We start from the raw sequence: 226,786 nt of genomic DNA, 5'->3' as shown, positions 1-226,786 counted from the left end.
ATCGGTATTTTTCTATCGACTGATCTTTAAAGCAGATCAATAGAGCTACCGCCATAAACCGCTTGCAGGCCCGGCGACGGGCTGGATATGATGTCGCCGCAGGATTATCAATAATATTATCGGGACTGAAAATGACGGACGACACCAAGGGCGGCAAGCCCGGCAAGGGCCCTTTTGACAGCGACAGCGCCACTGCGCGCGGCGTCGCCCGCGGGCTGACCAACTACGGCGACATTGGCTTTTCGCTGTTCCTGCGCAAGGCCTTCATCAAGGGCGCCGGCCTGTCGGACGATGCGCTGGCGCGTCCCATCATCGGTATCGTCAACACCGGCAGCAGCTACAACCCCTGCCACGGCAACGCGCCGCAACTCATCGAGGCCGTCAAGCGCGGCGTCATGCTGGCCGGCGGCCTGCCGATGGACTTTCCCACCATCTCGGTGCACGAGAGCTTCTCGCAGCCCACCAGCATGTACCTGCGCAACCTCATGTCCATGGACACCGAGGAAATGATCCGCGCGCAGCCGATGGACGCCGTCGTGCTGATCGGCGGCTGCGACAAGACCGTACCCGCACAACTGATGGGCGCCGCCTCGGCCGGCGTGCCCGCCATCCAGCTCGTCACCGGGTCGATGCTGACCGGCTCACACCGCGGCGAACGCGTGGGCGCCTGCACCGACTGCCGCCGCTACTGGGGCCGCTACCGCGCCGAAGAGATCGACGCCGTCGAGATCGCCGACGTGAACAACCAGTTGGTTGCCAGTGTCGGCACCTGTTCCGTCATGGGCACGGCCAGCACCATGGCCTGCATTACCGAGGCGCTGGGCATGATGGTGTCGGGCGGCGCGTCCGCCCCGGCCGTCACCGCCGACCGCGTCCGCGTGGCTGAACACACCGGCGCCACGGCCGTCGCCATGGCAGCCTCGCGCCTGACCCCGGACCGCATCCTGAACGGCAAGTCCATCGAAAACGCGCTGCGCGTGCTGCTCGCCATCGGCGGGTCGACCAACGGCATCGTCCACCTGACCGCCATCGCCGGCCGCCTGGGCATCGACATCGACCTGGCCGGCCTGGACCGCATCAGCCGCGAGACGCCCGTGCTGGTCGACCTGAAGCCGTCGGGCCAGCACTACATGGAAGACTTCCACGACGCGGGCGGCATGCCGGCGCTGCTGCGCGAGCTGCGCCCGTTCCTGCACCTGGACGTCCTCACCGTGTCCGGCCGCACGCTCGGCGAAGAACTGGATGACGCCCCGCCGCCCTTCAAGCAGGACGTCATCCGCACGGCCGCCGCCCCCATCTATCCGGTGGGCGGCCTGGCCGTGCTGCGCGGCAACCTCGCGCCCGGCGGCGCCATCATCAAGCAATCGGCCGCCAATCCCAAGCTGATGGAGCACGAAGGCCGCGCCGTCGTGTTCGAGGACGCCGAAGACATGGCGCGCCGCATCGACGACGACGCGCTGGACGTGACCGCCGACGACATCCTGGTGCTCAAGCGCATCGGCCCCACCGGTGCGCCCGGCATGCCCGAAGCCGGCTACATGCCCATTCCCAAGAAGCTGGCGCGCGCAGGCGTCAAGGACATGGTCCGGATCTCGGACGGCCGCATGAGCGGCACCGCGGCCGGCACCATCGTGCTGCACGTCACTCCCGAATCCGCCATCGGCGGCCCGCTGGCCTACGTGCAGAACGGCGACCGCATCCGCCTGTCGGTGGCCCGGCGCGAGATCGCGCTGCTTGTCGATGACGCCGAGCTGGCGCGCCGCACCGCCGCCAATCCCATCACGCGCCCCACCGCCGACCGCGGCTACCGCAAGCTGTTCCTGCAGTCCGTGACGCAGGCCGATCAGGGCGTCGACTTCGACTTCCTGCGCGCCGGTGTCACGAACGACACGGTCCCCAAGAAGTAATCCCGCCCTTTTGCCATGAACGCCATCACGCCCGCCGCCTTGCAGGAACCCGCCCCCGACGCCGTCCAGGCAGCGGTGGCCACGCTGGAAGAAGACATCGTCTTCGGCCGGCTGCATCCGCGCGAACGCCTGACCGAGGACGAGCTGATGGCGCGATTCGGCATGAAGCGGCACGCGGTGCGCCAGGTGCTGGTCGACCTGGAACTGCTGGGCGTGGTCGAGAAAAAGCGCAACATCGGCGCGGTGGTGCGCGCGTTTTCCGTGCGCGAGGTGATGGAGCTGTATGCCTTGCGTGAAGTGCTGGAAGTGCACGCCGCCCGCCAGATGCCGCTGCCCGTGTCCGAGGCGCGGCTGGCCGCGCTGGTGGCGGTGCAGCGCGAACACGATGCGGCTGTCGCGGCCGGCGACGCGCGCCGCGTGTTCCGCAGCAACCAGCGCTTTCATCGAGAATTCTTGGGGCTTTTGGACAACGCGGTGCTGGGACAGGCCATCGAGGAATACGCGCGCCGCACCCACCCGATCCGCTTCGGCTCGCTGGTGACGGCCGGGCACCGCGAACGCGCGCGCCAGGAACACTGGACGATGATCCAGGCGCTGCGCGACGGAGACCGCGACGCGCTGATGGCGGTGTGCCGCGATCACCTGATTCCGTCGCGTGATGCCTATCTGGCGTCGCAACAGGCGTATGCGCAGACGCAGGGCGCTTATCTGGCGCCTTCCGCGCCGGTCTGACCGCTCGCATGTAACGGCTCTCCGTCCGAACGCTCACATCCGACCGCCCCGGCTCGCCACTTACGTCTGACGTTTCCGGGCAACGCCCGGCCGTGCGCGCTCGGCAACAATTTGACAAGCCGTGCCTGGAATCGGTAATAATAACAATTACTATTTCCAGAAATTCGCATGTGCAGTTGTCCCGCCTCCCACTGCGAGGCGCCGGCGGCTAGACCAAAAGGTTGGATCTTGAGTACGCCGGGATGCGCCTTCCCCTCCTCCATCGAAACACTTTATAGCGACCACCACTCCTGGCTGAGGGGCTGGTTGCGACGCCGCCTGGGCAACGCAGATCAGGCCGAAGACCTGGCGCACGACACCTTCATCCGCCTCCTGAGCAGCGAACGCATTCCCGCCACGCTCACGGAACCGCGCGCGTTTCTGACCACCGTGGCGCAGCACCTGGTGTCCAACCATTGGCGCCGCGAAAAGCTCGAACGCGCGTACCTGGACGCGCTGGCCCAGGCGCCGCAAGCGGTGCACTGGTCGCCTGAAGACCGGGCCATCGTGCTGGAAACCTTGCTGGAGCTGGACCGCCTGCTGGACGGCCTGCCCGCCCTGGTGCGGCAGGCCTTTCTGTTGTCGCAGCTTGAAGGTCACACCCACGCCCAGGTGGCCGACGCGTTGGGAATCTCGATCCCCACCGTCAAGCGCTACCTCGTCAAGGCCTTGCAGCGCTGCTGCTTTGCCGATCTTTCCTTCACGGGATGAGCCGGCGCATGTCCGCCTCGTCCTGGTACGGAAACACGCGCGACGCCGCCACCCTGCCGCCCGCCGTCGCGCAGCGCGCGCTGGAATGGCTGGTGGAACTGCAAGACGAACCCGTCGCGCCGGAAACGGTGCGCGAATGGGCCTCCTGGCGCGCCGCGCACCCGGACCACGAGCGCGCGTGGCTGCGCATTGAATCCGTGCAGGGCACACTGCGGCCGCTGGCCGGACCCGCCAATGCGGCCATCGCGAAGGCAGCGCTGGCCGCACCTGCTTCCGCCCAGCGCCGCCGCGCCTTGAAAACCATGAGCGCGCTGGCCATCGCGAGCGGCGCGGCTTGGGGCGTGGGGCAGATCACGCCGTGGCGCACCTGGACGTCGGACCATCGCACCGCCATCGGCGAACGCCGCACCGTCACGCTGCCGGACGGCACCCGCCTGGTGTTGAACACGGACAGCGCCATCGACGTGCACTACAGCGCCGACCGCCGGCGCGTGACGCTCATCGCGGGCGAGATCCTGATCGCGACGGCCCACGAATCGGGTACGCCGAACCGGCCGTTCTGCGTTGAAACCGCCCACGGCACCGCGCGCGCGCTCGGCACCGAGTACGCCGTACGGCTGCTGGATGGCTCGACGGAAGTCAGCGTTTTCCAGGGCGCGGTCCAGATCCGGCCGCGCGACGATGCCGAGCACGGGTTGACGTTGCAGGCGGGATTGCGCGCCAACTACTCCGCGCGGGGCATCGCGCAGCCCGCCACCGCCGAGGAAAACCAGATCGCCTGGAAGGACGGCTTCATCGTGGCCCGCGGCATGCGCCTGGCCGACTTCGTCGCCGAGCTGGGCCGCTATAGCCGCGACACGATCAGCTGCGACCCCGCCGTCTCGGACCTGCGGCTGTCCGGCTCGTTTCCTGTCAGCAACCTGGACAAGGTGCTGGCCGCGCTCAGCGCCACGCTGGATATCCGCGTCGAAACCGAGTCGCGGCTCTGGCGCGGACGCCGGCTGCACCTCATCGCCGGCCCCGGCCCGGCACGTCCCGCACTGCCGTTACAAAATAGTTGATCCGTTTTGCGATCTGGCGGGTCAAGGCAGGTGAGCACACAGCAACCTCACCTCTCTGAAAGGCCAGTTCATGAATCACGTCCGGGCGCCCAAGCGCCAGTCCTCCCGTTTCCTGCGACGCGCGGCCACGGCGCGCCTGGCGGGCCGCATCGCCACCGCCACGCTGCTCGCGGCGCCCGCGCTGGCCATCCCCACCGCCGCCCACGCGCAGGCCGCCGCCACCCGCAGCTTCGACATCCCCGCGGGAACGCTGGAGGACGCGCTGGGCCGCTACGGACGCGAAGCCGGCATCGTGCTGTCGTTCCGGCCCGAAGTGACGGCCGGCCTGCAAAGCAACGGGCTGCGCGGCACCTACGGCGTGCGGGGGGGTCTGGACGCCCTGCTCGCCGGCACCGGCATCCGCGTGCTGCCGCAGTCGAACGGCAGCTACGTCCTGGACCGCCCCGCCAACGCGGGCATCGCCACCACCAACCTGCCCGCCGTGACGGTGACCGCTTCCGCCGCCGATCCCCACCTGCCCGCGCCCTTCGCGGGCGGTCAGGTGGCGCGCGGCGGCGGCCTGGGCGTGCTGGGCACGGGCGACGTCATGGACGTGCCGTTCAGCACCACCAACTACACCGCGCAGATGATCGAGAACCAGCAGGCGCGCACGCTGGCCGACATCGTCATCAGCGAATCCTCGGTGCGCACCACCACCTCCAGCGGCGGCTTTTCCGACGAGTTCCAGATCCGCGGCTACTCCGTGGCTGCCGGCGACGTCGGCCTGAACGGCCTTTACGGCCTGGCATCCGCCAGCCGCATGCCCGCCGCCATGATGGAGCGCGTCGAAGTCCTGAAAGGCCCCGGCACGCTGATGAACGGCATCGGCCCCAACGGCAGCATCGGCGGCGGCATCAACATCGTCACCAAGCGCGCCGGCGACGAGCCCCTGACTCGCCTGACCACCACCTACCAAAGCAAATCGCAACTGGGCGGCCAGCTCGACATGGGCCGGCGCTTTGGCGACAACAACGAATGGGGCATCCGCGTCAACGGCGTCTACAGCAACGGCGACACCAACATCGACGACGGCAGGCAGGAACAAGGTGTGGGCGCGCTGGCGCTGGACTACCGCGGCACCAAACTGCGCTGGTCGCTGGATGCCTACACCCAGCACGAGAACATCGACAACTTCCGTCCGCAGATCGGCTTTCAGTCGAATGTGACGTCGCTGCCCTCGCCGCCCTCGGGCCACCGCAATTTCTACCCCGGCACCGAGCTCACGCTGAACGATTCGACCGTCGCCACCCGCCTCGAGTACGACATCAATGACCACCTGATGGTCTACGGCGCCACCGGCTACCGCTACGGCACCGCCGAGCAGACTTTCCCGTCGGGTCCGGCGGACGCGCAGGGCAATTTCACGGTGTCCAACGCCTATTACGATTCGTACTCGCGCACGTGGACGGGCGACATCGGCCTGCGCGCCCGCTTCGACACCTGGGGCATCGGCCACACCGTGAACCTGTCGGCCACGCGCCTGGACCAGGAGTCCGGCAACGCCTACGTCACCTCCTCCGGTCCTGGCGTGCCGTCCAGCATCTTCCGTCCCGCCCCGCTACCGCCCGTCACCGCAGACCGCGGCGCGCCACAAAAGGCATCCAAGACCGAGCTGACCAGCTACACGCTGACCGACACGCTGTCCTTCGCCGGCGACACCCTGCTGATCACCGGCGGCATGCGCAACCAGCGCGTCGTGCTCGACAACTACTCGACCACCACCGGCGCGCGCACCGGGTCGTACGACGAAAGCGCGATCTCGCCGGTCGCGGGCATCGTGTTCAAGCCGATCTCCAACGTCTCGCTGTACGGCAACTTCACGTCCGGCCTGACGCGCGGCGGCATCGCGCCCGCCACCGCCGCCAACGCCGGCCAGGTCTTCGCACCGTACAAGTCCAAGCAGTATGAAGCGGGCGTCAAGGTCGACTGGGGCAAGATCATCACCAGCGCCTCGGTGTTCCAGATCACGCGCCCGAACTCGATGACTGATCCCGACACGCGCATCTACAGCTTCGACGGCGAACAGCGGAACCGCGGCCTGGAATTGGCCGCCTTCGGCGAAGCCATGCCGGGTCTGCGCATGATGGCCAGCGCCACGTTCTACGACGCCACGCTCAAGCAGACCGCAGGCGGCGTGAACGACGGCAACGACGCCAACGGCGTGCCGAAGAACACCTTCAACCTGGGGATGGACTGGGACACGCCGTGGGTCCGCGGCCTGAGCCTGAACGCCCGCGTGATCCACACGTCGTCGATGTACTTCAACGCGGCCAACACGCTGACCCTGCCCTCGTGGACGCGCTACGACATCGGCGCGCGGTACAACACCGAGATCCTGGGCCGCTCCGTGGTGTTCCGCGCAAACATCGAGAACCTGTTCAACAAGGACTTCTGGCTGGCCAGCGGCTCGTACGCGACGGTTGCTGCGCCGCGTACGTTCTTGTTGTCGGCGCAGATCGATTTTTGAGGGTGACTGGCGTTCTTTAGGTGGCGCCTAGGTCGCCATCACGGTGGTAAGCCGGCCCCTTTGGAGGGGCCGGCTTTTTTTGTTGCTTGCGGGAGAACGGCGGGCGGCATCAGCAGGTCAGCCAACGCAGACATCCCCAAATGGGATGTACTCCCAGTAAGCCAATCGTTCGCTTGCGTGCTCGCGCGTCACGGTGCTGTTCTAGACTCGAGATCCATGTCAGCAGGCCACTTCACTTTGGGCGCGAAGCGCAGGCCAAAGTTGTACCGAGGCACGTCATTATGGTCGTGGGGCGGATCTGGAGGTGGTAGCGCCGAAGGACCCTGCTGCATATATGTGCAGATATATGCCCAGGCAAACTCGTCCGCACCCATGGCGCTCAGGGGGAAGCGGTCAATGACCTTATTGGTCCCTGGCTCAACGATGGAAAGAACCACACCCCAATTCAAGATGAGCCCGCCTTGGGCAGTGACTGCGCGTTTGTGCCACCGTTCAGCGCGCACTTGAGACCAGTCGTATGCCACAGGAGCGACGCGCCAGGGTCCGAAAGGATTCCACCACCGGTCGTTAAAGTTATAGGCGTAAAGCCGCTGGCGGACACGATTAAGCCTTAAAGGTAAGTCTCGAGGAACCGAGATGTCCATGCGGATACAGAAAGCGGCTAACCAGATGCAAGCTGCTAAGCATAAAAGACCCGAGAAAACAATAAAAGGATCCGAAAAAAGGTAGAAATGAGGAGGAACAATCAATATGGATATCCCGGCTGTCGCCATAATGATGCCCATCCAAAAATAAATGCCTCGCGCGCGCGCTGAACCTCTCGATACCTCCAAATATATGTCATCCAGGTGGTTTGGAGCGTTCCCCTCAAGTGCCAAGGGTGCAGTCGGTGTGCAAAACGGTCCCGGTAAATCTGCTATCCAACCGTTGCATGGGGGGACAAGTTTGGGGCCGGTCATGGCTGTTTTTTTCCTGGTCGGCTATCTGTTTTATCTTCTTGACAAAGTAGGTGGGCGAATCCCGAAATGTCATTTCTATCGGGCCAGAATTTAGCTTCCAACTTTACTGCGTGAACGCTGTTGATCGCATGCAATGCAATGGCGCCCGAAATTGTTAAAGTTTGAGTTGCTTCGTCTGAAGTAATAATTGGGGCCGTAGTGTTCTCAAAATAGTCGGAATTTAGTCTGGACGTCGGTGGGGGCAGATCGGTTGTTGGCTTCCCGCTCGCGCCGGAAGCAATAATTTGGCCCTGATAATCGCCAGGGCGATAGACTGTCAATTCCCATTGGTATCGGGCTGAGCTTTCTTCATAACCTGGCAGGGATATCTGAAACACAATATATTCCCCGATCCATATTCGGCCTCTCTTCCAGTCCGTTTGGCCATCAATCGGAAATGGGATATCCCCTTTCTTATATAGCTTCATTTCGATCGCCATCTCTGCTGTCATTCCAAGCACTGCAGCATTAAGACTGCCCACGGCGGTATCGAAATCTGATTCTGAGGTCCACCGCCTATTTTCGCTTGGCGAACCCCATCGGCTGTACCGAGCCCATAGTTCGAGTGACGAGGATCGTGCCTTTCTCGCCTGCATTGCCAAAATGTACGCAAGCACCCCTAACGCAATAGCGATACCAATAGGTCCTAATAAGGTTGCTTGGGGGGCGAGGGCCCCGACAATTCCTGCGATTGCCGAGCCAAGCGCAGCCATAGTTGCCAAACCGCTATAAATTTGAGCCTTCGAATCTCCGACAGCTCCTGCACGAATGGCGGCGAACATATGTTGGACTCCGTCCATTAGCCCAGAAACCGCTGTAATAGCGCCGCCGTATTGCGCAATGCGAAGCCCAAGCATGACGGTCTTCGCCCCTCCTCTCGCTTGCACGGTGATGGTCATATCCGGCCGTAGCACTTGAATCCCGACCCCAACAACCTCCACGCCCGCACCCATCACACCGATCGAAGATGACCACACGGCCGCCAATGCTTCGGCTCTGACACTTTCAGGTGCGTTGAGCAACGTTGCGTAGTTCTTTCGCAGGCTGTCTTGCTGAAACCACAGGCTGCCGAGTCCAAGCAGCAGATTCGCTCCTGTGGGCGCTGCTGAAACGACCGTAGTGCGCATCTTCCGCATCGCTTCCCTTGCGAGATCTCTCGCTTGCTCAGCGCCAATCGCAAGCGTTCCCACCATTTGAACAGCGCCGGTTTGGAGCGTGGCAGCGCCAACGCTCACGGCGCGAATGGCGTCGGCGACGCCTTCAGTGGCGGTGCGTCGCAGATCCCGGAGACGTTCCTTTAGCTCATCGGCACTCTCCAGCGACCAAATCATCAAATCAACGACCTTGCCGTGGTTGCCGGGAACCGCAATGGCAATGAAGCCGCTCACCACCATTGCGCGAATCTTTTTTGCTGCCGGCTTGCGGAAATTTTCGTCAATATGCGCGACGAACTTATCAATGCCTTCCTGCAGCGTCTCGTGGAGTAGCGAAAGATACTCGCCGAGCTTCAGAGACACGATGATCTGGGTCACGTGCTGCCCTGAATATCGCAGGAAGGCTGCGCTGTGCAGACGTCCGACCAGCGCGTGCGTTTGGGAGGCCAGTTGCTGTCCCAACGCGTTACTGGCGCTGCCCATGGCCGCGAGCAACTGTCCGATGGCCTCTTGCACGGGCGCGACCATCAGAGTCTTGCCTTCCGCTGTTCCGATGACGGTCTTGATGGTGTCGTACGCCTTGCCAACGTCATTGCCCGTCAGCGCGGTTTGCAGCTGGTCCAGCAAAGCCATGTCCTTCGCCACCAGAGCCTGATACAGGTGGCTCTCACGATCCTCCAACTGTGCTTTCCACAGCCGTTGCGTCGCGCCTAATTTTTTATCGCCTTCCTTTATGACTTCGGTGGGGCCACCGGCAAGGCAAAGCGCGAGCATCCGGATAAAGCCCTCCGTCGAACGCCAGGACGTGGCGCTGTAGTCATACTGGACGGCAAGCAGGAAAGGTCTGGATAGGTATTCTCTGACGTACAACTCGCCAACTCGGTTAACAGCTTTTTGCCAATTGTCCTGCGCGGCCAGATAGGCTTCCTCGAAGGTGGCTCGAGCCCGCTCGTCGTAGCGCTCCTCTAGGCGTTCCTTTGCCTCGGCCTGTTTGTTCTTTGCTATGCGCTCAGCTTCTCCTGGGATATGCACCTGCGGATAGCCCACCTTTAGTCCCGCGATGCTGTTGTTGTGCCTACGACGATTCTCTTCCGCTGCCTTCGCCTCTTCTTCTGCTTCCGCCTTGGCCCAGGCGGCCTGCAGCTCCTTGATGCCGAGCAGCGCCTGGGAAGTAAAGAACTCAAATCGTCGCTGCGGCTCGGCGCGCCACTCCTGCATTTCTCTGAACAAATGAACGCGCTGCGCATTGCATTCCTGCACCACCCCGATGGGATCGGGCAGAACCAACGCCAGTACGCCGTTCGGAAGTTTTTCCCGCTGGACGATAGTGCGGATGTGGCCTTCCATTGCCCCAAGCCGATGATTACGCGAGTAGAACCCGTGAACGCTATCGAAATCGCCGGGGTTGCCCTCTGCGTACTCAAGTACAGAGCCCAACCCAAGGTTGTCTTCGGTCATTGCAATACCGACCTTGGCTGGGTCGTCGCGCGCGCGTTTCAAATCGAGCTTGTACAGACGCTCCCTCGGATCCGTTCCGTCGGCCGCTTTGCCACACAAGTATTGGTTCAGCACGCTCTCTGGCCAGGGATCATTGGCGATGGCTATCCACGCGGTCGAGAATTTTCCGGCGTCGATATTGATGAACGATGCGGGGACGTCGTGATCCTTGTTGACGCAGTCCTTGCTCAGAGGGCTGGGCTCGTCTCGTGGGACCTGATAGGGACGAAACTGGCGCAGCGCGCCTTCAGGCGTCACCTCATAGGCCTGCCACTCCATCTCGTCGAGCAGTACATAAAGGTATCCTTGCCGCAAGATGCGAGGCTGGTCCAGCCGCATCTGAACCGTTGCGGGTTCGTTGCGGGCGGCAGGTTGCCGACGGTATGTTTGCCCGGGCGACGGCGCGTACGCCGCGCGCAAAGGAAGAATGGGTAGACCAGTACGCTCGCAGGCCTTGCAGGCGCCGGTCGGATTGGGCGCGGCATGGCTGATCGTTCGGCCTAAGGTTGTGCTTAGGCTCATGAATAGGCCCCTGCCCGGGGTGATGAAGCAAACATCCGCTTCCAGGCGCCGATGGCGAATGTGAAGCGCAGATCGGATTGAATAGGAATGACGTGCTCCCCGCAACGACGGACCCATTTCTCCGCCGATACGCGTCAGGTCCGCCCATGAAGAAATCGCCCTCCGCGAATAGAGGATCGCAATGGACGCGCATGGAATGCGCCGCCATTACGTCACACCGGCCTATCTTTGGATATCAGAAGAGTCTTAGTTTCTGCCGGCGAACCTAGTCTTCGTGTCTACCGGCGAACCATCGCAAGTCGGGCAGAGTTCGCGCGCAGTATTTGCTAGACCTTTCCCACCATTACCGCGCCTGCGCCGCCACATACTCCCTCAACGTCTGCACCAGCGCCACCGCAGCGGGCGACAAGCTGCGATTGCGGGCCGTCACCAACCCAATCGAGCGCTCGGCCACCGGCGCCGTCAGCCGCCGCTGCACGATGCCGTTCTGCGCCACCGCGCCGGCGGCGATCTCTGGCAACGCCGCAACGCCAAACCCGCATTCGACCATCGCCACGATGGTGGTCAGGTGCTCGGCCTCGAATGCGGGTGCGAAGCGGATGCGGTTCTGCAGAAAGGCCCATTCCGTGTATTGGCGCACGCTGCTCGGATGCACCATCGACACATGTTCCGCCCCAGCCGTATCGGCCCAGCGCAGCGGCCCTTTGGCCCGCGCCAGCGGATGTGCCTCCGGGATCAACAGGATGAAACTGTCGGACATCAGCGGCACGTAGTGCAGGTCGGCGTGCTGAGGGTCGGCGGCGGTCAGCGCGAAGTCGACCTCGCCCGCACGCACCAGGTCGAACGCCGGGCCAGATAGCGTGTCGCGGACCTTCAGCGCGACGTGCGGGTGCGCCTGGCGGTAGGCCATCAGCACGCGCGGCAGCAGCCGCGCCGCCAGCGACGGCAGCGCCGCCACGGACACCTGTCCCTGCTCCGCGCTGGAGATGCTTCCCACTGCGGCGATGGCGTCGCGGAACGCGGCCTGCAAGGTTGCGGCCTGTTGCAGGAAGACCTCGCCCGCCGCCGTCAGCCGAACCGTGCGCGTGGTGCGGTCGAACAGGCGCACGCCGAGCGCGTCCTCGATGCGCTGGATCTGGGTGGACAGCGCGGATTGCGACAGATGCAGCTGCCCCGCGGCCTGGCGGAAGTTGAGCGTTCGGCCCAGCACCAGCGTGGTGTCGATGTCCCGCATCGACAGGTTGATCTGCATGTTTTGTCCCCGGCCTATTGATCTGATTGACCGATCATTCTATTCAAAAATTCTGATTCATCAATCAACCGCCCTTCTCTAAACTCGCGCCAAAGCGTGATTTCAGAATCAGGAGAACAGCATGCAGAAAGACACGAACGCGCTGCCCAATCCGGGCGCGGCGCATGCGGTGGTGGTGGGCGGCGGCACGATGGGTGCGGATGTCGCCGTCGTGTTGACGCGCGCGGCGTGCCGCACGACGGTGATCGAATCGAATGCCGAGCGCGCGGCCGGTCTGCCGGCGCGCGTGGCGGAAAACCTGAAGACCATCGGGCGCGAGTCAAACGCCGCCCTGCTGGCCACCGCGCCGTCGCTGGACGAGGTGGACTGGTCCAAGGTGGATCTGGTGATCGAGTGCATTCCCGAGCGCCTGGACATCAAGCAGGCGCTCTTTGCGGACCTGGCGCGGCGCACGCGGCCCGATGCCATCCTGGCCAGCAACAGTTCCAGCTTCCCGATCAGCGCGATCAGCCAGGGGCTGGACACGCGCGGCCGCATGCTGGGCCTGCACTTCTTCATGCCGGCGCACCTCGTGCCGCTCGTGGAAGTGGTGCTGGGCGAAGCCAGCGACGAGGCCTGCGCGGATTCGCTGATCGACTTCATGCGGCGCTGCGGCAGCGTGCCGGTCAAGGTGAAGCAGGATCTGCCGGGTTTTCTGGCGAACCGCCTGCAGCACGCGCTGTCGCGCGAAGCCTTCGACCTTATCGACCGCGGCATCGCGTCGCCCGAGGACGTGGACGCCGCCGTGCGGTTTGGATTTGGGTTCCGGTTCCTGGCGGCGGGTCCCGTGATGCAGCGCGATCACGCGGGCATCGACGTGCACGCGGCGGCCGGCGCGACGATGTATCCGACATTCTGCAACGCCGACCATCCGGCGCGCTGCCTGACCGAACGCGCCGCCGACGGCCGGCATGGCATGAAGGCAGGCGAAGGTTTTTATGCCTGGACGCCCGAGACCATTGCCGCAGAGCGCGCCCGCTACGACCGGCTGCTGCGCGCCGGCCTGGACCTGATCGCTCCCGAACTGCCGGAGATCAAGCCTTGAATTCGCCTGCAACCCACTCCGTGCCTGCTTGCGCACCCGCTTCCATGGCCACCTCTGCATCAGCCACGGCTCCGGCCCTCCCCCGCGCCGCGTTGGCCGACTCGCCCGTCATCATCACCGTCGCGCCCAACGGCGCGTACAAGAAGGCTGCCGACCACCCCGCCGTGCCGCTGACCGCAGACGCGCTGGCCGCCGAGGCCCGCGCATGCCTGGACGCCGGCGCCGCGATGATGCACATGCACGTCCGAAAGCCCGACGGCAGCCATCTGCTGGATGCGCAGGCCTATCGCGACGCGCTCGCGGCGGTGCAGCGCGCCGTCGGCGACGAACTACTGGTGCAGGTGACGAGCGAGGCGGCGGGCGTCTATCAGGCCGCCGAGCAGGTTGCGATGGTGCGCGAATTGCAGCCCGAAGCCGTCTCCATCGGCCTGCGCGAAATCGCCGTGCCCGGCATTCCGGAAGCGGAGCTGGCCGCCTTCCTGGCGTGGCTGGCCGATCGACGGGTCATGACGCAGATCATCCTGTACGACGACGCCGACGTGCGCCGCTGGCTGTCGCTGCGCGCTCGCGGCCTGGTGCCGCCGGGCGCATGGTCGGTGCTGTTCGTGCTGGGCCGCTACAGCGCGGGACAGACGTCCTCGGCTTACGACCTGCTGCCGTTCCTGGCCGCTTACGACCATTCGTTGCCCTGGGCGATCTGCGCCTTCGGCCCCGAGGAAAACGCCTGCGTTACGACCGCGGCGGCCTTTGGCGGCCATATGCGAGTCGGGTTTGAAAACAATCTGAAGCTGCGCGACGGGTCGGTGGCGCCGGACAACGCGGCGCTGGTCGCACAGGCCGCGCAAGGCGCGCGGGCGCTGGGCCGGCCGCTGGCGACGGCGGCGGACGCGCGGCGTATCTACGGCGCGATCGGTTGATGCGCTAACGATTGACGCGGTGCAAGCAAATCGCAGCCGGTTAATCCGCAACCGGTTATTCCGGCTGCCGGTCAACTGGCTGCGGATTTAACCGTTGTCAGCTTATCCGCACAGTCGACTGGGGCCGCCGGATACCCCGCTTTCGATCGCCCCCTGCCGGTGATCGCACGCGCCCCCTTTCCCCCGCTCTGTAATCTCTCCGACATTATTTCGCTGTGTTGCAACATTGACGCCGCGCAAGCGCATCTGCTACAAACTTTCGCATCTGTACGTTTAACGCAATACCCCCACAAGTTTCTGCTGCGAGGTGGTGTGTGCAAGACGAATCCGATGGCTACACAAAAGCCCAGGAACTGCGAAGTTTCCTATTCCTGACGGCAGTCATGGCCCCGGTGTTGGCAGTGATCATCGTGGCCGGGTACGGTTTTGCGGTCTGGATCTACCAGATGTTCGCAGGCCCCCCGGGAAGCTGATGCAAAGCCTCCGCCCTCCCTCGCCCCCCAGTCAGCCCGCCTCTGCGCCCTGTAGCGCGGCGTCCGAGCTGCACATCGCCAGCATGGTGGTGCATGCCGCCCCGCGCCGGCTGGCGGACGTGCGCGGCGCGATCCTCGCGATCGGCGGCGCGGAAATCCACGGCGCTTCCGAGACCGGCAAGCTGGTCGTCACCCTGGAAGCCCCCTCTACCGAAGACATGCTTGCGCAGATAGCGCAGATCCAGCGGCTGGACGGCGTGCTGGCGTCGGCGCTGGTCTATCAGCATTCCGACACGCTTGCCGCGATGAATGAGGAGATTGACGATGTCCATGGCTCGTAGAGAGTTCATCAAGCAATCTGCCGCCGCCGCTGCCGCCACGGTAGCCGGCATCCCCATCGTGGGCTACACGCAGAACATCGTGACGGATTCGGAAGCCGCCAAGCTGAAGTGGTCCAAGGCGCCCTGTAGGTTCTGCGGAACCGGCTGCGGCGTGAACGTCGCGGTGAAGGACAACCAGGTCGTGGCGACGCACGGCGACTTCAACGCCGAGGTCAACCGCGGCCTGAACTGCGTCAAGGGCTATTTCCTGTCCAAGATCATGTACGGCAACGACCGGCTCACGACGCCGCTGCTGCGCATGAAGGACGGCAAGTACGCCAAGGATGGCGAGCTGGCGCCGGTGTCGTGGGACCAGGCGTTCGACGTCATGGCCGAACAGTTCAAACGCGTGCTCAAGGACAAGGGCCCGGAAGCCGTCGGCATGTTCGGCTCGGGCCAGTGGACGATCTGGGAAGGCTACGCGGCGCTCAAGCTGATGAAGGCGGGGTTTCGGACCAACAACCTCGATCCGAACGCGCGCCACTGCATGGCGTCGGCGGCGGTGGGCTTCATCCGCACCTTTGGCGCCGACGAGCCCATGGGCTGCTACGACGACATCGAAAACGCCGACGCCTTCGTGCTGTGGGGCGCGAACATGGCGGAAATGCACCCCATCCTGTGGACGCGGGTGACCGACAGGCGGTTGAGCAAGCCCAATACCAAGGTGGTGGTGCTGTCCACGTTCGAGAACCGGTCGTATGAACTGGCCGACATCTCTTTGACCTTCACGCCGCAGACCGACCTGGCGATCCTGAACTACATCGCCAACCACATCATCAAGACCAAGCGCGTCAACCGGGAATTCGTCGACGAACACACGCGGTTCCTGGAAGGCAACACCGACATCGGCTACGGTCTGCGTCCCGAGCACCCGCTGCAAAAGGCCGCCAAGAACGCCAACAACGCCGGCGGCTCGCGCCCGATCACTTACGACGAATACGCGAAGTTCGTCTCCAAGTACGACCTGGACTACACCGCCAAGCTGACCGGCGTGCCCAAGCGGAATCTGGAAGCGCTGGCCGAGCTGTACGCCGATCCGAAGATCCGTGTCATGTCGTTCTGGACCATGGGGTTCAACCAGCACACGCGCGGCGTGTGGGCGAATAATCTGGTCTACAACATCCATTTGCTGACGGGCAAGATTTCCACGCCGGGCAACAGCCCGTTCTCGTTGACGGGCCAGCCGTCTGCCTGCGGCACCGCGCGCGAAGTAGGCACGTTCTCGCATCGCCTCCCCGCAGACCTGGTCGTGACCAACCCGAAGCACCGGGCGCGCGCCGAAGAGGTCTGGGGGCTGCCCGACGGCACCATCCCTGAAAAGGTGGGCGCGCACGCGGTCTTGCAGAATCGCATGCTGAAGGACGGCACCATCAACGCCTACTGGGTGATGGTCAACAACAACATGCAGGCCGCGGCCAACATGTTGAACGAAGGGTATCCCGGCTACCGCAATCCGGCGAACTTCATCGTGGTGTCCGACGCCTACCCGACCGTGACCACGATCTCGGCCGACCTGGTGCTGCCCACCGCCATGTGGGTGGAAAAGGAAGGCGCCTACGGCAACGCCGAGCGCCGCACGCAGTTCTGGCACCAGTTGGTCAACGCGCCCAGCGGCGCGCGGTCGGACCTGTGGCAGTTGATGGAGTTTTCCAAGCGCTTCACCACGGACGAAGTCTGGCCGGCGGACCTGCTGGCCAAGAAACCCGAGCTGCGGGGCAAGACGCTCTTTCAGGTGCTGTACGAAAACGGCAAGGTCAACAAGTTTCCGAACACGGAACTGGACCCGGAATACGCCAACGATGAGGCCAAGGCGTTCGGCTTCTACGTGCAGAAGGGCTTGTTCGAGGAATATGCGGAATTCGGCCGCGGCCATGGCCACGACCTGGCGCCGTTTGACACCTATCACCAGGTGCGCGGCCTGCGCTGGCCCGTGGTGGACGGGGTCGAGACGCGCTGGCGCTATCGCGAGAAGGCGGATCCCTACGTGAAGGTGGGCTCCGGCTTCAACTTCTATGGCAACCCCGACGGCAAGGCCAACATCTATGCCCTGCCCTATGAGCCGCCCCCCGAGGTGCCGGACGAGGAATACCCCTTCTGGCTGTCGACCGGCCGCGTGCTGGAGCATTGGCATTCGGGGTCAATGACGCGGCGTGTGCCCGAGCTGTACCGCGCCTTTCCCGATGCGGTGTGCTTCATGCACCCGGACGACGCGCAGGCCATGGGCCTGCGGCGCGGCGTACTGGTGGAGATTGCGTCGCGGCGGGGCAAGATGCAGACCCGGCTGGAAACGCGCGGACGCAACAAGCCGCCGCGCGGCCTGGTGTTCGTGCCCTGGTTCGATGCCGGCCAACTGATCAACAAGGTCACGCTCGACGCCACCGATCCGATCTCGTTCCAGACCGACTTCAAGAAGTGCGCGGTCAAGATCACCAAGGCTTGACGGCCCGACGGAGACGCTCATGAACATTCGCGCCACTTCGATCGCCCTGGTCTTTCTGATCGGCGCCAACGCCTGGGCCGCGCCGACCGATCCGATGATCGATCCCATGCGGGGCCCGACGCCCCTGACCGAGTCGGCCACGCCGCCGCTGATGCCCCCGGTCGAGAACCGCGACGTGCGGCGCATGCGCACGTACTCGATGCAGCCCCCCACCATTCCGCACAAGATCGACGGCTACCAGATCGACAAGAACTTCAACCGCTGCCTGGCCTGTCACGCCCGCGTGAACACCGAGCAGACCCAGGCGGTGCCGCTGAGCGTGACGCACTACATGGACCGCGACAGCAACGTGCTGGCCGAAGTGTCCCCGCGCCGGTACTTCTGTCTGCAATGCCACGTGCCGCAAACGGAGGCCAAGCCGCTGGTCCCGAACAATTTCCAGGACATCGACGTGATCCTCAAGCGCCTATCTGCTCCGGCGCCCGACAAGAAGTAAGGGACAGGAGCCCGTCATGGTCAAGCTCATCAAGCGTTACTGGAACATCATCCGCCGGCCCAGCGTGCACTTCAGCCTGGGCTTTCTGACGGTGGGCGGGTTCATCGGCGGCATCCTGTTCTGGGGCGCGTTCAACACCGCCATGGAACTGACGAACACCGAGAAGTTCTGCACCGGCTGCCATGAAATGCGCGACAACGTGTACTCGGAGCTGAAGGGCACGATCCACTTCACCAATCGTTCCGGCGTGCGGGCGCTATGCTCGGACTGCCACGTTCCGCACAACTGGACCGACAAGATCGCCCGCAAGATGCAGGCGTCCAAGGAGGTCTGGGGCAAGATCTTCGGCACCATCGACACGCGCGAGAAGTTCGTCGACAAGCGGCTGGAACTGGCGCAGCACGAATGGGCGCGCTTCAAGGCGAACGACTCGCTGGAATGCCGCAACTGCCACAACTACGAATACATGGACTTCACCCGCCAGAGCGTGCGGGCGCAGAACATGCACTCGACCTATCTCGCGGACCGGTCCAAAACCTGCATCGACTGCCACAAGGGCATCGCCCACACGCTGCCGCACATTCCGCCTGGCCAGACCTCCGAAGCGACGCCGCCGGCCAGGGCGTCCAACGAGGTGGCCAATGCGGCCCGCTGACGCGCCGCTGCCGGTGCTGAGCGCGCGCGGACTGGTCAGCCGGCGCGGCGGCCCCGGCGCGCTGGATTTTGATCTGCACGCTGGGCAGCTATTGAACGTGCAAGGCGCCAACGGCAGCGGCAAGACCAGCCTCTTGCGCATGCTGGCCGGCCTGCTGCGTCCTTTGGACGGCGGCATCTTCGACCCGGCTGGCGACATCCGCCGTGATCCGTCGGCGCACTTTGCGCGCACGGCGTATCTGGGGCACGGCAACGGCCTGTCGGGCGACCTGACCGCGCTGGAAAACCTGCGGTGCAGCCTGCACGTGGCCGGCACGCCGCGGCGCGACGACGCGATCGCCGCCTGCCTTGACGACTGGCGCCTGGGCGCCTGCCTGCACACGCCCGCCGCGCGCCTGTCGCAGGGCCAGGGCCGCCGGCTGGCGCTGGCCGCCGTGGTGCTGGGCGCCAAGCCGCTGTGGCTGCTGGACGAGCCCGACGCGGGCCTGGACGCGGCCAGCCTGGAACACCTGGCGCAGGCGCTTCGCGCGCATCTGGCCGCGGGCGGCGCCGCTGTCGTCGCCTCGCACCGCGCGCCCGGCACGCCTGCCCATCACACACAAACCCTGAACATGGATGACTACGCGGATGCTGGCAACGCTGTCTCAGTTGGCATTGCGTGAAGTCCGGCTGGCCTGGCGTCGACCGGCGGACACGCTGGGCGCGACGCTGTTCTTCATCGTCACGGGTTCGCTGTTTCCGCTGGCGGTGGGTCCCGATCCCGTGCTGCTGCTGGCGATCGGGCCGGGGGTCTTGTGGGTTTGCGCCCTGCTTGGCATTTTGCTGAGCCTGCATCGTCCCTTCGCGCAGGACTACGACAACGGCGCGCTGGAGCAACTGCTGGTGTCGCCGCATCCGCTGCCGCTGCTGGTGGGCGTGAAGCTGGGCGCGCACTGGTTCAGCACCTGCGTGCCGCTGATTCTTGCCAGCCCGGTGCTGGCGCTGCAGTTTGGCCTGTCGCCGCACGCCATCGGCATCCTGGTGCTGTCCCTGCTGCTGGGCACGCCGACGCTGGCGTTGGTGGGCGGCCTGGGCGCGGCGCTGACGCTGGGCCTGCGCGGCGGCGCGCTGCTGCCGCTGGTGGTGCTGCCGCTGTACGTGCCGGTGCTGATCTTCGGCGCGGGCGCTGTGTCGGCCACGCATGCCGGCCTGGGCGCGGGGCCGCAGCTTTCGCTGCTGGGCGCCGGCCTGTGCCTGGCGATCCTGCTTTGCCCCTGGAGCGCGTCGGCGGCGCTGCGCGTGGCGCTGGACTGAGGTATCCATGCACAATCCCTCCACCTTCGACTCCCCTCGCGCCGCCCCCGCGCGATCCAGCTGGATGCGCTACGCGTCGCCGGCGCTGTTCTACCCGCTGGCCGGGCGCATGATTCCGTTTTTTGCCGTGGGCGCCGCGCTGCTGGCGGCGGCCGGGCTGTATACCGGGCTGGTGGTCGCGCCTGTCGACAGCCAGCAGGGCGAGGTCTATCGCATCCTGTTCATCCACGTGGCCGCGGCCTGGATGTCGATGTTCCTGTACCTGGTGATGGCGGGCTATGCCGCGCTGGGGCTCATCTTCAACACCCGCCTGTCGTTCATGATGATGCGCGCGCTGGCGCCCACTGGCGCGATCTTCACGTTCCTGACGCTGTGGACGGGCGCGCTGTGGGGCAAGCCGACGTGGGGCACGTGGTGGGTCTGGGACGCGCGGCTCACGTCCGAGCTGATTCTGCTGTTCCTGTACCTGGGCTTCATGGCGCTGCAGGCCGCCACCGACGACACGCAGCGCGCGGACCGGGGCGGCGCGATCCTGCTGCTGGCGGGCGTGGTCAATGTGCCGATCATCTATTTCTCGGTGCAATGGTGGAGCACGCTGCATCAGGGCGCGTCGATCAACCTGACAACCGCCCCGAGCATGGCGCGCATCATGGTGACCGCAATGCTGCTGATGGTGGCGGCGTTCTGGCTGTACAGCGCAGCGGTCGCGCTGGCGCGCGTGCGCGGGATCATTGCAGCGCGCGAGCCGGGCGCCATTCAGAAGAACGCCGGACAGATGGGCGGCGGACAGCCGGGCGCATCGGCAAGCAGCGCCCGGACGGAGGCGCCATGAGCTGGGACACCCTCTTTTCGCTACAAGGCCATGGGCCGTACATCCTGGGCGCCTACGGCGTCACGTTCGCGCTGATGGCGTGGGAAGTGCTGGCGCTGTGGCGGCGCGCGCGTCGAAGCGGACGGCGGCAGGAGGATGTTGGCACCCCCGCCCGTGACGCAGGAAGGACGCGCCGATGAGCCCGCGCAAACGCCGCGCGTTCGCCATCGTGGGCGGCCTTGCCCTGCTGGGCCTGGCCACCGCGCTGGTGCTCAACGCCCTGCAATCGAATCTGGTGTTCTTCTTCAGCCCAACGCAGGTCATCGCGCACGAGGCGCCCGCCAGCGGCAGCTATCGCGTCGGGGGCTTGGTCGAACAAGGCTCGCTGCAACGGGAGGCCGACGGCCTGACGCTGCGCTTTGCCGTGACCGACACCGCCCACGCCGTGCCCGTCACCTATCAGGGCTTGCTGCCGGACCTGTTCCGCGAGGGCAAGGGCGTGGTGGTGGCCGGCAAGATGGGCGCGGACGGCGTGTTCCGCGCCACCGAAGTGCTGGCCAAGCACGACGAAAACTACATGCCGCCCGAAGCCGCCGACGCGATCAAGAAGGCGGAGCAACGGGCTGCCTCCACCTTGCAGGCGGAGGCAAAATGATCCCGGAAATCGGCCTTTTCGCCCTCATCCTTGCGCTGCTGGTGGCGCTGGCGCAGGGCATCCTGCCGCTCATCGGCGCTGCCACCGGCTGGCAGGCGGGACTGCGCGTTGCGCGGCCTGCGGCCATCGGGCAGTTCGGCCTGACGACGCTCGCCTTCGCCTGCCTGGCGTGGGCCTTCGTGCACAACGACTTTTCGGTGCTGTACGTGGCCGCGAATTCCCACGCCGACCTGCCGGCCGGCTACCGCTTCGCGGCGGTCTGGGGCGGGCATGAAGGGTCGCTGCTGCTCTGGCAGCTCCTGCTGACGGCGTGGACGCTGGCCGTGGCGCTGTGCAGCAAGCGGCTGCCTTTGGCTTTCGTGGGCCGCGTGCTGGCGGTGATGGGCTGGATCAGCGTCGGCCTGCTGCTGTTCATGCTGTTCCTGTCCAATCCCTTTGAGCGCCTGATTCCGGCCGCGATGGCCGGCCGCGACCTGAATCCGCTGTTGCAGGACCCGGGCATGATCGTGCATCCGCCCATGCTGTATATGGGCTATGTCGGCTTTTCGGTGGCGTTCGCGTTTGCCATCGCGGCGCTGCTGTCGGGCGAGCTGGACGCGATGTGGGCGCGCTGGGTGCGGCCGTGGACGCTGGCCGCGTGGACGTTCCTGACCATCGGCATCCTGCTGGGCAGCGCATGGGCGTACTACGTGCTGGGCTGGGGCGGCTGGTGGTTCTGGGATCCGGTCGAGAACGCCTCCTTCATGCCGTGGCTGGCAGGCACCGCGCTGATTCATTCGCTGATCGTCACCGAGCGGCGCGGTGCCTTCCGCAGCTGGACGGTGCTGCTGGCCATCTGCACCTTTTCGCTCAGCATCCTGGGCACGTTCCTGGTCCGCTCGGGCGTGCTGACCTCCGTCCACGCCTTCGCCGTGGATCCCGGCCGCGGCTTGTACATCCTTGCCTTCATGACGGTGATCGTGGGCGGTTCGCTTGCCCTGTACGCCTGGCGGGCCCCCACGGTCGGGCTGGGCGGCGGCTTTTCGCTGCTGTCGCGCGAATCGCTGCTGCTGTCCAACAACGTCGTGCTGACGGTCGCGGCGGGCTCCGTGCTGCTGGGCACGTTGTATCCGGTCGTGTTGGACGTGCTGGAGTGGGGCAAGATCTCCATCGGCCCGCCCTACTTCGAAGCCGTGTTTGTACCGCTGATGACGCCTGCGATTTTCCTGATGGGCGTAGGGCCGGTCGCCCGCTGGAAGCAGGCAGAGCTTCCCGACCTGGGCAAGCGCCTGCGCGTGGCCTTTGCGGTCAGCGTGCTGACGGCGGTGCTTGTGCCGCTGGCGATGCCCGGCGCTTCGCGCTTTGGTTCCCCGATGATCGTGCTGGGCCTGTGGCTGGCCGCCTGGTCGGTCGCCAGCGCCGGCGCGCACGCGTGGCAACGCCTGACGGACGGCGATGGCGAGTTGCTGCGGCGGCTGACCCGCCAACCGCGCTCGTGGTACGGCATGCTGTTGGCGCACGCGGGCATTGGCGTCTTCATCGCGGGCGTCACGCTGGCCAACGGCTATGAGGTCAAACGCGAGCTTCGTGTCGACGTGGGCGCCACGCAGGAAGCCGGCGGCTACCAGTTCACGTTTGCCGGCATCGGCCCGGCCACCGGCCCCAACTACACCGCGCAGCGCGCCGTTTTCCAAGTGGTGCGCGATGGCAAGCCCGTGGTCACGCTGTATCCGGAAAAGCGCCACTACACCGTGCAGGACATGGCGCTCAGCCAGGCTGACATCGACAGCGGCTTCACCCGCGACCTGTTTGTGGCGCTGGGCGAACCCGTAGCCGATAACGCCTGGACCGTGCGCATCCAGGTCAAGCCCTTCATGACGTGGATCTGGACCGGCTGCATCCTGATGGCCCTGGGCGGGCTGCTGGCCGCGGGCGACGGACGTTACCGCCGCGCGCGCGAGGCGCAGGCGCGCAAGGACGCGCACGCCGCCCTACCCGAGACCGCGGGCGCGGCGCGGGAGGGCTATTGATGCTGCGCTATCTGCTGCCGCTTGCCGTATTCCTGGCCATGGCCGTGTTCCTGGCGAAGGGACTGTCGCGCGATCCGCGCGCAGTGCCGTCGGCCATGATCGACAAGCCCGCGCCCGCCATCGGCCTGCCGGATCTGCTGGAACCCGGCAAGACACTGGACGTGGAATCGCAGCGGGGCAAGGTCTGGCTGCTGAATGTGTGGGCGTCTTGGTGCGGGCCGTGCAAGGACGAGCTGCCCGTACTGCGCGAGGCCGCGCAGCGCCATGGCATCGCGCTGTATGGGCTGAACTACAAGGACAAACCCGACGAGGCGCGGCAGTGGCTGGCGCGCAACGGCAATCCCTACCTGGCGTCGGCAAGCGACGTCGACGGGCGCGTCGGCATCGAATACGGTGTGTATGGCGTGCCCGAGACGTTCGTGATCGACGGCGACGGCCGCATCCGGTACAAGCATTTGGGGCTGATCACGCCGGAGCTATGGCGTACCCGCTTGCAGCCGGTCATCGAGGCGCTGCAATGAGGGCCCGGCGTGTGCAACGCCGTCCGTTGCCGCCGTGGCATCGGCTGCCCCGAAAGCTGCTAACGGTCGCCATGCTGGCCGTCCTGGTGACCGGCCTGCTGGTCACATTCCTGACCCCGGCGACCCTTCGCGCAGCGCCGGCTCCCTCACCCGTGCTGTCACCCGAACAGGAACAGCGCGCCGACAAGCTCGCGCACGGCCTGCGCTGCCTCGTCTGCCAGAACCAGACCCTGGCCGAATCCAACGCGCCCCTCGCCCTGGACATGCGCAAGCTCATCCGCGGCCAACTTGCCGAAGGCAAGACCGACACGGAAATCATGCGCTTCTTCGAAGACCGCTACGGCGACTTCGTGCGCTACGACCCGCCCTTCAAGCCGATTACCTGGCTGCTGTGGGTGGGCCCCTTCGCGCTGCTGGCCGTGGGCTTCCTGGTGCTGGTGCGCACGCTGAAACGGCGCGCCGGCACGCGCGCACCGCTGACCGCGGACGAACGCGTCCGCGCCGCCCGCTTCCTGGATTCCGGCTCATGACCACGCTCTGGCTCATCGTCCTGGCCCTGCTGCTGGCCACCCTGCTTTGCCTCGTGCCGCCGCTGCTGCGCCGCACGCCGGCCGCGGAGACCGCGTCGGACGCCAGCGTGCGCGCCTTCTATCTGGCGCAGCGGGAGCAACTGCGGCGGGATCTGGCTAACGGCGCGCTCAGCCCGCATGCGCACGCCCGCGCCGACGAAGAGCTGCAACGCGATCTGCTGCAGGACCTGGCGATGCGCCGTGATCCCCGCGCACGGCTGGGCGGACAGCGCGCCGGCATTGCCGCGGCGTGCGTGCTGACGGTGGCCGTCCCGGTGGCCGCCGTGCTGTTGTACGGGCAGTTGGGCAATCCGCGCGCGGCGGCCACGATCGCCATGGCGCAAACGCCTGAACCCCATGCGCAGGAGGCGGACAACGACATGGCGCTGGCGATCAACGCGCTGGCCCAGCGCCTGCGCGCCTCGCCCGATGATGCCGATGGCTGGTACATGCTGGGCCGTTCCTACGAAACGCTGGGCCGCTACAACGACGCCATTGCCGCGTATCGGGAGGTGCTGCGGCTGGTGCCCGGCCAGCCTGTGGTGTTGGCCGATCTGGCCGACGCCCTGCTGTCGGCGCGGCAGGGCCAGCCCGACGAGGATTCCATCGCGGCCGTCGCGCAGGCGCTGCAGGCCGAGCCGGATCAGCCCAAGGCGTTGGCGTTGGCCGGCATGATGGCGCTGCGCCGCGGCGACGCCGCCGAGGCGCTGACGCACTGGGAACGGTTGCAAAGGCTGCTGCCGGCAGAGTCGGAGGCGGCACGGCAGATCCAGACGAATATCGCGCAGGCGCGCGCCATGGCGACGGGTGGGGCTGGGGGAGCGTCGGTGGCGGCTGCGTCGGGTAACTCGTCCGCATCGCCTGCGGTGGCGGGGTCGACGCCGGCTGCTTCCGCAACGCCCGCCGCTCCGGCCGCCACGCCCTCCGCGCCCGCCCGCCTCACCGGTCAGGCCCGCATCGCCGACACGCTGCGCGGCCAGGTCGCGCCAAACGACACCGTCTTCATCCTGGCGCGCCCCATGGAGGGATCCCGCATGCCGGTCGCCATCCTGAAGATGCAGGTTGCGGACCTGCCGCGGGCGTTCGTGCTGGACGACAGCACGTCCATGTCGCCGGATGCCACGCTGTCCAAAGCCGGCAAGGTGCGCGTGGAGATCCGCGTCAGCCGCTCGGGCAATGCTGCCGCCCAGGCCGGCGACCTGAGCGGCGTGCTGACGGACGTGGGGCCGCGCGCCGACGGGCTGGAACTGGTGGCTGACACCGTCGTGCGCTGACCGCTTCCGCCGTCAGCGCTTTCGGCTCACACCCGTTCAAACCCGCTCGATCCGCGCCGGCAAACCCTGCCGCACCGCCGCGCCCGATACCCAATCGATCCAGACGTTGGCGTGCTGGCCGCGCGTCGCGTCCCCAAAGCCCAGATCGTTCAGATTGACCCCGGCCGCCAGCGCCGGATCGTGCGGCATCGGCTTGCCATCGACGACATGCGCGCGCGCGCCCAGCTCGGTATGCCCGTAACCGTGCTCGATGCCCACCGCGCCCGGCTGAACCCCATCGCGCAGCAGGGCCAGCCCCGTCACCGACCCGCCCGGCGTCACGATGCGGACCGTATCGCCGTTGCGGATGCCCAGCCGTTCGCCGTCCTGCCGGCTGATCGACACGGGATTGTGGGGGTGCACCTGCCGCAGACGGTTCACGCCGATCGACAGCGAGCTCATCAGGTTGGACTTGAACGAGCTCAGCAGGAAGGGCCAGTCCTCACGCGGGTATTCATCCCGCATATCGCGCCCGTCGGCCAGGCGCGTCGGGTACCAGGTGGGACAGCCGCTATAGCGCTCGCCCGTCATCGCGTGGCGGAACCCCGCCAACTCCTCGCTCCAGACATGCAGCGGCTTGGTATAGGCCACGCGCGTGCGGCGCGGCTGTTCGCCGGCTTGCGTCCACGCGTCTTCCATCCGGTCAAAGCGCCCGCCCCGGCTCATCAGCATCGCAACCTGCCGCCATTCGCCCGGCTTGAGCTTGGTCTGCAACAGGTCGCGGTAGCGGTCGACGCCGGTCAGCGCCATGTCGTCGTCGCTTGCCTCCGGCACCGGACGTCCCGCCGCAAACGCGATGTTGGCCATGCCGCGCAGGAAGAAATCCTCGGGCGTGTCCAGCGCGTACTTGCCGCCGTCCTTGTCCGAGATGGCGCCCTCGCCAAACCCCGGCATGCCCAGGCGCTTGGCGCACGCGATCAGGAAGGTCTCCAGGCACACCGGCTCGTTCGTGGCGGTACGCGACACGCGCGGCTGCACCGCGGGCCAGCGCACGGTCGAGGCCTTGGCCACCACGTCGGCCCACGGCGCCGACACGCCCCAGCTTTCGTACGTGACGGTGTCCGGCACGATGTAGTCGGCCAGCGCGTTGGTCTCGTTGATGAACGGGTTGATCGACACCGCCAGCGGCAGGACGCGCGGGTCCTTCAGCTTTTCCAGCGCCACGTGGCGGAACCCGGCAATGCCGTACACCGGGTTGCTCATGTGGTTGAACCAGACCTTGGCGCGATACGGATAGCCCGCCAGCGCCGACGCCAGCATCTCCGAACTGAGTCCGCCGGTAGCCGGATACCAGGGCGCCGCCGCCGGGTACGCCGGCTGGCCCGCGGCCTTCTTGCGCTTGAACTCGCTGGACTTCTCGTACGGAAAGCGGTTGCGCGACAGCGACACGCCTTTGGGCGAGGCCTTGTTGGCAAAGCCGGCGATGTTGTAGCGCGGCCCCGCGCCGTAGGGCGGGAAAGGCCCGGCGTCCAGCACCAGTCCGCCCTCCACGTTCAGGTTGCCCACCAGCGTGTTCAGCATGGCAATCGCGTAGGCCGTGTAGAAGCCCGCGCCGCTCATGGTGCCGCCGTGCGCATCGGCCACGGCGCGCTTGCCGTGGCTGGTGAAGCGCTCGGCCAGCGACGCGATCTTGGCCGCCGGCACGCCGCAGAGCGCGGCGTACTCGTCCAGCGTCTTGCGGCGCGACTCCTCGCGCAGCAAGGTCAGCGACGTCCGCACCCGCAGCGCGTCCGGGCTACCTGCCATGCCGGGCGCGGCGATGGTGTCGTCCACAAACAGTTCCGCCGATGACGCCGTCGTGTGCGGCGCCAGCGTGCCGTCGGCCAGACGCACGACATATACGTCCTCCCATTTCTCGTCCGCATCGGCCGGGCGCGCCCAGCCCATGTCGGCGCCACGCAGAAACGCGCCCAGGCGAGGATGGTCCGGTTCGGCCACCACCAGATGCGTCGCGTTGGTCCATGCCGCCTCGCCCGCCGCCTTCATGGCGTTCGGACCGGGTTGCGCCAGCATGCGCGCGTCGAAACGTTCGTTGTCCAGAATCCAGCGGATCAGGCCCATCGCCAGCGCAAGGTCGCTGGCCGGATTGACCGGCACCCATTCATTGCCCGATCCCGCCGACAGGCTGGACGAGGCCGGCAGCACGGGCGACACCACCACGTAGGTGAACGCGGCTTCCCCTGGCCGCACCCGCGCCTCGGCCAATTGGCGGGCCTGGCGCTGAAACGGATTGCCGGCCTGCGCCGGCGCCGCGCCGATGAACAGCCCGAAGCGCGCGTTGTCCCAATCCGGCTTGCCGTGCGGCATGCCTTTCAGGTCGCCCAGCGCCGCGCCCGCGCCCACCCGGAAGCTCTGGCCGCAGTACGAGCCGTGATTGCTGAAGTTGACCGTGCCAAACGACTGCCCGGCAAAGCGCTGGATCAGCGGCGTGCGCCCTTCGTTGGACGCGTCGGTAAAGAGGAACTGGTTGACCTTCGCGCCGTACTCCGGATTGTCCGGGTCCAGCGGCGTCTCGCGGTCGAAGATCGCGCGCAGGCCGTCCACGTGGCCTTCGCCGAACAGGTCGCCGCCTTCACAGACTTCCTGCACCAGTTGCTCGAAGCTGATCGTCTGCCATTTGCCGTCGCCGCGCTTGCCGGCGCGCTTCATCGGCTGCAATACCCGGTACGGGCTGTCCATCTGCTCCAGCATGGCCGAACCGCGCGCACACGACGTGGCGCGCCCTTCCAGCCCGCTATCGCCGCCCAGTTGCGCATAGACATCGCGCACGGGCGTGTCCATCGCGGCGGGCCGCGTCGTGGCCAGCGGGTGGTACGGGTTGCCGGCCACGCGCAGGATGCGGTTCTCGGCCGTGTCCACGCGCAGCCGCACACCGCATTGCGTCCAGCAGCCCAGGCAGCTCGACGGGCTGACGATCTGGCCCGGCTGGGCGCTCAGCGCGCCGGTCAGCGGATCGATGCGGAACTCCGGCGTCAGCGAATTACCGCGCACGGCGTGCGTCGTCGGCACGCCCGCGGTGCCCTGCGCCAGGCCCTTCACCGCCTTGACGACCGTGTCGCCATAGCCCGCCGCAAACGCTGCCATGCCGCCGGCCACCATGCCGCCGCGCATCATCAGCTTGCGCCGTGCCTCGTCGCGCGGCTGGTCCGGGCCACCATCTGCGTCGCGGCGCTTGTCGGTTTCGTGTTGCTTGTCCATTGCTTTCTTATCCATGTGCTTATCGTCTCGGCGCGCTCAGGCGGCCACGGCGCGTGCGCGCGCGGGGAAGATGTCCAGGGCCCAGGTGACGGCGGTGATCAGCGCCACGCACAGCCCCAACACGCCCACCATGCCGAGCACCCCGTCGCTGCCCCACGGCATCTCGTACAGATACAAGCCGGCGCCGTACTTGGGCACGCCCTGCACGCTCATGAAGACCACCCAGCGGAAGATCCACGCCGCGCCCAGCATGGTCAGCGCCAGCGCGGCCGACGGCAGCGGCGCCGCCAGCGTGCGCGCCGGCCGTTGCAACAGCCCGACGATGCAGAAGGCCGTAATCACGGCGCCCGCCAGGCTCAGGCGCCAGATCGGAAAGTCCGCGAACAGCCGCAGCGCCGCCTCGAAGGACGGATCCAGTCCCAGCAGGCCCAGCAGCACCCACGCCCCCGCGCCCAGCGCCATCATCACGACGGCAGTCACGCTCAGCCGCCGCAACATCTCCACCGGCAACGCGCGCAATCCGCCGGGCAGCCAGCGGCCCACCAGGAACATCGCGCCCAACGCGCCCAGCCAGGCGGTCAGCGCAAAGTTCACCGGCAGGAACACGGTGTGCCACAACGGCCGCGAACGCAGCACCATTACCTCGGCCCCGGTGTAGACCAGGATGGACAGCGCCGACAGCGCCAGGGCCGCCGCCACCACCCGCAGCCACCCGATCCGCCCCCACCACCACGCCGCGCAGAACAGCAGCGCCAGCGTCACGAAGACCGGCAGCAGCAACGCCCCCAGCCACATCCACGACCACGGCGTGATGTGCGCATAGAAGTGCCAGAAACGGCCGGGCTGATGCAGGTCGGCCAGCAGCGACACCGGCGCGGCGATGGCGCTGACCAGCAGCACCGTCACCGCGGCCGGCAGCAAGCGGCGCGGGGCGGAATCCGCCCGCCCGAACGTCGCAAAGGCGGCGGTCAGCGCGGTGGTCGCGCTGATGCCGATCAGAAAGAAATACTGCACGGCCCAGGGCAACCAGGCCGCGTCGTAGACCGGCGTGAGCAATTCAGAAATTCGCATGAGAGTCTCCCGGTCCGTGTCAGTGACCGCCCGCCAGGCGCACGCCGGCTTGGCCGTCGACCTGATGCACGAACGCATCGGGCAGGCCGATGTAAAAGACGTGGGGATCGGTCTTCATCTCGGGCTTGAGCACCTTGATGTCGGCCTTGTGTTCGGCCAGCAGCCGGGATATCGCGCTGTCCGGATCGTTCATGTCGCCGATCACACGCGCGCCGCCCACACAGCTTTCCACGCAGGCCGGCAGCAGTCCGGCTTCCAGCCGGTGCTCGCAGAACGTGCATTTGTCCGCGGTCTGGGTCTCGTGATTGATGAAGCGGGCGTCATAGGGACAGGCCTGCACGCAATAGCCGCAACCCACGCAGCGCGCGTTGTCGACCAGCACGATGCCGTCCTCGCGCTGAAACGTGGCCTGCACCGGACAGACCGGCACGCAGGGCGGCTTGTCGCAGTGGTTGCACAGGCGCGGCAGCATGACCATCGAACAGGGGCCGCCGGTATCGGGGGTGACTTCGTACTGCAGGACGGTGGTGCGGAACTGTCCGATGGGCGGTACGTTTTCCAGCGAACAGCTCACCGTACAGGACTGGCAGCCGATGCACTTGCGCATGTCGACGACCATGCCGTAGCGCTTGCCGGCCATGCCAGGCCGGCGCGGCGGTTGGCCATTGAGACCCGGCGCGGCCTCGGCGTGGATGGGAATAACCGAGGCGGCGGCGCCCAGGCCTAGGAGCCCTTTCAGGAAACCGCGTTTGCCCGGGAGCGGCGTTTCCGGGGGGCTGTGGGGGGTGTGCATCGTTAAACTCCGAAACGTTTAAGTGTTACGGAAATTAACTTATCACCTGTGGTTATATAGAGCCTTGATATCTGTCAATTCGGGGACGGAGTCGAGGCGGCGGCAGCATGTGCGATCGCGGTTTGTGCTTCGGACGTGCGGAATAGACGGCAATGCGATCTGGCCGGGGGTTGCAGCTTCAGCGCGTCGGAAACTTCAAAGCGGGCTCCCACGCCGTCAGTTTCTGCTCGAAACTGGCCGCCGCGTGGGCGGGACTCGTCGAGGGCAGCTCGTAAATGTCGAGCCCGGGCGCCTGCAACGTCGGGAGCACATGCCGCCGGAACATTGCCGCGGCCTTCGCACCGTTGAAGCAGATGCGCCCGATGGACGGGTGAAGGCTCAAAAATGCCTGGAAATCGTTCGGCACCAGCGTATCGCCCCGGATGTCGGCATCCAGACTGCCCGGCCGCTCGCAGGCCTGCAACACATCCCACAGCGCCACGCCGTTAGCCTGCAACGCACGCAAGCGCTCGTCGTAGGCCAGGCCCGGATCAAACCCGAAGATCCGCGCTGCCAGGGGCCAGAACGCATTGCGCGGATGCGCGTAGTACTGCACCTGCCGCAGCGAGGCCACGCCGGGCATGGAGCCCAGCACCAGCACGCGCGCACCCTCCCCCACGACCGGGGCAAATCCCGTCACCGCCGTCTCAAACCGCGCCGCCGCGGTTTCGTCCCTGATCTTGTCCATGCCCGGAAGGATACCCGCCCGGCGCGGGCGTGCCCTGCCGCCCCGTGATGATCGTTCGCCGCATGGAACAGTGCTTATCAGCCACGGGCACTACCGATATCGGCATTCCGCCCTTATCTTCTTGCCTATGACGAACGGCCCCGAAGGGGCCGCGCAACAGGAAACCTCACCATGAAGAAGATCCTCGGCGTGCACGCCAGCCCCCGTCCCCACTGGGTGGGCGACGGATTTCCGGTGCGCTCCATGTTCTCGTACAACGACAAGGGGCGCGACACCAGCCCGTTCCTGCTGCTGGACTACGCCGGCCCCGCCGAATTCGGCCCTGCCAGCCAGCCCCGCGGCGTCGGCCAGCACCCGCATCGCGGCTTCGAAACCGTGACCATCGTCTACAGCGGCGAAGTCGAACACCGCGACTCCACCGGCAACGGCGGCGTCATCGGCCCCGGCGACGTGCAATGGATGACGGCAGCGTCCGGCATCCTGCACGAGGAATTCCATTCCCACGCCTTCACCCGTACGGGCGGAAAACTGGAGATGGTGCAGCTCTGGGTCAACCTGCCCGCCAAGGACAAGAAGGCGCCGGCCGGTTATCAGGGCATTCTCAATGCGGACATCCCGGTCGTGGCGTTGCCGGATGACGCGGGTTCGCTGCGCGTGATCGCGGGCAGCTACGGTGGCCAGACGGGTCCGGCGCGGACGTTTACGCCGATGGACGTCTGGGATGTGAAGCTGGCGGCGGGTAAGACGGCGACCTTCCCGATTCCGGCGGGCCGCAACAGCATGCTCGTCATGCTGCGCGGTACGGTCCTGGTGAACGGCGAAGCTGTCGCGCGGGATGCGCAGTTGGCGCTTTTCTCGCAAGAGGGAGAGGACATCACGGTCGAAGCGAATAACGACGCCGTGTTCCTGATCCTGAGCGGCGAGCCGATCGATGAGCCGGTCGTTGGCTACGGGCCCTTTGTGATGAACTCACAGGCCGAAATCGTGGAGGCGATTCAGGACTTCAACGCCGGGAAGTACGGGCAGATGCATTGAGGCGAACGCTCCGCCAGCAACCCCGCGCCCGCATGCCAGTTACCGGCATGCGGGCGCGGTCGCGTTTTGGGCGTTGCAGATCTGACGATCACGGACGTTGCCTGGCGCAGCGTGAACCTGCTTATCCAAATGGCTCCGCGTGGACGCCCGCGCCCTCTCGCCAGACACCGTACGAGCAAGGGCAGCGGGCGGCGCGGTATGACGTTCTGCGGCAGCGCCGTGCTATGGTCGATCCCTAATTCTTCCGCTGCTGTCTCTGGCCACTTCCGCACAACGTCGATGACCGCTCCCGCCCGCTCCCCCTGCTCTCTCGCTTTGCGCCTGGCATTGACAGTCGTCATCGTGCGCGTGGCCTACGCCGCGCTGCTGCAAGGCTACACGTTGATCGGATTGCCCGAATCCGCGCAACTGCGCGAGACGTTCAGCCTTCCGCAGTACCTGGTGCCATTTCTGGCAAACATCGCGGCTTCGTCCATCTTTGTCGGTTTGACCGTATGGAGCACCACGCATCGCTGGCTGCGGCAGCAAAATACGCACGCCGTGGACGCGCCGGGAAAGCTTTTCGGCATCGTCATCATCTTGACGCTGGTGTTCTCGCTGGCCGTGTCGGCCCTCATGATCTATCTGCAAAGCGTGCTGGTCCTGTACGCCGCGCAACACGCTGGCACGGCCAACAAATTCTTGACGCTAGGCCTGTTCCTCGGTGCCCTGGCCGTTGCCTTGGAAGTCCTGGGCGCATATCTCGCCGTGCGCATCGCCGCGCGAACCGTGCAGCCTGCGGACCAAGCCGGTGGTCCGGCGTATGAACAACGCCACGCGGCCTGGAGTGCCGGTTTGATGATCCTGGGCTGGCAACTGAGCGTGTGCATCGCCATGGGCAGCTACCTGAACGCGCAATCGCTCACCGTCGGCCGGCTGCAATACGCGCTGGGTTTCCTGATCCTGCCCGCCCTGCTTCTGGTGCTTTGCACGGTCGTCTGCCTGAGAATCCTGCCGCGCCCGATCGGCGCTGCGCGTCAAGGGCGAGCTGTCGCCCTGGGCACGCTCGCCTTCTGGCTGGCACAGGCGCTGGGGGTTGGCCTGGGCTTTCTCGCGATTCGGGCGATGACATGGGACCAATTGATACGCGCAGCGGATTCCAACTTGGTGGCGGTCGTGATGCTCGTGGTGTATGCAGCGCTGCTGGTGCTGGGCTGCTGGGTTGGGAAGCTGGCGCTTTATGGCGGTTCGAGAAGGCTTGTACCGGCCGGCTGAGCGCGTCGGGCGAAGAATGCTGGCGTCGCTCAGCTTCCCCTCGCCCTAGACCGCAGAGAAGAGATCCTTGCCGTTGATGTTCAGTGCGAAGGATGATGTTGGCGGCCGTGGCCGGGGTGGCTGGCGAGCGTGGGCAACTGCAAGCAAGGCACAGGGCTGCGACACGGCGAGGTCAACAGCCCCTGTGCACTGCGTTATCAGCCATAATCCGTTCAACCTCGCCCCGCGCGAAGGCAGGAGTTCCGCTTTCGCCCCCACATGAACCGGTAGCGGGTGGGCCGTAGCGTACTCAGTGCGGAGTATCTCGATGATGACACCGGAAACGCCAGACGAGGATTTGGTACGGCCCCGCAGCCACAGGTCACGCGACCTGCCCCAGGGCTTTCGGGCTGGATTGATTACGGCCATCACCGTATTGCTGGGCTTTTCGCTGGGTTTCCTGCGTTTCTGGGGCTTCGACGCGCCGGGCGATTGGAGCGTGCTATCCGTGCTGCCGGGCGTGTTCTTATTGGTCGCGATCCTGCTGCAGATAATTGCGCTTTGCCGCGCCTTGCGTTTGGAAGATGAAGCCGAGGATGAATACCGGAAAACCGTGCGATGGTTTATCTCGTCGGCGATACTGCTGTTGCTGGGTCTGACAGCGGCATTGTGGGAGGCAGCGTGACTCCGGCAATCGCCCTTTCGCCGTCACCACCGCCCACTTCCACCCGATTCCGCCCCCCAGCCTTCCCCCGATAAAGCGCCCCATCCGCCTCCCGGAGCGCCTCCTCCAAACCATCCGCTCCATGAAAGCGGGCTGACACGCCAATCGTGACCGTGCAGCGCAGCGGCTCATCGCCGCCGGTGACGTGGATTGGCTGGCTTTCGATGCTGGCGCGCAGCCGCTCCGCAAGAACCATCACATCCGCCATTTCCGATTCAAGAAGCACGGCGACGAACTCCTCTCCGCCGGTGCGGCCGGTCAGATCTCCCCGCCGTACACCGGTACGAAGCAGCCCCGCCACATGGCAGATCACCTCATCGCCCGCCTGGTGACCGTAGCTGTCATTGATCCGCTTGAAATGGTCGACGTCCACCATCAGCAAATAGGCGGGGACCGCATTACGGCCGTTGAAATACTGGGTCAGTGCGTCTGACAGTCCCCTGCGATTGAGCAGATCCGTCATCGGATCGCGCGCCGCCATATTGCGCAAACTGTCCGTCAGCCGGCGCAGCACGAGCCAGACAATGGAAGGCGGCACGATGGTGGCCAGCGTCGACATATAGATGTAGAAAATCATCTGAAACCGGCTGTCCATATGCAGCGCGTCCAGGCCGCCTTCCGTAATCTTCAGAAACTTCAGCGCGTTCAGCACACAGATTCCGCCGATCAGGCACGCGAAGAAGATCATCTCTGCGCGCAAGTCTTTGGCGAACGTGCGCGTGCCGCAGAGCACCGTGACGGTCATGGCGAAGAAAAGCAGTGTCGCCGATGCCGCGAGCATGGCGTAGCGCGCTTCTGGTCCGAATTGCCATTGCACCAGCCACTGCAGTAACCCATACACCAGGCAAAACACCGCCAGCGGCAACCACAGGCGCACCTGTTGCCCGAAGAATCGCATGGCGCCAAGCAGGTACGCGATTGGCGCGGCCAGGGTCAGGCAGTGATTGACGACGCTCATCAGGCTCCAGGCGGGACCGCCTTCGACCAGTTGCAGGATGTAGGCCGCCGCGAGCAGCAGATTGCCGACGGCGAAGACGTCCATCCCCATCCTGTTTTCTGGCAGGCGACGGCTGATAAGCAGGAACATGCCGGAAAAGCACAGCAGGTGTGCGCACAGCATGCCAACGAGCGTGGAGGCAACCATGAAAGGGACGTCGAGAGGGAAAGCGGATTTCCTGCGCCGGCGCCACTGAGCGGTGGTCAGCGATGGACACCCAGCGACCTGCGTGGGCGGCGCTCATTGTAGTCGGCCGGTATTGATCCCAGGAGTTCGGCCGAGGGCGCCTGGAAATGGCGATAAAGTAGCCATCAAACACGCTCGGAATCGGCGATAAAGCAGCCGTCAGACACGCTCGACTTGGCGATAAAGTGGCCGTCCGACACGTCGATGCGGCAGATGAGCCGGCGGTTGACCAGTTGAATGGCGCCGGGATAATGCCGCTGCATTCCCGTCACGAGGAGAATTCAAATGCCCACCACACTGCGAGCCATCCGCTCAGACATCACCAAGCTTCAAGTGGACGCGATCGTCAACGCCGCCAATTCCTCATTGCTGGGCGGTGGCGGCGTGGATGGCGCGATTCATCGTGCCGCGGGACCTGATCTGGTGCATGAGTGCCGGCTGCTGGGCGGATGCAAGACGGGCGATGCGAAGGTGACCGGCGGATATCGGCTGCCCGCGCGCTTCATCATTCACACGGTGGGCCCGGTTTGGCGCGGGGGGAATAACGGGGGGCCGGCACTCCTGGCAAGCTGCTATCAACGCTGCATTGCGCTGGCGGAGGAAAAAGGCGTAGTTTCGATCGCGTTTCCCAGCATCAGTACCGGCATCTATGGCTATCCCATTGATTTGGCGGCGCAGGTCGCGGTCGATACCGTTCGCAAAAGCCTGTCGAGGGATTCGTCAATTCAAGAGGTCATCTTCTGCTGCTTTTCGGACGCTGACCTGAGTCACTACGAGCGAGTTTTGAACCGGCCACCTGAATGACGCGACGCGAGGGAGGCGGCCGCTCTGCCGTCTGCCCCCGATTGCCTGGCCACGGGATCGCCGCTCATCGACGCCTTTCAGTTCCGCCCCGCTAATCCCGCCGGCGCCACACACTGGCCAGCCACGGCTGCTGCTCGCGCGGCAGTCCGTCGGGCCGGTAGTAGTGCTCAAGCTCGTCGAATCCGGCGGCCTCCATCAGTGCGCGCCAGCCGTCGAGATCGTGGTACGCCCCATAGCGCCCGCGATTCCAGCCTTCCTGGTTCCCGCCACGGGGATTGGAACTGAACAGCACGCCGCGCGGCCGCAGCGTTGCCCGCAGTTCCTTGAGCACGCGCGGCAGTTCCTGCCCCGGCACATGAAACAGCACGGCGTTGGCGAAGATGCCGTCAAAGCGCGCAGCGGGCAGTTGGAGCCGAAGGAAATCCTGCTCCCAGACCTCGCACCCGCTTGCCGCGCGCGCCATTTCCACGAAACGCGGCGTGCCGTCCAGGCCCACGGGCCGGTGTCCCATCGCGAGGAAAGTCTTCAGGTCGCGCCCCGGCCCGCAACCCAGATCGAGGATGTCGAACGGCGGTTCACCGTCGATGTGCCGCAGTAAGGCGGCGATGTTTTGGCTGACGTCGTGGTCCCGCGTGCCGGCTTGGAAGGAATCGGCGTTCTCTTCGTAATGGGCGAGCGTCAGGGACGTGATCTTGGCGAGGTCTTCGGGATCCAGGTGCATCAGGCGATTGTGCATCAAACGGCGCGGGGCGGCGAGACGCGGCGCGCCGCTCAAGGAAACGGCCGCGCCTTGATGAAGTCGATCAGCGCCTTCAGCGGCGACGGCACCAGGCGGCGTCCCGAGTAGTACAGAAATGGTCCCGAAAACTGCGGCCACCACGGTTCCAGCACGGGCTCCAGCGCGCCGCTAGCGAAGTGCGGCCGCAGCCAGTCTTCGAACAGATACATGACGCCCGCCCCCGCGATGGCGACGTCTACAGCGAGATCGACCGCGCCGCCAATCTGCACGACCAACGGTCCGGACGCATCGATACGCACGGTCTCTCCGCCCCGCTCAAAATCCCACGCAGGCATCGCCCCGCTGGGAAAGCGGCCGCGCAGGCAGGCGTGCTGCATCAGGTCTTCGGGATGCGCGGGCCGCCCGCGCCGGTTCAGGTAGTCGGGCGAGGCGCCGGCTGCAAAGCGCTGCACGCGCGGGCCGATGGGCACGGCGATCATGTCCTGCTCCAGCCGGTCGTCGTAGCGGATGCCTGCGTCGCACCCGGCAGCCAGCACGTCGACAAAGCTTTCCTCGGCAACGACCTCCAGTCGGATATCGGGATAGGCCGCCAGAAAGTCGGGGACGATGGACGGCAGCACCAGCTTGGCCGCGCTGAGCGGCACGTTGAGCCGCAGCGTGCCCGCCGGCTTGTCGCGGAACCCGTTGACGGCGTCCAGCGCCGCCTCGACCTCGGTCAGCGCGGGCGCCAGCCGGGCCAGCAGTTCCTGGCCGGCCTGGGTCAGCGCCACGGAGCGCGTCGTTCGGTTGAAAAGCCGCACGCCAAGCTGCGCCTCCAGGCGGCGCACGGTGTCGCTCAGGCGCGACGCGCTGGTGCCCGCCGTCCGGGCCGCTTCGCGGAACCCTCGCGCGCGCGCGACGGCGACGAAGGCATGGAGGTGATCGAGGTCAGTCGCCATTGTGCATTTTTCCGTACAAGCCGTGCGGATTGTATTGGCTTATCAGCATGTGGCGAAAGCTCTATCGTTTGCCCATCCCCACTCCTGCACCGAAACAAGGAACCCGACATGACCCAACTCGCAGACAGCGGCACCTACTCCCTCGGCGCACGCCAGGTCTATCGGCTTGGCTATGGCGCCATGCAGCTCGCCGGCCCGGGCGTCTTTGGTCCGCCCAAGGACCGTGATGCCGCGCTTGCCGTGCTGCGCGACGCGGTTGCCGCCGGCGTGAACCACATCGACACCAGCGATTTCTACGGCCCGCACATCACCAACCAACTGATCCGGGAAGCGCTGGCCCCCTACTCCGACGATCTGGTGATCGTGACGAAGGTGGGCGCGGTGCGCGGCGACGATGCCTCGTGGAATCCCGCGTTCTCTGCCGAGCAGTTGACCCGGGCGGTGCACGACAACCTGCGCAACCTGGGCCGCGACGTGCTGGACGTGGTCAACCTGCGCGCCATGTTCGACGTCCATGGCCCGGCGGAAGGGTCCATCGAAGCGCCGCTGTCCGTGCTGGCCGGCCTGCAGCAGCAAGGGCTGATCCGCCACATCGGGTTGAGCAACGTGACGGCCACGCAGGTGAAAGAAGGCCGCGGCATCTGCGACATCGTCTGCGTGCAGAACCAGTACAACGTCGCCCACCGGGCCGACGACGCCCTGATCGACGACCTGGCCCGCGAAGGGATCGCCTACGTGCCGTTCTTTCCGCTGGGCGGGTTCAGCCCGTTGCAGTCGTCCATCCTGAACGACGCGGCTGCGCGGATCGGCGCGACGCCGATGCAGACCGCGCTGGCGTGGCTGCTGCGCCGCTCGCCGAACATCCTGCTGATTCCCGGCACGTCTTCGCAGAAACATCTGAAGGAAAACCTGGCCGCGGCGTCGCTGCAGTTGCCGGACGACGTGGCCAATGCGCTGGACGGCATCGCGGCGAGCAAGGCGGTGTAAGCCCCGGCCTGAACAACCTGAACGCCGGACGCGCCTGCGCACTCAAGCAGGCGGCAATAAAAAACCCGCCTGCATCAATGCAGGCGGGTTCGATCAACCGGTAGACGCCAGCAGCATCAAGCCGCCAGACGGCCCTCGATCTCGGTCTTGGTGGTGCGCAGTTCGTCGGGCAGGCCTTGCGACAGCTGACCGAAGAGCTCATGGTGCAGCGCGAGTTCCTCGCGCCAGGCGTTCTCGTCCACCGACATGACCTGCTCGAACTTGTCCGGGCTGAATTCCAGGCCGGTCCAGTCGATGTCCTGGTAGCTGGGGGACACGCCAAACACCTGATCCACGCCCTTGGATTGACCGTCGATGCGGCCCAGCATCCAGCGCAGCACGCGCATGTTGTCGCCAAAGCCGGGCCAGACGAACTTGCCGTCCGGCCCCTTGCGGAACCAGTTCACGCAGTAGATGCGCGGCAGGGTCGCGCCGGCGGCTTCGAGCTGCTTGCCCAGCTTGAGCCAGTGGCCGAAGTAGTCGCTCATGTTGTAGCCGCAGAACGGCAGCATGGCGAACGGGTCGCGGCGCACCACGCCTTGCTGGCCAGCGGCCGCGGCGGTGGTTTCCGAGCCCATCGTGGCGGCCATGTAGACGCCTTCGACCCAGTTGCGCGCTTCGGTGACGAGCGGCACGGTGGTGGAGCGGCGGCCGCCGAAGATGAAGGCGTCGATGACCACGCCCTTGGGGTTTTCCCATTCGGGATCGATGGACGGGCACTGCGCGGCCGGCGCGGTGAAGCGCGCGTTCGGGTGCGCGGCCTTGCGGCCGGTTTCGCGCGCGATTTCCGGCGTCCAGTCCTTGCCCTGCCAGTCGACCAGATGCGCCGGCGGCGTGCTGGTCATGCCTTCCCACCAGACGTCGCCGTCGTCGGTCAGCGCGACGTTGGTGAAGATGACGTTGGCCTTGAGCGTGGCCATGGCGTTGAAGTTGGTCTGCTCGCTGGTGCCCGGGGCCACGCCGAAATAGCCGGCTTCGGGGTTGATGGCGTGCAGGCGGCCGTCGGGGCCGGGCTTGATCCAGGCGATGTCGTCGCCGATGGTGGTGACCTTCCAGCCGTCCATGCCTTGCGGCGGGATCAGCATGGCAAAGTTGGTCTTGCCGCATGCCGACGGGAAGGCGGCGGCGACGTGGTACTTGCGGCCCTTGGGCGAGGTGACGCCCAGGATCAGCATGTGTTCGGCCAGCCAGCCCTGGTCGCGGCCCATGGTGGACGCGATGCGCAGCGCGAAGCACTTCTTGCCCAGCAGCGCGTTGCCGCCGTAACCCGAGCCGTAGCTCCAGATTTCGCGGGTCTTGGGGAAGTGGACGATGTACTTGGTGGGGTTGCAGGGCCAGGCCACGTCGGCTTCGCCTTCGGCCAGCGGCTTGCCGACCGAGTGCAGGCACGGCACGAAGTCGCCGTCGGTGCCCAGCACGTCATAGACCTGCTTGCCCATGCGCGTCATGATGCGCATGTTCACGGCCACGTACGGGCTGTCGGACAGTTCGACGCCGATGTGGGCGATGTCCGAGCCCAGCGGGCCCATCGAGAACGGCACCACGTACAGCGTGCGACCGCGCATGGCGCCATCGAACAGACCGTTGAGCGTGTCGCGCATTTCAGCGGGATCGGCCCAGTTGTTGGTGGGGCCGGCGTCTTCGGCGCGGTCGGAACAGATGAAGGTGCGGTCTTCAACCCGGGCCACGTCGGACGGATCGGACCACGCGAGATAGGAATTGGGGCGCTTGGCGGGGTTGAGCCGGCGCATGGTGCCGGCCTGGACCATCTGCTCGCACAGGCGGTCGTACTCTTCCTGCGAGCCATCGCACCACACCACGCGATCAGGCTTGGCCAGCGCGACGAAACTGGCGACCCAGTCGATCAGTCCGCGATGCTTGACGTACGCGGGCACGTTCAAGGCTGCCAATCCCCCGTCCAAAGGCTTATTCATTGGGGCTATCTCCATACTTTGGCTAAAGGTGATACGGCCCCAATTGAGAGGGGCCGTATCCAGTTTGCGCAATCATACTTGCAGCGCCGGGCAGCCAGTCAACCCATCCACATGGGCGAGATTGTCACCGGGTGAGTCCGCTTATGCGGGGTATCCGGCACGCAACTCCCTGCGAATGATCTTGCCGGTCGCGGTCGTGGGCAAACTGGTTACAAAGCGGATCGCGCGCGGATATTCGTGGGCGGCCAGCCGGGTGCGGACATGCGCCTGCAGCGCCTTGACCAGCGCTTCGTCGCCCACCACACCCTCGTTCAGCACCACGAACGCCACCACGATTTCCGTACGCTCAGCATCCGGCATGCCCACCACCGCCGCCATGCGCACCGCAGGGTGACCGATGAGGCAGTCTTCGATGGGTCCCGGGCCGATCCGGTAGCCGGCGCTGGTGATGACGTCGTCGTTGCGGCCCACAAAGCGGATGAAACCTTCCGGATCGCGCACGCCGATGTCGCCGGTCAGGAGGTAATCGCCGGCAAATTTTTCCGCCGTGGCCGCCGGGTTTTTCCAGTACCCCAGGAACATGACCGGATCCGGGCGCAGTACGCCGATGTTGCCCTCCTGTCCATCGGCCACTTCGGCCCCCCTGTCATCCACAATAGCGACCTGATGCCCGGGCGCGGCGCGGCCGATGGCGCCGATGCAGGGGTCGAACAGCGACGAGCACGAGGACACGATCATGTTGCATTCGGTCTGGCCGTAGAACTCGTTGATGGTCACGCCCAGCACGCGGCGGCCCCAGTCGATGAGTTCGGCCCCAAGCGATTCGCCGCCGCTGGCCACCGAGCGCAGCGCGCGCGGCCCGGCGTGGTCCGGCCAGTCGCAGCCGCGCATCATCTTCAGCGCGGTCGGCGGCAGGAAGGTGTGCGTCACGCCGTGGCGCGCCATCAGTTCCAGCGCCGAGGCGCCATCGAATTTTTCGAACCGCCGCGCCAGCACCGGCACACCGTGGTGCCACGACGGCAACAGCACGTCCAGCAGCCCGCCGATCCAGGCCCAGTCAGCGGGCGTCCACATCAGCACGGCGTTCTCGGGAAAGAACTCGTGCGACATCTCCACGCCTGGCAGATGGCCGAGCAGCACGCGGTGCGCATGCAGCGCGCCCTTGGGCTTGCCGGTGGTGCCCGAGGTGTAGATGATGACGGCCGGGTCGTCGGCGGCGGTCTCGACCGGGTCGAAGGCGTCGGATTCGAGCGCCAGGCTTTGGTGGAACGGCAGCGCGCCTACCGTGCCCCCCGCAGCCCCGGCGTCGCCATCGATGCAATAAATCACTTTCAGATCGGGCAGGCTGTCGCGGATTTCCAGCAGCTTGCGGCAGCCTTCCGCGTCCGTGACGAGGGCCGACGCCCCGCTGTTGGCCAGCCGGAACTGGATGGCGTCCACGCCAAACAGCGTGAACAGCGGCACCGCCACCGCGCCCATCTTGTAAGCGGCGACGTGGGCGACTGCGGTTTCGGGCGCCTGCGGCAGGTAGATGGCGATGCGGTCGCCGCGCCGGATGCCGTAGCGCGCCAGGCTGTTGGCGAACTGGTTGGACTGCGCCTTGATCTGATCGAACGTATAGCGCGTTTGCGCCCCGTCGCTCTTTTCATAGATCAGGGCCAGCCGGCCGCTGCCGTCGGCCCATTTGTCGCACACGTCGACGCCGATGTTGTAGGCCGCGGGCACCTGCCACTGGAAGGCGGACACGACTTGCGCGTAGGAATCTGCTCTGTGCAGCATGGTTGTCTCTTGATCGTTATGGTTGTTGCCATGAAAGGCCCGCTGCGGCGGCGGGTTGCCCCCCGCCTTGCCACGAAGTTGACCGTCGCTCAATAATAGGCCCTCGCGCGGACGGCCAGACAGGCCGCCCGCCCCTTTTTCGCCTGTAGCCTGCATGGAAAAAAGCCCAGCCGTCCCGATGCGCCGCCCGCCGGCCAGCGCCAAGTCCGAACAACGCATCCGCGACATCCTGCGGGTCGCGCGCCAGGTGTTCTCCGAAGCGGGCTTTCACGCGGCCACCACCACCGAGATCGCGCAGCGGCTGGGCGTCTCGGAAGCCACCGTCTTCACCTACTTCGGCGGCAAGCGCGAACTCTGCGTGCGCGTCATCAGCGACTGGTACGACGAAATCATCGCGCGGGTGGAGGACCACCTGCCGCATATCCACGGGGCGCGCGCCCAGTTGCATTACCTGGTCCACACGCATCTGCGCCATCTGCTGGCCGAAGGTCCGGGCTTGTGCGCCTTCATCCTTTCCGAAGGCCGCGCGCGCAACGACGACTTCGGCGACATCTACGCCGACCTGCAGCGCCGCTACACCGCGCCACTGATGCGCATCCTGGCGCAAGGCCAGGCCGACGGCGACATCCGCCAGGACATGCCGCTGCGGCTGCTGCGTTCGGCGGTGTACGGGCCGATGGAGCATGTGCTGTGGGACGCGATGCGGCGCGGCGCGGAGGTCAATGTCGATGTGGCCGCCACGGCCGACCAGCTGGTCGGTTTTCTGTGGCAGGCCCTGCAGCCGCCGCGCCAGGACGCCCTGGCGCTGGCGCAGTTCCGGGGCGAAGTCCAGAACGCGCTGCATCGCCTTCAGTCTTCCGAAAACAGCGACGGCGGCACGTACTGAGGAAAGCCGTTGTAGGTCTCGCCGCGCTCGGCCGGCTGCAGGTTCCATGAATGGCGCGCGTTCGGCACGCCGCCGTCCACCCGGATCACGGTGCCATTGATGAACGCGGCCGCGGGCGACAGCAGAAAGACGACGGCGGCGGCCAGTTCGGCTTCGGTGCCGAAGCGCTGTAGCGGCACCTTGGTTTTCAGCTCGCGCAGCACGCCGCGGTAGTGCTCGTCGTAGCTGTCCATGCCGCTGGATGCGATCCAGCCCGGCGCCACGGCGTTCACGCGTACGCCGGCATACGCCCATTCGCAGGCGGCGGTCTCCGTCAGGTTCCACACCCCCGCGCGCGCCGCGCCCGAGTGTCCCATCCCCGGCATGCCGCCCCAGATGTCGGCCAGCATGTTGACGATGGCGCCGCCGTGCTGGCGCATGTGCTGCGTATAGACCTCGCGCGACACAAGAAAGGTGCCGTGCAGGTTGTTCTGCACCACGGCGTTCCAGCCATTGAGGCTGATGCGGTCCAGCGGCGCGGGAAACTGGCCGCCTGCGCAATTGAAAACGCCGTCGATGCGGCCGTGCGCGGTCAGCGCGTCGGTGACGGCGCCGCGTACGCCGGCTTCGTCCCGGATGTCGCAGGGGTGCTGGCTGATCCGATCGGCGGCCTCGGGATAGACGCGGGCGATTTCCTCGGCCGCCGTGCGCAGTTTGTCCGGGTTGCGTCCCACCAGCGCTAAGCGCGCGCCCAGTGCCGCCAGCTCATGCGCGGTGCAACGACCCAAACCGCTGCCGCCGCCGGTGACCATGATCGTCTTGCCGTCGAACAATCCCGGCCGGAATACCGATGCGTAACGCTGATCGGCGGCGCGACTCCCCGCGGGCTGATTCATGTCTGTCTCCGAAAATTTTTTGTTGAGGATAACTCAATCTACTGAAAACAAGCATCGCAACGCTGCGCTTTTGCCCATAGAATCAAACGAATTGATCGGAACACCTGTTGAGCCATCATCAACAACACCGGAGACCGCGCATGACGCTGACCGCACCGCTGGACCTGACCATAGAAGGCCCCCTCGCCCGCCTGACGCTGAACCGGCCGGACATGCGCAACGCGTTCGACGAGACGCTGATCGCCGCGCTGACGGCCGCGATCCAGACTGCGGTCGATGATCCCCAGGTGCGGGTCCTGCTGCTGACGGGCGCGGGCAAGGCATTCTGCGCCGGCGGCGACCTGAACTGGATGCGCAAAATGGGCACGCTGACCGATGCGGACAACCGCAAGGACGCCACGCGGCTGGCGGACATGCTGCACGCGGTCTGGACCTGCCCGAAACCCATCGTCGCCTGCGTCAACGGCGACGCCTACGCGGGCGGGATGGGGCTGGTGGCCGCGTGCGACATCGCGGTTGCGGCGGACAGCGCACACTTCTGCCTGTCCGAAACCCGCCTGGGCCTGCTGCCCGCCACCATCAGCCCCTACGTGATCCGCGCCCTGGGCGAGCGCGCGTCCAACCGCTATTTCCTGACCGCCGAACGCTTCGACGCCGCGACCGCGCTGCGGCTGGGGCTGGTACATGAGGTCGTCCCGGCTGCCCAGGCGCTTGAGGCCGCCGAAGCGCTCTGCCGCACACTGTGCGCAAATGGTCCGGGCGCCGTGCAGGCCAGCAAGCGGCTGGTGCGCGACTTTGCCGGCCGGCCGCTGGACGCCACCCTGATCGCCGACTCCGTCGAACGCATTGCGGCTATCCGTAGCACCGAGGAAGCGCGCGAGGGCGTGACGGCCTTCCTGGAAAAACGTGAACCGTCCTGGCGCGGCACGACGTAAGCGGCGGGCAAGGACGCCGCGCCATTGATGCCATAATCCAGGGCGGATCTTCTGGAAGTCTCATGCCGCAAGCCACACCGCCCGCTTTTCCCCCGCTGAACGCCGAACGCCTCTGGTCGCGCGTCGACACCCTGTCCAAATTCACCCTGCCCGACGTCCCCTGGACGCGCCGCGCTTTTTCGCCGCTATTCGATGACGCGCGCGCCTGGCTGCGTAGCGAGTTCGAAGCCGCGGGCCTGACCACGCGCCTGGACGCGGGCGGCAATCTGGTCGGCACTCGCGCGGGGCGCGATGCCACGCGCAAACCGATTTCCACCGGCTCGCACTGCGACACCGTCATGGCCGGCGGCCGCTTCGACGGCATCATCGGCGTGCTGGCCGGCATCGAAGTCGCGCACACGATGCAGGAACACGGCATCACGCTCGACCACCCCTTCGAAGTCATCGACTTCCTGTCCGAAGAACCCAGCGACTACGGCATTTCTTGTGTCGGCAGCCGCGCGCTGTGCGGCCAGCTCAGCGCCGACATGCTGGACGCGCGCAGTCCGCAGGGCGAGACGCTGGCGCAGGGCATTGCCCGCATCGGCGGCGACCCGTCCGCACTCAACGCCCCGCTGCGCCGCGCGGGCGAAACCGCCGCCTTTGTCGAACTGCACATCGAACAAGGCCCGGTGCTTGAAAGCCGCCAGTTGCCGATCGGCGTGGTCACCAACATCGTCGGCATCCGCCGCGTGCAGATCGTGGTCGAGGGCCAACCTGACCACGCGGGCACCACGCCCATGGACATCCGGCGCGACGCGCTGGTGGGCGCGGCCCGCATCATCGACGCCGCCAACCGGCAGGCCAGCGCAGCCAGCGGCAATCCGCATTACGTCGTCGCCACCGTCGGCCGGCTGAGCATGACGCCCAATGCGGCCAACGCGGTGCCGGGCCGGGTCGAGATGACGCTGGAAATGCGTAGCGATAGCAACGCCGTGCTGGACGCCTTTCCCGAAACCCTGATGGCGAGCGTGGCCGACGACCTGAAGGCGCTGCGCCTGACCGCCGGCTTCACGCAGCTCAGCCGCGCGCAGCCCACGGACTGTTCGCCGCTGGTCATGGACGCGGTCAAGGCCGCCGCCGACCAGCTTGGCTACGCGTCGATGCGGCTGCCCAGCGGCGCCGGCCACGACGCCGTGTACATGGCCCCCACCGGCCCTATCGGCATGATCTTCATCCCCTGCCTGAACGGCCGCAGCCACTGCCCCGAAGAATGGATCGAACCCGCGCAACTGCTGGACGGCACGCGCGTGCTGTACCAGTCGGTGCTGGAACTGGACCGCGTGCTGCGCGGCGCTTGAGACACACAATGGAACAGATAGAACTCAACGACAGCACCGCCGACCGCTTTCTGCTGGACGCGCGCGGCCTGTCCCTCATCGTCTTTCACAGCCGCACCTGCGGCACCTGTCGCGTGGCGCGCGAGCAGCTTCCGGGCGTGGAACTGCCGGTCGAGCGCATCTGCTGGATCGACGCCGGCGACAACCGCGGCCTGGTCGAGCGCTACGAGGTCTTCCACCTGCCCGCCATGTTCGTTGCCCGCGACGGCGCCTTTTATGGCCCGGTGCAAGCCTCGCTGGCCGAATGGGACCTGCGCCAGCAGATCGGCCTGGCGCTGGACAGCTATCCCGCCGAACTGCCGTGACCATCACCGCCGCCAAGCCGCTGCGCCTGCCGCTGGACACGCTGGCCACCGGCGCCATGCTGGCGCTGTGCGTGTGCTGGGGCTTCCAGCAGATCGCCATCAAGCTGGTCGCGGACGACATCGCGCCCATCATGCAGATCGGGCTGCGCTCCACCTTCGCGGCCCTGGTGCTGGCCGTCGTGGTGTGGCGCGCCGAAGGGCAGCGCGCGTTCACCGACGGCACGTTCCTGCCTGGATTGATCGTGGGGCTGCTGTTTGCGGGCGAATTCCTGTTCGTCGCGCAAGGGCTGGTCTACACCACGGCCTCGCACATGTCGGTGTTTCTATACACCGCGCCGATCTTCGCGGCGCTGGGCCTGCACTGGCTGCTACCCGAAGAGCGTCTGAAGCCGCTGCAATGGGCGGGCGTCGCGCTGGCCTTCTGCGGTATCGCGGTGGCGTTCCTGGTCAAGGGCGGCCAGCCGTTGGCGCACGACGGCGCGCGCAACATGCTGCTGGGCGACGCGATGGGACTGCTCGCTGGGCTGCTGTGGGGCGCGACGACGGTGGCGATCCGCAAGACGTCGTTGTCCGAAGCCGCCCCGGCCAAGACGCTTTTCTATCAGATGGCCGTGGCCTCGATAGGCCTGTTGGCCTTTGCAGTCGCCACCGGCCATCATGGCATCCGCTATACCCCGGCCGCCGTGCTCAGCGTCGTGTTCCAGTCGGTCGTCGTCGCGCTAACCAGCTATCTGGCCTGGTTCTGGCTGCTGCGCCGGTATCTGGCGTCCCGCCTGTCGATCCTGTCGTTCATGACGCCGCTGTTCGGCGTCAGCTTCGGCGTGCTGATCCTGGATGAACCGCTGGATGCGGGCTTCGTGGTCGGCGCGGTGATGGTGCTGGCGGGAATCACGCTGGTGAGCGGGGCCGAAATGGTGCGGGAACGGCTGCGCAAGCGTCAGGCGCGGCGCAATTCCCATCATGGTTAACTCGGCTTTTTCCCGGCGGCCCGGGCGGATATAACGGACTTTTGCCGCCACCGGCTTCGCGTTGTCATCCAGCCTAGTGCGCGGCCTCGGCCTGGAGGTCACATGCAACCCTGGCACAGCGACAACCCCGCCCTGACCCGCGCCTTCGCGCCGGTCTACGACGAACGCGACGACGCCGATCTGCCCGTCGAAGGCGCCCTGCCCCCCGGCCTGTCCGGCGTCTTCATGCGCAACGGCCCCAATCCGCAATTCGAGCCCGGCCCGGGCTATTCCTATCCCTTCGACGGCACGGGCATGATCCACGCGCTCTACCTGGACGGCGGCCGCGCGCGCTACCGCAACCGCTGGGTGCTGACTGCCGAACTGCAGGAAGAACGGGACGCCGGCCATCGCATCTACAACCCGACGTTCGGTCCGCCACCCTACGCGAACCTGGCCAACACCAACGTGTTGCGGCACGCCGGCCGCATCCACGCGCTGTACGAAGGCGGCTGCCCGTACGAACTGGACGACGCACTGGGCACGGTCGGCGCCAACACATTCCAGGGCAAGCTCGCCGGCGCGTTCTCCGCGCACCCCAAGGTCGACCCGCTGACCGGGGAAATGCTGGCGATCAATTACGACCTCATGGCGGGCACGCTTGAATACATGCGGCTGGACAGCACGGGGCGGGTGGACCGCCAGGTCGCATTTGCATCGCCCTGGCCGGCGCTGGTTCACGACATCGGCCTGACCGCCACCCACGTGGTGGCGTTTGTCTGCCCGCTGGTGTTCGACTTCAGCCGCGGACCGGCGGCGCCCGGGTGGGAGCCGCAGCGCGGCACGCAGGTGCTGCTGGTGCCGCGCGACTGCACCGACGCGGCGCAGATCCGGTGGATCGAGGCCGCCCCCTTCTTCAATTGGCACGTCGCCAATGCCTACGTGGACGGCAACGTGATCGAGGCGGTGCTGCCCTGGCACGATGGCTACGGGCCCACGTCGCGCAAGCGGCTGGAAATGCACCGGCTGCGCATCGACATGGCCAGCGGACGCGTGGACGACCAGACGCTGGACGACCAGCCCTGCGAGTTCGGCCGGGTCAACGACGCGTGGCTGGGGCGGCGCACACGGTTCTGTTATGCCGGCCTGCGGGATCCGCGTCCGGGCGAAACGCCGCAGCCGGGCGCCTTCGAGGCATTTGCACGCTATGACGTCGAGACGGGTGCGAAGACCGTGTACCGCCTGCCCGCCGGGCAGACCGCGTGCGAACCCGTGTTTGCCGCCGATCCGGCCGGCGCGGGTGAAGCGGACGGCTACCTCCTGAGCTTCGTGCACGCTGAAGACGACGCGGGCGGCCGGTTCATCGTGCTGGACGCGCGCGATCTGGCTGCCGGGCCGGTCGCGCAGGTGCGCCTGCCGCGCCGCGTGCCCGCCGGGCTGCACGGATGCTGGATGCCCTCGCCCGCAGCCGCTTAGCCTCGGGCGCGTCGCTGACTTGGGTCAGATGCGCCGCTGATCCAGGTCAGGCGCGCCGCTGACCCAGGTTCAACACGATCAGCCCCGCCCCGGCCATCACGAACGCAAACCCCCACCAGTCCGCCGGGGCCGGCCGGTCGCCCACCAGCGCCATCGCGCCCAGCACGCCCACGACCGGCACCATCAGCGTGGTCAGCGCGGCGACGGTGGCGCTGACACGCTCGCTCAGTACGAACCACAGCCAGTACGCGACCGCAGTGCCCAGGATGATGTGAAACGAGAGCGCCCCCGCGACGCTGACGGTCCAGCCGCGCGTGGGAAAGGATTCGCCGGCGATCAACGCGCCGGCCAGGGCGCAACCTGCGCCGACGACAAGCTGCCACGCCGTGATGACGATGCGATCGCCCGCGACGGGCCAGCGCTTCAGATACACCGTGCCGGCTGCCCACCCGAACGCCGCCACCAGCGGAAAAACCAACCCCTTGGCGGCGGCCACGTCGTTGCCGCCGAACACCGCCTGCAGCACCGGCCATGCCAGCACGGCGACGCCGCACGCGCCCAGCAGCAGCGCCAGGCCGCGGCGGCGGTCCAGGCGTTCTCCCAGCACCAGCCACGCCAGCAGCGCGGACATCATCGGCATGGTGAAGGTCAGCACCGCCGCGCGCGACGTGCTGGTGCTGAGCTGCGCCCAGGCCACGGCCAGATTGAATACGGCCACCGCCAAGACGCCGCCCACCGCGATGCCGGGCCACGCGCTGCGCGGCGGCAAGAGCGGCAGCCGCTTGGCGCCCGCCAGCAGCAACAGCAGCAGCGCGCCGCTGCCCAGTCCCAGCACGCGCAAGGTGAACGGCGGGAAGATCGACAGAATGATCTTCACCGCCGGCCAGTTCAGGCCCCAGAACAGGGCCAATGCCACCGGGATCAGGCGCACGCCGCGTGGTCTCCCCCGGCGTTGCTGCCCCGCTCAGTGGCGATCAGCGACGCCAACCCCTGGCGCTGGTTGCCTTCGGCATCGAAGTTGTCCGGGCTGAGCCAGCGCTCGTACGCGGCACGCAGCGCGGGCCATTCGCTGTCGATGATCGAGAACCACGCCGTGTCGCGGCTGCGGCCCTTGTAGACCGTGGCCTGACGGAAGATGCCCTCAAAGCTGAAGCCCAGGCGCAGCGCCGCGGCGCGCGACGGCGCGTTCAGGCTGTCGCACTTCCATTCGTAGCGGCGGTAGCCCAGTTCGTCGAAGGCACGGCGCATCAGCAGGTACTGCGCTTCCGTGGCGATGCGCGTGCGCTTGAGCTGACGCGAATAGGACACGAACCCGACCTCGATGACGCCGTTGGGCGCGTCGATCCGCATCAGCGCCAGCGTGCCGACGGCGCGGCCCGTCGCAAGGTCGATGATGGCGCGGTGCATCGGGTCCGGGCTGGCCTGCGCGGCCTCGGCGAACGTCCGGTAGGCAGCCTCGTCGGCAAACGGCCCGACGCCCATGTACGTCCAGTCGCTGTCGTCGGGCGCCTGACTGAACGCCTGGTACAGATCTGCCGCGTGACGCTCGGCCGACAGCGGCTCCAGGCGGCAATAGCGGCCCAGCGCGGGGTCGAGGGGCGGGCGCGGACGCGGGGTCCAGCCGGGCAGCGCCGGGCCGATGGGTTGCTGAAAATCGTTGGTGCGGGGTTGCATGCGGCGGTGCCTCGGGAATCGGTTCAGGGCGCGCCGCCGACGGTGGCGGGCGCAACACCCAGGGCCTCACGATATCGGAACCGTGGCATCATAAAAAGTGCCACGAAACTGGAATTTAATAGGGCCATGATCGAAACTTCATTGGGCGATACCGCCACTGCCCCGCTGCTGTCCAGTCCGCTGGCACGCGGCCCGGGTTCGCTGCCGCGCCAGCGCCAGCTTATCCAGCGCCTCAAGCAGGCCATTCTTGCCGGCCAGCTTCCCGCGGGCGGCAAGCTGCCGTCGTCCCGCGCGCTGTCCGAAGAATTGGATATCTCGCGCAATACGGTGCTGATCGCCTACGAGCAATTGACGGCCGAGGGCTACGTGATTGCCGACCGCCAGGGCACCCGGGTGGCGCCGCTGTCCGCCGCCGCCCGCAGCGCCGCGCGCGAGGCGGCCCCTCTCCCTGCGCAGCCGCCAGCCACGGCGCAGCGCCTCTCCCGCATCGTCTCCACGCGCTATACCCACGACGGTACGCTGCCGATGACGCCCGGCACGCCCGCGCTGACGCAATTTCCCGTCAACGCGTGGCGCCGCGCGCAGGACCGCGCGCTGCAGGCGGCGCCGGCCGCCGCGCTGGGCTACGGTCATCCGGCGGGCGAGCCCGCGCTGCGCGAAGCCATCGCTCAATACCTGCGCGTGTCGCGCGGCGTGCATTGCGACGCCTCGCGCATCGTCATCACCGAAGGCGCACAGGGCGGGCTGGCGCTGTGCGTGCAACTGCTGACCAACCCTGGCGATACCGCCTGGCTGGAAGATCCCGGCTACCGCGGCGCCAAGTCCGCCTTCCATGCCGGCGACCTGAACGTGGTGGCCATGCGCGTCGACGCCGACGGCATCGTCATTCCGGAAAGCGCCTGGACCCGCCAGCCGCCCAGGTTGATCCAGACGACGCCGTCGCACCAGTACCCGACCGGTGCGGTCCTGTCGCTGACCCGCCGGCTCGATCTGCTGGAACGCGCGCGACGCGCCGGCGCGTGGATCATCGAAGACGACTACGACAGCGAATTCCGCCACCAGGGCGAACCGATCGCCGCCATGCAGGGGCTGCTGCCGGATGCGCCGGTGCTGTATGTCGGCACGTTCAGCAAGACGATGTTCCCGGCCCTGCGCCTGGGCTTTCTGGTGTTGCCCGAAGCCCTGGCGCGCGAGGCCATGCCGTCCATCATCGAAATGCAGCGCGGCGGCCACCGGCTGGAACAGCTGGCCATGGCCGCATTCATTGAAAACGGCCAGTTCTCGCGCCATCTGGGCCGCATGCGGCGCCTGTATCGCGAACGCCAGGCGGCGCTGCGCGAGGCGCTGGCCTTGCATCTGGGAATCGAGCACGAGGTCTTGGGCGGGCACTGCGGCCTGCACCTGACCGTGCGGCTGCCGCCGGCTTATGCCGACACGGCGATCGTGGCCGAGGCGCGCAAGCTGGGCATGAATCCGGGCGCGCTGTCGTCGTTTGCGCTGACGCCGCGCATTGAAGACAACGGCCTGGTGATCGGCTACGGCAACACGGGTGCGGAGCGGTTTCCGGCGCTGGTGCGCCGGCTGCGGGACGTGGCGCTGGCGGTGGCGAAAGCGGCTTAGGACGCGCTAGTCCACCAGCCCGCCCAGCACCAGCAACGTCATGAACAGCCAGAACAGGAAGCCCAGGATGGACCGCCGCAGCAGCGCCTTGATCGCGCCCCACAGGAACATCAGGCCCAGCGCCAGCAACACCAGATTGAAGATCGACGGGCTCATGCCCATCGCGCCGGCCAGCCCGCCATAGAAATCGGCCAGCGCGCCGCCCAACCCGCCGAGCAGCCATTTGATCCCTGCAACGATGGCGCGCAGGCCCTCGCCAAGCATGCCGCCCAGCGTCGCGAAAAATCCGTCGTCGGCGGGCATCAGCGGCGCGTATCCACAAGCATGCGCACGGCCAGGCCGGCCAGCACGGTGCCCATCAGCCAGCGCTGCACCACCATCCACAGCGGACGGCCCGCCAGGAACCCGGCAATGGAGCCGGCCATGATGGCGATCAGGGCGTTCACCGACAAGCTGATCACGACCTGCGTCATGCCCAGCGCCAGCGACTGGGTGAAGACGCTGCCGTGGTCGGGCTGGATGAATTGCGGCAGCAGCGACACGTACATGACGGCGATCTTGGGATTGAGCAGATTGGTGAGCAGACCCACCGTGAACAATTGCCGCGGGCTGCTCTTGGGCAGGTCATGCACCTGGAACGGCGAGCGGCCGCCCGGACGGATTGCCTGCCACGCCATGTAGAGCAGGTAGAGCGCCCCGCCGATGCGCAGCGCGTCGTAGGCATAGGGCACAGCCATCAGCAAGGCAGTGATGCCGAACGCCGCACAGGCCACGTAAAAGATGAATCCCACTGCCACCCCGCCCAGCGAAATCAGGCCGGCCTGCGGCCCTTGCGAGATGGAGCGCGACACCAGGTAGATCATGTTGGGCCCGGGCGTGAGCACCATGCCCAGCGCTACCAGGGCGAAAGTCAGCAGATGTGTCAGGTCAGGCATGGAGTGCCGGCGCGCGCCGGTCAGAAGTCGGGTCGTGACTGCACACCTTAGCCGAAAACTGTATCGGAACAGCGGAATTTTCGGGCGGGGTTGGCGGCTCGTCGCGCCGGCGATACAGTGGACCGCTCGACCCCTTCCTGTGGAGCGCAGCCCATGCCGAAACGTCATCCGTCCCCGGCAGACAGCCCCGCCGCGATCCGAGTCGGCATCGGCGGCTGGACCTTCGAACCGTGGCGCGGCGTCTTCTATCCCGACGACCTGCCCCATGCGCGCGAACTGGAATACGCCAGCCGGCAGGTCACGGCCATCGAGATCAACGGCACCTACTACGGCACCCAGAAGCCCGCCACCTTCGCCAAGTGGCGCGATGAAACGCCCGACGACTTCGTCTTTTCGCTGAAGGCATCGCGGTATTCGACCAACCGGCGCGAACTGGCGGGCGCCAAGGACTCGATTGCCAAGTTCGTGAACAGCGGCATCGCCGAACTGGGACCGAAGCTGGGGCCCATCGTGTGGCAGTTCGCGCCGACCAAACAGTTCGACCCGGAGGATTTTGGCGCCTTCCTGGAATTGCTGCCGGACAAGGTGGACGGTTTGCCGTTGCGGCACGCGCTGGACGTGCGCCATCCCAGCTTTGCCTGCGAGGAATACGTGGCCCTTGCGCGCCGCCATCGCGCGGCGACCGTGTACACCGATAGCGATGAGTTTCCCGCCATCGCCGACCGGACGGCGGACTTTGTCTACGCGCGGCTGATGCGCGCCAGCACGGCCTACAAGGCCGGTTACGCGCCCAAGGCGCTGGACACCTGGGCGGAGCGATTCCGGATCTGGTCACGCGGCGCGGACCCGGAGGACCTGCCGCTTATCGGCAAAGCGGCCTCCGGGAAAAAATCGCAAGATGTCTTCGCGTACTTCATCAATGGCGCAAAAGAACGCGCGCCGGCAGCGGCGCGCGCGATGATTCAACGCCTGTAGCGCCGGCGCACGCCGCTCGTGCCATCCGGCGCTTGCGGCCTCGCCGGTTCACAGGCCTTACTCCGCGACGGGCGTGCGCATCGTCACGAACTCTTCGGCTGCCGTGGGATGGATGCCGATGGTGTCGTCGAACACCGCCTTGGTCGCCCCCGCCTTCAGCGCCACGGCCAGTCCCTGCACGATCTCGCCTGCCTCCGGACCCACCATGTGCACACCCAGCACGCGATCGGTCTGCGCGTCGACGATCACCTTCATCAGCGTGCGTTCCTGCGATTCGGTCAGCGTCAGCTTCATGGGGCGGAAGCGGCTTTCGAACAGCCGGACCTCGAAGCCGGCTTCGCGCGCCTCTTCGGTGGTCAGGCCCACCGTCCCGATGTTGGGCAGGCTGAATACCGCAGTGGGGATCAGCTTGTAGTCGACCTTGCGGTATTCGTGCGGGCGGAACAGGCGCCGCGCCACCGCCATGCCTTCGGCCAGCGCCACGGGCGTCAGCGGCACGCGGCCGATCACGTCGCCGATAGCCAGGATGGACGGCTCCGCGGTGCGGTACTCGTCATCGACCTCGATGAAGCCATCTTCGCGCAGCTTCACGCCGGTGTTTTCCAGCCCCAGGTTGTCCAGCATCGGACGGCGGCCCGTGGCGTAGAACACGCAATCGGTCTCGATGACGGAACCATCCTTGCAGGTGGCGGCCAGCGATCCGTCGGCGCGCTTGTCGATGCGCGCGACCTCGGTGTTCATGCGCAGGTCGATGCCCTTCTTGACCAATTCGTCGCGCAGATGCTCGCGCACGCCCAGGTCAAAGCCGCGCAGGAAAAGCGGGCCGCGATACGACTGGACGGTCTGCGCGCCCATGCCGTTGAAGATGGACGCGAACTCCACGGCGATGTAGCCGCCGCCCACGACCAGCACGCGGCGCGGCAGGTCCTTCAGGAAGAAGGCCTCGTTGGAGGTGATGGCGAGTTCCTTGCCGGGAATGTCGGGCACCTGCGGCCAGCCGCCCGTTGCCACCAGAATGTGTTCGGCGCTATAGGTCTTGCCGTTGATTTCGACCTTGTGCGGATCGACGATGCGCGCGTGGCCTTCAAGCAGCGTCACGCCGCTGTTGACCAGCAGGTTGCGGTAGATGCCGTTCAGGCGCTCGATCTCGCGGTTTTTGTTGGCGATCAGCGTGGCCCAGTCGAATTTGGGCGCGTCCGCGCTCCAGCCAAAACCGTGCGCCTGCTCGAAGTCTTCGCTGTAGTGCGCGCCGTAGACCAGCAGTTTCTTGGGCACGCAGCCCACGTTCACACACGTGCCTCCCAGGTAGCGGCTTTCCGCCACCGCCACGCGCGCACCGAAACTGGCGGAAAAGCGGGCCGCGCGTACGCCGCCCGAGCCCGCGCCGATCACAAACAGGTCAAAGTCAAATGCCATGGGGTTTCCTTCGCGCGGCCTGCCGGCCGGCGTTCACTGTCCGGGAAAGCTGTATTTAACACCACGGTTGGAATACATTGGCCGCAGCCGGCCCCGCGCGCTGGCCCTTCCTACGGAGTTCCTTCCATGTCGCTCGAAACCTGGCTGGCCTTCCTGGGCGCTTCCGCCCTGCTCGTCATGCTGCCCGGCCCTACCATTCTTACCGTCATCAGCTATTCGCTTACGCACGGCAAGCGCGCCCGCCTGCCGCTGGTGCTGGCCGTGGCGCTGGGCGATTCCACCGCTTTGGTGCTGTCGCTGCTGGGCCTGGGCGCGCTGCTTGCCGCATCCGCGTTCTGGTTCACCGTGGTCAAGACCATTGGTGGCCTGTACCTGCTGTATCTCGGCTACCGGCTGCTGCGCGCCGGCGTGTCGCCCGCCACGCTGCCCGTTGCGACGGCGGCGGGTTCGCGTTGGAAGCTGTTTGCCAACACTTACCTGGTGACCGCGCTGAATCCGAAGGGCATGATCTTCTTCGTGGCTTTCCTGCCGCAGTTCATCGATCCGGCACGAGACGTGACGCAGCAGCTGTGGGTGTTGTCGGCGACGTTTGTCGCCTGCGCCGGCATCAATGCCGCGGCCTATGCGATCTTTGCCGGCTCGGCCCGGCGCATGCTGGCGTCGCCGCGCGCGCAGCGCGGCTTCAACCTGGGTGGCGGTGCGCTGCTGTCGGCCGCCGGCGTGTTGGCCTTGCTGGCCCGCCGCGCGTAGCGTGGCGAAAAGCACGGTGAAACGCGCGGCCGGCATCCCGCGCGTTTCAATCCGCGCCGCGCCAGGTTACGCGTTACTTTGCCGCAGCCATCATATATTCCACCGCGGCACGTAGCGTGGCGTCGTCAGCGGCCGAGCCGCCGCGCGGCGGCATGGCGCCCTTGCCTTTCAGCACGGTAAGCATCAGCGCGTCCGTGCCCTGCGCCAGGAAAGGCGTCCAGGCCTGCTTGTCGCCCAGCTTGGGGGCATTGGCCACGCCGCTGGCATGGCAGACGACACAGGCGGACTTGTAGAGTTTTTCGCCGGCGGGATTGACGGCGGTAACGGTGTCAGCCGCGGCATGCTGGACGGGCAGGCCCGTCAGCGCAAGGGCAAAAAAGAGTCGAGCAAATTTGGGCATGGCGGAGAGTCCAGGCTTTAGAAGGGGAACAACCCGGCAAGACGCGCCGCGCGCGCCTTGCCGGCCGGCCATTACTGCGGGATGGGACCCGGCGCCTTGATCTGCTTCATCAGGTCGTCGTTCCACTTGCCCTCGACCTTGATGTGCCCGGCCGCGCCCAGTTCAAAGGCTTCGATCAGGTTGTGGTTCAGGTAGGCGTACACGCCGGGCTGCTTGAACGTGTACAGCGCCGCCCCGGCGGAACCGCCGCGAATGAACCAGGTTTCCAGGTCCTTTTCGGGCGGGTTGTTGAATTTTCCGGTTTCCCAGACCCAGTCGCCGTGGCCGCCGATCAGGTGCGGGCGCGTGTCGCGGTTGGCTTGCGAATGGATCAGCAGCACGGTTTCGCCGACCTTGGCGGTGAGGGCGTTGTCGCCCGTCAGTGCGCCGACCTTGCCGTTGAAGACGATGTGCGACGGGGTCAGCTTGCGCATGACTTCCACCGTGTCGCCGTAGCTTTCGGCGAGGGTCGCGTAGTCTTTGTACTTGCCGTTGGCGTCCTTGGGGATGTAGAGGTCGAACTCGCCGATCGTGTAGACGCGGTCGTACTTCAGCGACTTGCCCTGCGGATCCTTCAGGCCATCGCGCGGCAGCACCATGATCGTGCCGCTCATGCCGGCCACGACGTGCCACGGCACCATGCCTTCAGGGGCACAGTGATAGACGAAGGTGCCGGCGCGGTCGGCCTTGAAGCGCAGCGTGGCCTGTTCGCCGGGGTTCACGTTGGTGAGCTTGGCGCCGCCCAGCGCGCCCGTCGCGGCGTGGAAGTCGACGTTGTGCGGCATGGCGTTGGTCTTGGGATTGACCAGGGTCAGCTCCACGTAGTCGCCCTCGTGCACGACCATCGTGGGGCCGGGCATGGATCCATTGAAAGTCATGGCCTGCAGCGTGGTGCCCTTACCGTCGATGACCATTTTCTTTTCTTCGATGGTCATGGTGAATTCGACAACCTTGGGTCCCGACTTGGCCACCTGCTCATGCGGATGGACCATCGGCGGGGCAACCAGCGTGACCTTGGCGCGCGGCAGCGTGTCCGCATTCTGGGCGGAAGCCAGACCGCCTGCCATCGAGAACATCAGGGCGGCGGCAAGCAAGGTGGGGCGCAACGCGTTCATGTGCTACTCCTCTTTCGGTTTCTTCAAAGCCGAGTCTGTCGGCACCTCCATTGAAGAACCGCGAGCGATCGCGTTCTTTGCTGTAGCGCAAATTCGGGATAACCCTGCGAGCGCCCACACGTTGTCAGGGTGACCCCCAGGTGTCACCATCGACGCGTGGAAAATTTCACCACGCCCATAAGCGGACCGCCATGCCATCGCCCTTATGCCATGCCTTGCTGCGCAACCTGGACCTGTTCAGGCCGTTGTCCGATACGCAGCTTGATGCCGCACTGAAAGACGCCGTTCCATGCCGTCTTGAAGCCGGCGAAGCCGCCTACCGCCAGGGTGCGGAAGGCGCCCATTTCTTCGTGCTGCTGCACGGCTGCCTGAAGGTCACACAAATTACATCGGAAGGCGACCAAGTTGTCGTGAGATATGTCAATCCGGGCGATATGTTTGGCCTGGCTTGCGCCATGCGGCAGTCCTGTTACCCGGCCAGCGTGCTGGCCGTGCAGGAAAGCGTCTGCCTGGCGTGGCCCGCAGAAGCCTGGGAAAGCTTCATGGCCAGCCATCCGCAATTGGGTGCGATCGCGCTGCAGACCATGGGGCAACGCCTGCAGGACGCGCACATCCGCATCCAGGAATTGTCCACCGACGAAGTCGAGCAACGCGTCGCGCGCGCCATCCTGCGGCTGGTCCAGCAATCCGGCCAGCCCACGCACGACGGCATCGGCATCAGCTTTCCCATCACGCGCCAGGACGTGGCCGAGATGACCGGCACCACGCTGCATACGGTCAGCCGCCTGCTCAGCGACTGGAAGCAGCGCGGCATCGTCAGCAGCGGCCGCAAGCGCATCGTGCTGCGGTCGCCCGCGGCGCTGACCCGGCTGTCCGAAAACGCGCAGCCCGCCATGGACTGCGCGTCGTGCCTGTCGTGCCGCAGCGGCTCGCCGGCCTAGCCCTCTTCGAGCACCAGCCGCACCCCCAGGTTGGCGGGCGGCACGCCGACTGAACAGGCGCCGCTCTTGGGGTCGCGGATGAAATCCGGCAGATACGCGATGTGCCGCCCCGCCGCGACGCGGATGCCGCAGTTGCGGCTGAGGTCGGCGTCTTCCGGCGACTCCGCCCCCGTTCCCGCGTCGAGCACACGGCGTGAGTGACAGTCCGAAGTCCAATCCCACACGCTGCCCGCCATGTCCTTGACGCCCGCCGCGTTGGCGCCGTAATGGCCGAACGGCCGCACCGCGGTTTCGGCGCCCTGCCCGCTGCGGCGGCTTTCCTGTTCGTATTCAGCCAGCCAGCGCTGCGCGGGGTCGTCGGGATCCTGGTTGGTGTCCTGCAAGGCCGCGGGCGGCGTTTCTTCGCGATACGCCTCGCCCGCCGCATAGATCCATTCCGCGTAACGCGGCAAGCGATAGCGCTGACCCGTCGACCCGGACAACCACGCCGCGTAGGCCGAGGCGTCCGACCAGCTGATGCCCGTGGCGGGCAGATCCGGAGAATTGTCCTTGCGGTGTTCCGCGTCCAACGGTTTGCAGGCGCCGGCGGACACGCACGCCGCGTATTCCGCCTGGCTGACTTGACGCGTCATGATGGCGACACCGCGTGAATGCCGCGTGGTGACCGGCGCGGGCGTGACGGGATAACCGTTACGCAGGGCATCACCCGGCGGCTGATGGGTGACCTCGCCGGGCGGCAGCCGCGTCAGTTCCGGCAATGCAAAGCGGGCCCGGTCTGCGGGCCCGCAAGCGGTCAACAATATTGAAAGGGCGGCGGCGATCGGCAGGAAGCGCATGCGGAGTTTCTCCGAAGCGCCCGCGCCGAACCGGCGCAGGCTTGGCTTCCATTGGACCGGGAGGCCGCCTTCGCAACGTTGCGCTGGCGCAAAGTCGCGAAGGCGCCGGGATCAGCCGCGCGCGGCCTTGGGCGTGAGCCGCGGCTCGACCAGCGCAGGCTTGCTGCTGAGCAGGCCCAGGATCACCTGCATCACCATCGCCAGCGCGCCCAGCAGGAACACCACGTCGCCGAACGTGCGGCCCCAGCGCAGGGTCTTGAGCAGGTCCTGCTGCATGAAGGCTTCGCTGCGGGCGTACCACATGCCTTCGCTGACGCTGGCATGGAACTGGATCAGGCCCACCGGCAACAAGCTGGTGAAGATCATCAGCACGAGGCCGATGTTCATGCCCCAGAACGCCAGCTTCATGAGGCCCGGGTTCAACGCATACTGCGGACGGATGTAGCGCAGCACCAGCAGCGTGAAACCCAGCGCCAGGAAGCCGTACACCCCGAACAGCGCGGCGTGCGCGTGCACCGGCGTGGTGTTCAGACCCTGGATGTAATACAGCGAGATCGGCGGGTTGATCATGAAGCCGAAGACGCCAGCGCCCAGCATGTTCCAGAACGCCACGGCCACAAAGCACATCAGCGGCCACTTCAGGTTGTCCATCCACGCGGCGCGGGTCTTCAGGCGCCAGTTTTCCCAGGCTTCGTAGCCCAGCACGATCAGCGGCACGACTTCCAGCGCCGAGAAGCTTGCGCCGACGGCCATCACGGGCGTGGTGGTGCCCGCGAAGTACAGGTGGTGGAACGTGCCGGGAATGCCGCCCAGCATGAAGAGCGAGGCCGAGGCCAGGCTGGCGGTGGTGGCCATGCGGCGCGACACCAGACCGAGGGTGGAGAAGATGAAGGCCAGCGCCGTGGTGGCGAACACTTCGAAGAAGCCTTCGACCCACAGGTGGACGATCCACCAGCGCCAGTACTCCATGATGGTCAGGTGCGTGCGTTCGCCGTAGAAGAAGCCGGCGCCGTAAAAGAGACCAATGGCGCCGACGGAGGCCGTCAGCAGCGCCAGCAGGTTCTTGTCGCCGCCCGGCGTGCGCAGCGCGGGCACGATGCCGCGCAGCATCAGCACCAGCCAGAAGCAGATGCCGGCAAACTTGCCGATCTGCCACAGACGGCCCAGGTCGACGTATTCATAGCCTTGGTGACCCAGCCAGAAATTCAGGTCGGGCGGCATGATCTGCGCAATGGCCAGGTAGTTGCCGGCGAACGAGCCGACCACGACCAGCACCAGCGCCCAGAACAGAATGTCGACGCCGACCTTCTGGAACTTGGGATCGCGTCCGCCGTTGATCAGCGGGGCCAGGAACAGGCCGGCGGCCAGGAAGCCGGTTGCGATCCAGAACAGGGCGCTCTGGATGTGCCAGGTGCGCACCAGCGAATACGGGAACCACTGCGAGACGTCGATGCCATAGAACTTCTGCCCTTCAACGGTGTAGTGCGCGGTGAAACCGCCCAGCAGCACCTGAAAGCCGAACAGCGCCACGACCAGGAACAAATACTTGCCCAGGGCGCGCTGCGAGGGCGTCAGGGCAAAGGCGGTGAGCGGATCGCGCGCGGGCGCTTGCGGCTCTTCTTCTTCCTGGCCACGCATGAAGGCCCAGGCCCAGACCAGGAAGCCGATGCCCGCCAGCAGCACAACCACACTGATGATGGACCACATGACGTTTTCGGCGCTGGGCTGGTTGCCGATCAGCGGCTCGTGCGGCCAGTTGTTGGTATAGGTGACCGACATGCCTTCGCGTTCGGTGGCTGCCGCCCAGGCCGTCCAGAAGAAGAAATGCGTCAGCTGCGTGCGGCGCTTGGCGTCGGGCAGCGTGTTTTCCTTCATGGCGAAGCTCTCGCGGCTGCCTTGCAGAGCGGGCGCATCGGAGAACAGCTGCTCGTAGTAAGCGGCCGTCTGTTCGATGGCCTTCGCGCGGCGCGGCGTGATGGTCAGCGTGTCGGTGGCTGCGTCGCTGCGATTGGCGCGGTATTCGGCCTTGAGCGCTTCGCGCAGCGCGGCCTGCTGCGGCGCGGGCAGTTGGGCGTAGGCCTGGCCGTGCTCGTCGCGCGCGGCCAGGTCCAGCCAGGCGGTCAGTTCGCGATGCAGCCAGTCGGCCGTCCAGTCAGGCGCCTGGTACGCGCCGTGGCCCCAGATCGAGCCAAGCTGCATGCCGCCGACGGATTGCCAGGCGGTCTGCCCGTCCAGGATGTCTTCGCGGCCGAACAGCGCGCGGCCATCGGACGTCACCACCTGCCCGGGAATGGGCGGCGCCTGGCGGTAGACCTCGCCGCCGTAGAAGCCTAGCAGCGCAAATGTGATCGCCACCACGGCGATCAACGTGAACCATAATTTCCGATACGGACCCATGATGGGAACGCCCTCCTGTATTGCGGTTGGTTGGGTACGTGTCCTCATGCGAAATCCGTGCCAGAAAAAAACCACGCCGAATCAACAGCTTGGATTCGGCGTGGTGTTTTTTACTGTTGGCCGGACGGGTATTAATCACCGCCACAGGGTGAATTTAACCCTGCAATACCCTAACGGCCGCCCCCCCTACAATCGATCACGCCCGACCTGTTCCCTGCCGTCCGGCTACCGGGCCCTGAAAAAGGAATCGACTGGATGAACGCCACGCCGCTGCACATCGGCATCGTCGCCTGCTCCGCCGAGGGCGCCGCGCTCTGCTACCGCACCTTGTGCGCCGAAGGCGCGCAACGCATGGGCCCGCACGCCCATCCCGAGATTTCGCTACACACCCATTCGCTGGCGGATTACGTCGCCTGCCTGGACGCCCGCGACCTAGACGGCGTTGCCGCCCTGATGTTGTCGTCGGCGAACAAGCTGGCCCGCGCCGGCGCGGATTTCCTGATCTGCCCGGACAACACCATCCACCAGGCGATGGACCGCGTCGTGGCGGACTCGCCGCGGCCGTGGCTGCACATCGCGCAGGAGGTCGCCGCCGTGGCGGCGGCGCGCGATTACCGGCGGATCGGCATCCTGGGCACGCACTGGCTGGTGGACGGCGACGTCTACCCCGCGGCCTTGGCGGCACGTGCCCTGGACTACGCGCGGCCGCCGCAGGACGACCGCCTGCTGCTAGGCCGCATCATCATGGACGAGCTGGTCTACGGTGTGATCAAGCCCGCGTCGGTGGCGCAGTTGCAAGGCATCGTCGAACGCCTGAGAGACGACGGCTGCGACGCGGTCGTGCTGGGCTGCACCGAACTGCCGCTGGTGCTGAACGACGGCAATTGCGCCCTGCCCACGCTCGACTCGACCCGCCTGCTGGCGCGCGCCGCGCTGGGCCGTGCGCTGGCCCCCCGCCTTTGACGTTGCGCGGAGCGGCACGGCGCCCTGATTTTCGTCAGAGCTGATCCAGCCCGTACTGCCGCAACCGGCCCAGATCCAGCACCTTGATCTGGTTGTACGCCAGCGCCAACATTCCCTGGTCGGCCAGCGTCTGCAACGCCTGGTTGACCCGCTGGCGCGACAGGCCGGTCAGATATCCCAATTCTTCCTGCGATATGGCCAAGGTCAGGTCGGTGGACGGATACAGCTGCGGATTGAAGAGCTGCGCCAGCGATTGCGCCACGCGCGCGTCGGCATCGAGCAAACGGTGGTTCTGGATGGACGCGATGAACTCGCCCATGCGGTCATTCAACTGGCCAATGACAAAGTGCGAAAACGGCAGGCTCGCCGACAGCAGCGCATGGAAGGTTGCGGCGGGCACCAGCATCACCAGCGACGGCTGGATGGCGACCACGTCGTACTTGCGCAGCTCGCGCTTGATGACGCTGCCCTCTCCGAACCAGCCGCCCGGCGGCACACCGGAAAACGTGCAACTGCGGCCGGACTCGTTGTAGATCGCCAGCTTGAGCAGCCCGCGGCTCACCCCCAGCCAGTAGTCCGACGGCGCATTACGCCGCGCAATCCACGCCCCGCTGCCGACGAGTTCCGCGCGCGAGGTCGCCAGCACCAGGTCCTGGTGCCGTGCCTCCAGCGCACCGAACCACGGACAGGCCCGGAACAGCGCCGGCAGTTCGTCGGGGGAAACTGTGTTTGAAACATCGGACATGGGAAGAACCGTGTAAAACTTGGGGATTGCGCCGCCGGCCGGGCGTCTGTCATGCAGGCGACAGACGCCATTTTCCGGCCGGCCATAAGCTAGGGCAAGCGACGGGAATCAAACCCCGCAGACCTGGATAAGGGGCCACCCTGCCCCATTGGAGACAAGCATGACCGGCATGTTCGATCACGGCCTCGCGCGCCGCGAAGCCAATCACGAAGCCCTGACCCCGGTGGATTTCATCGCCCGCGCGGCGCAGGTCTATGGCCAGAAGCTGGCCGTCGTCCACGGCAAGATCCGCCGCACCTGGGCGCAAACGTATGAACGCGCCCAGCGCCTGGCCGGCGCGCTGGCGCAGGCGGGCATCCAGCGCGGTGACACGGTTGCCGTCATGCTGCCGAACATCCCCGCCATGGTGGAAGCGCACTTCGGCGTGCCCATGCTGGGCGCCGTGCTGAACACGTTGAACACGCGGCTGGACGCGCCCAGCGTGTTGTTCATGCTGGGCCACGGCGAGGCCCGCGCGCTCATCATCGACACCGAATACGCCGACGTCGCGCAGCGCGCCCGCGCCGAATTCCCGCACCTGAAAATCATCTCGGTGCACGACCTGGAAGGCGCCGCCGCCACGTTGCCGGGCGCCGCCGACTACGAAGATTTCCTGGCCGCCGCGCCCGCCACCTTCGACTGGAAGCCGCCCGCGGACGAATGGGACGCCATCGCGCTGAACTACACGTCCGGCACCACGGGCGACCCGAAGGGCGTGGTCTATCACTACCGCGGCGCCTACCTGAACGCGGTCAGCAACATCCTCGAATGGGACATGCCCAAGCATCCCGTCTACCTGTGGACGCTGCCGCTCTTTCATTGCAACGGCTGGTGCTTCGCCTGGACCATCGCGGCGCGTGCGGGCGTGAACGTGTGCCTGCGCAAGTTCGATCCCAAGACGGTGTTCGACCTGATCCGCGACGAAGGCGTCACCCACTACTGCGGCGCGCCCATCGTGCAGAGCGCGCTGGCCAACGCGCCGGCCGAGCTGCGCGCGGGCATCACGCACACAGTGCGCACCATGGTGGCGGGCGCCGCGCCCGCGCCAGCCGTCATCGACAAGATGCGGGAGATCGGCTTTGAGCTGACCCACGTGTATGGCCTGACCGAAGTCTACGGACCGGCCGCCGTCTGCGCGCACCAGGACGCCTGGGACGCGCTGGACCCCGAGCGCCGCGCGCTGCTGACCGCGCGCCAGGGCGTGCGCTATCACCTGCAGGCCGGCGTGTCGGTGCGCAACCCGGAAACGATGGCCGAAGTGCCGCGCGATGAGGAAACCATCGGCGAGGTCATGTTCCGCGGCAACATCTGCATGAAGGGTTACCTGAAGAACGCGCGCGCGACCGAGGACGCCTTTGCAGGCGGCTGGTTCCACACCGGCGACCTGGGCGTGATGACGGCCGACGGCTATGTCCGCATCAAGGACCGCAGCAAAGACATCATCATCTCGGGCGGCGAGAACATCTCCAGCATCGAAGTCGAGGACGCGCTGTACCGGCATCCCGCCGTGGCGGCGGTAGCCGTGGTGGCCATGCCCGATCCCAAATGGGGCGAAACGCCCTGCGCCTTCGTCGAGCTCAAGCCCGGCTGCACCGCCACCGCCGAAGAGATCATCGCGCACTGCAAGCTGCTGTTGTCCGGCTTCAAGGTGCCGCGCGCGGTACGCTTCGGTGACCTGCCCAAGACTTCCACCGGCAAGATCCAGAAATTCGAGCTGCGCGCCGCGGTCGGCGCCACGTCGGCGATCGACGTGGCCGACCCCGGCAAGCCGGCCTGATCCGCTTAACCCATAAAACCAGGAGCGCCTACGCCATGACGTACCAAGCCCCCGTGAAAGACATGCTGTTCGTGTTGAACCATCTGGCCGGTCTGCAGCAGGTGGCCGCCCTGCCCGGTTTCGAGGAGGCCACGCCCGACACCGCGCAAGCCGTGCTGGAAGAATCCGCCCACTTCGCCGCCGAAGTCCTGGCGCCGTTGAACCACCCGGCGGACAAGGCGCCCAGCACCTGGCAGGACGGCGCGGTGACCACCGCCCCCGGCTTCAAGCAGGCCTTCCGCCAATATGCAGACGCCGGTTGGCAGGGCCTGTCCCACCCTGCCGAATACGGCGGCCAGGGGCTGCCCGGCCTGATCGGCTCGCCGTGCTCTGAAATGCTGAACGCCGCGAACCTGTCGTTCGCGCTGTGCCCGCTGCTGACCAACGGCGCCATCGAAGCCCTGATGACGGCTGGCTCGCCCGAGCTGCGCGAGCGCTTCATCGGCCCCATGATCTCCGGCCGATGGACCGGCACCATGAACCTGACCGAGCCGCAGGCCGGCTCGGACCTTGCCATGGTCCGCACGCGCGCCCAGCCGGTGGGCGACGGCACCTACCGCCTGTCCGGCACCAAGATCTTCATCACCTATGGCGAGCACGACCTTGCCGAGAACATCCTGCATCTGGTGCTGGCCCGCCTGCCTGATGCGCCCGAGGGCGTGAAGGGCATTTCGCTCTTTTTGGTGCCCAAGTTCCTGGTCAATGACGACGGCTCGCTGGGCGCGCGCAACGATGTGACCTGCGTGTCCATCGAGCACAAGCTGGGCATCAAGGCCAGCCCCACCTGCACGCTGCAGTTCGGCGACGCCGGCGGCGCGCTGGGTTACCTGGTCGGCCAGGAAAACCGCGGCCTGGACGCCATGTTCATCATGATGAACGCCGCCCGCTACGCGGTGGGCGTACAGGGCATCGCCATCGCCGACCGCGCCTACCAGCACGCGCTGGCCTATGCCGCCGAGCGCGTGCAGAGCCGCCCGGTGGACGGCTCGTCGCGCGACGCCGTGCCCATCATCCAGCACCCGGACGTGCGCCGCATGCTGGGCACGATGCGCGCCCTGACCGAAGCGGGCCGCGCGCTGGCCTACGTGACCGCCAGCCATGCCGACCTGGCCCACGCCAGTCCCGACGCCGACACGCGCAAGCGCCACCTGGCGATCCAGGAATACCTGGTGCCGATCGTCAAGGGCTGGTGCACCGAGATGTCGATCGATGTCGCGAGCCTGGGCGTGCAGGTCCATGGCGGCATGGGCTTCATCGAAGAGACCGGCGCCGCGCAGTTCTACCGCGACGCCCGCATCCTGACCATCTACGAAGGCACGACCGCCATCCAGGCCAACGACCTCGTTGGCCGCAAGACGCTGCGCGACGGCGGCGCCGTGGCGCGCGCGCTGCTGGACGCGGTGCGCCAGACCGAGGCCGACCTTCAGGCCCGCACCGAGCCGGCCGCCGGCCGCATGCTCAAGCCGCTGCGCGAGGCCCGCGAAGCGCTGGCCAGCGCGGTCGAGTTCATTCTTGCCAACGCGGCCGGCAATCCCAATGCGGTCTTTGGCGCCGCGGTGCCTTACCTGCTGCTGGCGGGCACGACGTTCGCCGGCTGGCAGATGGCCCGCGCCCTGCTTGCCAGCCTGGACCTGCAGGATGAAGACCCGGACTTCCACAACGCCAAGATCGCCACCGCGCAAGCCTTTGCGCTGCACAAGCTGACGCAGGCGCCGGGCCTGGCGGCGGTCGTGCTGGGCACAGCCGAGTACGACGTGCAGCCGTGACGCATTGCCCCGGCCTGCTCGCGCGGGCCGGGCTCAGCGGGTGATCGTCGTCGCGGCCGCCTCGGCGTGGATCCAGGCAAGAAAAGCCTCCACGGACGGACGCTTGGCGTGCCGCGCCGGGTAGACGGCAAAGTGCGCCTTCACCGCAATGGCCTTGGCCATTCCAAATACCGGCTGCAGGCTGCCCTGCGCCAGATGCATGCCGGCAATGGTGGCGCTTTCCAGCGCCACGCCCAATCCCTGCGCCGCCGCGTCCAGCGACATCTGCGCGCGGTCGAAGCGGATCGTGAAGTGATCCGGCGCACGCCGCTCCGAATAGCGGCCGAACCAGTCGGACCACTGAATGACGCTGACGTTGCTCTGGATCAGCGGCACGTCCAGCAACTGGTCGATGCGCTTGATGCCGTGTTCGCGAATGAACGCCGCGCTGGCCAGCGGCAGTATCCGTTCTTCGAACAGCGGCTCCACCACCACATCATCCCAATGCGGTACGCCGTAGCGGATGTCGATGTCCGACTGCCCCAGCGCGAAATCACTGTGCGAATGCGCGGCCGACAGGTTCAGCGCCACGTGCGGATGCGCCTCGGCAAACCGCCGCAGCCGCGGCATCAGCCACAAGCTGGCGATGCTGGGCGCGGAGTGCACATACAGGCTGTTGCTGACGCCCTGGCGCAGGTCTTCGGTGGCCGATGAGATCGCCGCAAGCGCCCCGCCGATTCGCACCAGATATTGTTCGCCCGCGCTGCTCAGCCGCACCCCGTGTGCACTGCGCTCGAACAGGCGCACGCCCAGGTCCGATTCCAGCCGCGAAATCTGGTGGCTGACCGCCGACGCAGTCAGGTGCAATTCGGTAGCGGCGATGGCAAAGCTGCGGCGGCGCGCCACGGCTTCGAACGCCAGCAGGTTGACGATGGGCGGCAGCGCAGGCATGGGGTTGTCCCTGACTTCAGATGACGATCCGTCATCTTAGACTGATGACACATCGTTTGTCTTAATGCTAGACGGCCTCCAGAATGGTCCGCATCGATTCCATAACAAGGACAGGAGGAAGACAGATGTTGCTCAAGGACAAGGTGGCCGTGATTTCCGGCGGCGCAGGAATCAACGGACTGGGATTTGCCACCGCCCGCCAGATGGCTGCGCACGGCGCGCGCGTGGTGATCCTGGACCTGGAACGCGCCGAGCCCGCCCGCGCCGCCGCCCGGCTGGGCGACGGTCATCTGGGGCTGGTAGCGGACGTGACCGACAAGACGGCCTGCATCGCGGCCATCGAACAGGCCGTCAAGACGTTCGGCAGGATCGACATCCTGGTGAACAACGCCGGCATTACGCAGCCGGTCAAGACGCTGGAGATCACCGGCGCGGACTACGACCGCATCCTGGACGTGAGCCTGCGCGGCACGCTCTACCTGTCGCAGGCCGTCCTGCCCGCCATGCAGGCGCAACGTTCGGGGTCCATCGTCTGCATCTCGTCGGTATCGGCCCAACGCGGCGGCGGCATCTTTGGCGGACCGCACTATTCCGCCGCGAAGGCAGGCGTGCTGGGCCTGGCGCGGGCCATGGCGCGCGAGTTCGGCGGCGACGGCATCCGGATCAACTGCATCACACCCGGGCTGATCGAAACCGACATCACGCAAGGCAAGCTGTCCGCCGAGCGCAAGGCCGACATCGAAGGCACCATCCCGCTGGCACGCCTGGGCCGGGCGGACGACGTGGCGGGCGCGTGCGTGTTCCTGGCGAGCGACCTGTCGGCGTACTGCACGGGCATCACGCTGGACGTCAACGGAGGCATGTTGATTCACTGATCCGCAGCACCCCACAAAAAATTGGAGGAGACATCATGAAAAGCAGAAAAATGCTTCAGGCGGGCCTGGTCCTGGCCGCCGCCACCCTGCTGCCGCTGGCGGCGCAGGCGCAAAACCTCAAGCTGACGCTGGGCCACGGCGCAGCCGTCGGCAATCCCCGCCACGACGCCTCGGTGAAGTTTGCCGAGGTGCTGAAGGCAAAGACAGGCGGGCGCATCGAAGTCCAGGTCGCGCCGTCCGCGCAGTTGGGCGACGACGCCGCCATGGTCACTGCGCTGCGCACGGGCGCCCTGGACATGAGCGCCAACTCCCAGGGCGCCGTCGCCGCCGCCGTGCCGGAGTACGCCGCCTTCGGCATGCCATTCCTGTTCCCGGACGCCAGCGCGGCATTCAAGCTGCTGGACGGGCCGCTGGGCAAGGAGCTGGCCGAAAAATCGGCCGCCAAGAACCTGATCCTGCTGGGCACCTGGGACAACGGCATCCGCCAGATGACCAACAGCAAGCATCCCATCAACAAGGTCGAGGACATGAAGGGCCTGAAGATGCGGGTGCCGCCCGACGCGACGCTGGTCGACATCATGAACGCCCTGGGCGCGCAGGCGCAGCAGATCAAGTTCGCGGAACTGTATGTGGCGTTGCAGCAGGGCGTGGTGGACGGCCAGGAGAATCCGCTGGTGAACTTCGAGGCCAGCAAGCTGTACGAAGTGCAGAAGCACCTGGCGATGACCAATCACCAGTTCCAGATGACGCCGTTCCTGATGAGCAAGCGCACCTGGGACCGGCTGAGCGACGCCGACCGCAAGGCCGTGCGTGAAGCCGCCGACGAAGCGTCGGCCTTTCAGCGCAAGCTGAGCCGGGACGCCGACACGCGGCTGCTGGCCGATCTGAAAGCCAAGGGCGTGCAGGTCACGACGCCGGACACCGCCGCATTCGCCAAGGCCACCGCGCCGGTCGACGAAAAATGGCTGGCCGGTCCCATCGGCCCGTACGTGAAGAAGGTTCTGGCCGCGGCGCGCGGCAACTGATATGTCCTTTCGGCCGCCCCGTCCCGTCCCTCGCGACGGCACGGCGGCGGACCGGCCACAAGGCAGGAGACAACATGAATACCGATCGACACGGACTGGTCGGCAAGGTCATCGACGGCATATGCCGCGTGATCCTGTGGCTGTCCACCACGGTGATCTTCGTGATCCTCGTCGTCAACACCGCACTGCGATACGCAACCGGTTCAAGCCTGGAATGGGCCAACGAGATCCCCGAACTGCTTTTTCCCTGGCTCGTCATGTCAGGGGTCGTGCTGGCCGCGCTGCACAACGCGCATATCGCCACCACGTTCCTGATGGACGCCTTGCCGGCTCATGCCCGCCGCGTGGTCGCGGCCGTGGCCTGGAGCGTGGTCGCCGTCCTGTACGCCACGCTGTCCTGGGCAACGTTCAACATGATCGAGATCGTCCACGACGAAAAATCCCCCATCCTGCAAATGCCCGGCTCGCTCACCTACGGGTGCGTGATGGGCGGCATGCTGCTGCTCGCCGTGCTGGCGGGGCAGTCGGCGTGGCAGAGCTGGCATTGCCGCGACGCCGCGGCGCAGCCCGACGGCGAGCCGCAGGCGCCCGCCGTGCACTGGTGACGGGAGAACAGCCATGAGTGCATTGATTCTGATCGTTTTCATGGGCGCCGCCGTCGCGGCCATGCCCATCGCCCACGCCTTGCTCGTCGCCGCCATGGCGGCCGTCGCCAGCACGGACCGCGTGCCGCTGGATGTGGTGGTCCAGCAGATGGTCTCGCAGGTGCAGAGTTTTCCCCTGATCGCCATTCCGTTCTTCATGCTGACCGGGTCGCTGATGATGGGCGGCAAGCTCGGCGAAGCGCTGGTGGGCGTGCTGTCCGCGCTGATCGGCCGCTATCACGGCGGACCCGCGCAGGTTGGCGTGCTGTCGTCCACGCTGTTCGGCGGCGTGTCGGGCTCGGCGGTGGCGGATGCGTCGGCCATCGGCTCGCTGATGATTCCGTGGCATAAGCGGCTGGGCTACCCGGCCGCCTTCTCGGCCGCCACGCTGGCCGCCGCCGCCACCATCGACATCCTGATTCCGCCGTCGATCCCGCTGATCCTGTTTGCCCTTGCCGCCAATGCGTCGATCGCGTCGCTGTTCGTTGCGGGGATTCTGCCCGGCCTGCTGCTGTGCGGCGGCTTCATGCTGGCCTGCTGGTGGGTGGGCCGCCGCCGCAACTTTCCCCGCGACACGTCGCCCTTCAACGGCGCTGCGTTCCGCCGGCACCTGTTGTATGCCTTGCCCGCCGTCGTTCTGCCGCTGCTGATCATCGTGTTCCTGCGGTTCGGCATTGCCACGCCGACCGAGGTCGCGGTCCTGTCCACGTTCTACGCGGGCCTGGTGTCGGCCGTGATGTACCGCGATCTGTCGTGGTCGCGGCTCAATGCCGCCATCGTCCACGCGGGGCTGGCGACCGGCGTGGTCCTGCTGGTGATCATGGCGTCCTCGGCCATCGGCTGGCTGCTGACCTTCGACCAGACGCCGCAGGGCATCGCGCATTGGGTCCAGGAAAACGTCCACGCCAAATGGCTGGTCATCCTGCTGATGAACCTGATGATGCTGTTTCTGGGCATGTTCATCGACCTGCCCGCCGCCGTGCTGCTGCTGGCGCCGGTGTTCGTGCCGCTGGCGCAGAGCATCGGCATGGACATGACGCAGTTGGGCGTGATGATGGTCGTGAACCTGGCCATCGGCCTGTACACGCCACCCGTCGGCACCACGCTTTTCATCACCAGTGCATTGGCCAAAGTGAAGGTCGGCCAGACCGTGCGCGAGCTGGCGCCCTTCTATCTGGTCGCCTTTGCGGTGCTGGGACTGGTGTCCTACGTGCCCGCCAGCATCCTGAAATGAACCCCACACCATGAATAGGGAGCTTCGAATGGAGCAGTCCAAATCTTTGAGCGACCTGGCGTCCGCCGCCTGGCGCATCCGCCGCTACGCGGTCCGCATGGGCGAAGTCCAGGGCCAGGGCTACATCGGCCAGGCGCTCGGCTGGGCCGACGTGCTGGCCGTCGCCTACCGCCACGCCATGAACGTGCAGCCGGGCGACGCGCAATGGGAAGGCCGCGACCGCTTTCTCCTGTCGCATGGCCACTACGCCATTGCCCACTACGCGGCGCTGATCGAGGCCGGCGTCATCCCGGAGAGCGAACTCGACACCTATGGCAGCGACGACAGCCGCCTGCCCATGTCCGGCATGGCGACTTACACGCCGGGCATGGAGATCTCGGGCGGATCGCTGGGCCAGGGTCTGTCCATCGGCGTCGGCATCGCGCTGGGGCTCAAGCACAAGCGCAATCCGGCCTTCGTCTACAACTCCATGTCGGACGGCGAACTGGACGAGGGTTCGACCTGGGAAGCGGCAATGGGCGCCGCACACCACGAACTGGACAACCTCATCTGCCTGGTCGACATCAACAACCAGCAGGCGGACGGCCCGTCGGGCAAGGTGATGGGATTCGAGCCGCTGGCTGACAAGTGGGCGGCCTTTGGCTGGCACGTGCAGCGCGTGGACGGCAACGACCTGCCCGCCGTCGTGCAGGCGTTCGATACCGCGCGCGCGCTGCCCGACGCCAAGCCGCGCGTCATCCTGTTCGATACCCGGATGGGCAAGGGCATCCCGTTTCTTGAGCAACGCGAGAAAAACCACTTCATCCGCGTCGACCCGCCGGAATGGCAACAGGCGCTCGACATCCTGGACCAGAACCGCCCCACCCCCACGACCGAAGGAGCCTGGTCATGAGCAGCGCCAGCACCCAGCAAAAGCCCCGCCTCACCACGTCCGCGATGATCGCGTCGATTGCCTCGGAGGGGCAGCGCGTCCGCGCGGCGCCCTTCGGCAAGGCGCTGGTCGCGTACGCGGAATCGCGTCCGGACGTCGTGGGCCTGACGGCCGACCTGGCCAAATACACCGACCTGCACCTGTTTGCGCAGGCGTATCCCGAGCGCTTCTACCAGATGGGCATGGCCGAACAGCTGCTGATGGGCGCGGCGGGCGGCATGGCCAAGGAAGGCCTGGTGCCGTTCGCCACGACTTATGCGGTGTTCGGCACGCGGCGCGCCTACGATTTCATCCATCAGGTCATTGCCGAGGAAAACCTCAACGTCAAGATCTGCTGCGCGCTGCCCGGGCTGACGACCGGCTACGGCCCCAGCCACCAGGCCACCGAAGACCTGGCGATGATGCGCGGCATTCCGGGCCTGACCATCGTCGATCCGTGCGACGCGCTGGACATCGAACAGGCCGTGCCGCAGCTCGCCGAGCACCAGGGCCCGGTGTACATGCGCCTGCTGCGCGGCCAGGTGCCGCTGGTGCTGGACGAGATCGAGGGCTACCGGTTCGAGCTGGGCAAGGCAAAGATGCTGCGCGAAGGCAGCGACGTGCTCATCATTGCCAGCGGCATCATGACGATGCGCGCGCTGGAGGCCGCCGAGGACCTGGCGCGCGACAACATCGGCGTGGCGGTGATGCACAGCCCGACCATCAAGCCGCTGGACGAAGCCAGCCTGGTCGAGGCGGTGCGCTACAAGCACCGGCTGGTGGTCGTGGCCGAGAACCATTCGGTGATCGGCGGACTGGGCGAAGCGGTGGCCAGCGCATTGCTGCGGCACCGCGTGCAGCCGGCCGGGTTCCAGCTGGCCGGGCTGCCGGACGCGTTCCTGGATGCCGGCGCCCTGCCCACCCTGCATGACCGCTACGGCATCAGCCGCGAAGCGCTGGCCGGCCGCATCAAGCGCTGGCTGGCGTGATCGGAAAACGGCGGGCGCGCGCGGCTAGATGCGCGCCCGTCCGTCAGCGGGACACACCGCGCGCGCCCCGCGCGGCACCGTCGCCGCCCAGAACCCCAACGCCGCCACGCTGATGCCCGCGCCCAGCACACACACGCCCAGCCAGCCCGCGCGGGCGTACACGGCGGTCGCGGCAATCGACCCCAGGCCGCTGCCCACCGCGTAGAACATCATGTAGCCGGCCACCAGCCGGCTGTGCGCCTGCGCGCTGATGCTGAAGATCATCGCCTGATTGGTCACGTGCAGCGCCTGTAGCGCCAGGTCCAGCGCCAGCACGCCCAGCGCCAGCAGCCACAGGCTGTGGTCCAGCAAGGCGATCGGCGCCCACGCCATGCACAGCAGCGCCAGGCCGATGGCGGTGGTGCGCTGGCCATGCCCGGCGTCGGCCTGACGGCCGGCGCGCGCCGCCATCAGCACGCCCACCACCCCGACCAGTCCGAACGCCCCCACCGCCGTGTGCGACAGCGAATGCGGCGGCGCGCTCAGCGGCAGCACCAGCGCGGTCCAGAACGCGCTGAATGCGGCGAACATCAACAGCGCGATCATGCCGCGCACGCGCAGCACGCGTTCCGTGACCAGCAACGTGAAGACGGAACGCAGCAGCCCGCCGTAGCCCAGCCCGGCCACCGGCAGCTGCCGCCGCGGCAGCCAGCGGACCAGCACCAGCGCCAGCACCGCCGACAGAATGGCCGACGCCACATACACCGCGCGCCAGCCCCACAAGTCCGCCAGCGCGCCGGCCAAGGTGCGCGCCAGCAACAGGCCGATGACCACCCCGCCCTGCGCCGCGCCTACGACACGTCCGCGCTCAGCCGGCGCCGCCAGCGCCGCGGACAGCGCAAGCAGGCCCTGCGTCATCGCCGTGCCCAGCAATCCCAACGCCACCATTCCAGCCAGCAGCCACGGCGCGTTCGCAGACGCCGCCACCGCGGCCAAGGCCAGCACCAGAAGTCCCAACTGCCCCAGCATCAGCCGCCGCCGATCCAGCAGGTCGCCCAGCGGCACCACGAAGAACAGCGCCAGCGCGCAGCCCAGTTGGGTGGCGGTGATAACGATGCCCACGGCCGCCTGGTCCAGGCGGAATTCGCGGCCGATGGCGTCGAGCAACGGCTGCGCGTAATACACGTTGGCGACGCTGAGCGCGCACGCCGCTGCCAGCAGGAAAACCAGCGCGGGCGGCATCGAGGGGGTCGCATCGCCTTCGGGCGGGTCGGATCGGGCGGTCGGGTTCATGATTAATCTGGTTTTATTACAAAACCAGAATGCTAGACCTCCAGGTTTTATAATGCAACCAACTTCGTTCTGAAAAACCGCAAGGAGCCCGCATGGTCAAACGCACCAGCCTTGAAGGCGCCGCCTGCCCGGTCGCGCGCTCGCTCGACGCCATCGGCGACTGGTGGTCACTGCTTATCGTGAGGGATGCCTTTGACGGCCTGCGCCGGTTTGGCGAATTCCAGAAAAGCCTGGGCATGGCCAAGAACATCCTGAGCGACCGGCTGCGCACGCTGGTCGCGCACGGCATTCTTGCTGTCGCGCCGGCGTCCGACGGCAGCGCCTACCAGGAATACGTGCTCACGGATAAAGGCAAGGCGCTGTTTCCGGTGATCGTCGGACTGCGCCAGTGGGGCGAGGACCACTACTACGGCCCCGATGAGGCGCATTCCACCCTGATCGACCGCCAGCGCGGGCAGCCGGTGCAACGGATGGAGATCCGCGCGCAGGACGGCCGCCTGCTGCACCCCGACGACACTGTCGTGCGCAAGGTGGCGGACGCCTGAGACTAGGCGGCTGCCGGCCACCGCCCGGTCGCCAGTGCAGTGGGCGACCACGCATCGAAGCGCCAGCGCAGGGCCAGCGCACCCGGCCGGCGGACCACGCGGCGCACGTGCACGCGCCACAAACGTTCGGCGCCCTCGAACACGGCGATTTCGGGGCTGTCCAGAATCACCTCGGCGCGCCCCGTCAGCTGCAGCAGGTCGCCACGTTCAAAGTCGATGAACAGCAGACCGGCAACGGGATTCGCGGCCAGGTTGCCCAGGGTGTTGAAAAAGCGGTTGCCGGAAAAGTCCGGAATGGTCAGCACGTCGCCATCCACCCGCACGAAGCCGGGCTTGCCGCCCCGGTGCGACACATCGACGGCGTGCCCGGCATAACTGGCGACAAAGAAGGTGTCGGACGCCGAGATCAGCGCGCGCGCCGCGTCATCCAGTCCGGCGCGCTCCGGCAATGCGGCGGCAAAGCGCATCGACGGCGAGCGCGAGAAGAAGAAGTCGCGCGACTGGATGTACTGCGGACAATTGCCGAATGATTGCGCCACCGCCACGTCGAAGCGCTTGCCATCCCAGGCGGCGATGCGGCCGTTCATGCGGTTGCGCCGGCGCGTGTGCAGCTCGATGCCCAGCAAGCCGACGGGCTGGCCCAATCCCAACCCGGCGCGCAGCGGGTCGTCCTCGTCCGGCATGGCCGCGATGCGCAGCGTATGCGGGTCCGGCGACACGGCAAAGCCCGGCTGCCCTTCCAGAATGCCGGCCCACGGGTCGCCCTGCGGGTCCACGGCGCCGGCCACCACGAACGGCAACTGCGCGAAGAATTCGCGATGCTGATCCGGCATGTAGTCGCGGATGACCTTGCGGCCCACCATGTCCATGCGCGCGGCCACGCCGGCGTGCTCCTGCAAGTGCAGTTCGCCCGCATGCCAGGGAGACGGTGCGGTGTGTTCGGGCAGATTCATGACGGTGTCCTTGCAGTGTGCGCGGGTCTTCAGGCGGCCAGCAGGCCCACGGGCGACGACGCCATGGGAACGAACCGCGGCAGGTTTTCGATGCGCGTGAGCCACGCACGGATGCGCGGGTAATCGGCCAGCGACACGTTGCCTTCGGGCGCATGCGCCACATAGGCGTAGCAGGCGACGTCGGCGATGGTCGGCGCACTGCCGGCCAGGAACTCGCGGTGCGTGAGTTCTCCCTCCATCACCCCAAGCAGCGCATGGGCCCGCGCCAGCGTGGCGTCCACATCGAGCGGCGCGCCGAACAGCGTCACCAGCCGCGCCGACGCGGGCCCGCCGGCCAGCGGCCCCGATGCCACCGACAGCCAGCGCTGCACGGCGGCCGCGCCAACCGGATCGTCCGGCAGCCAGGCGCGGCCGCCGTATTGCTTGGCCAGGTACACCAGGATGGCGGTCGAGTCGGCCACCACGACGCCGTTGTCGTCAATGACGGGCACCTGGCCGAAGGCATTGAGCGCCAGGAAATCAGGCCGCTTTTGTTCGCGCTGTCGCAGGTCGACGTCAATGCGTTCGTGCGCGACATCCAGCAGTGACAGCATCAGCGCGACCCGATGCGCGTGGCCGGACAGCGGGAAACTGTAGAACTTCAGCGGAGCGGCAGCCTGCGCCGGGACGGGGTTGGTTTGCATCGGGGATCTCCCTGGTGGATTCGAGACTCCATGTTGGGACCCGCGACGCAAATCCGGAACGGCCGGCGCCGGCAAGACACTCTTGCGGTAAATGAAATAAACCCGTCAGGCGGGCAGCGCCGCCAGATCCGCGCGTAGCGCATCCACGCAGAAATCCACAAAGCTGCGCACCTTGGCCGAGCTTTTGCGCCCTTCCGGATACACCAGATGCACGGGCACGGGCGGCATCTCGAAGCCGCGCAGCACCACCTGCAAGGCGCCGCTGGCCAGGTGCGGCGCCACCTGATAGGACATTACCTGCGTCAGGCCCCAGCCTTCGCGCGCGGCCGCCACCGCCGCCTGGAACGACGTCACGGTCAACTGCGATTGCAGGTTCAGGCGCACGGTCTGGCCGGCCTGCGCAAAACGCCACTGCGGCGCGCGTCCTTCCATGGCAGCCGTGATGGTGCAGAAGCGATGCAGCGACTCGGGGTCGGCCGGCTCGCCATGGTCGCGCAGAAAGCCGGGCGCGGCGCACACCACGCGGCGGACGTGTCCCACGGGCACCGCCGTCAACGAGGAATCGGGCAGTGCGCCGATCCGCACGGCGACATCGATGTCTTCGTCCACCAGATTGACGACGCGATCCACCAGCAGCGCCCGCACCGACACCTGGCGATGGGCGCGCAAGTATCCCAGCACTGCCGGCATCACATGCAGCTCGCCAAACAGCGCGGGCGCGGTGATCGCCAGCGCGCCGCGCGGCACCGCCATAGCACCGGCGGCGGCGTCGTCGGCGCGTTCAACGTCTTCCAGGATGCGGCGGCAATCGGCGGCATAGCGCTGGCCGGCTTCGGTCAGGCGCAGACTGCGCGTGGTGCGCACCAGCAGCAAGGCACCCAGACGACGTTCCAGCGCCGCCACGCTGCGCGTGACGGTGGGCGCGGACATTTCCAGGCGCCGGGCCCCACCGGAAAAACTGCCCGCGTCCGCCACGGCCAGGAATACCGTCATTTCATGAAATTGGTTCACAGCGAGGCCCGCTCCTGAAAACGCGTGGCCGCCAACGCGGCGACGCTGTCATTGACGCATTGCACCAGGATTTCGTCCAGCGCGGCGCAGACCGGATCGGGCTGCGCCTGCGCGCGGTACAGCGACAACGCGATGACCGGCAAGTCGGGCAACCCGTGTTCGCCCGGCTTCATCACGCGAACGGTGGACGGCAGGCCAAGGGGCGTGCGCACGGCCACTCCCAGACCCGCGGAGACTGCCGCCCACAGGCCGGAAAGACTTGGACTGGTGAAGGCGGCCAGCCAGGCAATGCCGGCGCGGTCCAGCGCGTCGGTGGCGCAGCCGCGGAACAGGCAGGGCGACTCGAAGGCCGCCAGCGGCAGCGCGCCGTCCGCATCCGGCACCGGCGCGGGGTGCGCGGGCCCGATCCAGCACATGGGCAGCTCGGCCAGCCGCTGTGCCTGCGGCTGGCGGGCGTCGTGGTCCCAGGCCAGCGCCAAATCAAGCTGGCCCAGCGCCACGCGTTCCAGAAGGTCCGTGTTGCGGGCGACGCGCGCTTCGATCCGGACCTTGGGATGGGCGCGCGCAAAGCGGCCGAGCACGCGCGGCAGCAGCATGTCGGCAAAGTCCTCTTGCAGGCCGAGACGCACGCGGCCGTGCAATTGCGTGCCGCGCACGGCGCGCGCGGCCTGGTCGTTCAGGTCGAGCAGCCGGCGGGCGTAGGCCAGCATGGTCTCGCCGGCATCGGTCAGCGCCAAGCCCCGCCCGTCCTTGCGCAGCAGCGGCACGCCGGCCTGCTCTTCCAGCTTTTTCAGCTGCGCGCTGACGGCCGACGTCGACCGGCCCAGGCGATCGGCCGCCCGCCCGAAGCTGCCCAGGTCGACGCCCGCGACGAAGCTGCGCAGCACCTCCAGGTCGAACGTGCTTGGTCTCATTCGATAATCCCGATTTTCAAAAGCATTGGTGCAAAACTTCCTGATTTTCAGAAGCATGCTAGGCGCGCACACTGGCGCCGTCAACGTTTCTGCAGGCGCCTGCCATGTCCGATCGCCCTACCTTTGTCCGCCCACCTCACCGCTGGAAGGTGCTGGCCGTGGGCGTCGCCGCCAACACCGCGTTTTCCGCCGTCGCGGCCGGCCTGCCTACCACCGCTGTCTTCATGCGGGCTGGCTACCGGCTCGACATCGATCAATTGGCGCTGGCGCTGGGCTTGTTGGGGTTGGGCGTGGCGCTCTTTGAGCTGCCTTGGGGATTGCTGACCGATTGGTGGGGCGACCGTCCCGTGCTGCTCGGCGGTTTAGGCTCGACCGCGGCAGCGCTGGCCTGGATGAGCGGCTGGGTAGCGCCGGTGGACGGCTTCGTGCCCAGCCTCTGGTTGCTGGCCGTGGGGCTGGTGCTGGTCGGCATGCTGGGCGGCAGCGTCAATGGCGCCAGCGGCCGCGCCGTGATGGCGTGGTTCGACGACGGCGAGCGCGGACTGGCAATGAGCATCCGCCAGACCGCCGTGCCGCTGGGCGGCGGCCTGGGCGCACTGCTGTTGCCTTGGCTGGCAGCCAATGCCGGGTTCGGGGCGGTGTTTGGCGTGCTGGCGGTGATGTGCGGCACGGCCGCGTTGCTTGCGGCGTGCTGGCTGCGGGAGCCTGGCGACCGGGGTGTGGCCGCTTTGCCGGCTGTGCCGCCTATGCCTGGCGAGCCGAAAGTTTCATATGCGCCCGCGCCAGCTCGCCCTTCCACCAGCAGCCCCATGACCGACACCCGCGTTTGGCGCGCGGCGTTCGCCATCGGCATCATGTGCGGCCCGCAATTCGCAGTGCTGACCTTTGCCGCTGTCTTTCTGCACGATGCCCTGCATGCGTGGATCGGCGTGCTCACGGCGGTGATGGTGGCCGTTCAACTGGGCGCCATGGCCGCGCGCATCGCGAGCGGACGATGGACCGATCGCCGCGGCAACCGGCGCGCGTACCTGCGCGGCTGCGCGCTGCTGAGCTTTGCGTTGTACGCGGCGCTGGCAGGCGCGGCATGGGCGGCGGGCGCCAGCCCCAACGGATGGCAGGTATTCGCCCTGGCCGTGCTGCTGGCCGCCGCCGGCATTTGCGCGTCGGCCTGGCATGGCGTCGCCTACACCGAACTTGCCACGCTGGCGGGCGCCTCGCGCGCGGGCACGGCGCTCGGCATGGCCAACACCTGCGTCTATATGGTGCTGTTTGCCACGCCGCTGGCTATCGCGCATATCGTCGCCGCGAGCTCGTGGCCCGTCGCCTGGCTGATCGCGGGATCCTGCATGCTGGCCGCGCTTCCGCTGCTGCCGCGCGCCGCCGCGCGTCCGGCCACGGATGCCGCTACGCGCGGAATTCCTTGCGCAGCCACGACAGGAAAGCCTTGACCGGCGGGTGGCGTTCGCGCCCCGGCGCGCACAGCGCCGTGTAGGCCGCCCCCGCGACGCGTATCTCCGGCCGGTAGGGAACCAGCGTTCCCGCGGCCACGCTGTCCGACACCATGACCGAACTGGCCAGCACCAGGCCTTGGCCCGCAATGGCGGCCTGCAGCGCGTAGTGTTCCTCGGTGTAGGCATGTTCGGCCGCAGGCCGCCGCCAGGCAGGCAAGCCGGCGGCCGCGCACCATGCCTGCCAGCCTTCGTCATACAGTTCCGAATCGCGCCAGCGCACCGTCACCAGCGCGGGCGCACGGCGGCCGGCGCCCGCGATCTGCGCGGGCGCCCCATACACTCCGAACCACTCGGGCAGCGTGCAGGCCGCGTGCAAGCCGGGATAGCGCCGGCGGCTGTAGCGGATGGCGACGTCCACGCTGGCGTCCTGCAACAGGTCCACGGGGTCGGGCGACGTGTCCAGGCGCAATTGGTACTGCGGATAGGCCTCGTGAAAGCGCCCCAGCCGCGGCACCAGCCACAAAGCGGCAAAGGAATGCGTCGTGGACACGGTCAGCGCACCGGACTCGGGCGCGGGCCGCAAGGCGTCCAGCGTCTGCGCGACATCCAGCAACGCGCCATGTACGCCGGCAAACAGACGCGCCCCCTTGTCGGTCAGCCGCACGCCGCGCGGCACGCGCTCGAACAGCGCGCAGCCCACATGCCGCTCCAGTGCCTTGACCTGATGCGACACCGCGGTGGGCGTGACCGACAGCTCGGCCGCGGCCAGCTTGAAACTGCGCAACCGCGCCGCGGCCTCGAACGTACGCAGCGCTGTGACGGGAAGCGTGGCAAACATCACTGGAATCCTGGGATGAATTGCGTTCATCTTAGTGAAGGAATGATCAGTTGTCGCTTCATGCTTGATGAGGCCACCATTCGGCTTCAGATCGTTATCTTTGACAGGAGCCAGGCATGAATTCAACTCATCGAGTCAAACGCTTGTTGATCTTGGTCGGCAGTCCCCGCCGCGATGGCAATAGCGCCGCGCTGGCCGCATCCGCCCGCCAGGGCGCGGAAATGGCCGGCACGTTGGCGTCGGTGCATTTCCTGGACGACTACATCCAGGGCCTGCTGCCGGACTTGCGCCACGCCAAGCCGCCCGCCGACCGTTACGCCGAACTCTTCCTTGAACACTTCCTGCCCGCCGATGGCGTGCTGTTCTGCACGCCCATCTACTGGTATGGCATGTCCGCGCAGACCAAGGCGTTCTTCGACCGGTCATTCAGCCATTACGCGGGATCCGGGCCAGAGCCGGAACGCGTCAAGGCCGGCATGGCCGGCAAGCGGCTGGGGTTGGCGGTGGCCTCGGAAGAAACCTATCCCGGCGCGGCGCTGGGCATCGTGCATCAGGTGCAGGAATATGCGCGGTATACGCATTCGGATTTCGTGGGCTACGTGCATGGCGCCGGCAACCGGCGCGGCGAGGTGGCGCTCGATCCCCGGCGGCCGCTTGCCGCGGCGCAGGCGCTGGGCGCGGAATTCTTCACGCGTAAATACTCGGACTACCGGCTTGAGACGCCCCGCAGTCACAACGTGTGGGAGCCGCCCGCGCCGGCCTTGAGCAGCACGCCCGGCGGGCTGCCGTAGACCTGCTTGAACACCCGCGTCAGATGCGCCTGGTCGGCAAACCCGACGGCCTGTGCCGCATCGGCCAACGGCAGGCCGCCGCGCAGAAGCACCCGGGCGCACGCCACCCGCCAATTGCGAAGCCACGCCTGAGGCGGCAATCCGTAGCGCCGGGCGAACTGTTTGACGAGCGTCGTGCGATGGCGGTTTTGCGCTTGCGCCAAGGCGTCCAGGTCGGGTGCGCAGGCGGGATCCGCCGCCATGCGCTCGCGCAGCAAGGCGCATACGTCGGCGAGGCCGGCGGCCGGCGCAGCACCACCCTCCGCCGCCTCTCCATGCGCGGCCAGCGTCCCGAACAGGGCCGCCGAAATGCGTGCGCTGCGCTCAGCCGGCGCGATCTCGCCGGGCGCCAGCGCGTCCAGCCATTGCGTGCAAAGCGCGGCATCCGCGATCACCGGCCCCGCCAGCCGCGCACCATGTGCGTGCAACGTCCGTTCATGGTCCCGGAACCACGCGGGATCGATGTAGACCATCCGATAGGCGAGCGCCCCCGCCGCTGTGCCGCCGGTATGCACCTGCCCGGGCGCGATGACCACCAGCTCGCCCGCGCTGGCGGCATGGGCCACGCCCTGCACGGTGAAATCGCAGCGGCCGTGTTCAATGGCGCCGATGGACCAGGCGTCGTGGAAATGCGGCGCGTAGCGATACGCGCGCAGATCCGCGATCAATACGTCGCCGGGCAGTCCCGCGCCGCAATGCCAGATATGTTGAGAAACCGCCATGAATTGCCAGCCATTCGCGGCTACCCGAAGTAATGCCCGTCCGCTTTCAGCGAACGGGCCAGGAGCCACGCGTTGCGAGGATTTTCCCCCACCCGGCGGATGGCATACGGCCACCAGTCCGCGCCAAACGGGAGATAGACCCTGACGTTATAGCCCAACCGGCGCAGCGCGATCTGCCAGTCCGGCCGCACGCCGTAAAGCATCTCAAATTCGAAACTGCCGGCAGGCCAGCCGCGCTCGCGCGCCAGGTCAACGATGGCGCCGGCCAGCCGGTCGTCGTGCGTGCCGAAGACCGGGTAAAAGCCAGAGTTCCGCGCCTCGCGCGACAGCATGATGGACGCCGCGTCCAGATAGGCCTGGTCGATGCGCGCGCGCCCGGCGTGGTCAAGCTCACGCTCGGGGAACGCACCCTTTACCAGCCGCAGCGAGGTGCGCTGCCGGATCGCCCAGGCCAGGTCCTCCGGCGTGCGGCGCCGCCGCGCCTGCAGCGTGAGGCCGGCGGGGATGCCCGCTTCCAACAGCGTGCGATGCAGCGTGCAGGTGCGGTCGCGGATGCTGGAATCTTCCATGTCCAGCACCAGCCAGTCGCAGCCTTGGCCGCCAAAGCGCTGCACCGCCGTGCCGATGCGCCGCGCGTTTTCCTCGCCCAGCGTGTCATCGCGCATGTAGCCGATGGCCGTGGGATCGACGGAGACGTGCACGTCCAGGCCGGCCGCGGCCAGCGCCCGGCATGCGTCGACGGCCTGATTGACGTTATGGTCGATTGCAGCGCGGTCCGCCACGTATTCGCCCAGATAGAAGAGCGAGGCGCGGATGCCGTGCGCCACGCGCAGCTTCACGGCGGTCCGCACGGCCTCGTCCACATCGGCGCCGCCGACGAAACGGCGCGCCAGCGACGTCCGGGCGGCCATCGCGCGCATCATGTGGCCGACCGCCGGGCTGCGGGCCAGCGCAATCGTGGTCTTCTGGAAAATGCTCATTGCCTCACCGCGCAAAGCGGCCACTATGCGGCGGCCGCGGGCGCCTGTCTTGAACGCCCGTGAATGCGTGGCCAGGCATTACCCCCTCCGGCGCAAGGCCAGCGCCGGACGTGAGCACCCGTGATTGCCGGCTAGGCCTTGCCTGCCGCCAGCGCGCGTCCGGCGCCGAACAGCGGCCGCTGCACGGTCTGCGCCAGCAGCACGCCCGCCAGGGTGACCACGCCACCCAGCAGGTGATAGCTGTGCAGGCGTTCGCGCAGCATCACGAAGGCGGCCAGCGCCGTAAAGAGCGGCAGCAGGTTGATGAAAATGCTGCAGCGGTTGGGCCCCAAGCGCTGCACGCCTTCGATCCACAGATACGACAGCAACACCGACGAGAAGATGCCGGCATACAGAATGAGCGGAACCGTATTGACGTCCAGCGCCGCTTGCGCTGCCGGCATGCGCAGGTAGAGCGGGAACATGTAGATCAGCGCGAAGATGGACTGCACGAAGGTGGACTGCCAGGCGGGCACCGGCACTTTCCAGTGGCGCAGCAGCACGCCGTACAGCGCATACGACAAGGCGGCCAGCAGCATCAGGCCGTCGCCCACGTGCACACCGTGCTGGAACACGCTGAGCATGTCGCCCTGCCCCACCAGATACAAAAGGCCCAGGAACGACAACGCGCCGCCCGCGGCCATGCCGAGCGTCAGCGGATCGCGCAGGATCACCACGCTGAGCAACATGCTGAGCAGCGGAATCAGCGCCGTCAGGATGGCCATGTTGGTGGCGGTGGTGGTCTCTGCCGCCCGGTAGGACAGCGCCTGGAACACGGCCGCCGACAGCGCGCCGTACAGCGCCAGCTTGGGCCAGTGCCGCAGGATGACCCGGCGGTTGCGCCACGCCGGACGGGCGGTGAACAGGCCCATCAGGAACAGCGCCAGCAGCAGGCGGTAGAAGGTGATGGCGGTGGGCGAGATGGCGCTGGCGGCCATCTTGGAGACGATGACGTTGCCCGCCCAGAACAGGATGGCGAACAACGGAAAGAGAAAGGACATGGCGATGAACTCGAAGGATGGATCGGCTCCTTCGCTGCCGCCGATTGCGGCGGCGTGCAAAGGATGATCGCTATCCTATTGAGTCGGCATCAGCCCGTCTGCCGATGAAATGGCACCGGCTATTGCGAAATGGACATTGCCTATTGCGGCGCGCAAGGCGACAGAGGCAGCGCTCAGGCGCCAGGCTCCAGGTTCGGGCTTAGCGTTCAGGGCTTGAACGGCGCCGGGTCCAGCGGCAACTCCATTCCCCCCATCTGCGCGGTCAGCAACGCCGCGCTGCCGCAGGACAAGGTGAAGCCCAACGCCCCCTGACCCACGTTCAACCACAAATTGTCCGCCGCGGGGCTGCGGCCGATCAGCGGCTTGCCGGTCGGCGTGGCCGGGCGCAGACCCGCCCACGGAATGGCCTGACGCAGGTCGAGCTGCGGGAAAGCTTCGAGCACCTGCTGCTTGAGCAGACTGATGCGCGCCGGGTCGATGTCGGCGTTGTTGCTGCCGATTTCCACCATGGCCGCGATCCGCAGCACGCCGCCCACGCGGGCGTAGACGATGCGCCGTTCGTAATCGGTGACGCTGATGCGGGGCGCTACGGTGTCGTCCGGCGCCAGCGGCACGGTCAGGCTGTAGCCCTTCAAGGGATAGAGCGGCACGTCGTGGCCCAGCGGACCGAGCAACGCCCGCGTGCCGATGCCGGTGGCCAGCACCACGGCATCCGCGCCGATGTCGCCGTCGCGCGTGTTGACCGCGACGATGCGGCGGCCTTCGCGCTGCAGGCCGGAGACGGGATTGGACATGGCGCACTGCACGTTACCCATCGTTTGCAGACGGTCGAACAGCGCTTCGGTGAACTGCCGGCAGTCGCCGGCTTCTTCGCTGGGGGTGTAGATGGCGCCCGCCAGGCTGGCGCCCATGCCGGCCAGCGCGGGTTCGCGCGCCACGGCCTGCGCGGCGTCCAGCACCTGTTGGTCTGCGCCGTGCGCCGCCTGGTAGGCCACCAGCGCGCGCGCCTTTTCCAGCAGATCGGGGCTGCGGTACGCAATGAGCTTGCCGTTCTTCAGGTGGCCGAACGCCAGCTCTTCCTGTTCCAGCAGCGAATGCATGACGTCGCGGCTAAGGTAGGACAGCGTCAGCATCTGCGCGGTGGACGCCTTGGCCACCGATGCGCGGCAGGCCAGCGCGAACTGCAGGCACCAGCGCCATTGATGCGGGTCCAGCCGGGGCCGGAATCGCAGCGGCGAGTCATGGCGCAGCAGCCATCCCGGCACGCTGGGCAGCACGCCGGGTCCGGCAAGCGGCGCCACATAGCTGTAGCTGAGCTGGCCGCCGTTGGCATAGCTGGAGACTTCCGCCGGGCGGGGCTGGCTGTCGACCAGCACCACCTCATGACCCTGGCGCGCCAGGAAATAGGCCGACGTCACACCGACCACGCCGGCGCCGATCACACAAACGCGCATACCGTTATCCAAGAAGACCGCGAACGGGCCCATTCTGTAACGGCCGCCCCCGCGCCGGCAAATGCCAAACGCCGCAGGGGCCATAACCAAACATCATGCCCGGGGCTTCAGGCCACCCGATGCAGCTTGATGATGGCGGCGGCGGTGGGTTCGCGGACCAGATCGGCCAGCGTGTAGCCATTGAGCGTGTCGTAGAACGCCTGCAGCGTCTTCGCCAGCACGCCGGACAGCCGGCACACGCCATCCAGGGCACAGGGCGGTTCTCGGCAATCGATCAGGGGGCCCTGCTGTTCGAGTTCCCGCACCAAATCGCCCACCCGGTACTCCGTGGCGGGACGGGCGAGGCTGAGTCCGCCGCCCTTGCCGCGCGTGGTGCTGACCCAGCCGCGCTGCGACATGAAGTGCACCACCTTCACCAGATGATTGCGGGACAAGCCGAAGCGATCCGCGATCTCGGGAATCGTGACGGCGACGGGCCGGTCGCGGCATTGCGTCAGATACATCAGGACGCGCAGGCCGAAGTCGGTGAATCGGTTCAGTTGCATGATGGGTGGGGAGCGTGGCCCGGGCGGCCCGGAAACATCAGGCCGCCAGGATACACCGCTCAGGCGCCGGGGCCGCCAGTGCCGAACGCCTCGGCGTGGATGCGGTCTTCGGCCACGCCCAGCCCCAGCAACGCTTCACGCTGGGCACGCATGAAGGCCGCCGGTCCACACAGGTAGTAATCGGCGCCGGGAACGATGGCTTCATCGCGAATGGCGTGCAGGTCGACGCGCCCCGTGTGGTCGTAGTCGCGGCCGGCCTGATCGCCGTGGCCCACCTCTTCGTAGAACACCGCCTTGCGCACGTTGGCGCGGGACGCCGTAATGTCGTTCACGTGTTCGCGCATGGCGTGCACCGAGCGGTTGCGGCAGCCGTGCACGAAGCGGATCTGGCGTTCGTCGTTGGCGCGCACCAGGTGGTTCAGGATCGACACCATGGGCGTCAGGCCCACGCCACCGCTCAGCAGCACGACGGGGGCATCGCCGTCTTCGCGCAGGTGGAAATCACCTTGCGGCGGCGCCACGTCCAGCACGCCGCCCTCTTCCAGACGGTCGTGCAGCGCGTTGGACACGCGGCCCGCCGGCGTCTGATCGCCGGCCGGCTCGCGCTTGACCGAGATGCGCAGGCGATCGTGGCCCGGTGCGTCCGACAGGCTGTATTGGCGCGGTTGCATCAAGCCCAGTTCCGGCACGAACACGCGCACGGACACGTACTGACCCGGCCGGTATGCCGGCACGGTGCCGCCGTCTGCAGGGGCCAGGTAGAAAGAAGTGATTTCGGCGCTTTCGGGCTGCTTGCCCACGACGCGGAACGCGCGCCAGCCCGTCCAGCCGCCCGGCTTGTTGGCCGATTCCGCATACAGGCGCGCCTCTTCGGCGATCAGCAGGTCCGCCAGTTGGCCATAGGCCGCGCCCCAGGCATCGACGAGTTCGTCGGTGGCGGCATCGCCCAGCACTTCACGGATGGAAGCCAGCAGATGCTTGCCCACGATGGCGTAGTGTTCGGGCCGGATGCCCAGGCTGACGTGCTTGTGCACGATGCGCGTCACCACCGGCATCAGCACCGAGGGATCGTCGATGTGCTCGGCATACGCGGTCACCGCGCCGGCCAGCGCATGCTGCTGCGCGCCGCCCGCCTGGTGGGCCTGGTTGAACACGTGCTTGAGTTCCGGATTGTGCTGGAACATGCGCGCGTAGAAATGCTTGGTCAGGGCGACGCCATGAACCTTCAGGACAGGGGCCGTGGCCTTGACCAGCTCGCGGATTTGGGGGCTCAACATCAACTGCTCCTTGAATGGCGAACGGGCTCGCCTTTAAACATATATTTATAATACATCTTTAAATCCGAACGGCGAAATCGGCAGGACATCAAGCCGTTTCGGTACGCCAGCGGCCAAGCATTTCCACCACGGGCAACGCGCACCCTGCCGCGCCGACCCAGGCCGGTTCCAGTCCATCGACCGCAGAGCCATCAGGCGACTGCCACACCACGGACGCCATCCAATCGGCCCCGGCGCGATACGAGCAAGCGCCCCAACTGCCCCGCGGCGAGCGCAGCGCCAAACCAGACGGTGACGCCTGCAGCCCCACCAATGCCATGTCCGCGGGAAAATCCAGACCCGCAGCCTTGATGAAGGCCTCCTTCAACGTCCATAGCTGATAGAAGCGAAGCAGGCGGGCGTCCTCCGGCAGTGCGGCCAACATGTCGCGTTCTGCCTGTGAGCACACCCATTGCGCCAGGCCTTCGACGCTACGAGGCCGGATGGCTTCCAGGTCGATGCCGACCTTCCAGCCCGGCCACGCAGTGGCCAACAGGGCATGACCGCCGCTGTGGCTCAGTGACGTGGCGCCCGGTTGCGGACGCGCAACGCGCACGTGATGCAGCAACGCACGGCTGACCCGCCAGTCGCGCAGGGCCTTGCCGCTGCGAATCGCGGGCGCTCTGAGAGCATCATCCGCGCACAGGTGTTCAACACCATAGAGTGAGGCGGCACTTTGATCAGCCCACCAGATTAAAAGTTCCTGAACACCCAAAGCCGAAAGTAACTATTCGAAAAAAATACGGTTAAAATGGGTTATTTTGTGTAATTTGTAACTGTTCAAAACAATCGAAGCGCAGTTTGCCATAGTAGAATCGCGCGCTATGTTGACTTTCTCCATCTCGCAATGGCAAGGTTGGACACCAGGATTTCAGGACCCGAGCAGTTGGCAGGACTGGGCTGAACAGCCGTACTGCCCCCTCGGAGATCAGGCCGCCCCGCGCCTCGACTTCTTGCCCCCCATGCAACGACGCCGCCTCAGCCCCTTGGCTCGCGGCGTGTTTGCTTGCGCGTGGCCGCTGGCCGACGGCTACCCGGACATGCCCTTCGTGTTTGCCTCGCAACATGGAGAAACGACGCGCAACTTTGGGCTGCTGGACTCGCTAGCCGCCGACGAACCCTTGTCGCCCACGGCTTTCGGCCTCTCGGTCCACAACTCGATTGCCGCACAGTGGTCGATCATACGCCGCGAAACGACAGAGTCCGTCGCGCTGTCCGTCGAGGACGACGGCCTGGAACACGCCTTTCTTGAAGCCGCCCTGCTGTTCGATCAGGGGCACGACAACGTGCTCGTGGTGCTGGCCGAAGAATCGCCGCCTGCGCCCTACGCGCCGTGGGTCGACGACGTGCCGTTCTCGTATGCCGCCGCCTTCCGGCTGCGCCCGGGTAGCGACTGGACGCTGACGATGGACGCCGCCGGCGCTGACGGCGCGCCGCCGCCCGTCTGGCCCAATCCCCTCAACCTCATGCGCCACCTTGCATTGCAGACCCCGAGCTGGCGGCATGCGAACCGCAGCCGTCAATGGACCTGGACCCGAACCGCATGACCTCCCCGGCTCAAATCCGACAAGATTTCTGGCTATGGCGCCTGATCGCCACCGGCATGGCCTTCGCCATATTCGGCATAGGCGGCGTGCTGCTGCGCCTGATGGTGTTTCCGCCGCAGCGCCTCTTGCCCGGCGACCGCCAGGACCGGCAGCGCCGCGCGCGCTGGGCGTTGAATGGCACCTTCCGGCTGTTCATCCGCTTCATGGTGCGCGTGGGCATCCTGACCGTGGACTTCAAGGGCGCCGAGCGCCTGGGCCGGCCGGGCCAGATGATTCTTGCCAATCACCCGTCGCTGCTGGACGTGGTGTTCCTGGTCGGGCACGTCAAGAACGCCAACTGCATCGTCAAGCATGGGCTGGCCGCCAATCCCTTCACGCGCGGTCCCGTCGCGAACGCCGGCTACATCACCAACGACGAGAGCTTCGACATGTTCGACCGCGCCGCGGATGTGCTGCGCAACGGCGAAACGTTGATCGTCTTCCCGGAAGGCACGCGCACGCCGCCCAATGCCATGCCCCAATTCCATCGCGGCGCCTGCGCGATTGCGCTGCGGGGCGCGCAGGTCGTGACGCCGGTCGTCATTCGCATGAACCCGCGCAGCCTGACCAAGGGCGAGCCCTGGTATCGGATTCCGCCCTCGCGCATGCGGTATGTCATCGAGGTCGGTGAAGACATCGACCCGGCCACGTGGAGCTGCGCGCATCCGCTGCCCATCGCGGGCCGCAAGATGAACGCCCACCTGCATGCCTATTTCGAAGCCGAGCTGGCGCGCAGCGCGCCGGCCGGCGCCCCAAATGAACGCGCGGTCACCCAGGACAGCGCTAGTGGAGTCAACGCTGGATGAATCAACTGGAACTTGAGCTGAAAACGCTCGTCATCGAGTCCCTCGGCCTAGAAGACATTACCCCCAATGACATCGACCGCGAAGCCGCGCTGTTCGGCGATGGACTCGGCCTGGATTCGGTCGACGCGCTGGAGCTGGGCCTGGCGCTGCAAAAGCGCTATGCGATCACCATCGATCCCGAAACACGCAACATGCGCGAGCATTTCGCCAGCATCGCCAGCCTGGCGGCATTTGTCACTGCGCAACGCCGCGACTGACGCATACGGAGTCCCCATGCACACCCGCGACGAAATCTTCAACACGCTGCGCGGCGCCCTGGTCGAACTGTTCGAGATCGAACCGGAACGGATCACGCCCGACGCGCATTTGTACACCGACCTGGAAATCGACAGCATCGACGCGATCGACCTCATCGATCACGTGCGCCGGCAGACCGGCCGCAAGCTCGACGCCAACGACTTCCGCACGGTCCGCACCGTCGAGGACGTGGTGCAGGCCATGATGCAAAAGCAGGATCCGGCCGCATGAACCGTGGCGTCGCGGCCGCCTTGGCCGCCGCCGCCATGGCCTACCCATTCATCGTGTACGCGACGCTGGACCGCGTGAGCGCGGCATGGCTGGCGTTGCCGCTGGCGCTGTTGTGGCTTGCCCGCGGCTTGACCGCGCGCGCCGCGCAGCCTGGCGACAGGCTGCTGCCCACCGCCGCGCTCATCTTCTGCCTGATTCTGGCCGTATCCAATTCCGAGAACTGGCTGCGCTGGTATCCCGTGCTGGTCAACGGGATGATGCTGGCCATCTTCGGCGCCAGCCTGCGCTCGGGCATGCCCGTCGTGGAACGCCTGGCGCGCCTGCGCCATCCCGATCTGCCGCCCGAGGGCGTGCGCTACACCCGCAACGTGACGCGCGCTTGGTGCCTGTTCTTCGCCGTGAACGGCATGATCGCCGCCGCGCTGGCGGCCTGGGCGCCGTGGAGCTGGTGGGTGGCTTACAACGGCGGCGCCAGCTACGTGCTGATGGGCCTGATGGCCGCCGGCGAATGGCTGATCCGCCCCGCCGCGGCGAAGGCAGCCTGAGCCATGGTTTGGACGCCCCTTCCCCAACTGCTGTTGCCCGCTGCTTGCGCGGATGCGAACGCCGTGGTCGCGGACGGCCCGGCGATCACACGCCAGGACTTCGCGCAGGACAGCCTGCGCATCGCGGGCGCCCTGCGCGCGCGTTTGGTAAAGCGCGCGGCGCTGTCGTTCGACGACGCCGTCGAACTGGCGAGCGCGCTGTTCGCGTGCTGGCGCGCGGGCGTCGTGGCCGTGCTGCCCGGCGACAACCAGGCGCAAACCTGCAACGGCCTGGACGGCACCGTCGATGCGTGGCTGACGGACGCCGACTTGCCCTTGCCCGCCGCGCGGCAATGGCGACTGGCCGACCTTCGCAGCCACCCGGCGCTCGACGCGGCCGAACTGGATGTATCCCTCACGCTGGTGGTCTGCACCTCCGGCTCCAGCGGCACGCCCAAGCACATCGCCAAACAATGGCGCCAGCTCTCGGAAGAGGTTCAGGCGCTGCAGCAGCAATGGCCCGACACGCAGACACCCGTGCTGGGCAGCGTGTCCGCGCAACACATGTACGGCCTGCCCTTCCGCGTGCTGTGGCCGCTTTGCGCGGGCCGTAGAATCGACCGGCGCCAGCGGCTCTACCCCGAGGACCTGCAGCAGGCGAGCCTGCGCCATCCCTCGTTTGCCTGGATCGCCAGCCCCGCGCTGTTGCGGCGCCTGGGCCAGCGCCTGGACTGGACGCAACTGCGCGGACGACTGATCCGCATCCATTCCTCGGGGGGCCCGCTGCCGCTGGAAGTGTCGGACGACATCGAACGGTCGCTCGGGCTGCGTCCCACCGAGATCTACGGCAGTTCGGAAACGGGCGCGGTCGCCTGGCGCACCGGCGACGCCGATTGGCAGCCGCTGCCGGGCGTCGCCGTCGACCTGAATGACGATGGCGCCCTGCGCGTGTCGTCGCCCTGGGTGCAGGCCGACGAGCAGCAGACCGCGGATGGCGCCGAGCTCACCGCGAACGGCTTCAGGCTGCTGGGCCGGCTGGACCGCATCATGAAGATCGAAGACAAACGCGTGTCGCTGCCCCTGGTGGAGCGCGCGCTGATGGAGCATGTCTACGTCGCCGACGTCCGCCTGGGCAAGGCCGCCGGGACCCCGCGTCTGGCCGCGCTGGTGGCGCTGTCCGCACACGGTCTTCACGCCTTGCGCAATCAGGGCCGCAAAGCGGTCGTCGACGCGCTGCGCGGCCATCTGGCCACCCGCGTCGAATCGCTGGCGGTGCCGCGTACCTGGCGGCTGCTGCGGCATCTGCCCGCCAATGCCCAAGGCAAATTGCCGCAAACCGATTTCGAAACCGCCGTCGGCCCGCGTCCCCTGGCCCCCGCTGCGATTGCGGCCGATCTGCCCGGGCAGCCCGGCAACGAGCGGCGCTACACGCTGGACATTCCCTACGACCTGGCCTATTTCAGCGGCCACTTTCCCACCGCGCCGGTCGTGCCGGGCGTGGCGCAGATCACCTTGGCCACGTCGCTTGCGCAGCGCGACCTGCTGCCCGAACTGCACTTTGCCGGCATGGAAGCGCTGAAATTCCAGCGTCTGCTGCGTCCCGGCGATACTGCCGTTCTGACGCTCAAATGGGACGCCACCAAACAGAAGCTGTACTTCGCGTTCACGGTGAATGACTCGCCGTGCTCGTCAGGCCGCATACTCCACGGGGCAAGCCATGACGCCGCATAAGCTGTGCGCGGTCATCCCCGTGTACAACCACGGCGGCACCGTCGCGGCGGTGGTCGCGCAGCTTGCCGCGCATGGCCTGCCCTGCGTGCTGGTGGACGACGGCTCCGAGCCCGGCTGCGCCGCCGTGCTGGACGAACTGGCCGCGCAACCCGATACGCAACTCGTGCGCCGCGCCGTCAACGGCGGAAAAGGCGCGGCCGTGCAGGACGGCCTGCGGGCCGCGATGAAGCTGGGGTACTCGCACGCCTTGCAGGTGGACGCCGACGGCCAGCATGCGCTGCACGACATCCCGCGCTTTGCGCAGATGTCGCGCGAGCAGCCGGACGCCGTCATTTGCGGCGCCCCCGTCTACGGCGACGACGTGCCGCGCAGCCGCCTCTATGGCCGCTGGCTGACCCGCCTCTGGGTCTGGATCAATACCCTGTCCTTGGACATCCCCGACGCCATGTGCGGCTTTCGCGTCTATCCGCTGGCACAAGTCGTCCCCGTGATCAACGGGACCCACGTCGGCCGGCGCATGGACTTCGACATCGCCGTCCTGGTTCGGCTGCATTGGAAAGGCGTGCGCATGGCATGGCTGCCCACGCGCGTGGCCTATCCCGAGGGCGGCATCTCGCATTTCAAGGGCCTGCAAGACAACGTGCTGATCAGCCGCATGCACGCGCGGCTGTTCTTCGGCATGCTGGCCCGATCGCCGCTGCTGTTGTGGCGCCGGCTGACCCGGAGCGCCCCGCGATGAGCGCCGCCGATCCGCACTGGGCCGGACAGCGGGAACGCGGCAGCCCCATGCTGATGCGTCTGACGGCCTGGGCCGCGCGCACGCTGGGCCGGCGCGCGGTGGCCCCCGTGGTCTGGCTGGTGGTGCTGTATTTCTATGCGTTCGGCCCGCGTGCCCGCCGCGCGATTGCCGCGTATCAATCGCGCGTGACCAGCGCCGGCGACCTTGCCGCGCCGCTGCCGCGCGCCTTTCCCGTGTACCGGCAGTACCTGGCCTTTGCCGTCGCCATGCTGGACAAGCTGGACGTGTGGCAGGGCAAGATCACGATGGCGCGCCTGGACATGTCGGACCCCGACGGCCTGCATGCACAGATGGGCCAAGGCCGCGGCCAGATCCTGGTGGGCTCGCACCTGGGCAACATTGAAGTCTGCCGCGCGCTGGCGGAGCAGACGGGTGCCCTGCGGCTCAACGTGCTGGTCCACAGCAAGCACGCCGTTCACTTCAACCGCCTGCTGGACGAGGCCGGCGGCGGACTGCGCATGATCCAGGTCAGCGAGCTGGACGCCGCCGTCATGCTGGATCTGGCCAAGCGCCTGGACCGCGGCGAATGGCTGGCCATCGCCGGCGACCGCGTGCCCCTGCACGGCGACCGCACGGTGCCCGTGCAGTTCCTGGGCGCCACGGCGCTGTTTCCGCAAGGGCCGTGGCTGCTGGCCGGTCTGCTGGGCTGCCCGGTGAATTTGCTGTCGTGCACCCGGCACGGCGGCCGCTACCGCGTCGCGATGGAACGCCTGACCACGCGCATCGAATGGACGCGCGCCACCCGGCAGACGCAGATCGCCGCGTGGACACAGCGCTATGCCGACCGCCTGGCCGCGCATTGCCGCGAGGCGCCGCTGCAGTGGTTCAACTTCTACCCATTCTGGAAAGACGATGCGTAAACGTGGCGCGATCGGCGCGGCAGTCGAAATCCGTGTGCCCTTCTTCGATGTCGATTCGATCAACGTCGTGTGGCACGGCCACTACGTGAAGTACCTGGAGCAGGCGCGCTGCGAGCTGCTGGACCGGATCGGCCACAACTACGACGCGATGCGCGCAAGCGGCTACGCCTGGCCGGTGATCGACCTGCATCTGCGTTATGCCCAGCCCGCGCAGTTCGGCCAGCGCCTGATCGTGCGTGCCGAACTGGTGGAATGGGAGCACCGGCTCAAGATCAACTACCTGATCCAGGACGCCGAAACCGGACAACGGCTGACGCGGGCCACGTCCGAACAGGTGGCCGTCTGCATCGCCACCCGCGAAATGCAACTGGCCTCGCCCGCCGTCTTCGTCGCCGCGGTCCAAGGCGCACTTCATTCCCAGGAGGCTGGCGCATGTCCTGCCTGAACACTCTTTCGCGCTTGAACATCTTTCAGCGCTTGAACCTGTCCCAACGCCTGAACCGGTTCCTGTGCCTGCTGACGCTGGCGATGCTGCCGTTCACCGCCAGCGCATTCGACCTGAACGACCTGCAGACGCAACTGCGCGCGACGCCGATCGTGCGCGGCCAGTTCGTCCAGCAGAAATTCCTGCGGTCGCTGCCCCAACCGCTGACCAGCCGGGGCGACTTCACGCTGGCGGCGGGAAAGGGCCTGCTGTGGCTGCTGCGCACGCCCATTGCGCAGGACCTGCGCATCAACGCCAACGGCATCTCGCGCCGCGACGAATCGGGGGCATGGCAAGCGCTGCCGCAGCACACCGGCGCGGGCCGTGAAAACCAGCTCTTCCTGTCGGTGCTGGCGGGCGACACCCGCGGGCTGCAGGAAAACTTCGACCTGACGCTGACGGGCGAGGCCAAGGCCTGGCAACTGACGCTGACCCCGCGCTCGGCACTGCTCAAGCAGATCTTCAACACCATACAGATTGACGGCGCCGTGCTGGTCGACCGCATCGAACTGCGCGAGACGCAAGGCGACCGCAGCGTCCTACAGATGACCGGCGCGGTCGCGGCTGATGCCCTGACGCCAGAGGAACAGCGTGCATTCGCGGATTGAACGCTGGCTGCCCCGCCTGTTCAAGCTGGGGCTGCTGCTGGTGCTTCTGGCCGGCGTCTGGCAATGCCGCCATGGCTGGCCGGTGTCGGCCCACCTGATGGAGCTGGTGCCGCAGGGCGCCAATGACGCCACGCGCCAACTGGCCGAGGCCCGGATCCAGGAACCGCTGTCGCGCCAGCTCATCGCGCTGGTCGCCGCGCAGGATCCCGCCCGAACTGGCGCCGACGCCCAGGGCGCCGACCCCGCACAACCGGCGCGGCTGCTCGCCCGGCGCTGGACGGACAGCGGACTCTTTTCCGTTGTGCAGGTGGAACTGAACGTGGACCTGGCCGCCGTGCGCGAGCAACTGGTGGCCGGCCGCCTTGCCATGCTGCCGCTGGCGGACCGCCGCCTGCTGGACATGGACCCCGCCGCCTATGCCCAGCGCCGGGCGCGTGAGTTGTCCGATCCCTTCTCCTCATCGGGTCTGGTTCCCGCCGACCAGGACTGGCTTGGGCTGACGCGCCGCGCCGAACAGGCGCTGCGGCCCGGCGCAAGCGTGCAATACGACATGGGATCGGGCACCTTGCAGGCGCAGCAGGGCGGACGCCGCTGGGTGCTCGTGCGCGCCGAGACCCGCGGCGACGCGTTCGACGCGGATGCGCCGCAACGTATCGCCGCGCAGATCGACCAGGATCGCGAGGCACTGCAAGCCGCCGGGGCACAACTGCTAGTCGCCGGCGGCGCGCTCTACGCCGCGGCCGGCAAGGCGCAGGCGGTCGCGGAAGGCAGCTGGATCGGCTCCGGCGCCACGATCGGCATCGTGCTGGTCCTCTTGCTGGCGCTGCGGCGCTGGCGCGTGCTGCTGGCCTTCGTGCCGGTGGCCGTCGGACTGGTCACGGGCGCGGTCGCGTGCGTCGCGGTGTTCGGCTCGATCCACGTCCTGACGCTCGTCATCGGCGCCAGCCTCATCGGCGTGGCGGTCGACTTTCCCATGCACTGGCTTGGCAAAAGCTTCGGGATGCCGGACTGGCAGGCCTGGCCCGCGCTGCACCGGGTCCTGCCGGGCCTCACGATCAGCCTGGCCGCCAGCCTGGTGGGATATGTCGCACTAGCATTCACCCCATTTCCCGCGCTGACCCAGACCGCCGTGTTTTCCGCGGCGGGTCTGCTTGGCGCGTACGCCTGCACCGTCTGCCAGCTGCCGGCGTGGATGCGCGGCTGGCAGCCGCGTCCGTGGCTGCCTTTGCTGCACTTTGCCCAGGCCGCGCTCAAGACGCGCGAGCGGCTGGCGACGCGGCGCAGCCTGCTGTGGGCGGGCTTGCTCGTCATGGCGGCGGTCGCGGCCGGCGGCATTGCGCGGCTGGGCATCCAGGACGATCTGCGCCAATGGCTCAGCCTGCCCGCGCCGCTGATGCAGCAGGCCCGGCAGATCGGCGAGATCACCGGCTACGTGCCGACGAGCCAGTTCTTTTTGGTGCGCGCGCCCGATCCCGACGAACTGCTGCGGCGCCAGGCGTTGGTCGCGCAGCAGCTCGATGCGCTGGTCCAGCGCGGCGGACTGGCCACCTACAACGCGCTGAGCCAGCTTGTCTCCCCCGCCGCCGACCAGCAGGCGCTGGGCCGCCGCTTGGCCGAGCTGGCCGGCGAGCCGCAGGCGTGGAAGCCCATGACGGACCTGGGCATTCCGTTCGAAGCCGTGGCTGCCGAGCTGCGGTCGCTTGCGGCGCTGCCGGTCGTCGGCATCGACGCCGCGCTGCAAGGCCCGCAGGCCGAACGCTGGCGCGCGCTGTGGCTGGGCCAGCATGGCGGCGAGTACGCCGGCATGATCTCCCTGCTGGGTCTCAGCGATCCGGCCGCGCTGCAAGCCATTGCGCAGGCCGCGCCCGGCGTCACGCTGGTCGACCGCAGCGGCGAACTCAATCGCATGTTCGCCGCCACGCGCATCGAAGCCGCCGAACTCAAGCTCCTGTCCTATGTGGCCGCGGCCGTGCTGCTGCTCCTGACGCTGGGACGCACCGCCACATGGCGCATTCTGGCCGTGCCGCTGGCGGCCACCGTATGCAGCCTGGCCGCGCTGGGCTACCTGGGCCAGCCGTTGACGCTGTTCAGCCTGTTCGGCCTGCTGCTCGTGTCGGCCATCGGCGTGGACTACGCCATCTTCATGTACGAACGTGTCGCCGGCGCCGCCGCCAGCCTCGTCGGCATTCTGCTGGGCGCGGTCACGACGCTGCTGTCGTTCGGACTGCTTGCCCTCAGCCACACGCCCGCCATCGCCAACTTCGGACTGGCCGTGGCGCTGGGCGTGGCGTTTTCGCTTTTATGGGCGCCCTGGGTCGGTCCACCGCGGCGCGCCTGAGACCAGCCTCTTTCATCAAGCAATCATGGAAACAACCAGCATGGAACATCGGGAAGTTGTGGTTATCGGAGCGGGCCCCGCCGGCGCGGTCGCCGCCGCCCTGCTGAAGCGGCAGGGGCATGACGTCCTGGTGCTGGAGCGCCAGCAGTTCCCCCGGTTCTCCATCGGGGAAAGCCTGCTGGCGCATTGCCTGGAGTTTGTCGAAGAGGCCGGCATGCTGCCCGCCGTCGAGGCCGCGGGCTTCCAGGTCAAGAACGGCGCGGCGTTCGCGTGCGGCGACGCCTACACCTACTTCGACTTCCGCGACAAGTTCACGGCTGGCCCCGGCACGACCTTCCAGGTGCAGCGCGCGCAGTTCGACAAGGTGCTGGCCGAGGACGCCGCCCGCCAGGGTGTCGAGGTGCGCTACCAGCAGGAAGTTACCGCCGCCGACTTCGGCGACGCCGGTCCCCTGCTGGACGTGCGCCGCGCGGACGGCAGCGCCTATCAGGTCAAGAGCCAGTTCGTGCTGGACGCCAGCGGTTACGGGCGCGTCCTGGCCCGCCTGCTGGACCTGGAGCGCCCTTCCGCGCTGCCGCCCCGCAAGGCCATCTTCACGCACATCGAAGACCGCATCGACGATCCGGGCTTTGATCGCGAAAAGATCCTGATCACGGTCCATCCGGAGCAACGCGGCATCTGGTATTGGCTGATTCCCTTCTCCAATGGCCGCTGCTCGTTCGGCGTGGTCGGCGGCGAAGACCTGTTCGGCGGTCCCGGCGAAGATCTGATGACCACGCTACGCGCGATGGCCGATGCCGCGCCCAACCTGAAGCGCGTCCTGAAGAACGCCGTGTGGGACACGCCGGCCAACACGATCGGCGGCTACTCCGCCAGCGTGACGCGCCTGCATGGTCCCGGCTACGCCTTGCTGGGCAATGCCGCGGAGTTCCTGGACCCGGTGTTCTCGTCCGGCGTCACCATCGCGTTGCGCTCGTCCAAACTGGCTGCCGATGCCTTGCACCGGCAACTCGGCGGTGCGCAGGTCGACTGGCAAGCCGAGTTCGCCGACCCGCTGATGATCGGCGTGGAAACCTTCCGTGCGTACGTGCAAGGCTGGTACACCGGCGAGTTCCAGGACGTCGTCTTCTACCAGCAGGCGCAGCCGGAAATCCGTCGCATGATCAGTTCCATTCTGGCGGGCTACGCCTGGGACACGAGCAACCCCTTCGTGGCCAACCCGCAGCGCCGCCTGCGCGTGCTGAGCGAACTGTGCCGCGCAGGCGGCACGGTCGCCCAGCCCGCCTGAACCCGCATCGACCTGCATTCACGCAGCAACCCGTCATGATCGCCTTTCCCGCCCCGTTCCTGTCCGCCTGCCGCGCCTTCGCGGCAACGTTGGCGCTGCTGGCCCTGGCCGCCTGCGCGGGCGCGCCGCCCCTGCCCGCCCGCGACGCCGCTTTTTCGCTGCCGCGCCAGTTGCATGTGGTGCAGACGTCGCCCGGAGCGCCCGCCGTGGACCTGCTGCTCGTGGTCCAGCGCGAAGACGCCGCCTTGCGCTGGTCGCTCTTCGACCCCATGGGCGTGCCGCAGGCGCGGCAGATGCTGGAAGGCGGTCAATGGCGCAATGACGGATTCATGCGCCCCAACGCGCAGGCGCGCGATCTGTTTGCCGCGCTGATGTTCGCCTGGACACCGGCATCGGAGCTTGACGCGGCCTACGGCTCGGCGTCGTGGCGCTCGGCGCCCTCGCAAGCCGGGACGGCACAACGCCTGCTGCTCGACGGCGGCAAGGTGCGCTGGACCGTCACCTATCCCGCCGACGCGCAAAGCCAGGCATTGTCGATCCGCACCAACGACGACGTGACGTGGCGGATCACCCCCCTGAAGGAGCAGCCATGACGACCTGGCTTGGCACCCCCGGCGTCGTGTGCGCGCTGGGCGCCGGCGTGGGCGCCGTCGGTCGCGCCGCCTTTGCCGGCGATACGACCGGCATGCGTGCGCAGGACGGCTGGGTAAACGGCCGCACGCTGACGCTGGGCGCCTGCACCGATGCATTGCCGCCAGTGCCTCAGGAACTGCCCGCGCATCACCACAGCCGGAACAACCAGTTGCTGCTCGCGTCTGCCGTCCAGATCGAGGACCGCCTGCGCGGCGCGATCGACCGCTACGGCGCGGGCCGCGTCGCCGTGGTGCTGGGCACCAGCACGTCCGGCGTGAACGATAACGCACCCGCCTTCCGCCATCTGCGCGCGCTGGGCGCCTGGCCCCCCAGCTACGACTACCGCCGTCAGGCCCTGTCCTCGCCCGCCGCCTTCCTGGCGCAATGGCTGGGCGCCACGGGTCCGGCCTACACCCTGTCCACGGCCTGCACATCCAGCGCCCGCGCGCTGTTGTCCGCGCGCCGGCTGCTGCAGCTTGGCCTGTGCGACGCGGTGGTCTGCGGCGGGGCCGACACGCTCTGCCGCCTGACCATCAACGGGTTCGCCACCCTTGAAGCCGTCGACGAGGCGCTGTGCACGCCCTTCTCGGCCAACCGCCGCGGCATCAACATCGGCGAAGCCGGCGTCCTGTTCCTGATGGAACGCGACCCCGCGGATGCCAACGCCGTGGCGCTGCTGGGCGGCGGCGCCAGTTCCGACGCCTGGCACATGTCCGCGCCCGATCCCACCGGCGAAGGCGCGCGACGCGCCATGCAGGCCGCGCTGGACTCGGCGGGCCTCCAGGCCGCCGACATCGGCTGGCTGAACCTGCACGGCACCGGCACCCCGCACAACGACGCCATGGAAAGCCACGCCACGCGCGCCGTGTTTCCGCAGGGCGTGCCCTGCGCGTCGACCAAGGCGCTGACCGGTCACACGCTGGGTGCGGCCGGCGCGCTGGAAGCCGTCCTGGCCTGGATCACGCTGTCCGCGGCCAACGTGCACGGCGCGCTGATGCCGCACGTCTGGGACGGCCAGCCGGACCCGGCGCTGCCGGCGCTGGAATTCAGCACCGCCACGCACCGCTATGCGGCGGGCCGGCGGCGGCTGGCAATGAGCAACTCGTTCGCCTTCGGCGGCAACAATGCCAGTCTGGTGCTGGGAGGCCAATCATGACGACGTGGCCGATTGCCAGCCTGCTGCCGCACGCGGGCGACATGATTCTGCTCGATGCCGTGATCCGTCATGACGCGGACAGCCTTACCGCCCGAGCCGTCGTCCGGCCCGGCCCCTACTCGCTGCCGGACGGCTCGCTACCCCCCTGGCTGGGCATGGAACTGATGGCGCAGGCCGTGGGCGCGTGGGCGGGATGCCAGGCCCGGCAGGCGAACGAAGCCGTCAAGCTCGGTTTCCTGCTTGGCACGCGCCGCTACGAATGCCACGACCCGTCGTTGCCCGCGGGCGCCCAACTCACCGTCCATGTCGAACGCGGCCTGATCGACGCCAGCGGCATGAGCGTCTTCGAATGCGTGCTGCGCGACGACACGCGCGTGCTGGCCAATGCCCGGCTCAACGTCTATCAGCCCAGCGACCCCAACACTCTTATGCAGGAAGAAGCCCCCGAATGAGCGCCGACCCCATCCTCGTCACCGGCTCGAGCCGCGGCATCGGCCGCGCCATCGCGCTGGCACTGGCCGACGCCGGCCATGATCTGGTGCTGCATTGCCGCCAACAACGCGCACAGGCCGAGGCCGTGCAGGCCGACGTGCAGGCCCGCGGCCGCCAGGCGCGCATCCTGCAGTTCGACGTGGCCGACCGCGCGCAGTGCGCCGCCGTGCTGCAGGCGGACGTCGAGACGCACGGGGCCTATTACGGCGTCGTGCTCAATGCCGGCCTGACCCGCGACGGCGCATTTCCCGCCTTGACCGGCGACGACTGGGACCAGGTGCTGCGCACCAACCTGGACGGCTTCTACAACGTGATGAGCCCGCTGGCGATGCCCATGATCCGGCGCCGCACCGCGGGCCGCGTGGTGTGCATGACCTCGGTCTCCGGACTGGTCGGCAATCGCGGCCAGGTCAACTACAGCGCGTCCAAGGCCGGCCTCATCGGGGCCGCCAAGGCCCTGGCCGTGGAACTGGCCAAGCGCCACATCACCGTGAACTGCGTGGCCCCCGGCCTGATCGACACCGACATGATTGACGAGCAAGTACCCGTGGAAGAAATCCTGAAGGCCATCCCGGCGCAGCGCATGGGCCGCCCCGAAGAAGTCGCCGCCACCGTTGCGTTCCTGATGTCGCCGGGCGCCGCGTACATCACTCGCCAGGTCATCGCCGTGAACGGAGGGCTGTGCTGATGAAACGGGTCGTCGTCACCGGCATGGCCGGCATCAGCGCGCTGGGATCGGAATGGCAGGCGATCCAGCAGGCTTTCCAGCAAGGCCGCAGCGCCATTCGGGTCATGCCCGACTGGTCGCGCTACGTGGAACTGAATACCCGCCTGGGCGGTCCGGTCGAAGACTTCCAGGCGCCGGCCCACTGGACGCGCAAGCAGCTGCGCAGCATGGGACGCGTCTCGCAGCTGGCTGTGCGCGCCGCGGAAAACGCGTTGGCCGACGCCGGCCTGCTGGGCGAACGCAGCATCACCGATGGACGCATGGGCGTGGCGTGCGGATCGTCCGTGGGCAGCACGGCGGAGATCCGCGCTTTCGGCAACATGCTGCTCAACGGCGTCACGGACGACCTGAACGCGAACTCGTACGTGCGCATGATGCCGCACACCACCGCGGCAAACATCGGCATCTTCTTCGAACTGAAGGGCCGCATCATCCCGACTTCCAGCGCGTGCACATCCGGCAGCCAGGGGATCGGCTACGCCTATGAGGCCATCCGCTACGGCCGGCAGGATCTGATGCTGGCGGGCGGCGCCGAAGAGCTGTGCCCGAGCGAGGCGCTGGTGTTCGACGCGCTGTACGCCACCAGCCAGAAGAACGACACGCCCGAACTGACGCCCCGCCCCTACGACCGCGACCGCGACGGGCTGGTGATCGGCGAAGGCAGCGGCATGCTGGTGCTGGAATCGCTGGAACACGCCCAGGCCCGCGGCGCGCACATCCATGCGGAGATCGTGGGCTTCGGCAGCAATTCGGACGGCACGCACATCACGCGTCCCGAAGCGGCGACCATGCGCATCGCGATGGAGATGGCGCTGGCCGACGCCGGCCTGCCGCCCGAGGCGATCGGCTACGTGAACGGCCACGGCACCGCGACCGAACAGGGCGACGTGGCCGAAACGCAGGCAACTTCCAGCCTCTTTGGCGGCCGCATGCCGATCAGCTCGCAGAAAAGCTACCTGGGCCACACGCTGGGCGCGTGCGGTGCGCTGGAATCCTGGTTCAGCATCGAAATGCTGCGCAACGACTGGTACGCCCCCACGCTGAACCTGCAGCACGTCGACCCGCTGTGCGGCGAGCTCGATTATCTGACCGGCGACGGCCGGCGCATGAGCAACGAATACGTGATGAACAACAACTTCGCGTTCGGCGGCATCAACACCTCGCTGATCTTCAAGCGCTGGCCATAACGTCCGCCGGCGCCGCTTTTTTGGCTTTCCCGCTTTTCCAACGTCTCATCAAGGAATGCAAATCATGAACCTCCCTTGCAAGCTCGCTGGCGCGCTGGCAGTGTCGTTTGCCCTGTCCGCCCCGGTCCTGGCCGCGGATCGCACCGTCCACCTGCCCATCGCGGCCGCCATCAAGGCCGCGCAGGACGCCGGAAAGATCGACGGCAGCGTCAAGTTCTACCTGGCTGGCACGGGTCCCAAGGGCAAGGTGGTGGAGGCCGGCGTGGTCACCAACCGCAAGACCAACGCGTTTGCGAAGAAGGACGAAGAGGCTTGCCTCTGGGTCGCCCAGTCCGCCGTGATCTCGCTGCATGAAGCCGCCAAGAAGGCCGGCGCCAATGCCGTCACCAATATCGTCAGCTACTACCGCAAGAACGAGTACCGCAGCACCACCGACTACGAGTGCCACGCGGGCGCCATGGTTGCCGGGGTCGCGCTGCGCGGCGACCTGACCACGGTGAAGTGATCCACGTTGACTTGATCCGCGGGCCGGGGCGCGCCCGGCGCGTCCCGGCCCGGTTTACACTTCCCGATTACCGCAACACCACAAAGGTTTACCGATGAGCACTGCTACGCTCAAGACCCGCCTGTCCGACGCCGTCAAGGACGCGATGCGCGCCAAGGCCAGCGAGCGACTGACCACGCTGCGTTTCCTGCTGGCTGCCGTCAAGCAGAAGGAAGTCGACGAACGCCGCGACCTGTCCGACGCCGAAATCACCGCCATCATCGAAAAACAGGTCAAGCAACGCCGCGAGTCGATCGCCGCGTTCGAGCAGGCCGGCCGCACGGAAACCGCCGAGCAGGAGAAGGGCGAACTGGCCGTGCTGCAGGAATTCCTGCCCCAGGCCGCCACCCCCGAGGAAGTGGCCGCCGCCATCGACGCCGCGCTGGCTGAAGTCGCCGCGCAAGGCGTGACGGGCGCGCCCGCGATGGGCAAGGTGATGGCTATCCTGAAGCAGAAGCTGGCCGGCCGCGCCGACATGACGGCGCTGTCGCAACAAGTGAAGGCCCGCCTGTAAAGGTCGCATTGTCGGGCCCGCATCCCATAGGGCCCGGCTTTAGAAGGCCCCTCCAAACAGATCCGGCTGGCGCGACTGCTCGCCCGGATCTGCGAAGTTGCTCATCCCCACCCCCGCCAGCCGGTACAGCGTGTCCGGCGGCAGTTCCACGCGTTCGCACAGCAGCCGCGCCAGCGCGGCCAGCTCCATGGCCGACGTTGGCGGCTGGGCGCAGGTCTGGCTGCGCGTCAGGATGCGGAAGCGGTCGGTCTTCAGCTTGAGCACCACCGTGCGTCCCAAGGCGCCCTTCTTCAGCGCCTGATCCCACACCTTTTCCGCCATGCGGTCCAGGGCGTCGCCCACGGCCTCCAGCCGGACGTCGTTGGAAAACGTGGTTTCGGCCGACACCTGTTGCAACGGCTGGTCGGTCTGGACCTCGCGTTCGTCGATGCCGCGCGCCAGCTCGTACAGCCGCCGGCCATAGCGGCCGAAGTAGTGCTCCAGCTCCTGCGCGCTGTGCGTGGCCAGGTCGCCCACGGTCTGGATGCCAAGCTGCTCCAGGCGCGCCTGCGTGACTTTGCCCACGCCCGGCACCTTGCGCACGGGCAAGGGTTCCAGGAATGCCAGCACCTTGCTGGGCCGCACCACAAAAATGCCGTCGGGCTTGTTCCAGTCCGACGCGATCTTGGCCAGGAATTTGTTCGGGGCCACACCGGCCGACGCGGTCAGTCCGGTTTCCTCGCGGATCTGCTGGCGAATCACCTGCGCCACCTCGGTGGCCGATGGCAGCCCGCATTTGTTGACCGTCACGTCCAGGTAGGCCTCGTCGAGCGACAAGGGTTCGATCAGGTCGGTATGTCGGGCGAAGATCTGCCGCACCTGTCGCGACACGTCGCGGTAGCGGTTGAAATCGGGCGGCACGTAGATCGCGTGCGGACAGAGGCGTTCGGCCTTGATGGCCGACATGGCGGAATGGATGCCGTAGCGCCGCGCTTCGTAGGACGCCGCGCACACGACCGAGCGCGGTCCGGTCCAGGCCACCACCACCGGCTTGCCGCGCAGGTCGGGATTGTCGCGCTGCTCCACGGACGCGTAAAACGCATCCATGTCCACATGCACGATTTTGCGCGCAGACTGCGCCGACGCCTGCCCCGTCATGACCTCAATCCCGTGGCAAAAACATATATTATGACCGGCGGCAATCCGCTATCCCTTCTCGCCCACGACGGTTCCATGACTGCTCCCGCCTCCGCCAAAACCGACTATTTCGGCCTGACCATTCCCTTCATGAGTTTCATCGGCCTGGTGCCGGAAAGCATTGCGCCCGCCTATGCCCGCACGACGCTGCCGTGGCGCGAAGACCTGACCAACAGCCGCGGCGACGTGCACGGCGGCACGCTGATGAGCGTACTGGACTTCACCTTGAGCGCCGCCGCGCGCGGCTCCGCGGACGCCACCGAGGGAATGGCCACCATCGACATGAACACCACGTTCCTGTCTCCCGGCACGGGCGATCTGGTCATCGAAGCGCGCTGCCTGCGCCGCGGCGCGTCCATCGCCTTCTGTGAGGGCGACATCCGCCGCGCCGACGGTGAACTGGTGGCGCGCGCCACCGCCACCTTCAAGATCATCCGCCGCCGTCCGGGCGGCGACTGATCTATTTTCGTCCTGCCTTATTTCGGCAGGTCGCGCGTCGGCTTGACGGGCGGGCGCGGATCCAGCGGCATGTACGTGCTGCACGACACCAACCCGTAATACACCGCGTCCTGCATCGCGCGCATGGCAGCGGGGTCCCACGTGCCCTTGCCCCACATCACGATACGCACGTCCGTGGACTTCGGCCCCTCGGACTTCAGGTCAACGCGCGACATCTCGCGATCGGAATACGGCGCCAGCACGCGCACCACACCGGATTGCGCGCTTTCGTTCAGGTCGGAAACGACGCGGTAGGCGTTGTCGGTGCTGCGCAGGCACGCGTTGGACTGGCGGATGACCGCATCGTAGGCGTCCTTGAAGGCCACTGGCGCCTTGAATTCGCTGTGCGGCGACGCGCTGTCCGGCGAAATGCCGAGCGAGCAGCCGGCCAGCCCCAGGGCCAGCGCCGAGGCCGCGACCAGATTCCTGTACATGTAAATCTCCAGAAGAAGTGCCGCGATTATCCCGCAAACCGCCTGGCGGCATAAGTGGCGCCGGATCGGCGGGGCCGGTTCGACACCCCTTGCGCGGCTATGGCATTATCGACCAGCCTATTTGCAACGCGGATCGACATCACGGAGGTTTCCCCTTGTTCTCATTTCTGCGCACCGTCCTGGCTGCCGGCATCGTCGGCGCCTCCCTGGGTGCCTGCGCCACGCAGCCGCCTCCCCGCGCCTATCCCCTGAAAGATTTCTTCCGCAATCCTGAGCGCGGCTATTTCCGGCTGTCCGACGACGGCCAGACGCTATCGTTCATGCAGCCCACCAGCGTGGACGGCAACCCCGCCCGCATGAACATCTACGTGCAGCCGCTGCAAGGCAGCCAGCTCGTGGGCGAGCCGCGCCAGCTGACCAGCGAGACCGCGCGCGACATCAGCGGCTATTTCTGGAAAGGCCCGGACGTGGTGCTGTACCAGAAGGACTTTGGCGGCGACGAAAACTTCCACGTCCTGGCCGTCAACGCCAAGACCGGCAAGATCACGGACCTGACCCCGTACGAGGGCGTACGCGCCGGCATCGAGGACGACCTCGAAGACGACCCCGACCACGTGCTGATCAGCCACAACCAGCGCAACCCCGAGGTCTTCGACGTCTACCGCGTCAACGTCCACACCGGCGCGGCCGTGCTGGTGGCGCAGAATCCGGGCAACATCGTCGGCTGGCAGACCGACCACGCGGGCAAGGTGCGCGCCGCCGTCGCCAGCGACGGGCTGAACACCACCCTGCTCTACCGCGACGACGAAGCGTCCGACTTCCGCCCGCTCATCACCACCGACTACCGCACCAGCGTCAGCCCCGCATTCTTCACGTTCGACGACAAGAAGTTCTACGCGCTGAGCAACCGCAATCGCGACAAGCTCTCGCTGGTCGTCATCGACCCGGCCACGCCGGACGCCGAGGATGTCATCTTCACGCCCGAGGCCGTCGACCTGGACGGCGCCGCGTTCTCGCGCAAGCGCCGCGTGCTGACCGTGGCGTCCTACCAGACCGACAAGCCGCAATACAAGTTCTTCGACGGGGAAACCGAAGCGCTGTACAAGACGCTTGCCGATCTCCTGCCGGGTTACGACGTCGTCATCCAGGGCGGCAACCGCGACGAGAACAAGTTCATCGTGGCGGCCTACAACGACCGCACGCCCGGCGCGCGCTACATCTACGACGCCGTGGCCGGCACGCTGACCAAGCTGGCGGACCTGAACCCGGCCATCCCCGAGGCTGACATGTCGCGGGTGCAGCCCATCAGCTATCAGAGCCGCGACGGCCGGACCATCCACGGTTACCTCACGCTGCCCGCCGGCCGCGAACCCAAGAACCTGGCCTGCGTCGTCAATCCGCACGGCGGCCCGTGGGCCCGCGACGGCTGGGGCTACAACCCCGAAGTGCAATTCCTGGCCAACCGCGGTTTCTGCGTGCTGCAGATGAATTTCCGCGGCTCCACCGGTTACGGCCGCGACTTCTGGGAAGCCGGCTTCGGGGAATGGGGCCTGAAGATGCAGGACGACATCACCGACGGCGTGCAATGGCTGGTCGAGCAAGGCATCGCCGACCCCAAGCGCATCGGCATCTATGGCGCCAGCTACGGCGGCTACGCGACGCTGGCCGGCGTGGCCTTCACGCCGGACCTGTACGCCGCGGCCGTGGACTACGTGGGCGTATCGAACCTCTTCACGTTCATGAAGTCCATTCCGCCGTACTGGAAACCCATGCTGGACAAGATGCAGGACATGGTGGGCGACCCGGTGCGCGACCACGACCGCCTGACCGCGACTTCACCGGCGCTGCACGCGGACAAGATCAAGACGCCGCTGTTCGTCGCGCAGGGCGCCAAGGATCCACGCGTGAACAAGGACGAGAGCGACCAGATGGTCTCGGCGCTCAAGGCCCGCGGTGTGGACGTGGAATACATGGTCAAGGACAACGAAGGCCATGGCTTTCACAACGACGAGAACAAGTTCGAGTTCTACGAGGCCATGGAGAAGTTCCTGACGGAACACCTCAAGCCGTAGTCCCTGCGGTTTCCGCTTCCAGGGCATTCGCGGCGGCCGGCAGGCCGCCGCTTGTCTTGACGACGCCGCGGCCGCTCCAGGCCATTTCCACGCGGTCCCGCCCCTGCTCCTTGGCCCGGTACAACGCCACGTCGGCCCGCGCCAGGATGACGTCGGCGCTGTCGCCCGGCTGGTAGGACGCCAGCCCGCCGCTGGTGGTCAGCTGCACTTCCAGCCCCTGCAGATAGAGCGGCATGTCGCGCAACGCGTCGCAGACGCGCTGCGCCTGCACCAGCGCGCTCGCCGGATCGCAGTCGTACATCAGCAGCACGAACTCCTCGCCGCCCAGGCGGCCGAAGCGATCGCTCGAACGGACCGCATTCTGCACCACGCGCGCGAAGTGACGCAGCGCGGTGTCGCCGCCCGCATGGCCGTACCGGTCGTTGATGGATTTGAAGTGATCGATGTCCAGCACCAGCACCGCCAGCTTGCCGCCCGTGCGCTCACAGCGCAGCAGCTCGTGTTCAAGCTCGTCCATGATGCTGCGCCGCGAATAGGCTTGCGTCAGGCTGTCGAACGTCAGCGCGGCCTGCATCTTTTCCGCCTGGCTGGTCTGGATCATGAAGAGCAGCGCCAGGAAGAGTCCGGGCACCGTGACCGAGCCGCACACAATGAAAAATAGGCTCCAGGCCGACGGCTGCAGCAGCGACACCGGGGTCTCCACGCCCGCGCCGTAGACATATCCGCGCAGCGCGTGCAACGCCACCACCCCGAAAAATGCCAGCAGCAGATACAGCACGACGCCTTTTGTCTTGATGCGCCTGCGCTGCCGGAAGATGACGGCGCCGGTCGCTGCCATCAGCACGCAGGTGTAGACGGAATACAGCACCATGCGCCACACCAGGCTGTCGCTGCGGTACAGCAGCAGGGCAAAGCCGAAGGTGCAGAGCGAGCACAACAAGGTGGTGCGCAGGATATGCGGATGCATGCCGAAGAACTGGCGCACGCCGATGTACACCAGCGCGGCGGAACAGGCCCAGGCGGCGTTGGACACCATCACATAGGCGGCGGGCGGGATCATCTCGGCCGACGCGTAGGCCAGCAGGGACAGCACGGCCAGCGCGTTGGCCGCCATGAACGCAGGCACCCCTTCGACGCCGCGGACGTGAAAGGGCAGCAGCAACGGCAACGCCAGCGCCGTGGCCAGGCCCCACATCAGGAAAAACAAGCTAGTCGTCATGGTTCGCTCGGGCTCAGGCTCGTCGGCCCGCCCCGCCGTTGGGACTGCAGTTGCACTGGGTTCGCGCAAGCAAAGCGCGTTACACGTCAGCATTCTTGATGCTTTTTGTTACGAGAATGGCGAAAGGACGCGCATGACGTTTGCCCTGCCGGGCAACGCGCGTCCGTCCGACCAGAACCTTTACCGCCGCGCCAAGACGATTGCACGGCCTGCGACGAGAGAATACGCCAAGGCGCCTTCGCCGTGACGCCCCCTTTGCAGTAATTGACAGTTAACCACGGCAATTTTCCGTAAAGTTCCATCCGTCGACGACGCAGCATAAGCGCCGCGATCACGCCCCACGGGCGTGGCGCGTACTAGCCATGCACTCCGATAGCGCGAGTGCGAAGGTCCCCGTAGCGGGCGCCGCGCAAGTCCCAATCAAACGTTCATTTCCGCGCTGCAGGCGCCTGGTTCGCCTGTGGCCGCCCTTGCCGGGTGCTCGCGCCCGTCCGGCGTGGCGGAGCCATGGACGCCCCGAATTGCCACTGCGGATGTCATACAGATGCCAATCGAACGAACCAGGCGGTCAAACGCCGTTGGACCCAGACTGAACTTGATGGCGGCCAGCGCAATGCTCGCGCCCATGCTGACGCTGGCCGCCCCGTCAAGCCACTACGACGCGCTGATCGAGCGCGCTCGCGCCGGCGACTACGAACCTGCGCTGGAAATGCTGCGCGCGCAGGGCAGCGCCGCGGGCGTGCGGCCCGTTTACGACCGGATCGTCATCGCCGGCTGGGCGGGCAAGCCTGACGAAGCCATCGTCGCGTACGAGACGCTGCCGGCCGGCGCCGTGCCGCCGGCCAACGTCCAATTGGCCGTGGCGCGGGCTTACCGCGACCAGCAGCGCTGGCCGCAGGCGCTCGACGCCTACCGCCAGGGGATGCGCCGCCACCCGGACGAAGCCGCCTTCGCGGCGGGCGAGATCATGACGCTGGCGGACGCCGGGCAATTCTCAGCGGCGATCGCCGCAGGCGAGAAACGCATCGCCCGCCAGCCGCGCGACGCCGACGCCCGGCTGGCGCTCAGTTACGTCTACGCACGGCAGTCCCAACCATTTGAAGCCCTGCATCAGGCCGACCAGGCACTGGCGCTGGCGCCCGCCACGCCCTACGTGCTGCGCGAATACATCCGGGCGCTTCAGGGCGCCCGCATGGCCGACGTGGCGCTGGACTGGGCGCGTCGCCATGAAACGCTGTTCACCCCCGCCCAGATGCGCGCCCTGCAGGCCGACGCACTGGCGCAGGAGGCGCGGCTGGCGGCCATGCCCGCGCGCGGCGAGGCCGAACGGTTTGCCATCGCCGACCGCGCGCTGGCCGGCTACGACGCCGCGATTGCCGATTGGCGCAAACTGGGCAAAGACGCCCGCGCCGACGTGCTGCGCGCCCGCATCGACCGCCTGCACGCCCTGCACGCCCGGGTGCAGATGCAGATGCTGATCCAGGAATATGAGGCGCTGCTGGCCGAAGGCGTCGACGTACCGCGCTACGCGCTGAGCGACGTGGCCTCCGCCTATCTGTACCTGCGCCAGCCCGAGCGCGCCCGCGACCTGTACCGGCAGGTGGCCGCCAGCGACAGCGCGCCCGGCGACGATCCGGCGCAGCGTCTGGCCACGCAGACCGGCCTGTACTACGCGCTGGCCGAAGGCGAACAATTCGACGAAACGCCCCCGATCACGGACGCCGTCCAGGCCGGCTACGCCCCCTGGCTTTACTACAAGGGCCAGGCCACGCGCATGCCCAACGACCTGAACCTGGAAAGTCGCCAGACGCTGGCCGCCACGCACCTTCAGGCCGACGACACCATCGAGGCCCACCAGCGCCTGGCGCAGATGGTGCAGCAGGCGCCCAACAATTCCGCGCTGCGCAGCGATCTGGCCACCGTCCACCGCGCCCGCTCGCAGCCCCGCGCGTCGGAAATCGAACTGAAGCTGGCCGAAACGCTGGCGCCGCGCGACCTGGCGGTGGAGAACGGCCAGGGCTTCACGGCGATGGACCTGCAGGAATGGCGTCAGGCCGAAGCGCTATCCGCCGACACGCTGGCCCGCTCGCCCGAAAACCTGACCAGCCGGCGGCTGGCCCGCGAGTGGGAGGTCCACCGCAAGGCCGAGCTGCGCATCACCGGCTACCGCGGCCTGGCCTCGGACAGTCCGGTCACCGGCAACGGCGATTTCGGCATCGACGCCGTGTTGTATTCCCCGCCCATGGGTTACGACTGGCGCGCCTTTGGCGGCGGCGGCTACGCATCGGGTGACTTCGAGGAAGGCCGTGGCATCTACCGCTGGCTGCGCACCGGCGTGGAATGGCGCGTGCGCGATCTGACGGTGGAAGGCGAAGTCTCCACCAACGACTACGGCCACGGCGTCAAGCCCGGCGCGCGGCTGTCCGCCGCCTACGACCTGAACGACCACTGGCAGGTGGGCGGCTCGGCCGAAATCCTGTCGCGCGACACGCCGCTGCGCGCGCTGACCAACGACGTCTCGTCCAACGGCCTGTCGATGTACGTGCGCTGGCGCGCCGACGAGCGGCGCGAATGGACCCTGTCGGCCGCCCCGTCCCGTTTCAGCGACGGCAACACCCGTTGGGCATTCGCACTGACTGGCCGCGAGCGTGTCTACACCGCGCCGCACCTGAAGGCCGACCTGGAATTGGGCCTGTCCACCCAGCACAACAACCGCGACGACGCGCCCTACTTCAACCCCAGCGCCGATTTCCTGGCCCTGCCCGGCGTGCGGCTGACGCACACGCTGCACCGCCGCTACGAAACCGCATGGGAACAGATCGGCACGCTGGGCGCCGGCACTTACAGCCAGCAGGGCTACGGCACGGGCGGCGTCGTCGCGCTGGGCTACGGCCAGCGCTACCGCGCGAACGACGTTCTGGACATGGGCTTCATGGTCACCGGCACCAGCCGGCCCTATGACGGCGAGCGCGAGCGTGAACTGCGCGTCGTCTTCGACCTTGCCTACCGCTTCTGACCTGGCTTTTCCGGAAACGACATGATGCTCAAACTGCATACCCGGCTGCTCCTGGCCGGCATCCTGTTCCTCATGATTCTGGCGCTGACCGCCTGCGCCAAGGACATCCCCGTCTACACGCCGCCCGCCGAACGCCCGGTCGCGGCCATCGACAAACCGTGGGTCAATGGCCAGTTCCTGGCCCTGGCCTATCACGACGTTGAAGACGACGACCCCGATCAGGCCTTTCTCAGCGTGCGCACGGACCGGCTGGCCGAACAGTTGGCCTGGCTGCGCGCCAACGGCTACCAGGCCGTGTCGGTGGACCAGATCCTGGCCGCCCGGCAAGGCGGCAAGCCGCTGCCCGACCGCGCTGTGCTGCTGTCGTTCGACGACGGCTATCGCAGCTTCCATACCCGCGTGCTGCCCATCCTGAAAGCCTACGGATGGCCGGCGCTGCTGGCGCCCGTGGGCGTCTGGATGGACACCCCGTCCGACCGCCCGGTGGATTTCGGCGGCACGCCCGAGGCCCGCAACCGCTTTTTGAACTGGGACGAGATCCGCGAGATCTCGCGCTCCGGGTTGGTGGAAATCGCCGCGCACACGGACGCCTCGCACTATGGCGCGCTGGCCAATCCGCAGGGCAACACCGAGCCGGCCGCCGCCATCCGCGCCTTTGATGCGCGCACCGGCCAGTACGAGACCGAGGCGCAGTTTGACGCCCGCATGGGCCGCGACGTGGCCGCCATCACGGAAAAGATCCGCGCGGCCACCGGTAAGAAGCCGCGCGTGTGGGTCTGGCCGTATGGCGCGGAAGGCGGCTCCACGCTGCGCATCACCGCCGAGAACGGCTACGAGATGGCGCTGACGCTGGAAGACGGCCCCGGGCGCCTGTCCCGCCTGATGTCCACGCCGCGCATGCTGCTGGCCAGCGATCCGGCGCTCAAGTCCTTTGCCAACAGCGTGGTGGGCATGGAGGCCGACCCCTTCATGCGCGTCGCGCACATCGACCTGGACTACGTCTACGACCCGGACCCGGAACAGACCGACCGCAACCTGGGCGTGCTGGTGCAGCGCATCCTGGACATGCAGATCAACACGGTGTTTCTGCAGGCCTATTCCGACCCGCAGGGCGATGGGCTGGTGAAGTCGCTGTACTTCCCGAACCGCTGGCTGCCGATGCGCGCAGACCTCTTCAACCGTGCCGCCTGGCAACTGCACAATCGCGCCAACGTGATGGTCTACGCCTGGATGCCCGTGCTGGCCTTCGACATGGACCCGGCCTTGCCGCGCGTCGAGCGCTGGGATCCGGACACCGGGCAGGTGGCGCCCGACCCGGACCAGTACCGCCGCCTGTCGCCCTATGACGCCACCGTGCGCGCGCGCATCGGCGATCTGTACGAAGACCTGGCGCGCCAGGCGATCTTCGACGGCATCCTGTTCCACGACGACGCGCTGCTGTCGGACTTCGAGGACGCCAGCCCCGGCGCGCTGGCCGCGTATCGCGCGGCGGGGTTGCCGGACAGCATCGCGGAACTGCGCGCGGATCCGGACACGATGCAGCGCTGGACCCGCTACAAGAGCCGCTATCTGGTGGATTTCACAGCGGCGCTTGCCGAGAAGGTGCGCGCCGTGCGCGGGCCGCAGATCAAGACGGCGCGCAACATCTACGCCCAGCCCATCCTGAATCCCGACAGCGAAACCTGGTTCGCGCAGAACCTGGACGACTTTCTGGCCGCGTACGACTGGACCGCGCCGATGGCGATGCCGCTGATGGAGAACGTCGCGCCCGGCAAGGAAAACGCGTGGCTGGACGAGCTGGTCGACACCGTCGCCCGCCGGCCCGGTGCCCTGTCCAGGACCGTGTTCGAACTGCAAAGCCGCGATTGGCGCACCGGCCCCGGCCGGCCCGACGCCACGCCCGTGGACACCGACGTGCTGGCCGGCTGGATGCGCCGCCTGCAACTGCGCGGCGCCCGCAGCTTCGGCTACTACCCCGACGATTTCTCGCAAGACCAGCCCCGGTTGCAAGGCATCCGGCCCGCCATCTCCGAAGCCTGGTATCCCCTCCAATGACTGATCGATTGATTGCCCTGCTGATTCTCTGCGCGGTGCTCGGCGCGCCGTTTGGATTCACCCTGATGCTGACCGGCGAAGCGCTGCTAGGCTTCGTGTTCTTCTATCCGCTGTTCATGTCCGGCATGTGGATGGCGGGCGGCATCTACTTCTGGTGGCACTGGGAGCGCCACTGGGCATGGGGGGCTGAACGCACCCCGCCCGAACTGGCCGGCTCGCCGCTGGTGTCGATTCTGGTGCCGTGCTTCAACGAAGCCGACAACGGCGAAGAAACCCTGCTTGCGGCGCTGAACCAGAACTATCCGCACATCGAGGTCATCGCCATCAACGACGGGTCGACCGACGGCACGGCCGCGCTGCTGAACCGCATGGCCGCCGAACACGCGCGCCTGCGCGTCGTGCATCTGGCGCAGAACCAGGGCAAGGCCATGGCGCTGCGCATGGGCGCGCTGGCGGCCCGCAGTGAATACCTGGTGTGCATCGACGGCGACGCCCTGCTCGATCCCGATGCCGCCGCCTATCTGGTGGCGCCGCTGATCGACAACCCGCGCGTCGGCGCCGTCACAGGCAACCCGCGCATCCGCACCCGCTCCACACTGATCGGGCGCATCCAGGTTGGCGAGTTCTCTTCGATCATCGGACTCATCAAGCGCACGCAGCGCGTGTACGGGCAGGTCTTCACGGTGTCGGGCGTCGTCGCGGCGTTCCGCCGCGTTGCGCTGGACCGCGCGGGCTACTGGAGCCTGGACATGATCACCGAGGACATCGACATCAGCTGGAAGCTGCAGCGCGACCACTGGTCCATCTTCTACGAGCCGCGCGGGCTGTGCTGGATCCTGATGCCCGAGACCCTGCGCGGATTGTGGAAGCAGCGGCTGCGCTGGGCGCAGGGCGGCGCGGAGGTGTTCCTGAAGAACCTGCGCTCGATCTGGAACTGGCGCCACCGCCGGCTGTGGCCGCTGATGGCCGAATTCTGCCTGTCGACCGCCTGGGCATTCGCGTTCGGGCTGTCGGTGGTGCTGTGGCTGGTCAGCCAGGTCGTCGCGCTGCCCAACAACATGCAGATCGCCAGCCTGCTGCCGCCCGCCTTCACCGGCATGATGCTGGCGGTCGTGTGCCTGCTGCAGTTTGCCGTCAGCATCCTGATCGACCGCCGCTATGAGCCGGGCCTGGCGCGCGCGCTCTACTGGGTCATCTGGTATCCGCTGGCCTACTGGATGGTAAGTCTCTTCACCACGCTCGTCAGTTTCCCCAAGGTCATGCTGCGCAAGCAGGCCCAGCGCGCCCGCTGGACCAGTCCCGACCGCGGCATCAAATCACCGGAGGCATCATGATCATCACCACGCAACGCTCGCGCGCGGGCTATCTGTTCGACTTCGCGCTGACCGCCTTCGGCTGGTTCGCGTTCGTCTACCTGTTTGGCGCCGGCATCCTGGCCATTCTGCGCGGGGCCGCCAGCGGCCCGGACGCGCCGCTGCTGCCCGTCTTTCTGCCGACGGTGCAGACCTTGTGGGGCTACGCCGTGCTGGCCGTGGTCAACGCGGCGGTGCTGGTGGCGTGGGCCGTGTACAACCACCGCCGCTTCGGCGGCAAGGACCGCCGCAAGCCGATCCGCCCGCTGACCGACCAGCGCCTGGCCAAGAGCTTTGAAGTCAGCGCCGACCAGTTGACGCAACTGCGCGCCACCCGCGTCGCCGTGATCCACCACGGCAGCGCGGGGCAGATCGACGGCATCGAGCACCGCCTGCCGCGCCTGCAATCGCTGCGGGCGGGCTGACGGGACGGCGGGCCTACACCCGCCGCATCTTCGGCAACAGAATCGCCACCACGCCCAACAGCGGCAGATACGCACACAACTGATAGACGTAGCCGATGCTGGTGGCATCGGCCACCCTGCCCAGCACCGCAGCGCCCAGGCCGCCCATGCCGAAGGCAAAGCCGAAGAACAGGCCCGCGATCATGCCCACCTTGCCCGGCACCAGCTCCTGGGCATAGACCACGATCGCGGAGAAGGCCGACGCCAGCACCACGCCGATGATGACGACGAGCACGCCCGTCCAGAAGAGATTGGCGTGCGGCAGCATCAGCGTGAAAGGCGCCACGCCCAGGATCGACACCCAGATCACGATCTTGCGGCCGATGCGGTCGCCGACCGGTCCACCCACCACGGTGCCCACCGCCACGGCGGCCAGGAACAGGAAGAGATACAGCTGCGCCTCGCGCACCGACAGCGCGAACTTGTCGATCAGGTAGAACGTGAAGTAGCTGTTCAGGCTGGCCAGATAGAAATACTTCGAGAACACCAGGACGCCCAGCACGCCCAACGCGCCCAGCACCTGATTGCGCGTCAACCCATTGCCCGCGCCCTCGCGCCGCGCACGCGGTTTGAGCAGCACGCGGTTGGCGGCATACCAGCGCCCGATCCACATCAGCACCACGATGCCGAACAGCGCCGCCAGCGAGAACCACGCCACGCTGCCCTGCCCGTGCGGAATGATGAACAGCGCGGCCAGCAGCGGCCCCAGCGCCGACCCCACATTGCCGCCCACCTGAAACAGCGACTGCGCCAGCCCGTGCCGCCCGCCCGACGCCATGCGCGCCACGCGCGACGATTCCGGGTGGAACACCGACGAGCCCGTGCCCACCAGCACCGCCGCCACCAGCAGCCAGCCAAACGACGGCGCCATCGACAGCATCAACAAGCCCACCAGCGTGAACCCCATGCCCACGGGCAGCGAGTACGGCTTGGGGTTCCGGTCGGTATAGAAACCGATGAACGGCTGAAGCAGCGACGCGGCAAGCTGGTAGACCAGCGTGATCAGCCCGATCTGCGTGAACGTCAGGCTGAACGAGTCCTTGAGCATGGGATAGATGGCGAGCAGGATCGACTGGATCATGTCGTTCATCAGATGCGCCACGCTGATCGCGCCCAGCACCTTGAAGGCGGTGGAGGGATCGGAGGCGGCGGGCGATGCCGCGGCGGGTGCGGCAGAGGTCGAGGCGGACAGGCCGGCAGCGGGATTCTGGGCGGAGTTCATGAGTCGCACGAAGAAAATGGACAAGCCGGCCACTCGCCGGAACCAGGCATCAGTGTAGAAATCCGGCGCCGGCGTGATCTGCCATTTTTCGTCGAAAAAGTGACAACCGCTATGCCAACCCAATGGCAAAATAGGCGCCATGCGCTTCCGGGCGCCTCCTCATCCTTTTGTCGGAAGTGACACCATGGTCGTCCGCCCTCCCCCCGATCCCGCCCGCAGCATCAACGCGCAGGACTACCAGCATCGTCCGCGCGTCGTCACGGCGATGGCCAAGGAATTTTCCCCCGGCGCGCAGACCGGTCCCCATTCGCACCCGCGCGCCCAGCTCATTTATGCCGTCGAAGGCGTGATGCGCGTCACCACGCCCAGCGGCTTCTGGGCCTTGCCTCCGCTGCGCGCGCTATGGGTGCCGGCGGGCGTGCCGCACGGCGTCGACATGGTCGGCGCGGTCTCGATGCGTTCCCTTTACATTCAGGCCGACGCGGCCCGGGACTACTGGCCCGAGTGCCAGGTGATCGAGGTCAGCGGCCTGCTGCGGGAATTGATTCTGGCGTTGACGGCCGAGCCCATCGACTACCCGCTCGGGGGACGGGTCGAGCAGATCGCGGGGTTGATCCTGGCTGAGCTGGCCGCCGCGCGCATCGTGCCCATTCAGATCCCGTGGCCGCGCGACCGGCGCCTGCAAGCCATCTGCGCGGCCATTCTGGACCAGCCCGGCCTGCAACGCGGCATCGAGGACTGGGGAAGCGAAGTCGGCGCCAGTGCGCGCACGCTGATCCGATTGTTTCAATCCGAACTAGGACTGAATTACAGACAGTGGGTGCAGCAGGTGCGGCTGGCTGATGCGGTGTGCCGGCTGTCGATGGGCGTGCCAGTGGCGCGCATTGCGGCGGACCTCGGCTACCGCAGCGCCAGCGCCTTCTCCGCCATGTTTCATCGGGCACTGGGCGCCCCACCCCAGCGTTATCTGCAATCCGTCCCCGGGGCCTCGCCAACCTGAACAAAAGCTGAATATCTGCTCACATGGGCAGATTTCGTTACCGAAACCTTATTGCGCCCTGGGCGGTCTATAGCGTTCTGCCCTAGAATCGCCTGCAATGAGCAATCCCCAGCAATCCTCCGCCAACCCGGGCGGCAAATCGGGCCTCCCCTGGAAACCTCTCCTGGTCAAAGCGGGCATCGCCGCCGCCGGCGCAGCCGTGTGCAGCGCCGTCTTGCTTGGCCTCGCACTGGCCCTGGCGTGGCCCAGCCTGCCAGACCTGCACGCGATGACCGACTACCGGCCACGCGTGCCCCTGCGCATCTACACCGCGGACAAGGTGCTCATCGGCGAATACGGCGAAGAACACCGCAACGTGCTGCGTTTCGACGAAATCCCCCCGGTAATGCGGCAGGCCGTTCTGGCGGCCGAGGACGACCGTTTCTACAGCCACGGCGGCGTCGACTGGATGGGCGTCGCACGCGCCGTGCTGACCAACATCGTCAAGGGTTCCAAGTCCCAGGGCGGCAGCACGATCACCATGCAGGTCGCGCGCAATTTCTATCTGTCGTCGGAAAAGACGTATTCGCGCAAGTTCTATGAACTGCTGCTGACGTTCAAGATCGAATCCGAGCTCACCAAGGACCAAATCCTCGAGCTCTACATGAACCAGATCTACCTGGGCCATCGCGCCTATGGTTTCGCGGCCGCCTCGCGCACGTACCTGGGCAAGCCGCTGTCCGAAGTCACGCCCGCCGAAGCCGCCATGCTGGCCGGCATTCCGAAGGCGCCCTCGCGTTTCAACCCGATCACCAATTACCCGCGCGCCGAGATCCGCCAGCATTACGTGCTGGGCCGCATGAAGACGCTGGGCTACCTGACGCCGGAGCAGACCGACGAAGCCCTGCAACAGCGCATCACGATCCGCGGCGCGGACGGCAGCAGCACGCGCGGCTTTGCGGTGCACGGCGACTATCCGGCAGAACTGGCCCGCCAGCTGATGTATGGCGTGTTCCAGGAGAACACCTACTCGTCGGGCATCGACGTCTACACCACGATCGATTCCAAGGCGCAGGAAGCGGCTTACCGCGCCGTGCGCGACGGCATCATCGACTACACCCGCCGCGCCGTCTATCCGGGCCCGGAAGACCAGGTCGAGCTGCCCGACGGCGTGGAACAGGACCCCCAGGCGCTCGACGAGATCCTGGACGGCGTGCAGGAAAAGTCGCCCGACAGCGAAGACCTGCTTGCCGCCGTCGTGCTGGCCGCCAGCCCCACTGAAGTCACCGTGGCGCGCAGCGGGCGCGACATCATCACCATTTCGGACAAGAAGGCCCTGGCGGTCGTCGCCCGCGCGCTCAATCCCAAGGCCAGCGACACCCAGCGCATCCGGCGCGGTTCGGTCGTCTACATCCACAAGAACGGCGACAACTGGGAAATCATCAACATGCCGGCGCTGCAGGCTGCGCTGGTGTCGATGGTGCCGCAGGATGGCGCCATCCGCGCCATGATCGGCGGCTTCGACTTCAACCGCGGCCACTTCAACCGCGTCACGCAGGCATGGCGCCAGCCGGGCTCGAACATCAAACCGTTCGTCTATGCGGCTGCGCTGGAACGGGGCCTGACGCCCGCCACGCAGATCTCCGATCAGCCCTTCATGCTGACGGCCGAGCAGACCGGTTCCAAGGCCTGGCAGCCCAAGAACGACGGCAACAAGTACGAACCCATGCTGACCCTGCGCCAGGGGTTGATGCGCTCCAAGAACATGGTGTCGATCCGCATCCTGCAGGCGATTTCACCGCAGTACGCACAGGACTACCTGACGCGCTTCGGCTTCGATAAATCACGCTGGCCAGCCGTGTTGCCGCTTGCGCTGGGCGCGGGTGGCGCCACGCCGCTGCAGGTCGTCAATGGCTACAGCGTGTTTGCCAACGGCGGCTACCGCGTCACGCCCTACCTCATCGACCACGTCACGGACCGCTCTGGCAATGTGCTGATGAAGACCCAGCCCGTCGTGGCCGGCGACGCGCAGGCGCGCGCCATCGACCCGCGCACGGCATGGGTCATGGACGACATCCTGCGCGATGTCACGGTCAACGGCACCGCCGCCCGTGCGCATCAGGTGCTCAAGCGCAACGACATCGGCGGCAAGACCGGCACCACGAACGACGCCGTGGACGTCTGGTTCTCGGGTTTCACGCAGACGCTGGCCACCACCGTCTGGATGGGCTTTGACCAACCCAAGTCGCTGGGCACCAACGAGTTCGGCAGCGGCCTGGCGCTCTCCACCTGGCTGGACTACATGCAGCCCGTCCTGAAGGACGTGCCGCAAGCCAAGCCGGCGCCGCGCCCCGACGGCCTGCTGGTCGACAACGGCGAATACTATTTCTCCGAATTCCCGCCGGGCCAGGCGGTGGCCTCGCTGGACCTGTCTTCCGGCGACGCGCTGACCGACTTCCTGAACAACAACCGCTCGACCGACGGCGTCGACACCTCGGTCAAGCCGCTGCCTCCCGGCGGCGCCGCGGCTCCCGAAGGCAGTCCGATCCAGCCGCCGCTGATGCCGATCCCCGTGCCCCGCGCAGACGCCGCCCCCGTCCCGCAGGCGCAGGCCATGCCCGCTGCGGGCGGCGTGCAGACGCCAGCCGTCCCTGCCGCAGCCGCGCCTGCCGATTCGGCCGGCGTCAGCGCCAGCGCCGTCACCGCCCCCGGCGCGGTGACTGCCCGGCCGCTGTAAAAGCTGCGCATTTCGCAAAAACGGGCGCCTCGGCGCCCGTTTTGCTTTGTTCCGTCCGCCCTACTCGGCGGCCGCGGCCTCGGTCACGACCTCGCGAGGCCACGCCTGCAGGGATTCAAGATTCAGAAACGTGAAATAGCCGCCGTTCCAGCCTTCGGTATCGATGTGATACACGTTGCCCAGCGCCAGCGGCGACGCCACCGGGGTGTGCCCCGCCACCACCGCCCGCACGCCCAGGATGCCGGTTCGGTCCATCTGGCGCAGACGGTCGCGCGACCACTGGCACGCCGCGCTGGTGCGCTTGTAGCGGTCCTGCAACGCGGACTCCAGCCGGGGCCAGAACAACACCGGGCAGTCGGCATGCAGCAGTCCGACGGCGCCGGACGACGTTTCCACTTCGATGGCAATCGGCAATTGGGTAAAGGCTTCGGCAAACACCTGCTGCCGCTCGGCGGGCAGATCCAGAAACCAGCCACCGCCATAACCGCGCCAGTTCGTCACATCCACCTTGCCGGTGCGCACGTGACGAATCGCGTAGTCCTCGTGATTGCCTTGCACCGCGTAGAACCAGGGCTTGGCGAGCCAGTCCAGCGCGGCCTCGTTCTCGGGTCCCCGGTCAACCAGATCGCCCACGGAAAAAAGCCGGTCGCGAGTGGGGTCGAACCCCAATTCATCCAGCGCCTGTTGCAGGCGCGAAAAATGTCCATGCACATCGCCTACCGCAAAATCGCGGCCGGATTCGTTGCGCGGAACCTTGAGAAAACGCTGCTCCATGATGATTCGGGAATACCGCAAGGAAAAATCTGACCCTTCTTTTTAACCCGCTTTGGTCCGTCCCCACGGCCAGCCTCGTTACCGAAAGGGTCAAATAGCGTTACGAGAATCGAACTTGTTCGTGATAATGTTTTCTCCTTTCCCGTACTGCCCTGAAGGGAGTGGCGTCTAGCCGCTTCCGCCGTCGCCATGACCGCCGCGTCCACCATCAAGACCTGGTATCTCGTCCACAAGTGGACCAGCCTGGTTTGCACGATCTTCCTGCTCATCATCTGTCTGACCGGTTTGCCGCTCGTGTTTCATCACGAGATCGAGCATTGGCTCGACGACGGCAAGCCCTTGTCCGCGGTGCCTGCGGACACCCCGCCCGCCAATCTGGACAAACTCGTGGCCAACGCGCGAGCCATGTACCCGAACGAAGTCGTCGACTACCTGTCGTTCGACCCGGACGAGCCGCAGGTCTTCGTCGGCATGGCGAAGACGCCCGGCGACGGACTGGCCTCGGGCCACGCGATCCGCATGGATGCCCGCACGGGCGAAGTGCTGCTCGATGGCCCGCTTTATACCGAAGACAAGTTTTCGTTCATGGGCATCATGCTGGCGCTGCACGTGGACCTGTTCGCGGGCCTGACCGGCGAGCTGTTCCTGGGATTCATGGGCCTGCTGTTCTGCGTGGCCATCGTGTCCGGCGTCGTGCTGTACGGCCCCTTCATGAAGAAGCTGGAATTCGGCACCGTGCGCGCCACGCGCTCGACGCGCCTGAAATGGCTGGACCTGCACAACCTGCTGGGCATCGTGACGCTGGTGTGGGCGCTGGTGGTGGGCTTGACCGGCGTCATCAACGAACTGTCCACGCCGCTCTTCCGTCTGTGGCAATCCACCGAACTGCCGCGCGTGCTGGAACCCTACAAGGGTCAGCCCATCCCCACGCAGCTCGCGTCGGCGCAGTTGGTGGCCGACACCGCGCGCAAGGCCATGCCGGGTAATGAGGTGTCTTTCATCTCCTTCCCCGGCAACGCCTTCGGCAGCCCGCAGCACTTCATTGCGTGGATGCGTGGCGACTCGCCCCTGACGTCCAAGCTGAACACGCCCGTGCTGATCGACGGCCGGAGCGGCGACCTGACGACGGTGGCGAAAATGCCGTGGTATCTGACGGCGTTGGAAGTCTCGCGGCCGCTGCACTTCGGCGATTACGGCGGCCTGCCGCTCAAGATCATCTGGGCGCTGCTGGATCTCGTCACCATCGTCGTGCTGGTGAGCGGACTGTATCTGTGGCTGGCCCGGCGCCGCGCCACCGAAGCGCGCATCAACGAACTCATCAAGAAACACCAGGCTACCGCCCCGCAAAGGACGCCCGCATGAGCCGCTCAACGAGTAAAGGCAGCCGGGGCTTCCTGTTCGTGTGGGGCGTGCCGATCCTGCTGGGCGTGCTCAGCATCTTTGGCTTGCTGGCGGCCCTGCTGGGCACCGGCGCCTGGCATTGGGCGTCCTGGACCGCGCTGAGCATCCTGCTCGTGGTCATCGTGCGGTACTGGGTGTTCCCGCTCAAGCACTAGCCGAACAGGTTGGGCGGACGGCAGTCGCGCAGACCGTCGCCCGGCCGATGGCGGCCCCGTCTATCGCGGCTCGGCCAATGACGGCCCCGCCGATCAAGGCCGGACAGTTACCCCGGCCGGCTGCGCGGTCCCGCTCGCCGCGCGCCACCCGCCGGGGCTGCGTCTCCCCTACGCGAACTTCTCGGGATCCGGGCCCAGGCGCGGACCTTCCTTGATGCCGTCGATGGCCGCCATGTCCGCCGCCGACAGCTCGAAGTCGAACACGTCGATGTTCTCGCGGATGCGCGCCGGCGTGACGGACTTCGGTATCACGACCAGGTTGTGCTGAAGATGCCAGCGCAGCGTCACCTGCGCGGGCGACTTGCCGTGCTTTTGCGCCAGGTCCAGGATCACCTTTTCCTTCGTGATGTTGCCTTGTGCCAGCGGACTCCAGGACTCGGTCACGATGCCATGCCGCGCATGAAAGGCCCGCAGCGCATTCTGCGTGAACCCCGGATGCAGCTCGATCTGGTTGACGGCGGGGGTGACGCCGGACGCGTCGATCAGGCGTTCCAGATTGGCTTGCGTGAAGTTCGACACGCCGATCGCGCGCGCGCGGCCGTCTTCCTTCATCTCGATCATGGCGCGCCAGGCGTCCAGGAACTTCTCGCTGCCCGCGACCGGCCAGTGGATGAGGTACAGGTCCACGTACGCCAGCCCCAGCTTCTCCAGGCTTTCGTCCATCGCCTTGTGCGCGTCGTCGTAGCCGTGCTTGTCGTTCCAGAGCTTGGTGGTGATGAACAGGTCCTTGCGCGCCACGCCGGCCGACCGCAGGCCCGCGCCCACGCCTGCCTCGTTGCCGTAGATCGCCGCCGTGTCCACCGACCGGTAACCTGCCGCCAGCGCTTCCTTCACGCTGGAGGCTGCCTGATCGTCCGGCACCTGCCAGACTCCCAAGCCCAACTGCGGAATCTTGCCTCCGTCGTTCAATTTCACTGCGGGTACCTTCGCCATAAGACCCTCCGTAGCAAGCGACGCGACCCAGGCGCGGCGAAAACGCGCCCGGTCGCGCAACCAGGGGAGCAGCCGGCCGGACCCCCGGTTGGAAGAGAAAGAAACGGGCCCGACGTGCTGCGCCCGTGTCGCAATACAGCCTTCAATCCCCCGATGCTGGTGCTTCCGTACCAGGGGTTATCCCTCAAATAGTACCGCTGGTGCCTCATAATGCCCTGCAAACGGCCTAACTCCCCGGTCGGAGGCGGCCCCAAACCCAGCATCCCGATCATGAATTCTCCTGAAACGCGGCCCGGCAAGGGCGGCGGACTTGCCACGCTTCGCACGCTGTTTCCCTACCTGTGGCCGCCCGGCAAGACCGGCCTGAAGGTCCGCGTCGTGGCGGCGCTGCTGTGCCTGTTCGCCGCCAAGGCCGCAACCGTCTACGTGCCGCTGCTGTACAAGCAGGCGGTCGACGAACTGGGCAAGGGCGCGCCCGGCACGGTGACGGTGCCGCTCGGCCTGATCCTCGCCTACGGCACCGCCCGCGTGCTGTCGCTGCTGTTCTCGGAACTGCGCGATGCCATCTTCGCGCGCGTCGGCCAACATGCGATCCGCTCGGTCGGCCTGCAGATCTTCCGCCACCTGCACGGTCTGGCGCTGCGCTTTCACCTGGCGCGTCAGACCGGCGGGCTGAACCGCGCCATCGAACGCGGCACCAAGGGCATCCAGACACTGCTGTCGTTCCTGCTGTTCAACATCCTGCCCACGTTCTTCGAGATCAGCCTGGTCTGCATCGTGCTGTGGAAGATGTTCGACGGCTGGCTGGCGCTGGCCACTGGCGCCACCGTCGTGCTGTACATGGCCTACACGCTTGCCGTGACGGAATGGCGCGCCAAGTTCCGGCGCCAGATGAACGAAACCGACTCCGAGGCCAACACCAAGGCCATCGAGAGCCTGCTGAACTACGAGACCGTCAAGTATTTCGGCAACGAAGAACACGAGGCCCGGCGCTACGACGCCTCGCTCACCCGCTACGAACGCGCCGCCGTGCGCAGCCAGGTCAGCCTGTCGATCCTGAACGTCGGCCAGGCCCTCATCATTTCCACGGGACTGACGCTGGTGATGTGGATGGCGGCCAACGGCATCGCCGAGGGCCGCTACACGCTGGGCGATTTCGTGCTGGTCAACACGTATCTCTTGCAGCTCTACACGCCGCTCAGCTTCTTCGGCTTCATCTACCGCGAGATCAAGCAGGCGCTGATCGACATGGAGCGCATGTTCGAGCTGCTGGGCCAGGATCGCGAAGTGGCGGACCGTCCCGGCGCCGCGCCGCTGCAGGTATCGGGCGGCGCGGTGGAGTTCCGCGACGTGCACTTCGGCTATGACCCGCGCCGCGCCATCCTGAAAGGTGTCAGCTTCTCGATTCCCGCCGGCAAGACGGTGGCCGTGGTGGGCACCTCCGGCGCAGGAAAATCCACCATCGCGCGGCTGCTGTTCCGCTTTTATGACACCGACAGCGGCGCCATCCTGATCGACGGCCAGGACGTGCGCGACGTCACGCAGGCCAGCGTGCGCGCGGCCATCGGCGTGGTGCCGCAGGACACGGTGCTGTTCAACGACACCATCCGCTACAACATCGGCTACGGCCGGCCGGGCGCCACGGACGCTGAAATCGAGGCCGCCGCGCGCCTTGCTCACATCCACGACCTGATCCTGACCATGCCGGACGGCTACGGCACGATGGTGGGCGAACGCGGCCTGAAGCTGTCGGGCGGCGAAAAGCAGCGCGTGGCGATTGCCCGCACCATCCTCAAGAATCCGGCCATATTCCTGTTCGACGAGGCCACCAGCGCGCTGGACACCCACACGGAACGCGAGATCCAGGCCAACCTGCGCGAAGTCAGCCAGGGCCGTAGTACGCTGATCATCGCGCACCGCCTGTCCACGGTGGCGGACGCGGACGAGATCATCGTGCTGGCCGATGGCCGCATCGTCGAACGCGGCCGCCATCCGCAGTTGCTGGCCCAGGCCGGCATCTACGCCGGCATGTGGGCCCGCCAGCAGGAAAGCGCCCGGGCGGCGCCGGCGGATTGACAAGCCGCGCCCCCTATCCGAACATCGCACCCTTTGATTGCCAGGCCTCCCATGCAGGATTCCCCCACCCTCCCTCAAGTCCGCGTCTGCGCCGCCGGCGATCTGGTCAACGGCGGCCTCGGCGTGAAGGTGCCCGTGACCGATGGCGCGGGCCGCACCACCGCCTTCTTCGTGCGCTACCAGGACCGGGTGCATGGCTACCTGAACCGCTGCGCCCACGTCGGCGTCGAACTGGACTGGGAAGGCAGCTTCTTCACCCGCGCCGGCGACCTCATCATGTGCGCCCGCCACGGCGCCACCTACCAGCCGGACACGGGCCTGTGCGTGGGCGGCCCCTGTCGAAACGGACGCCTCACCGCGCTGGACGTGTCCGAGCGCGACGGCAGCGTCTACTGGCAGCCGGCGGGCAAGATACTTCCTGCGGACGCGGCCGCCTGATCGATTTCGGCGCGGCGCAATGGTTCGGAATTGCGCCCGGCTTTTCGCCCGGAATTGCGCCCCGATTTGCGCCCAGCTTTACGCCCGGACCGCCACTGCCTGCCCCGGCTCCGCCCGCTCGGCATAACGCCGCGCCAGCACCGCGCAAACCATCAGCTGCATCTGATGGAAAATCATCAGCGGCAACACCACCACACCCATCTGCGACGTGCCGAACAGCACGGTCGCAAGCGGAATTCCGGACGCCAGCGACTTCTTCGATCCGCAGAACACCAGCGTGATCTCGTTCTCCTTGCTCAGCCCCAGCTTGCGGCTGCCCCACGTTGTGATCAACAGCACCGATCCCAGCAACAAGGCATTCACCAGCACCATCGTGGCAAGGTCGATGGCCGGGAACGCATGCCAGATGCCCTGGGCGACCGCCTCGCTGAACGCGGTGTAGACCGCCAGCAGGATCGAGCTGCGATCCACCTTGGACAGCGTGCGGCTATTGCGCAGCGCCCACGCCCCGATCCACGGCCGCAGCAGGCTGCCCACCGCAAACGGCAGCAGCAGTTGCAGCAGGATGCGGCCAGCGTCGGCCAGGCCATGCCCGCCGCCATGCCGATGCAGCAGCACCGCCACCAGCAGCGGCGTCAGCACGGTGCCCAGCAGATTGGAGGCCGTCGCCGCGCAGATCGCCCCCGGCACGTTGCCGCGCGCCATCGACGTGAAGGCGATCGACGACTGCACGGTGGACGAGAGCGTGCAGACGAACAGCACGCCGATCCACAGCGACGGCGTCAGCAGCCCGGGAAACAGCGCGCGCAGTCCCAGGCCCAGCGCGGGGAACAACAGAAAGGTGCAGGCCAGGATCAGCCCATGCAGGCGCACGTCCTTCACGCCGGACACGATGGCATCGGTGGACAGCCGCGCCCCGTGCAGGAAGAACAGGAGCGAGATCGCCACGTTGCTCGCCACCATCATGAACGTGGCGCCCTTGCCCACCGCCGGGAAAAAGCTGGCGAACGCCACCGTGGCGATCAGGATGAGGGTGAATTGGTCTGGCAGGAAGCGGCGCATGGCAAAGGCGTGTTCAGAAAGTTGCGCCCACTATAGGCGCGGCCCTTGCCATCGTGAAGGCCACTGAGTACTTTAACTGTCATTGGAAATCCCTATGACCGCATCCCGCCCATGCTGAACCCGCTCTGGCTCAAGACGTTCGCCGCCGCCGCAGGCGCGCCCAGCTTCACCGAAGCCGCGCGCCGGCTGGGCCTGACCCAGCCCACCGTCAGCGAGCACATCCGCCAGCTCGAACAGGCCGTGAATCGCCGCCTGTTCCAGCGCGACACCCACTCACTCGCGCTGACCAGCGACGGCCGCAGCCTGCTCGTGCATGCCGAGATCATCCTGGCCGCGCATGAAAAGGCCGAGCGCCTCTTCGATGCGCCCCGCCTGCGCGGACGGATCCGGCTGGGCACTTCCGACGATCTGGCGATGGGTCCCCTGCCCGATGTGCTGGCGGCGTTTCGCCTGGCGCATCCCGAGGTCGAGCTGGACCTGACCATCGGCGTCACCACCGACCTCTACAAGCTGCTGGACGACAACCGTCTGGACGTGATGATCGGCAAGCGCCGGCGCGGCGACCGGCGCGGCCAGACGTTGCACAAGGAGGCGCTGCTGTGGCGCGCGAAGGAAGGTCTGCGCGTGGATCCCGACGAGCCCTTGCCGTTGATCCTGTTGCGCGAGCCCAGCGTGACGCGCACGCTGGCGCTTGACGCGTTGGCCCGCGCGGGCCGGAGCTGGCAGATCGTCTGCACCAGCACCAGCTACGCGGGCTGCCAGGCAGCAGCCCGCGCGGGACTGGGCATCACCGTGCAGCCCTCGCACCTGTCCACCGCGGGCCTGTCGGCGCCCGCGGGCGCCGCCAACCTGCCCACGCTGCCGCCCGTGGAATTCATCGTCATCTCGGCCCCGTCGCCCGGCAAACCCACCCGCGCGCTGACCGAGATCCTGATGCGCAGCACCCTGACCTGACGCCCCTATTGCGGCGCGGAGCGCGTGTGCTCGATGCTGCCGTGCAGCGCCTGCGGCTGCTTGAGCAACGGCACCGCCTCGTACCACGGCTTGCCGCGGTCGAGAAACTACTCCGGCAACGGCTCCGGAACGCCGTCCGCATCAACGGATTTCACGCGGTCCAGCGCGTTGCGTGCAGCCGACATCGCTTCGATCGTGCTGCGAAAACGCCGGCTCACGAAAATCTCGAACGCCAGGCTTTCGGGTTCCGGCGCAGCCTGCTCCGCGGTGGGATCCGCGTCTTCGGCGGTCGTCGCAGTTACGGAAGTGTTCGCAGGCGCGGCGGCTTTTACAGGCAGACGCCGCGTCTCCAGAAACGCACGCGGCGGGATGCGCCCCTCGGGCTGGGTCGCATACGCGACCACTGAAAATCCATTGATGATTTTCTCGGACATTGCGGTTTCCTTGAGCGCATTCATGCAAGCGCACCGACACGTTGCACAACGGCCTGCGGCAAGGAAACTTAAGGGCGCCACGTCCGCAAAATGCCGGTCCGCGCGCCGTTATGCAAGCGACTCTATTTTGTCGACGCGATCGCCTGTGCGCGTACCCGTACGAAGGCCGCCACCTGTTCCAGCACGTGCGACAGATCGGCGCGCAGCAAATCGAAGCCGGCATTGCGTTCGCGCGTCGCCTCGTCCATGTAAAGCGGACGCCGGATCTCGACTTGCAGGCTGTGCCGGTTCAACGCTGGCTGGCCGATCTGCGCGATGAGTTGCACGCCCTTGTACGGATCGTTGCGCGCCACGGTATAGCCTTTGTCGCGCAGCGCCGTCTCAATCAATGCAATGAACTCCGGCTCGCACGTCGTGCCGTCCCGATCGCCCAGCACGAAGTCCGCAAGGGGATGCTCGCTGTGACGTCCAAGCCGTTCGTAGGCATCGTTCGGCATCGAATGCAGATTGAGGTGCCACACGGCGCCAAAACGTTCCTCGACGTGCCGGATCGCCTTGGCCAGCGCCGCGTGATAAGGCTCGTAGTACGCCTGGATCCGATGGCGCACCTGCGCCAGCGTCAGCTTGCGGTCATAGATCGGCGTGGCCTTGTCCATGCGCCGCCAGATCAGGCCCTTGCCCAACCGCGTCTTCTCGCCGGGATCCAGCGGCTCGGGCCAGGGCTCGGCCAGCAGTTCCGGATCCAGATCCTGCAACGTGCGATTCGGGTCGATGTAGACGCGCGGAAAATTGGCAGCCACCAGCGTGGCGCCCAGTGCAGGCGCCGCCGACCACAACGCGTCCACGTGCGTGTCCTCGCCCTGGCGCAATTGCGCCAGCGTGGCCGAGGCCCCGAAATCGTCGGGATAACGCTCGCCGCTATGCGGCGAATCACAGACCAACGGCAACGCGGGCCCGATGGGTTCATGAACGGAAACAGCGGGGAAGTCGGCGGTCGTCATCGTCAATCAGCCTGGATGTTGGCGGTCTTGGCCACTTTTGCATAACGGGCCAAAGCCTGGTCGATCTGCACCTGGAATTCTTGCGGCGTCGTGGGCATCAGCGTACCACCCACGTCTTCGGCCTTCTTGCGGAATTCCGGGTTTTCCATCGCCACGCGAACGGCCTTGTTCAGACGCTCCACCACCGCTTGCGGAGTGCCGGCGGGCGCCACCAGACCAAACCAGCCGCCCGTGCCCATGTCGGGATAGCCAAGTTCGATATACGTGGGCACGTCGGGCAGCAAGGGCGAACGTTCGGCGCCTAGCACGGCCAGCGGACGCAGCTTGCCGCCCAGCACCTGCGGCAACGTCGACGACAGATTGTCCGTGATCGCATCCACTTGCCCGCCCATCACGTCGTTCAACGCCGGACCCGCGCCCCGATAAGGCACGTGCAGCAACTTGATGCCGGACAGCATCATGAAATTCTCGATGTTCACGTGTCCCAGCGAGCCCACGCCCGGCGACGCGAAGCTGTAGCGCTCGGGCGCGCCTTTGGACAGCGCCACGAATTCGGCCATGTTCCTGGCCGGAATGTTCGGATTGATCGCAAAGATGCTGGGCACGGCCAGCACATTGGCCACCGGCACGAAGTCCTTGACGGGGTCATAGTTCATCTTGCGGAACACGGCCGGATTGGACCCGTGCGTGCTCATGGTCGCCATGCCGATGGTGTACCCGTCCGGTGTCGACCGCGCCACCTGTTCCATGCCCAGCGATCCGCCAGCGCCAGCCTTGTTCTCCACCACGATGGTCTGCTTCAGATCCCGCCCTGCGTACTCAGCCACCAGGCGGGCCACGATGTCCGTCGAACCGCCCGCCGCGAACGGCACCACCAGCTTGATCGGACGCGCGGGATAGTCGGCGGCATGCGTGACGCCGCAGAAGGACAACGTGGCAAACATGCCGGCGAGCGCAAAGCGCGCGGACCGGCCAAAAAGACGGCGGGACATGAGGCGACTCCTGGGTTGTTGTTCTGAAGGCCGCCAGTGTCCAAACTTTACGATCCCCTTTCAAACGACTATATTGCACTCCTTCATTACCAAAGGTCATGCTAGATGCGTCTGCATTCGCCGTCGATGTCCGAGCTGCATGCCTTCGTGACGGCGGCCAGGCTGGGCAGCTTCACTCAGGCTGCGCAAGTGCTGTGCGTCACGCAGGGTGCCATCAGCCGTGCCATCTCGCGCCTGGAGGCGCACTTCGGCCAGCCTCTCATGCACAGGAATGCGCACGGCCTCACGCTGACCGACACCGGCCGCAAGCTCTACGATGGCGCGCGGGCGCCGCTGCAGGCGATCGAAACGCTCAGCACGGAGTTACGCGCCGACGACCGGCGGCTGCGCTTGACGCTTTCTTCTGTTCCCACGTTAGCCAGCGCGTGGCTTGTGCCGCGCCTGCCGGACTTCCACCAGCGCCACCCCGACATCCAGCTCGGCTTTTCGGCTTACCGCCGCAGCGAAGACTTTTCCGGCGCCACGCCGGATGCCAGCATCCTGTCTGGCACGCCGGCGCAGTGGCCCAACTGGCACGCGGACTACGTCATCGGTCGCGAGATGGTGGTGATCTGCCATCCGGAGCGACTGGCGAAACGTCACGCCCAAGGTCTGTGGAGCACGCCGCAGGGGTTGCTCGGCGAGCCGCTGCTGTTTCATACCAACGGCCAGGAAAACTGGTCGCAATGGTTCAGCGCGGCTGGCGTGGCGCGCGGCAGCGTCGCGCTGTCGAACGGGTTTGATCAGGTATCGATCCTGATACGCGCGGTGATGGCCGACATGGGCATCGCGGTGCTGCAACGCTGCCTGGTCCGGGACGAACTGCAGGCGGGCCGGGTCGCCGCGCCCTTTCCGGAACTGGTCATCCGCATCGACCGCGGTTATCACCTGTGCGCTCCCGCACAGCGGCGCGATCACTACGCCCTCGCCTGTTTCCGCCAATGGCTGCTGGAAACCGCCAGCCGCGATCCCGATGTCATGGCGGCACGCGCCCCTTGCTGAACGCCCCGCGCATCGCGCCGCGCCGGCTATCGTCCTCACTTTTCCGCACGCCGAATTCCGCCCCAAAAGCAACGGGCCCCATAAAGGGGCCCGTGTCGTACGAGTGCCGGTGAAATCCGATCAAGGCGCGAGCTTGAAGCCCAGGTCCACGCCCCATTTGTCGGTCTCGCGCAGCCATTTCGCGCCGCAATTCAGGCAGCGGAAGTGGTCTTCGCGGCTTTCCTCCCGGCCTTTCTGCGTTGGGTTGGTAAATCCTTGATGTCCCAGGTGCGAATGCGGCGCTACGCCTGCAAGTCCTGGATTAATGCGTTGGCAAGCCAAACACATAACGCTCATTGATGCTTCCCCACAAACAGTGTTAGCAAATTGTAAGGGATTTCACCAATGTCTTTCTATTAAATCGCCTTCATAGGGGGAACTAAATTGTTAACGTGATTAGCAAACAACGTTTTGTAACGCCGCCAAACATGTTGCCAGGTGATAAGGGGATGTGGACGGCATATCAGGCCGCGTCACGTTTCCGTTTATATCCAGGCATTCGTACCAACCGGTCGGGTGCAGGAATCGGCTGCGAAAACTTGCCAGCGCCGGTTGCAGCGCGGGTAGATCGCCCATCACCGCCAACGCCCTGAGGTACTCCGTCTGGGCCCAGATTCGGCGGGTATCGTCCGCAACCTTGCCAGACTCGTCCAGCGAGGCGATCACGCCCGCGGCATCGACGCCATGATCACGCGACCACTGCACGGCGCGCGGCAGGGACTCTACAAGGTCCAGACCTTCGAACACCTGCGCCGATTCGTGCACGAGAGACAGCCATTCGAATTGATGGCCGGGCTCCAGCCGGTTTGCAGCACTGCCCTGCAACGCCTCTGATACGCATTGCGTCGGCGCATGCACGAAGAACTGGCTGATGCCTTGCGCAAGTTCGCGCAGATGCTGCGCAAACCAGGCGGGTTCGGCAACCTGCGCCGCCGCCAGATAGGCTTCGGTCAGATGCATCATCGGATTTTGCGCCGGCGGTTTCAGCGGCTGTGCGAAGTCCGCGCTGAGCGCCGCGTGATACAGCGAATCTGTGGTCTTGAAACGCGCCTCGATCGTGCGCGCCGTGGCCAGCATCAGCTTGCGCGCCTGCGCGTTGCGGCTACGCCGGAAATAGGCGGAAGCGGCCAGCACGATGAACGCGTGCGTGTAGAGGTCCTGCGTATCGTCCAGCGGCTGACCCGCTGCATCGACGCTGTATCGCCAACCGCCGTGCTCGTCCTGGAACACGCGGCGCAGGGATTCGAACAACCGGTCCGCATGCTGCGCGGCCGCCTCGCCCGGCGCCTGCGCAAAAACATACAACTGGCGCGCACAAGCCATCGCGCGATAACGCGTTGCTGGCAACGGTTCGCCGTTGGCGGAATTCAGAGATTCGTAAGGCAGGCCGAGCGTTTCGTTGAAACCGCGGCCCAACCACATGGGCAACACGACCGAATCAAAATGCGCCCGCAGCGCGCGGATATCATCCGCTAGAAAGGAATTGGTCTGTGCGGCAGTCATCTTGGAACGACGCATACCCGACGAGGGCCCCAGGTTTTGGAGCAGCAACGATAACCGAAATCGTCGTCGCCATCTCGAAGGTATGCGCCACGTGCTCATGCACACACAGACCGGTCGTGCCGATCAGCTCCGTCCAGGGTGCAAGCCCTATCGGAAGATATTTTCCTCTACCCAGTTTTGCGCGAAGATTTCCGCGCGATCACGTGCTTCGTCCAACGAAGCGCAGTTGCCCAAGTGGGAAAACGCGGCATCCACTTCGGTGCCGCCCTCAGCCGTAACCGTCAGCAATACGCCATATCCGCCGGTATCCATGGCCGCTGTGGAAACGTCGATCAGTACTTCCTGGTCACGATGCTGCATGTGCTACCTCCCAGTCGGTTACCTAAACGCGCGAACCACGCGTGACGTGCGACAGGACAAAATTACCCGCGCAAAACAATAGACCTGCATCCGTCACGCAAAGTTCATCTTACTGGTCGGACGCAGGGTGGAATACGTCCGAAAGATGTCAATTCCCACATTCCGTCTCAGGATATGCCTTGCCGCACTGTAGGGATGGCATCCAGCACGAAATACTGCGAAAACATTCGCAACCATGCAGTACTTTGCCTGCGGCTGTTCAAATGACGGATATGGTGAACTGCGTAATCGGGCGATTGTCTTACCGCCGCGAAGACCGCAAATGGCTTAGCGCAAATGGATGGCGCCCGGCTCTTCCATACGCAGCGAGAGCCTGCCCTTGTCGGTGATGACCCAGCGGCCATCGGCGCCGGATTCAATGCAGCGCAAGGTTTCCAGCGCCTGCGCGACATGCGCGGGCACTTCGGTCTGGACCGCGCCGGGTTCGTTGTTGTCGGCCACGACGCGTAGCCAATGTCCCAGTTCGCCCTTTTCGAAACGATGCAATGCCATGCGTGATTCTCTCTTGAATTTTTCAACGATAGCACGGCCGTCAAGCCCTTTCCGCCCCTCAGGCGGAGGCACTCAGGCAAGCAGGCGGGGCACTGACGACGCAAGCAACGCGATGCCGGATATCGTCAACAAGCCCAGCACCACCCGGCGAAACGCGACATCGCTGATGCCTACATAGACGCGCGTGCCCCATATCGTCGGCACCAGCATTGCGGGCACGATCAATGCAAATAGCGGCAACATGTCGCGCGTGACGACACCGGTCAGCACATAACTGGCCATCGTCACCGCCAGCATCGACAGGTTGAAGTTCTGGATCACCGCGCGCTGCACGTCGCGATCAAAGCCGCGCAAGGTGCACCACAACGTGGGAATCACGCCGGTGAATCCGCCCAGCCCGCCCATGACGCCGCCGATTGCGCCGGCCACGCCATCGGCCACCTTGCCCCCCACCGTGATGCGCGGCATCCGCGCGGCAAACAGCATGATCGGACACCAGATGGCGAGCAGTCCGCCGATGAAGGCCTTGAACACCACGGGGTCCAGATGCGGCAGCACTTTCACGCCGAGCGGAATACCGAGCAATCCGCCGACAACGAACGGCAGCAGATGCGCCATGGCAAAGCCGCGGCGCACGGTGAAAGCCGCCAGCAACTGCCCGGTCAATGCGCCGAACACGGCCATCGCCGCAGCAAGCCGCGGGTCCACGGTCCAGGCCCAGAACGACATGGCCACCATGCCGAAGCCAAAGCCCGACAGGCCTTGCACAAAGCCCGCGGCCATCGCCCCCAACACGACCACTACATATAACGAGTCCATATCTGCAGCGCGTTCCGCATCACCGGCCGGGACCATTTCCGGCGCACGCCATTCTAGTGCGTTCTACGACGGACGCAGCGCGAGCGGCCGCCGCAGCCGCGTGGCCAACGCGGAAGCGGCGACGCTGGCGGCGATCAGCGCAAGTCCAAGCGCCAGGTCTGCCGAGATGCGTTCGTGGAACACGACGGACGACACGATCAAACCGATCACCGGCACGCACAGCATCGCGATGGACGTCGCGGCAGGCGGCAGTTTCTGCGTCATGCCCAGCACGACGATGAACGTCAGCGCCGTGGCAAGCGGCCCGGTGTACAGGATCAGCGGCCAGGCCTGCGCATCGCCCAGAAAGGTCGGCGCGCCGTCGCGCAGCCATGCCAGCGCGGCCAGCGGGATCGTGGCCATCGCGGTTTGCCAGGGAATCATGTCGGCGCCCAGGCGCACATGGCGATTGGCGCGCAACTGGATGATGTTGCAGGCCCAGGCAAACGACGCGCCCAACAGCATCACCAGACCGATGACGGTATGCGCCTGCCACGGGCTGAATGCGGGCGCGACGATGACGCCGATGCCGGCATAGCTGAGCGCCGTCGCCAGCCATTGGCCCACCGAGAGGCGTTCCTTCAAAATCATCGATGACAAGGGAATCACCCAGATGGATGTCGCATAGGCAATGACCGAGGCGCGGCCAGGCGCCACGTATTGCAGGGCCCAAAGCGCCAACGCCGTGAATGCGCCCATCTGCAGCAAGGCCACGCCCGCCACCAGCGGCCATTCCTGACGCGAGGGCAAACGCAAGCGACCCAGCGCCGCTAGCACCAGCACGCTGATCAGCGCGGCGGAGCCGAATCGGCTGGCGGCAAGCCACAACGGACTCATGTGCGCCAGGCCCAGCTTCATGACGGGCCAGTTTCCGCCCCAAATGGCAACCGCACCCGCGAGCGGGAGGAACCTGCGAAGACTGCCGTGCTGACTCATTACTATCCTGCTCTGCCGCTGATTATTCTGCATTTCGGCCCTATGACCGAAGGACGGAACAGTCTATAGGGTAAACCCCAGCATTTTTGACCGCTTTCTGCGCCAATAATCGGCATACTCAGCACAGATGCAATGCCAATCTGCCGCTTGAAGGTCACTTATGCCGGAAATCAACCTGGATGCCACCGACATCCGCATCCTGAATGAACTTCAACGCGACGCCCGGCTCACCAACGTTGAGCTGGCCGCGCGCGTCAATCTGTCCGCTTCGCCGTGCCTGGCGCGCGTGCGGCGACTGGAAACCGAAGGCCTCATCGATCGGCGCGTCACGCTGCTGAATGCGCGCAAATTGGGTCTGAAGGTCAACGTCTTCATCCAGATCTCGCTGGACAAGCAGCGCAAGGCCGCACTCGACGTGTTTGAACGCGAGATCGCGGTGCTGCCCGAAATCATGGAGTGCTACCTGATGTCCGGCGACGCCGACTACCTGATCCGTGCGCTCGTGCCGGATGTCGATGCGCTGGAACGACTGATCGTCGAACACATCACACGCATCCCCGGCGTGGCAAGCATCCGTTCCAGCTTTGCCCTCAAGCAGGTGCTCTACACCACCGCCGTGCCGCTTGCCTGACGCCGCATTTCGTATCCATCCGGCGCTTGCGGGATTGCGGGGGCCGGCCCACAATGAAAACGCATGACGCCGGCTTTTCCTGATCGGCGTCAGCATCCCTCCCATCGCTTAGCAAGGAGCAAACCATGCCTGAAACCGAATGGTTCCCCGGCAATTCGCTACCCGATCGTCAGGGTTACTTTGAAGTGGAGTTCGCCAGCGGCGAAACCGAAATCACGCGCTATGGCATGTTGGGCTGGGAGCCCGAAGAAGAGCGCGGCCACATCCTGCGCTGGCGCGGGCTGGATCCGCACATCGAGCAAGCCGAGATCGAGCGCGAAGCAGCCCTGCGCAACAACAGCGACAACGTGATCGGCTGAACGGCCGGCACACCTCGCGGGGCGGGTCCACCCTGCCCCGCATAAAACAAAACGCCGCGGAAGAATCCGCGGCGTTTTGACTGGGCGCTTGCCCGATCAGCGATCGAGCTTCGAGATCTTCGTGCCCGCGAGCGACACGCCCGCCATCAGGCCACCGTTGTTCATCACGAAGCCCACCACCGGCTGCTGAGCCGTATTGGTGTCGATGCGGCCATTGGCGCCGATGTTGACCACCGCCACCGTGGCGTCCGCGCCAACGGTCCAGCCGCTGCTGTTGCGGAACTTGTTCAAGGCGTCATCCGTCATGAACAGCAGGATCATCGCCTTCGATTGCGCGCCGGCCTGGAAGCCGATAGAGCCCGCGGTCGTGCTGTAGTAGCCCGCATTCTGCCCGCCCACGCGCAGCACTCCCTTGCCATGTTCGGCGCCCACGATGAAGCTGCCGCTCAGCACGTCCGGAAACACCAGCACGCCCTTGGCGCGCGCCACCAGATCCTTGGACTGGGGAGCGGCTTCATAAAGCTTGGCGAGGGTCGCGTTGGCCGCGCTGTTCATCGACTGCCGCTGCTCGGACGTCGAGGCGGCCGGCGACTTGCTGGGCGTGGTCGTCGTGCAACCCGCAAAAACGAGACCGGCGGCGCCAATCGCGATCGCCATGCCGGTGCGGCGCAGAACAGGAAAAGTGTCGAACATGGAGCTCTCCTTTTGTTGTCATACAGGGACAACTGTACCGGGCATTCCAGATCCGACAAGTCAGACGAATGTGATAAACGAAACAAAACACTAGCGAGCGCTAGAGAATTCCGTAGCGAGGTTCACCGGTGTACTCGTCCACGGACAGGATGCCGGAGAGCACCAGTTCGGCATGGCGCCGTGCACTGACGGGGTCGTTGAAGGTCACGAAGCGGGGCAGTGACCAGCGCCGCGCAACGGTCTCGTTGCCGTTGCGGCTCACAAGTATTTCAATAGCCAACACGCCGGTATTCAAGTCCACGACTTCGCACTGCACTTGAAAACCATTGATATGACGCTGTGGCCACCCACTCATGCTGCACCTATGAATTCCGACTGCCCGGCCGCAATATGCCCCAAAGAAAAAGGCTTGGAAAGCGAACTTTTTTAGGGGTAAAAACGTACTAATCCTCCTAGTGCTGAGGCATCTTGAAGATCGCAAAAATGCGATCAAAAACGCTGTTTTCCCGCCTTGTCTTCAACATCCACCTTCAACCAACTCTCATGACCACACCTGCCTTCGAACCTGATACCGCTCCGCTGGAAGTCCTGCCGCGTGACCTCTCTGCCTACCGCGAGGGCAACACCGGCATTCCCTATGTGCACCGCTTTGAATCCGGCAAGCCTGGGCCGCACGTGCTCATCAACGCCATCACGCACGGCAACGAGATCTGTGGCATGGTGGCCGCCACCCATCTGCTGGACACCGGCGTACGCCCGAAGATCGGCACACTGACGGTCAGCTTTGCCCACGTCGAGGCCTACGAGGCCTTCGACATCGACCGGCCTTACGACAACCGCCAGCTCGTCCACAACCTGAATCGCATCTGGTCCGCCGCCATGCTCGACGGCGCGGAAGACAGCCCCGAACTGCGCCGTGCCCGCGAAATGCGCCCCATCCTGGATGCCGCCGACTTCGTGCTGGACATCCATTCCACGCGCGCGCCCGTGCAACCGTTCTGGGTCTACAACGAGATGGACCGCAACACCGCGCTGGCCGCGGCTGTCGGATCACCGCAGGTCCATCTGGTCATGCCGCAAGACAAGTTTCCGGGAACCGGTGTCATGGGCTACGGCCATCACGGTGACCCGCTGTCGAACAGTGGCGGCGCGCTTGTCGTCGAATGCGGCCAGCATTTCGCCCGCTCCGCCGCCGACCTCGCCACCGACGTCACCCTGCGCTTTCTGGCGCATCTGGGTCTCATCGACACCCCGGCCGGCACGCCGCCCCCGCCCACGCCGCAACGCTATCGCCTGCTGGAGGTCCACATGGTGAAGTCCGAAGACTTCACCTTCACGCGACCCGTGATCGGCTTCGAGACCTTCGACAAGGGCGAGCTGATTGCCATGAACGGCACGGAAGAAATCCGCTCCCCGTGCGATGCGTGCACGATCTTCATGCCCACGCGCATGCCGATCGTCGGACGTGAAGCCGTGTATTTGACGCAGGCGATTTAAAACCGATGATTCGAGGCGGGTATTTCGTACCCGCCATCTTCAAAGATCCGGAATCAGGCGCTTGCCCATGCTGATCACCGCGTCCTCCTGAAACCCCAGGCTGTCGTAGAAGCGCTTTACCGCGATGTTGTCCGAACGGATCAGCAGATTGATTTTCGGACACCCCAACCCCAGCAGCTTGCGCTCCACAGCCCGCATCAGCGCCGTGGCGAACTGACGCCGCCGATGCTCGGGCGACACGGCCAGATAGTTGATCCAGCCGCGGTGACCGTCGTAGCCGCCCATCAGCGTCGCCACGATCTCGCCGTCCAGCACGCCCACCAGAAACAGATCGGACTGCACCGTCAACTTGCGCGCGATGTCCTTGCGCGGATCGTTCCACGGACGCGTCAGCCCGCAGGCGTGCCACAGCGCGATAAGCGCCGTCTCGTCGGTCGGATGAAAAGGCCGGATGGCGAGGTCTTGATGAGACATGCTTCATTCCTTGTGATGAAAGAATGAAGGCCTTGCGACACGCCTCGGCGGGGGAAATACGGCAAACAAAAAAGCCACGAGGGTATCGTGGCCTTCTGAAATAAGCGCCGGAGAATCGGCGCCCGAACACGGCTGGCCACTCAACGTAGACGTCGAGTGATTCGTCGGAAATCTGCGCGCATTGCGGCAGCGATATGCGAAGTGTTCATGCGCAGCAGCATACACGAGGCCGTCCTCCGCCAGCAACGCGCATCGCCGTCAGCCCGCCGCGGGTGCAGGCAGCGTGCCTTCCATCACCACGACGGCCTGCCCCGCCACGCTGGCCCATACGCCGTCCTCGCGCGGTTCGGCATGCGCCAGCAGCAAGCTTGCGCGCCCCATGTCCACGCCCTGCCCTACCCGTAACCGCAGAACGCCCTTGCCCGCCAGCGATGCCCGCAGCGCCGTGACCGCGGCTGTCGCGCTACCCGTGGCGGGATCTTCGGTCATCCGGCCGGTGAGCATGCGCGCCTGGATATCGGTGGGCGCGTCCATCGCCTCGCCCGCCGTGTCGGTGGTGTAGACATAGATGGACTTTGCGCCAAGCTGCGGCATCAGGGCCGCGTAACCGCCCAAGTCCGGCACCGCGCGCCGCAACGCGTCGCGATTGGCAAGCTGCACCACCAGAAACGGCAGGCCCACCGACGCCACCATCGGTGCGTGCGTCGACACGTCAATGTCCGCAACATCCAGCCGCAGCGCGCTTGCCACCGCATCCAGCGCCGCCTCGCGGCCGCACGACAACGGCTGCGGCGCGCGCAGCTCCGCGCCCTGCAGCCCGTCTTCGCCGTACGCCAACGCAATCCGCACCAGGCCGGCTTCTTCTTCAAATACGAAGGCTTGCGGCGCAGACAGCCCTGCCGCGATCTGCTCGCGCGCCATCACGACGGCCGTGCCGACATTCGGGTGACCGGCAAACGGCACCTCGCGGTCCGGCGTGAAGATGCGCACACGCGCCGTGTGGGCGCGGTCTTGCGGCGGCATCACGAAGCTGGTTTCCGAATAATTGAACTCGCGCGCAATCAACTGCATCTGGCGCGTGTCCAGCCCCTGCGCGTCCAATACAACAGCCAGCGGATTGCCTTGATAGGCGTGGCCGGTGAACACATCGGCGGTGACATAGCGGTAGCGCATCCAAGCATCCTCAAGATCCGCCTGAAGCCGGCGGGAAGCAGAAATTGTGCGTGCCGCAAGGCGGTCGCGAAAGGCACAGAGCCGAGAAATTGCGCACATAACAGACAAGGCGCGGGGTGTCCGGGACGATCACGCGCGCGGTCCGCATGACACCCGCACCGCCTCGGTTGATGCGCGCAGACTATTGAAAATCGCAGATGCCTGCGGAATACTTTGCGTCCCGTGCATCTACTTTTGGAGAGTATTGCCATGCAACGCGAAGACATCCAAAAGCTGGGCGCTCAAGCGGCCCGCGACGGATTGAGCTTGTGGGACTGCCCGTATTACCGTGCTGCCGCCATGCCGGGTCACACCGGCGAAGCGATTTCGCAATGGCGCGGCAAGGTCGAGGCCTGGGAAGCCGGATGGATGGAAGCCACCGGCGGCGGCCAGGCCCCACCCGGCATCCGGACACGTTTTGTGCCGCGCGCCATGTCGCTGCTGGTCATTTGATGAAGTGGAAAGGCGCCCCGGGAAACGGGGCGCTTTGCATTGGCGACGCGGGGACGTTGCCGCATGCCTGATCCATCCCGCTATTTCTTCGCGTAACTTTTCTGGACACGAATCCTGATCGCGCTCATCTTTCGGCTTAGGATCTTTCCCTGCAGGAGGCGCAAAATGGATGACCCCGTCCACAAAGCCGGCCAGGAAGCCGCCCGATATGGCGTGCCGCTTTCCGCTTGCCCCCTCATGAAAGAAACCAACATGCCAGGCCATACGGGCGAATCGCTACCGATATGGCGCGCCAGACTGGCCTCCTGGGAAGCAGGCTGGCGCGAAGAAACTGAAGCCCGCCTCGCTGAACTGCAACGCCGCCGGCTGATACAGCAATCATTCGATTAAAGATGTGGTCGCGGACATTGCGTCCGCCGTCGTCGGGAACGCGGTTTGCTACGGAACTGACACCGCAGCGGCGTGATTGTCTTTCGATCAAGCAGAGGGCGGTTACGCACACTCCCTCCCTCTCGCCGCTGCGGCCCCTGCCCCCCTGCGCAAGCAGTCGCTTACAAATGATCAGGTCCGCAAACCCCAAAAATGTTTGCCCGCCCTAGAATCAGCCTGCCAGCCTCAGGCTGAGTAGGAGCGATTCATGACATTCAGGGTCAAGCCGGTATTTATTGCAGCCATTTCCTGTATTTTTCTGAACACGGGCGCATTCGCCGCGCCGCCAGAGGGCAAAGGCAAACCTGACAACCCAGGCCAGAGTCAGGGGCAGGGCCAAAACAAGGGCGGCGGAAAAAACAATAACAACGGCAACGGCGCTGGAAAAGGCTATTCCGGTAGCGGCGGCGGATCAAACGGCAAAACCGGCAATTCCGATAGTTCCAGCGTCACGCTGCGCTTTGCAGGCATCACGGTCTCAACCGCCAGAACCTACGCACATGAGTACGGTCTGTCGGGCTACAGCCAACTGCCGCCCGGCATCCGCAAAAACCTCGCACGCGGAAAGCCCCTGCCTCCAGGTATCGCCAAAAAAATGGTCCCCGGCCCAATGCTCGCTCGCCTCCCCGCCTATCCCGGGTACGAATGGCGAATCGCCGGCTCGGATCTTGTACTTGTTGCCATTGCGACGGCTGTAGTCGCGGATGTGCTGATTGATGTGTTCAATTGATTGAGTACGGCGGCGGTCGGACTGGAGGTCCGTGAGGTTCAATATCGCCCCCTCGAATTGCACGGTCCGGTCCCTTCAGTTTGATACACTGCCTGACTGGGTGTCAGGCGTCTTCCTTCGCGCTGGCAGGTCAAAGCGCTGGTCGGGCCGCCGCGCGGAACCCCCACGTCCATGCAGACCAGCACCACCCACGCCCTCGACATTGCAGCCGCCATCATTTTTGCGCTGGCGCTGATCCACACCTTCACCGTCAAGCAGTTCGAGCGGCTATCGCACCGCTACCCTCGCCACGCCGGTTTGTTCCATCTTCTGGGCGAAGTCGAAATCGTCTTCGGCTTCTGGGCATTTGTGCTGCTTATCGTCATGGCGATGGCCGCCGGCGGCGCAGAAGCGCTCGCGTACGCCGAGTCTCGCAATTACACCGAACCGCTGTTTGTATTTGTCGTCATGGTAGTGGCGGCGTCCCGCCCGGTACTCCAGACTGTCATGGCCGCAGTCAACCTCATTGCCAGGAAGGTGCCCTTTCATACCTCCGTTGCGACGGCGTGGTTGGGCCTGGCCGCGGTACCGCTGATGGGATCGCTGATCACGGAACCGGCCGCCATGACCATCGCTGCCCTGATGCTGGCGCCGCAACTGTTCCGGCCCGTAATCCCGGCTGTTCCCAAGTACTTCGCGCTTGGCGTGCTGTTCGTCAACATCTCGATCGGAGGAACCTTGACGGCCTATGCCGCCCCTCCCGTCTTGATGGTTGCTGCAACCTGGCAATGGGATTCCGCTTTCATGCTGGCAACCTTTGGCTGGAAAGCCGCGATTGCCGTCATCGTGAACGCGACCGTTGCGACACTCATGATGCGCAAGTATCTGCTGCAATTGCCGACTGAAAGCGTAGGCCGGTCGGAAAGGCCTCCCGTGCCGCTCTCGGTTGTTCTGGTCCATCTGGCCGTGCTGGCGGCGGTCGTGGCACTGGCGCACCACCCTGTCGCGTTCATCGGCCTCTTTCTGCTGTTCCTGGGTTACACCCAGGCGTACGAACGGCATCAGAATCCGCTGATCATCAAAGAAGCGTTGCTCGTTGGTTTCTTCCTGGCTGGGCTGGTCATCCTGGGAGGCATGCAGGGCTGGTGGCTGCAACCCATCATCTCGAGCCTGGAACCGCTAGCGTTGTTTTTCGGATCTCTGTCGCTCACCGCGATCACCGACAATGCCGCGTTGACCTACCTGGGTTCGCTGATTGAGGGCATATCCGACGAATCGAAGTACATGCTCGTGTCGGGCGCGGTTGCGGGCGGCGGCTTGACGGTTATCGCGAACGCACCGAACCCTGCGGGCGTAGCGCTGCTGAAACGCGGATTTTCGGACGAGACGATCAGCGTTGGCGGGTTATTGCTGGGTGCGTTGGGGCCCACAGCCGTTGCGGCTGGCGCATTGCTGTTTTTATAGGATGCAAAGAGGGGGCTAGAACGGTACGCGCGGGCGCCACGAAACGCGCGTACTCCACGGCATCTTGTGAATTTGGCTAGAACCAGGAACCTGAGCCCGCAAATGAGAAAGGCCGTCAGTGATTTCTCACTAACGGCCTTGGAACTCTTGGTCGAGATGGCGGGATTCGAACTCGCGACCCCTTGCACCTCATGCAAGCAGAATTATAGAAATTCCAAGAATTTCAACAACTTAGGCGGTTGGCTCGCTGAAAACCATGCGCAACACCGCTCTGTGATGGTCAACAACGTCCCGCAAATCTTCCGCAGAAACAATGGTGGGCGGGCGACACTCAGGGCTACCCTTCACCGCCAGATTGCGCCTCCAAATCGGCCATTGCACAAACCTGCACTACCAAGTTAATACTCGTCTGGAATGAGCTCCATTTCCGGTGGGCGCGTGCCACATGTCTTTTGAGTTCGTCCTGATTGGTATCTTCTGTATAGACGACGATCTGCCGCACTTCCGTAATGCCCCAATGGGCGAGCTCCGGGACCTGGAGATTTGCGTACATGTTCTGTAGCTTAAAAGGCAAATTCGCTCCCGAACTTGGCCCGGCCAAAAGGACATCTACGACGGTCAATTGCCAGGGATCCCCAATTACAGCGTCGACTGCGAAAACACCACCGAGAGTGACGTGACGCTGTAATTTTTCACCATATTGATTTTGGAGCATCTGGAAGACCAAGTCCTCCGCGTGGTAGTAGAGCGCAAGCATATCGCCGCCTTGCTCCAAAACGAACCTGCCACGACGCGTTTTTATCCAGTTACTACGATACGTTCGTGTAGGAGCATCATTCTCTGCAACTGCCGCAGTAGCCTCCGCACGTCCCTCCGGCGAGGCCTGCGCTGACGGTTTGGCGGCCGGTTCGTCACTATCTTGTGTTCTGCCGTCTGTGTCATCAACCCCAGACTCCTCTTGCGGGGGCACTGAAGAAGCTGTCGCCGCGTCAGCAGCTGCTTGCATCTGAACCACGCTATCTGGAGTTGGCGTAATCTCCAACACCCCCAGCTTGACACCGCTCCCGGTCATTATTCGATGATGAAGGGCAACGATAAGGCGGGTCATCGGCCCCTCATACCTCTTGGCTGCCCAAAAAATCAAGCCCGCCCAAATCGCAGTCGTTACGACCTGATGTGGAATTACAGTAATGAGGCTTTTGACCGCATCTACGTAAGCAAGATAGTCGGTCCACGCAGGGGCAAACCGCTGGCCTGCGGCCATCAATGTATCGGCAAAATCCATCATCCTCTCTTTCACTGTTGACACAGATTTGCAGCATATACACTATGTAACATAAGGCGCGAAAGTTCTGCGAGCCAGAATGACGCGCCCATAATTCGAGTTCATCGGAGATCTCACTCTCGACTGCCTCTGGAGTGTTCCATGTGCACCCACTACCAAACCCTCAAAGACGCCGAGTTGCTGCTGAAGAAATTCGGCGTGACCAGGCCAGGGGTGCTCGGCAAGTACGACATGTGGCCACGGTACCAGAGCGTGTTTGTCCGCCGGCCGCCAGAGCATGACTCCGGCGACGAGGCCGTGACCGGTATCGAGCTGTGACGGGCCGCTGGGGCCTGATATCTGGTTCCACCAGACGCGCTGGCTGTCGCGGAGGAGCTTTCCACGTTTAACGCGCGCGACGACCGCGTTGCCAGCGCCTTCACCTTCCGCAACGCTTGGCGCCGCGCGCAGCATTGCATTGTTCCTGCCGAAGCCATCTTCGAACCCAACTAGCGACCCGGCAAGGCTGTGGCCACGCGATTCACGCGGGCCGACGGCGCGCCGCTCGGGATAGCCGGGCTGTGGGATCGTTACCGGGACGCGGCCGGCCAGTGGCACGAGAGCTACACGATGCTCACCATCAACGCCGACCAGGATCCGCTGTTCCGCCACTACCACCAGCCCAATAAAGAAAAACGCATGGTCGTGATTCTTCCCGAGGGCGCGTATGGCGACTGGCTGACCGCCAGCCCCGATCAAAGCCGCGACTTCCTCGAACCCTTCCCCTCCGACAAGCTGGTCGCAGCTCCGATGACCTACCCCCGATTCTGCCCCCTCAAATACTGTACATACATACAGCTTTTCGCCCGCCGAAGTATGCTTTGCTCGGTCGTACGCACCCACTACCTCGGTCAAAAGCGCCGGGACAATGACCCCGCACCAGCCGTCACCGGCACCGTGCGGATGTACTCCATCACCCGCCAAGACATGCGACGTCAGGTGCGCGTCATGACAATGGACGGTCTCGCCAAGTTCGGCGCGACGGCGAAGGGGCCAACACCTGACCTGCTGGAGCCGGAACTGCTCACCTTCTGTTCCGACCGTGAAATGATGGTGTACGGCTTCGAAGAGATTAACGGGCGGCGCTATTACCAGGGCTGGTGGATGCAGTGGTGCGCAGGGAACGAATAAGAAGCCGTTTGTTGCATAAATCCTACTATTAGCCCAGACACTAAATTTATAACCTTGTTGACTAGAATTAGTCGTTGGGCTAAATTCACTCCATCCACATTACAGGCCTTTCTTATGACGCGCCCCACTGCCGCCGATTTGTACCCTTCGCGTGCACCTCAAGTGCCGAAGGAAAATATGGGCATGGTGAATCCCTACACGCCGGGCGCCGGGCACTCACCCCCTTTCCTTGCTGGCCGAGCGAATGAACGTGCAGACGCGGAGCGTTATTTCGACCAAACGACGATCTTGTGCAATGTCGTTCTCACCGGGCTTCGCGGTGTGGGTAAGACGGTCCTGCTGGAGGATCTGCGCCGTCCCGCGCGGGAAAGGGGATGGCACTGGGTCTCCACGGATCTCTCCGAATCCGCATCGGTATCCGAAGAAAATATGGTGACCCGCCTACTAGCCGACCTTTCTGTTGCCACGTCTGGATATCAGGTTATCGAACAACGACCAGCATCGAGCTTGGTGTCTCCCGCGTCGACCATCGTACGACGACTCGACCACCAACATCTCCTGAGCGTTTATCAAAACACCCCGGGCCTTATCGGCGACAAGCTTAAAGCTGTGCTTGAATTGTCCTGGGAGGCTATAAAAGCAGCCGGGGGACGCGGAATCGTCTTCGCCTACGACGAGGCACAGAACCTTGCAGACCATGCTCAAAAGGAGCAGTACCCTCTCTCGATGTTGTTGGACACGTTTCAGTCCATTCAAAGGAAAGGCGTGCCGTACATGCTATTGCTAACCGGCCTGCCGACCCTTTTCCCCAAGCTTGTAGAAGCTCGAACATACTCAGAACGTATGTTCCACGTGATTACCCTTGATCGACTCGAGCCAGCCGATTCCGAAGCAGCTATTACGAAGCCGATTGCTAACTCTCCGATGCAATTCACACAGGCTGGGATCGAAAAAATTGTCGAAGTCTCCGGAGGTTATCCGTATTTCATCCAATTCATATGTCGTGAGTGCTATGACTTGGTATTGCGCGGAGAGACATTGGACGATGAGCGATTTACGTCAATCGTGGCCAAATTGGACAACGATTTTTTCTCGGGACGATGGGCGCGTGCTACAGATCGGCAACGAGACCTGATGACTGTAATCGCGAACTTACCCAACGCCGAAATGGAATTCTCGGTCCAAGAAATTGTCGAGGCTTCAAAAACCGCTGGAATGAAATCATTTTCTAACAGCCACGTAAACCAAATGCTCGGCTCACTTGTGACTGCGGGGCTTGTTTTTAAGAATCGATATGGCCGATATGCTTTTGCCGTACCGCTTCTTTCGCACTTCATCCTGCGGCAAGCGGATTTACAGGACCGACTATGACGGTCGCCAAAATAGAAAGGGCCTCGCAGCGCGCCAACGCCGTGAAGCCCAGGGGAAAAGAGCACCAAAGCCTTCGGTCGCTCTCTCAGATGTTTCGAACGAGAAACCTGTGGATTGTAGGTCTTTCGAGATCGCGCGGTCAACGACTGAGTTGTTACGTAAGGCACTCCTTACAAGGAGGGCAAGATGGCTCATTTTCTGAACCGTCCACGCCTCGTCCGTGTTCGGACATACACCCGGGTGCGCTTCGGCAAGCCTGAGCTCGTATGCCAACACTGGCGCTCCGCGCCGCGATAGGCGCATTGTCGTGAAGGCGCGGGCTCGGCTTCGACTGGCCCGCCCCAAGCGATCAAGCGCTTTGCTTAATCACTCAATCCACACTGAAAGGAGCCGTCATGGCTACTAAAACTGTTCGCATTGGCCGAGATGCCGGAACCGGCAAATTCATCCCGGTGAAAAAGGCTGAGCAACGCCCTAGGACAACCGTGATTGAAACGGTTCGTCGCCCGGCACCCGCCAAGCCCAAGAAGTAGACGCCGCGTAACTCGCCCCTTCCTTTCCAGGGAAGGGGCGTTTTCGCACGCCCCGTGTCCGCTCGAGCGGACGGCCGAAGGCGGTGCTATTTCGCGGAGTGACCACACCTGGCTCACGAGTTGCCAGCCCGCACATCATCGTATGAACGCCCGCCTATCAGTCCCGCGATGCGTGCGCGGCCTGCAGTTCCCGCAAGTTCTCCAACTCGGCTGCTATCCGGGCCGAGCATGTAGGTAAATAGATCGAAGGGTCGCCACCAGCGCGTTCCCTTAGCCCTGGCGACAAACTTCGATCGAAACGAAGTGCCCAAAGTGTCGTTAGATTTTGGGCGCTTCGCTACGCTCAAGAGTCATTGGGGTTTACTCCGTTAGCCCGAAAAAAATTCGTAGGCTTGCAGTTGGACTGCGGCAATATTATCCAACAGCCTTTTTGCCTGCACCAGCACCTCATCAAGCGCTTTGGCGAACTCAAGCTCGAATTCTTTGAGCGCTACATACCCAGCAACGTCATTGGCTTGCGCCTGCAGCTTTGCAATTTCACGTTGCGCGGATCGTCCCCCGCGATCAACATTTTGCGCAAACTCTTGGTAGTCGATCAAGACACCGCCGTACAGTTGGAAGATACTGTCATTCCCTAGACGGTCAATGGCGCGCTGCTCCAACCGCGCCCGTTGTGCCGCAATATCGAGGAGTTGCAACTCAATCACGGCTTTTTTCCTACTAGCCTCTCTGATAAGAAGCGCTCCCTCTGCTGCCCGCCTGCTATCTCGCACTGGGGCGGTTTCCGTGAACTTCCGCAGCCAACCCATGACTCCTCCATATCCTAGACGGCAACAACTGGGCTTATACACCACGGTCAGTGTCTCGGCACAGACGGGAGAAGGCGCGCCTGGCAAGCCTGTAGCTGCGCGGTCAGCTTCCGGATACCGGCTCGTAAGGCGAAATAATCCGATCGAGCAGTGGGATCAAGTTCGGGGCGGGTTCCATGATCCACGCCGGTGGCGATTCCGGTTCCGGGCACTCTACCACCGGTGGGGGGCTGCTGGTCGCGTGGACGCGCAGCCGTTGGGCGCCCAGCATCAATATCAGCCCGCAGGCCGTCATCTTCGATTGCGCACTGCTCAGCCCTCCATATGCGGCCCACTCGGCCATCGCGTTTCGTTCATTGATTACGCCCACCGCGGCGTAGCGCCGCTGCAGGATCTCGCGCGCCTGGCGCTGCGCCTCCGACACGCGGTCGGACTCATCTGAGCGCATCGTGGCAATGTCCGCGCCATAGCGCCAGCCCTGTGCGGTCCAGGCCGCACTGCCGGCTGCCAGCGCGCCAGCAAGCGCCGCGGCCGCGTAGCCACGCCAATCAACCAGAATGCCTACCAGCTTCCCACCGGCGGCCATCATGCTGCTGCCTGCCAGCCGCGGGGCAGTTGGAAATGCGGTCCGTCCTTGAGCGTCCTCCAGTCCCCGCCCCACTCCACCGGCACGCCTAGCTCCGCGGCGCAGGCCTTTACCACGTCGGCCAACTCTTTGAACCTGGCCCATTCGTTCCACGGAATGGCGCCACCGACAAGCGGCGCCAGATCGACGGCATGGCCTTAGCCATCCGCCTGGCGAAGGCGCAGGCCGTTCGCGGCTTGGCTTTTGCCTGCGGCCACCAGATCGCGCTGGCCCTCGGACGTCCGCAGGCCTTCCACCACTGTGAAATCCACCGCCGTTCGTTGAATCGCCAGTTTGACGATTTCGACAAGCTGGGCGTATACCCCCTCAAGGCGCTGTAGACTGCGCGCCGACAAGGCAAATCCAGACATAGTTGCTCCCAAAAAAACGCGCCCGAAGGGCGGTGTTGCTCAGAAATGGCGGGTTCCATCAGGGGCGCGCGGCCCGCGCACGCTCGTCCGCCAGCATGGCCAGCCGCTTGCGCGCGCGGTACAGCAGATCCAGCTGAGCGCGCTTCTCCTCCGACTGCAGGTCGGCGCACCCCAGTGCTTTGATCCTGGTGTTCACGTCCCGCAGTTGGCTATCCGCAGCCTTGAACAGAGCGCGCACGCGTTGCCGGTCATCGCCGGCCAGCTCGCGCGCGCGCTCCAGGCCGCCCAGCTCACGGGCCTGCGAATACGCCGCATAGACCTGGTTCACTTCCCGCTGCTCATAGTAGAAGCGCTGGATGTATTTGCTGCTTCGTGGGTCAGCCTCCTTCACGAAATCGCCCACAACGATCCAGTTGTCTACGCGGCCAAGGTCGCGGCGGGGGTTCTCCGGCAAGCCCGACAGTGGCCGCGCCAGATAGTCCGAGACGTTCAGCGCCTGTGTGCCCAGCCAGCCGAAGTACCCGCGCGCCAGGTGCTCGACCCGCTGTGGCGAGACACCCAGCGCCTGGCCTAGCGCCACCGCGCCGGCGGAAGTCGATGCCATGAAGCGATCGCCGGCAGGCAGGCGCTGCTGGCCCACGCTGTCGATGTCGCGCTCGCGGAAGGAGTCGTAGTTGAACGCCGCTTCCATGGCGGGCTTCACCAGTTGGGGCACGGGGTTCATGGATAGCTGCTCCGTCAGGATGGCGCCCACCGTGCGGCCGAAGTCGCCCAGGCGGAAGTCATCGCCGCCAAACGCCAGCTCGGTGCCGCGCTCGACCACGCTGCCCAGGGCGCCGATTTCGAACGGCTTGGGGATGTAGACGAACTGATTGGTGCCCGGCAGCTTGGTGATCCAGAACGTGTTGCGTGCCCAGTCCGGCAACTGTTTGTAGTCGTCGTCGTCCTTCATGCCCAGGTAGAGCAGCGCCGACGCCATCGCGACCGCGCCCGTCACGGCGGCAAAGCGCGCGGGGTCAGCGGCCGCGCCGCGGCCCAGCTTGTACACGCCTTGCAGACGGGCGTTGAAGAACGGCACTACCTGGGACAACAGGCGGATCGCCGAGAACGTACCGCCAGCGGTAAAGTCCATCAAGTCCCGCGCGGCGTAGCTGGCCTCCAGGTGACTGCGCCCGGCTTTGCGCGCCTGCTGGTAGATGGCCGCGCGGTTGATTGTCTCCGCCCTGTCGCCCGTTTCCTGGTACCAGTCGAAGGCCTTGCGTAACGCCCGTCCCATACCGACGGGCGACGTGATGACGTCGTCGGGGTGGGCGCCCAGCTCGTCCACCAGGCGCTTCACGTTGCGGGCGTTGCCGTCATTGAAGGATCCGAACCGGACCGCACCACCGCCCGCCATCAGCCGGCGCCGGGTGTCGCTTTCGGCCCCCGTCGCCTTCCAGCCTTCGGCCAAGTTGCGCAGCGGGTTGACGGACAGATTGATGTCGATCGACATGGCCTGGATGGTGTCGCGCAGCAGGTTGCGAACGCGGAACGTCGGACTGATCGTCACGCCCACCGTCAGAGCCTGCTTGAACTTGCGGGCCGCCTTGGTGAATGGGTCACTGGACCCCACGTAATGCAGCGCCGAGCGCGTTCATCACCAGGGGATCGTCCACGAGGTAGTGACGCTCCTGGCCGTTGAACATGGCCCGCACGCTCCCGCGCTCGGCCTGGCGCACGCGCGTGGCAATGCCAAGCTTTTCCGCCTCTTGCAGGGCGCCCTGTGCGGCCAGGGTCTTCATGCTGGCCGAAAGCAGGTGGGACCAGTTCGACACCGTGTTGGCGACCAAGTCACCCAGCTTGTCGGTGCCGCCCTTCAACCGCTTGTAGGCGTGCTGGCGACTAGGCCGCCGATTTGGTCAGGCCCCATCGTGCCGGTGGCATCGTCCTCCATAACACGGTAGAACGGGACGTAAAACTCGCTCCCCCCCAGATGGCGGGCGGTGGGATTGACCAAGCCGGCCTCCTGCGCCACGTTCAGCCCTGAGCGCTGAAGGGCATTGAACTCGGCCAGCGCCTCACGGTAAACCGCCGCGCGGTCGCGGCCGTCGGCCATCTTGCCGGCGGCGAGCCGTTTGCCAGCCGCGATATCTTCGGGAGTGAACAGGCGCTCGCGCGACGCAGCTTCGGCCTTGGCGCCCGGCCACTTCGCCGCTTCTGCACGCGCCGCGCCTTCGTTGGCAAAGCAATCGGCCACGCCATTGTCGAATCGCACCTGCCATTCCGCAGCCAGGCGCTCGGCTCAGTAGGCTGCAATCCAGGCCTTGAAATGATCGTGCTCGCCATTCAGACAGGCCAGGATCTCGGTTGCGCCTTTTCCACCGGCGGTATCTGGTGCGCCGCCCTGCAACTTAATGGCACTATGGAGGACAAGGTATTCAGCCGCGCCTCAGCGCCCTTGGACAGCCGCGCCGCACGTAGGCGGTGGCGCTAATGCCCTTGAGCAGCCTGAACTGGGCGAAGATCCCGGCGGATCGCGTGGGAAGTTCGGGTCATCGTCGATGTCCTAAAAGGTCGGATGTGCGGATCACTTATGATGTGGTTTGGCGCAACAGGTTAGGCGCGAGCCCCACCCGAAACTGCCAAGATGCGCGAAACCGCCAAAGTCTTCGGGATCCGCCTAAGTGCCTTCAGCACGATTCTAAAGACAGCCCTCCGCCTAGGCCACTAAGTCGTCACTGTGCTCGGAGGTACGACGCGGCCAAGGGATCCTTACTGGCACGAAGGGTGAGTAGCCCAGAGGTTTACCCGCGTTTGAGAAAAATTTTGTTTGTATGTAACGAAAGACGATTTTTGTAGCTATTATTTTGCGGCGAACAAACGACCGCCCTGCCGTCACTATCGAATGAAATGGGACCAACAATCCATACCCACTACGACAACCTGAAGGTTGCGCGCAACGCTCCCGATTTCGTGATTCGGGCGGCATATAAAGCCCTGTCCCAGCAGTACCATCCGGATAAGCACGGGGGGTCTGCGGCCGCGGCAAACGCCATGCGACTTATAAATGAGGCGTATGCGGAGTTGTCGGACCCTGTACGTCGTGCGTCTCATGACGCATGGATTGCTCAGCAAGAAATTAAGGCAAGGGTCGACAATCAAGCGGATGCTCGCAGGCAGGGGGCTGCTCCTCGCGACTCAGCGCCCCGTCCCGATCCGCCATCGAAGGCCCCTTCCCCGCAACCGCCGCCGCAAGCAACAACGCGATCCGCGCGGTCGTCCGGATGGTCCTGGGGTGGGGTCCTTTTGATACTGGTAGTAGTTTTAGCGTTGATGAACACGCAAGGGTCTAAGACGAAAACCGCACATAAATCCGCGGGACCGACGGACTCATCCATTCCCAGTCCAAGCGCCAGTCGATATGGGTCGACTGCCAGTGCGGCGAACCCACCATTCGTCAATCGAACTCCAGCCCCCGTGGCGTTGCAACCTGCGACCTTCCCATCAACACCTGCTTCTGTCCCAATGACAAGCCAATTGCCGAGGGGACGTGTTAACGCAGTAGAGCTGAACGTTCGTGCCGGCCCGGGCGTTAACCACGACGTTCTCGCCCGACTACGCTTTCTCGATACGGTGTCATTTGAAGGTCCTGCAAGTAATGGCTGGATTCCGGTTTCCCACCGGGCGGGATTTGGATATGTCAACGCCACATACATTCTGGCAGGATCAGATGCAGATACGCTTCGGCAACTGTGCCAAGAAGAGGGAACTCCCCTGAGCACCGGAACGGTATTGATGCATCCAAGCGCGCACGGAGATCACGAACTTCGTATCGTCGCTAATCACAACCGAGATGCGCTGGTAAAGCTCAAGGACGCGCAAGGTCACACAGCGTTTAGCGGGTTTGTCAGGCGCGGTCAGGCACACACTTTTCAAGGTATCCCCTCCGGCGTATACACCGCTTGGTTCGCGACAGGAACCGGCTTTAGTTCAAAGTGCGGACGATTTCTTGTTGATATGCACGTCTCCTACGACCCCACCCCCCGTCACTTTAGGAATACTCAAGCTGGAAATTTGGAGTATTCGACGGTCATGGAATACTCGTTGCAACTACAGCGGAACGGAAATTTTTCACCGAGCACGGCGGACCCTGTGGCCTTTCTAGCAGATTGATTCGATTGAAGCCACGCCCAGAGCTTTTTCTCGCCTGAGCCCCGCGCACTTTGTAGCTTCAACGGGCACGGCGTCCTCAATTGTTTTTTTCGTAGCGGGACGCGGCCGTGCTCCGGACGAATGACACGGCTTGGTATAGCGCGAGAAAGCGGTCCGGCGCAGTGGGGAGAAGGATCTAGACGCCGCGCCGCACCCGGGATTTGCCAGCTGCGGGGCGCACAGTTTTAAAGCACACGTTCGCTAGTCGCCTGCGCGCGGCGGGCGTGCCCGAGACGGACAGCAAAATGCCGTAGGATCCCGACGGCAATCCCCTTGCACTCGACGGCGGAGCTTACCAAGCTGATTGGCTCTGCAAACCGCATCGCAGCACCGACACGAGCAACCCGACGTTGACGTTGCTCACACCATAAGCGGCTCAAATAAGGGAGTCTCCGCCACAATGAGAAAGGCCGTCAGTGATTTCTCACTGACGGCCTTGGAACTACTGGTCGGGACGGCGGGATTCGAACTCGCGACCCCTTGCACCCCATGCAAGTGCGCTACCAGGCTGCGCTACGCCCCGAAAGAAAAAGAGTATAGCAGAACTAAAAAATGTTTGCACGCATTGGTGCGAAAAAAGTGCTGAATACTCGAAAAAATTTTTGCGCTTTGCGTGCGCCCTTCACAAGACTGCATGTGATGAGCCGACGTCCACACAGCGCAAGGCACTATGTTGTGCAGAGCGCGCGGCCATGAAGGCCATCGCGCGCTGCGGGAACTGATATCAAGCTTTGGATTTCAAGCGATGAACCGCGGTGACAGCGGCTCAGGCGGCAGGCGCCGTGTGCGTCGTGCTGCTGGCAGCGGGCGCAATGGCCGCGGCGCCCAATGCTTCGGCGAGCATCGCGGACACGTTGCCGAGCTCATTGCGCAACGACTGCATCTCGGTGCCCGACAGGCGCACGGCGGCGTCCTGATCGTGCGGCACGTCGCGCGCGTCGCCCAAGCGATTGCGCGCGCCGCTGATCGTGAAGCCTTGTTCGTAAAGCAACGAACGGATGCGGCGGATAAGCAGCACTTCGTGATGCTGATAGTAGCGGCGGTTGCCGCGGCGCTTCACGGGCTTGAGCTGCGTGAATTCCTGTTCCCAGTACCGCAAGACATGAGGCTTGACGCCACACAGGTCGCTGACTTCGCCGATGGTGAAGTAACGCTTGGCGGGAATGGGCGGTAGGGTAACGGTGGATTCAGTACGTGTCATAAGCGGATTTTATGCGCGCGATGCGTGGGGCGCCGATAACAATTACCGACAAAGCGTATCACTCCGCGGCCTCCGGTGCTGCGGGAACGGCCTGCTCCACCACGCTCTTGAGTTTCTGGCTGGCGTGGAACGTGACCACGCGCCGCGCCGCGATGGGAATGGTTTCTCCGGTCTTGGGGTTGCGACCAGGGCGCGGCGGTTTGTCGCGCACCTGGAAGTTGCCGAAACCCGAGAGCTTGACGGAATCACCGCGCGCCAGGGCGTCGCGGATTTCCTCGAAGAACGTATCGACGATGTCCTTGGCTTCGCGCTTGTTCAGGCCGACCCGCTCGAAGAGCAGTTCGGCCAGCTCGGCCTTGGTGAGGGTGCGTTGCTCGGCAAGCATACTGGTCCCCATGTTCAGCCACGTTGGCGCGCGCCGTGCGCGGCAACCAGGGCTTCCTTGATGCGCGCAAGGCAATCCGCCACGCGGGCTTCGTCCAAAGTGACCTCAGTGTCCTGTAGCCAGAAACGGAACGCAAGGCTTTTCTCGGCGACGGGTTCGCTGCCTTGCGCCTTGTCACGCCACACGTCGAACACGCGCGCATCCTGCACGACGGCCAGTTGCGCGTCGGCCTTGACGGCAGCGGCAACGGTGTCGAGCATGGACTGTACCGTCACGTCCTCGTCGACCCACAGCGCCAGGTCGCGCACGACGACGGGCTGACGCGAGAGCTCGCGCACCTGCGGCAGTTCGCCTTCGGACAATGCGTCCACGTCCAGTTCAAACACCACCGGCGCATGCGCCAGGTCTGCCTGCTGCGCCCAGCGCGGATGCAGTTCGCCGATCCAGCCGACCTGCTTGCCGTCCAGCATGACGCGCGCGCCACGGCCGGGATGCAGGGCAGGATGCGCCGCTGCCTCGAAACGCAGGCGGCGGCCGCGGGCGCCGAACAGCGACTCGACGTCCATCTTCACGTCGAAGAAATCGACGTGGCGCGTGGGTACGCCCCACTGCTCTTCCACTGCCGGGCCCCATGCGGCACCCGCGAGCTTCATGGGCTGGCGCACGCCGGCCACTTGCAGCGGACCGTCTTCGGCCGAGGCATCGCGGAAAAACACGCGGCCCAGTTCGAACAGGCGCACGCGCGACTGCTTGCGGTTGGCGTTGTGACGGATGTTGGCGACCAGACCGCCGATCAGGCTGGAACGCATGACCGACAGATGGCTGGCGATCGGGTTCACGAGGCGCACGGGGTTGTCGTTGCCCGCGAAATCGCGTTCCCAGTCGGCTTCGACGAAGCTGTAGTTCACGACTTCCTGGTAGTCCTGGGCAGCCGTCAGACGGCGCAGCGCATGCGCGCCGCGGCGCACTTCGGGCTGTGAAAACATCTTGGCGCGCGCCATCGGCGGCACGTCGGGAATGCTTTCGAAGCCATAGATGCGAGCCACTTCCTCGATCAGGTCTTCTTCGATTTCCAGATCGAAACGGAACGACGGCGGGTTGACGATGAAGTCGTCGCCTTCGACCGAGTAGTCCAGGCCCAGGCTGCCGAAAATCGTAGCGACCTGCTCGCGTGTGACCGGCACGCCCAGCACGCGATGGCAGCGCGCCAGGCGCATGCGCACCGGCGGACGCTGGGGCAGATTGACGATCTGGTCGTCGATGGGGCCGACCTGACCGCCGCAGATGTCGACGATGAGGCGGGTGATGAATTCAATGTGCTCGGGAATGCTGGCGTAGTCGACGCCGCGTTCGAAGCGGTGGCTGGCTTCGGAGCTGAACTTGAAGCGGCGCGCGCGGCCGGCAATGGCTTGCGGCCACCAGAACGCGGCTTCGAGATAGATGTTCTGCGTGTCGAGCGTCACCGAGGTGGCTTCGCCGCCCATGATGCCGGCCAGGCTTTCGACCTGCTCGCCAGCGACGACCACACCAACCTTCGGGTCCAGCGTCACGGTCTGGCCGTTCAGCAGTTCCAGCGTTTCGCCTTCACGCGCCCAGCGCACGGCGATGTCGCCGCCGATCTTGTCCAGATCGAAAACGTGCGACGGACGGCCCAGTTCGAGCATGACGTAGTTCGAGATATCGACCAACGCGGACAGCGAGCGTTGGCCGGCGCGCTCGAGGCGCGTCTTCATCCATTCGGGCGTCGCCGCGCGGGCGTTCACGCCGCGGATGACGCGGCCGCCGAAACGGCCGCAGAGGTCGGGCGCCTCGATCTTGACGGGCAGGCGCTCGTCGAGCGTGACGGGCACGGCGGCCGCGGTGGGCACCGACAGCGGCGCTCCGGTCAACGCGGCCACTTCACGCGCCACGCCCAGGATCGACAGGCAGTCGGCGCGGTTGGGCGTCAGCTTGAGCGTGAACAGCGTGTCGTCCAGATCCAGCGCTTCACGGATGGATTGGCCGGGGACCATGTCGGCGGGCAGCTCGAGGAGCCCCGCATGGTCTTGCGACAGACCCAGTTCGCGGGCCGAGCACAGCATGCCGGAAGACTGCACGCCGCGCATCTTGGCGACGCCGATCTTCATGCCGCCGGGCAGTTCTGCGCCCACGCGGGCGAGCGGCACTTTCAGGCCGGCAGCGGCGTTGGGCGCGCCACACACGATCTGCAGGCGTTCGCCCGAGCCGTCGTCGACCTGGCAGACGCGCAGCTTGTCGGCGTCCGGGTGCGGGGCGATTTCGACGATGTGCGCGACGACCACGCCGGAGAAGGCGGGCGCGGCGGGTTCGGTTTCTTCGACTTCCAGGCCGGCCATCGTGAGCCGGTGCGCGAGTTCATCGGTTGCGATCGGAGGATTGACCAGCGTACGCAGCCAGGATTCGGGAAATTGCATGATCAGCCGTCTGTTATTCGTTGAACTGGCGCAGGAAGCGCAAATCGCCTTCGTAGAACTGGCGCAGATCGTTGACGCCGTAGCGCAACATCGTCAGGCGCTCGAGCCCGGAGCCGAAGGCAAAGCCGATGTAGCGCTCGGGATCCAGCCCGAAATTGCGCACCACCTGCGGATGCACCTGGCCAGAACCGGAGATCTCCAGCCAGCGGCCGCGGTTGGGTCCCGAGGTGAACATCATGTCGATCTCGGCGGACGGTTCCGTGAACGGGAAGAACGACGGACGGAATCGCACGACCAGATCATCGCTTTCAAAGAAGCAACGCAGGAAATCGGTGTACACGCCCTTCAGGTCGGCAAACGAGATGTCCTCGGCGATCCAGAGCCCTTCCACCTGGTGGAACATGGGCGAGTGCGTGGCGTCGCTGTCGACGCGATAGGTGCGCCCGGGCGCGATGACCTTGATGGGCGGCTTGTGCATGCGGGCATAACGCACCTGCATGGGGCTGGTGTGCGTGCGCAGCAGCAGCGGCAGACCGTCCGCGTCGTTCATGTCGACGTAGAACGTGTCCTGCATGGAACGCGCGGGATGGTCCAGCGGGTTGTTCAATGCGGTGAAATTGGTCCAGTCGTTTTCCACTTCGGGGCCGTCGGCCACGTCAAAGCCAATGGAACGGAAGATTTCTTCCACGCGTTCCCAGGTCCGGATCACCGGATGGATGCCGCCCGGCGCGCGACCGCGGCCCGGGAGGGTGACGTCAATGGTTTCGGATGCCAGACGAGCATCCAGCTCCGCCTGCGCCAGTTCGGCACGGCGCGAGGTCAGAAGCTCTTCGATCTTCTGCTTGGCCTGGTTGATTCGTGCGCCGGCCTCTCGCTTCTGCTCGGGATCGAGCTTGCCCAGGCCTTTGAGCAGCACCGTCAAGGCGCCTTCCTTGCCCAGGAAGCGAGCTTTTGCGTTCTCAAGCGCGGCGGCATCCGTAGCCGCGGCGAACCGTTCTTGCGCCTGGGCTACCAGGTCGTCAACCAATCGAGTCATGAAATCCAGCCTTCAAAACGCAAACGGGGCCATTACAGCCCCGTTTGCAGCGATGCGCGATGAGTTAAAGCGCGCGATCAGGCAGCCAAGGCAGCCTTGGCTTGCTGCACGATGGCGGCAAAGCCGGCCTTGTCGCGCACGGCCAGATCGGCCAGGACCTTGCGGTCGAGTTCGATCGAAGCCTTCTTCAGGCCAGCGATGAACACGCTGTAGCTGACGCCATGCTCACGGACGGCCGCGTTGATACGCGTGATCCACAGAGCGCGGAACGTACGCTTCTTGTTGCGGCGGTCGCGGTAGGCGTATTGGCCAGCGCGCATGACTGCTTGCTTGGCAATACGGAACACATTACCGCGGCGGCCACGGTAACCCTTGGCGGCGGCAATGACTTTCTTGTGACGTGCGCGGGCAGTTACGCCGCGTTTGACGCGAGGCATAGTAGATCTCCCTTAGATCAAGCGAAAGGCATCATGGCCTTGACGGAGGCCACGTTGGAGTCATGAACCGCCGCAGAGCCGCGCAGTTGACGCTTGGCCTTGGTGGTCTTCTTGGTCAGGATGTGACGCTTGAACGCCTGACCACGCTTGATGGAGCCGCTGCCGCGCACCTTAAAGCGCTTGGAGGCGCTTTTCTTGGTTTTCATCTTGGGCATGATGATTCCCTAAACTAAAACACGCATTGTTGATTTACATGACGCCAGGTGCTTGGCGCCAAAGACGCCAAAACTTGTAGACCTGTTGCCACTTCTGGGGGTCGCAACCAACGATTTTTGAACTGCAACGTTGATTCGCGGATCTTTCCCGAAGGCGGACAAATAGCTACCCACATCCGGAAAAGCCTTTGATTATATGGTGATTTCCTGGACTTTGTCGAGTCGGAGAGTGCTCCGCGAACAACGGGGACAGGAGGCGGGGATCATACGCCTGTTCGCCGGTACTGCACCGCCTGCGCGACGTGGCTGGCCGCAAGCACGGCCTGGCCGTCCAGGTCCGCGATCGTGCGGGCCACACGGAGCGCCCGGTGCATGGCCCGGGCGGAGCCAGTCAGGCGCCGCATGGCTTGATGCAGCAGCGCCTGCGCGTCGCCGTCCATGACGCAGAACTCGTCCAGCTCGGCCCCGGCCAGCGCGGCGTTGATCTTGCCCTGCCGGGCAAGCTGACGCTCGCGGCAACGGACGACGCGCTCCCGGACAGCCTGAGACGCTTCGCCCGGCGGCGCGGTCATCCAGGCGGGATCGGAGGGAGGAAGGGCAACATGCAGGTCGATCCGGTCAAGCAGCGGCCCCGAGATTTTGCCCGCGTAGCGCGCCACCTGATCCGGCGTGCAGGCGCACGCGCGCGCCGGATGGCCCCGCCAGCCGCAAGGACACGGATTCATTGCCGCGACGAGCTGAAAACGCGCGGGAAACTGCGCCGCGTGCAGCGCCCGGGAGATGACCACCCTACCCGCTTCCAGCGGCTCTCGCAGCGCCTCGAGCGAGCGCCGGCTGAACTCGGGCAGTTCGTCCAGGAAGAGGACGCCGTGATGCGCCAGGCTGATTTCGCCGGGACGCGGCCGCCCGCCCCCGCCCACCAGCGCCGCGACCGACGCCGAATGATGCGGCGCCCGGAAAGGCGGCTGGCCGGTCAGCGCGTCGGGCATGCCGGCCATTGCCGCCACCGCCGCAGCTTCCAGCGCCTGGCTCCGCTCGAGCGGCGGCAGCAGGCCCGGCAGGCGCGCGGCCAGCATGCTCTTGCCCGCGCCGGGCGGCCCCAGCATCAGCAGGCTGTGCCCGCCTGCCGCCGCGACTTCCAGCGCACGCCGGGCGCCAGGCTGGCCGCGCACGTCGGACATGCACAGGACGGGCGCAATCGGAGGCCACGGTGCGGGCACGGCATCGGGCAGCAGCGACGCGCCCGCAGCATGGGCCGCCACGTCCGCCAGGCAACGCGCCGACAGGACGCGCAACCCCGGGACCCAGGCGGCCTGCTCGGCGCTGCCAGCCGGCAGGATCAGCGTGGCATCGGGCGCGTCGCGGGCGACGCTCAAGGCGATCACCAGCGGCGCAGCAACCGGCACGAGCGCGCCGGTGAGGGACAGTTCGCCGGCGAGCACCAGGCGTGAGAGCGCGGGGTCGGGTGCGCGAGGCTGATCTGCGCGACGCTCGCCGGCAAGTCCCGCGGCATGTGCGCCGCTGCTGTCACAGGCAGGTTCGCTGGAAGGGCCGTCGGGATCTTTGCCTGGATGCTCACCGGGAAGTTCGCGACGAAGTTCGCCGGAGCGGCCGGCGCAGCGGTCTACGGACTGTTCGCCCGAATCCCCACCGGAACGTCCGCCCCGCTGCCGGCCCGCCTGTGCGCCATCTTGCGCAGGCGCGGCCAATTGACCGGAGGCGAGCAGCACGCCCAGCGCGATCGGCAGATCGAAGCGGCCGGACTCCTTGGGCATGTCTGCCGGCGACAGATTGACGGTGATGCGCCCCGCCGGAAACTCGAAGCCGCTGTTGATGATGGCGGCCCTGACCCGCTCGCGGCTTTCCCGGACCTCGGTATCAACCAGCCCGACCACGTTGAATCCCGGCAAGCCGGGGCCGAGGTGTGTTTCGACGCGGACCGCATGGGCGTGCATGCCGCTGAGGGCCCTGCTGGCGAGTACGGCAAGCGTCACGGGGGTCTCCGGATGAGTTCGGGACGCCAGTATCCGCAAAAACAAACGGCCGCGGAGAGCGGCCGTGACAAAACGATCTCGCGCTGGACCCGCGCGTAGCGGGTGCGCGGCGCTTGCTTACTTACTTACTTGTCCAGGCCCGTCGCCGGACCCTTGTCCAGACCCGTCAGGCGCTGTTCCATCTGCTGCACCTGGGCGGCCAGCTGATCGACCCGGGCGCGCGTACGTGCGAGCAAGTCGGCCTGCACGTCGAACTCTTCGCGGGTGACCAGATCCAGCTTGGAAAACGCCTGCGTCATCATGGCGCGCACATTGCGCTCGACGTCCGCCGCGGGGCTGCGCGCGATCAGGTCGGAAATGTTCTTCTGAAGGTCTTCCATCCACTGGGTGCGATTATTCATATGGGCCTCTCGATGTTCTTGATGGCTCAAGTGTAGTGCGTCGGCCAGATTGTTTCAGGCGGGGCCGGTTGCGCCGCCGCAAAAAAAAGGGCGGGCCGCATGCGGTGACCGCCCTTCAAAGCACAGGAGAAAACCGGGCTGCCTGACGGCAACCCCCTACCAACACCACTAACCTTGCCGCCGGTCTATCCGACCGCGCAGTGCATCGTCCATATGGCGGATGCACGTCCTGAGTCCGATTCAACTCGAGCCCACACCGGTCAACAAGCCGACCCGTGTAAACCCTCGTATCACGGTCGCGCCCCAATTTGGACGGGTCCAAACGAATTCCAACTGGAATTGAAAGGCCGTCGGCGGGCAAAGAACCGCAGCCCGCAAGGCTGAGCGCCGGACGACACGTTCTATTGACGCGACCACGCACGAGCGCCGACACGTGACCGCCCCCCAAGCGCTCGCATTAAATGGCTACAAATCCCTCTTGCGGATCACATGTGGTTGCATGTGACTGCTACGCGTTGTTGCGCACCAATTTGAGGCCGGCCTGCGGTGCATCGCGCACCATAACGGTGCCGTTTTGCACAACTTTTGCGCCGATCCCGGGCCATCGCCAGCGCTGGCCAACATGGCATGGATATTGCTTTAACCACGGAGCGTGCAACCAAGAGAGGAAATGCCATGAAACTCATCATCGCCATCATCAAGCCCTTCAAGCTCGACGAAGTGCGGGTGGCTCTATCCGGAATCGGGGTCCAGGGCCTGACCGTCACCGAAGTCAAAGGCTTTGGCCGCCAAAAAGGCCACACCGAACTCTATCGCGGGGCGGAATACGCCGTTGACTTCCTGCCCAAGCTGCGCGTCGAGGCCGCCGTGCCCGACCACCTTGTGGACCAGGTCATCGAAGCGATCGAACAAGCCGCCCGCACCGGCAAGATCGGCGACGGCAAGATCTTTGCCGCCCCCCTTGAACAAGTCATCCGTATCAGAACTGGCGAAGCCGGCGAAGCTGCGCTGTAAATAAATAAAGACTCAATGGAGCCTGAAAATGGATAAAGCAGATATTTCCTGGTTGCTCGTCTCTACCCTGCTTGTATTGATGATGGCCGTACCCGGCCTGGCCATGTTCTACGCCGGCCTGGTGCGCAGCAAAAACGTGCTGTCCGTCTTGCTGCAAGTGTTGTGCACGTTCGTGCTGGGCCTGGTTCTCTGGTTCATCTATGGATATTCCCTGGCGTTCACCGAGGGCAATGCCTTCTTCGGCGGCCTCTCGCGCGCTTTCTTCTCTGGCATGTTCAATCCCGCAGACGGCACGTACGCCATGTCGAACTCCCTGACCGAGCTGCTGTTTGCCTCGTTCCAGGCCACGTTCGCTGGCATCACCTGCGCCCTGGTGGTCGGCAGCTTTGCCGAACGCGCCCGGTTTTCGGCCGTGTTGGTGTTCACGGTGATCTGGTTCACGTTCGCCTATATCCCCATCGCGCACATGGTGTGGTTCGCCTCTGAAACGGCGCCCGGCCTCTTGAACGCGCAAGGCGCGCTGGACTTTGCCGGCGGCACCGTGGTGCACATCAACGCCGGCGTGGCCGGTCTGGTGGGCGCCTATGTGGTTGGCAAGCGCGTGGGCTATGGCCGTGAAGCCATGCAGCCGCACAATCTGCCGATGACCTTCGTGGGCGCCGCCCTGCTGTGGGTGGGCTGGTTCGGCTTCAACGCGGGTTCGGCCCTGGCCGCCAACGAGAACGCCACGCTGGCCTTCTTCAACACCATGATCGCCACGGCAGGCGCCGTCCTGGCCTGGTTGTTCACGGAATGGGCCATCAAGGGCAAGCCCTCGATGCTGGGCGCCGCTTCGGGCGCCATCGCCGGCCTGGTCGGCATCACCCCCGCCGCGGGCCTGGTCGGTCCGGTGGGCGCCCTGATCATCGGCGTGGTTGCCGGCGTGGTCTGCGTCTGGGGCGTGAACGGCCTGAAGCGCATGCTGCGCGCCGACGATGCGCTGGACGTGTTCGGCATCCACGGCGTGGGCGGCATTGTGGGCGCCCTGCTCACCGGCGTGTTCAATGCGCAGGTCTTCGGCGGCCCCGGCCTGGCCGAGCCCTCCATGATTGCTCACCAACTGTGGGTCCAGCTGGAAGGCGTGCTGCTGACCATCGTCTGGTCCGGCGTGGTGGCATGGATTGCCTACAAGATCGCCAATGCCCTGTGCGGCCTGCGTGTGCCGGAAGACCAGGAGCGCGAAGGCCTGGACGTCACCAGCCACGGCGAATCCGCGTATCACAGCTAAGCTGCTGCGACGCTCCCGCCGCGACCCGCGGCGGGGCGGATCGGAAAATGAAAGAGCCCTTCATCATGAAGGGCTCTTTTTTTGCCAGTTTGCTTGGGACGGTGTCAGATCAGACCGGGCCGAGCGCGTCCAGGTCGACGGGCAAGGCGCGGTTCAGCGCCGACGCCACCTTGATGCGAAGCGCATTGGAGTGCGCCCGGCGGACCTCACGCTTGACGTCCAGCAGCTGCTGCGGGTGCATGGAGAACTCGGTCAAACCCAGCCCGAGCAGCAGGCGGGTCATGCGCGAATCGCCTGCCATTTCACCGCAGACGGCCACCGGCTTGCCAGCGCGCTCGCCGGCATTGATGGTGTTGGCGACCAGGCGCAGCACCGCCGGGTGCAGCGGATCGTAAAGCGACGCCACGTCGTGGTCGCCGCGGTCGATGGCAAGCGTGTACTGGATCAGGTCGTTGGTGCCGATGGACAGGAAGTCCAGCGCCTGGGCAAAGGGTTCGATGGCGATGGCGATGGCGGGAACTTCAACCATCGCGCCCACTTCCATGTGCGGCGCGTAGGCCTGGCCACGGGCGTCGAGTTCGCGCCGGGCGGCCTCGATGGCGGCCTTGGTCGCGACGACCTCGTGCATATGCGCGATCATCGGGATCAGCAAACGCACCGGTCCGTGGGCGGAGGCCCTCAGGATGGCCCGCAACTGAGTCGCGAACATTTCGGGGCGCGCCAGGCAGTAGCGGATCGCGCGCTGCCCCAGGGCGGGATTGGTGGCTACGGTGGCCTCGCCGTCCAGCGTCTTGTCAGAGCCGATGTCCAGCGTGCGGATCGTGACCGGACGGCCGGCCATCACCTTGACGACCGAAGCATAGGCCTCGTACTGCTCTTCTTCGCCGGGCAGGTCGGGCCGGCCCATGAAGAGGAATTCGCTGCGGAAGAGTCCGATGCCGTGCGCGCCGGAAGCCAGCGCCAGCGCGGCCTCGTCCGGCAGCTCGATATTGGCGTGCAGCACGATGTCGATGCCATCCAGGGTGACGGACGGTTCGTCGCGCAGGAGGCTGAGTTCGGCGCGCTCGTCGGCGTAGGCGGCCTGACGGCGGCGGTATTCCTGGAGGATGCGTTCGGACGGATTGACCACCACGACGCCAACCGAGCCGTCGATGATCAGCATGTCGCCGTCGCGGACCAGTTCGCGCACATTGCCCATTGCCACCACCGCGGGCACGCCCATGCTGCGCGCCACGATCGCGGTGTGCGAGGTCGGTCCGCCCAGGTCGGTGACAAAGGCGGCAAAACGTCCGCCGCGCAAGCGCAGCATATCGGCGGGCGAGATATCGTGTGCCACCACGACAAGGGCGTCGTCGCCGCCCATGTGGGACATGTCGGGCAGGATCGCCGACGTGCCGGCCAGCACGTGCAGCACGCGCTCGATCACCTGGCGCACATCCGCCCCGCGTTCGCGCAGGTATTCGTCTTCCATGGCGTCGAACTGCTGGCCCAGAATCTGGCCCTGCGTCGTCAGCGCCCATTCGGCGTTGTAATGGCGCTCGGCGATCAGGGCGAGCGTCTGTTCGGCCAGGAGCGGATCGCCTAGTAGCAGACTGTGTACGTTGAGCATCGCGCCCAGCTCGCGCGGCGCGTCGGCCGGCAGCGTGTCGGCCAGCTGCAGCAGTTCCTGCTGGGCTGAAGCCAGGGCCTCGGTCAGGCGGGCGCTTTCCGCGGGCACGTCTTCCGGCGAAATCCGGTAGTGCGCAACTTCAAGGGCCGCTGCCCCCATGACGACGGCGCGGCCGATGGCGTAGCCCCTGGCGACGCCCTTGCCGTAAAGACACACAACGGGGCCGGCAGAACCAGCCCCTTGGGGTGCGCTGGTCGCGGGCGCGCCGGTCGTGGGCACGCCGGTTGCCGCTACGGGCGAACCGGCCCGAGCCGGGCCGGTTGCTTCAGGAGAGGGTCTATTCCTGCTCACCGAATTTGCTGTCGAACAGAGTTTCGATTTCGGAAAGCGCTTGCTCGGCATCGCTGCCGGAGGCCTCCAGCTTGACGGTGACGCCCAGTCCGGCTGCCAGCATCATGACGCCCATGATGCTCTTGGCGTTCACGCGTTGCGCACCGCGCGAAATGAAGATCTCGCTGGAAAACTTGCTGGCCAGCTGCGTCAGCTTGGCGGCGGCCCTGGCGTGCAATCCCAGTTTGTTGCTGATGACAATGTCAGTATTAGGCATAGGAAAGGTGGTGACCGCGGGCTATGCCGCAGTGTTGATCGCAGCCAATCGTCGTACCGATCGTCGGCTTGAAATAATAGCCGACATAATAGGGCAATTTTCCGCCCGTCAGTCTACCCGCAAGACACCCTGCACCCCGCCGGCAAGCGCCTTTTCGCGGGTTTCGGCCAGCGGCAGGTTGCGGTAGGTCAACGCGCGCAGCAGCATCGGCGTGTTGAGACCCGCGAGCACACAGCACTGGACGCCCTGTGCCTGCGCATCGGCGACCGCGCGCTTGGAGATGTTGGCGGGCGTGGCGCCGATCAGGTCGGTCAGCACCAGGACGCCCGCGCCGTGGTCCTGCTCGAGGATGTCTTTCAGGACATCCGGCGCCAGGTCATCCGGCAAGTCTTCAGGCAGGATGTCATGAATTGCCAGCATGCCGTCCAGATCGCCCATGACGTGGCTCGCGCATTCGCGCATTGCCGCGCCCAGAGGCGCGTGCACGACGATCACAATACCCGTGGTCATGTCGGTTCCGAAAAATCAGGCAGCGACGGAGGCGGCGCTGGCGGCCTTGGCCGCCACGGCCTTTTCGAGCGCCTGCACGAACATGCCGGCCACGTCGAAGCCGGTCTGTTCGGCGATTTCCACGAAACAGGTGGGGCTGGTGACATTGACTTCGGTGACGAAGTCACCAATGACGTCCAGGCCGACCAGCAGCAGACCGCGGGCGGCCAGCTTGGGCGCCACGGCTTCGGCGATTTCGCGGTCGCGGGCAGACAGTTCCTGCGCGACGCCACGGCCGCCGGCGGCCAGATTGCCGCGCGTTTCGCCGGCCAGGGGAATGCGGGCCAGGGAATACGGCACGGGTTCGCCCCCAATCAGCAGGATGCGTTTGTCGCCCTTGACGATGTCGGGGATGAAGCGCTGCGCCATGATGGTGCGCGCGCCATTGTCGGTGAGCGTTTCCAGGATGGCGTTCAGGTTGGGGTCTTTGGGCTGCAGGCGGAACACGCCCGTGCCGCCCATGCCGTCCAGCGGCTTGACGATGACATCCTGGTGCTTGTCGTGGAACGCCTTGAGACGCGCCATGTTGCGGGTGACCAGCGTGGGCGCGGTGAACTCGCTGATTTCGGTGATTGCCAGCTTTTCCGGATGATTCCGGATGGCCGCACCGCCGTTGAACACGCAGGCGCCCTGCGCCTCGGCGTATTCGAGCAGATGCGTGGAATACACGTATTCCATGTCGAACGGGGGGTCCTTGCGCATCACGACCGCGCCAAAATCCGCCAGCGGCAGATCCTGGGAAGCGGATTCGCGCCACCAGTCGTGACCGTGCAGGTCGGCATCCGCCACCAGCTCGATCGGCGTGGTCTGCGCCTTGACGACGCCCGCCTCGATGTAGAGGTCGCCCTGCATGGCCACGCTGAGCGTGTGACCGCGCGCCACGAGGGCACGCATCATGGCGACCGAACTATCCTTGTACGCCTTGAGCAGCGGCAAGGGATCCAAAACGAACAAAACGTGCATCGCGACACCCTGAACGGACGCCGCCTCCCCTGGTGGGAAGGCGGCTATGCTTTGTGACATCGTAGCGTAGAGCCGGTCAATAAGCGAACCCGCCGGTCACGAGACGGACACGGCGGGTTGCAGGACGGCAAGGCGGAGCCTTGCATGAACCGGATACGGCGGGCGCTCAGGCTGCCGATTCGGGCTTGCCTGCGGGCACAGCCTTTTTCTTCGGCGCCAGCACCATGACCATCTGACGGCCTTCGAGCTTGGGCATGGCTTCGACCTGGGCAAGCTCCAGGAGATCGTCGCGCACGCGCTCAAGGACGCGCATGCCAAGTTCCTGGTGAGCCATTTCGCGGCCACGGAAACGCAACGTCACCTTGGCCTTGTCGCCCTCTTCGAGGAAGCGGCGCAGGTTGCGCAGCTTGACCTGATAGTCGCCCTCGTCGGTCGCCGGACGGAATTTGACTTCCTTGACCTGGATGACCTTCTGCTTGGAGCGGGCTTCGGCTTGGCGCTTTTGCTCTTGGTACTTGAACTTGCCGTAGTCCATCAGACGGCAGACCGGCGGCTCGGCGTTCGGCGCGATTTCCACCAGATCCACGTCGTTTTGCTCGGAAAGACGGAACGCGTCGGCAATCTTGACGATGCCCAGCTGTTCTCCGTCCAGACCTATCAGGCGCACCTCGGGGACGCGGATTTCACCGTTGATGCGATTGGCTTTTTCAGTGGCGATGTTGAAAGCTCCTAGAAATGTTAAGCAGCGCTGCTATCGGGTTGATTGACGTCGCGACGGGTGGCGACGTCTTCGGACAACCGGGACACAAAGTCGTTGAACGGGATGGCGCCAAGGTCCAGGCCGCCCAATCCACGTACCGCGACAGTGCCGTTTTGCTTTTCCTTGTCGCCGACGACAAGAATGTACGGCACCTTTTGCAGGCTGTGTTCCCGAATTTTACGAGTGATTTTTTCACCGCGCAAATCGGACTCTACTCTAAAGCCTTGTTTTTTCAGGCTTTGCGTGATTTCGGCAGCATAATCGGCCGAAGGTTCGGAAATGCAGCATACAACTGCTTGCACGGGCGCCAGCCAAGGCGGCATGGCGCCGGCGTGGTTTTCGATCAACATGCCGATGAAGCGCTCGAGCGAACCGAGGATCGCGCGGTGCAGCATGACCGGCGGGCGGCGCTGGTCGTTCTGGTCCACGTACTCGGCGCCCAGGCGCACGGGCATGGAGAAATCGACCTGGATCGTGCCGCACTGCCAGTGACGGCCGATGGCATCCTTGAGCGTGTATTCGACCTTCGGACCGTAGAAGGCGCCCTCGCCCGGCGAGATTTCGAATTCGCAACCCGTGCGGCGCAGGCTTTCCATCAGGGCGGCTTCGGCCGTATCCCAGACTTCGTCCGTGCCGATCCGCTTTTCAGGACGCGTGGCGACCTTGTACAGGACTTCGGTGAAGCCGAAGTCGCGATAGACCTTTTGCAAGAGCGCCGTGAAATCGGCGCATTCGTCCTGGAGCTGGTCTTCGGTACAGAAAATGTGGCCATCGTCCTGCGTGAAGCCGCGCACGCGCATCATGCCGTGCAGCGAACCGGAGGGCTCGTTGCGGTGGCATTGGCCGAATTCGCCGTAGCGCAGGGGCAGTTCGCGGTAGGAATGCAGGCCGGCGTTGAAGATCTGCACGTGGCCCGGGCAGTTCATGGGCTTGAGGCCATAGACGCGGTTTTCGGACTCGGTCGTGAACATGTTTTCACGGTAGTTGTCCCAGTGGCCGGTCTTTTTCCAGAGCGAAATGTCCAGGATCTGCGGCGCCTTGACTTCCTGGTAGCCGTTGTCGCGGTACACGCTGCGCATGTATTGCTCGACCTGCTGCCACAGGGCCCAGCCCTTGGGATGCCAGAAGATCAGGCCCGGGGCCTCGTCCTGGAAGTGGAACAGGTCAAGTTCGCGGCCGATCTTGCGGTGGTCGCGGCGCTCGGCCTCTTCGAGCATGTGCAGGTAGGCTTCCTGCTCTTCTTTCGTTGCCCAGGCGGTGCCGTAGATGCGTTGAAGCATCTCGTTCTTGCTGTCGCCGCGCCAGTAGGCGCCTGCCACCTTCATCAGCTTGAAGACCTTGAGCTTGCCCGTGGACGGCACGTGCGGGCCGCGGCACAGGTCGATGAAGTCGCCTTCGCGGTACAGGCTCAGCGTCTCGTTGGACGGGATCGAGGCGATGATTTCCGCCTTGTACTTTTCGCCGATGCCCTTGAAGAATTCGACGGCGTCGTCGCGGGACCATTCTTCGCGCGTGACGACTTCGTCCTTCTTGGCCAGTTCGGCCATCTTCTTTTCGATGGCGGCCAGATCTTCCGGCGTGAAGGGGCGCTTGTACGAGAAGTCGTAGTAGAAGCCGTTGTCGATCACAGGGCCGATGGTGACCTGGGCATCAGGGAAGAGCTCCTTGACGGCATAGGCCAGCAGGTGGGCGGTCGAGTGGCGGATCAGATCCAGGCCGTCCGCATCCTTGGCCGTCACGATGGCCAGACGGGCGTCTTCTGCGATGCGGAAACTGGTGTCGACGAGCTTGGATTCCGCGCCGTCGAACGTCACGCGGCCGCCCAGGGCAGCCTTCGCCAGGCCCGTACCGATCGATTGCGCCACTTCGGCAACCGTTACCGGTTCCGGATATTGGCGCTGCGAACCATCGGGCAATGTGATCTGTACCATCGGGAGTGCTTCCTGGGGTTCTTGGAACTGAAAAACGAAAACAGAAACGAAAAACGCGGCCTGGTAGCCGCGTTCATTTGATTGTCTTGATGAGTCCTACCGCTGACCTGACACGGTGAAACCCGACGCACGAAAAAACTAACGCGACATGGGGCGAAAGTTCCGGGTCGTAGTTCGTGCGGGCGGGAAAAACATGTTGGGGCCTGTTGGTGCGCGCACTGCGGGGCGCGAATCAAGGTGCAGCAAAACAAATGCAGCCGAAATAGCTGCATGGATCGTTGCCGATTGTAGCACCGTTTGCGGGCTTTCCGTGGCGAAAACGCCACGGAGGATTGCAGGGAGCGCACCGGGGACTCAGCGAGATGTTTAGTGCCGACGGATCGGTCTGATTTTGGCCCGTTTGGTAACTCAAACGCGCGCCGAACACGTAATCTGCCCACGAATTTCAGGGCCGCGCACGGAAATGCGCCAGCGACCGCCGCGTCGTGGCCGCGCGGATTGCCCTGGACCCCCATCCGATCGTGGAGCAACGATGAATCGCGTTTCAGAGACTGCAAGCCAGATGACCGGCGGCTCGCTTCACGGCCCGCTTATCGCGCCGGCGGACGGCTTAGAGGCCCGCAAGCACCTGCTGCTGTCGCGGCCGCCGCCGGTGATCCGGGTCGCGGTCCTGGACGACCATCCCGTCGTCGCGCTGGGCATTGGCGCCTTTCTGGAAAGCCGCCCTGGGTTTCACGTAGTGCACCGCGAGACCTCCGCGCGCTCCTTGCTGGAGAAACTGGCCAAGCAGCCGTGCGACGTCGCGCTGATCGACTTCTATCTGCCCCTGGAACCCTTCGATGGCGTCAACTACCTGCGGCGGGTGCGCCGCTATCACCCCAACATGGCGGTCATCACCTTTTCGGCTGGCAATCGCCAAGAGACCGAGTACGCCGCCTTCCGGGCCGGCGCCGCCGGTTACCTGGCAAAACAATGGGGTCTGGTCCTGCTGCCGGACATGATCCGCGGCGTGGTCGAGGCCAATACGCCGTTCCTGACGGTCGAAGACGGACAGATCTGCAGCATGGAGCCGACGGCGCCGCATGCGCTGCTGACGACGTCGGAAGTGGAGGTGCTGCGCCACATCAGGCAGGGCCTGTCCGTGACGCAGATTGCCCGCAGGCTGGTGCGCAGCAAGAAGACAGTCAGCACCCACAAGCGCCGCGCCATGCGCAAGCTGGGGCTGTCGGATGATTTGTCGCTGGCGCTGTACTTGCGCGACAAGTTTGCCGAATGAAACGCGCGGCCGGTTGGCCGCGCGAGAGTTCAGATGATGCGGGAGTACGTGGCGGTGGGAATGGCCGATCGCAGGTATTTGTCAAAGGCCATGGCCACGGCCCGCACGAAGTACCAGCCCAGGCCGGTGACCCGCAATTCGCCCAGGTGCAGATTCACCAGGCCCAGTTCGGCCAGGCTGGCCACCTGCGAGAGCTCGCGGCTGAAGTAGTCGCCGAATTGCAGGCCATGCTTGGCCTCGATGCGGGCGAAGTCCACGCGGCCCTGGCACATGATGTCCATGATGATTTCGCGGCGGACCAGATCGTCGGGGCTAAGGGCCAGGCCGCGTTCGACGGCGAACCTTCCGGATTCGATGGCCGCGTAGTATTCGTCGAGGATCTTCGCGTTCTGGCTGTAGGTGTCGCCGATGCGTCCGATGGCCGACACGCCCAGCGCGATGAGGTCGCGATCCGGCTGTGTGCTGTAACCCTGGAAATTGCGGTGAAGCTCGCCGCGTTGCTTGGCAATGGCCAGTGCGTCGGTGTTCAACGCGAAATGGTCCATGCCGATATACGTGTAGCCCTGCTTCAGAAAGCCCTGGATGGCGGAGCTGAGCAGGCCGACCCGCGTGGCGCGGTCCGGCAGGTCGGCTTCTTGAATGCGGCGCTGCGGCTTGAAACGTTCGGGCAGATGCGCGTAGGCATAGAGTGCGATGCGGTCGGGACGCAGCGAGATGACCTGCTCGATGGTGCGGGCGAAGGATTCGGTGGTTTGCAGCGGCAGCCCATAGATAAGGTCCACGTTGACCGACGCATAGCCCAAAGCCCGCGCGCTATGCATCAGCGCGGCGACGTCTTCGTACGATTGGACCCGGTGCACCGCGACCTGTACGCGTTCGTCGAAATCCTGGACGCCGAAGCTCAAGCGGTTGAAGCCCAGTTGCTGCAGGAAGGCCAGGCGCTCGGGGGTAGCGGTGCGAGGATCGACTTCGACGGAAATTTCGGCATCGGGCTCAAAGCGGAAGGCGCCGCGCAGATCGCCCATCAGCCGCGCCAGTTCCTCGTTGGACAGGAACGTGGGGGTGCCGCCCCCGAAATGCAGTTGCGATACCGGCACGCCCGGGCCCAGTTCCTGCACATGCAGCGCGATTTCGCTGGACAGCGCATCCAGATAGCGGGCGGCGCGGTCGTGGTGGCGGGTCACCACCTTGTTACAGGCGCAGTAATAACAGACCGATTCACAGAACGGAATGTGCACGTAGAGCGACAGTGGCTCGGCCGGGCTGGTTGCGCGCCGCTGCTGCAGGGCGAGGCGGTAGTCTTGCTCGCCGAAGCTTCCGTGATAACGGTCTGCCGTAGGATACGAGGTGTATCGCGGCCCGTTCTTGTCCAACCGGGCCAGCAGTTGGGGTGGAAAAAACGGCTCGGCGGTGGCGGGCGCCGGCGATTCCGAAGATTGAGGGCGTAGAGCGGCTTGCATAACCCGGATTATTCGCCTGCCCGCCCCCCGACACTTTGATCTTGCGCAAACGGCGAGCACCGCGTCTGCCGCGGGGCAAGCTTTGCCACGGCGAGCGAGCGCCATCCTGCTGCGCCGCCCTGCCCCGTAAAATGCCGCGACTCACCGGGCAAGACGTGCATGCCGAGAATCGCGCAGCCCGATTCCCGCCCCAGACTCCCGCCGCGAGATTCCCGCAGCAAACAAGGATCAATCAATGGAAACCGAACTGGAAGGCCGCCTGCTGGCCATGCGCCAAGCGCTGGCGATTGCGATCGCCCTGTCGACCCGCAGCAGTCCCCAGGCCACCGACATGGCGCTGGAACTCCTGGGCGACCTGAAGGCCAATCTGGACAACACGCCGGCCGACAGCCCGTTCGGCAAGCCGGAATGGGTGGTGGGCGCCCATGACGAACTCGACGGCATCGCCCGCCTGGTTCGGGCGTTTACGCAAACGCCTGAACCGGACGACGACGGGCAGTAGACATGCGTCGAACTCAGGCCAAATAACCTCCAACTGGCCTGACCACCAGACGAACAGCAGTGGATTCCCTCACATCGTTTTCCCTGAAAGCGGCGGTTTCCCCTTTTGTTTCAAGGGCGAGGTGCCTATATTGGTGGCCTGACCACCAGGCCAACCCTTTGCGCAGACCGCCCGATGAGCACCTTTCAAGCCGTCGCTGTCACTCGTCTGTATCGCATGATCGCCGACCAGATCGCGGGACGCATCCGGGCCGGCGACTTTCCGCGCGGCCGGCGGTTGCCGTCAGAGCGGGACCTGGCCGAACAATTGCAGGTCAGCCGCGCGTCAATCCGCGAAGCGCTGATCGCACTTGAAATCGAGGGCTACGTCGAGGTCCGCGTCGGCACCGGTGTTTTCGTGGCGGACAAGGAAGGCGGCGGCGCGGCGTGGGGCGCCGGGCCGAACGCCAGTGCGGCGCAGAGCACCGACGACATCGGCCCGTTCGACCTGCTTGAAGCACGCCTCCTGATCGAACCCGAATGCGCCGGCATGGCGGCCCAGCACGCCACGCCCACCCAGCTTGCGGCGATCCGCGAAGCCCATGAGGGCATGTCCCTGACGGATTCCCCCGGTCGGCACGACCGCGAATTCCACGGCGCGATCGCTGCCGCCTGCGGCAACGCCGCGCTGGCCGCCGCGGTGGGCCACCTGTGGAACCTGACCCAGTCCAGCTCGGTGTACCGCCGGATGCAGGACTACTTCGTCGACGCCAAGGTGTGGGCCGTCGCCCACGCCGAACACCAGCGCATCCTGACTGCGATCGTGGCGCGCGACCCCATGCGGGCGCGCCACGCCATGCACGCACACCTGCTTGGCATCCTGGCGCGATTGCGCGAGGACTTTGGCGACGTTTCCAACCCCCGAGGCGATCTATGACGACACCCACCCTGTCCATCAACGGCAACCGGCTGTGGCAATCCTTGATGGATCTTGCGCAGATCGGCGCGACGCCCAAGGGCGGCAACTGCCGCCTGGCGCTCACCGCGCTCGATGGCCAGGGGCGCGATCTGGTGACCGGCTGGATGCGCGATGCCGGCATGACGGTGCGCGTGGACCAGGTGGGCAACATCTTTGCCCGGCGCGCGGGCCGCGACGACAGCCTGCCGCCCGTCATGACGGGCAGTCACATCGACACGCAGCCCACCGGCGGCAAGTTCGACGGCTGTTATGGCGTGCTGGCCGGGCTTGAAGTCATCCGCACCCTGAACGACGCGGGCGTGCAGACCGACGCCCCGCTGGAAGTGGCCATCTGGACCAACGAGGAAGGCTCGCGCTTTGTGCCGGTCATGATGGGATCGGGCGTATTCGCCGGCAAATTCCCGCTGGAAACCGCGCTGTCGGCCCGCGACGCGCAGGGCATCAGCGTGCGCGACGAGCTTGCCGCCATCGGGTACGCGGGCGCCGATCCCGTGGGCGGCCGCCCCGTCGACGCCTATTTCGAGGCGCATATCGAGCAGGGCCCGATCCTTGAGCACGAGGAAAAGACCGTCGGCGTGGTGACGGGGTCGCTGGGGCTGCGCTGGTACGACGTCACGGTGACCGGCATGGAAATGCACGCCGGTCCGACACCGATGGCAATCCGCCGCGACGCGCTTTTTGCCACGAGCTTCCTGCTCCAGGCGGTCGTGAACATCGCCAACACCCATCAGCCGCATGGACGCGGCACGGTGGGCGAGATCCACGCCTTTCCGGGATCGCGCAACGTGATCCCGGGCCAGGTGCGTTTCACCACCGACCTGCGCCACGAAGACGAGGCGACGCTGGACCGCATGGACCAGGATTGGCGGCGCGTCTGCGACGACATCGCCGTCGCGCATGGCGTGCGTGTCGAGGTGAAGGATGTGCAGTACTTCCCGCCGACGCCGTTCGATCCGGATCTGGTCGACAAGGTGCGCAAGGGCGCCGCGAACCGTGGTCTGCCCGCGATGAACATCGTCACCGGCGCCGGACACGATGCCGTCTACATGGCCGCCGTCGCGCCCACCGCCATGATCTTCGTGCCGTGCAAGGACGGCATCAGCCACAACGAAATCGAAGACGCACGGCCCGAGCATCTGGAGGCCGGGTGCAACGTCTTGCTCGACGCCATGGTGGCGCGGGCCAATAGCGCCAGTCAGCGCCCTGAATGATTTGCCCAAGCCGTAGCCAGCACGCCTGATTCGTCCAACAAGAATGCAAAGGGGAAAAAACTTGCAGCCGGACACTCACCGCACCGCAGCCGACGACCGCGCCGCCCTCGCCGCCCTGGCGAAGCACCATTGAATTCTCCGCATTGGTGCGCGGCGCCTTAACCAGCACCTGAACGAAGCATTGTTGCAGCAGCTCCACCCGAAGTACCCGAGAAACGCAGGTGGCATGAGGTTTGCTTGATTCGGCACGGCTATCGCCGCGTCCAGGCGGCCGCCTGTCCGACCCTTTCCAGCCCGGAGGCTCGCAGTGAAATCGAAAAACTGGTTTTCCCTTAGCATCGGCGCATTGGTCCTTGCGGCCGCGCTGCCCGCCACGCAGGCGTTCGCCCAGACCAAAGGCGGCACGCTGAACATGATCGTGCAGCCCGAACCGCCGGTCATCGTGACGGCCATCAATCAGCAGGGGCCAACGCAATTCGTTGCAGGCAAGATCTACGAAAGCCTGCTGACCTACTCCACCGACTTGAAGCCGCAACCTGGCCTGGCGAAGTCCTGGGAAGCCGCCGCTGACGGGCTGACCTACACCTTCCATCTGCAGGACAACGTGAAGTGGCATGACGGCAAACCGTTCACGTCCGAAGACGTGGTGTTCTCGCTGGCGGAGATGCTGCCCAAGACCCATGCGCGTGCCCGCGTCATCCTGAACAAGTTCGTCGATTCCGTGACGGCGCCGGATGCCAAGACCGTGGTCATCAAGCTGAAGACGCCGTTCCCGGCCTTCATGCTGATGTTCGAACCCGGCTTTGCGCCGATGATGCCCAAGCATCTGTACGCCGGCACGGACTACATGACCAACCCCGCCAACCAGAAGCCCGTGGGCACCGGCCCGTTCGTCTTCAAGGAATGGAAGCGCGGCGAATACATCAAGCTGGCGCGCAATCCCGACTACTGGAAGCCGGGCAAGCCCTATCTGGATGAGCTGGTGTTCAACGTGATTCCGGATGCGGCCTCGCGCGCCGTGGCCTTTGAGCGCGGCAGCGTGGACGTGCTGCGCGGCGGCGACGTGGACAACGTCGACATCAAGCGCCTGCGCGGCCTGCCCAACGTGGAATACACCACCGCGGGCTGGGAGATGTTCTCGCCGCAGGCCTACCTGATCTTCAACATGCGCAAGCCGCCCTTCGACAACCTGAAGGTGCGCCAGGCGGTGATGGCGGCCATGAACCGCAACATGGTGGTCAACAACATCTTCTTCGGCCTGGGCAAGGTGTCGACCAGCCCGTTCGTGACGACCGAGATGTTCTACGACAAGAACATGCCGCCGATGCCGTTCGACATGAAGAAGGCGCGCGCGCTGATCAAGGAATCAGGCATCAAGCCGGGCGACTACACGATCCGCCAGTTGAGCTTTCCGTATGGCTCGACCTGGGACCGCCTGGGTGAATACACCAAGCAGGCGCTGGAACAGCTTGGCTTCAAGGTGAATGTGGAATCGACCGACGCGGGCGGCTGGGCCAGCCGCACCGGCAACTGGGACTTCGACCTGACCACCACCTTCACCTACCAGTACGGCGACCCCGCGCTGGGCGTGCAGCGGCTGTACATCTCGTCGAACATCGTCAAGGGATCGCCCTTTGCCAACGTGCAGGGATACAGCAATCCCGAGACCGACAAGCTGTGGGAGGCCGCCGCCTCCGAGGTCGATCCGGCCAAGCGCCAGGAGCTCTACACCAAGATCCAGACGACCCTCGTCAACGAGGTGGCCAACGGATTCCTGGTCGACATGGAGTTCCCCACCCTGTCTCGCGCCAACGTCAAGAACCTGGTCAAGACCGCCATCGGTCTGAACGAGTCGTTCGACGACGTCTACATCGAGAAGAAGTAAGCGCTGCCGATGCGCCGCCGTGGGTTTGACCCGCGGCGGCGCCCCGCTGCGCGATGGGCCCGCTTGCCGCCGGCAAAGCCCGTCCTGAAAGGACCCGAGCATGAGATTCCTGTCTTTCCTGCTTTCCCGCATCGGCAAGGCCCTGGTGGTGGTGCTGGGCGTGGTGATCATCAATTTCTTCCTGATACGGCTGGCGCCCGGCGACCCCGCCGCCGTGCTCGCCGGCCAGGCCGGCGCGGGCGATGCCGCCTACGTGGACCAGCTGCGTGTCGCTTTCGGGCTGGACAAGCCGATCCTGACGCAGCTCCTGCTTTATCTGAAGGGCGTGGTGCAGCTGGACCTGGGTTTTTCGTACCGAAACCACGTGCCGGTGCTGGACCTGATCGTCGAGCGCCTGCCCGCCACGTTCCTCTTGATGTCGTGCGCGTTCGTGTTTTCCATCGTGCTGGGCGTGCTGCTGGGCGTGGAGGCGGCCAAGGCGCGCTACCGCAACAAGCGCCGCTGGATCGATAGCTCGGTGATGACCGGGGCCCTGCTCCTGTACGCCACGCCGCTCTTCTGGCTGTCGCTGATGGGCATTCTGCTGTTTTCGGTGGTGCTGGGCTGGCTGCCGGCGTTCGGCATGGAAACCGTGGGCGCCAACCTGACCGGCTGGGCGCGCGCGGGCGACATCGCCCTGCACCTCATCCTGCCGACCGTGACGCTGGGCTGCTTCTTCATGGCCGTCTATGTGCGCCTGACCCGCGCGTCGATGCTGGAAGTGATCGGCATGGACTTTGTGAAAACGGCCCGCGCCAAGGGCGTGAGCCCCAGCCGTGTGATCCGCGCGCACGTGCTGCGCAACGCGCTGCTGCCGGTCATCACGTTTGCCGGCATCCAACTTGGGCAGATGGCGGGCGGCGCGGTGCTGACCGAAACCGTCTTCGCGTGGCCCGGCATCGGACGCCTGATGTTTGACGCCCTGCTGCAACGCGACTACCAGCTTCTGCTGGGCATCTTCCTGGTCACGTCCATCATGGTCGTCGTCTTCAACCTGTTGACCGACGTGCTGTACCGCCTGATCGATCCGCGCATCGGCGCGGGTGCGCAGCAAGGAGCCTCCGCATGAAGTCATTCGCCCAACGTTACATGCGCAATTACGGGGCGGTGGCCGGCCTGGTCATCATGCTGATCGTGGTGGCCGTGGCTCTGGCGGCGCCGCTGCTGTACGAGGAATCGCCATGGATGATGGTGGCCGATCCGCTGATCCCGCCGTTCACCAATGCGGACTATCCGTTCGGCACGGACATGCTGGGCCGCGACATCACGGCCGGCCTGGTGTGGGGCGCGCGCGTGTCGCTGATGGTCGGTTTGCTGTCGACCGCCGTGGCGCTCCTGTTCGGCATCCTGGTGGGGTCGGTGGCCGGCTATTGCGGGGGCCGCGTAGACGACGCGCTGATGCGTTTCACCGAATTCTTCCAGACCATTCCGCAACTGGCGATGGCCGTGGTGCTGGTCGCCATTTTGAGTCCGTCGGTGTATTCGATCATGGGCGCGATCGCCGTGGTGTCCTGGCCGCCGGCCGCGCGGCTGGTGCGGTCGGAGTTCATGACGCTCAAGCAGCGCGAATTCGTGCAGGCGGCCATCGTGATTGGCCAGACGCCGGCGCGCATCGTGGGCACGCAGATCCTGCCCAATGCCATGTCGCCCATCATCGTGTCGGCCTCGTTCATGGTGGCGACCGCCATCCTGACGGAATCGTCGCTGTCTTTCCTGGGCCTGGGCGACCGCAACCTGATGAGCTGGGGCTTCATGATCGGCGCGGCGCGCACGATGATCCGCGAAGCCTGGTGGATGAGCGTGTGGCCGGGCGTCGCCATTTTGCTGACCGTGCTGGCCATCAACCTGATCGGCGAAGGCCTGAACGACGCCCTCAACCCGCAATTGCGCAAGCGCGGCGAATAGGAGGCCGGCATGAATCCAACCCCAGAATCGACGCCGCTGCTATCCATCCAGAACCTGACCATCGCGCTGCCCAAGGGCGGCGACCGCCCCTATGCCGTACAGGACATCTCGTACGACATCCGCGCCGGGGAAATCCTGTGCATCGTCGGCGAATCCGGATCGGGCAAGTCCATGAGCGCCAACGCCATCATGGGACTGCTGCCCGACTACCTGACGCCGCAGCAGGGCCGCATCCTGTTCCGCGGCCAGGACCTGCTGCAGCTGGACGAGCCGGCGCTTCAGGCAATGCGCGGCAAGGACATGGCGATGATCTTCCAGGAGCCGCTGTCGGCCCTGAACCCGCTGATGACGGTGGGCGAGCAGATCAGCGAGGTGATGCGCGTGCATGACGCCTACCCAGGCGCCGAGCGCCTGAAGCGCACGCTGGAACTGCTGGAATTCGTGGGCCTGCCGGACCCGGCGACGCTCTATCACGTCTACCCATTCCGGCTGTCAGGCGGACAGCGCCAGCGCGTCATGATCGCGATGGCGCTGGCGCTGGAACCCGCGCTGCTGATCGCGGACGAGCCCACGACCGCGCTGGACGTGACGACGCAGGCGCAGATCCTGGCGCTGATCGCGCGGATCCAGAAAGAGAAAGGCATGGGCGTGATGTTCGTCACGCACGACTTCGGCGTGGTGGCCGAGATCGCCCATCGCGTGGCCGTCATGGAGAAAGGCATTCTGGTGGAACAAGGCCCTGCCGACGAAGTGCTCAACCGTCCGCGCCATCCGTATACCCAGCGCCTGATCGCGGCGGTGCCTCACCGGCGCGGCGAGGAGCGCGCCGGGATCGCGGACGACAGACCGGTGCTGGAAGTGAAGGACCTGAAGAAGACCTACGTGATCGGCCACGGCTGGCTGGGCAACAAGCGCGAGGTGCGCGCGGTGGACGGCGTGAGCTTTGCCGTGCGGCGCGGCGAGACGCTGGGCATCGTGGGCGAATCGGGGTCCGGCAAGTCCACGATCGGCAAATGCCTGCTCAAGCTTGTCGGCATCAATGGCGGCCAGTTGCTGTTCAACGGGCAGGACATCGCCACGCTGCCCGAGTCCCGCTTTCGGCCGATGCGGCACGAAATCCAGATGATCTTCCAGGACCCGTTTGCCTCGCTCAACCCCCGGCACACCGTGGGCCGCATCATCAGCGACGGCCCGGTCGCCAACGGCGTGACGCGCGCGCAGGCCGAAGCCCGGGCGCGCGAACTGCTGTCGCTGGTGGGCATGGATCCGTCTGCCTTCGATCGCTATCCCAACCAGTTTTCGGGCGGACAGCGCCAACGCATCGGCATCGCGCGCGCCCTGGCGCTGGAACCCAAGGTGCTGGTGGCCGACGAATCGGTGTCCGCGCTGGACGTGTCGGTCCAGGCGCAGGTGCTGCAACTGCTGCACGACCTGCAGCAGCGGCTGAAGATTGCGCTGGTGTTCATCACCCACGACCTGCGCGTAGCGGCGCAGATCTGCAATTCGGTGCTGGTCATGCATCGCGGCAAGGTGGTCGAGTACGGGTCGCCCGCCCAGATCTTCGACAACCCGCAGCATGCGTACACGCGCCAGCTGATCGCCGCGGTGCCGGGCCAGCATTGGGACCCGACCAAGGCGCAGGCCGCCTGACCGCCATTCCGTCATCGCCATTCAGGAGAACCGCTTATGCAACGCCCCGCCGCAATCCCCACCTTGCAGATCGACAACGAGCAGGTCACCGTCACCGAGTGGCGCTTCCCGCCGGGTGGCGAGACGGGCTGGCACCGCCATGGCATGAACTACGTGGTGGTGCCGCAGACCACCGGCCCGCTGCTGCTGGACACCCCCACCGGCCAGGTCACCAGCCAGCTCACCACCGGCGTGGCGTACTACCGGCCGGTCGGCGTGGAGCACAACGTCATCAATCCCAGCGACACGGAATTCGTGTTCGTCGAGATCGAACTGAAGCGGGCATGAGCCCCGCGCATCTGGCATTGACCCGGACGGTCTGAGCGAGGATATCCATGAAGGCCTTTTTTTCCGAAGAACAGTTGCTGCATTCGCCCCGCCAATTCATGCGGCTGGGCCGCATCAGCGCCCCGACCGACCTGCCGTCGCGCGCCGAGAACCTGCAGCAGGCGCTGGCCGCCCGCGGCATCAAGGTCGAAGCGCCGGCCGACTATGGACGCAAGCCGCTCGAACACGTCCACAGCGCGGATTACCTGGATTATCTGGAAACGGCCTTTGCGCGCTGGCAGGCGTTGAAGGCGCCGGGGGTCGATCCCGGGCCGGAGGTTCTGCCGAATCTCTCGCCGTACTACAACGGCCGCATCGATACCGCCGGGCGCGGCCCCTGCCCCTCGCCGTCCATCGTGGCGCAGACCGGGTACTACCTGAGCGACCTGTCCTGCCCCATCGGGCCGCAGACGTGGCGTTCGGCGCTGCGGTCCACCCATAGCGCGCTGGCGGCAGCGGATCATGTGGCGGGCGGTGGCGGGGTAGCGTACGCGCTGTGCCGGCCGTCCGGCCACCACGCCCATCGCGATCGCGCGGGCGGCTTCTGTTACCTGAACAGCAGCGCCGCCGCGGCCAGCCGGCTCCTGCAGACGTGGTCCAAGGTGGCGGTGCTGGACGTGGACGCGCACCACGGCGACGGCACGCAGAACATCTTCTACCAGCGGCCGGATGTGATGACGGTGTCGCTTCATGCCGACCCGGCGGGCTATTACCCCTTCTACACCGGCTACGCGCACGAACGCGGCCACGGCGCGGGCGAAGGCTACAACCTGAACCTGCCGCTGGCGCACGGCTGCGGCAACACGGAATTCCTGCAGGCGCTGGACACGGCGCTGGACGCCTTGGCGGGCTATGCGCCCGAGGCGCTGGTTCTGCCGCTGGGGTTCGACACGTACAAGGACGATCCCATCAGCGTGCTCCGGTTGGACATCGACGCCTACCGCGACATCGGCGCGCGCGTCGCCGGCCTGGGCGTGCCGACCGTGGTGGTGCAGGAAGGCGGCTACATGGTCGAGGCGATCGGACCGGCGCTGGACGCGTTTCTTGAAGGATTCGACCGTGGCGGCAAGTGACCATGCGCGGGGGTGCGCAAAGGCGTGCATGAGCACGTGCGCCGGATGAGCGCCCTGACCGGATCAACGCCCGCGCGCCAGACCGGCATCCTGCTGTTCTTTGCGGCGCTGGTGGCCTTCGCCACCTTCGACGCGGGCGCCAAGCAGTTGCTGGAACGCTACCCCGCGCCCTTCCTGAACGTGATGCGCTACCTGGCGGTGGTGACGCTGGCGATGGGCATGCTGTGGCGCCATGGGCGCGGCCTGCGCCTGCGCGACGCGCCGGAAAAGCCGCTGCTGGTCCTGCGCGGCGTCATGCTGGCCACGGTGGCCACTTGCTTCATGACCGCGCTGATCTGGATGCCGCTGTCCGAAGCCACCGCCATCTACTTCACGGCCCCGCTCATCATGGTGGCGCTGTCGCCCTGGATGCTGGGCGAACGCGTCCGCGCGGCGCAATGGGGCGCCGTGGCTGCGGGGTTTGGCGGCATGCTGCTGATCGTGCGGCCCGGCGGCGACCTGCCTCTGCTGGGCACGTTGCTGATGGCGGTGTCCGCCGTCAGTTACGCGATCTTCCAGGTGCTGACGCGCAAGCTGTCGAACAAGGTGCCGGGGCCGGTGCAGTATGCGTACACCGCGTTCATCTGCCTCATCGTGACGGCGCTGCCGGCGCCCTTCTTCCTGCCCGATCCCTGGCCGGGACCGGCGGACACCGCCATCATTCTTGCGTTGGGCGCATGCAGCGGACTGGCGCAGATCCTGCTGATCGCCGCCTTCCAGCGCGTCCCGGCCGCGACGCTCGCGCCGCTGAACTACTTCCAGTTGCTGCTGGCGCTGGGCTTCAGCACGTTCTGGTTCCAGCGCCCGCCAGACGCGCTGGCGCTGGCGGGCATGGGGCTCATCATGGCGGCCGGGGTGTTTCTGGCGCTGCGCCCCCTTAGAAGTCCATCGACGCCGACAGCATGAACGTGCGCGGCGCGCCCAGCGCCAGGCTGGAGAGCTGCGGCATGCCCCAATAGGCCTTGTTCGTCAGATTGTTGATGGCGGCGCGCAGCACCACCCGGCGGTCCGCCACCTTCGTGGCGTAGCGCGCGCCGATGTCGTACGTGGTGCGCCCGCCCACCGACAGCGAGTTGTCCGCGCTGATGTACTGCTTGGACACCGAGGTTGCGTTGGCCGTCAACGTCAGCCCCTGCACCGCCGGCACGTCCCATTCCACGCCAAGTTTGCCCTGTAACCTCGGGATGCCGGTGGCCTGCTTGCCCTCATTGGCCGCGACGGCCGCTTTCGTCACCTTGGGATCGATATAGGCGACGCCGCCGATCAGGCGCACGCCACGCAGCGGTTCGCCGAAGAAGCCCCATTCCACGCCCTGGTTGCGCTGCTCGCCGCCGAACGAGAACACGTTTGTGACCGGATCGGTGTAGCTGCTGGGGCGCTCGATTTCAAACAGCGCCAGCGTATGGGTGAAGTCGCCCAGGTCGACCTTCAGGCCGATCTCCTTCTGCTTGGTCTTGAAGGGCGCAAACAGCTCGCCTGCGTTGGCCGCGGTGGCGGGCGCGGACTGACCCTTGGAGAGGCCCTCGATGTAGTTCGCGTACACGGAAATGTTGTCCGTCGCCTTGACGAGCAGCGCGGCGGCGGGCGTCGTGGCGTGGGCGTCATAGCGGCTGGTGCGCGCGCCGGTGGCGACGCTGAAGCTGTCGGTGCGGACCTCCTGGCGGCGCGCGCCCAGCGTCAGCTGCACGCGGTCCTCCGCAAAGGACAAGGTGTCGGCCAGGCCATAGCTGATCATGCGCGTCTTGCTGTGCATGATGGGGGGAAAAACGCCGGCGGGCGCCGGACCCCAGACGGGATTGTAGATGTTGGTGACCCAGTCCGCGCCGGGCACCGAGCGGCGGCCGTAATCGTGTTGATCATCGGAGTAGTACGTGGCGTTCAGCACCCACTGATGCTTGATCGCGCCGGTCTGCAGTTTGCCGCGCAGGCCCGCGTCGCCGGAGGTCTTGTCCACCTCCATGTTCAACTGCCCCATCGACGTGCGAAAGTCGCCGGCATCGTTGAACACCTGCGCCGACATGGCGCCGCTGTAGGTGTATTCGGAACGGCTGGTGCCGATGGCCGCGTACGCCATCAGCTTGTCGGTGACGTCGAATTCGCCGCGGATCATGGCGCCGCGATCCTGGTTCTTCACATAGGCCCAATCCGGGTTCAACAGGGTTTCGGGTTTGGGCGGCTTGGGCACGCCGATGCCGGGCGCCAGGTTGATGCCGCGCGTCACGCCATCGATGCGCTCATCGGTGTCGTACAGATCGGCGGAGATGCGGACCCGCTCGCCGCGCCAGTCCAGGCCCAGCGACGCCAGTTGCGCGCGCTTTTTCTGATCGTCGACGGGACCGTCGCCGTTGCGGTACATGCCGTTGAACCGGATGCCGAACTGCTGGTTCTCGCCGAAGCGCCGCCCCATGTCCAGGTGCCCGCCGAACTGCGCGTCCGACATGTAGGTGGCGGTCAGGCGCGTCAGCGGCTCGGCGCCGGCGCGCTTGGACACCAGGTTGACCGTGCCGCCGACCGAACCGCCGGGAGGCATGCCGTTCAGCAAGGCGGACGGGCCCTTCAAGACCTCGATCCGCTCGAACATCTCGGGAGACGTCCGGTAGTAAGGCGCCATGCCGGCCAGCCCGTTGAACGTCATGTCGGTGGTGGCGGACGAGAAGCCGCGGATCGAGTAGTTTTCGCTCCACGCGCCCGACACGCCGTTGCTGAACACCGACGGGTCCGTGCGGGCGATGACATCGGTGATGTCCTTGGCCTGCAGGTCCTCGATGTACTTTTCCGTGTAGTTGATGACGGAGAACGGCGTGTCCATGAAGTCCTTGTCGCCCAGAAAGCCCACACGGCCGCCGTACGTGACCTGGCCACCGGCGTAGGGCGTTGACGGCGCTTCCTGCGCATCGGCCTGGCCCGTGACGGTCACCGTGGGCAGGGTCTTCACACCCGCCTCCTGCTGCGCCCACGCCGGCGTCGCAACCGCGGCGCCCAGCGTAAGGCCGAACACGGCGGCGACGAGAGGGTTCAAGGAAAAGGCGGGCTTTGCCTGCCCGGCTAGCGGCGAAGGACGTGCGACGCGGCCGCTATGGCGACGTTTGCTCATGGAATGCTCCGTTCAGTTGAGCTGGGATCGCCCGGCAATCCGGGCGACTGGGAATCATTTACGTTTGGATCGGCAATGACGCGCGGGGCGCCTTGAGAAATCAGTTCCGGTAAGGCCTCATGACTTCGTCGATCATGAGATGCAGCGACTTCACGCTGGCGGCAGTGACATACCAGGCTTCGGCGTCGGCAAAGACCACGCGGCCGTCTTGCCACGCGGCCGTCTGACGCAGCAGCGGGTTGCCCAGCGTCTCGGCGTTCAGGGCCGGCCGGCGTTCCATCACGGCCGTGCGGTCGACCACGTAGACGATGCCCGGGTTCGCCTGCTGGATGAATTCGCTGGAGATCGGCTGGCCATGCAGGCCGCCATCGGCCAAGGGACTGGCCGGTTTCACGCCCAGCGCCTTGAAGATGAAGCCGTAACGGGAATGCACGCCGAACGAACTGAAGGCGCCGTTGTTGTGCAGCACGACGAGCGCCGTTTCCGGGCGGTCGCGGATGAGCGCGCGGGCCGCTTCAACCTTGGCGTCCAGATCGGCCGCCGTCCTGCGGGCAAGGTCCTCCTTGCCGAAAATTCGTCCCAGCGTCAGCAGATGGTCCTTCACGATCTCGATGTGGTCGGCCTGACTGTCGCGGTAGTCCACGTCGAAGTGGATGGTGGGCGCGATCTGGCTCAGCTCCTTGTAGTGGTTCGCCTGCAGCGAGGTGATCAGGATGAGATCCGGCTTTGCCGCGTGCACGCGCTCCAGATTCGGCTGGACGATGGCGCCCATGTCCTGCACGTCGGGCGCGTCGCGGTAGCGGGCCAGGAAGTGCGGCACGAAGTCCTTGGGCATGCCCACGACGGGGACGCCCAGCTCGTCCAGAAAATCGACTTCGTTCATGTCCAGGGCCACCACGCGCTGCGGCAGCCGGTCGATCACGGTCTCGCCCAGCTTGTGTTTGACGGTGATCGGGACATAAGCATTCTGCGACGGCGCATCCGCGGGTGCCGCGGCGGCCGTTGCTGCCGCGGCCTTGGGAGTGTCCATGGCTTGCCCGCAGCCGTGCATCGCCGCTGTTGCGGCCAATGCCGCGGCTAGCAGCAGCGCCCTCGGCCAGTGCGACAGGATCATTTCAGTTCTCCAGGGGGATTGAAGTAGTTGCACAGGCGACCGCGATCGCCCTGCGTGATCTCGAAATCCAGTCCATACAGTTCGCGCAGCCGGTCTTCGGTCATGACCTCATGCACCGCGCCCGCGCAATGCACCACCCCGCCCTTCAGCGCGACGACATGGTCCGAATAGCTGGCCGCGAAGTTGATGTCGTGCACGACCAGGATCACGGTGCGGCCGTGGTCGTCGCACAGGCGGCGCAGCGCACGCATGATCTGGACTGCGTGCCGGATGTCCAGGTTGTTTAGCGGCTCGTCCAGCAGCAGGCAATCGGTCTGCTGCGCGATGGTCATGGCCATGAATGCCATCTGCCGCTGGCCGCCGCTCAGCTCGTCCAGGTAGGCGCGGCGCAGCGGCTCCAGCGATAGAAACGTGATGGCCTCGTCGATCGCCTGCATGTCCTGCGGCGTCAAGGCGCCGCGGCTGTAGGGAAAGCGCCCGAATGCCACCAGGTCTTCCACCGTGAGCCGCAGGTTGAAGTCGGGAGACTGGCGCAAAGTGGCGACGCGCCGCGCGTAATCGGCGCGGCGCATGTCCGCCACGTTGCGGTCGCCGATGAAGACGTCGCCCTGCGTCGGTTCCATCAACCGCGCCATCATCATCAGGAGCGTGGTCTTGCCCGCGCCGTTCGGGCCGACGAGCGATGTCAGCTTGCCTTCGGGGAACTGCAGGCTCACGTCGCGCAGGACGGCTTTCGCGCCATGGATTTTGCAAAGATTTCTGGTCGTGATCATGCGGTGCCCCGCGTGCGCGCCATCAGCGCGAGAAACCAGCCGCCGCAGACCAGGTTGACCAGGATGCCGACGGTGGTCTTGTAGTTGAAGATGTGCTCGACCGCGAGCTGGGCCAGGATGAACATGCCGACGGCGATGGCGCAGCCGGTGGGCAATGTGACGCGGTGCCGGCGTGTGCGCGCCAGCGCATACGCGGTGTTGGCCACGAAGATGCCCATGAACGCCGTGGGTCCCAACAGGCTGGTGGAAACGGCAACCAGCACCGCGATCAAGGCCAGATGCAGTTGCACGGCGCGCGGATGGTCAACACCCAGCGACATGGCCTGGTCACGCCCCAGCGACAGGACGTCCAGCGTCGGCAATTGCCTGCGTCCGGCCAGGCATACCGCGGCAACAACGGCGGCGGATGCCAGCAACTGCGCCGGCTCGGCCTTGCCGAACGAGGCTTGGGTAAATCCCAGCAGGATTGAGAACTCGCCCGGACTGGTCTTCAGTTGCACGAACTGCGTGAAGGTGCCGATCACCATGGTCAGCACCAGCCCCACCAGCAGCAGGAAATACACGTTCTGCCTGCCGCGGCGGAACAGCCAGCGATGCAGAATCCACGAATACGCCAGCATCACCAGGACCGAGAACAGGAAGTTGCCGTTCGGCCCCAGCAGCACCAGGCTTTGCGTGCCCAGCGCCAGGATCAACACGGACTGCAGCAGCAGGTACACCGCCTCGTAGCCCATGATGGCGGGCGTGAGGATCCGGTTGCCGGTCAGGGTCTGGAACACGATCGACGACCACGCGATGCAGACGCCGCCGATCACCATGGCCGCCAGCCGCGCGAGGCGTTTGGGGATGACGTAGTCGAAGTCCAGGCCCGACCGGAAAAACAGGAACACCACGGCCAACGCGATGACCGCCATCCAGACCGCGTTCCGGGAAGCTGCGCGCATCATCGGTGCTTCCAGAGAATCAGCGCCAGGAACAGGACGCCGCCCACGCCCCCCGCCGTCAGGCCAATGGGCACTTCGAACGGATAGATCAGCACACGCCCCAGGATGTCGCAGACCAGCAGCAGCGACGCGCCGCCCAAGGCGACGACGGGCAGCGTGCGGCCCAGGTTGTCGCCATAGTGGAGCGCGACCAGATTGGGCACCACCAAACCCACGAACGGAATCGCGCCCACCGTGATGACCGTGGCCGACACCGTGACCGCCACCAGCATCAGGCCCAGCGCGACGGTGGCCGGATAATTCAGCCCCAGGCTTGCGGCCATGTCCTCGCCCATGCCGGCCACCGTGAAGCGGTGCGCATACAGGTACGTCAGCACGACAATCGGCAGGATGAGATAGATGATCTCGTAATTGCCCTGCACGATCTTGGAGAAGTCGCCCAGCAGCCAGCCCTGCATGCTTTGCAGGATGTTGTTGCGATAGGCATGGAATTCGGCCAGCGCGCTCAGCACACCGCCGAACATCAGCCCCATCACGGGCACCAGCACCGTGTTCTTGAACCGGATGCGGCGCACGATCATGACGAAGGCCAGGCTGGCTGCAAAGCAGAATGCCAGCGCAAACGCCATCCGCCCGCCCGGCCCCATCGACGGCGCCACCGTCAGCGCAACCAGGATGCCCAGCTTGGCGGCGTCCAGCCCGCCGCAGGTGGCGGGTTCGACGAACTTGTTGCGCACGATGTGCTGCAGGATCACGCCGCACACCGACAGGCCGACGCCCGTCAGCACCAGAGCGGCCAGCCGCGGCAGGCGGCTGGCGGTCAGCGTCAGCCACGCGTCGCCGGATAACGTAAACAGCTGCGTCCAGGCCAACTGCCGCGCCCCGACCAGGAGGGACGCGCCGCACAGCACGACGAACAGCACCAACAGCCCGGCACGCATCAGACGCGGTCTCCGGCGATGCGCCAACCCTTGGCGGCCTCGCGCTGCGTCAGGAATTGCGCGTACCGTCCGCCGCTCGCGCGCAGCGCCGCCGGCGCGCCCGCTTCGACGATCCGGCCGTCCTCCACCACCGCGATCTCATCAGCCATCGCCACCGTCGACAACTGATGCGCAATGACCACCAGCGTCCGCTTGCCGCGCAGGCGCGCCAGCGTGCCGGCGATGACGGCCTGATTGCCCGCGTCCAGCGCCGCGGTGGCCTCGTCCACCAGCAGGATGGGCGCGTTGCTGATCAGCGCGCGGGCGATGGCGATGCGCTGGCGCTCGCCGCCCGACAGCCGCGCGCCGCCCTCGCCCACCGGTGTGTCCATGCCTTGCGGCAGGCGGGCGGCAATCTCGTCCACGCCCGCTTCCCGCGCGGCTTGCAGGACATCGGCATCATCGCTGCCCGGCCGGCCGGCACGGATGTTGTCGGCAATGGTGCCGGTAAAGAGATAGGTGTCCTGGAATATCTGGCTGATGTGGCCGGCCAGTTGCGTGCTGGCGATCTGCCGCACGTCGACGCCGCCGATGTGCACGCTGCCTTGCGTCACGTCGAAGAATCGCGCGATCAGCCGCACCAGCGTGGTCTTGCCGGACCCCGAAGCGCCGATCAGGGCGACCATGCTGCCGGGCGCGATGCGCAGGTTCAGGCCGTGCAGCACGTCGGGCGTGTCCTGCGCGTAGCGAAAGCGCACGTCGCGCAATTCGATGGACGCGTCGCGCGGCGTCTGCGGTGCGGCGGGCTCCGGCAAGGGCGCCGCCGCAAAAAGCGCGTCGATCTCATCAAGCTGGGCGCGCGCGCCGCGCAGCACCTCGCCATAGCCGGCAACCTCGAGCAAGCCGTCGATGTAGCGCACCGCCAGCAGCATCGCGACAACGGCGGCCACCAATTGCCCGGTAGCGACGCCGGCGGCGAGCAGTCCGTTGAGCCACAGGGCCGCCGCGATCAGCAGGGCGGCAAAGACGGCCTGGACCGCCCAGACATTGAGGACGGCCGCGGCCGCCGACCGCCAGATCAGGCGCGTGCCCGATCGGCGCTGCGCGTCGAGGGATTGCTCGATGTGCCGCATGCCGCCGCCTTCCGCGCTGAAGGCGCGCAGCACCGACTGCGCCTGCGCAAACTCCACCACGCGCTGGCTGGTTTCGGCAAAGCGCCGATGAAACGCGGCGTCGGCGCGCCCCGCCAGCCGCGCGGTCAGCGCCAGCACGCCCGCCAGCAGCGGCAGCGCCGTCAGTGCGATCAGTCCCAGCAGCCAATGCTGCGCGAACAGCGCCGCCACCAGCACGAGGGGCGCGGCCACGCCCGCGATGAGCGGCGTGAAGACGTGCGCGGGCAATTGGGCCACCGTCATCATGCCCTGCGTGACGACATGGCTGAGACGCGCGGTGTTCTGCGGCGTGAACCAGCCGACAGGCAGGCGCGCCACGTGGTCGCCCAACCGATGCCGGCCGGCCTGCAGGATGGCGACGCCCACACGCACGCCGGCCCGTTCGACCGGCAGGCGTAGCGCCGCGCAGCACACCACCCCGGCGAGCAGCGCAGCCAGCCACGCAGCGGCCTGCCGCGTGTCGCTGGCCAGCAGATGCGTAAGCAGCGGCGCCGTGGCCGCCATGGTCAGCCCGCAGGCCAGCCCGTAGGCGGCAGCCAGCCACCCGTAGCGGCGCAGGAAAGCAACGTCGTTGCCAAGCAGGCGCACAAGGGTCGTCAGCATGCCGGCTCCTCTTGCGCCGTCGCCATCGCATGACCGTCCTGCGCCCACAGCCGCGCATAGCAGCCGCCTTGCGCCAGCAGCGCGTCGTGCCGTCCATGTTCAGTGATACGCCCGTCTTCCAGCACCAGGATGTGATCGGCATGAACCACCGTGTCCAGCCGGTGCGCGATCACCAGCAGCGTGCGACCCCGCGCAAAGCGCGACAGCGCCTCCTGGACGGCCGCTTCGTTGCCGGCATCGGCTGCGGCCGTGGCCTCGTCCAACACCAGCACGGGCGGATCCAGCAGGACGGCGCGCGCGATGCTCACGCGCTGGCGTTCGCCGCCCGAGAGCTGCGCGTCTTCGCCGATCACGGCGTCGTAGCCGCGCGGCAGGGCCAGGATGCGTTCGTGGATGTTGGCGGCCCGCGCGGCAGCTTCGATCTCTTGCTGGGTGGCGCCCGGCCGGCCCAGCGCAATGTTGTCGCGCACGCTGGCGTGGATCAGCCGCACCTCCTGCAGCACGAAGCCGATGCGCCGGTAGAGCTGCGCGCTCTCGATCTGGCGCAGGTCTGCGCCGCCGAGTGTGATGCGCCCTTGCGCCGGGTCGAAGAAGCGCACCAGCAGGCGGGCGAGCGTGGATTTGCCGGCGCCGGACGGGCCGACAATGGCGGTCACGGTGCCGGGCGCCAGCGTGAACGTGATGCCGGACACGGCCTCATGACCATCGCCGTAGCGGTAGCCCACGTCTTCAAACCGGACTTCGTGGCCTTCGGGCAGTTGTCCGCACCCCGCCGGCGGCATTTCGAGGACGGGGGTATTCATCAGCGCCAGCACCCGTTGCGCCGCGCCCGTGGCGCTGCCCAGATCGTGCAACAGCGTGTGCAGCAACAGCATCGGCGCGCAGATGCCCGGCGCCACCAATGCGAAAGGCAGCACGTCCACCGGCGCCATCCAGTCCAGCGCCACGAACAGCGCGCCCGCGCCCAGCACCACGCCCAGGGCCGTGACCGGCGCGATCAGCGCGTGGGCCCGCGCCATCGCGGCGACCAATGGCCGGGTGAAGTCGGCAAAAGCCGCGGCAAAGCCGTCCACCGCGTCCCGGTAGCCGCGATGCGCCTTGCCGGCATCGCCAAACGCCTTGACCACGGGTATGCCATTGACGAATTCGACGGTCGCGCCGTTGAGGCGGCCAAGGCGTTCCATGAACACCGGCATGTTCGCGCTGCCGGCCTTCATGGCCCGGCGCAGAAAGAGGAAGAAGCCCGGGAACGGCAGCAGCGCCGCGATGGCAAGGCGCCAGTCCTGCGCAAACAGGTAGACCGCCGACGCCGCGATGGCGCCGCCGGCGCGTCCCACCGCCGTGAAGAAATGCGCGGTGAGGCTGTGCAGCGTCGCCATGTCGTCCTGCAATGCCTGTTTGACCTCGCCGGAGGCCCGCTCCGTGAACCAGCCCAGCGGCACTTGCGCCAACCGCCTCGCGCCGGCCAGGCGCAGATGATGCGTGATCCGGTTGTCGGCCAGGTGGGCGGTCAGTTCGGCAGCCGACACCAGCGCCATGCCCGTGAACAGGCTCGCAACGGCAGCGGCGACAGTCCACCAAAGCTCGGGAGCCGTTGGTTCGGGACCTTCCAGGATGAGGCGAGCAATGTGTGCGATGGCGGCGAGCGGCGTCAGCGTGAGCATGGTGCCAACTGCGGCAAGCGCGGCTGCGGCAATGAGTTGCCCGCGAATCGGGGTCAACACCAGGCTGAGCGGGCCGGGGTGTTTAGCGTGGGCCGGCGCGGCTCCGGAAGTGCTCATGAACGAAGTACCAGGACGAAGTTGATAATTATTTGCATCACTATAAACTAAATCTTGAAATAGTTGCATAGCAATAAACTAAATAATTGCGGGACGGGTTAAAGTGCGGGATCGCCGACGCCAACACCAGGGATCAGACATGCAGCCGCCAGAGCGCCGCCCCGCACGGGGACGCCCTCCCACCATCACCCGCGAGCGGATCGCCGATGCCGGCATCGCCGTGGGCCTGCCCAACATCACGTTCGTCGGCGTCGCAGCGGCGCTGGGCGTCAGCCACATGGCGCTGTACAAGCACGTGCCCAGCCTGGAAGAGCTCAAGCGCCTGGTCGCCGAGGAGATCTTCAATCGGTGGCAGATTCCGCAGGCCTGTAGCCACGATCGCGGCGATCTCAAGGACTACCTGACGGTGTTCGCGACATCCGTGCGCGAGTTCGTCAAGGCGCATCCGGGCGTGACGCCCTACGTCATCCGGCGGCTGGCCGCGACGCCGTCCATGCTGGCGAAGATCGACGGGCATCAGCGCCACATCGCCGACGCCTATGGCATCTCAAAGGAACAATCGCGCATCCTGCTGGCGACCGTGGCGTTTCACGGCCTTGCGGTAGCGGACACGGTGTATTCGGTTGCCGGGCTGGAGCCGGTTGTCGACGCCGCGCGCACGGCGGAAGAATCCGAGATGGAAGTGGAACTGGATCAGGGCATGCAGGCGCTGATCATCGGCTTGATGGCGATGCTGGACGGCGGCTAGCTGGTTTCGCGCTGGACCAGTTCGAAACCCAGATCCACGTGCCGCTCGGGCACGGGTTCGCCCGCCAGATGCTGCATGAGCAATCGCGCGGCAGATAGCCCGATCTGATAGCGCGGCGTGGCGATGGTGGACAGCGGCGGCGTGGTCCAGGCCGTGCCCGCCAGGTCATGAAATCCGACGATCGCCATCTGCGCCGGCACCTGCAACCCATCGCGGCCGCATTGGAACACCGCGCCCTGCGCCAGGTCGTCGTTGCAGAAGAACACGGCGTCGCAGTCGGGATGACGCGTATGCAGGTCCTGCATCAGCGCGGCCCCCAGGCTGATCGACGATTTCTCCGGCGTCATGATTTCCAGCGCCGCGTCATACAAGCCTGCATCGCGTAGCGCCTGCCGGCACCCCTCGCAACGGCGCAGCGACCGGGGATCCAACTGCGCGCCGATGATGCCGATGCGGCGGTAGCCGCGTTCCACCAGATGACGGCCGGCCGCGTAGCCCGAGTCGAATTGCGAGAACCCGACGCTCATGTCGTCGTTGCCTTCCAGCGTTTCGATCGTGTGCACCGTGGGAATCGCCTGCGCGCGCAGCAGTTCCCAGACGCCCGGATTGTGATCGATGCCGGTCAGCACCAACCCGTCGGGCGAATGCTGCAGGTACTTGCGCAGCAACGCCTCTTCTTCGTCCGGCGAGTAGCCCGTGACGCCGATCAGCATGTGGTAGCCGTGCTGGTCCAGCACGTCCTTGATGCCCGTGATGATGTCCACGAAGACCACGTTGCTCAGCGACGGAATCAGCACCACGATGGTCTGCGACCGCGCCGATGCAAGCGCGCTGGCGGCGTGGTTAGGCACGTAGCCAAGCTCATGGCACACCCGCGCGATGTGCTGGCGCAGGTCTTCCCCCACCTTGTCCGGCGTGCGCAGCGCCCGCGAGACCGTGATGGCGCTGACGCCGACGCGCCGCGCGACGTCCTGCATGGTGACGCGGCCGGCGCGCGAGCTTCGGGGTTTGCGGATGGACATGGACCCTCGCGGTGAATGCAAGCGCGTAGTCTGACGGAAAAAAAGAGGCTTGCCAAAGCAAAAATGTTAGCGCTAACATGATCCGCATCAAATGATTAGAAAACTCCGGAAAAACGGAGAGGAGACAACCATGCAAGCTTCCCCACTGGGGCGGCCGGGGCCGTCGCGTCCCGGCCGGTCACCGCTGGCCCGCGCCGCGGACTGGTGTTTTGTGCTGCAGACCTGGCTGATGGTGGCCTGTCTGATCGTGATGGTCGTGCTGCTGTTCGGCAACGTGGCGCTGCGCTATCTCTTCAACTCCGGCATCAACGTGTCCGACGAGGTCTCGCGCCTGGCCTTTGTCTGGATGATCTTCCTGGGCGCGGTGATCGCGCTGCGCGAACACCAGCACATCGGGGTCACCATGATGGTGGAACGCTTCGGCCCGGGCGCGCGCCGCGTGTCGCACATTGCCTGCCAGCTGATGATCCTGTGGGTGCTGTGGCTGATGGCTGAAGGCGGCTGGGTCCAGACGGTGATCGGCATGGACACCGTGCTGCCGGTCACCGGCATGCCGCTGGCCGTCTTTAACGCAGCCGGCCTGTATGCCGCCGTGGCGATGGGCATCCTGACCCTCATCGACCTGGTCCGCGTGATTGCGGGCGGCCCGCTGCCGGCGGAGTCCAGTCCGGAAGACCCGGCGGTGTGAACCCGCCCCTCCCCGCCCCCAATCACCTGCCCGGATATCCGCAATGATCCTGACCGTCTTCCTAGTCGTGCTGCTGGGGCTGATCGCCCTGGGCATGCCGATCGCCTTCGCGCTCATCATCAGCGCGATCGTCATGATGTTCCAGCTGGACTTCTACGACACCCAGCTCCTCGCCCAGAACATGCTGTCCGGCGCCAACAGCTTCACGCTGATGGCGGTGCCGCTTTTCATGCTGGCCGGCGAACTGATGAACGCCGGCGGCATCTCGCGGCGCATCGTGCATCTGGCCAACACGTTCGTGGGCCACATCCAGGGCGGCCTGGGATATGTGGCCATTTTCGCCAGCGTGCTGCTGGCGTCCCTGTCGGGCTCGGCCGTGGCTGACGCCGCGGCGCTGGGATCACTGCTCATCCCGATGCTGCGCGAAAAGGGCTATGAGGCCGGCCAGGCGTCGGGCCTGATCGCGGCCGGCGGCATCATCGCGCCCATCATCCCGCCGTCGATCTCGTTCATCATCTTCGGGGTCGCCACCAACGTGTCGATCACCAAGCTGTTCTTCGCCGGCATCGCACCGGGCCTCATGATGGGGCTGACGCTGGTGGCGGTGTGGGCCTGGGTGGCGCGCAAGCACGGCAGCATCAAGCCCGCGCCGCGTGAGCCCTGGAGCAATCGCCTTAAGGCGCTGCGCGGATCGCTGTGGGCGCTCTTTCTGCCGGTCATCATCATCGGCGGCCTGCGGGGCGGCATCTTCACGCCCACGGAGGCGGCCGTCGTCGCTGCCGTGTACGCGCTGCTGGTCAGCCTCTTCGTCTATCGCGAAATCGGCTGGCGCGACCTGGGACCGCTCTTCATCAACGCGGCGCGCACCACCGCCGTGGTCATGTTTCTGGTGGCGGCCGCCATGGTCTCGTCCTACATGATCACGCTGGCGGATCTGCCGCAGGACCTGATCGCATTGCTTGAGCCGGTCATGGATCAGCCAAAGATGCTGATGTTCGCGCTGCTGATCCTGCTGACGCTGGTCGGCACGGTGATGGATCTGACGCCGACCATCCTGATCCTCGGGCCCGTACTCATGCCCGTCGTCATCAAGGCAGGGATCGACCCCGTCTACTTCGGCGTCATGTTCGTCATGGTCGGCAGCGTCGGCCTGCTGACGCCCCCGGTGGGCACGGTGCTCAACGTGGTTTGCGGCGTGGCCCGCATCAATATGGAAACCATCTGCAGAGGGGTGTGGCGCTACGTTGTGGCCTACACGCTGCTGCTGGTCCTGCTGGTGATCTTCCCCGAACTGATCACCGTACCCGCACGCTGGATGCACTAGCGGCACTTGAAAACCCCCGAGGAGAAACACCATGATCAAGCAATTCAAGACCCGCATTCTTGTCCTGGCGACGGTGCTGTCCTGCACCGTCGCCGGGGTGGCCGCGGCCGCGGACGTCAAGCCGCGCCTCATCCGCTTCGGCTACGGACTGAACGAGGAAAGCGTACAGGGCCGCGCGGCCCGCCATCTGGCGCAGGAACTGGAAAAGGTCAGCGGCGGCAAGCTCAAGATGCGGACCTTCGGTTCGGCCAACCTGGGCTCGGACGAGCAGATGCAGAGCGCGCTGGTGGGCGGCGCGCAGGAAATGATGGTGGGATCCACCGCGCCGCTGGCGGGTATGGTCAAGGAATTCGGCGTGTTCGACCTGCCATTCCTGTTCAACAGCGAAAAAGAGGCCGACGCGGTGCTGGACGGCCCGCTCGGGCAGGATCTACTGAAAAAGCTGGAAGCCAAAGGTCTGGTCGGCCTGGTCTATTGGGAAAACGGCTTTCGCAACATGACCAATTCCAAGCGGCCGATCACGCGCGCCGAGGACCTGCAGGGCATCAAGCTGCGCGTCATGCAGAACCAGATCGCGCTGGGTGTGTTCAACACGCTGGGCGCCAACGCGGTGCCGATGCCGTTCTCGGAACTGTTCACCGCGCTGGAAACGCGCACGGTGGACGGCCAGGAAAATCCCATCACCACGATCCAGAGCAGCAAGTTCTACGAGGTGCAGCCCTACCTGACCATCACGCGCCACGTCTACACGCCGTGGGTGGTGCTGGCGTCCAAGAAGTGGTGGGACACGCTGTCGCCCGACGAGCAGAAGCTGATCCGCCAGGCCGCCGCGTCGTCGCGCGACTTTGAACGGCAGGACAGCCGCGCCGATTCCACCAAGGCCATGGGCACGCTTGAAAAGAACGGCATGAAGATCAACACCGTCACGCCGGAAGAAGTGGCCCGGATGCGCCAGAAGGTGCAGCCCGTGGTCGACAAGTACACGCAAGAGCTCGGCCCGGAACTGGTCAAGCAGCTGAACGACGAAATCCAGAAGGCGCGCAACTAGCGCCAATGGTGGCCCGGATCCGCTTTTGGTCCGGGCCAGTAAGCAACCGAAGCGAGACAGCCATGTCCCAGACACCCCGCCGACTGCGCAGCCAGAAATGGTTCGACGATCCTTCGCACGCCGACATGACGGCGATCTACGTCGAGCGCTATCTCAACTACGGCCTGACGCGCCAGGAACTGCAGTCGGGGCGGCCGATCATCGGCATCGCGCAGACAGGCAGCGACCTGGCGCCCTGCAATCGCCACCATCTGGCGCTGGCCGAACGCATCAAGGCGGGCATCCGGGACGCCGGCGGCATCCCCATGGAATTCCCGGTGCATCCGCTGGCCGAACAGGGCCGACGGCCCACCGCGGCGCTGGACCGCAATCTGGCGTATCTGGGTTTGGTTGAAATCCTGCACGGCTATCCGCTGGACGGCGTGGTGCTGACCACCGGATGCGACAAGACCACGCCCGCGTGCCTGATGGCCGCGGCCACCGTGGACATTCCGGCCATCGTGCTGTCCGGCGGACCCATGCTGGATGGCTGGCATGAGGGGCAGCGCGTGGGGTCGGGCACCGTCATCTGGCACGCGCGCAACCTGATGGCCGCAGGCAAGCTGGACTACGAAGGCTTCATGACGCTGGCCACGGCATCGTCGCCGTCGATCGGCCACTGCAACACCATGGGCACCGCCCTATCCATGAACTCGCTGGCCGAAGCGCTGGGCATGTCGCTGCCCACCTGTGCCAGCATTCCCGCGCCGTATCGCGAACGCGGCCAGATGGCCTATGCCACCGGCATGCGCATCTGCGACATGGTGCGCGAGGACCTGCGGCCTTCGCACATCATGACGCGGCAGGCGTTCGAAAACGCCATCGTCGTTGCTTCGGCACTGGGCGCGTCCAGCAACTGCCCGCCGCATCTGATCGCGATTGCGCGCCACATGGGCGTCGACCTGAGCCTGGACGATTGGCAGCGGCTGGGCGAAGACGTGCCGCTGCTGGTCAACTGCGTGCCGGCCGGCGAGCACCTGGGCGAAGGCTTTCACCGCGCGGGCGGCGTGCCGGCCGTGCTGCACGAGCTGCTGGCTGCGGGCCGCCTGCATCCTGACTGCGGGACCGTGTCGGGCAAGTCCATCGGCGACATCGCCGCGGCGTCCAAGACCCATAACACCGACGTCATCCGAAGCTGCGACACGCCGCTCAAGCACCGCGCCGGCTTCATCGTGCTGTCCGGCAACTTCTTTGACAGCGCCATCATCAAGATGTCGGTCGTGGGCGAGGCATTCCGCCGCGCGTACCTGTCGGAGCCCGGTTCGGAAAACGCCTTCGACGCGCGCGCCATCGTCTTCGAAGGCCCGGAGGACTATCACGCCCGCATCGAAGACCCGGCCCTGAACATCGACGAACATTGCATTCTGGTGATCCGCGGCGCGGGCACCGTGGGATACCCCGGCAGCGCGGAAGTCGTGAACATGGCGCCGCCGTCGCATCTGATCAAGCGCGGCATCGACTCGTTGCCCTGCATGGGCGATGGCCGCCAGAGCGGCACGTCGGCCAGCCCGTCCATCCTGAACATGTCGCCGGAAGCTGCGGTGGGCGGCGGGTTGGCGCTTCTGCGCACCGGCGACCGGATCCGCGTGGACCTGAACCAGCGGTCGGTCATCTTGCAGGTGGATGAATCAGAACTGGAACGGCGCCGCCAGGAACCGGCATACGAAGCGCCGCCGTCGCAGACGCCCTGGCAGGAGCTCTACCGGCAGACCGTGGGACAACTGTCTACGGGTGGGTGCCTGGAAGCGGCGACGCTGTATTTGAAGGTGGTGGAGACGCGCGGGGATCCGCGGCATTCGCATTGAGGTATGCGGGCCGTGCGGGCTATTTGCGAGCAGGCGTGTCGGCCGGGTCCGAGGCGGATTCTGTCGTTGCGTCGGAGGGCAGTTCGGTGGTCGGTTCGGTGAGCGGTTCGGCAGTCGGTTTGGTGAGCGGTTCGGCTGCGGGGTCAGTGGCCTGGCTAACGGCACGCGGGCCGGGCCGGCTGAGCACGTAGGCCGCGCTGGCCAGAAAGAAGATGCCCACGCCGATGGCCAGCAACGGCGAGGGATTCGCGCTCCAGTAGAACAGCACATAGCCCGCTGCCATGCCCAGGCTGGCGTACGTTTTGCCCTTGCGCGATACCGCGCCCTGTTCACGCCAGGCGCGCAGCGATGGACCGTATGTCGGACTGTCCAGCAGCCATTTCTCGAGCCGGGGCGACGAGCGCGAAAAGCAGCCCACGGCCAGGATCAGGAAGATCGTCGTCGGCATCACCGGCAGAAAGGCGCCGATGACGCCCAGCGCCAGCATCAGGCAGCCCAGGCATAACCAAAGTGCTCTCATCATGATGGTGTGCAGGATATCGCAAATGGGCCCGAGCGGAACCGGCTGCTTCGTGCCGCGTCCATTGCCTGCTCCGCCCGGATCGTCTGCCGTGCCCGCAACGTCTGCCCTGCCCGCATTATCTTCGACGCCCCCAGCATCGACCGGCTCAGGATGCGGCGGGCTCCGGCATGCGGGCGCGCAGCATCCTGACGAATTCCGCATCAGGGCTGCCGCCGGCGTCACGCGACCGGTGAACCATGGCCCACGCCTCGCCATACTGGCCGCGCCAGTAGTAGGAAGTGGCCCATGACGCATACAGATAACCCTTGTCCGGCTCGACGGCCTCGCCCTTGCGGTACCACTCGTCGGAACGCGTCGTGGCCGCGATGCGCGCCTCGGGCGGCAGCGTCTTGTCTTCTGCTGCACAACGCGCCGCGATCCGGCCCGCGTCCGCATAAATGCCGCGAAACGCGGGCGGATTCAAACTGATCGCGCGGTCCATCATGCTCATCGCCTGGCAGACTTTGCGCTGGCTTTCCAGAATGACCGCGAAACCTGCGTATACCTCGGCGTTATCGGGATTGAGGAGCCAGGCCTGATTGAAGCGCCGCATGGCTTGGCCGGGCTGGTCTTCACGGAAAAGACGATAGCCCTCTTCGACCCGCGCCTGCGCCGCCGCCGATGGCGATGCAAACGCCTTTGCGGCCAGTGCAACCTGTTGTTCATCGCCCGCGCGCAACGCTGCGGCCGCGCGGCGATCTGCGCCGGCATACATCGGCGCCTCGTCGCTAGCCGTTTGCGCCGGCGACGGCGCCTTGATTGCGCAGCCGGGCAGCCACAGCAACTGAGCCAGAACGAACGCCTTCAACGTGCAGTGCATGGGCGGGCTTTGAATTGGGAAAGAAGGAATATACCTGCGTGGGTATTGATGCGACGCTATTGCGATACCAAGGCAACAGCGTTGCGATACTGATGCGGCGATGGTGCGAACCCATGCAGCGATGGTGCGAACCGATGCGAGGATCGCGCCGCGCGCTTGATTTGCTAGAAGCACCGTCGCACGCGGAAAAGCAAAAAGCCGCGAAGTCATAAGACTGTCGCGGCTTTTCAGGTCTGTGTCCGACTAGCTCTATCGAACACACCTTTGCAGGAATTTGGTAGGCGGTATTGGAATCGAACCAACGACCTCCACGATGTCAACGTGGCGCTCTAACCAGCTGAGCTAACCGCCTGCAAAGAAGAAGAATTATATAGTGCTTTTTTAAACTGTGCAAATCGTCTTGGAAGATTTTTTGCAGTTTTTATTGCGTTTCGGGTTTTGCGGCATTTACCTTGCGGCCTTGCCAAACTGCCCTTTCGCAACACGCTCTAAAGCGCTTTAAAGCACTACTTCTTTTCCTTCAATTTCGCGTCTGCGTCATGTGCCGCAGCAACGAAGAACGAGATTCTATCAGAACTTTTTATTCCTTGCTCGACTTCGACGCCACTACTCACATCAATCGCCCAAGGCCGCACGGATTCGATGGCCGCGCCGACGTTTTCTGCATTCAAGCCGCCGGACAGAATCAACGGGCGGGACATGGGATCGGCCCGCACATCATCCAGCAACGCGTAGTCGAAACCATGTCCGCTGCCGCCATAACCGGCGCTGTAGCTGTCGAACAACCATCCCGCGGCCTGGCCGTATGCGCGGCAAGTGGCTGCCAGGTTTTCCGCCGTCTCCAGGCCGGGCGCGCCGGCACGGAAGGCCCGCAGGTGGCGATGCCCGTAGCGCGCGCATTCCAGCGGCGTTTCGTCGCCGTGGAATTGCAGCAGGTCGGGCCCGACTTCGCCCAGCACCGTGCGCACCTCTTCCTCTTGCGCATTCACGAAGAGCGCGACGACGTCGACAAACGCCGGCACCCCGCGGCGCAACTGCGCGGCGCGAACAGGCGTGAGACAGCGCTTGCTCTTGGGATAGAAGACGAAACCGATCGCGTCGGCGCCTGCCGAAACGGCGGCTTCAATGTCTTCTTCGCGGGTCAGCCCGCAGATCTTTATGCGTGTACGCATGGCATTTTCTGGATGTGTCGCCCCGCGGCGACTGGATAGGCCAGTATATCCGGCCCCTACGCCCCGGGCGCGCCCAGCGTCGCCACCATGTTGTCGAAGCTGCCCTCGGCCATGCGGAACCACGGGACCTGCTTGCCGCGGAAAGCCAGCATGCTGTCGTAGAGCTTCTTGAACGTCGCGTCTTTCGCGCTTAATTCATTGCAGGACGCCACCGTGGCTTCGTGCGCAGCTTGCAGCACTGGCCGCGGATACGCCTTCAATTGCGCACCCTGCGACACCAGCCGGCGCAGTGCATCGGGATTGTTGGCATCGAACGCGGCAATCATGTCGTTGCATGCGGCGGCGCAGGCCAGGGACAGCGCGGTCTGATAGGCCTTGGGCAGCTCGCCATACGCGTCTTGATTGACGTACAGCGACAACTGCTGCGTGCCGGCCCACCAGCCCGGAAAGTAATAATTGCGCGCGACCTCGAACAACGCAAACCGCTCATCGTCGAACGGGCCGATCGTCGCCGCCCCGTCCACCACGCCCTGCGCCAGCGCGGCATGCACATCGCTCGCGGGTATGTCGACCGGCGTCGCCCCCAGTCGCGACAGGATGTGGGCGGCAAAGCCATCGGCCGCTACCTTCAGGCCGCGCAGGTCATCAACGGTCTTGATCTCGCCGCGGAACCACCCGCCCATCTGCGCGCCGGTATAGCCGCAGGGAAAGTTCAGGATGCCGAACTTGGCGAAGGCCTCGCGCGTCAGCGTCAGACCCTCGCCTTTCCGCATCCATGCGTTCATCTGGCGCGTGTTCAATCCAAATGGCACGCCACCGTCAAAGCAAAGCGCCGGATCGGTAGTGAAATACTTGGCCGATGCCGCATGGCCGCATTCGACGATGCGGTGCTGCACGGCTTCCAGCGTCTGGCCCGGTTGGAACAACTGGCCGGCCGGAAAGACCTCGATGTTGAAGCGCCCGTCCGTGACCTCGGCCACATAACGCGCGACGTCGGCGGCCCCCGCAAACAGCGTCACCGCATCGGCCGAAAAATCCGAAGCCAGCCGCCAGGTGAGGTTGGGCGCTTCCTGCGCAATGGCGGGAACGGCCAGCACGGCGCTGCCGGCGGCGGCGCCCAGGGCGGTCTGCTTCAGAAACGCGCGGCGTTGCATGGCGCATGCCTCCAGAAAGGCGCGGGATCCCGCCGGCTGAGCGGCGGCTTCCCTAATAGGATTGAGTAAAGGGCGACAGCAGCGACGCCCCGCCATCGAGTTCGCGCAGCCCGAAGGCTTCCGGGTAATCGATGCTGGCAAGGTACAGGCCATCCGGCGCAAAGGTGGGCGCGCCGCGTTTGCGGTCACGCCACGCCAGAAGCTGCGTCATCCAGTCCACCGATTCCCTGCCCTGCCCGACCTGCAGCAGCGCCCCCATGATGTTGCGCACCATGTGATGCAGAAAGGCATTTGCCTTCAGCGTGAAGACGAGGAACGGTCCGCGCTCTTCGATCTCGAGGCTGTGCATGTGCCGCACCGGATGCTTGGCCTGGCATTGCGAGGAACGGAAGCTGGAAAAATCATGCTCGCCGACCAGCGCCTGCGCAGCCGCGCGCATGGCGTCCACATCCAGCGGCTGAAAGCACCAGCCCGCACGCCCTGCCCACAGCGCCGGACGCACCCGGCCGCGCCAGAGCAGATAGACGTAAGTGCGGGCGCGCGCCGAAAAACGCGCGTGGAACTCGTCGGAGACTTCTTCTGCCCATTGCACGGAGATACTGGGCGGCAAAAACGCATTGACGCCACGCACCCAGGATTCGGTCTTGCGGTTCAGCGCGGTGTCCAGATGGACCACCTGCATCGCGCCATGCACGCCGGTATCGGTGCGCCCGGCGCAGATCGTGGGCACCGGATCGGCGACGCCACAGAAACTGGCCAGGGCGGATTCCAGCGAATCCTGCACCGTCTGCCGGTGCGGCTGTGTCTGCCAACCCTGCCAGGCGGAGCCGTCATACGCCAGCCCCAATGCAACTCTAGACATGCTTCAAACCCGAGGACCGCCGATACGGCGCGGTTCGTCCGTGGGCGGTACGTCCAGGTCGAGATTGATGGTGTCGAGCTTGCGGTTCAGCGCTGCCGTATCCAGCGCGGGCTCGTTGTAGGTATAGCTGTCCTCGTCATCGTCGTCACGCCGCGCGGCGGCCCGGCGCAATAGCCAGGCAATGGCGAAGGCGACCAGCGCCAGCACCGCGGTAACGATTACGAGAAGATTGTCGGCCAGCCAGCCGGGCATGCCAGTTTGCACAGTTTTGTCCGGAAGCGTGCCGACGGGTTTGTCGGCGTCGGAGGGTGAGGAGGTGGTGGCGCCGGGGGTGCTTGCCGCGTTCGGGGTGCCTGCTGCACCTGGGGTGCCTGCTGCGCCTGGAGCGCCTGCTGCGCCCGGCGTGCCCGCGGCGCCGGGAGTACCTGCTGCGCCGGGAGTACCTGCTGCGCCGGGAGTACCTGCTGCGCCCGGAGTACCTGCTGCGCCCGGAGTACCTGCTGCGCCCGGAGTACCTGCTGCGCCCGGAGTACCTGCTGCACCAGAAGTGCCTGTTGCACCCGAAGTGCCTGCTGCACCCGAAGTGCCTGCTGCACCCGAAGTGCCTGCTGCACCCGGAGTACCTGCTGCGCCCGAAGTGCCTGCTGCGCCCGGCGTGCCTGCTGCGCCCGGAGTACCTGCCGCGCCCGGAGTACCTGCTGCGCCCGGAGCACCTGCTGCGCCCGGAGTGCCCGCGGCACCCGAAGTGCCTGCTGCGCCCGGCGTGCCTGCTGCGCCCGGCGTGCCTGCTGCGCCCGGAGTACCTGCTGCGCCCGGAGTGCCTGCTGCGCCCGGCGTGCCTGCTGCGCCCGGCGTGCCTGCTGCGCCCGGCGTGCCTGCTGCACCCGGAGTGCCTGCGGCGCCCGGAGTACCTGCTGCACCCGGAGTACCTGCTGCGCCCGGAGTACCTGCTGCGCCCGGAGTACCTGCAGCACCCGGAGTACCTGCAGCACCCGGAGTACCTGCAGCACCCGGAGTGCCTGCCGCGCCCGGCGCACCGGCCGCACCGGCGCCGCCCGAAGCGCCAGCCGCACCTGCACCAGCCGCGCTGGCCGCAGCCGATTGCTGCGCAACAGCCTTCGTCAGTTCGTCCACATTGGCCTGAAGCTGATTCACCCGCCCTTGCGTGTCCGCGAGCGCGCGGTCGGCGGACGTCTTGGCGTCTGCCTGCGCCTCGGCCTGCGCGGCGGCGCTGTCCTGGGCCTGGCCGGTCGACAGACGCACGCGATCTTGCGTCGGTGCAGCCGTGGCGACGCCCGAATCGGCCGGCGGGGCGACCGTGCCGGAGGCGGCGTCCTGGCCCTTGACCACCGACGGATTCGCACCTGCCGCTGCGCCCACCCGTCCGCGGTACTTTGCGTACGCCTCGGCATGCTCGTTGAAGATGCGGCGGGCTTCGGCCGGATCGATGGCGCGCACCGTGGCGGCGTCCGGGATCTTGAGCGTCTGGCCGGAACGCACCAGATTCATGTTGTTCTGAATGAAGGCCTGCGGATTGGCGCGCCACAGCGCGACCAGCATCTGGTAGACCGACGCGTTCGGCACCGCATTGCGCTGGGCAATGGCAAACAGATAATCGCCCGACTTGACCGTGACCGTGCCCGACGTGCCGCCCGTGCGGCCAGGGGCGCCCACGGCGGCGGGCGAGACATCTGCGCTGGTGCCGCGCAGCGGCACCAGGATGCTGACCTGTACCTGCCGCTGTCCCGAGCTGGAATTGATGTCGAGCAGCAGATCCACGGCTCCGCTAGCCGGCGCCTGCGTGGACCGCACCCGCAGATTCTTGCGCGTCGGGTCGATTCCGTCTTCGACGCGAACCACCATGCTGGCAAGCGGCACCGGCGGCTTGACGCCCGCGCGCTGCCAGGCAGCTTCGTCGGCAATCGAAACCTTGAGTGAGCTGATTTCTTCGGGCGTCAATTCCTGCAGACCCACGGTCGCCTGCAGCGGCGCGCCCGGCACGGAAACGACGCGAGAGTGCCCGACGCGCATGGCCAGCGCCGACCCGCAGACGCTTGAGCCGATCGCCAGCGCAATGGCCCACTGAAGGGCTTTCAAACGGCGGGCATGCTTCACGTGGCGCGAACGCTGGGTCATAAGCTGGAATTCCGTTCTTGTAATCGAATTACGGGCCTCGGCCCATTCGCGCCATTTGCAGCGCAAAAAACAGCCTCAATTCACCCGAAAAGTGTAATGGATCAAGCGCATTTCACAAACCTGAACGGGGCACGCACGTTGGCCGGCGGGCACACCCGGGACGTTTTGCGAACCGGGCCGCGCGCCGCGCGCTTCCCGGCTGCGCCACGTTGGTGCACCCGACGCTTTCGCACATCCCACCGCGCACCAAAAAACAAGGGCACCCGAAGGTGCCCTGACTGCATCGTTGCGTGAATCGGGCAGCTGTTACAGCCGCCCGCCCCGGCATCAGGCTTCGTTCAGCGCGATGCGCAGCATGCGGCGCAGCGGCTCGGCAGCGCCCCACAGCAGTTGGTCGCCCACCGTGAAGGCGCCCAGGTATTGCGAGCCCATCGACAGCTTGCGCAGGCGGCCCACCGGAATGTCCAGCGTGCCGGTGACAGCGACGGGCGTCAGCGCGGAAACGGTGGCTTCCTTGGTGTTGGGAACAACCTTGGCCCACTGCGTGCCCTGCGCGATGAGGGCTTCGATCTCGTCCAGCGGCACGTCGCGCTTGAGCTTGATGGTCAGCGCCTGGCTGTGGCAGCGCATGGCGCCGATGCGCACGCACAGGCCATCGATCGGAGTGGGCGCCGTGCCGAAGGCGGCGCCGCGGCCCAGGATCTTGTTGGTTTCGACCTCGCCCTTCCATTCTTCCTTGGACATCCCGTTGCCCAGGTCCTTGTCGATCCAGGGAATCAGGTTGCCGCCGAGCGGCACGCCAAAGTGTTCGTGGGGCAGCGCGTCGTCCTTCTGCTTGGCCAGCACGCCGCGGTCGATTTCCAGGATGGCCGAAGCCGGGTCGTCCAGCAGGGACTTGACCGACTGGTTGATCTCGCCAAACTGGGTCAGCAGTTCACGCATGTGCTGCGCGCCGCCGCCGGACGCGGCCTGGTAGGTCATGGAGGTCATCCATTCCACCAGGTCGTTGTTGAACAGGCCGGCCAAGCCCATCAGCATGCAGCTGACGGTGCAGTTGCCGCCGATGAAGTTGCGCACGCCGCGCTTGAGCGCCGCGTCGATCACCGGGCGGTTGACCGGGTCCAGCACGATGATGGCGTCGTCGGCCATGCGCAGGGTGCTGGCCGCGTCGATCCAGATGCCGTTCCAGCCCGCGCCGCGCAGCTTGGGATAGACCTCGGACGTGTAGTCGCCGCCTTGCGCCGTCACGATGATCGGCAGTTTTTTCAGAGCGTCAATGTTGTAGGCATCTTGCAGCGGACCTGCGCCAGTTGCCCAAGTGGGCGCGGCGCCGCCAGCGTTGCTGGTGGAGAAAAACACCGGTTCGATCAGTGCGAAGTCGTTCTCGTCGCGCATGCGTTGCATGAGCACCGAGCCGACCATACCGCGCCAGCCGACAAGGCCTACTGCTTGATTCATTTCAATCGCTCTTTAAAGGGGGTGACAAGATAAGGAGGGGGAAATTTCGTGCAATTCAACAATTTATCAGAATGCACGCAGGGATGTTGCACTGCAGCTCGAAAAAAACGGGGCCGCAAGCCCGGGAGGAAGAGTCCGGCGCATCGCGGCAACAGCAATGCATGCCCCCCAAAACAGAGGGGCCACCCGCCGGGCGGCCCCTCTGTATATATACCGCTGCACGCTTTTAACGCAGCGCGCGTTGGTCAGGACCGCCTCGCAGCAGTCCAACGCGAGGGATCAGCCCAGGGCCTTCAGGACGGCGTCGCCCATGCCGGCGGTGCTGACCTTCGTCGTGCCAGGCTCGAAGATGTCGGCGGTACGCAGGCCGCTGGCCAGCACGCTGCGCACAGCCGCTTCAATGCGATCCGCCTGCGGCGCCAGGTTCAACGAGTAGCGCAGCAACATGGCGGCCGACAGGATCGTCGCCAACGGGTTGGCGATGCCCTGTCCCGCGATGTCCGGCGCCGAACCGTGGCTGGGCTCGTACAGGCCCTGGCCGCTGGCATTCAACGAGGCCGAGGGCAGCATGCCGATCGAACCCGTCAGCATGGCCGCTTCATCGGAAAGGATGTCGCCGAACAGATTGCCGGTGACGATGACGTCGAACTGGCGCGGGTTGCGCACCAGCTGCATCGCCGCGTTGTCGACGTACATGTGCGACAGCTCCACGTCCGGGTACTCGCGCGCCACTTCGATCACGATGTCGCGCCAGAACTGCGAGGTCTCGAGCACGTTGGCCTTGTCGACGCTGCACAGCTTCTTGTTGCGCTTCTGCGCCGATTCGAAGCCGATGCGCGCGATGCGGCGCACTTCGGATTCGGCGTAGCGCATGGTGTCGTAGCCTTCGCGCTCGCCGGTGAAGGCGCCGTCCGGCGACGAACGCACGCCGCGCGGCGTGCCGAAATAGATGTCGCCGGTCAGTTCGCGGATGATCAGGATGTCCAGACCGGACACGATCTCAGGTTTGAGCGACGAGGCGCTGGCCAGTTCCGGATACAGGATGGCCGGACGCAGGTTGGCAAACAGGCCCAGCGCCTTGCGCAGGCCCAGAATGGCTTGTTCGGGACGGAACTCGCGCGGCAGCGTGTCGTACTTCCAGTCGCCAACCGCGCCGAACAGCACGGCGTGCGATTCCTTGGCCAGGTTCAGCGTGGCGGGCGGCAGCGGATGCTCGAACTTGTCGAAAGCGGCGCCACCGACCGGCTGCTCCTTGATGTCGAAGGGAACGTCCAGCGCCTTCAGGACGCGCACGGCCTGTTCGACGATTTCCGGGCCGATGCCGTCACCCGGCAAGACTGCGATGTTGTGGGTCATTGAAAAACGATCCTGTTTCGATGGTTTGATCAGGCGATGGGGCGGCTTTCGAGCCACGGATGACGGGCCAGGCGCTCGGCCTCGAAGGCGCGGATCTTGTCCGAATGGCGCAGCGTCAGGCCGATGTCGTCAAAGCCGTTCAAGAGGCAATACTTGCGGAAGGGTTCGATGTCGAAGCCCATGGCGCGGCCGTCCGCGGCAATCACGACCTGGCGGTCCAGATCAATGTTCAGCTTGTAGTTCGGGAACGCCTTCACTTCATCGAAGAGGCGCGCCACTTCCAGCTCGGACAGCACGATCGGCAAGAGGCCGTTCTTGAAGCTGTTGTTGAAGAAGATGTCGGCGTACGACGGCGCGATGATGGCGCGGAAACCGAACTGCGTCAGCGCCCAGGGCGCGTGCTCGCGGCTGGAGCCGCAACCGAAGTTCTTGCGGGCCAGCAGGACCGAGGCGCCCTGGTAGCGCGGCTGGTTCAGCACGAAATCCGGATTGAGCGGACGCTTGCTGTTGTCCATGCCCGGCTCGCCGTGATCCAGATAGCGCAGCTCGTCAAACAGGTTGGGGCCAAAGCCCGTGCGCTTGATGGACTTGAGGAACTGCTTGGGGATGATGAGGTCCGTGTCGACGTTTTCGCGGTCGAGCGGCGCCACCAGGCCTTCGTGAGTGGTAAATGCTTGCATGATGTCTACTCGGTGCTTGTCGCTTAACGGAACGTGCGGACGTCGACGAAATGGCCGGCGACGGCCGCGGCGGCGGCCATGGCCGGGCTGACCAGGTGCGTGCGGCCGCCCTGCCCTTGCCGGCCCTCGAAGTTGCGGTTCGAGGTCGAGGCGCAACGCTCGCCGGGTTCGAGGCGGTCGGCGTTCATGGCCAGGCACATCGAACAGCCCGGTTCGCGCCATTCAAAGCCGGCTTCGATGAAGATCTTGTCCAGGCCTTCGCGTTCGGCCTGTTGCTTCACCAGGCCCGAGCCCGGCACCACCATCGCCTGGCGCACATTGGACGCCACGCGCTTGCCGCGCGCCACGACGGCCGCGGCGCGCAGGTCTTCGATGCGCGAGTTCGTGCACGAACCGATGAACACGCGATCCACGCGGATGTCGGTCAGCGGAGTGTTGGGCTTCAAGCCCATGTATTCCAGCGCGCGCTCCATGCCGCTGCGGCGCACGTCGTCTTTTTCGCCGTCGGGGTCCGGCACACGGGAATCCACCGGCAGCACCATTTCGGGCGACGTGCCCCACGTGACCTGCGGCTTGATGTCGCGCGCGTTGACTTCAACCACGGTGTCGAACTTGGCGCCTTCGTCGGTGTGCAGCGTGCGCCAGTATTTGACGGCCTGGTCCCAGACGACGCCGGTGGGCGCGAACGGACGGCCGCGGAAATAGTCGATGGTCTTGTCGTCGACGGCGACCATGCCGGAACGGGCGCCAGCTTCGATCGCCATGTTGCAGACGGTCATGCGGCCTTCGACGGACAGCGCGCGGATCGTGCTGCCTGCAAATTCGATGGCGTGACCCGTGCCGCCGGCCGTGCCGATGATGCCGATGATGTGCAGCACCACGTCCTTGGCCGTACAGCCGAACGGCAGCTCGCCGTCGACCTTGATGAGCATGCTCTTGGCTTTCTTCATGAGCAGCGTCTGCGTGGCCAGCACGTGCTCGACTTCGGACGTGCCGATGCCGAAGGCCAGCGCGCCCAGCGCGCCGTGTGTGCTGGTGTGCGAGTCGCCACAGACCACGGTCATGCCCGGCAGGGTCGCGCCCTGCTCCGGTCCGATGACGTGGACGATGCCCTGGCGCAGGTCGTTCATGCGGAATTCGGTGATGCCGTACTTGCCGCAGTTGTCGTCCAGCGTGTCAACCTGCAAACGCGAGATCGGGTCGTCGATGCCCTGTGCACGGTTCATCGTGGGCACGTTGTGGTCAGCCACGGCCAGGTTGGCGCCGGTACGCCACGGCTTGCGGCCTGCCATCGTCAGCCCTTCGAACGCCTGCGGGCTGGTGACCTCATGCAGCAGGTGGCGGTCGATATAGAGCAGACAGGTGCCGTCTGATTCCTGGTGGACGATGTGGGCGTCCCAGAGTTTGTCGTAAAGGGTTTGGGCCATGGATGCGCTCTGCAAATAGACAATCCGGCTTGAGTCCGGCGCGATGGGTAAAACGCTTCCCTGCCGCGCCGGCTGCTGCGGCATGAAAAGGATTATGCCCAGCCACCAAACCTAGTACAAGCACACCTTATATACCAGTACCACCACTACCATGCTGACGGCGCTTCCCCGGCGAAAGCGACCGTCATGTCAACTTGTTGCATAACAAATAAACCACGCTCATATTTTTGAGACGGATACAAATTGGTAAACAAAATAGATACAGAACTCTCAAATAGATATAATCGCCACACGCTCCGAACGCTGTTACTTCGAAATAATACGTAATAATCCGTATTAATAGAAATAAGCCGCGTTAGGTTAAGCGATGTTCGTGCAAATTCGAAGAAGTAGTTAGATGTTGCGCGAAATTCACCTTATGGACCGCCAGCAATAATCCTCAAGAGTTAACAAATCTTGACTCGCCAAAGCTGACATTTACATACAACATGGCGGCCATTCAATCTCAACTTGACTCGCGAATAATCACTATGGCTTCGTTTTTGCTCAAAAGCACGACCTCGGTCCTTGCCCTTGCATTTGCCCCTGCCGTTTTTGCACAGTCCGCGACGCCCGTCGCTGCCGCACCCGCCGGGCAACCGCAAGTGACGTTGAATCAGATCGTTGAGCAGACCCTGCTCAGCAATCCCGAAATCCAGGCCAAGTACCACGACTTCCAGGCGTCCCTGGAAGGCCAGGCCGTCGCCCGCGCCGCCTACTTCCCGCAGATCAATGCGCAGGGTTACCTGGGCCGCGAATGGCGCAACAACGTGCCCGGCGTCGGCTCGCAGAGCTGGAACCGCCCCGGCTGGAGCGTCGAACTGCGCCAGCTGATTTTTGATGGCTTCCGCACCACCAACGACGTCAAGCAGGCCGGTTTCGACAAGCTGGCGCGCTTCTATGACGTGCTGGCCACCAGCGACAACACCGCCTTCACCGCCGTGCAGGCCTATATCGACCTGCAGCGTTATCGCGACATGGAGCTGCTGGCTCGCCAGAACTACTCGCTGCACGAAAGCACCCTCAAGCAGATCGGCGAGCGCACGGAATCCGGCGTGGGCCGGCGCGTCGACCTGGAACAGGCCGGCGGCCGTCTGTCGCTGGCCCAGACCAACCTGATGACCGAAACGGCCAACCTGCTGGACGTGCAACAGCGCTTCCAGCGCGTGACCGGCGCCTTCCCGCCTGAATCGATGCTGCCGGCGCCTGACATCGCCGACAAGCTGCCCAAGGCCCCGGGCAATTTCAACGAATCGCTGCGCCGCAACCCCAGCTTCCTGTCCAAGCAGGCGAGCCTGCAGGCCGCGCAGGCGGGCGTGCAGTCGTCCAAGGGCGCGTTCTCGCCGAAGTTTGAATTCGTGGCCAACACGGGCCGCGACCAGAACGATCCGACCCCGCAAAGCCGCGACATCCAGAGCTCCAGCGTCCAGGTCGTGATGAGCTACAACCTGTACCGCGGCGGCGCGGACTCCGCCCGCGTGCGCCAGACCGCCAACCAGTCCTACGCCGCCCGCGACATCCGCGACTACACCTGCCGCAACGTGCAGCAGGACCTGGCCGTGGCCTGGAACAACATCACCAGCCTGAACCAGAAGCTGCCCTTCCTGCGTGACCACGAGGTGGCCACGACCAAGGTGCGTGATGCGTACGCGCAACAGTTCCAGATTGGCCAGCGCTCTCTGCTGGACCTGCTGGACACGGAAAATGAACTGTTCGAATCGCGCCGTGCGCTGACCAATGCCATTTATGATCTGCGTCTTGCGCAGTACCGCTGGCTGGCCCTGTCCCACACCCTGCTGCCGGCGCTGGCGCTGCAACCCGCGCGCAATGAGATGCCCGAGGAAAACGGCAAGCTGGAAGTGTCGGACGAAGTGATCAAGCTGTGCAATTCGACCGTTCCGGATACCGCCCGACTGGCTCCCGTGCGCGTGCATTACAACGAAGGCACCCTGCCCCCCACGCTGGTGCCGGTGAACGCGCCTGCCGCCCGGCCCTGACCGGCGCAGCCGCAAGGAGGCCCGATGGCAAACAAGGGCAGTGATTTCTCGCAGTTGGACGCGGATTTTGTCCGCGTCCTTGAAGACTTAATTGACGCGTTGATCGCCAACGGCACCTTGCGGATGACAGACCTGCCTGTCCAGGCCCAGCAAAAGCTCACCCAGCGCAAGCAGCAGCGTGCGCGTCTCTCGGAACACCTCGACCTGTTGGATGACGAAGATGGACAAGTTATCTGAGAAGGCCGCCCGGGATTGGCGCGCTGATGCCCGCGCCGCGCACGACGATCCGCTGCTCGATTGCCTGGTGGAAATCACCCGCCTGCATGGCGTGACGGCCACCGCGCAAGCTTTGTCCTCGGGCCTGCCCCTCGAAGAACACCGCCTCACGCCCGCCCTGCTGCCCCGCGCGGCCGCGCGGGCGCAGCTTTCGGCGCGCGTGGTCAAGCGCACCCTGGATGACATCTCGCAGGACCTCCTGCCCGCCATCCTGCTGCTCAAGGGCGAACGCGCGTGCCTGCTGCTCAAGAAGGACGGCGGCAAATTCGTGGTCAGCCATCCTGAATTGGGCGGCAGCTCCTTCGACATGGACCCGGCCGAACTGGCCGAGCAGTACAGCGGCCTGGTGTGCTTCGTCCGCCCGCAATTCCGCTTTGACGCCCGCGCCCCGGAAGTCGCCAAGGTGCGCGAGCGCCACTGGTTCTGGGCGGCCATCATGGAGAACCGCCGGCTGTACCGCGACGCCCTCGTCGCGGCGCTGCTGATCAACGTGTTCGCCATGGCGATGCCGCTCTTCACCATGAACGTATACGACCGCGTGGTGCCGAACAACGCCGTCGAAACGCTGTGGGTGCTGGCCATCGGCATCACGCTGGTGGTGATCTTCAACATGATCCTGAGCACGGCGCGGTCCCATGTGGTGGACAGCGCCAGCAAACGGGTCGACGTGCGCCTGTCCGCGCAGATCATGGAACGCGTGCTGGACCTGCGGCTGGAAGGCCGTCCGGTCTCGGTCGGGTCCTTCGCGGCCAACCTGCGCTCGTTCGAATCCATTCGCGACTTCATCGCCTCGGCCACCATCACGACGCTGGTCGACCTGCCCTTCATCCTGCTGTTCCTGGCCGCCCTGGCCTGGATTTCACCGTGGATGATCCTGCCGCCGCTGGTCGCCATTGTGCTGATCCTGCTGGTGTCGCTGGCGGCGCAGGCGCGCATGGAAGCGCTGACGATGGCCTCGTTCCAGGCCTCGTCGCAACGCAACGCCACGCTCGTCGAAGCGCTGACCGGCCTGGAAGCCGTCAAGACGCTCAACGCCCAGGGCGCAATCCAGCGCAACTGGGAACGCGCCACCGAATTCATCGCGCAGACGGGCGGCAAGCTCAAGCTGATCTCGTCGTCCACGGTGGGCTTCGTGCAGGCGGTCCAGCAGCTCGTGTCGATTGCCGTCGTGATCATCGGCGTATATCTGGCCCAGGAATCGGCGCTGTCGATGGGCGGCATCATTGCCGCATCCATGATCGCCGGCCGCTGCCTTGCGCCGCTCGGTCAGGTCGCCGGCCTGCTGATGCAGTACCAGAACGCGCGCACGTCGCTCGGTTCCATCGACAACTACATGAAGATGCCGATCGAGCGTCCGGCCGAGGCAGAATTCCTGCATCGCCCCGTGTTCCACGGCGGCCTGGAGTTCCGCGACGTGACCTTCGCGTATCCCGGCAGCACGCAGCCGGTGCTCAAGAAGGTGTCGTTCAAGCTCAAGCCGGGCGAGAAGGTCGGCATTATCGGCCGCATCGGTTCTGGCAAGACGACGCTTGAAAAACTGGCGCTCGCCCTGTACCAGCCCACCGAAGGCGCCGTGCTGCTGGACGGCGTGGACGTGCGCCAGATCGACCCGGCCGACGTGCGCCGGGCCATCGGCCACGTTCCGCAGGATCCCCTGCTGTTTTACGGCAGCCTCAAGCACAACCTGGCGATGGGCGCGCCCTACGCCGACGACGCCAGCATTCTGGCGGCGGCCAACATGGCCGGCGTGACCGAGTTCGCCAACCTGCACCCCAATGGTTTCGACATGATCATCGGCGAGCGCGGCGAATCGCTCTCCGGCGGCCAGCGCCAGTCAGTGGCCGTGGCCCGCGCACTGATCAACGATCCGCCGATCCTGCTGCTGGACGAGCCCAGCAGCAACATGGACCACCAGAGCGAGGCCCAGCTTCGGAAGCGCCTGGGCGAGGCCAGCGCGACCAAGACGATCCTGCTGGTGACGCACCGCACCGCGCTCCTTGAACTGGTCGACCGCCTTATCGTGATCGACAACGGCCATATCGTGGCCGACGGTCCGAAGGAACAAGTTGTCGAAGCCCTGCGTCAAGGACGCGTTGGACGCGGAAGCTGAGAAGACCATGCTGAACAATCCTGGAGCCCCCAAGCACGGTTTCTTTGGCAACCTGCTGCGCGCCCCGCGCAACCTTTTCGTCTTCTTCTTCGATCGCATCCTGGACGGCGCCGACAAAGGCAAACCCGTCCAGCGGTCCGACTACATCGGCAACGCCGAATGGGTCATCCACGAGTCCCAGGCCCGCGGTTCGCGCATCCTGCTGTGGACCTCGCTGCTGGCCACCATGGGTCTGCTCGTCTGGGCGGGCTTTGGCAGCATCGACGAAGTGGTCCGCGGCGAAGGCAAGGTCGTGCCGTCCCGCCAGGTGCAGATCATCCAGAGCCTGGACGGCGGTATCGTCCAGGAGATCCTGGTCCGCCCCGGCCAGGAAGTCGAGGCCGGCGAGATCCTGCTGAAGATCGACTCCACCCGCTTCACCTCGTCGCTGGGCGAGAACAATGCGGAGTATCTATCGCTGCTGGCCAAGTCCGCCCGCCTGAAAGCGCTGGCCACGGGCGAGCCCTTCGTCACGCCTGAGGAAGTGCTCAAGCAGGCGCCCGGCCTGGGCGAAATGGAACGCAACGCCTGGCAGGCACGCAACACCGAGCTGAACGCCACCGTCAACGTGGCCCGCGAACAGCTCAAGCAACGCCAGGAAGACCTGCGCGAAACCATCGCCAAGCGCGACCAGGCCTCGGCAAGCTGCGGCCTGACCTCGCGCGAGCTGCAGGTGACCCGGCCGCTGCTCAAGAGCGGCGCCGTGTCCGAGGTCGACCTCCTGCGCCTGCAACGCGATGTCGCCCGGTATTGCGGGGAGCAGAAAGGCGCCGAGGCGCAGATCGACCGCTTCCAGGCCTCCATCAAGGAAGCCGAAAGCAAGATCCAGGAAGCCGAGCTGAACATCCGCAACCAGGCCCGCAGCGAACTGTCTGAAACCAACACCAAGCTGGCGACGCTGCGCGAAGGCAAGGCCGCACTGGTCGACCGCGTCAAGCTGGCCGAAGTGCGCGCCCCGGTGCGCGGCACCGTCAAGACCCTGTTCAACAACACGGTCGGCGGCGTGGTGCAGCCGGGCAAGGACATCATCGAGATCGTCCCCAAGGACGACACGCTGCTGCTCGAAGTGCGCATCCAGCCGCGCGACATCGGTTTCCTGCACGCGGACCAGAAGGCCGAGGTCAAGTTCACGGCCTACGACTTCGCGATCTACGGCGGCCTGGAAGGCCGGGTGGAACAGATCGGCGCGGACACCGTGACCGACGAGAAAGGCAATTCCTACTACGTCGTGCGCGTGCGCACGGACCGCAGCACCGTAGGCGACAAGCTGTTGCCCATCATCCCCGGGATGGTGGCAGAGGTTCATATCCTGACAGGCAAGCGCACGGTGCTCCAGTACCTGCTCAAGCCCATTCTGCGGGCGAAGTCGAACGCCTTCACCGAACGTTAATGGAGAGCTTCAAGGCCTTATGAAACCCATTCCCGTCCTGTTGATTACGCACGACGACCTGCTCTGGCAGCACTGGCGCGCGCTTGACCCGGCGCGCTGGATGGCAGCCCGCGGGCGAGGCCTGGCGGATCTGCAACGCTGGCGAGAACAAGGCCGTACGCTGGCGGTGCTGGATGCCGACGTGCCCAAGCTCCCCTCCTGGCACGATCCAGCCTGGACGCCGACGCTGGCCGGCCTGCATGTCGTGGTCGCCAGCGCCAGCCCCAACGACGAGCAAGGCACGCAGGCGCTGGGCGCCGGGGCGCACGGCTACTGCCACAGCTATGCGCAGCCCGCCGCGATGGCGCAGGCGCTGGAAGTCGTCGCCTCCGGCGGCATCTGGATGGGACGCTCACTGGTGTCCCGCCTGCTCAAGCTTGTCACCGAGCGCGCGCAGGACGCGCACGCCTGGGACGGCGGCCGGCTGACCGAGCGCGAAATCACCGTCGCGCGCTACGCCGCCAGCGGCCAGGCCAACGCCCAGATCGCCGAGGCGCTGGGCATCACGGAACGCACCGTCAAGGCGCATCTGTCGGCGGTATTCGACAAGCTCGGCGTCACCGACCGCCTGCAGCTTGCGCTGCTGGTCCACGGCATTTCCGCCCCGACTGACGCGCGCAGCAAAATCACTGCGTGAACCTGTCCTCAAGGACAATATCCGCCGGCATCGGCGACCCGTAGTATCTGGCCATCTTGGATAACTCCCTGAAACGGAACCAACATGGCCAACTCCTCTCCCGCAGTCGTCAACGAAATCTCCGGTCGCGCGTGGATACGCAATAGCGACGGTTCCCTGACCGAACTGCATCAAGGCAGCAAAGTCCCGGCCGGCAGCGACATCGTCACTGCCTCGGGCGCCACGGTTTCGCTTCAGGTTGAAAACGGCATGCCGATCGTGATCGGCGAAGGCCGCGAAGTCGCCGTCAACGGCGACATGACCGGCCCGCTGGCCGATCCGACGGAAGCCGCCGTCGCGCCGCCCTCGGGCACCGATTCCGACCGCCTGCTGGCCGCCCTGCAAGCCGGCCGCGACCCGTTCGACGAGTTGGATCCCACGGCCGCGGTCGTGGCCGGCGGCGGCGAAGCCGGCGGCAGCAGCTTCGTCCGCCTGGCCCGCATCCTGGAAACCACCAGCCCGCTGGACCTGGCCTACCCGAACCCGGCGCGCGGCGACGATACGCTGCCGCGCGTGTCGGGCGCTGCGCTGACCGGCGATGACGGCGACGCCGCCGCCACGCCCACGACGCCGACCACGCCCGCCAACAACGCGCCCAACGCGCTCGACGACGCTGGCGCCGGCAACCAGGGCGCGCAAGTGCGCGGCAACCTGCTCGCCAACGACTCCGATCCCGACGGCGATCCCCTGGCGATCACCTCTATCAACGGCCGTCCGATGATTCCGGGCGGCATTTCCGTGCTGGGTTCCACGGGCGGCACCTTCGTAGTCCAGCCCGATGGCAGCTACGTCTTCACTCCGGGTAGCCAGTATGACTACCTGGCCTCGGGCGAAACCGCGACCAGCACCATTTCGTACACCATCACCGACCCGAGCGGCGCGACCTCCACCGCGACCGTCGTCGTGACCATCACCGGCACCAACGACGGCCCGGTGTCGTCCGCGCTGACCAACCAGTCCGGCGTCGACGCCCAGACCGACGTGCGCTACGACGTGTCGGACCGCTTCTCCGACACGGACACCAGCGACACGCTGACCTTCTCGGCCACCGGCCTGCCGCCGGGCCTGACCATCGACCCGAACACCGGCATCATCACCGGCACGATCGATCATTCCGCCTCGCAAGGCGGCAACAACGGCGTGTACACCGTGGTGGTGACCGCGACGGATCCGTCCGGCGCCTCGACCTCGCAGGAATTCCAGTGGGACGTGACCAACCCGGCCCCGACCGCGGTGGCCGATAGCGGCACGACCGACGAAGACACGTCGCTCACGGTCACCGCGCAGAACGGCGTGCTGGCCAACGACACCGATCCGGACGGCGACACGCTGACCGTGTCGCAAGTGAACGGCAATGCGGCCAACGTGGGCACGGCGATCACCGGCTCCAATGGCGGCACCTTCACGCTGAACGCCGACGGTTCGTACAGCTTCAATCCGGGTTCAGCGTTCCAGAACCTGGCGGCCGGCGAGACCGCGTCCAGCTCGATCACCTACACGGTTTCCGACGGCCAGGGCGGCACCAGCACCGCGACGCTGACGGTTGAAATCACCGGCACCAACGACGCGCCCACGGTGACGCCGCTGGAAAACCGCAACAACATGGACGGCGACACCGTCGAATACGACCTGTCCGGCTTCTTCAAGGATGTCGACAACGGCGATGTGCTGACGTATTCGGTCGATCACGTCCCGGGCGGCCTGACGTTCGACGAAACCACCGGCACGTTCACCGGCAAGTTCGCCAACTGGGCCTCGGACCACACCAACACGGGCGTCAAGGGCGAGTACCTCATCACCGTCACGGCCACCGACAAGTCCGGCGCCTCGGTCTCGCAGACCTTCCTCTGGAAGGTGGGCAACCCCGAGCCGACCGCCGTCGCAGACACCAACACCACGACCGAGGACAACGTCCTGGTGGTCGAGCACCGCACCGAAGGCGTGCTGGGCAACGACACCGATCCGGATGGCGATCCGCTGCACGTTTCCGAAGTCAATGGCGCGGCGGCGGGCGTGGGATCGGCCGTCACCGGCTCGAACGGAGGCACGTTCACGCTGAACGCCGACGGCACCTACACGTTCAATCCGGGCGCCGCCTTCCAGAATTTGGGCGCTGGCCAGACGGCCACGACCTCGATCACCTACACGGTGTCGGACTTCCAGGGCGCCAGCTCGACCGCCACGCTGACCATCACCGTCACCGGCACCAACGACGCGCCGATCCTGACCCCGGGCGTGACCCTGGACAACCAGGCCAGCAACGACAGCGACGTCGTGGTGGATCTGGACATCTCCAAGCAGTTCCAGGACGTCGACACGGGCGACAAGCTGTCCTACTCGGCCAATGGCCTGCCTCCCGGCCTGAAGCTGGATACGGCCACTGGCCTGATCACTGGCACGATCGACTCGTCGGCCTCGCAAGGCGGCAACAACGGCGTCTACACCGTCATCATCACGGCCACCGACTCGCTCGGCGCCACGGTCAGCCAGGCCTTCCAGTGGGACGTAAAGAACCCGGCCCCGACCGCCGCCGACGATGCCGGCAAGACCGACGAAGACACCTCGTTGACCGTCACCGCCCAGAACGGCGTGCTGTCCAACGACACCGATGCCGACGGCGACAAGCTGCAGGTCTCGGCCGTCAACGGCCAAGCGGCCGGCGTGGGCACGGCAGTTGCCGGCTCCGACGGCGGCAGCTTCACGCTGAACGCCGACGGTTCGTACACGTTCAATCCCGGTTCGGACTTCCAGAACCTGGGCGACAAGGCCACCGCCACCACCTCGATCACCTACACCGTGACCGATGCCGACGGCGCGACCTCCACCGCCACGCTCACCGTCACGGTCACCGGCACCAACGACACGCCAATCCTGACCCCGGGCGTGACCCTGGACAACCAGGCCAGCAACGACAGCGACGTCGTGGTGGATCTGGACATCTCCAAGCAGTTCCAGGACGTCGACACCGGCGACAAGCTGTCCTATTCGGCTAACGGCCTGCCCCCCGGCCTGAAGCTGGATCCGGCCACTGGCCTGATCACCGGCAAGATCGACTCGTCGGCCTCGCAAGGCGGCAACAACGGCGTCTACACCGTCATCATCACGGCCACCGACTCGCTCGGCGCCACGGTCAGCCAGACCTTCCAGTGGGACGTGAAGAACCCGGCCCCGACCGCCGCCGACGATGCCGGCAAGACCGACGAAGACACCTCGCTGACCGTCACCGCCCAGAACGGCGTGCTGTCCAACGACACCGATGCCGACGGCGACAAGCTGCAGGTCTCGGCCGTCAACGGCCAGTCGGCCGGCGTGGGCACGGCAGTTGCCGGCTCCGACGGCGGCAGCTTCACGCTGAACGCCGACGGTTCGTACACGTTCAATCCCGGTTCGGACTTCCAGAACCTGGGCGACAAGGCCACCGCCACCACCTCGATCACCTACACCGTGACCGACGCCGACGGCGCGACCTCCACCGCCACGCTCACCGTCACGGTCACCGGCACGAACGACACGCCGATCCTGACCCCGGGCGTGACTCTGGACAACCAGGCCAGCAACGACAGCGACGTCGTGGTCGACCTGGATATTTCCAAGCAATTCAAGGACGTCGACACCGGCGACAAGCTGTCCTATTCGGCCAACGGCCTGCCCCCCGGCTTGAAGCTGGATCCGGCCACTGGCCTGATCACCGGCAAGATCGACTCGTCGGCCTCGCAAGGCGGCAACAACGGCGTCTACACCGTCGTCATCACGGCCACCGACTCGCTCGGCGCCACGGTCAGCCAGACCTTCCAGTGGGACGTAAAGAACCCGGCCCCGACCGCCGCCGACGATGCCGGCAAGACCGATGAAGATTCGTCGCTGACCGTCACGGCGCAGAATGGCGTGCTGTCCAATGACAGCGATGCCGACGGCGACGCGCTGCACGTTTCGGCCGTCAACGGCCAGGCGGCCGGCGTGGGCACGGCGATCGCCGGCTCCAACGGCGGCAGCTTCACGCTGAACGCCGACGGTTCGTACAGCTTCAATCCTGGCCCCGACTTCCAGGCGCTGAACGACGGCGAAACGAAGGAAACGTCGATCACCTACACCGTGACCGACAAGGACGGCGCCAGCAGCACCGCCACCCTGACCGTCACGGTCACGGGCCAGACCGACGGTCCTCCGGTGGTTACCCCTGTTGATTCCGACGGCGACGTCACCAGCGCGCACAACAGCGTGGTGGAAGGCTCCGGCGCGACGGTCACCGGCTCGGTTGGCGTGTCGGCGGAAGCCGGCATTGCAACCGTCACCGTGGCTGGCCGCGATGTGACGGGCGCATCTGTCGCGAACCCGGTCGTCATCACGACCGACAAGGGCGTGCTGACGGTCACGGGCTACAACGCTGCGACCGGTGTCATCTCCTACTCGTATAAGGAAACCGGCGGCGCCGACGATCACTCGGCGGGCGACGACTCGGTTCGCGACAGCTTCACGGTCAGCGTCACCGACCTGGCCGGCAAAACCACGAGCAACGATCTGGTCGTCCAGATCGTTGATACGGCGCCGGTTGCCAAGAACGACGCGGCTTCGGTTGCCGAAGACACTGCTACCCCGATCACCGGCAACGTTCTGACTAACGACACGCTGGGTGCGGACGCTAGCACCGTCACGATCACGACGACGGATGCCAAGTACGGCAAGCTCGTGGATAACGGCGACGGCACCTGGTCCTACCAGCTGAACAACAGCCTGCCGGCTGTGCAGGCGCTCAACAACGGCCAGACGCTGACCGAAACCATCCACTACACCATCACCGACGCGGACGGCGACAAGAGCGAAGCGGTGCTGACCATCACGATCAACGGCCAAACCGACGGTCCTCCGGTCGTCACCCCGGTTGATAGCGACGGCAACGTCACCAGCGCGCAC

The 226,786-nt window shown here is 65.8% G+C and carries 213 protein-coding genes, 2 tRNA genes and 2 pseudogenes; 117 read left to right on the top strand and 100 right to left on the bottom strand.

Annotation, left to right across the window (positions count from 1 at the left end; genetic code table 11):
- The first annotated feature begins 131 nt into the window (after positions 1-131).
- From KW836_RS11960 to KW836_RS11940, 5 genes are all read left to right on the top strand, one after another.
- Positions 132-1,907, top strand: coding sequence for an IlvD/Edd family dehydratase (locus tag KW836_RS11960; RefSeq protein ID WP_175124132.1), 1,776 nt, complete (start codon positions 132-134; stop codon positions 1,905-1,907).
- 15 nt (positions 1,908-1,922) lie between these two features.
- Complete coding sequence (locus KW836_RS11955; RefSeq protein ID WP_218343443.1) at positions 1,923-2,639, top strand: GntR family transcriptional regulator; 717 nt, start codon at positions 1,923-1,925, stop codon at positions 2,637-2,639.
- 228 nt (positions 2,640-2,867) lie between these two features.
- Entirely contained in the window at positions 2,868-3,389 is a 522-nt protein-coding gene (locus KW836_RS11950; protein WP_175124130.1) for a sigma-70 family RNA polymerase sigma factor, read from the top strand.
- A gap of 8 nt (positions 3,390-3,397) precedes the next feature.
- Entirely contained in the window at positions 3,398-4,450 is a 1,053-nt protein-coding gene (locus KW836_RS11945; protein WP_218343442.1) for a FecR family protein, read from the top strand.
- Between the two features lie 70 nt (positions 4,451-4,520).
- On the top strand, positions 4,521-6,956 hold the full coding sequence (locus KW836_RS11940) for a TonB-dependent receptor (protein WP_218343441.1): 2,436 nt from the start codon (positions 4,521-4,523) through the stop codon (positions 6,954-6,956).
- 188 nt (positions 6,957-7,144) lie between these two features.
- Here the strand turns inward: KW836_RS11940 and KW836_RS27890 are convergent, their stop codons facing one another.
- From KW836_RS27890 to KW836_RS11925, 3 genes are all read right to left on the bottom strand, one after another.
- Complete coding sequence (locus KW836_RS27890; RefSeq protein WP_255595409.1) at positions 7,145-7,741, bottom strand: DUF6708 domain-containing protein; 597 nt, start codon at positions 7,739-7,741, stop codon at positions 7,145-7,147.
- A 170-nt stretch (positions 7,742-7,911) separates the two neighbouring features.
- Positions 7,912-11,127 carry a T6SS effector BTH_I2691 family protein gene (locus KW836_RS11930; protein WP_218343440.1) on the bottom strand — a complete coding sequence of 1,072 codons (3,216 nt, stop codon included), beginning with the start codon at positions 11,125-11,127 and terminating at the stop codon, positions 7,912-7,914.
- A gap of 343 nt (positions 11,128-11,470) precedes the next feature.
- Positions 11,471-12,379 carry a LysR family transcriptional regulator gene (locus KW836_RS11925; RefSeq protein ID WP_218343439.1) on the bottom strand — a complete coding sequence of 303 codons (909 nt, stop codon included), beginning with the start codon at positions 12,377-12,379 and terminating at the stop codon, positions 11,471-11,473.
- Between the two features lie 121 nt (positions 12,380-12,500).
- Here KW836_RS11925 and KW836_RS11920 point away from each other — a divergent pair, with 121 nt between their 5' ends.
- The 16 genes from KW836_RS11920 to ccmI all read left to right on the top strand — a co-directional run bounded on the left by KW836_RS11920 (position 12,501) and on the right by ccmI (position 25,955).
- Complete coding sequence (locus KW836_RS11920; RefSeq protein ID WP_218343438.1) at positions 12,501-13,463, top strand: 3-hydroxyacyl-CoA dehydrogenase family protein; 963 nt, start codon at positions 12,501-12,503, stop codon at positions 13,461-13,463.
- A 44-nt stretch (positions 13,464-13,507) separates the two neighbouring features.
- Positions 13,508-14,380 (top strand): 3-keto-5-aminohexanoate cleavage protein, encoded by an 873-nt coding sequence (locus tag KW836_RS11915; RefSeq protein WP_218343437.1) that lies wholly within the window; start codon positions 13,508-13,510, stop codon positions 14,378-14,380.
- 314 nt (positions 14,381-14,694) lie between these two features.
- Positions 14,695-14,853 carry a periplasmic nitrate reductase, NapE protein gene (napE, locus tag KW836_RS11910; protein WP_056569899.1) on the top strand — a complete coding sequence of 53 codons (159 nt, stop codon included), beginning with the start codon at positions 14,695-14,697 and terminating at the stop codon, positions 14,851-14,853.
- The gene (locus KW836_RS11905) at positions 14,853-15,194 is read left to right on the top strand and encodes a chaperone NapD (RefSeq protein ID WP_218343436.1); all 342 of its coding nucleotides are present in this window, start codon (positions 14,853-14,855) and stop codon (positions 15,192-15,194) included. Before napE ends, KW836_RS11905 begins: the two co-directional genes overlap by 1 nt.
- Positions 15,178-17,673: a periplasmic nitrate reductase subunit alpha gene (gene napA / locus KW836_RS11900; RefSeq protein WP_218343435.1), complete on the top strand. Its 2,496-nt coding sequence runs from the start codon at positions 15,178-15,180 to the stop codon at positions 17,671-17,673. The genes KW836_RS11905 and napA overlap by 17 nt, the downstream gene beginning before the upstream one ends.
- 19 nt (positions 17,674-17,692) lie before the next feature.
- On the top strand, positions 17,693-18,169 hold the full coding sequence (locus KW836_RS11895; RefSeq protein ID WP_056569896.1) for a nitrate reductase cytochrome c-type subunit: 477 nt from the start codon (positions 17,693-17,695) through the stop codon (positions 18,167-18,169).
- A 16-nt stretch (positions 18,170-18,185) separates the two neighbouring features.
- Positions 18,186-18,824 (top strand): cytochrome c3 family protein, encoded by a 639-nt coding sequence (locus KW836_RS11890; protein ID WP_056569895.1) that lies wholly within the window; start codon positions 18,186-18,188, stop codon positions 18,822-18,824.
- Entirely contained in the window at positions 18,811-19,485 is a 675-nt protein-coding gene (gene ccmA / locus KW836_RS11885; RefSeq protein ID WP_218343434.1) for a heme ABC exporter ATP-binding protein CcmA, read from the top strand. The genes KW836_RS11890 and ccmA overlap by 14 nt, the downstream gene beginning before the upstream one ends.
- Positions 19,451-20,116, top strand: coding sequence for a heme exporter protein CcmB (ccmB, locus tag KW836_RS11880; RefSeq protein WP_105238346.1), 666 nt, complete (start codon positions 19,451-19,453; stop codon positions 20,114-20,116). Before ccmA ends, ccmB begins: the two co-directional genes overlap by 35 nt.
- A 7-nt stretch (positions 20,117-20,123) precedes the next feature.
- A complete protein-coding gene (gene ccmC / locus KW836_RS11875) occupies positions 20,124-20,948 on the top strand; it encodes a heme ABC transporter permease CcmC (RefSeq protein ID WP_254594245.1) in 825 nt (274 codons plus the stop codon).
- The gene (gene ccmD, locus KW836_RS11870) at positions 20,945-21,127 is read left to right on the top strand and encodes a heme exporter protein CcmD (protein ID WP_218343433.1); all 183 of its coding nucleotides are present in this window, start codon (positions 20,945-20,947) and stop codon (positions 21,125-21,127) included. The genes ccmC and ccmD overlap by 4 nt, the downstream gene beginning before the upstream one ends.
- Positions 21,124-21,582 (top strand): cytochrome c maturation protein CcmE, encoded by a 459-nt coding sequence (ccmE, locus tag KW836_RS11865; protein ID WP_218343432.1) that lies wholly within the window; start codon positions 21,124-21,126, stop codon positions 21,580-21,582. Before ccmD ends, ccmE begins: the two co-directional genes overlap by 4 nt.
- Complete coding sequence (locus KW836_RS11860) at positions 21,579-23,591, top strand: heme lyase CcmF/NrfE family subunit (RefSeq protein ID WP_175138467.1); 2,013 nt, start codon at positions 21,579-21,581, stop codon at positions 23,589-23,591. The genes ccmE and KW836_RS11860 overlap by 4 nt, the downstream gene beginning before the upstream one ends.
- Positions 23,591-24,112 (top strand): DsbE family thiol:disulfide interchange protein, encoded by a 522-nt coding sequence (locus tag KW836_RS11855; protein ID WP_175124117.1) that lies wholly within the window; start codon positions 23,591-23,593, stop codon positions 24,110-24,112. The genes KW836_RS11860 and KW836_RS11855 overlap by 1 nt, the downstream gene beginning before the upstream one ends.
- 71 nt (positions 24,113-24,183) lie before the next feature.
- Positions 24,184-24,642, top strand: a complete 459-nt coding sequence (locus tag KW836_RS11850) for a cytochrome c-type biogenesis protein (RefSeq protein WP_175138573.1) — start codon at positions 24,184-24,186, stop codon at positions 24,640-24,642.
- Positions 24,639-25,955 (top strand): c-type cytochrome biogenesis protein CcmI, encoded by a 1,317-nt coding sequence (gene ccmI, locus KW836_RS11845; protein WP_218343431.1) that lies wholly within the window; start codon positions 24,639-24,641, stop codon positions 25,953-25,955. The genes KW836_RS11850 and ccmI overlap by 4 nt, the downstream gene beginning before the upstream one ends.
- A gap of 36 nt (positions 25,956-25,991) precedes the next feature.
- Here ccmI and KW836_RS11840 read toward each other — a convergent pair whose 3' ends face one another.
- From KW836_RS11840 to KW836_RS11825, 4 genes are all read right to left on the bottom strand, one after another.
- On the bottom strand, positions 25,992-29,192 hold the full coding sequence (locus KW836_RS11840) for a tetrathionate reductase subunit A (protein WP_218344263.1): 3,201 nt from the start codon (positions 29,190-29,192) through the stop codon (positions 25,992-25,994).
- Positions 29,193-29,228: 36 nt separating this feature from the next.
- Complete coding sequence (nrfD, locus tag KW836_RS11835; protein WP_218343430.1) at positions 29,229-30,263, bottom strand: NrfD/PsrC family molybdoenzyme membrane anchor subunit; 1,035 nt, start codon at positions 30,261-30,263, stop codon at positions 29,229-29,231.
- A gap of 19 nt (positions 30,264-30,282) precedes the next feature.
- Positions 30,283-31,056: a sulfate reduction electron transfer complex DsrMKJOP subunit DsrO gene (gene dsrO / locus KW836_RS11830; protein ID WP_175124114.1), complete on the bottom strand. Its 774-nt coding sequence runs from the start codon at positions 31,054-31,056 to the stop codon at positions 30,283-30,285.
- Between the two features lie 178 nt (positions 31,057-31,234).
- On the bottom strand, positions 31,235-31,783 hold the full coding sequence (locus KW836_RS11825) for a DNA-deoxyinosine glycosylase (RefSeq protein ID WP_218343429.1): 549 nt from the start codon (positions 31,781-31,783) through the stop codon (positions 31,235-31,237).
- A gap of 171 nt (positions 31,784-31,954) precedes the next feature.
- Between KW836_RS11825 and KW836_RS11820 the strand changes: the two genes are divergently transcribed.
- The 3 genes from KW836_RS11820 (at position 31,955) to KW836_RS11810 (ending at position 34,736) form a co-directional block, all read left to right on the top strand.
- Entirely contained in the window at positions 31,955-32,818 is an 864-nt protein-coding gene (locus KW836_RS11820) for a pirin family protein (RefSeq protein WP_218343428.1), read from the top strand.
- Positions 32,819-33,016: 198 nt separating this feature from the next.
- Positions 33,017-34,072, top strand: a complete 1,056-nt coding sequence (locus KW836_RS11815) for a hypothetical protein (RefSeq protein WP_255595406.1) — start codon at positions 33,017-33,019, stop codon at positions 34,070-34,072.
- 307 nt (positions 34,073-34,379) lie between these two features.
- A complete protein-coding gene (locus KW836_RS11810) occupies positions 34,380-34,736 on the top strand; it encodes a hypothetical protein (protein WP_218343427.1) in 357 nt (118 codons plus the stop codon).
- Here KW836_RS11810 and KW836_RS11805 read toward each other — a convergent pair.
- A complete protein-coding gene (locus KW836_RS11805; protein ID WP_218343426.1) occupies positions 34,675-35,919 on the bottom strand; it encodes a GGDEF domain-containing protein in 1,245 nt (414 codons plus the stop codon). The two genes, KW836_RS11810 and KW836_RS11805, sit on opposite strands and share 62 nt — an antisense overlap.
- Positions 35,920-36,083: 164 nt before the next feature.
- On the bottom strand, positions 36,084-36,230 hold the full coding sequence (locus KW836_RS11800) for a hypothetical protein (protein WP_218343425.1): 147 nt from the start codon (positions 36,228-36,230) through the stop codon (positions 36,084-36,086).
- Positions 36,231-36,243: 13 nt separating this feature from the next.
- Here KW836_RS11800 and KW836_RS11795 point away from each other — a divergent pair, with 13 nt between their 5' ends.
- Positions 36,244-36,762, top strand: a complete 519-nt coding sequence (locus KW836_RS11795; protein WP_218343424.1) for an O-acetyl-ADP-ribose deacetylase — start codon at positions 36,244-36,246, stop codon at positions 36,760-36,762.
- Positions 36,763-36,853: 91 nt separating this feature from the next.
- Here the strand turns inward: KW836_RS11795 and KW836_RS11790 are convergent, their stop codons facing one another.
- Entirely contained in the window at positions 36,854-37,483 is a 630-nt protein-coding gene (locus tag KW836_RS11790; RefSeq protein WP_218344261.1) for a class I SAM-dependent methyltransferase, read from the bottom strand.
- Positions 37,484-37,533: 50 nt separating this feature from the next.
- Positions 37,534-38,439 (bottom strand): LysR family transcriptional regulator, encoded by a 906-nt coding sequence (locus KW836_RS11785; protein ID WP_218343423.1) that lies wholly within the window; start codon positions 38,437-38,439, stop codon positions 37,534-37,536.
- A gap of 108 nt (positions 38,440-38,547) precedes the next feature.
- Between KW836_RS11785 and KW836_RS11780 the strand changes: the two genes are divergently transcribed.
- Complete coding sequence (locus KW836_RS11780; RefSeq protein ID WP_218343422.1) at positions 38,548-39,426, top strand: aldo/keto reductase family oxidoreductase; 879 nt, start codon at positions 38,548-38,550, stop codon at positions 39,424-39,426.
- 116 nt (positions 39,427-39,542) lie between these two features.
- On the opposite strand, the gene KW836_RS11775 is transcribed toward KW836_RS11780, so the two are convergent.
- Entirely contained in the window at positions 39,543-41,399 is a 1,857-nt protein-coding gene (locus tag KW836_RS11775; protein WP_175124104.1) for a phosphoenolpyruvate carboxykinase (GTP), read from the bottom strand.
- A 141-nt stretch (positions 41,400-41,540) separates the two neighbouring features.
- Entirely contained in the window at positions 41,541-43,178 is a 1,638-nt protein-coding gene (locus KW836_RS11770) for an acyl-CoA synthetase (protein ID WP_218343421.1), read from the bottom strand.
- 154 nt (positions 43,179-43,332) lie between these two features.
- Between KW836_RS11770 and KW836_RS11765 the strand changes: the two genes are divergently transcribed.
- Positions 43,333-44,064 (top strand): TetR/AcrR family transcriptional regulator, encoded by a 732-nt coding sequence (locus tag KW836_RS11765; protein ID WP_175124102.1) that lies wholly within the window; start codon positions 43,333-43,335, stop codon positions 44,062-44,064.
- Here KW836_RS11765 and KW836_RS11760 read toward each other — a convergent pair.
- Positions 44,028-44,939 carry an SDR family oxidoreductase gene (locus KW836_RS11760; protein ID WP_218343420.1) on the bottom strand — a complete coding sequence of 304 codons (912 nt, stop codon included), beginning with the start codon at positions 44,937-44,939 and terminating at the stop codon, positions 44,028-44,030. The genes KW836_RS11765 and KW836_RS11760 overlap by 37 nt on opposite strands.
- Before the next feature lie 140 nt (positions 44,940-45,079).
- Here KW836_RS11760 and KW836_RS11755 point away from each other — a divergent pair, with 140 nt between their 5' ends.
- The 5 genes from KW836_RS11755 (at position 45,080) to KW836_RS11735 (ending at position 49,981) form a co-directional block, all read left to right on the top strand.
- The gene (locus KW836_RS11755; protein WP_218343419.1) at positions 45,080-45,874 is read left to right on the top strand and encodes an enoyl-CoA hydratase/isomerase family protein; all 795 of its coding nucleotides are present in this window, start codon (positions 45,080-45,082) and stop codon (positions 45,872-45,874) included.
- Positions 45,875-45,936: 62 nt separating this feature from the next.
- Positions 45,937-47,214, top strand: a complete 1,278-nt coding sequence (locus KW836_RS11750; protein ID WP_218343418.1) for a Zn-dependent hydrolase — start codon at positions 45,937-45,939, stop codon at positions 47,212-47,214.
- 8 nt (positions 47,215-47,222) lie between these two features.
- Complete coding sequence (locus KW836_RS11745; protein ID WP_175124098.1) at positions 47,223-47,558, top strand: co-chaperone YbbN; 336 nt, start codon at positions 47,223-47,225, stop codon at positions 47,556-47,558.
- A gap of 2 nt (positions 47,559-47,560) precedes the next feature.
- Positions 47,561-48,526, top strand: a complete 966-nt coding sequence (locus KW836_RS11740; RefSeq protein WP_218344260.1) for a DMT family transporter — start codon at positions 47,561-47,563, stop codon at positions 48,524-48,526.
- Between the two features lie 102 nt (positions 48,527-48,628).
- Positions 48,629-49,981: a carotenoid oxygenase family protein gene (locus tag KW836_RS11735; protein WP_218343417.1), complete on the top strand. Its 1,353-nt coding sequence runs from the start codon at positions 48,629-48,631 to the stop codon at positions 49,979-49,981.
- 46 nt (positions 49,982-50,027) lie between these two features.
- Here the strand turns inward: KW836_RS11735 and KW836_RS11730 are convergent, their stop codons facing one another.
- Both KW836_RS11730 and KW836_RS11725 read right to left on the bottom strand, forming a co-directional pair.
- A complete protein-coding gene (locus KW836_RS11730) occupies positions 50,028-50,912 on the bottom strand; it encodes a DMT family transporter (RefSeq protein ID WP_218343416.1) in 885 nt (294 codons plus the stop codon).
- Positions 50,903-51,655, bottom strand: coding sequence for a GNAT family N-acetyltransferase (locus tag KW836_RS11725; RefSeq protein ID WP_218343415.1), 753 nt, complete (start codon positions 51,653-51,655; stop codon positions 50,903-50,905). Before KW836_RS11725 ends, KW836_RS11730 begins: the two co-directional genes overlap by 10 nt.
- Before the next feature lie 126 nt (positions 51,656-51,781).
- Here KW836_RS11725 and KW836_RS11720 point away from each other — a divergent pair, with 126 nt between their 5' ends.
- Positions 51,782-53,275, top strand: a complete 1,494-nt coding sequence (locus KW836_RS11720; protein ID WP_218343414.1) for a PLP-dependent aminotransferase family protein — start codon at positions 51,782-51,784, stop codon at positions 53,273-53,275.
- Between the two features lie 6 nt (positions 53,276-53,281).
- Here KW836_RS11720 and KW836_RS11715 read toward each other — a convergent pair whose 3' ends face one another.
- Positions 53,282-53,578 (bottom strand): hypothetical protein, encoded by a 297-nt coding sequence (locus KW836_RS11715; RefSeq protein WP_191576901.1) that lies wholly within the window; start codon positions 53,576-53,578, stop codon positions 53,282-53,284.
- Positions 53,578-54,210: a LysE family translocator gene (locus tag KW836_RS11710; RefSeq protein ID WP_218343413.1), complete on the bottom strand. Its 633-nt coding sequence runs from the start codon at positions 54,208-54,210 to the stop codon at positions 53,578-53,580. Before KW836_RS11710 ends, KW836_RS11715 begins: the two co-directional genes overlap by 1 nt.
- A gap of 153 nt (positions 54,211-54,363) precedes the next feature.
- On the opposite strand from KW836_RS11710, the gene KW836_RS11705 reads away from it, so the two are divergent.
- Positions 54,364-55,185 carry a DUF72 domain-containing protein gene (locus KW836_RS11705; protein ID WP_218343412.1) on the top strand — a complete coding sequence of 274 codons (822 nt, stop codon included), beginning with the start codon at positions 54,364-54,366 and terminating at the stop codon, positions 55,183-55,185.
- A gap of 57 nt (positions 55,186-55,242) precedes the next feature.
- On the opposite strand, the gene gorA is transcribed toward KW836_RS11705, so the two are convergent.
- A complete protein-coding gene (gene gorA / locus KW836_RS11700; RefSeq protein ID WP_218343411.1) occupies positions 55,243-56,601 on the bottom strand; it encodes a glutathione-disulfide reductase in 1,359 nt (452 codons plus the stop codon).
- A gap of 126 nt (positions 56,602-56,727) precedes the next feature.
- Here gorA and KW836_RS11695 point away from each other — a divergent pair, with 126 nt between their 5' ends.
- The gene (locus KW836_RS11695) at positions 56,728-57,351 is read left to right on the top strand and encodes a LysE family translocator (protein ID WP_218343410.1); all 624 of its coding nucleotides are present in this window, start codon (positions 56,728-56,730) and stop codon (positions 57,349-57,351) included.
- A 73-nt stretch (positions 57,352-57,424) separates the two neighbouring features.
- Here the strand turns inward: KW836_RS11695 and KW836_RS11690 are convergent, their stop codons facing one another.
- Together KW836_RS11690 and nirK are read right to left on the bottom strand one after the other, a co-directional pair.
- Complete coding sequence (locus KW836_RS11690; protein WP_218343409.1) at positions 57,425-57,751, bottom strand: c-type cytochrome; 327 nt, start codon at positions 57,749-57,751, stop codon at positions 57,425-57,427.
- A gap of 71 nt (positions 57,752-57,822) precedes the next feature.
- Positions 57,823-58,905 carry a copper-containing nitrite reductase gene (gene nirK / locus KW836_RS11685; RefSeq protein WP_175124087.1) on the bottom strand — a complete coding sequence of 361 codons (1,083 nt, stop codon included), beginning with the start codon at positions 58,903-58,905 and terminating at the stop codon, positions 57,823-57,825.
- Positions 58,906-59,096: 191 nt separating this feature from the next.
- Here nirK and KW836_RS11680 point away from each other — a divergent pair, with 191 nt between their 5' ends.
- Positions 59,097-59,846: a Crp/Fnr family transcriptional regulator gene (locus KW836_RS11680; protein WP_175138490.1), complete on the top strand. Its 750-nt coding sequence runs from the start codon at positions 59,097-59,099 to the stop codon at positions 59,844-59,846.
- Here the strand turns inward: KW836_RS11680 and KW836_RS11675 are convergent.
- Positions 59,843-60,682: an SUMF1/EgtB/PvdO family nonheme iron enzyme gene (locus KW836_RS11675; RefSeq protein WP_218343408.1), complete on the bottom strand. Its 840-nt coding sequence runs from the start codon at positions 60,680-60,682 to the stop codon at positions 59,843-59,845. The two genes, KW836_RS11680 and KW836_RS11675, sit on opposite strands and share 4 nt — an antisense overlap.
- A 111-nt stretch (positions 60,683-60,793) precedes the next feature.
- Positions 60,794-63,079 carry a nitric-oxide reductase large subunit gene (locus KW836_RS11670; protein WP_218343407.1) on the bottom strand — a complete coding sequence of 762 codons (2,286 nt, stop codon included), beginning with the start codon at positions 63,077-63,079 and terminating at the stop codon, positions 60,794-60,796.
- A gap of 255 nt (positions 63,080-63,334) precedes the next feature.
- Between KW836_RS11670 and KW836_RS11665 the strand changes: the two genes are divergently transcribed.
- Positions 63,335-64,042, top strand: a complete 708-nt coding sequence (locus KW836_RS11665) for an aspartate/glutamate racemase family protein (protein ID WP_218343406.1) — start codon at positions 63,335-63,337, stop codon at positions 64,040-64,042.
- 34 nt (positions 64,043-64,076) lie between these two features.
- Here the strand turns inward: KW836_RS11665 and KW836_RS11660 are convergent, their stop codons facing one another.
- Positions 64,077-64,787: a Crp/Fnr family transcriptional regulator gene (locus tag KW836_RS11660; protein ID WP_175124084.1), complete on the bottom strand. Its 711-nt coding sequence runs from the start codon at positions 64,785-64,787 to the stop codon at positions 64,077-64,079.
- 160 nt (positions 64,788-64,947) lie between these two features.
- Here KW836_RS11660 and KW836_RS11655 point away from each other — a divergent pair, with 160 nt between their 5' ends.
- Complete coding sequence (locus tag KW836_RS11655; protein WP_175138493.1) at positions 64,948-66,603, top strand: acyl-CoA synthetase; 1,656 nt, start codon at positions 64,948-64,950, stop codon at positions 66,601-66,603.
- Between the two features lie 35 nt (positions 66,604-66,638).
- Entirely contained in the window at positions 66,639-68,408 is a 1,770-nt protein-coding gene (locus KW836_RS11650; protein ID WP_218343405.1) for an acyl-CoA dehydrogenase, read from the top strand.
- Positions 68,409-68,441: 33 nt separating this feature from the next.
- Here KW836_RS11650 and KW836_RS11645 read toward each other — a convergent pair whose 3' ends face one another.
- On the bottom strand, positions 68,442-69,338 hold the full coding sequence (locus tag KW836_RS11645) for a LysR substrate-binding domain-containing protein (protein ID WP_218343404.1): 897 nt from the start codon (positions 69,336-69,338) through the stop codon (positions 68,442-68,444).
- Between the two features lie 125 nt (positions 69,339-69,463).
- Here KW836_RS11645 and KW836_RS11640 point away from each other — a divergent pair, with 125 nt between their 5' ends.
- The 6 genes from KW836_RS11640 to KW836_RS11615 all read left to right on the top strand — a co-directional run bounded on the left by KW836_RS11640 (position 69,464) and on the right by KW836_RS11615 (position 75,015).
- On the top strand, positions 69,464-70,213 hold the full coding sequence (locus KW836_RS11640; protein WP_218343403.1) for an SDR family NAD(P)-dependent oxidoreductase: 750 nt from the start codon (positions 69,464-69,466) through the stop codon (positions 70,211-70,213).
- Between the two features lie 35 nt (positions 70,214-70,248).
- Positions 70,249-71,238: a TRAP transporter substrate-binding protein gene (locus KW836_RS11635; protein WP_175138497.1), complete on the top strand. Its 990-nt coding sequence runs from the start codon at positions 70,249-70,251 to the stop codon at positions 71,236-71,238.
- A 74-nt stretch (positions 71,239-71,312) separates the two neighbouring features.
- Positions 71,313-71,843 (top strand): TRAP transporter small permease, encoded by a 531-nt coding sequence (locus KW836_RS11630; RefSeq protein ID WP_218343402.1) that lies wholly within the window; start codon positions 71,313-71,315, stop codon positions 71,841-71,843.
- Between the two features lie 13 nt (positions 71,844-71,856).
- On the top strand, positions 71,857-73,116 hold the full coding sequence (locus KW836_RS11625) for a TRAP transporter large permease (protein WP_218343401.1): 1,260 nt from the start codon (positions 71,857-71,859) through the stop codon (positions 73,114-73,116).
- A gap of 28 nt (positions 73,117-73,144) precedes the next feature.
- A complete protein-coding gene (locus tag KW836_RS11620; RefSeq protein WP_175185046.1) occupies positions 73,145-74,008 on the top strand; it encodes a transketolase in 864 nt (287 codons plus the stop codon).
- Positions 74,005-75,015, top strand: a complete 1,011-nt coding sequence (locus KW836_RS11615; RefSeq protein ID WP_218343400.1) for a transketolase family protein — start codon at positions 74,005-74,007, stop codon at positions 75,013-75,015. The genes KW836_RS11620 and KW836_RS11615 overlap by 4 nt, the downstream gene beginning before the upstream one ends.
- A 24-nt stretch (positions 75,016-75,039) precedes the next feature.
- On the opposite strand, the gene KW836_RS11610 is transcribed toward KW836_RS11615, so the two are convergent.
- Complete coding sequence (locus tag KW836_RS11610) at positions 75,040-76,287, bottom strand: MFS transporter (RefSeq protein ID WP_255595401.1); 1,248 nt, start codon at positions 76,285-76,287, stop codon at positions 75,040-75,042.
- A gap of 92 nt (positions 76,288-76,379) precedes the next feature.
- On the opposite strand from KW836_RS11610, the gene KW836_RS11605 reads away from it, so the two are divergent.
- Complete coding sequence (locus KW836_RS11605) at positions 76,380-76,832, top strand: helix-turn-helix domain-containing protein (protein WP_218343399.1); 453 nt, start codon at positions 76,380-76,382, stop codon at positions 76,830-76,832.
- A gap of 2 nt (positions 76,833-76,834) precedes the next feature.
- Here KW836_RS11605 and KW836_RS11600 read toward each other — a convergent pair whose 3' ends face one another.
- From KW836_RS11600 to KW836_RS11585, 4 genes are all read right to left on the bottom strand, one after another.
- On the bottom strand, positions 76,835-77,785 hold the full coding sequence (locus KW836_RS11600) for a pyridoxamine 5'-phosphate oxidase family protein (protein WP_175124073.1): 951 nt from the start codon (positions 77,783-77,785) through the stop codon (positions 76,835-76,837).
- A 29-nt stretch (positions 77,786-77,814) separates the two neighbouring features.
- The gene (locus KW836_RS11595; protein ID WP_218343398.1) at positions 77,815-78,468 is read right to left on the bottom strand and encodes a glutathione S-transferase family protein; all 654 of its coding nucleotides are present in this window, start codon (positions 78,466-78,468) and stop codon (positions 77,815-77,817) included.
- 105 nt (positions 78,469-78,573) lie between these two features.
- Entirely contained in the window at positions 78,574-79,479 is a 906-nt protein-coding gene (locus KW836_RS11590) for a LysR family transcriptional regulator (protein ID WP_239213880.1), read from the bottom strand.
- On the bottom strand, positions 79,476-80,393 hold the full coding sequence (locus KW836_RS11585; protein WP_218343397.1) for a LysR substrate-binding domain-containing protein: 918 nt from the start codon (positions 80,391-80,393) through the stop codon (positions 79,476-79,478). Before KW836_RS11585 ends, KW836_RS11590 begins: the two co-directional genes overlap by 4 nt.
- Positions 80,394-80,497: 104 nt before the next feature.
- Here KW836_RS11585 and KW836_RS11580 point away from each other — a divergent pair, with 104 nt between their 5' ends.
- Positions 80,498-81,841 carry an MFS transporter gene (locus tag KW836_RS11580; protein WP_218343396.1) on the top strand — a complete coding sequence of 448 codons (1,344 nt, stop codon included), beginning with the start codon at positions 80,498-80,500 and terminating at the stop codon, positions 81,839-81,841.
- Here KW836_RS11580 and KW836_RS11575 read toward each other — a convergent pair.
- Entirely contained in the window at positions 81,798-82,682 is an 885-nt protein-coding gene (locus tag KW836_RS11575; RefSeq protein WP_218343395.1) for a LysR substrate-binding domain-containing protein, read from the bottom strand. The genes KW836_RS11580 and KW836_RS11575 overlap by 44 nt on opposite strands.
- A gap of 116 nt (positions 82,683-82,798) precedes the next feature.
- On the opposite strand from KW836_RS11575, the gene KW836_RS11570 reads away from it, so the two are divergent.
- Positions 82,799-83,473, top strand: coding sequence for a flavodoxin family protein (locus tag KW836_RS11570; protein ID WP_218343394.1), 675 nt, complete (start codon positions 82,799-82,801; stop codon positions 83,471-83,473).
- Here the strand turns inward: KW836_RS11570 and KW836_RS11565 are convergent.
- The 7 genes from KW836_RS11565 to KW836_RS11535 all read right to left on the bottom strand — a co-directional run bounded on the left by KW836_RS11565 (position 83,413) and on the right by KW836_RS11535 (position 90,125).
- On the bottom strand, positions 83,413-84,234 hold the full coding sequence (locus tag KW836_RS11565; RefSeq protein WP_218343393.1) for an AraC family transcriptional regulator: 822 nt from the start codon (positions 84,232-84,234) through the stop codon (positions 83,413-83,415). The genes KW836_RS11570 and KW836_RS11565 overlap by 61 nt on opposite strands.
- Positions 84,235-84,254: 20 nt before the next feature.
- Positions 84,255-85,214, bottom strand: a complete 960-nt coding sequence (locus KW836_RS11560) for a proline dehydrogenase family protein (RefSeq protein WP_218343392.1) — start codon at positions 85,212-85,214, stop codon at positions 84,255-84,257.
- 131 nt (positions 85,215-85,345) lie between these two features.
- Positions 85,346-86,254 carry a DMT family transporter gene (locus KW836_RS11555; RefSeq protein ID WP_218344258.1) on the bottom strand — a complete coding sequence of 303 codons (909 nt, stop codon included), beginning with the start codon at positions 86,252-86,254 and terminating at the stop codon, positions 85,346-85,348.
- Between the two features lie 206 nt (positions 86,255-86,460).
- Entirely contained in the window at positions 86,461-87,708 is a 1,248-nt protein-coding gene (locus tag KW836_RS11550; RefSeq protein WP_218343391.1) for a D-amino acid dehydrogenase, read from the bottom strand.
- A 107-nt stretch (positions 87,709-87,815) separates the two neighbouring features.
- Positions 87,816-88,253, bottom strand: coding sequence for an Rrf2 family transcriptional regulator (locus KW836_RS11545; RefSeq protein ID WP_175185039.1), 438 nt, complete (start codon positions 88,251-88,253; stop codon positions 87,816-87,818).
- A gap of 59 nt (positions 88,254-88,312) precedes the next feature.
- Complete coding sequence (gene hmpA / locus KW836_RS11540) at positions 88,313-89,530, bottom strand: NO-inducible flavohemoprotein (protein ID WP_218343390.1); 1,218 nt, start codon at positions 89,528-89,530, stop codon at positions 88,313-88,315.
- An 88-nt stretch (positions 89,531-89,618) separates the two neighbouring features.
- Positions 89,619-90,125 carry a 4'-phosphopantetheinyl transferase superfamily protein gene (locus KW836_RS11535; protein WP_370633020.1) on the bottom strand — a complete coding sequence of 169 codons (507 nt, stop codon included), beginning with the start codon at positions 90,123-90,125 and terminating at the stop codon, positions 89,619-89,621.
- A 268-nt stretch (positions 90,126-90,393) separates the two neighbouring features.
- On the opposite strand from KW836_RS11535, the gene KW836_RS11530 reads away from it, so the two are divergent.
- The 19 genes from KW836_RS11530 (at position 90,394) to KW836_RS11440 (ending at position 106,374) form a co-directional block, all read left to right on the top strand.
- Positions 90,394-91,116: a beta-ketoacyl synthase chain length factor gene (locus KW836_RS11530; protein WP_218343388.1), complete on the top strand. Its 723-nt coding sequence runs from the start codon at positions 90,394-90,396 to the stop codon at positions 91,114-91,116.
- A complete protein-coding gene (locus tag KW836_RS11525) occupies positions 91,113-91,961 on the top strand; it encodes a 1-acyl-sn-glycerol-3-phosphate acyltransferase (protein WP_218343387.1) in 849 nt (282 codons plus the stop codon). Before KW836_RS11530 ends, KW836_RS11525 begins: the two co-directional genes overlap by 4 nt.
- Complete coding sequence (locus KW836_RS11520; RefSeq protein ID WP_218343386.1) at positions 91,958-92,218, top strand: phosphopantetheine-binding protein; 261 nt, start codon at positions 91,958-91,960, stop codon at positions 92,216-92,218. The genes KW836_RS11525 and KW836_RS11520 overlap by 4 nt, the downstream gene beginning before the upstream one ends.
- A 16-nt stretch (positions 92,219-92,234) precedes the next feature.
- Entirely contained in the window at positions 92,235-92,489 is a 255-nt protein-coding gene (locus KW836_RS11515; protein ID WP_056569797.1) for an acyl carrier protein, read from the top strand.
- Positions 92,486-93,034: a hypothetical protein gene (locus KW836_RS11510; RefSeq protein ID WP_218343385.1), complete on the top strand. Its 549-nt coding sequence runs from the start codon at positions 92,486-92,488 to the stop codon at positions 93,032-93,034. The genes KW836_RS11515 and KW836_RS11510 overlap by 4 nt, the downstream gene beginning before the upstream one ends.
- Positions 93,035-93,037: 3 nt before the next feature.
- Complete coding sequence (locus tag KW836_RS11505) at positions 93,038-94,744, top strand: AMP-binding protein (RefSeq protein ID WP_218343384.1); 1,707 nt, start codon at positions 93,038-93,040, stop codon at positions 94,742-94,744.
- The gene (locus KW836_RS11500) at positions 94,731-95,483 is read left to right on the top strand and encodes a glycosyltransferase family 2 protein (RefSeq protein ID WP_218343383.1); all 753 of its coding nucleotides are present in this window, start codon (positions 94,731-94,733) and stop codon (positions 95,481-95,483) included. Before KW836_RS11505 ends, KW836_RS11500 begins: the two co-directional genes overlap by 14 nt.
- Positions 95,480-96,403, top strand: a complete 924-nt coding sequence (locus tag KW836_RS11495) for a glycosyl transferase (RefSeq protein ID WP_218343382.1) — start codon at positions 95,480-95,482, stop codon at positions 96,401-96,403. The genes KW836_RS11500 and KW836_RS11495 overlap by 4 nt, the downstream gene beginning before the upstream one ends.
- Positions 96,396-96,848, top strand: a complete 453-nt coding sequence (locus KW836_RS11490) for a thioesterase family protein (RefSeq protein WP_218343381.1) — start codon at positions 96,396-96,398, stop codon at positions 96,846-96,848. Before KW836_RS11495 ends, KW836_RS11490 begins: the two co-directional genes overlap by 8 nt.
- Positions 96,836-97,495 (top strand): outer membrane lipoprotein carrier protein LolA, encoded by a 660-nt coding sequence (locus KW836_RS11485; protein WP_218343380.1) that lies wholly within the window; start codon positions 96,836-96,838, stop codon positions 97,493-97,495. The genes KW836_RS11490 and KW836_RS11485 overlap by 13 nt, the downstream gene beginning before the upstream one ends.
- The gene (locus tag KW836_RS11480; protein WP_218343379.1) at positions 97,479-99,833 is read left to right on the top strand and encodes a hypothetical protein; all 2,355 of its coding nucleotides are present in this window, start codon (positions 97,479-97,481) and stop codon (positions 99,831-99,833) included. The genes KW836_RS11485 and KW836_RS11480 overlap by 17 nt, the downstream gene beginning before the upstream one ends.
- 40 nt (positions 99,834-99,873) lie before the next feature.
- On the top strand, positions 99,874-101,121 hold the full coding sequence (locus tag KW836_RS11475) for an NAD(P)/FAD-dependent oxidoreductase (RefSeq protein WP_218343378.1): 1,248 nt from the start codon (positions 99,874-99,876) through the stop codon (positions 101,119-101,121).
- Between the two features lie 35 nt (positions 101,122-101,156).
- Entirely contained in the window at positions 101,157-101,714 is a 558-nt protein-coding gene (locus KW836_RS11470; protein ID WP_218343377.1) for a DUF3261 domain-containing protein, read from the top strand.
- Positions 101,711-102,910, top strand: coding sequence for a beta-ketoacyl-[acyl-carrier-protein] synthase family protein (locus KW836_RS11465; protein WP_218343376.1), 1,200 nt, complete (start codon positions 101,711-101,713; stop codon positions 102,908-102,910). The genes KW836_RS11470 and KW836_RS11465 overlap by 4 nt, the downstream gene beginning before the upstream one ends.
- Positions 102,907-103,362: a hotdog family protein gene (locus tag KW836_RS11460; protein WP_218343375.1), complete on the top strand. Its 456-nt coding sequence runs from the start codon at positions 102,907-102,909 to the stop codon at positions 103,360-103,362. The genes KW836_RS11465 and KW836_RS11460 overlap by 4 nt, the downstream gene beginning before the upstream one ends.
- A complete protein-coding gene (gene fabG / locus KW836_RS11455) occupies positions 103,359-104,090 on the top strand; it encodes a 3-oxoacyl-ACP reductase FabG (protein WP_218343374.1) in 732 nt (243 codons plus the stop codon). The genes KW836_RS11460 and fabG overlap by 4 nt, the downstream gene beginning before the upstream one ends.
- Entirely contained in the window at positions 104,090-105,316 is a 1,227-nt protein-coding gene (locus KW836_RS11450) for a beta-ketoacyl-ACP synthase (RefSeq protein WP_218343373.1), read from the top strand. Before fabG ends, KW836_RS11450 begins: the two co-directional genes overlap by 1 nt.
- A gap of 64 nt (positions 105,317-105,380) precedes the next feature.
- Positions 105,381-105,821 carry an excinuclease gene (locus KW836_RS11445; RefSeq protein WP_218343372.1) on the top strand — a complete coding sequence of 147 codons (441 nt, stop codon included), beginning with the start codon at positions 105,381-105,383 and terminating at the stop codon, positions 105,819-105,821.
- Between the two features lie 94 nt (positions 105,822-105,915).
- Entirely contained in the window at positions 105,916-106,374 is a 459-nt protein-coding gene (locus KW836_RS11440) for a GatB/YqeY domain-containing protein (RefSeq protein ID WP_056569773.1), read from the top strand.
- A gap of 39 nt (positions 106,375-106,413) precedes the next feature.
- Here the strand turns inward: KW836_RS11440 and dinB are convergent, their stop codons facing one another.
- The gene (gene dinB / locus KW836_RS11435; RefSeq protein ID WP_175124061.1) at positions 106,414-107,511 is read right to left on the bottom strand and encodes a DNA polymerase IV; all 1,098 of its coding nucleotides are present in this window, start codon (positions 107,509-107,511) and stop codon (positions 106,414-106,416) included.
- Between the two features lie 75 nt (positions 107,512-107,586).
- On the opposite strand from dinB, the gene KW836_RS11430 reads away from it, so the two are divergent.
- Positions 107,587-108,009 (top strand): PaaI family thioesterase, encoded by a 423-nt coding sequence (locus KW836_RS11430; RefSeq protein ID WP_175124060.1) that lies wholly within the window; start codon positions 107,587-107,589, stop codon positions 108,007-108,009.
- A 17-nt stretch (positions 108,010-108,026) separates the two neighbouring features.
- Here KW836_RS11430 and KW836_RS11425 read toward each other — a convergent pair whose 3' ends face one another.
- Complete coding sequence (locus tag KW836_RS11425; RefSeq protein WP_175124059.1) at positions 108,027-108,482, bottom strand: BPTD_2524 family lipoprotein; 456 nt, start codon at positions 108,480-108,482, stop codon at positions 108,027-108,029.
- Positions 108,483-108,637: 155 nt separating this feature from the next.
- On the opposite strand from KW836_RS11425, the gene KW836_RS11420 reads away from it, so the two are divergent.
- Complete coding sequence (locus tag KW836_RS11420; RefSeq protein WP_218343371.1) at positions 108,638-110,554, top strand: S9 family peptidase; 1,917 nt, start codon at positions 108,638-108,640, stop codon at positions 110,552-110,554.
- Here KW836_RS11420 and KW836_RS11415 read toward each other — a convergent pair.
- Positions 110,544-111,773 (bottom strand): GGDEF domain-containing protein, encoded by a 1,230-nt coding sequence (locus KW836_RS11415; RefSeq protein WP_175124057.1) that lies wholly within the window; start codon positions 111,771-111,773, stop codon positions 110,544-110,546. The two genes, KW836_RS11420 and KW836_RS11415, sit on opposite strands and share 11 nt — an antisense overlap.
- Before the next feature lie 613 nt (positions 111,774-112,386).
- Between KW836_RS11415 and pgaA the strand changes: the two genes are divergently transcribed.
- The 4 genes from pgaA to pgaD are packed head-to-tail and all read left to right on the top strand — an operon-like array spanning position 112,387 to position 118,621.
- Positions 112,387-114,789: a poly-beta-1,6 N-acetyl-D-glucosamine export porin PgaA gene (gene pgaA, locus KW836_RS11410; RefSeq protein WP_255595395.1), complete on the top strand. Its 2,403-nt coding sequence runs from the start codon at positions 112,387-112,389 to the stop codon at positions 114,787-114,789.
- 21 nt (positions 114,790-114,810) lie between these two features.
- Positions 114,811-116,844 (top strand): poly-beta-1,6-N-acetyl-D-glucosamine N-deacetylase PgaB, encoded by a 2,034-nt coding sequence (gene pgaB, locus KW836_RS11405; RefSeq protein WP_218343369.1) that lies wholly within the window; start codon positions 114,811-114,813, stop codon positions 116,842-116,844.
- Positions 116,841-118,178, top strand: a complete 1,338-nt coding sequence (gene pgaC, locus KW836_RS11400) for a poly-beta-1,6-N-acetyl-D-glucosamine synthase (protein WP_218343368.1) — start codon at positions 116,841-116,843, stop codon at positions 118,176-118,178. Before pgaB ends, pgaC begins: the two co-directional genes overlap by 4 nt.
- Complete coding sequence (pgaD, locus tag KW836_RS11395; RefSeq protein ID WP_175124053.1) at positions 118,175-118,621, top strand: poly-beta-1,6-N-acetyl-D-glucosamine biosynthesis protein PgaD; 447 nt, start codon at positions 118,175-118,177, stop codon at positions 118,619-118,621. Before pgaC ends, pgaD begins: the two co-directional genes overlap by 4 nt.
- Before the next feature lie 13 nt (positions 118,622-118,634).
- Here pgaD and KW836_RS11390 read toward each other — a convergent pair whose 3' ends face one another.
- On the bottom strand, positions 118,635-119,882 hold the full coding sequence (locus tag KW836_RS11390) for an MFS transporter (RefSeq protein WP_218343367.1): 1,248 nt from the start codon (positions 119,880-119,882) through the stop codon (positions 118,635-118,637).
- Positions 119,883-120,066: 184 nt separating this feature from the next.
- Between KW836_RS11390 and KW836_RS11385 the strand changes: the two genes are divergently transcribed.
- Both KW836_RS11385 and KW836_RS11380 read left to right on the top strand, forming a co-directional pair.
- On the top strand, positions 120,067-120,882 hold the full coding sequence (locus KW836_RS11385) for a helix-turn-helix domain-containing protein (RefSeq protein WP_218343366.1): 816 nt from the start codon (positions 120,067-120,069) through the stop codon (positions 120,880-120,882).
- A 97-nt stretch (positions 120,883-120,979) separates the two neighbouring features.
- Positions 120,980-123,598 (top strand): penicillin-binding protein 1A, encoded by a 2,619-nt coding sequence (locus KW836_RS11380; protein ID WP_218343365.1) that lies wholly within the window; start codon positions 120,980-120,982, stop codon positions 123,596-123,598.
- 60 nt (positions 123,599-123,658) lie between these two features.
- On the opposite strand, the gene KW836_RS11375 is transcribed toward KW836_RS11380, so the two are convergent.
- Positions 123,659-124,372 (bottom strand): metallophosphoesterase, encoded by a 714-nt coding sequence (locus tag KW836_RS11375; protein WP_175124049.1) that lies wholly within the window; start codon positions 124,370-124,372, stop codon positions 123,659-123,661.
- Positions 124,373-124,561: 189 nt separating this feature from the next.
- On the opposite strand from KW836_RS11375, the gene KW836_RS11370 reads away from it, so the two are divergent.
- Together KW836_RS11370 and KW836_RS11365 are read left to right on the top strand one after the other, a co-directional pair.
- On the top strand, positions 124,562-125,734 hold the full coding sequence (locus KW836_RS11370; protein ID WP_218343364.1) for a PepSY domain-containing protein: 1,173 nt from the start codon (positions 124,562-124,564) through the stop codon (positions 125,732-125,734).
- A complete protein-coding gene (locus tag KW836_RS11365) occupies positions 125,731-125,928 on the top strand; it encodes a hypothetical protein (protein WP_175124047.1) in 198 nt (65 codons plus the stop codon). Before KW836_RS11370 ends, KW836_RS11365 begins: the two co-directional genes overlap by 4 nt.
- Before the next feature lie 168 nt (positions 125,929-126,096).
- Here KW836_RS11365 and KW836_RS11360 read toward each other — a convergent pair whose 3' ends face one another.
- Positions 126,097-126,921: an aldo/keto reductase gene (locus KW836_RS11360; protein ID WP_175185026.1), complete on the bottom strand. Its 825-nt coding sequence runs from the start codon at positions 126,919-126,921 to the stop codon at positions 126,097-126,099.
- A 270-nt stretch (positions 126,922-127,191) separates the two neighbouring features.
- On the opposite strand from KW836_RS11360, the gene KW836_RS11355 reads away from it, so the two are divergent.
- On the top strand, positions 127,192-128,997 hold the full coding sequence (locus tag KW836_RS11355) for an ABC transporter ATP-binding protein/permease (protein WP_218343363.1): 1,806 nt from the start codon (positions 127,192-127,194) through the stop codon (positions 128,995-128,997).
- Positions 128,998-129,048: 51 nt separating this feature from the next.
- The gene (locus KW836_RS11350; protein WP_175185024.1) at positions 129,049-129,435 is read left to right on the top strand and encodes a Rieske (2Fe-2S) protein; all 387 of its coding nucleotides are present in this window, start codon (positions 129,049-129,051) and stop codon (positions 129,433-129,435) included.
- Between the two features lie 78 nt (positions 129,436-129,513).
- On the opposite strand, the gene KW836_RS11345 is transcribed toward KW836_RS11350, so the two are convergent.
- Positions 129,514-130,497 carry a bile acid:sodium symporter family protein gene (locus tag KW836_RS11345; RefSeq protein ID WP_218343362.1) on the bottom strand — a complete coding sequence of 328 codons (984 nt, stop codon included), beginning with the start codon at positions 130,495-130,497 and terminating at the stop codon, positions 129,514-129,516.
- Positions 130,498-130,608: 111 nt separating this feature from the next.
- Between KW836_RS11345 and KW836_RS11340 the strand changes: the two genes are divergently transcribed.
- A complete protein-coding gene (locus KW836_RS11340) occupies positions 130,609-131,451 on the top strand; it encodes a LysR substrate-binding domain-containing protein (RefSeq protein ID WP_175124042.1) in 843 nt (280 codons plus the stop codon).
- A 107-nt stretch (positions 131,452-131,558) separates the two neighbouring features.
- Here the strand turns inward: KW836_RS11340 and KW836_RS11335 are convergent, their stop codons facing one another.
- The 3 genes from KW836_RS11335 to KW836_RS11325 all read right to left on the bottom strand — a co-directional run bounded on the left by KW836_RS11335 (position 131,559) and on the right by KW836_RS11325 (position 133,878).
- Positions 131,559-131,885 (bottom strand): hypothetical protein, encoded by a 327-nt coding sequence (locus tag KW836_RS11335; protein ID WP_175138530.1) that lies wholly within the window; start codon positions 131,883-131,885, stop codon positions 131,559-131,561.
- A 122-nt stretch (positions 131,886-132,007) separates the two neighbouring features.
- Entirely contained in the window at positions 132,008-132,886 is an 879-nt protein-coding gene (locus KW836_RS11330; protein ID WP_175124040.1) for an N-formylglutamate amidohydrolase, read from the bottom strand.
- 2 nt (positions 132,887-132,888) lie between these two features.
- Entirely contained in the window at positions 132,889-133,878 is a 990-nt protein-coding gene (locus KW836_RS11325; protein WP_218343361.1) for a tripartite tricarboxylate transporter substrate binding protein, read from the bottom strand.
- 105 nt (positions 133,879-133,983) lie between these two features.
- Here KW836_RS11325 and KW836_RS11320 point away from each other — a divergent pair, with 105 nt between their 5' ends.
- Positions 133,984-134,919, top strand: a complete 936-nt coding sequence (locus KW836_RS11320; RefSeq protein WP_218343360.1) for a LysR substrate-binding domain-containing protein — start codon at positions 133,984-133,986, stop codon at positions 134,917-134,919.
- Positions 134,920-135,039: 120 nt separating this feature from the next.
- Here the strand turns inward: KW836_RS11320 and KW836_RS28140 are convergent, their stop codons facing one another.
- The 6 genes from KW836_RS28140 to KW836_RS11295 form a co-directional block, all read right to left on the bottom strand.
- Positions 135,040-135,255 (bottom strand): hypothetical protein, encoded by a 216-nt coding sequence (locus KW836_RS28140; RefSeq protein WP_006388022.1) that lies wholly within the window; start codon positions 135,253-135,255, stop codon positions 135,040-135,042.
- 99 nt (positions 135,256-135,354) lie between these two features.
- On the bottom strand, positions 135,355-136,461 hold the full coding sequence (locus KW836_RS11315; protein WP_218344257.1) for an AGE family epimerase/isomerase: 1,107 nt from the start codon (positions 136,459-136,461) through the stop codon (positions 135,355-135,357).
- Positions 136,462-136,608: 147 nt separating this feature from the next.
- Positions 136,609-136,821, bottom strand: coding sequence for a hypothetical protein (locus KW836_RS11310; protein WP_006218759.1), 213 nt, complete (start codon positions 136,819-136,821; stop codon positions 136,609-136,611).
- A 327-nt stretch (positions 136,822-137,148) separates the two neighbouring features.
- Positions 137,149-137,373, bottom strand: a complete 225-nt coding sequence (locus tag KW836_RS11305) for a hypothetical protein (RefSeq protein WP_175138534.1) — start codon at positions 137,371-137,373, stop codon at positions 137,149-137,151.
- A gap of 72 nt (positions 137,374-137,445) precedes the next feature.
- On the bottom strand, positions 137,446-138,192 hold the full coding sequence (locus KW836_RS11300) for a sulfite exporter TauE/SafE family protein (RefSeq protein ID WP_175185020.1): 747 nt from the start codon (positions 138,190-138,192) through the stop codon (positions 137,446-137,448).
- A gap of 63 nt (positions 138,193-138,255) precedes the next feature.
- Positions 138,256-139,167 (bottom strand): DMT family transporter, encoded by a 912-nt coding sequence (locus KW836_RS11295; RefSeq protein ID WP_218343359.1) that lies wholly within the window; start codon positions 139,165-139,167, stop codon positions 138,256-138,258.
- A gap of 160 nt (positions 139,168-139,327) precedes the next feature.
- Between KW836_RS11295 and KW836_RS11290 the strand changes: the two genes are divergently transcribed.
- A complete protein-coding gene (locus tag KW836_RS11290) occupies positions 139,328-139,798 on the top strand; it encodes an Lrp/AsnC family transcriptional regulator (RefSeq protein ID WP_006226939.1) in 471 nt (156 codons plus the stop codon).
- Positions 139,799-139,923: 125 nt separating this feature from the next.
- Positions 139,924-140,157: a hypothetical protein gene (locus KW836_RS11285; RefSeq protein ID WP_175124034.1), complete on the top strand. Its 234-nt coding sequence runs from the start codon at positions 139,924-139,926 to the stop codon at positions 140,155-140,157.
- 96 nt (positions 140,158-140,253) lie between these two features.
- Here the strand turns inward: KW836_RS11285 and KW836_RS11280 are convergent, their stop codons facing one another.
- Together KW836_RS11280 and KW836_RS11275 are read right to left on the bottom strand one after the other, a co-directional pair.
- Positions 140,254-140,850: a YSC84-related protein gene (locus tag KW836_RS11280; RefSeq protein ID WP_175124033.1), complete on the bottom strand. Its 597-nt coding sequence runs from the start codon at positions 140,848-140,850 to the stop codon at positions 140,254-140,256.
- A gap of 100 nt (positions 140,851-140,950) precedes the next feature.
- A complete protein-coding gene (locus KW836_RS11275) occupies positions 140,951-141,151 on the bottom strand; it encodes a hypothetical protein (protein ID WP_224776782.1) in 201 nt (66 codons plus the stop codon).
- 242 nt (positions 141,152-141,393) lie between these two features.
- Between KW836_RS11275 and KW836_RS11270 the strand changes: the two genes are divergently transcribed.
- Entirely contained in the window at positions 141,394-142,347 is a 954-nt protein-coding gene (locus KW836_RS11270; RefSeq protein WP_175138537.1) for a succinylglutamate desuccinylase/aspartoacylase family protein, read from the top strand.
- A gap of 39 nt (positions 142,348-142,386) precedes the next feature.
- Here the strand turns inward: KW836_RS11270 and KW836_RS11265 are convergent, their stop codons facing one another.
- Both KW836_RS11265 and KW836_RS11260 read right to left on the bottom strand, forming a co-directional pair.
- Entirely contained in the window at positions 142,387-142,821 is a 435-nt protein-coding gene (locus KW836_RS11265; protein ID WP_218343358.1) for a GNAT family acetyltransferase, read from the bottom strand.
- Positions 142,822-143,079: 258 nt separating this feature from the next.
- A complete protein-coding gene (locus KW836_RS11260; protein ID WP_218343357.1) occupies positions 143,080-143,994 on the bottom strand; it encodes a PhzF family phenazine biosynthesis protein in 915 nt (304 codons plus the stop codon).
- Positions 143,995-144,243: 249 nt separating this feature from the next.
- On the opposite strand from KW836_RS11260, the gene KW836_RS11255 reads away from it, so the two are divergent.
- The 4 genes from KW836_RS11255 to KW836_RS11240 all read left to right on the top strand — a co-directional run bounded on the left by KW836_RS11255 (position 144,244) and on the right by KW836_RS11240 (position 147,088).
- Positions 144,244-144,486 (top strand): CrpP-related protein, encoded by a 243-nt coding sequence (locus KW836_RS11255; RefSeq protein ID WP_218343356.1) that lies wholly within the window; start codon positions 144,244-144,246, stop codon positions 144,484-144,486.
- A 165-nt stretch (positions 144,487-144,651) separates the two neighbouring features.
- Positions 144,652-144,876 (top strand): CrpP-related protein, encoded by a 225-nt coding sequence (locus KW836_RS11250; protein ID WP_175124027.1) that lies wholly within the window; start codon positions 144,652-144,654, stop codon positions 144,874-144,876.
- Positions 144,877-145,123: 247 nt separating this feature from the next.
- The gene (locus KW836_RS11245; RefSeq protein ID WP_218343355.1) at positions 145,124-145,645 is read left to right on the top strand and encodes an anti-virulence regulator CigR family protein; all 522 of its coding nucleotides are present in this window, start codon (positions 145,124-145,126) and stop codon (positions 145,643-145,645) included.
- A gap of 171 nt (positions 145,646-145,816) precedes the next feature.
- Positions 145,817-147,088: a putative Na+/H+ antiporter gene (locus tag KW836_RS11240; RefSeq protein WP_218343354.1), complete on the top strand. Its 1,272-nt coding sequence runs from the start codon at positions 145,817-145,819 to the stop codon at positions 147,086-147,088.
- 337 nt (positions 147,089-147,425) lie between these two features.
- Here the strand turns inward: KW836_RS11240 and KW836_RS11235 are convergent, their stop codons facing one another.
- Positions 147,426-148,373, bottom strand: coding sequence for a hypothetical protein (locus tag KW836_RS11235; RefSeq protein WP_218343353.1), 948 nt, complete (start codon positions 148,371-148,373; stop codon positions 147,426-147,428).
- Between the two features lie 141 nt (positions 148,374-148,514).
- On the opposite strand from KW836_RS11235, the gene KW836_RS27885 reads away from it, so the two are divergent.
- The 3 genes and pseudogenes from KW836_RS27885 to KW836_RS11220 all read left to right on the top strand — a co-directional run bounded on the left by KW836_RS27885 (position 148,515) and on the right by KW836_RS11220 (position 150,914).
- The gene (locus KW836_RS27885; RefSeq protein WP_255595390.1) at positions 148,515-148,691 is read left to right on the top strand and encodes a hypothetical protein; all 177 of its coding nucleotides are present in this window, start codon (positions 148,515-148,517) and stop codon (positions 148,689-148,691) included.
- A gap of 21 nt (positions 148,692-148,712) precedes the next feature.
- Positions 148,713-149,543: pseudogene (locus KW836_RS27880) on the top strand (SOS response-associated peptidase).
- Positions 149,544-149,657: 114 nt separating this feature from the next.
- Complete coding sequence (locus KW836_RS11220) at positions 149,658-150,914, top strand: ATP-binding protein (protein WP_218343352.1); 1,257 nt, start codon at positions 149,658-149,660, stop codon at positions 150,912-150,914.
- 901 nt (positions 150,915-151,815) lie between these two features.
- On the opposite strand, the gene KW836_RS11215 is transcribed toward KW836_RS11220, so the two are convergent.
- From KW836_RS11215 to KW836_RS27870, 3 genes are all read right to left on the bottom strand, one after another.
- On the bottom strand, positions 151,816-152,154 hold the full coding sequence (locus tag KW836_RS11215) for a hypothetical protein (RefSeq protein WP_218343351.1): 339 nt from the start codon (positions 152,152-152,154) through the stop codon (positions 151,816-151,818).
- Positions 152,155-152,359: 205 nt separating this feature from the next.
- Entirely contained in the window at positions 152,360-152,845 is a 486-nt protein-coding gene (locus KW836_RS27875) for an Rz1 family lipoprotein (protein WP_255595388.1), read from the bottom strand.
- Complete coding sequence (locus KW836_RS27870) at positions 152,842-153,000, bottom strand: M15 family metallopeptidase (protein WP_370633041.1); 159 nt, start codon at positions 152,998-153,000, stop codon at positions 152,842-152,844. The genes KW836_RS27875 and KW836_RS27870 overlap by 4 nt, the downstream gene beginning before the upstream one ends.
- 33 nt (positions 153,001-153,033) lie before the next feature.
- On the opposite strand from KW836_RS27870, the gene KW836_RS27865 reads away from it, so the two are divergent.
- On the top strand, positions 153,034-153,222 hold the full coding sequence (locus tag KW836_RS27865) for a hypothetical protein (RefSeq protein WP_255595387.1): 189 nt from the start codon (positions 153,034-153,036) through the stop codon (positions 153,220-153,222).
- Between the two features lie 88 nt (positions 153,223-153,310).
- Here KW836_RS27865 and KW836_RS28135 read toward each other — a convergent pair whose 3' ends face one another.
- The 3 genes from KW836_RS28135 to KW836_RS11190 are packed head-to-tail and all read right to left on the bottom strand — an operon-like array spanning position 153,311 to position 155,506.
- Positions 153,311-154,864 carry an LPD38 domain-containing protein gene (locus tag KW836_RS28135; RefSeq protein ID WP_218343349.1) on the bottom strand — a complete coding sequence of 518 codons (1,554 nt, stop codon included), beginning with the start codon at positions 154,862-154,864 and terminating at the stop codon, positions 153,311-153,313.
- On the bottom strand, positions 154,851-155,081 hold the full coding sequence (locus tag KW836_RS11195; protein ID WP_218343348.1) for a hypothetical protein: 231 nt from the start codon (positions 155,079-155,081) through the stop codon (positions 154,851-154,853). The genes KW836_RS28135 and KW836_RS11195 overlap by 14 nt, the downstream gene beginning before the upstream one ends.
- 26 nt (positions 155,082-155,107) lie before the next feature.
- A complete protein-coding gene (locus KW836_RS11190) occupies positions 155,108-155,506 on the bottom strand; it encodes a hypothetical protein (protein ID WP_218343347.1) in 399 nt (132 codons plus the stop codon).
- A gap of 635 nt (positions 155,507-156,141) precedes the next feature.
- On the opposite strand from KW836_RS11190, the gene KW836_RS11185 reads away from it, so the two are divergent.
- A complete protein-coding gene (locus KW836_RS11185; protein WP_218343346.1) occupies positions 156,142-157,404 on the top strand; it encodes a J domain-containing protein in 1,263 nt (420 codons plus the stop codon).
- A 485-nt stretch (positions 157,405-157,889) separates the two neighbouring features.
- Here the strand turns inward: KW836_RS11185 and KW836_RS11180 are convergent.
- The 9 genes from KW836_RS11180 to KW836_RS11135 form a co-directional block, all read right to left on the bottom strand.
- Positions 157,890-157,966: transfer RNA gene (locus tag KW836_RS11180), tRNA-Pro, on the bottom strand.
- Between the two features lie 243 nt (positions 157,967-158,209).
- The gene (locus tag KW836_RS11175; RefSeq protein ID WP_218343345.1) at positions 158,210-158,644 is read right to left on the bottom strand and encodes a MerR family transcriptional regulator; all 435 of its coding nucleotides are present in this window, start codon (positions 158,642-158,644) and stop codon (positions 158,210-158,212) included.
- A 58-nt stretch (positions 158,645-158,702) separates the two neighbouring features.
- The gene (locus tag KW836_RS11170) at positions 158,703-159,041 is read right to left on the bottom strand and encodes an integration host factor subunit alpha (protein WP_082579019.1); all 339 of its coding nucleotides are present in this window, start codon (positions 159,039-159,041) and stop codon (positions 158,703-158,705) included.
- A gap of 2 nt (positions 159,042-159,043) precedes the next feature.
- Positions 159,044-161,461 carry a phenylalanine--tRNA ligase subunit beta gene (gene pheT, locus KW836_RS11165; protein WP_218343344.1) on the bottom strand — a complete coding sequence of 806 codons (2,418 nt, stop codon included), beginning with the start codon at positions 161,459-161,461 and terminating at the stop codon, positions 159,044-159,046.
- Between the two features lie 13 nt (positions 161,462-161,474).
- Entirely contained in the window at positions 161,475-162,497 is a 1,023-nt protein-coding gene (gene pheS / locus KW836_RS11160) for a phenylalanine--tRNA ligase subunit alpha (protein WP_056315894.1), read from the bottom strand.
- Positions 162,498-162,574: 77 nt separating this feature from the next.
- On the bottom strand, positions 162,575-162,934 hold the full coding sequence (rplT, locus tag KW836_RS11155) for a 50S ribosomal protein L20 (RefSeq protein ID WP_006218741.1): 360 nt from the start codon (positions 162,932-162,934) through the stop codon (positions 162,575-162,577).
- A gap of 17 nt (positions 162,935-162,951) precedes the next feature.
- The gene (rpmI, locus tag KW836_RS11150; RefSeq protein ID WP_008159912.1) at positions 162,952-163,149 is read right to left on the bottom strand and encodes a 50S ribosomal protein L35; all 198 of its coding nucleotides are present in this window, start codon (positions 163,147-163,149) and stop codon (positions 162,952-162,954) included.
- 263 nt (positions 163,150-163,412) lie between these two features.
- Positions 163,413-165,143 carry a YifB family Mg chelatase-like AAA ATPase gene (locus tag KW836_RS11145; RefSeq protein WP_370633019.1) on the bottom strand — a complete coding sequence of 577 codons (1,731 nt, stop codon included), beginning with the start codon at positions 165,141-165,143 and terminating at the stop codon, positions 163,413-163,415.
- A 125-nt stretch (positions 165,144-165,268) separates the two neighbouring features.
- A complete protein-coding gene (locus tag KW836_RS11135) occupies positions 165,269-165,544 on the bottom strand; it encodes an accessory factor UbiK family protein (protein WP_056315890.1) in 276 nt (91 codons plus the stop codon).
- Positions 165,545-166,219: 675 nt separating this feature from the next.
- Here KW836_RS11135 and KW836_RS11130 point away from each other — a divergent pair.
- Both KW836_RS11130 and amt read left to right on the top strand, forming a co-directional pair.
- Positions 166,220-166,558 (top strand): P-II family nitrogen regulator, encoded by a 339-nt coding sequence (locus tag KW836_RS11130; protein WP_006218735.1) that lies wholly within the window; start codon positions 166,220-166,222, stop codon positions 166,556-166,558.
- Between the two features lie 28 nt (positions 166,559-166,586).
- Positions 166,587-167,825 carry an ammonium transporter gene (amt, locus tag KW836_RS11125; RefSeq protein WP_175138547.1) on the top strand — a complete coding sequence of 413 codons (1,239 nt, stop codon included), beginning with the start codon at positions 166,587-166,589 and terminating at the stop codon, positions 167,823-167,825.
- A gap of 109 nt (positions 167,826-167,934) precedes the next feature.
- On the opposite strand, the gene ptsP is transcribed toward amt, so the two are convergent.
- The 6 genes from ptsP to thrS form a co-directional block, all read right to left on the bottom strand.
- The gene (gene ptsP, locus KW836_RS11120) at positions 167,935-169,836 is read right to left on the bottom strand and encodes a phosphoenolpyruvate--protein phosphotransferase (RefSeq protein WP_370633018.1); all 1,902 of its coding nucleotides are present in this window, start codon (positions 169,834-169,836) and stop codon (positions 167,935-167,937) included.
- Complete coding sequence (locus KW836_RS11115; protein WP_006387993.1) at positions 169,772-170,041, bottom strand: HPr family phosphocarrier protein; 270 nt, start codon at positions 170,039-170,041, stop codon at positions 169,772-169,774. The genes ptsP and KW836_RS11115 overlap by 65 nt, the downstream gene beginning before the upstream one ends.
- Before the next feature lie 108 nt (positions 170,042-170,149).
- Positions 170,150-170,551 carry a PTS sugar transporter subunit IIA gene (locus tag KW836_RS11110; RefSeq protein ID WP_218343343.1) on the bottom strand — a complete coding sequence of 134 codons (402 nt, stop codon included), beginning with the start codon at positions 170,549-170,551 and terminating at the stop codon, positions 170,150-170,152.
- Positions 170,552-170,566: 15 nt separating this feature from the next.
- Positions 170,567-171,553, bottom strand: coding sequence for a glutathione synthase (gshB, locus tag KW836_RS11105; protein ID WP_218343342.1), 987 nt, complete (start codon positions 171,551-171,553; stop codon positions 170,567-170,569).
- Between the two features lie 166 nt (positions 171,554-171,719).
- The gene (gene infC / locus KW836_RS11100) at positions 171,720-172,271 is read right to left on the bottom strand and encodes a translation initiation factor IF-3 (protein WP_076812461.1); all 552 of its coding nucleotides are present in this window, start codon (positions 172,269-172,271) and stop codon (positions 171,720-171,722) included.
- Between the two features lie 20 nt (positions 172,272-172,291).
- Positions 172,292-174,244, bottom strand: coding sequence for a threonine--tRNA ligase (thrS, locus tag KW836_RS11095; RefSeq protein ID WP_175124019.1), 1,953 nt, complete (start codon positions 174,242-174,244; stop codon positions 172,292-172,294).
- Between the two features lie 562 nt (positions 174,245-174,806).
- On the opposite strand from thrS, the gene KW836_RS11090 reads away from it, so the two are divergent.
- A complete protein-coding gene (locus KW836_RS11090; protein WP_175124188.1) occupies positions 174,807-175,520 on the top strand; it encodes a response regulator transcription factor in 714 nt (237 codons plus the stop codon).
- A gap of 29 nt (positions 175,521-175,549) precedes the next feature.
- Here KW836_RS11090 and hemN read toward each other — a convergent pair whose 3' ends face one another.
- The gene (hemN, locus tag KW836_RS11085; RefSeq protein WP_175124018.1) at positions 175,550-176,980 is read right to left on the bottom strand and encodes an oxygen-independent coproporphyrinogen III oxidase; all 1,431 of its coding nucleotides are present in this window, start codon (positions 176,978-176,980) and stop codon (positions 175,550-175,552) included.
- Positions 176,981-177,215: 235 nt separating this feature from the next.
- On the opposite strand from hemN, the gene KW836_RS11080 reads away from it, so the two are divergent.
- The 10 genes from KW836_RS11080 (at position 177,216) to KW836_RS11035 (ending at position 187,513) form a co-directional block, all read left to right on the top strand.
- Entirely contained in the window at positions 177,216-177,482 is a 267-nt protein-coding gene (locus KW836_RS11080; protein ID WP_175124017.1) for a hypothetical protein, read from the top strand.
- A gap of 174 nt (positions 177,483-177,656) precedes the next feature.
- Entirely contained in the window at positions 177,657-178,397 is a 741-nt protein-coding gene (locus KW836_RS11075) for a FadR/GntR family transcriptional regulator (RefSeq protein WP_175124016.1), read from the top strand.
- The gene (locus tag KW836_RS11070; RefSeq protein WP_218343341.1) at positions 178,394-179,650 is read left to right on the top strand and encodes a Zn-dependent hydrolase; all 1,257 of its coding nucleotides are present in this window, start codon (positions 178,394-178,396) and stop codon (positions 179,648-179,650) included. Before KW836_RS11075 ends, KW836_RS11070 begins: the two co-directional genes overlap by 4 nt.
- Before the next feature lie 307 nt (positions 179,651-179,957).
- Positions 179,958-181,535 carry an ABC transporter substrate-binding protein gene (locus KW836_RS11065; protein ID WP_175124014.1) on the top strand — a complete coding sequence of 526 codons (1,578 nt, stop codon included), beginning with the start codon at positions 179,958-179,960 and terminating at the stop codon, positions 181,533-181,535.
- Positions 181,536-181,635: 100 nt separating this feature from the next.
- Positions 181,636-182,643, top strand: a complete 1,008-nt coding sequence (locus tag KW836_RS11060; RefSeq protein WP_218343340.1) for an ABC transporter permease — start codon at positions 181,636-181,638, stop codon at positions 182,641-182,643.
- On the top strand, positions 182,640-183,479 hold the full coding sequence (locus tag KW836_RS11055) for an ABC transporter permease (RefSeq protein WP_056569649.1): 840 nt from the start codon (positions 182,640-182,642) through the stop codon (positions 183,477-183,479). The genes KW836_RS11060 and KW836_RS11055 overlap by 4 nt, the downstream gene beginning before the upstream one ends.
- Positions 183,480-183,488: 9 nt before the next feature.
- Positions 183,489-185,129 (top strand): ABC transporter ATP-binding protein, encoded by a 1,641-nt coding sequence (locus tag KW836_RS11050; protein WP_218343339.1) that lies wholly within the window; start codon positions 183,489-183,491, stop codon positions 185,127-185,129.
- A 36-nt stretch (positions 185,130-185,165) separates the two neighbouring features.
- Positions 185,166-185,456, top strand: coding sequence for a cupin domain-containing protein (locus tag KW836_RS11045; protein ID WP_218343338.1), 291 nt, complete (start codon positions 185,166-185,168; stop codon positions 185,454-185,456).
- 47 nt (positions 185,457-185,503) lie between these two features.
- Entirely contained in the window at positions 185,504-186,568 is a 1,065-nt protein-coding gene (locus KW836_RS11040; RefSeq protein WP_218343337.1) for a histone deacetylase family protein, read from the top strand.
- A 45-nt stretch (positions 186,569-186,613) separates the two neighbouring features.
- On the top strand, positions 186,614-187,513 hold the full coding sequence (locus tag KW836_RS11035) for a DMT family transporter (protein WP_175184999.1): 900 nt from the start codon (positions 186,614-186,616) through the stop codon (positions 187,511-187,513).
- Here KW836_RS11035 and KW836_RS11030 read toward each other — a convergent pair.
- From KW836_RS11030 to KW836_RS11000, 7 genes are all read right to left on the bottom strand, one after another.
- Positions 187,485-189,701: a TonB-dependent siderophore receptor gene (locus tag KW836_RS11030; RefSeq protein ID WP_218343336.1), complete on the bottom strand. Its 2,217-nt coding sequence runs from the start codon at positions 189,699-189,701 to the stop codon at positions 187,485-187,487. The genes KW836_RS11035 and KW836_RS11030 overlap by 29 nt on opposite strands.
- Before the next feature lie 100 nt (positions 189,702-189,801).
- Positions 189,802-190,815, bottom strand: a complete 1,014-nt coding sequence (locus tag KW836_RS11025) for a siderophore ABC transporter substrate-binding protein (RefSeq protein ID WP_218343335.1) — start codon at positions 190,813-190,815, stop codon at positions 189,802-189,804.
- A complete protein-coding gene (locus tag KW836_RS11020) occupies positions 190,812-191,588 on the bottom strand; it encodes an ABC transporter ATP-binding protein (protein WP_218343334.1) in 777 nt (258 codons plus the stop codon). The genes KW836_RS11025 and KW836_RS11020 overlap by 4 nt, the downstream gene beginning before the upstream one ends.
- Positions 191,585-192,532, bottom strand: a complete 948-nt coding sequence (locus tag KW836_RS11015; protein WP_218344255.1) for an iron chelate uptake ABC transporter family permease subunit — start codon at positions 192,530-192,532, stop codon at positions 191,585-191,587. Before KW836_RS11015 ends, KW836_RS11020 begins: the two co-directional genes overlap by 4 nt.
- Positions 192,532-193,473: an ABC transporter permease gene (locus KW836_RS11010; RefSeq protein ID WP_175124007.1), complete on the bottom strand. Its 942-nt coding sequence runs from the start codon at positions 193,471-193,473 to the stop codon at positions 192,532-192,534. The genes KW836_RS11015 and KW836_RS11010 overlap by 1 nt, the downstream gene beginning before the upstream one ends.
- Entirely contained in the window at positions 193,473-195,227 is a 1,755-nt protein-coding gene (locus tag KW836_RS11005; RefSeq protein WP_218343333.1) for an ABC transporter ATP-binding protein, read from the bottom strand. The genes KW836_RS11010 and KW836_RS11005 overlap by 1 nt, the downstream gene beginning before the upstream one ends.
- Positions 195,221-197,008, bottom strand: coding sequence for an ABC transporter ATP-binding protein (locus KW836_RS11000; protein WP_218343332.1), 1,788 nt, complete (start codon positions 197,006-197,008; stop codon positions 195,221-195,223). Before KW836_RS11000 ends, KW836_RS11005 begins: the two co-directional genes overlap by 7 nt.
- A 139-nt stretch (positions 197,009-197,147) precedes the next feature.
- Between KW836_RS11000 and KW836_RS10995 the strand changes: the two genes are divergently transcribed.
- Complete coding sequence (locus KW836_RS10995; protein ID WP_175138560.1) at positions 197,148-197,756, top strand: TetR/AcrR family transcriptional regulator; 609 nt, start codon at positions 197,148-197,150, stop codon at positions 197,754-197,756.
- Here KW836_RS10995 and KW836_RS10990 read toward each other — a convergent pair.
- The gene (locus KW836_RS10990; RefSeq protein WP_218343331.1) at positions 197,753-198,778 is read right to left on the bottom strand and encodes a LacI family DNA-binding transcriptional regulator; all 1,026 of its coding nucleotides are present in this window, start codon (positions 198,776-198,778) and stop codon (positions 197,753-197,755) included. The genes KW836_RS10995 and KW836_RS10990 overlap by 4 nt on opposite strands.
- 130 nt (positions 198,779-198,908) lie before the next feature.
- On the opposite strand from KW836_RS10990, the gene KW836_RS10985 reads away from it, so the two are divergent.
- The 4 genes from KW836_RS10985 to KW836_RS10970 all read left to right on the top strand — a co-directional run bounded on the left by KW836_RS10985 (position 198,909) and on the right by KW836_RS10970 (position 203,682).
- Positions 198,909-199,466 carry a TRAP transporter small permease gene (locus tag KW836_RS10985; RefSeq protein ID WP_175138561.1) on the top strand — a complete coding sequence of 186 codons (558 nt, stop codon included), beginning with the start codon at positions 198,909-198,911 and terminating at the stop codon, positions 199,464-199,466.
- 43 nt (positions 199,467-199,509) lie between these two features.
- Positions 199,510-200,790: a TRAP transporter large permease gene (locus KW836_RS10980; RefSeq protein ID WP_218343330.1), complete on the top strand. Its 1,281-nt coding sequence runs from the start codon at positions 199,510-199,512 to the stop codon at positions 200,788-200,790.
- 31 nt (positions 200,791-200,821) lie between these two features.
- Complete coding sequence (locus KW836_RS10975) at positions 200,822-201,838, top strand: TRAP transporter substrate-binding protein (RefSeq protein ID WP_175124000.1); 1,017 nt, start codon at positions 200,822-200,824, stop codon at positions 201,836-201,838.
- Between the two features lie 62 nt (positions 201,839-201,900).
- The gene (locus tag KW836_RS10970; protein WP_218343329.1) at positions 201,901-203,682 is read left to right on the top strand and encodes an IlvD/Edd family dehydratase; all 1,782 of its coding nucleotides are present in this window, start codon (positions 201,901-201,903) and stop codon (positions 203,680-203,682) included.
- A 160-nt stretch (positions 203,683-203,842) separates the two neighbouring features.
- On the opposite strand, the pseudogene KW836_RS10965 reads toward KW836_RS10970, so the two are convergent.
- The 11 genes and pseudogenes from KW836_RS10965 to leuC form a co-directional block, all read right to left on the bottom strand.
- Positions 203,843-204,205: pseudogene (locus tag KW836_RS10965) on the bottom strand (YbaN family protein); the annotation flags it as partial.
- A 145-nt stretch (positions 204,206-204,350) separates the two neighbouring features.
- Positions 204,351-205,274, bottom strand: coding sequence for a tetratricopeptide repeat protein (locus KW836_RS10960; RefSeq protein WP_255595375.1), 924 nt, complete (start codon positions 205,272-205,274; stop codon positions 204,351-204,353).
- 65 nt (positions 205,275-205,339) lie between these two features.
- Positions 205,340-205,416: transfer RNA gene (locus KW836_RS10955), tRNA-Val, on the bottom strand.
- A 154-nt stretch (positions 205,417-205,570) separates the two neighbouring features.
- A complete protein-coding gene (locus tag KW836_RS10950; RefSeq protein ID WP_218343327.1) occupies positions 205,571-206,236 on the bottom strand; it encodes a phosphoribosylanthranilate isomerase in 666 nt (221 codons plus the stop codon).
- Positions 206,237-206,292: 56 nt separating this feature from the next.
- Positions 206,293-207,390 carry a TRAP transporter substrate-binding protein gene (locus KW836_RS10945; RefSeq protein WP_218343326.1) on the bottom strand — a complete coding sequence of 366 codons (1,098 nt, stop codon included), beginning with the start codon at positions 207,388-207,390 and terminating at the stop codon, positions 206,293-206,295.
- A 52-nt stretch (positions 207,391-207,442) separates the two neighbouring features.
- Positions 207,443-208,252: a tRNA pseudouridine(38-40) synthase TruA gene (gene truA, locus KW836_RS10940; RefSeq protein ID WP_218343325.1), complete on the bottom strand. Its 810-nt coding sequence runs from the start codon at positions 208,250-208,252 to the stop codon at positions 207,443-207,445.
- A 3-nt stretch (positions 208,253-208,255) separates the two neighbouring features.
- A complete protein-coding gene (locus KW836_RS10935; protein WP_255595374.1) occupies positions 208,256-210,388 on the bottom strand; it encodes a FimV family protein in 2,133 nt (710 codons plus the stop codon).
- 327 nt (positions 210,389-210,715) lie between these two features.
- Positions 210,716-211,846 (bottom strand): aspartate-semialdehyde dehydrogenase, encoded by a 1,131-nt coding sequence (gene asd / locus KW836_RS10930; protein WP_175184985.1) that lies wholly within the window; start codon positions 211,844-211,846, stop codon positions 210,716-210,718.
- Positions 211,847-212,125: 279 nt separating this feature from the next.
- Entirely contained in the window at positions 212,126-213,202 is a 1,077-nt protein-coding gene (leuB, locus tag KW836_RS10925) for a 3-isopropylmalate dehydrogenase (protein WP_175123995.1), read from the bottom strand.
- 29 nt (positions 213,203-213,231) lie between these two features.
- Entirely contained in the window at positions 213,232-213,882 is a 651-nt protein-coding gene (leuD, locus tag KW836_RS10920) for a 3-isopropylmalate dehydratase small subunit (protein ID WP_218343324.1), read from the bottom strand.
- A gap of 23 nt (positions 213,883-213,905) precedes the next feature.
- Positions 213,906-215,309 carry a 3-isopropylmalate dehydratase large subunit gene (gene leuC, locus KW836_RS10915; protein ID WP_218343323.1) on the bottom strand — a complete coding sequence of 468 codons (1,404 nt, stop codon included), beginning with the start codon at positions 215,307-215,309 and terminating at the stop codon, positions 213,906-213,908.
- A 530-nt stretch (positions 215,310-215,839) separates the two neighbouring features.
- On the opposite strand from leuC, the gene KW836_RS10910 reads away from it, so the two are divergent.
- From KW836_RS10910 to KW836_RS10885, 6 genes are all read left to right on the top strand, one after another.
- Positions 215,840-217,345 carry a TolC family outer membrane protein gene (locus tag KW836_RS10910; RefSeq protein ID WP_218343322.1) on the top strand — a complete coding sequence of 502 codons (1,506 nt, stop codon included), beginning with the start codon at positions 215,840-215,842 and terminating at the stop codon, positions 217,343-217,345.
- A gap of 24 nt (positions 217,346-217,369) precedes the next feature.
- On the top strand, positions 217,370-217,582 hold the full coding sequence (locus KW836_RS10905; RefSeq protein WP_105238190.1) for a hypothetical protein: 213 nt from the start codon (positions 217,370-217,372) through the stop codon (positions 217,580-217,582).
- A complete protein-coding gene (locus tag KW836_RS10900) occupies positions 217,566-219,731 on the top strand; it encodes a type I secretion system permease/ATPase (RefSeq protein WP_370633017.1) in 2,166 nt (721 codons plus the stop codon). The genes KW836_RS10905 and KW836_RS10900 overlap by 17 nt, the downstream gene beginning before the upstream one ends.
- 7 nt (positions 219,732-219,738) lie before the next feature.
- Positions 219,739-221,160 carry an HlyD family type I secretion periplasmic adaptor subunit gene (locus KW836_RS10895; protein ID WP_175123990.1) on the top strand — a complete coding sequence of 474 codons (1,422 nt, stop codon included), beginning with the start codon at positions 219,739-219,741 and terminating at the stop codon, positions 221,158-221,160.
- 19 nt (positions 221,161-221,179) lie between these two features.
- Complete coding sequence (locus KW836_RS10890; RefSeq protein ID WP_175138570.1) at positions 221,180-221,836, top strand: response regulator transcription factor; 657 nt, start codon at positions 221,180-221,182, stop codon at positions 221,834-221,836.
- 84 nt (positions 221,837-221,920) lie between these two features.
- Positions 221,921-226,786 (top strand): retention module-containing protein (locus tag KW836_RS10885; RefSeq protein ID WP_218343321.1); only part of this gene is annotated, 4,866 nt, incomplete at its 3' end.

It is taken from the genome of Achromobacter sp. ACM05 (assembly GCF_019218915.1).
Lineage (GTDB): Bacteria > Pseudomonadota > Gammaproteobacteria > Burkholderiales > Burkholderiaceae_B > Achromobacter > Achromobacter animicus.
This window is presented reverse-complemented; position numbering and strand designations above follow the sequence as displayed.

Excerpts from the sequence above, each read along its gene's own strand:
- KW836_RS11960 (WP_175124132.1), top strand. The coding sequence starts at position 132 with ATGACGGACGACACCAAGGGCGGCAAGCCCGGCAAGGGCCCTTTTGAC.
- KW836_RS11955 (WP_218343443.1), top strand. The coding sequence starts at position 1,923 with ATGAACGCCATCACGCCCGCCGCCTTGCAGGAACCCGCCCCCGACGCC.
- KW836_RS11945 (WP_218343442.1), top strand. The coding sequence starts at position 3,398 with ATGTCCGCCTCGTCCTGGTACGGAAACACGCGCGACGCCGCCACCCTG.
- KW836_RS11940 (WP_218343441.1), top strand. The coding sequence starts at position 4,521 with ATGAATCACGTCCGGGCGCCCAAGCGCCAGTCCTCCCGTTTCCTGCGA.
- KW836_RS27890 (WP_255595409.1), bottom strand. The coding sequence starts at position 7,741 with ATGGGCATCATTATGGCGACAGCCGGGATATCCATATTGATTGTTCCT.
- KW836_RS11930 (WP_218343440.1), bottom strand. The coding sequence starts at position 11,127 with ATGAGCCTAAGCACAACCTTAGGCCGAACGATCAGCCATGCCGCGCCC.
- KW836_RS11925 (WP_218343439.1), bottom strand. The coding sequence starts at position 12,379 with ATGCAGATCAACCTGTCGATGCGGGACATCGACACCACGCTGGTGCTG.
- KW836_RS11920 (WP_218343438.1), top strand. The coding sequence starts at position 12,501 with ATGCAGAAAGACACGAACGCGCTGCCCAATCCGGGCGCGGCGCATGCG.
- KW836_RS11915 (WP_218343437.1), top strand. The coding sequence starts at position 13,508 with ATGGCCACCTCTGCATCAGCCACGGCTCCGGCCCTCCCCCGCGCCGCG.
- KW836_RS11905 (WP_218343436.1), top strand. The coding sequence starts at position 14,853 with ATGCAAAGCCTCCGCCCTCCCTCGCCCCCCAGTCAGCCCGCCTCTGCG.
- napA (WP_218343435.1), top strand. The coding sequence starts at position 15,178 with ATGTCCATGGCTCGTAGAGAGTTCATCAAGCAATCTGCCGCCGCCGCT.
- KW836_RS11895 (WP_056569896.1), top strand. The coding sequence starts at position 17,693 with ATGAACATTCGCGCCACTTCGATCGCCCTGGTCTTTCTGATCGGCGCC.
- KW836_RS11890 (WP_056569895.1), top strand. The coding sequence starts at position 18,186 with ATGGTCAAGCTCATCAAGCGTTACTGGAACATCATCCGCCGGCCCAGC.
- ccmA (WP_218343434.1), top strand. The coding sequence starts at position 18,811 with ATGCGGCCCGCTGACGCGCCGCTGCCGGTGCTGAGCGCGCGCGGACTG.
- ccmB (WP_105238346.1), top strand. The coding sequence starts at position 19,451 with ATGCTGGCAACGCTGTCTCAGTTGGCATTGCGTGAAGTCCGGCTGGCC.
- ccmC (WP_254594245.1), top strand. The coding sequence starts at position 20,124 with ATGCACAATCCCTCCACCTTCGACTCCCCTCGCGCCGCCCCCGCGCGA.
- ccmD (WP_218343433.1), top strand. The coding sequence starts at position 20,945 with ATGAGCTGGGACACCCTCTTTTCGCTACAAGGCCATGGGCCGTACATC.
- ccmE (WP_218343432.1), top strand. The coding sequence starts at position 21,124 with ATGAGCCCGCGCAAACGCCGCGCGTTCGCCATCGTGGGCGGCCTTGCC.
- KW836_RS11860 (WP_175138467.1), top strand. The coding sequence starts at position 21,579 with ATGATCCCGGAAATCGGCCTTTTCGCCCTCATCCTTGCGCTGCTGGTG.
- KW836_RS11855 (WP_175124117.1), top strand. The coding sequence starts at position 23,591 with ATGCTGCGCTATCTGCTGCCGCTTGCCGTATTCCTGGCCATGGCCGTG.
- KW836_RS11850 (WP_175138573.1), top strand. The coding sequence starts at position 24,184 with ATGCTGGCCGTCCTGGTGACCGGCCTGCTGGTCACATTCCTGACCCCG.
- ccmI (WP_218343431.1), top strand. The coding sequence starts at position 24,639 with ATGACCACGCTCTGGCTCATCGTCCTGGCCCTGCTGCTGGCCACCCTG.
- KW836_RS11840 (WP_218344263.1), bottom strand. The coding sequence starts at position 29,192 with ATGGACAAGCAACACGAAACCGACAAGCGCCGCGACGCAGATGGTGGC.
- nrfD (WP_218343430.1), bottom strand. The coding sequence starts at position 30,263 with ATGCGAATTTCTGAATTGCTCACGCCGGTCTACGACGCGGCCTGGTTG.
- dsrO (WP_175124114.1), bottom strand. The coding sequence starts at position 31,056 with ATGCACACCCCCCACAGCCCCCCGGAAACGCCGCTCCCGGGCAAACGC.
- KW836_RS11825 (WP_218343429.1), bottom strand. The coding sequence starts at position 31,783 with ATGGACAAGATCAGGGACGAAACCGCGGCGGCGCGGTTTGAGACGGCG.
- KW836_RS11820 (WP_218343428.1), top strand. The coding sequence starts at position 31,955 with ATGAAGAAGATCCTCGGCGTGCACGCCAGCCCCCGTCCCCACTGGGTG.
- KW836_RS11815 (WP_255595406.1), top strand. The coding sequence starts at position 33,017 with ATGACGTTCTGCGGCAGCGCCGTGCTATGGTCGATCCCTAATTCTTCC.
- KW836_RS11810 (WP_218343427.1), top strand. The coding sequence starts at position 34,380 with ATGATGACACCGGAAACGCCAGACGAGGATTTGGTACGGCCCCGCAGC.
- KW836_RS11805 (WP_218343426.1), bottom strand. The coding sequence starts at position 35,919 with ATGGTTGCCTCCACGCTCGTTGGCATGCTGTGCGCACACCTGCTGTGC.
- KW836_RS11795 (WP_218343424.1), top strand. The coding sequence starts at position 36,244 with ATGCCCACCACACTGCGAGCCATCCGCTCAGACATCACCAAGCTTCAA.
- KW836_RS11790 (WP_218344261.1), bottom strand. The coding sequence starts at position 37,483 with ATGCACCTGGATCCCGAAGACCTCGCCAAGATCACGTCCCTGACGCTC.
- KW836_RS11785 (WP_218343423.1), bottom strand. The coding sequence starts at position 38,439 with ATGGCGACTGACCTCGATCACCTCCATGCCTTCGTCGCCGTCGCGCGC.
- KW836_RS11780 (WP_218343422.1), top strand. The coding sequence starts at position 38,548 with ATGACCCAACTCGCAGACAGCGGCACCTACTCCCTCGGCGCACGCCAG.
- KW836_RS11775 (WP_175124104.1), bottom strand. The coding sequence starts at position 41,399 with ATGAATAAGCCTTTGGACGGGGGATTGGCAGCCTTGAACGTGCCCGCG.
- KW836_RS11770 (WP_218343421.1), bottom strand. The coding sequence starts at position 43,178 with ATGCTGCACAGAGCAGATTCCTACGCGCAAGTCGTGTCCGCCTTCCAG.
- KW836_RS11765 (WP_175124102.1), top strand. The coding sequence starts at position 43,333 with ATGGAAAAAAGCCCAGCCGTCCCGATGCGCCGCCCGCCGGCCAGCGCC.
- KW836_RS11760 (WP_218343420.1), bottom strand. The coding sequence starts at position 44,939 with ATGAATCAGCCCGCGGGGAGTCGCGCCGCCGATCAGCGTTACGCATCG.
- KW836_RS11755 (WP_218343419.1), top strand. The coding sequence starts at position 45,080 with ATGACGCTGACCGCACCGCTGGACCTGACCATAGAAGGCCCCCTCGCC.
- KW836_RS11750 (WP_218343418.1), top strand. The coding sequence starts at position 45,937 with ATGCCGCAAGCCACACCGCCCGCTTTTCCCCCGCTGAACGCCGAACGC.
- KW836_RS11745 (WP_175124098.1), top strand. The coding sequence starts at position 47,223 with ATGGAACAGATAGAACTCAACGACAGCACCGCCGACCGCTTTCTGCTG.
- KW836_RS11735 (WP_218343417.1), top strand. The coding sequence starts at position 48,629 with ATGCAACCCTGGCACAGCGACAACCCCGCCCTGACCCGCGCCTTCGCG.
- KW836_RS11725 (WP_218343415.1), bottom strand. The coding sequence starts at position 51,655 with ATGCAACCCCGCACCAACGATTTTCAGCAACCCATCGGCCCGGCGCTG.
- KW836_RS11720 (WP_218343414.1), top strand. The coding sequence starts at position 51,782 with ATGATCGAAACTTCATTGGGCGATACCGCCACTGCCCCGCTGCTGTCC.
- KW836_RS11715 (WP_191576901.1), bottom strand. The coding sequence starts at position 53,578 with ATGCCCGCCGACGACGGATTTTTCGCGACGCTGGGCGGCATGCTTGGC.
- KW836_RS11710 (WP_218343413.1), bottom strand. The coding sequence starts at position 54,210 with ATGCCTGACCTGACACATCTGCTGACTTTCGCCCTGGTAGCGCTGGGC.
- KW836_RS11705 (WP_218343412.1), top strand. The coding sequence starts at position 54,364 with ATGCCGAAACGTCATCCGTCCCCGGCAGACAGCCCCGCCGCGATCCGA.
- gorA (WP_218343411.1), bottom strand. The coding sequence starts at position 56,601 with ATGGCATTTGACTTTGACCTGTTTGTGATCGGCGCGGGCTCGGGCGGC.
- KW836_RS11695 (WP_218343410.1), top strand. The coding sequence starts at position 56,728 with ATGTCGCTCGAAACCTGGCTGGCCTTCCTGGGCGCTTCCGCCCTGCTC.
- KW836_RS11690 (WP_218343409.1), bottom strand. The coding sequence starts at position 57,751 with ATGCCCAAATTTGCTCGACTCTTTTTTGCCCTTGCGCTGACGGGCCTG.
- nirK (WP_175124087.1), bottom strand. The coding sequence starts at position 58,905 with ATGAACGCGTTGCGCCCCACCTTGCTTGCCGCCGCCCTGATGTTCTCG.
- KW836_RS11680 (WP_175138490.1), top strand. The coding sequence starts at position 59,097 with ATGCCATCGCCCTTATGCCATGCCTTGCTGCGCAACCTGGACCTGTTC.
- KW836_RS11675 (WP_218343408.1), bottom strand. The coding sequence starts at position 60,682 with ATGCGCTTCCTGCCGATCGCCGCCGCCCTTTCAATATTGTTGACCGCT.
- KW836_RS11670 (WP_218343407.1), bottom strand. The coding sequence starts at position 63,079 with ATGGGTCCGTATCGGAAATTATGGTTCACGTTGATCGCCGTGGTGGCG.
- KW836_RS11665 (WP_218343406.1), top strand. The coding sequence starts at position 63,335 with ATGAACGCCACGCCGCTGCACATCGGCATCGTCGCCTGCTCCGCCGAG.
- KW836_RS11660 (WP_175124084.1), bottom strand. The coding sequence starts at position 64,787 with ATGTCCGATGTTTCAAACACAGTTTCCCCCGACGAACTGCCGGCGCTG.
- KW836_RS11655 (WP_175138493.1), top strand. The coding sequence starts at position 64,948 with ATGACCGGCATGTTCGATCACGGCCTCGCGCGCCGCGAAGCCAATCAC.
- KW836_RS11650 (WP_218343405.1), top strand. The coding sequence starts at position 66,639 with ATGACGTACCAAGCCCCCGTGAAAGACATGCTGTTCGTGTTGAACCAT.
- KW836_RS11645 (WP_218343404.1), bottom strand. The coding sequence starts at position 69,338 with ATGCCTGCGCTGCCGCCCATCGTCAACCTGCTGGCGTTCGAAGCCGTG.
- KW836_RS11640 (WP_218343403.1), top strand. The coding sequence starts at position 69,464 with ATGTTGCTCAAGGACAAGGTGGCCGTGATTTCCGGCGGCGCAGGAATC.
- KW836_RS11635 (WP_175138497.1), top strand. The coding sequence starts at position 70,249 with ATGAAAAGCAGAAAAATGCTTCAGGCGGGCCTGGTCCTGGCCGCCGCC.
- KW836_RS11630 (WP_218343402.1), top strand. The coding sequence starts at position 71,313 with ATGAATACCGATCGACACGGACTGGTCGGCAAGGTCATCGACGGCATA.
- KW836_RS11625 (WP_218343401.1), top strand. The coding sequence starts at position 71,857 with ATGAGTGCATTGATTCTGATCGTTTTCATGGGCGCCGCCGTCGCGGCC.
- KW836_RS11620 (WP_175185046.1), top strand. The coding sequence starts at position 73,145 with ATGGAGCAGTCCAAATCTTTGAGCGACCTGGCGTCCGCCGCCTGGCGC.
- KW836_RS11615 (WP_218343400.1), top strand. The coding sequence starts at position 74,005 with ATGAGCAGCGCCAGCACCCAGCAAAAGCCCCGCCTCACCACGTCCGCG.
- KW836_RS11610 (WP_255595401.1), bottom strand. The coding sequence starts at position 76,287 with ATGAACCCGACCGCCCGATCCGACCCGCCCGAAGGCGATGCGACCCCC.
- KW836_RS11605 (WP_218343399.1), top strand. The coding sequence starts at position 76,380 with ATGGTCAAACGCACCAGCCTTGAAGGCGCCGCCTGCCCGGTCGCGCGC.
- KW836_RS11600 (WP_175124073.1), bottom strand. The coding sequence starts at position 77,785 with ATGAATCTGCCCGAACACACCGCACCGTCTCCCTGGCATGCGGGCGAA.
- KW836_RS11595 (WP_218343398.1), bottom strand. The coding sequence starts at position 78,468 with ATGCAAACCAACCCCGTCCCGGCGCAGGCTGCCGCTCCGCTGAAGTTC.
- KW836_RS11585 (WP_218343397.1), bottom strand. The coding sequence starts at position 80,393 with ATGAGACCAAGCACGTTCGACCTGGAGGTGCTGCGCAGCTTCGTCGCG.
- KW836_RS11580 (WP_218343396.1), top strand. The coding sequence starts at position 80,498 with ATGTCCGATCGCCCTACCTTTGTCCGCCCACCTCACCGCTGGAAGGTG.
- KW836_RS11575 (WP_218343395.1), bottom strand. The coding sequence starts at position 82,682 with ATGTTTGCCACGCTTCCCGTCACAGCGCTGCGTACGTTCGAGGCCGCG.
- KW836_RS11570 (WP_218343394.1), top strand. The coding sequence starts at position 82,799 with ATGAATTCAACTCATCGAGTCAAACGCTTGTTGATCTTGGTCGGCAGT.
- KW836_RS11565 (WP_218343393.1), bottom strand. The coding sequence starts at position 84,234 with ATGGCGGTTTCTCAACATATCTGGCATTGCGGCGCGGGACTGCCCGGC.
- KW836_RS11560 (WP_218343392.1), bottom strand. The coding sequence starts at position 85,214 with ATGAGCATTTTCCAGAAGACCACGATTGCGCTGGCCCGCAGCCCGGCG.
- KW836_RS11555 (WP_218344258.1), bottom strand. The coding sequence starts at position 86,254 with ATGTCCTTTCTCTTTCCGTTGTTCGCCATCCTGTTCTGGGCGGGCAAC.
- KW836_RS11550 (WP_218343391.1), bottom strand. The coding sequence starts at position 87,708 with ATGCGCGTTTGTGTGATCGGCGCCGGCGTGGTCGGTGTGACGTCGGCC.
- KW836_RS11545 (WP_175185039.1), bottom strand. The coding sequence starts at position 88,253 with ATGCAACTGAACCGATTCACCGACTTCGGCCTGCGCGTCCTGATGTAT.
- hmpA (WP_218343390.1), bottom strand. The coding sequence starts at position 89,530 with ATGTTGAGCCCCCAAATCCGCGAGCTGGTCAAGGCCACGGCCCCTGTC.
- KW836_RS11530 (WP_218343388.1), top strand. The coding sequence starts at position 90,394 with ATGTTGACTTTCTCCATCTCGCAATGGCAAGGTTGGACACCAGGATTT.
- KW836_RS11525 (WP_218343387.1), top strand. The coding sequence starts at position 91,113 with ATGACCTCCCCGGCTCAAATCCGACAAGATTTCTGGCTATGGCGCCTG.
- KW836_RS11520 (WP_218343386.1), top strand. The coding sequence starts at position 91,958 with ATGAATCAACTGGAACTTGAGCTGAAAACGCTCGTCATCGAGTCCCTC.
- KW836_RS11515 (WP_056569797.1), top strand. The coding sequence starts at position 92,235 with ATGCACACCCGCGACGAAATCTTCAACACGCTGCGCGGCGCCCTGGTC.
- KW836_RS11510 (WP_218343385.1), top strand. The coding sequence starts at position 92,486 with ATGAACCGTGGCGTCGCGGCCGCCTTGGCCGCCGCCGCCATGGCCTAC.
- KW836_RS11505 (WP_218343384.1), top strand. The coding sequence starts at position 93,038 with ATGGTTTGGACGCCCCTTCCCCAACTGCTGTTGCCCGCTGCTTGCGCG.
- KW836_RS11500 (WP_218343383.1), top strand. The coding sequence starts at position 94,731 with ATGACGCCGCATAAGCTGTGCGCGGTCATCCCCGTGTACAACCACGGC.
- KW836_RS11495 (WP_218343382.1), top strand. The coding sequence starts at position 95,480 with ATGAGCGCCGCCGATCCGCACTGGGCCGGACAGCGGGAACGCGGCAGC.
- KW836_RS11490 (WP_218343381.1), top strand. The coding sequence starts at position 96,396 with ATGCGTAAACGTGGCGCGATCGGCGCGGCAGTCGAAATCCGTGTGCCC.
- KW836_RS11485 (WP_218343380.1), top strand. The coding sequence starts at position 96,836 with ATGTCCTGCCTGAACACTCTTTCGCGCTTGAACATCTTTCAGCGCTTG.
- KW836_RS11475 (WP_218343378.1), top strand. The coding sequence starts at position 99,874 with ATGGAACATCGGGAAGTTGTGGTTATCGGAGCGGGCCCCGCCGGCGCG.
- KW836_RS11470 (WP_218343377.1), top strand. The coding sequence starts at position 101,157 with ATGATCGCCTTTCCCGCCCCGTTCCTGTCCGCCTGCCGCGCCTTCGCG.
- KW836_RS11465 (WP_218343376.1), top strand. The coding sequence starts at position 101,711 with ATGACGACCTGGCTTGGCACCCCCGGCGTCGTGTGCGCGCTGGGCGCC.
- KW836_RS11460 (WP_218343375.1), top strand. The coding sequence starts at position 102,907 with ATGACGACGTGGCCGATTGCCAGCCTGCTGCCGCACGCGGGCGACATG.
- fabG (WP_218343374.1), top strand. The coding sequence starts at position 103,359 with ATGAGCGCCGACCCCATCCTCGTCACCGGCTCGAGCCGCGGCATCGGC.
- KW836_RS11450 (WP_218343373.1), top strand. The coding sequence starts at position 104,090 with ATGAAACGGGTCGTCGTCACCGGCATGGCCGGCATCAGCGCGCTGGGA.
- KW836_RS11445 (WP_218343372.1), top strand. The coding sequence starts at position 105,381 with ATGAACCTCCCTTGCAAGCTCGCTGGCGCGCTGGCAGTGTCGTTTGCC.
- KW836_RS11440 (WP_056569773.1), top strand. The coding sequence starts at position 105,916 with ATGAGCACTGCTACGCTCAAGACCCGCCTGTCCGACGCCGTCAAGGAC.
- dinB (WP_175124061.1), bottom strand. The coding sequence starts at position 107,511 with ATGACGGGGCAGGCGTCGGCGCAGTCTGCGCGCAAAATCGTGCATGTG.
- KW836_RS11430 (WP_175124060.1), top strand. The coding sequence starts at position 107,587 with ATGACTGCTCCCGCCTCCGCCAAAACCGACTATTTCGGCCTGACCATT.
- KW836_RS11425 (WP_175124059.1), bottom strand. The coding sequence starts at position 108,482 with ATGTACAGGAATCTGGTCGCGGCCTCGGCGCTGGCCCTGGGGCTGGCC.
- KW836_RS11415 (WP_175124057.1), bottom strand. The coding sequence starts at position 111,773 with ATGACGACTAGCTTGTTTTTCCTGATGTGGGGCCTGGCCACGGCGCTG.
- pgaA (WP_255595395.1), top strand. The coding sequence starts at position 112,387 with ATGCTCGCGCCCATGCTGACGCTGGCCGCCCCGTCAAGCCACTACGAC.
- pgaB (WP_218343369.1), top strand. The coding sequence starts at position 114,811 with ATGATGCTCAAACTGCATACCCGGCTGCTCCTGGCCGGCATCCTGTTC.
- pgaC (WP_218343368.1), top strand. The coding sequence starts at position 116,841 with ATGACTGATCGATTGATTGCCCTGCTGATTCTCTGCGCGGTGCTCGGC.
- pgaD (WP_175124053.1), top strand. The coding sequence starts at position 118,175 with ATGATCATCACCACGCAACGCTCGCGCGCGGGCTATCTGTTCGACTTC.
- KW836_RS11390 (WP_218343367.1), bottom strand. The coding sequence starts at position 119,882 with ATGAACTCCGCCCAGAATCCCGCTGCCGGCCTGTCCGCCTCGACCTCT.
- KW836_RS11385 (WP_218343366.1), top strand. The coding sequence starts at position 120,067 with ATGGTCGTCCGCCCTCCCCCCGATCCCGCCCGCAGCATCAACGCGCAG.
- KW836_RS11380 (WP_218343365.1), top strand. The coding sequence starts at position 120,980 with ATGAGCAATCCCCAGCAATCCTCCGCCAACCCGGGCGGCAAATCGGGC.
- KW836_RS11375 (WP_175124049.1), bottom strand. The coding sequence starts at position 124,372 with ATGGAGCAGCGTTTTCTCAAGGTTCCGCGCAACGAATCCGGCCGCGAT.
- KW836_RS11370 (WP_218343364.1), top strand. The coding sequence starts at position 124,562 with ATGACCGCCGCGTCCACCATCAAGACCTGGTATCTCGTCCACAAGTGG.
- KW836_RS11365 (WP_175124047.1), top strand. The coding sequence starts at position 125,731 with ATGAGCCGCTCAACGAGTAAAGGCAGCCGGGGCTTCCTGTTCGTGTGG.
- KW836_RS11360 (WP_175185026.1), bottom strand. The coding sequence starts at position 126,921 with ATGGCGAAGGTACCCGCAGTGAAATTGAACGACGGAGGCAAGATTCCG.
- KW836_RS11355 (WP_218343363.1), top strand. The coding sequence starts at position 127,192 with ATGAATTCTCCTGAAACGCGGCCCGGCAAGGGCGGCGGACTTGCCACG.
- KW836_RS11350 (WP_175185024.1), top strand. The coding sequence starts at position 129,049 with ATGCAGGATTCCCCCACCCTCCCTCAAGTCCGCGTCTGCGCCGCCGGC.
- KW836_RS11345 (WP_218343362.1), bottom strand. The coding sequence starts at position 130,497 with ATGCGCCGCTTCCTGCCAGACCAATTCACCCTCATCCTGATCGCCACG.
- KW836_RS11340 (WP_175124042.1), top strand. The coding sequence starts at position 130,609 with ATGCTGAACCCGCTCTGGCTCAAGACGTTCGCCGCCGCCGCAGGCGCG.
- KW836_RS11335 (WP_175138530.1), bottom strand. The coding sequence starts at position 131,885 with ATGTCCGAGAAAATCATCAATGGATTTTCAGTGGTCGCGTATGCGACC.
- KW836_RS11330 (WP_175124040.1), bottom strand. The coding sequence starts at position 132,886 with ATGACGACCGCCGACTTCCCCGCTGTTTCCGTTCATGAACCCATCGGG.
- KW836_RS11325 (WP_218343361.1), bottom strand. The coding sequence starts at position 133,878 with ATGTCCCGCCGTCTTTTTGGCCGGTCCGCGCGCTTTGCGCTCGCCGGC.
- KW836_RS11320 (WP_218343360.1), top strand. The coding sequence starts at position 133,984 with ATGCGTCTGCATTCGCCGTCGATGTCCGAGCTGCATGCCTTCGTGACG.
- KW836_RS28140 (WP_006388022.1), bottom strand. The coding sequence starts at position 135,255 with ATGAGCGTTATGTGTTTGGCTTGCCAACGCATTAATCCAGGACTTGCA.
- KW836_RS11315 (WP_218344257.1), bottom strand. The coding sequence starts at position 136,461 with ATGACTGCCGCACAGACCAATTCCTTTCTAGCGGATGATATCCGCGCG.
- KW836_RS11310 (WP_006218759.1), bottom strand. The coding sequence starts at position 136,821 with ATGCAGCATCGTGACCAGGAAGTACTGATCGACGTTTCCACAGCGGCC.
- KW836_RS11305 (WP_175138534.1), bottom strand. The coding sequence starts at position 137,373 with ATGGCATTGCATCGTTTCGAAAAGGGCGAACTGGGACATTGGCTACGC.
- KW836_RS11300 (WP_175185020.1), bottom strand. The coding sequence starts at position 138,192 with ATGGACTCGTTATATGTAGTGGTCGTGTTGGGGGCGATGGCCGCGGGC.
- KW836_RS11295 (WP_218343359.1), bottom strand. The coding sequence starts at position 139,167 with ATGAGTCAGCACGGCAGTCTTCGCAGGTTCCTCCCGCTCGCGGGTGCG.
- KW836_RS11290 (WP_006226939.1), top strand. The coding sequence starts at position 139,328 with ATGCCGGAAATCAACCTGGATGCCACCGACATCCGCATCCTGAATGAA.
- KW836_RS11285 (WP_175124034.1), top strand. The coding sequence starts at position 139,924 with ATGCCTGAAACCGAATGGTTCCCCGGCAATTCGCTACCCGATCGTCAG.
- KW836_RS11280 (WP_175124033.1), bottom strand. The coding sequence starts at position 140,850 with ATGTTCGACACTTTTCCTGTTCTGCGCCGCACCGGCATGGCGATCGCG.
- KW836_RS11270 (WP_175138537.1), top strand. The coding sequence starts at position 141,394 with ATGACCACACCTGCCTTCGAACCTGATACCGCTCCGCTGGAAGTCCTG.
- KW836_RS11265 (WP_218343358.1), bottom strand. The coding sequence starts at position 142,821 with ATGTCTCATCAAGACCTCGCCATCCGGCCTTTTCATCCGACCGACGAG.
- KW836_RS11260 (WP_218343357.1), bottom strand. The coding sequence starts at position 143,994 with ATGCGCTACCGCTATGTCACCGCCGATGTGTTCACCGGCCACGCCTAT.
- KW836_RS11255 (WP_218343356.1), top strand. The coding sequence starts at position 144,244 with ATGCAACGCGAAGACATCCAAAAGCTGGGCGCTCAAGCGGCCCGCGAC.
- KW836_RS11250 (WP_175124027.1), top strand. The coding sequence starts at position 144,652 with ATGGATGACCCCGTCCACAAAGCCGGCCAGGAAGCCGCCCGATATGGC.
- KW836_RS11245 (WP_218343355.1), top strand. The coding sequence starts at position 145,124 with ATGACATTCAGGGTCAAGCCGGTATTTATTGCAGCCATTTCCTGTATT.
- KW836_RS11240 (WP_218343354.1), top strand. The coding sequence starts at position 145,817 with ATGCAGACCAGCACCACCCACGCCCTCGACATTGCAGCCGCCATCATT.
- KW836_RS11235 (WP_218343353.1), bottom strand. The coding sequence starts at position 148,373 with ATGGATTTTGCCGATACATTGATGGCCGCAGGCCAGCGGTTTGCCCCT.
- KW836_RS27885 (WP_255595390.1), top strand. The coding sequence starts at position 148,515 with ATGTGCACCCACTACCAAACCCTCAAAGACGCCGAGTTGCTGCTGAAG.
- KW836_RS11220 (WP_218343352.1), top strand. The coding sequence starts at position 149,658 with ATGACGCGCCCCACTGCCGCCGATTTGTACCCTTCGCGTGCACCTCAA.
- KW836_RS27875 (WP_255595388.1), bottom strand. The coding sequence starts at position 152,845 with ATGATGGCCGCCGGTGGGAAGCTGGTAGGCATTCTGGTTGATTGGCGT.
- KW836_RS27865 (WP_255595387.1), top strand. The coding sequence starts at position 153,034 with ATGGCCTTAGCCATCCGCCTGGCGAAGGCGCAGGCCGTTCGCGGCTTG.
- KW836_RS11185 (WP_218343346.1), top strand. The coding sequence starts at position 156,142 with ATGGGACCAACAATCCATACCCACTACGACAACCTGAAGGTTGCGCGC.
- KW836_RS11175 (WP_218343345.1), bottom strand. The coding sequence starts at position 158,644 with ATGACACGTACTGAATCCACCGTTACCCTACCGCCCATTCCCGCCAAG.
- KW836_RS11170 (WP_082579019.1), bottom strand. The coding sequence starts at position 159,041 with ATGGGGACCAGTATGCTTGCCGAGCAACGCACCCTCACCAAGGCCGAG.
- pheT (WP_218343344.1), bottom strand. The coding sequence starts at position 161,461 with ATGCAATTTCCCGAATCCTGGCTGCGTACGCTGGTCAATCCTCCGATC.
- pheS (WP_056315894.1), bottom strand. The coding sequence starts at position 162,497 with ATGACTCGATTGGTTGACGACCTGGTAGCCCAGGCGCAAGAACGGTTC.
- rplT (WP_006218741.1), bottom strand. The coding sequence starts at position 162,934 with ATGCCTCGCGTCAAACGCGGCGTAACTGCCCGCGCACGTCACAAGAAA.
- rpmI (WP_008159912.1), bottom strand. The coding sequence starts at position 163,149 with ATGCCCAAGATGAAAACCAAGAAAAGCGCCTCCAAGCGCTTTAAGGTG.
- KW836_RS11135 (WP_056315890.1), bottom strand. The coding sequence starts at position 165,544 with ATGAATAATCGCACCCAGTGGATGGAAGACCTTCAGAAGAACATTTCC.
- KW836_RS11130 (WP_006218735.1), top strand. The coding sequence starts at position 166,220 with ATGAAACTCATCATCGCCATCATCAAGCCCTTCAAGCTCGACGAAGTG.
- amt (WP_175138547.1), top strand. The coding sequence starts at position 166,587 with ATGGATAAAGCAGATATTTCCTGGTTGCTCGTCTCTACCCTGCTTGTA.
- ptsP (WP_370633018.1), bottom strand. The coding sequence starts at position 169,836 with ATGCCGAGCAAGCGCTTTCCGAAATCGAAACTCTGTTCGACAGCAAAT.
- KW836_RS11115 (WP_006387993.1), bottom strand. The coding sequence starts at position 170,041 with ATGCCTAATACTGACATTGTCATCAGCAACAAACTGGGATTGCACGCC.
- KW836_RS11110 (WP_218343343.1), bottom strand. The coding sequence starts at position 170,551 with ATGACCACGGGTATTGTGATCGTCGTGCACGCGCCTCTGGGCGCGGCA.
- gshB (WP_218343342.1), bottom strand. The coding sequence starts at position 171,553 with ATGCACGTTTTGTTCGTTTTGGATCCCTTGCCGCTGCTCAAGGCGTAC.
- thrS (WP_175124019.1), bottom strand. The coding sequence starts at position 174,244 with ATGGTACAGATCACATTGCCCGATGGTTCGCAGCGCCAATATCCGGAA.
- KW836_RS11090 (WP_175124188.1), top strand. The coding sequence starts at position 174,807 with ATGACCGGCGGCTCGCTTCACGGCCCGCTTATCGCGCCGGCGGACGGC.
- hemN (WP_175124018.1), bottom strand. The coding sequence starts at position 176,980 with ATGCAAGCCGCTCTACGCCCTCAATCTTCGGAATCGCCGGCGCCCGCC.
- KW836_RS11080 (WP_175124017.1), top strand. The coding sequence starts at position 177,216 with ATGGAAACCGAACTGGAAGGCCGCCTGCTGGCCATGCGCCAAGCGCTG.
- KW836_RS11075 (WP_175124016.1), top strand. The coding sequence starts at position 177,657 with ATGAGCACCTTTCAAGCCGTCGCTGTCACTCGTCTGTATCGCATGATC.
- KW836_RS11070 (WP_218343341.1), top strand. The coding sequence starts at position 178,394 with ATGACGACACCCACCCTGTCCATCAACGGCAACCGGCTGTGGCAATCC.
- KW836_RS11060 (WP_218343340.1), top strand. The coding sequence starts at position 181,636 with ATGAGATTCCTGTCTTTCCTGCTTTCCCGCATCGGCAAGGCCCTGGTG.
- KW836_RS11055 (WP_056569649.1), top strand. The coding sequence starts at position 182,640 with ATGAAGTCATTCGCCCAACGTTACATGCGCAATTACGGGGCGGTGGCC.
- KW836_RS11050 (WP_218343339.1), top strand. The coding sequence starts at position 183,489 with ATGAATCCAACCCCAGAATCGACGCCGCTGCTATCCATCCAGAACCTG.
- KW836_RS11045 (WP_218343338.1), top strand. The coding sequence starts at position 185,166 with ATGCAACGCCCCGCCGCAATCCCCACCTTGCAGATCGACAACGAGCAG.
- KW836_RS11040 (WP_218343337.1), top strand. The coding sequence starts at position 185,504 with ATGAAGGCCTTTTTTTCCGAAGAACAGTTGCTGCATTCGCCCCGCCAA.
- KW836_RS11035 (WP_175184999.1), top strand. The coding sequence starts at position 186,614 with ATGAGCGCCCTGACCGGATCAACGCCCGCGCGCCAGACCGGCATCCTG.
- KW836_RS11030 (WP_218343336.1), bottom strand. The coding sequence starts at position 189,701 with ATGAGCAAACGTCGCCATAGCGGCCGCGTCGCACGTCCTTCGCCGCTA.
- KW836_RS11025 (WP_218343335.1), bottom strand. The coding sequence starts at position 190,815 with ATGATCCTGTCGCACTGGCCGAGGGCGCTGCTGCTAGCCGCGGCATTG.
- KW836_RS11020 (WP_218343334.1), bottom strand. The coding sequence starts at position 191,588 with ATGATCACGACCAGAAATCTTTGCAAAATCCATGGCGCGAAAGCCGTC.
- KW836_RS11015 (WP_218344255.1), bottom strand. The coding sequence starts at position 192,532 with ATGCGCGCAGCTTCCCGGAACGCGGTCTGGATGGCGGTCATCGCGTTG.
- KW836_RS11010 (WP_175124007.1), bottom strand. The coding sequence starts at position 193,473 with ATGCGTGCCGGGCTGTTGGTGCTGTTCGTCGTGCTGTGCGGCGCGTCC.
- KW836_RS11005 (WP_218343333.1), bottom strand. The coding sequence starts at position 195,227 with ATGCTGACGACCCTTGTGCGCCTGCTTGGCAACGACGTTGCTTTCCTG.
- KW836_RS11000 (WP_218343332.1), bottom strand. The coding sequence starts at position 197,008 with ATGAGCACTTCCGGAGCCGCGCCGGCCCACGCTAAACACCCCGGCCCG.
- KW836_RS10995 (WP_175138560.1), top strand. The coding sequence starts at position 197,148 with ATGCAGCCGCCAGAGCGCCGCCCCGCACGGGGACGCCCTCCCACCATC.
- KW836_RS10990 (WP_218343331.1), bottom strand. The coding sequence starts at position 198,778 with ATGTCCATCCGCAAACCCCGAAGCTCGCGCGCCGGCCGCGTCACCATG.
- KW836_RS10985 (WP_175138561.1), top strand. The coding sequence starts at position 198,909 with ATGCAAGCTTCCCCACTGGGGCGGCCGGGGCCGTCGCGTCCCGGCCGG.
- KW836_RS10980 (WP_218343330.1), top strand. The coding sequence starts at position 199,510 with ATGATCCTGACCGTCTTCCTAGTCGTGCTGCTGGGGCTGATCGCCCTG.
- KW836_RS10975 (WP_175124000.1), top strand. The coding sequence starts at position 200,822 with ATGATCAAGCAATTCAAGACCCGCATTCTTGTCCTGGCGACGGTGCTG.
- KW836_RS10970 (WP_218343329.1), top strand. The coding sequence starts at position 201,901 with ATGTCCCAGACACCCCGCCGACTGCGCAGCCAGAAATGGTTCGACGAT.
- KW836_RS10960 (WP_255595375.1), bottom strand. The coding sequence starts at position 205,274 with ATGACTTCGCGGCTTTTTGCTTTTCCGCGTGCGACGGTGCTTCTAGCA.
- KW836_RS10950 (WP_218343327.1), bottom strand. The coding sequence starts at position 206,236 with ATGCGTACACGCATAAAGATCTGCGGGCTGACCCGCGAAGAAGACATT.
- KW836_RS10945 (WP_218343326.1), bottom strand. The coding sequence starts at position 207,390 with ATGCAACGCCGCGCGTTTCTGAAGCAGACCGCCCTGGGCGCCGCCGCC.
- truA (WP_218343325.1), bottom strand. The coding sequence starts at position 208,252 with ATGTCTAGAGTTGCATTGGGGCTGGCGTATGACGGCTCCGCCTGGCAG.
- KW836_RS10935 (WP_255595374.1), bottom strand. The coding sequence starts at position 210,388 with ATGACCCAGCGTTCGCGCCACGTGAAGCATGCCCGCCGTTTGAAAGCC.
- asd (WP_175184985.1), bottom strand. The coding sequence starts at position 211,846 with ATGAATCAAGCAGTAGGCCTTGTCGGCTGGCGCGGTATGGTCGGCTCG.
- leuB (WP_175123995.1), bottom strand. The coding sequence starts at position 213,202 with ATGACCCACAACATCGCAGTCTTGCCGGGTGACGGCATCGGCCCGGAA.
- leuD (WP_218343324.1), bottom strand. The coding sequence starts at position 213,882 with ATGCAAGCATTTACCACTCACGAAGGCCTGGTGGCGCCGCTCGACCGC.
- leuC (WP_218343323.1), bottom strand. The coding sequence starts at position 215,309 with ATGGCCCAAACCCTTTACGACAAACTCTGGGACGCCCACATCGTCCAC.
- KW836_RS10910 (WP_218343322.1), top strand. The coding sequence starts at position 215,840 with ATGGCTTCGTTTTTGCTCAAAAGCACGACCTCGGTCCTTGCCCTTGCA.
- KW836_RS10905 (WP_105238190.1), top strand. The coding sequence starts at position 217,370 with ATGGCAAACAAGGGCAGTGATTTCTCGCAGTTGGACGCGGATTTTGTC.
- KW836_RS10900 (WP_370633017.1), top strand. The coding sequence starts at position 217,566 with ATGGACAAGTTATCTGAGAAGGCCGCCCGGGATTGGCGCGCTGATGCC.
- KW836_RS10895 (WP_175123990.1), top strand. The coding sequence starts at position 219,739 with ATGCTGAACAATCCTGGAGCCCCCAAGCACGGTTTCTTTGGCAACCTG.
- KW836_RS10890 (WP_175138570.1), top strand. The coding sequence starts at position 221,180 with ATGAAACCCATTCCCGTCCTGTTGATTACGCACGACGACCTGCTCTGG.